This is a genomic window from Labilibaculum manganireducens, from assembly GCF_963665805.2.
Classification (GTDB): domain Bacteria; phylum Bacteroidota; class Bacteroidia; order Bacteroidales; family Marinifilaceae; genus Labilibaculum; species Labilibaculum manganireducens.
Map to the genome: position 1 here is coordinate 115,344 of NZ_CAXXEE010000003.1, position 230,686 is coordinate 346,029.

179 protein-coding genes, 8 tRNA genes, 3 rRNA genes and 1 riboswitch (2 of these 191 only partly in view) are annotated in these 230,686 nt (G+C 36.8%); of the genes, 126 read left to right on the forward strand and 64 right to left on the reverse strand.

Going from position 1 to position 230,686, the window contains the following annotated elements:
- Positions 1-23, reverse strand: the 5' end (the start) of a protein-coding gene (gene gdhA, locus ACHZAX_RS00530) for an NADP-specific glutamate dehydrogenase (RefSeq protein WP_324292978.1). Its footprint begins 1,333 nt before the window's first position; only the first 23 of its 1,356 coding nucleotides appear in the window; it begins with the start codon at positions 21-23; its stop codon lies beyond the left edge, outside the window.
- Positions 24-342: 319 nt separating this feature from the next.
- Here gdhA (ACHZAX_RS00530) and ACHZAX_RS00535 point away from each other — a divergent pair, with 319 nt between their 5' ends.
- Complete coding sequence (locus ACHZAX_RS00535; protein ID WP_320017652.1) at positions 343-3,798, forward strand: DUF5752 family protein; 3,456 nt, start codon at positions 343-345, stop codon at positions 3,796-3,798.
- Between the two features lie 3 nt (positions 3,799-3,801).
- On the opposite strand, the gene ACHZAX_RS00540 is transcribed toward ACHZAX_RS00535, so the two are convergent.
- The 3 genes from ACHZAX_RS00540 to ACHZAX_RS00550 form a co-directional block, all read right to left on the reverse strand.
- On the reverse strand, positions 3,802-4,401 hold the full coding sequence (locus ACHZAX_RS00540) for a hypothetical protein (protein WP_320017653.1): 600 nt from the start codon (positions 4,399-4,401) through the stop codon (positions 3,802-3,804).
- On the reverse strand, positions 4,401-5,210 hold the full coding sequence (locus tag ACHZAX_RS00545) for a metallophosphoesterase family protein (protein WP_320017654.1): 810 nt from the start codon (positions 5,208-5,210) through the stop codon (positions 4,401-4,403). Before ACHZAX_RS00545 ends, ACHZAX_RS00540 begins: the two co-directional genes overlap by 1 nt.
- Before the next feature lie 134 nt (positions 5,211-5,344).
- Positions 5,345-6,589: an ABC transporter permease gene (locus ACHZAX_RS00550; protein ID WP_320017655.1), complete on the reverse strand. Its 1,245-nt coding sequence runs from the start codon at positions 6,587-6,589 to the stop codon at positions 5,345-5,347.
- Positions 6,590-6,794: 205 nt separating this feature from the next.
- Here ACHZAX_RS00550 and ACHZAX_RS00555 point away from each other — a divergent pair, with 205 nt between their 5' ends.
- The gene (locus ACHZAX_RS00555; protein WP_320017656.1) at positions 6,795-8,006 is read left to right on the forward strand and encodes an exo-beta-N-acetylmuramidase NamZ family protein; all 1,212 of its coding nucleotides are present in this window, start codon (positions 6,795-6,797) and stop codon (positions 8,004-8,006) included.
- 303 nt (positions 8,007-8,309) lie between these two features.
- Positions 8,310-8,891, forward strand: coding sequence for a thioredoxin family protein (locus tag ACHZAX_RS00560; RefSeq protein ID WP_320017657.1), 582 nt, complete (start codon positions 8,310-8,312; stop codon positions 8,889-8,891).
- A 77-nt stretch (positions 8,892-8,968) separates the two neighbouring features.
- Here ACHZAX_RS00560 and ACHZAX_RS00565 read toward each other — a convergent pair whose 3' ends face one another.
- The gene (locus tag ACHZAX_RS00565) at positions 8,969-10,168 is read right to left on the reverse strand and encodes a pyridoxal phosphate-dependent aminotransferase (protein ID WP_101309616.1); all 1,200 of its coding nucleotides are present in this window, start codon (positions 10,166-10,168) and stop codon (positions 8,969-8,971) included.
- A 304-nt stretch (positions 10,169-10,472) separates the two neighbouring features.
- On the opposite strand from ACHZAX_RS00565, the gene ACHZAX_RS00570 reads away from it, so the two are divergent.
- A complete protein-coding gene (locus tag ACHZAX_RS00570; protein WP_101309617.1) occupies positions 10,473-13,094 on the forward strand; it encodes a valine--tRNA ligase in 2,622 nt (873 codons plus the stop codon).
- A gap of 78 nt (positions 13,095-13,172) precedes the next feature.
- Here ACHZAX_RS00570 and ACHZAX_RS00575 read toward each other — a convergent pair whose 3' ends face one another.
- Positions 13,173-13,685: a hypothetical protein gene (locus ACHZAX_RS00575; protein ID WP_320017658.1), complete on the reverse strand. Its 513-nt coding sequence runs from the start codon at positions 13,683-13,685 to the stop codon at positions 13,173-13,175.
- 471 nt (positions 13,686-14,156) lie between these two features.
- Here ACHZAX_RS00575 and ACHZAX_RS00580 point away from each other — a divergent pair, with 471 nt between their 5' ends.
- The 4 genes from ACHZAX_RS00580 to ACHZAX_RS00595 all read left to right on the forward strand — a co-directional run bounded on the left by ACHZAX_RS00580 (position 14,157) and on the right by ACHZAX_RS00595 (position 19,179).
- Positions 14,157-14,549, forward strand: a complete 393-nt coding sequence (locus ACHZAX_RS00580) for an HU family DNA-binding protein (protein ID WP_101309618.1) — start codon at positions 14,157-14,159, stop codon at positions 14,547-14,549.
- Positions 14,550-14,792: 243 nt separating this feature from the next.
- Entirely contained in the window at positions 14,793-16,130 is a 1,338-nt protein-coding gene (locus tag ACHZAX_RS00585) for an NAD(P)/FAD-dependent oxidoreductase (RefSeq protein WP_320017659.1), read from the forward strand.
- 255 nt (positions 16,131-16,385) lie between these two features.
- On the forward strand, positions 16,386-17,147 hold the full coding sequence (locus tag ACHZAX_RS00590; RefSeq protein ID WP_320017660.1) for a DUF6515 family protein: 762 nt from the start codon (positions 16,386-16,388) through the stop codon (positions 17,145-17,147).
- A gap of 526 nt (positions 17,148-17,673) precedes the next feature.
- Positions 17,674-19,179: a glutamine synthetase family protein gene (locus ACHZAX_RS00595; RefSeq protein ID WP_320017661.1), complete on the forward strand. Its 1,506-nt coding sequence runs from the start codon at positions 17,674-17,676 to the stop codon at positions 19,177-19,179.
- 82 nt (positions 19,180-19,261) lie between these two features.
- On the opposite strand, the gene ACHZAX_RS00600 is transcribed toward ACHZAX_RS00595, so the two are convergent.
- Both ACHZAX_RS00600 and ACHZAX_RS00605 read right to left on the reverse strand, forming a co-directional pair.
- Entirely contained in the window at positions 19,262-20,587 is a 1,326-nt protein-coding gene (locus tag ACHZAX_RS00600) for an ammonium transporter (RefSeq protein WP_101309622.1), read from the reverse strand.
- A 288-nt stretch (positions 20,588-20,875) separates the two neighbouring features.
- On the reverse strand, positions 20,876-21,277 hold the full coding sequence (locus ACHZAX_RS00605; RefSeq protein ID WP_101309623.1) for a DUF4783 domain-containing protein: 402 nt from the start codon (positions 21,275-21,277) through the stop codon (positions 20,876-20,878).
- 290 nt (positions 21,278-21,567) lie between these two features.
- Here ACHZAX_RS00605 and ACHZAX_RS00610 point away from each other — a divergent pair, with 290 nt between their 5' ends.
- From ACHZAX_RS00610 to ACHZAX_RS00625, 4 genes are all read left to right on the forward strand, one after another.
- Positions 21,568-22,665: an IS4 family transposase gene (locus ACHZAX_RS00610; protein WP_320017662.1), complete on the forward strand. Its 1,098-nt coding sequence runs from the start codon at positions 21,568-21,570 to the stop codon at positions 22,663-22,665.
- A 106-nt stretch (positions 22,666-22,771) separates the two neighbouring features.
- Positions 22,772-23,245 (forward strand): 23S rRNA (pseudouridine(1915)-N(3))-methyltransferase RlmH, encoded by a 474-nt coding sequence (rlmH, locus tag ACHZAX_RS00615; protein ID WP_101309624.1) that lies wholly within the window; start codon positions 22,772-22,774, stop codon positions 23,243-23,245.
- An 82-nt stretch (positions 23,246-23,327) separates the two neighbouring features.
- Positions 23,328-26,999: an ATP-binding protein gene (locus ACHZAX_RS00620; RefSeq protein ID WP_320017663.1), complete on the forward strand. Its 3,672-nt coding sequence runs from the start codon at positions 23,328-23,330 to the stop codon at positions 26,997-26,999.
- Position 27,000: 1 nt separating this feature from the next.
- A complete protein-coding gene (locus ACHZAX_RS00625) occupies positions 27,001-27,777 on the forward strand; it encodes an MBL fold metallo-hydrolase (protein WP_320017664.1) in 777 nt (258 codons plus the stop codon).
- Here ACHZAX_RS00625 and ACHZAX_RS00630 read toward each other — a convergent pair whose 3' ends face one another.
- The 5 genes from ACHZAX_RS00630 to era form a co-directional block, all read right to left on the reverse strand.
- Positions 27,778-28,371, reverse strand: a complete 594-nt coding sequence (locus tag ACHZAX_RS00630) for a response regulator transcription factor (RefSeq protein ID WP_320017665.1) — start codon at positions 28,369-28,371, stop codon at positions 27,778-27,780. It lies immediately after the preceding gene.
- A 9-nt stretch (positions 28,372-28,380) separates the two neighbouring features.
- The gene (locus ACHZAX_RS00635) at positions 28,381-29,109 is read right to left on the reverse strand and encodes a hemerythrin domain-containing protein (RefSeq protein WP_101309628.1); all 729 of its coding nucleotides are present in this window, start codon (positions 29,107-29,109) and stop codon (positions 28,381-28,383) included.
- Between the two features lie 346 nt (positions 29,110-29,455).
- Positions 29,456-30,715 carry a tetratricopeptide repeat protein gene (locus tag ACHZAX_RS00640; RefSeq protein WP_320017666.1) on the reverse strand — a complete coding sequence of 420 codons (1,260 nt, stop codon included), beginning with the start codon at positions 30,713-30,715 and terminating at the stop codon, positions 29,456-29,458.
- Positions 30,716-30,844: 129 nt separating this feature from the next.
- Positions 30,845-32,152, reverse strand: a complete 1,308-nt coding sequence (gene der, locus ACHZAX_RS00645) for a ribosome biogenesis GTPase Der (RefSeq protein ID WP_320017667.1) — start codon at positions 32,150-32,152, stop codon at positions 30,845-30,847.
- Between the two features lie 94 nt (positions 32,153-32,246).
- On the reverse strand, positions 32,247-33,128 hold the full coding sequence (gene era / locus ACHZAX_RS00650) for a GTPase Era (protein WP_101309631.1): 882 nt from the start codon (positions 33,126-33,128) through the stop codon (positions 32,247-32,249).
- A gap of 280 nt (positions 33,129-33,408) precedes the next feature.
- Positions 33,409-33,527, forward strand: a riboswitch (FMN riboswitch).
- 46 nt (positions 33,528-33,573) lie between these two features.
- Between era and ribD the strand changes: the two genes are divergently transcribed.
- From ribD to ribH, 4 genes are all read left to right on the forward strand, one after another.
- Positions 33,574-34,746, forward strand: a complete 1,173-nt coding sequence (gene ribD, locus ACHZAX_RS00655; RefSeq protein ID WP_320017668.1) for a bifunctional diaminohydroxyphosphoribosylaminopyrimidine deaminase/5-amino-6-(5-phosphoribosylamino)uracil reductase RibD — start codon at positions 33,574-33,576, stop codon at positions 34,744-34,746.
- 58 nt (positions 34,747-34,804) lie between these two features.
- Entirely contained in the window at positions 34,805-35,464 is a 660-nt protein-coding gene (locus tag ACHZAX_RS00660) for a riboflavin synthase (RefSeq protein ID WP_320017669.1), read from the forward strand.
- 96 nt (positions 35,465-35,560) lie between these two features.
- A complete protein-coding gene (locus ACHZAX_RS00665) occupies positions 35,561-36,799 on the forward strand; it encodes a bifunctional 3,4-dihydroxy-2-butanone-4-phosphate synthase/GTP cyclohydrolase II (protein ID WP_101309633.1) in 1,239 nt (412 codons plus the stop codon).
- Between the two features lie 100 nt (positions 36,800-36,899).
- Positions 36,900-37,361, forward strand: a complete 462-nt coding sequence (gene ribH, locus ACHZAX_RS00670) for a 6,7-dimethyl-8-ribityllumazine synthase (RefSeq protein ID WP_101309634.1) — start codon at positions 36,900-36,902, stop codon at positions 37,359-37,361.
- Between the two features lie 388 nt (positions 37,362-37,749).
- Here the strand turns inward: ribH and ACHZAX_RS00675 are convergent, their stop codons facing one another.
- The gene (locus tag ACHZAX_RS00675; protein WP_320017670.1) at positions 37,750-39,249 is read right to left on the reverse strand and encodes a pseudouridine synthase; all 1,500 of its coding nucleotides are present in this window, start codon (positions 39,247-39,249) and stop codon (positions 37,750-37,752) included.
- A 218-nt stretch (positions 39,250-39,467) separates the two neighbouring features.
- Here ACHZAX_RS00675 and glmM point away from each other — a divergent pair, with 218 nt between their 5' ends.
- From glmM to ACHZAX_RS00720, 9 genes are all read left to right on the forward strand, one after another.
- Positions 39,468-40,856: a phosphoglucosamine mutase gene (gene glmM / locus ACHZAX_RS00680; RefSeq protein WP_320017671.1), complete on the forward strand. Its 1,389-nt coding sequence runs from the start codon at positions 39,468-39,470 to the stop codon at positions 40,854-40,856.
- Positions 40,857-41,296: 440 nt separating this feature from the next.
- Entirely contained in the window at positions 41,297-42,235 is a 939-nt protein-coding gene (gene mdh / locus ACHZAX_RS00685; protein WP_101309636.1) for a malate dehydrogenase, read from the forward strand.
- Between the two features lie 241 nt (positions 42,236-42,476).
- On the forward strand, positions 42,477-42,905 hold the full coding sequence (locus ACHZAX_RS00690; protein ID WP_101309637.1) for a retropepsin-like aspartic protease: 429 nt from the start codon (positions 42,477-42,479) through the stop codon (positions 42,903-42,905).
- Between the two features lie 149 nt (positions 42,906-43,054).
- Positions 43,055-46,030, forward strand: a complete 2,976-nt coding sequence (secDF, locus tag ACHZAX_RS00695; protein WP_101309638.1) for a protein translocase subunit SecDF — start codon at positions 43,055-43,057, stop codon at positions 46,028-46,030.
- Between the two features lie 133 nt (positions 46,031-46,163).
- Positions 46,164-46,391: a twin-arginine translocase TatA/TatE family subunit gene (tatA, locus tag ACHZAX_RS00700; RefSeq protein ID WP_101309639.1), complete on the forward strand. Its 228-nt coding sequence runs from the start codon at positions 46,164-46,166 to the stop codon at positions 46,389-46,391.
- A gap of 61 nt (positions 46,392-46,452) precedes the next feature.
- Positions 46,453-47,388 (forward strand): calcium/sodium antiporter, encoded by a 936-nt coding sequence (locus tag ACHZAX_RS00705; RefSeq protein WP_101309640.1) that lies wholly within the window; start codon positions 46,453-46,455, stop codon positions 47,386-47,388.
- 9 nt (positions 47,389-47,397) lie between these two features.
- Positions 47,398-48,057, forward strand: a complete 660-nt coding sequence (locus ACHZAX_RS00710; protein ID WP_320017672.1) for an ABC transporter ATP-binding protein — start codon at positions 47,398-47,400, stop codon at positions 48,055-48,057.
- On the forward strand, positions 48,050-48,826 hold the full coding sequence (locus ACHZAX_RS00715; RefSeq protein WP_320017673.1) for a TIGR02757 family protein: 777 nt from the start codon (positions 48,050-48,052) through the stop codon (positions 48,824-48,826). The genes ACHZAX_RS00710 and ACHZAX_RS00715 overlap by 8 nt, the downstream gene beginning before the upstream one ends.
- Positions 48,827-48,831: 5 nt before the next feature.
- On the forward strand, positions 48,832-49,551 hold the full coding sequence (locus ACHZAX_RS00720; RefSeq protein WP_320017674.1) for a tRNA1(Val) (adenine(37)-N6)-methyltransferase: 720 nt from the start codon (positions 48,832-48,834) through the stop codon (positions 49,549-49,551).
- A 10-nt stretch (positions 49,552-49,561) separates the two neighbouring features.
- Here the strand turns inward: ACHZAX_RS00720 and ACHZAX_RS00725 are convergent, their stop codons facing one another.
- Together ACHZAX_RS00725 and ACHZAX_RS00730 are read right to left on the reverse strand one after the other, a co-directional pair.
- Complete coding sequence (locus tag ACHZAX_RS00725) at positions 49,562-50,311, reverse strand: hypothetical protein (protein WP_320017675.1); 750 nt, start codon at positions 50,309-50,311, stop codon at positions 49,562-49,564.
- An 85-nt stretch (positions 50,312-50,396) separates the two neighbouring features.
- The gene (locus ACHZAX_RS00730; protein WP_320020416.1) at positions 50,397-51,767 is read right to left on the reverse strand and encodes a saccharopine dehydrogenase C-terminal domain-containing protein; all 1,371 of its coding nucleotides are present in this window, start codon (positions 51,765-51,767) and stop codon (positions 50,397-50,399) included.
- 274 nt (positions 51,768-52,041) lie between these two features.
- Between ACHZAX_RS00730 and mutS the strand changes: the two genes are divergently transcribed.
- The 3 genes from mutS (at position 52,042) to ACHZAX_RS00745 (ending at position 55,041) form a co-directional block, all read left to right on the forward strand.
- The gene (mutS, locus tag ACHZAX_RS00735; RefSeq protein WP_394698198.1) at positions 52,042-54,657 is read left to right on the forward strand and encodes a DNA mismatch repair protein MutS; all 2,616 of its coding nucleotides are present in this window, start codon (positions 52,042-52,044) and stop codon (positions 54,655-54,657) included.
- Between the two features lie 211 nt (positions 54,658-54,868).
- Positions 54,869-54,941, forward strand: a tRNA-Gly gene (locus tag ACHZAX_RS00740).
- Between the two features lie 16 nt (positions 54,942-54,957).
- Positions 54,958-55,041: transfer RNA gene (locus ACHZAX_RS00745), tRNA-Leu, on the forward strand.
- A gap of 101 nt (positions 55,042-55,142) precedes the next feature.
- Here ACHZAX_RS00745 and ACHZAX_RS00750 read toward each other — a convergent pair.
- The 5 genes from ACHZAX_RS00750 to ACHZAX_RS00770 form a co-directional block, all read right to left on the reverse strand.
- Positions 55,143-55,778, reverse strand: a complete 636-nt coding sequence (locus tag ACHZAX_RS00750) for a sensor histidine kinase (protein ID WP_320017677.1) — start codon at positions 55,776-55,778, stop codon at positions 55,143-55,145.
- Between the two features lie 13 nt (positions 55,779-55,791).
- The gene (locus ACHZAX_RS00755; protein ID WP_320017678.1) at positions 55,792-56,322 is read right to left on the reverse strand and encodes a PAS domain-containing protein; all 531 of its coding nucleotides are present in this window, start codon (positions 56,320-56,322) and stop codon (positions 55,792-55,794) included.
- A 212-nt stretch (positions 56,323-56,534) separates the two neighbouring features.
- Positions 56,535-57,800, reverse strand: a complete 1,266-nt coding sequence (locus tag ACHZAX_RS00760; protein ID WP_101309648.1) for a cation:proton antiporter domain-containing protein — start codon at positions 57,798-57,800, stop codon at positions 56,535-56,537.
- Positions 57,801-57,805: 5 nt separating this feature from the next.
- Positions 57,806-58,519 (reverse strand): hypothetical protein, encoded by a 714-nt coding sequence (locus ACHZAX_RS00765; protein WP_101309649.1) that lies wholly within the window; start codon positions 58,517-58,519, stop codon positions 57,806-57,808.
- Positions 58,520-60,958, reverse strand: coding sequence for a P-loop NTPase family protein (locus tag ACHZAX_RS00770; RefSeq protein ID WP_320017679.1), 2,439 nt, complete (start codon positions 60,956-60,958; stop codon positions 58,520-58,522).
- Between the two features lie 196 nt (positions 60,959-61,154).
- Between ACHZAX_RS00770 and ACHZAX_RS00775 the strand changes: the two genes are divergently transcribed.
- On the forward strand, positions 61,155-62,579 hold the full coding sequence (locus ACHZAX_RS00775) for a bifunctional metallophosphatase/5'-nucleotidase (RefSeq protein WP_320017680.1): 1,425 nt from the start codon (positions 61,155-61,157) through the stop codon (positions 62,577-62,579).
- 50 nt (positions 62,580-62,629) lie between these two features.
- Here the strand turns inward: ACHZAX_RS00775 and ACHZAX_RS00780 are convergent, their stop codons facing one another.
- The 3 genes from ACHZAX_RS00780 to selD form a co-directional block, all read right to left on the reverse strand.
- Positions 62,630-64,870: a TonB-dependent receptor domain-containing protein gene (locus ACHZAX_RS00780; protein ID WP_320017681.1), complete on the reverse strand. Its 2,241-nt coding sequence runs from the start codon at positions 64,868-64,870 to the stop codon at positions 62,630-62,632.
- 798 nt (positions 64,871-65,668) lie between these two features.
- Entirely contained in the window at positions 65,669-66,010 is a 342-nt protein-coding gene (yedF, locus tag ACHZAX_RS00785; RefSeq protein WP_101309654.1) for a sulfurtransferase-like selenium metabolism protein YedF, read from the reverse strand.
- Positions 66,011-66,016: 6 nt separating this feature from the next.
- Positions 66,017-67,057, reverse strand: a complete 1,041-nt coding sequence (gene selD / locus ACHZAX_RS00790) for a selenide, water dikinase SelD (RefSeq protein WP_320017682.1) — start codon at positions 67,055-67,057, stop codon at positions 66,017-66,019.
- A gap of 453 nt (positions 67,058-67,510) precedes the next feature.
- On the opposite strand from selD, the gene ACHZAX_RS00795 reads away from it, so the two are divergent.
- Positions 67,511-68,287, forward strand: a complete 777-nt coding sequence (locus ACHZAX_RS00795; RefSeq protein ID WP_320017683.1) for a histidine phosphatase family protein — start codon at positions 67,511-67,513, stop codon at positions 68,285-68,287.
- Between the two features lie 55 nt (positions 68,288-68,342).
- Here the strand turns inward: ACHZAX_RS00795 and ACHZAX_RS00800 are convergent, their stop codons facing one another.
- Complete coding sequence (locus tag ACHZAX_RS00800) at positions 68,343-68,984, reverse strand: O-methyltransferase (protein ID WP_320017684.1); 642 nt, start codon at positions 68,982-68,984, stop codon at positions 68,343-68,345.
- Positions 68,985-68,986: 2 nt separating this feature from the next.
- The gene (locus ACHZAX_RS00805; protein WP_320017685.1) at positions 68,987-70,207 is read right to left on the reverse strand and encodes a M16 family metallopeptidase; all 1,221 of its coding nucleotides are present in this window, start codon (positions 70,205-70,207) and stop codon (positions 68,987-68,989) included.
- 139 nt (positions 70,208-70,346) lie between these two features.
- On the opposite strand from ACHZAX_RS00805, the gene ACHZAX_RS00810 reads away from it, so the two are divergent.
- Together ACHZAX_RS00810 and ACHZAX_RS00815 are read left to right on the forward strand one after the other, a co-directional pair.
- Positions 70,347-70,419, forward strand: a tRNA-Phe gene (locus tag ACHZAX_RS00810).
- Between the two features lie 28 nt (positions 70,420-70,447).
- A tRNA-Phe gene (locus ACHZAX_RS00815) sits at positions 70,448-70,520 on the forward strand.
- Positions 70,521-70,580: 60 nt separating this feature from the next.
- On the opposite strand, the gene ACHZAX_RS00820 is transcribed toward ACHZAX_RS00815, so the two are convergent.
- Positions 70,581-71,870, reverse strand: a complete 1,290-nt coding sequence (locus ACHZAX_RS00820; protein ID WP_320017686.1) for a S41 family peptidase — start codon at positions 71,868-71,870, stop codon at positions 70,581-70,583.
- A 361-nt stretch (positions 71,871-72,231) separates the two neighbouring features.
- On the opposite strand from ACHZAX_RS00820, the gene ACHZAX_RS00825 reads away from it, so the two are divergent.
- From ACHZAX_RS00825 to ACHZAX_RS00845, 5 genes are all read left to right on the forward strand, one after another.
- Positions 72,232-72,304: transfer RNA gene (locus ACHZAX_RS00825), tRNA-Phe, on the forward strand.
- 215 nt (positions 72,305-72,519) lie between these two features.
- On the forward strand, positions 72,520-74,049 hold the full coding sequence (gpmI, locus tag ACHZAX_RS00830; RefSeq protein ID WP_101309660.1) for a 2,3-bisphosphoglycerate-independent phosphoglycerate mutase: 1,530 nt from the start codon (positions 72,520-72,522) through the stop codon (positions 74,047-74,049).
- 102 nt (positions 74,050-74,151) lie between these two features.
- On the forward strand, positions 74,152-74,733 hold the full coding sequence (locus ACHZAX_RS00835) for a DUF3109 family protein (protein WP_101309661.1): 582 nt from the start codon (positions 74,152-74,154) through the stop codon (positions 74,731-74,733).
- 225 nt (positions 74,734-74,958) lie between these two features.
- On the forward strand, positions 74,959-76,329 hold the full coding sequence (locus tag ACHZAX_RS00840) for a dipeptidase (protein ID WP_101309662.1): 1,371 nt from the start codon (positions 74,959-74,961) through the stop codon (positions 76,327-76,329).
- Positions 76,330-76,644: 315 nt separating this feature from the next.
- Positions 76,645-77,364, forward strand: a complete 720-nt coding sequence (locus ACHZAX_RS00845) for a FadR/GntR family transcriptional regulator (protein WP_101309663.1) — start codon at positions 76,645-76,647, stop codon at positions 77,362-77,364.
- A 72-nt stretch (positions 77,365-77,436) separates the two neighbouring features.
- Here the strand turns inward: ACHZAX_RS00845 and murQ are convergent, their stop codons facing one another.
- Positions 77,437-78,267 (reverse strand): N-acetylmuramic acid 6-phosphate etherase, encoded by an 831-nt coding sequence (gene murQ, locus ACHZAX_RS00850; RefSeq protein WP_320017687.1) that lies wholly within the window; start codon positions 78,265-78,267, stop codon positions 77,437-77,439.
- A 10-nt stretch (positions 78,268-78,277) separates the two neighbouring features.
- A complete protein-coding gene (locus ACHZAX_RS00855; protein WP_320017688.1) occupies positions 78,278-79,108 on the reverse strand; it encodes an ATPase in 831 nt (276 codons plus the stop codon).
- Between the two features lie 269 nt (positions 79,109-79,377).
- Here ACHZAX_RS00855 and nagB point away from each other — a divergent pair, with 269 nt between their 5' ends.
- The 10 genes from nagB to ACHZAX_RS00905 all read left to right on the forward strand — a co-directional run bounded on the left by nagB (position 79,378) and on the right by ACHZAX_RS00905 (position 94,967).
- Positions 79,378-81,360: a glucosamine-6-phosphate deaminase gene (nagB, locus tag ACHZAX_RS00860; RefSeq protein WP_320017689.1), complete on the forward strand. Its 1,983-nt coding sequence runs from the start codon at positions 79,378-79,380 to the stop codon at positions 81,358-81,360.
- A gap of 85 nt (positions 81,361-81,445) precedes the next feature.
- The gene (locus tag ACHZAX_RS00865; RefSeq protein ID WP_320017690.1) at positions 81,446-84,565 is read left to right on the forward strand and encodes a golvesin C-terminal-like domain-containing protein; all 3,120 of its coding nucleotides are present in this window, start codon (positions 81,446-81,448) and stop codon (positions 84,563-84,565) included.
- A 27-nt stretch (positions 84,566-84,592) separates the two neighbouring features.
- Positions 84,593-86,053 carry a glycosyltransferase family 2 protein gene (locus tag ACHZAX_RS00870; protein ID WP_320017691.1) on the forward strand — a complete coding sequence of 487 codons (1,461 nt, stop codon included), beginning with the start codon at positions 84,593-84,595 and terminating at the stop codon, positions 86,051-86,053.
- Between the two features lie 1,104 nt (positions 86,054-87,157).
- On the forward strand, positions 87,158-88,036 hold the full coding sequence (locus ACHZAX_RS00875; RefSeq protein WP_320017692.1) for an N-acetylmuramoyl-L-alanine amidase-like domain-containing protein: 879 nt from the start codon (positions 87,158-87,160) through the stop codon (positions 88,034-88,036).
- A gap of 54 nt (positions 88,037-88,090) precedes the next feature.
- On the forward strand, positions 88,091-89,119 hold the full coding sequence (locus ACHZAX_RS00880) for a DUF4922 domain-containing protein (protein WP_320017693.1): 1,029 nt from the start codon (positions 88,091-88,093) through the stop codon (positions 89,117-89,119).
- 318 nt (positions 89,120-89,437) lie between these two features.
- Entirely contained in the window at positions 89,438-90,352 is a 915-nt protein-coding gene (locus ACHZAX_RS00885; RefSeq protein ID WP_320017694.1) for a GNAT family N-acetyltransferase, read from the forward strand.
- 111 nt (positions 90,353-90,463) lie between these two features.
- Positions 90,464-91,789, forward strand: coding sequence for a SpoIID/LytB domain-containing protein (locus ACHZAX_RS00890; protein ID WP_320017695.1), 1,326 nt, complete (start codon positions 90,464-90,466; stop codon positions 91,787-91,789).
- Positions 91,790-92,019: 230 nt separating this feature from the next.
- Positions 92,020-93,327 carry an MFS transporter gene (locus tag ACHZAX_RS00895; protein ID WP_320017696.1) on the forward strand — a complete coding sequence of 436 codons (1,308 nt, stop codon included), beginning with the start codon at positions 92,020-92,022 and terminating at the stop codon, positions 93,325-93,327.
- Positions 93,317-93,847 (forward strand): GDSL-type esterase/lipase family protein, encoded by a 531-nt coding sequence (locus ACHZAX_RS00900; protein WP_320017697.1) that lies wholly within the window; start codon positions 93,317-93,319, stop codon positions 93,845-93,847. Before ACHZAX_RS00895 ends, ACHZAX_RS00900 begins: the two co-directional genes overlap by 11 nt.
- A 10-nt stretch (positions 93,848-93,857) precedes the next feature.
- Positions 93,858-94,967 carry an acyltransferase family protein gene (locus tag ACHZAX_RS00905; RefSeq protein WP_320017698.1) on the forward strand — a complete coding sequence of 370 codons (1,110 nt, stop codon included), beginning with the start codon at positions 93,858-93,860 and terminating at the stop codon, positions 94,965-94,967.
- Positions 94,968-94,983: 16 nt separating this feature from the next.
- Here the strand turns inward: ACHZAX_RS00905 and ACHZAX_RS00910 are convergent, their stop codons facing one another.
- From ACHZAX_RS00910 to ACHZAX_RS00920, 3 genes are all read right to left on the reverse strand, one after another.
- Positions 94,984-95,508, reverse strand: a complete 525-nt coding sequence (locus ACHZAX_RS00910) for a threonine/serine exporter family protein (RefSeq protein ID WP_320017699.1) — start codon at positions 95,506-95,508, stop codon at positions 94,984-94,986.
- A gap of 3 nt (positions 95,509-95,511) precedes the next feature.
- Positions 95,512-96,282: a threonine/serine exporter family protein gene (locus tag ACHZAX_RS00915; RefSeq protein ID WP_101309677.1), complete on the reverse strand. Its 771-nt coding sequence runs from the start codon at positions 96,280-96,282 to the stop codon at positions 95,512-95,514.
- A gap of 284 nt (positions 96,283-96,566) precedes the next feature.
- The gene (locus ACHZAX_RS00920; RefSeq protein WP_320017700.1) at positions 96,567-97,841 is read right to left on the reverse strand and encodes an exo-beta-N-acetylmuramidase NamZ family protein; all 1,275 of its coding nucleotides are present in this window, start codon (positions 97,839-97,841) and stop codon (positions 96,567-96,569) included.
- A gap of 116 nt (positions 97,842-97,957) precedes the next feature.
- On the opposite strand from ACHZAX_RS00920, the gene ACHZAX_RS00925 reads away from it, so the two are divergent.
- The 11 genes from ACHZAX_RS00925 to ACHZAX_RS00975 all read left to right on the forward strand — a co-directional run bounded on the left by ACHZAX_RS00925 (position 97,958) and on the right by ACHZAX_RS00975 (position 116,910).
- Positions 97,958-99,400 carry a transglutaminase-like domain-containing protein gene (locus ACHZAX_RS00925; RefSeq protein ID WP_320017701.1) on the forward strand — a complete coding sequence of 481 codons (1,443 nt, stop codon included), beginning with the start codon at positions 97,958-97,960 and terminating at the stop codon, positions 99,398-99,400.
- On the forward strand, positions 99,393-100,868 hold the full coding sequence (locus ACHZAX_RS00930; protein ID WP_320017702.1) for a glycoside hydrolase family 10 protein: 1,476 nt from the start codon (positions 99,393-99,395) through the stop codon (positions 100,866-100,868). The genes ACHZAX_RS00925 and ACHZAX_RS00930 overlap by 8 nt, the downstream gene beginning before the upstream one ends.
- Before the next feature lie 139 nt (positions 100,869-101,007).
- On the forward strand, positions 101,008-102,183 hold the full coding sequence (locus ACHZAX_RS00935; protein ID WP_320017703.1) for a C40 family peptidase: 1,176 nt from the start codon (positions 101,008-101,010) through the stop codon (positions 102,181-102,183).
- A 13-nt stretch (positions 102,184-102,196) separates the two neighbouring features.
- Complete coding sequence (locus ACHZAX_RS00940) at positions 102,197-103,336, forward strand: dipeptide epimerase (RefSeq protein WP_320017704.1); 1,140 nt, start codon at positions 102,197-102,199, stop codon at positions 103,334-103,336.
- A gap of 40 nt (positions 103,337-103,376) precedes the next feature.
- A complete protein-coding gene (locus tag ACHZAX_RS00945; RefSeq protein ID WP_320017705.1) occupies positions 103,377-106,457 on the forward strand; it encodes a SusC/RagA family TonB-linked outer membrane protein in 3,081 nt (1,026 codons plus the stop codon).
- Between the two features lie 12 nt (positions 106,458-106,469).
- A complete protein-coding gene (locus tag ACHZAX_RS00950; protein WP_320017706.1) occupies positions 106,470-108,095 on the forward strand; it encodes a RagB/SusD family nutrient uptake outer membrane protein in 1,626 nt (541 codons plus the stop codon).
- Positions 108,096-108,336: 241 nt separating this feature from the next.
- Complete coding sequence (locus ACHZAX_RS00955) at positions 108,337-109,539, forward strand: metallophosphoesterase (RefSeq protein WP_320017707.1); 1,203 nt, start codon at positions 108,337-108,339, stop codon at positions 109,537-109,539.
- 20 nt (positions 109,540-109,559) lie between these two features.
- Positions 109,560-110,675 (forward strand): hypothetical protein, encoded by a 1,116-nt coding sequence (locus ACHZAX_RS00960; RefSeq protein ID WP_320017708.1) that lies wholly within the window; start codon positions 109,560-109,562, stop codon positions 110,673-110,675.
- 254 nt (positions 110,676-110,929) lie between these two features.
- Entirely contained in the window at positions 110,930-113,119 is a 2,190-nt protein-coding gene (locus ACHZAX_RS00965) for a glutamine synthetase III family protein (protein ID WP_101309685.1), read from the forward strand.
- Between the two features lie 163 nt (positions 113,120-113,282).
- On the forward strand, positions 113,283-115,640 hold the full coding sequence (porE, locus tag ACHZAX_RS00970; protein WP_320017709.1) for a PorE family type IX secretion system protein: 2,358 nt from the start codon (positions 113,283-113,285) through the stop codon (positions 115,638-115,640).
- A gap of 100 nt (positions 115,641-115,740) precedes the next feature.
- On the forward strand, positions 115,741-116,910 hold the full coding sequence (locus tag ACHZAX_RS00975; RefSeq protein ID WP_101309687.1) for an AIR synthase related protein: 1,170 nt from the start codon (positions 115,741-115,743) through the stop codon (positions 116,908-116,910).
- Positions 116,911-116,980: 70 nt separating this feature from the next.
- On the opposite strand, the gene ACHZAX_RS00980 is transcribed toward ACHZAX_RS00975, so the two are convergent.
- Positions 116,981-119,026 (reverse strand): DUF3857 and transglutaminase domain-containing protein, encoded by a 2,046-nt coding sequence (locus ACHZAX_RS00980; RefSeq protein ID WP_320017710.1) that lies wholly within the window; start codon positions 119,024-119,026, stop codon positions 116,981-116,983.
- A 265-nt stretch (positions 119,027-119,291) separates the two neighbouring features.
- Between ACHZAX_RS00980 and prfA the strand changes: the two genes are divergently transcribed.
- The 9 genes from prfA to rrf all read left to right on the forward strand — a co-directional run bounded on the left by prfA (position 119,292) and on the right by rrf (position 129,661).
- Positions 119,292-120,377: a peptide chain release factor 1 gene (prfA, locus tag ACHZAX_RS00985; protein ID WP_101309689.1), complete on the forward strand. Its 1,086-nt coding sequence runs from the start codon at positions 119,292-119,294 to the stop codon at positions 120,375-120,377.
- 155 nt (positions 120,378-120,532) lie between these two features.
- Positions 120,533-121,360 carry an orotidine-5'-phosphate decarboxylase gene (gene pyrF, locus ACHZAX_RS00990; protein WP_320017711.1) on the forward strand — a complete coding sequence of 276 codons (828 nt, stop codon included), beginning with the start codon at positions 120,533-120,535 and terminating at the stop codon, positions 121,358-121,360.
- 110 nt (positions 121,361-121,470) lie between these two features.
- Positions 121,471-122,748, forward strand: a complete 1,278-nt coding sequence (locus ACHZAX_RS00995; protein WP_320017712.1) for a DUF2851 family protein — start codon at positions 121,471-121,473, stop codon at positions 122,746-122,748.
- 78 nt (positions 122,749-122,826) lie between these two features.
- Positions 122,827-123,861, forward strand: coding sequence for a potassium channel family protein (locus ACHZAX_RS01000; protein WP_180327276.1), 1,035 nt, complete (start codon positions 122,827-122,829; stop codon positions 123,859-123,861).
- A gap of 664 nt (positions 123,862-124,525) precedes the next feature.
- Positions 124,526-126,045 (forward strand): 16S ribosomal RNA (locus tag ACHZAX_RS01005).
- A gap of 146 nt (positions 126,046-126,191) precedes the next feature.
- Positions 126,192-126,265: transfer RNA gene (locus ACHZAX_RS01010), tRNA-Ile, on the forward strand.
- Between the two features lie 107 nt (positions 126,266-126,372).
- Positions 126,373-126,446, forward strand: a tRNA-Ala gene (locus tag ACHZAX_RS01015).
- A gap of 120 nt (positions 126,447-126,566) precedes the next feature.
- Positions 126,567-129,443, forward strand: a 23S ribosomal RNA gene (locus ACHZAX_RS01020).
- 106 nt (positions 129,444-129,549) lie between these two features.
- Positions 129,550-129,661, forward strand: a 5S ribosomal RNA gene (rrf, locus tag ACHZAX_RS01025).
- The 16S, 23S and 5S rRNA genes sit together here with 2 tRNA genes alongside, the layout of an rRNA operon.
- A gap of 99 nt (positions 129,662-129,760) precedes the next feature.
- Here rrf and ACHZAX_RS01030 read toward each other — a convergent pair.
- The 4 genes from ACHZAX_RS01030 to ACHZAX_RS01045 all read right to left on the reverse strand — a co-directional run bounded on the left by ACHZAX_RS01030 (position 129,761) and on the right by ACHZAX_RS01045 (position 134,124).
- The gene (locus ACHZAX_RS01030) at positions 129,761-130,477 is read right to left on the reverse strand and encodes a response regulator transcription factor (RefSeq protein ID WP_101311752.1); all 717 of its coding nucleotides are present in this window, start codon (positions 130,475-130,477) and stop codon (positions 129,761-129,763) included.
- Positions 130,467-132,074 carry a sensor histidine kinase gene (locus ACHZAX_RS01035; protein ID WP_320017713.1) on the reverse strand — a complete coding sequence of 536 codons (1,608 nt, stop codon included), beginning with the start codon at positions 132,072-132,074 and terminating at the stop codon, positions 130,467-130,469. Before ACHZAX_RS01035 ends, ACHZAX_RS01030 begins: the two co-directional genes overlap by 11 nt.
- A gap of 109 nt (positions 132,075-132,183) precedes the next feature.
- Complete coding sequence (gene kdsB, locus ACHZAX_RS01040) at positions 132,184-132,933, reverse strand: 3-deoxy-manno-octulosonate cytidylyltransferase (protein WP_320017714.1); 750 nt, start codon at positions 132,931-132,933, stop codon at positions 132,184-132,186.
- A 21-nt stretch (positions 132,934-132,954) separates the two neighbouring features.
- Positions 132,955-134,124, reverse strand: a complete 1,170-nt coding sequence (locus ACHZAX_RS01045; RefSeq protein WP_320017715.1) for a sensor histidine kinase — start codon at positions 134,122-134,124, stop codon at positions 132,955-132,957.
- 191 nt (positions 134,125-134,315) lie between these two features.
- Here ACHZAX_RS01045 and ACHZAX_RS01050 point away from each other — a divergent pair, with 191 nt between their 5' ends.
- From ACHZAX_RS01050 to groL, 6 genes are all read left to right on the forward strand, one after another.
- Entirely contained in the window at positions 134,316-135,560 is a 1,245-nt protein-coding gene (locus ACHZAX_RS01050) for a sigma-54 interaction domain-containing protein (RefSeq protein WP_101311748.1), read from the forward strand.
- Positions 135,561-135,692: 132 nt separating this feature from the next.
- Entirely contained in the window at positions 135,693-136,205 is a 513-nt protein-coding gene (locus ACHZAX_RS01055) for an LptE family protein (RefSeq protein ID WP_101311747.1), read from the forward strand.
- A gap of 3 nt (positions 136,206-136,208) precedes the next feature.
- The gene (locus ACHZAX_RS01060) at positions 136,209-137,246 is read left to right on the forward strand and encodes a hypothetical protein (RefSeq protein ID WP_320017716.1); all 1,038 of its coding nucleotides are present in this window, start codon (positions 136,209-136,211) and stop codon (positions 137,244-137,246) included.
- Positions 137,247-137,253: 7 nt separating this feature from the next.
- The gene (gene secG / locus ACHZAX_RS01065) at positions 137,254-137,595 is read left to right on the forward strand and encodes a preprotein translocase subunit SecG (protein WP_101311745.1); all 342 of its coding nucleotides are present in this window, start codon (positions 137,254-137,256) and stop codon (positions 137,593-137,595) included.
- Between the two features lie 259 nt (positions 137,596-137,854).
- Positions 137,855-138,133, forward strand: a complete 279-nt coding sequence (locus ACHZAX_RS01070; RefSeq protein ID WP_101311744.1) for a co-chaperone GroES — start codon at positions 137,855-137,857, stop codon at positions 138,131-138,133.
- A gap of 33 nt (positions 138,134-138,166) precedes the next feature.
- Positions 138,167-139,804: a chaperonin GroEL gene (gene groL, locus ACHZAX_RS01075; protein ID WP_320017717.1), complete on the forward strand. Its 1,638-nt coding sequence runs from the start codon at positions 138,167-138,169 to the stop codon at positions 139,802-139,804.
- Positions 139,805-139,859: 55 nt separating this feature from the next.
- Here groL and ACHZAX_RS01080 read toward each other — a convergent pair whose 3' ends face one another.
- Positions 139,860-140,489 carry a hypothetical protein gene (locus ACHZAX_RS01080; RefSeq protein WP_320017718.1) on the reverse strand — a complete coding sequence of 210 codons (630 nt, stop codon included), beginning with the start codon at positions 140,487-140,489 and terminating at the stop codon, positions 139,860-139,862.
- 146 nt (positions 140,490-140,635) lie between these two features.
- On the opposite strand from ACHZAX_RS01080, the gene ACHZAX_RS01085 reads away from it, so the two are divergent.
- Genes ACHZAX_RS01085 through ACHZAX_RS01095 form a run of 3 tightly spaced genes read left to right on the forward strand, consistent with a single transcriptional unit; the run spans position 140,636 to position 142,378 of the window.
- The gene (locus ACHZAX_RS01085; RefSeq protein ID WP_101311741.1) at positions 140,636-141,016 is read left to right on the forward strand and encodes a BlaI/MecI/CopY family transcriptional regulator; all 381 of its coding nucleotides are present in this window, start codon (positions 140,636-140,638) and stop codon (positions 141,014-141,016) included.
- Positions 141,009-142,220: a M23/M56 family metallopeptidase gene (locus tag ACHZAX_RS01090; RefSeq protein ID WP_320017719.1), complete on the forward strand. Its 1,212-nt coding sequence runs from the start codon at positions 141,009-141,011 to the stop codon at positions 142,218-142,220. Before ACHZAX_RS01085 ends, ACHZAX_RS01090 begins: the two co-directional genes overlap by 8 nt.
- Positions 142,202-142,378: a M23 family metallopeptidase gene (locus tag ACHZAX_RS01095; RefSeq protein WP_320017720.1), complete on the forward strand. Its 177-nt coding sequence runs from the start codon at positions 142,202-142,204 to the stop codon at positions 142,376-142,378. Before ACHZAX_RS01090 ends, ACHZAX_RS01095 begins: the two co-directional genes overlap by 19 nt.
- Positions 142,379-142,409: 31 nt before the next feature.
- Here the strand turns inward: ACHZAX_RS01095 and ACHZAX_RS01100 are convergent, their stop codons facing one another.
- Positions 142,410-143,957, reverse strand: a complete 1,548-nt coding sequence (locus ACHZAX_RS01100) for a hypothetical protein (RefSeq protein ID WP_320017721.1) — start codon at positions 143,955-143,957, stop codon at positions 142,410-142,412.
- Positions 143,958-144,128: 171 nt separating this feature from the next.
- Between ACHZAX_RS01100 and ACHZAX_RS01105 the strand changes: the two genes are divergently transcribed.
- The gene (locus ACHZAX_RS01105) at positions 144,129-144,491 is read left to right on the forward strand and encodes a hypothetical protein (RefSeq protein WP_101311739.1); all 363 of its coding nucleotides are present in this window, start codon (positions 144,129-144,131) and stop codon (positions 144,489-144,491) included.
- A 383-nt stretch (positions 144,492-144,874) separates the two neighbouring features.
- Here ACHZAX_RS01105 and ACHZAX_RS01110 read toward each other — a convergent pair whose 3' ends face one another.
- From ACHZAX_RS01110 to ACHZAX_RS01125, 4 genes are all read right to left on the reverse strand, one after another.
- Positions 144,875-147,373 (reverse strand): TonB-dependent receptor, encoded by a 2,499-nt coding sequence (locus ACHZAX_RS01110; RefSeq protein WP_320017722.1) that lies wholly within the window; start codon positions 147,371-147,373, stop codon positions 144,875-144,877.
- Entirely contained in the window at positions 147,374-148,240 is an 867-nt protein-coding gene (locus ACHZAX_RS01115) for a FecR family protein (RefSeq protein WP_320017723.1), read from the reverse strand.
- On the reverse strand, positions 148,241-148,726 hold the full coding sequence (locus tag ACHZAX_RS01120) for an RNA polymerase sigma factor (protein ID WP_101309466.1): 486 nt from the start codon (positions 148,724-148,726) through the stop codon (positions 148,241-148,243).
- Between the two features lie 99 nt (positions 148,727-148,825).
- On the reverse strand, positions 148,826-149,773 hold the full coding sequence (locus tag ACHZAX_RS01125; protein ID WP_320017724.1) for a hypothetical protein: 948 nt from the start codon (positions 149,771-149,773) through the stop codon (positions 148,826-148,828).
- Positions 149,774-150,085: 312 nt separating this feature from the next.
- Between ACHZAX_RS01125 and ACHZAX_RS01130 the strand changes: the two genes are divergently transcribed.
- The 6 genes from ACHZAX_RS01130 (at position 150,086) to ACHZAX_RS01155 (ending at position 156,970) form a co-directional block, all read left to right on the forward strand.
- On the forward strand, positions 150,086-152,011 hold the full coding sequence (locus ACHZAX_RS01130) for a carboxypeptidase-like regulatory domain-containing protein (protein ID WP_320017725.1): 1,926 nt from the start codon (positions 150,086-150,088) through the stop codon (positions 152,009-152,011).
- A 354-nt stretch (positions 152,012-152,365) separates the two neighbouring features.
- On the forward strand, positions 152,366-152,539 hold the full coding sequence (locus ACHZAX_RS01135; protein ID WP_320017726.1) for a class IIb bacteriocin, lactobin A/cerein 7B family: 174 nt from the start codon (positions 152,366-152,368) through the stop codon (positions 152,537-152,539).
- Between the two features lie 40 nt (positions 152,540-152,579).
- Positions 152,580-152,747, forward strand: a complete 168-nt coding sequence (locus ACHZAX_RS01140) for a hypothetical protein (protein WP_320017727.1) — start codon at positions 152,580-152,582, stop codon at positions 152,745-152,747.
- Between the two features lie 472 nt (positions 152,748-153,219).
- On the forward strand, positions 153,220-155,007 hold the full coding sequence (gene lepA / locus ACHZAX_RS01145) for a translation elongation factor 4 (protein WP_101309463.1): 1,788 nt from the start codon (positions 153,220-153,222) through the stop codon (positions 155,005-155,007).
- Positions 155,008-155,253: 246 nt separating this feature from the next.
- The gene (locus tag ACHZAX_RS01150) at positions 155,254-155,952 is read left to right on the forward strand and encodes a hypothetical protein (protein ID WP_320017728.1); all 699 of its coding nucleotides are present in this window, start codon (positions 155,254-155,256) and stop codon (positions 155,950-155,952) included.
- A 319-nt stretch (positions 155,953-156,271) separates the two neighbouring features.
- Complete coding sequence (locus tag ACHZAX_RS01155; RefSeq protein ID WP_180327267.1) at positions 156,272-156,970, forward strand: LytR/AlgR family response regulator transcription factor; 699 nt, start codon at positions 156,272-156,274, stop codon at positions 156,968-156,970.
- 56 nt (positions 156,971-157,026) lie between these two features.
- Here ACHZAX_RS01155 and ACHZAX_RS01160 read toward each other — a convergent pair whose 3' ends face one another.
- The 3 genes from ACHZAX_RS01160 to aspS form a co-directional block, all read right to left on the reverse strand.
- Positions 157,027-157,704, reverse strand: coding sequence for a hypothetical protein (locus ACHZAX_RS01160; protein ID WP_320017729.1), 678 nt, complete (start codon positions 157,702-157,704; stop codon positions 157,027-157,029).
- Positions 157,705-157,855: 151 nt separating this feature from the next.
- The gene (locus tag ACHZAX_RS01165; RefSeq protein ID WP_320017730.1) at positions 157,856-160,012 is read right to left on the reverse strand and encodes a TonB-dependent receptor; all 2,157 of its coding nucleotides are present in this window, start codon (positions 160,010-160,012) and stop codon (positions 157,856-157,858) included.
- 333 nt (positions 160,013-160,345) lie between these two features.
- Positions 160,346-162,103, reverse strand: a complete 1,758-nt coding sequence (gene aspS / locus ACHZAX_RS01170) for an aspartate--tRNA ligase (protein ID WP_320017731.1) — start codon at positions 162,101-162,103, stop codon at positions 160,346-160,348.
- Positions 162,104-162,485: 382 nt separating this feature from the next.
- Here aspS and ACHZAX_RS01175 point away from each other — a divergent pair, with 382 nt between their 5' ends.
- Both ACHZAX_RS01175 and deoD read left to right on the forward strand, forming a co-directional pair.
- On the forward strand, positions 162,486-162,953 hold the full coding sequence (locus tag ACHZAX_RS01175; protein WP_101309473.1) for a nucleoside deaminase: 468 nt from the start codon (positions 162,486-162,488) through the stop codon (positions 162,951-162,953).
- 267 nt (positions 162,954-163,220) lie between these two features.
- Entirely contained in the window at positions 163,221-163,937 is a 717-nt protein-coding gene (gene deoD / locus ACHZAX_RS01180; RefSeq protein ID WP_101309457.1) for a purine-nucleoside phosphorylase, read from the forward strand.
- Positions 163,938-164,773: 836 nt separating this feature from the next.
- Here the strand turns inward: deoD and ACHZAX_RS01185 are convergent.
- Entirely contained in the window at positions 164,774-165,997 is a 1,224-nt protein-coding gene (locus tag ACHZAX_RS01185) for a 3-phosphoshikimate 1-carboxyvinyltransferase (protein ID WP_320017732.1), read from the reverse strand.
- Between the two features lie 101 nt (positions 165,998-166,098).
- On the reverse strand, positions 166,099-166,629 hold the full coding sequence (locus ACHZAX_RS01190; RefSeq protein WP_101309472.1) for an adenine phosphoribosyltransferase: 531 nt from the start codon (positions 166,627-166,629) through the stop codon (positions 166,099-166,101).
- Positions 166,630-166,942: 313 nt separating this feature from the next.
- Between ACHZAX_RS01190 and ACHZAX_RS01195 the strand changes: the two genes are divergently transcribed.
- The 10 genes from ACHZAX_RS01195 to ACHZAX_RS01240 all read left to right on the forward strand — a co-directional run bounded on the left by ACHZAX_RS01195 (position 166,943) and on the right by ACHZAX_RS01240 (position 175,304).
- Positions 166,943-167,404, forward strand: a complete 462-nt coding sequence (locus ACHZAX_RS01195; protein WP_101309454.1) for a hypothetical protein — start codon at positions 166,943-166,945, stop codon at positions 167,402-167,404.
- 42 nt (positions 167,405-167,446) lie between these two features.
- A complete protein-coding gene (locus ACHZAX_RS01200) occupies positions 167,447-168,094 on the forward strand; it encodes a hypothetical protein (protein ID WP_320017733.1) in 648 nt (215 codons plus the stop codon).
- Positions 168,095-168,137: 43 nt separating this feature from the next.
- The gene (gene dprA / locus ACHZAX_RS01205; protein ID WP_320017734.1) at positions 168,138-169,241 is read left to right on the forward strand and encodes a DNA-processing protein DprA; all 1,104 of its coding nucleotides are present in this window, start codon (positions 168,138-168,140) and stop codon (positions 169,239-169,241) included.
- A 203-nt stretch (positions 169,242-169,444) separates the two neighbouring features.
- Positions 169,445-170,779 (forward strand): NADP-specific glutamate dehydrogenase, encoded by a 1,335-nt coding sequence (gene gdhA, locus ACHZAX_RS01210; RefSeq protein WP_101309451.1) that lies wholly within the window; start codon positions 169,445-169,447, stop codon positions 170,777-170,779.
- A gap of 120 nt (positions 170,780-170,899) precedes the next feature.
- Positions 170,900-171,676 (forward strand): TatD family hydrolase, encoded by a 777-nt coding sequence (locus ACHZAX_RS01215; RefSeq protein ID WP_320017735.1) that lies wholly within the window; start codon positions 170,900-170,902, stop codon positions 171,674-171,676.
- A 1-nt stretch (position 171,677) separates the two neighbouring features.
- A complete protein-coding gene (locus ACHZAX_RS01220; protein WP_101309449.1) occupies positions 171,678-172,712 on the forward strand; it encodes an asparaginase in 1,035 nt (344 codons plus the stop codon).
- Between the two features lie 215 nt (positions 172,713-172,927).
- Positions 172,928-173,749, forward strand: a complete 822-nt coding sequence (locus tag ACHZAX_RS01225) for a MotA/TolQ/ExbB proton channel family protein (protein WP_101309448.1) — start codon at positions 172,928-172,930, stop codon at positions 173,747-173,749.
- Between the two features lie 9 nt (positions 173,750-173,758).
- Positions 173,759-174,208: a hypothetical protein gene (locus ACHZAX_RS01230; protein WP_101309447.1), complete on the forward strand. Its 450-nt coding sequence runs from the start codon at positions 173,759-173,761 to the stop codon at positions 174,206-174,208.
- Between the two features lie 53 nt (positions 174,209-174,261).
- A complete protein-coding gene (locus ACHZAX_RS01235; protein WP_101309446.1) occupies positions 174,262-174,837 on the forward strand; it encodes an ExbD/TolR family protein in 576 nt (191 codons plus the stop codon).
- A complete protein-coding gene (locus ACHZAX_RS01240) occupies positions 174,837-175,304 on the forward strand; it encodes an ExbD/TolR family protein (RefSeq protein ID WP_101309445.1) in 468 nt (155 codons plus the stop codon). Before ACHZAX_RS01235 ends, ACHZAX_RS01240 begins: the two co-directional genes overlap by 1 nt.
- A gap of 232 nt (positions 175,305-175,536) precedes the next feature.
- Here the strand turns inward: ACHZAX_RS01240 and ACHZAX_RS01245 are convergent.
- Positions 175,537-175,610: transfer RNA gene (locus ACHZAX_RS01245), tRNA-Arg, on the reverse strand.
- Between the two features lie 222 nt (positions 175,611-175,832).
- On the opposite strand from ACHZAX_RS01245, the gene leuS reads away from it, so the two are divergent.
- From leuS to ACHZAX_RS01265, 4 genes are all read left to right on the forward strand, one after another.
- Positions 175,833-178,595, forward strand: coding sequence for a leucine--tRNA ligase (gene leuS / locus ACHZAX_RS01250; RefSeq protein WP_320017736.1), 2,763 nt, complete (start codon positions 175,833-175,835; stop codon positions 178,593-178,595).
- Between the two features lie 81 nt (positions 178,596-178,676).
- The gene (locus ACHZAX_RS01255) at positions 178,677-179,537 is read left to right on the forward strand and encodes a YitT family protein (protein ID WP_320017737.1); all 861 of its coding nucleotides are present in this window, start codon (positions 178,677-178,679) and stop codon (positions 179,535-179,537) included.
- A gap of 29 nt (positions 179,538-179,566) precedes the next feature.
- Positions 179,567-180,412 (forward strand): YitT family protein, encoded by an 846-nt coding sequence (locus ACHZAX_RS01260; RefSeq protein ID WP_218973058.1) that lies wholly within the window; start codon positions 179,567-179,569, stop codon positions 180,410-180,412.
- A 99-nt stretch (positions 180,413-180,511) separates the two neighbouring features.
- On the forward strand, positions 180,512-181,786 hold the full coding sequence (locus tag ACHZAX_RS01265; protein WP_320017738.1) for a M23 family metallopeptidase: 1,275 nt from the start codon (positions 180,512-180,514) through the stop codon (positions 181,784-181,786).
- Here the strand turns inward: ACHZAX_RS01265 and purN are convergent.
- The gene (purN, locus tag ACHZAX_RS01270; RefSeq protein ID WP_320017739.1) at positions 181,778-182,338 is read right to left on the reverse strand and encodes a phosphoribosylglycinamide formyltransferase; all 561 of its coding nucleotides are present in this window, start codon (positions 182,336-182,338) and stop codon (positions 181,778-181,780) included. The two genes, ACHZAX_RS01265 and purN, sit on opposite strands and share 9 nt — an antisense overlap.
- Before the next feature lie 201 nt (positions 182,339-182,539).
- Here purN and ACHZAX_RS01275 point away from each other — a divergent pair, with 201 nt between their 5' ends.
- The 5 genes from ACHZAX_RS01275 (at position 182,540) to rprY (ending at position 187,389) form a co-directional block, all read left to right on the forward strand.
- Positions 182,540-182,776, forward strand: a complete 237-nt coding sequence (locus ACHZAX_RS01275; RefSeq protein WP_096429419.1) for an acyl carrier protein — start codon at positions 182,540-182,542, stop codon at positions 182,774-182,776.
- Positions 182,777-182,797: 21 nt separating this feature from the next.
- Positions 182,798-184,051, forward strand: a complete 1,254-nt coding sequence (fabF, locus tag ACHZAX_RS01280; RefSeq protein WP_101309439.1) for a beta-ketoacyl-ACP synthase II — start codon at positions 182,798-182,800, stop codon at positions 184,049-184,051.
- A 3-nt stretch (positions 184,052-184,054) separates the two neighbouring features.
- Complete coding sequence (gene rnc / locus ACHZAX_RS01285; protein WP_320017740.1) at positions 184,055-184,795, forward strand: ribonuclease III; 741 nt, start codon at positions 184,055-184,057, stop codon at positions 184,793-184,795.
- Positions 184,796-185,205: 410 nt separating this feature from the next.
- On the forward strand, positions 185,206-186,696 hold the full coding sequence (locus ACHZAX_RS01290; protein WP_101309437.1) for a sensor histidine kinase: 1,491 nt from the start codon (positions 185,206-185,208) through the stop codon (positions 186,694-186,696).
- A gap of 6 nt (positions 186,697-186,702) precedes the next feature.
- Entirely contained in the window at positions 186,703-187,389 is a 687-nt protein-coding gene (gene rprY, locus ACHZAX_RS01295; RefSeq protein ID WP_101309436.1) for a response regulator transcription factor RprY, read from the forward strand.
- A gap of 56 nt (positions 187,390-187,445) precedes the next feature.
- Here the strand turns inward: rprY and ACHZAX_RS01300 are convergent, their stop codons facing one another.
- The 4 genes from ACHZAX_RS01300 to ACHZAX_RS01315 form a co-directional block, all read right to left on the reverse strand.
- A complete protein-coding gene (locus ACHZAX_RS01300; protein ID WP_101309435.1) occupies positions 187,446-187,751 on the reverse strand; it encodes a hypothetical protein in 306 nt (101 codons plus the stop codon).
- Positions 187,752-187,879: 128 nt separating this feature from the next.
- Positions 187,880-188,074, reverse strand: coding sequence for a hypothetical protein (locus tag ACHZAX_RS01305; protein ID WP_101309434.1), 195 nt, complete (start codon positions 188,072-188,074; stop codon positions 187,880-187,882).
- Positions 188,075-188,237: 163 nt separating this feature from the next.
- A complete protein-coding gene (locus ACHZAX_RS01310; RefSeq protein ID WP_124993950.1) occupies positions 188,238-188,453 on the reverse strand; it encodes a hypothetical protein in 216 nt (71 codons plus the stop codon).
- Between the two features lie 132 nt (positions 188,454-188,585).
- Entirely contained in the window at positions 188,586-189,749 is a 1,164-nt protein-coding gene (locus ACHZAX_RS01315) for a 1-acyl-sn-glycerol-3-phosphate acyltransferase (RefSeq protein ID WP_320017741.1), read from the reverse strand.
- A 209-nt stretch (positions 189,750-189,958) separates the two neighbouring features.
- Between ACHZAX_RS01315 and ACHZAX_RS01320 the strand changes: the two genes are divergently transcribed.
- The 16 genes from ACHZAX_RS01320 (at position 189,959) to ACHZAX_RS01395 (ending at position 206,742) form a co-directional block, all read left to right on the forward strand.
- On the forward strand, positions 189,959-190,714 hold the full coding sequence (locus tag ACHZAX_RS01320) for a zinc metallopeptidase (RefSeq protein ID WP_320017742.1): 756 nt from the start codon (positions 189,959-189,961) through the stop codon (positions 190,712-190,714).
- Between the two features lie 331 nt (positions 190,715-191,045).
- Entirely contained in the window at positions 191,046-191,483 is a 438-nt protein-coding gene (locus ACHZAX_RS01325) for a hypothetical protein (protein WP_101309431.1), read from the forward strand.
- Positions 191,484-192,080: 597 nt separating this feature from the next.
- Positions 192,081-192,728 carry a CoA transferase subunit A gene (locus ACHZAX_RS01330; protein ID WP_101309430.1) on the forward strand — a complete coding sequence of 216 codons (648 nt, stop codon included), beginning with the start codon at positions 192,081-192,083 and terminating at the stop codon, positions 192,726-192,728.
- A gap of 13 nt (positions 192,729-192,741) precedes the next feature.
- Complete coding sequence (kal, locus tag ACHZAX_RS01335) at positions 192,742-193,125, forward strand: 3-aminobutyryl-CoA ammonia lyase (RefSeq protein WP_101309429.1); 384 nt, start codon at positions 192,742-192,744, stop codon at positions 193,123-193,125.
- A 9-nt stretch (positions 193,126-193,134) separates the two neighbouring features.
- Entirely contained in the window at positions 193,135-193,959 is an 825-nt protein-coding gene (gene kce, locus ACHZAX_RS01340; RefSeq protein WP_289531119.1) for a 3-keto-5-aminohexanoate cleavage enzyme, read from the forward strand.
- Between the two features lie 74 nt (positions 193,960-194,033).
- Positions 194,034-195,068, forward strand: coding sequence for an L-erythro-3,5-diaminohexanoate dehydrogenase (gene kdd / locus ACHZAX_RS01345; RefSeq protein WP_320017743.1), 1,035 nt, complete (start codon positions 194,034-194,036; stop codon positions 195,066-195,068).
- Positions 195,068-196,330 (forward strand): lysine 2,3-aminomutase, encoded by a 1,263-nt coding sequence (gene kamA, locus ACHZAX_RS01350; RefSeq protein WP_320017744.1) that lies wholly within the window; start codon positions 195,068-195,070, stop codon positions 196,328-196,330. Before kdd ends, kamA begins: the two co-directional genes overlap by 1 nt.
- On the forward strand, positions 196,317-197,324 hold the full coding sequence (gene kamB / locus ACHZAX_RS01355; RefSeq protein WP_320017745.1) for a lysine 5,6-aminomutase reactivase subunit KamB: 1,008 nt from the start codon (positions 196,317-196,319) through the stop codon (positions 197,322-197,324). The genes kamA and kamB overlap by 14 nt, the downstream gene beginning before the upstream one ends.
- A 2-nt stretch (positions 197,325-197,326) precedes the next feature.
- Entirely contained in the window at positions 197,327-198,724 is a 1,398-nt protein-coding gene (kamC, locus tag ACHZAX_RS01360) for a lysine 5,6-aminomutase reactivase ATPase KamC (protein ID WP_320017746.1), read from the forward strand.
- A gap of 81 nt (positions 198,725-198,805) precedes the next feature.
- The gene (gene kamD / locus ACHZAX_RS01365; RefSeq protein ID WP_320017747.1) at positions 198,806-200,359 is read left to right on the forward strand and encodes a lysine 5,6-aminomutase subunit alpha; all 1,554 of its coding nucleotides are present in this window, start codon (positions 198,806-198,808) and stop codon (positions 200,357-200,359) included.
- A 140-nt stretch (positions 200,360-200,499) separates the two neighbouring features.
- A complete protein-coding gene (gene kamE / locus ACHZAX_RS01370) occupies positions 200,500-201,288 on the forward strand; it encodes a lysine 5,6-aminomutase subunit beta (protein ID WP_320017748.1) in 789 nt (262 codons plus the stop codon).
- Between the two features lie 92 nt (positions 201,289-201,380).
- On the forward strand, positions 201,381-202,043 hold the full coding sequence (locus ACHZAX_RS01375; RefSeq protein WP_101309421.1) for a 3-oxoacid CoA-transferase subunit B: 663 nt from the start codon (positions 201,381-201,383) through the stop codon (positions 202,041-202,043).
- Positions 202,044-202,134: 91 nt separating this feature from the next.
- Positions 202,135-203,340 carry an acetyl-CoA C-acetyltransferase gene (locus tag ACHZAX_RS01380; protein ID WP_320017749.1) on the forward strand — a complete coding sequence of 402 codons (1,206 nt, stop codon included), beginning with the start codon at positions 202,135-202,137 and terminating at the stop codon, positions 203,338-203,340.
- A 230-nt stretch (positions 203,341-203,570) separates the two neighbouring features.
- Positions 203,571-204,710, forward strand: a complete 1,140-nt coding sequence (locus tag ACHZAX_RS01385) for an acyl-CoA dehydrogenase (RefSeq protein ID WP_320017750.1) — start codon at positions 203,571-203,573, stop codon at positions 204,708-204,710.
- Positions 204,711-204,815: 105 nt separating this feature from the next.
- Positions 204,816-205,601 carry an electron transfer flavoprotein subunit beta/FixA family protein gene (locus ACHZAX_RS01390; RefSeq protein WP_124993936.1) on the forward strand — a complete coding sequence of 262 codons (786 nt, stop codon included), beginning with the start codon at positions 204,816-204,818 and terminating at the stop codon, positions 205,599-205,601.
- 142 nt (positions 205,602-205,743) lie between these two features.
- Positions 205,744-206,742: an electron transfer flavoprotein subunit alpha/FixB family protein gene (locus ACHZAX_RS01395; protein ID WP_320017751.1), complete on the forward strand. Its 999-nt coding sequence runs from the start codon at positions 205,744-205,746 to the stop codon at positions 206,740-206,742.
- Between the two features lie 111 nt (positions 206,743-206,853).
- On the opposite strand, the gene ACHZAX_RS01400 is transcribed toward ACHZAX_RS01395, so the two are convergent.
- Together ACHZAX_RS01400 and ACHZAX_RS01405 are read right to left on the reverse strand one after the other, a co-directional pair.
- A complete protein-coding gene (locus ACHZAX_RS01400; RefSeq protein ID WP_320017752.1) occupies positions 206,854-207,015 on the reverse strand; it encodes a hypothetical protein in 162 nt (53 codons plus the stop codon).
- Positions 207,016-207,092: 77 nt separating this feature from the next.
- On the reverse strand, positions 207,093-207,533 hold the full coding sequence (locus ACHZAX_RS01405) for a hypothetical protein (protein WP_320017753.1): 441 nt from the start codon (positions 207,531-207,533) through the stop codon (positions 207,093-207,095).
- A 573-nt stretch (positions 207,534-208,106) separates the two neighbouring features.
- Here ACHZAX_RS01405 and ACHZAX_RS01410 point away from each other — a divergent pair.
- A complete protein-coding gene (locus ACHZAX_RS01410) occupies positions 208,107-208,274 on the forward strand; it encodes a hypothetical protein (RefSeq protein WP_320017754.1) in 168 nt (55 codons plus the stop codon).
- Here ACHZAX_RS01410 and ACHZAX_RS01415 read toward each other — a convergent pair.
- Positions 208,264-211,845, reverse strand: a complete 3,582-nt coding sequence (locus ACHZAX_RS01415) for a PKD domain-containing protein (protein WP_320017755.1) — start codon at positions 211,843-211,845, stop codon at positions 208,264-208,266. The two genes, ACHZAX_RS01410 and ACHZAX_RS01415, sit on opposite strands and share 11 nt — an antisense overlap.
- Before the next feature lie 2 nt (positions 211,846-211,847).
- Positions 211,848-212,903 (reverse strand): right-handed parallel beta-helix repeat-containing protein, encoded by a 1,056-nt coding sequence (locus tag ACHZAX_RS01420; protein WP_320017756.1) that lies wholly within the window; start codon positions 212,901-212,903, stop codon positions 211,848-211,850.
- 294 nt (positions 212,904-213,197) lie between these two features.
- On the opposite strand from ACHZAX_RS01420, the gene ACHZAX_RS01425 reads away from it, so the two are divergent.
- On the forward strand, positions 213,198-216,086 hold the full coding sequence (locus tag ACHZAX_RS01425; RefSeq protein ID WP_320017757.1) for a histidine kinase: 2,889 nt from the start codon (positions 213,198-213,200) through the stop codon (positions 216,084-216,086).
- Between the two features lie 6 nt (positions 216,087-216,092).
- Positions 216,093-216,932, forward strand: coding sequence for a LytR/AlgR family response regulator transcription factor (locus tag ACHZAX_RS01430; RefSeq protein WP_320017758.1), 840 nt, complete (start codon positions 216,093-216,095; stop codon positions 216,930-216,932).
- Positions 216,933-216,951: 19 nt separating this feature from the next.
- On the opposite strand, the gene ACHZAX_RS01435 is transcribed toward ACHZAX_RS01430, so the two are convergent.
- From ACHZAX_RS01435 to miaB, 5 genes are all read right to left on the reverse strand, one after another.
- On the reverse strand, positions 216,952-217,533 hold the full coding sequence (locus tag ACHZAX_RS01435; protein WP_320017759.1) for a HutD/Ves family protein: 582 nt from the start codon (positions 217,531-217,533) through the stop codon (positions 216,952-216,954).
- 134 nt (positions 217,534-217,667) lie between these two features.
- The gene (locus ACHZAX_RS01440; RefSeq protein ID WP_320017760.1) at positions 217,668-220,088 is read right to left on the reverse strand and encodes an alpha/beta hydrolase family protein; all 2,421 of its coding nucleotides are present in this window, start codon (positions 220,086-220,088) and stop codon (positions 217,668-217,670) included.
- Positions 220,089-220,654: 566 nt separating this feature from the next.
- Positions 220,655-223,894, reverse strand: coding sequence for a S41 family peptidase (locus ACHZAX_RS01445; RefSeq protein WP_320017761.1), 3,240 nt, complete (start codon positions 223,892-223,894; stop codon positions 220,655-220,657).
- A 236-nt stretch (positions 223,895-224,130) separates the two neighbouring features.
- Entirely contained in the window at positions 224,131-224,649 is a 519-nt protein-coding gene (locus ACHZAX_RS01450; protein ID WP_320017762.1) for a GNAT family N-acetyltransferase, read from the reverse strand.
- 100 nt (positions 224,650-224,749) lie between these two features.
- Positions 224,750-226,081, reverse strand: a complete 1,332-nt coding sequence (miaB, locus tag ACHZAX_RS01455) for a tRNA (N6-isopentenyl adenosine(37)-C2)-methylthiotransferase MiaB (RefSeq protein WP_101309409.1) — start codon at positions 226,079-226,081, stop codon at positions 224,750-224,752.
- A 429-nt stretch (positions 226,082-226,510) separates the two neighbouring features.
- Between miaB and ACHZAX_RS01460 the strand changes: the two genes are divergently transcribed.
- The 3 genes from ACHZAX_RS01460 to ACHZAX_RS01470 all read left to right on the forward strand — a co-directional run bounded on the left by ACHZAX_RS01460 (position 226,511) and on the right by ACHZAX_RS01470 (position 229,854).
- Positions 226,511-227,344, forward strand: a complete 834-nt coding sequence (locus ACHZAX_RS01460; RefSeq protein ID WP_101309408.1) for a universal stress protein — start codon at positions 226,511-226,513, stop codon at positions 227,342-227,344.
- A gap of 73 nt (positions 227,345-227,417) precedes the next feature.
- Positions 227,418-227,930: a hypothetical protein gene (locus ACHZAX_RS01465; protein WP_143470865.1), complete on the forward strand. Its 513-nt coding sequence runs from the start codon at positions 227,418-227,420 to the stop codon at positions 227,928-227,930.
- Positions 227,931-227,952: 22 nt separating this feature from the next.
- Positions 227,953-229,854: an amidophosphoribosyltransferase gene (locus tag ACHZAX_RS01470; RefSeq protein ID WP_320017763.1), complete on the forward strand. Its 1,902-nt coding sequence runs from the start codon at positions 227,953-227,955 to the stop codon at positions 229,852-229,854.
- 209 nt (positions 229,855-230,063) lie between these two features.
- Here ACHZAX_RS01470 and ACHZAX_RS01475 read toward each other — a convergent pair whose 3' ends face one another.
- A protein-coding gene (locus ACHZAX_RS01475; protein ID WP_101309405.1) for a GNAT family N-acetyltransferase crosses the window boundary here: on the reverse strand, positions 230,064-230,686 show its 3' portion. The gene runs 355 nt beyond the window's last position; 623 of the gene's 978 nt are visible here — the last part of the coding sequence; the start codon falls outside the window, past its right edge; it ends in the stop codon at positions 230,064-230,066.

The window sequence follows — 230,686 nt, forward strand, 5'->3', positions numbered from 1 at the left end:
GGAGCCTTTAACATAGTTGTCATGGTAATTAATGTTTAAGTTAGACATGAATTATACTGGGTGTGAATGAACGTGATCGTAAATAATACCGGTTAGTATTTCAAATTATCCTTATCTGAGTGATATTGATGGTCAAATACTAATCGGCATTATTCCGGTTTGTTTTTGATTTCAAAACGGAATACCAGCGATCATATTTAAAGGTAAAAAAGAAATCCCTCAAGGTCAAGGGCTTAGGTTTCACTTAAATTGTTTAAATTTAAAAGAGCCTACAAACAGTAGTCAAATCACCACGATCTTTTTACAATTTTTAATGCATCTACGTAAGTAAACCGAAAATGTATGGAATCAAATCCAGGTAAAGAGCAGGGAATCAATAAGATTATAGCTGAAAATATTGAGCGTTTAAAAGAACTTTCCGCAATTAATCAAACAACAGGTATTATTAAGGAAGGAAAATCCATTGAGGATACTTTACAGCAAATCTGCTTTATTCTTCCTAAAGCATGGCAATATCCGGAGTTCACGGTTGCCCGTATTGTATTTGACGGACAAGAATACCTCAGCCCCGGATTTCGTCTCTCGCAATGGACACTAACACAGGAATTTTTAACAATCAATAATCGAAGCGGACGAATTGAGGTTTGTTATGTGAAAAAATTTCCGCAACAAGATGAAGGGCCTTTTTTGAAAGAAGAAAGGCATTTGATTGAAAATATTGGGAATATTATTGTTGGTTATATCAATAGTGAAACGGGAAAAGAACTGCTCAGCCAAAAAAGGAAAGTTGACCCTAAAAAGAAGGAAATAATAGGCCCCTATGTTCCGGTTACGAATCGTAAATTATTACAGGATTTCTTAAATAAAAACAACGCCGACCGGGATATTTATCATGATTTAATGCCCTTTAAGGTAAAGGAAATATTGTTGGTTGCGAATTTATACGATGCTTATTGTATTGAACGCGAAGGACGTTTTTCAGAACAAATCTCCAGTGAATATCATCAGCTGAATCTAACATCAATGCCCCGGGTTACAGGAGTTTCAAATTTGGAAGAAGCCATGGAGCAATTGCACTCCAGACATTTTGATATGATTATATTAATGGTTGGAGTAGATAAAAAAACGCCAATCGTTTTAAGTGAACGAATTAAAAAGGAATTTCCCTATATATCTATTTTTTTATTGCTGAATAATGATGCCGATATCGCTTTGTTCGAAGAACAACGGACAGAGCTGAAAAGTGTAGATAAAATATTTGTGTGGAATGGCGAATCGCAGGTTTTCTTTGCAATGATTAAGAGTTTGGAAGATAAGGTGAATGTTGAAAATGATACCAAGATTGGATTGGCCCGGGTAATTTTACTGGTTGAAGATTCGGCGAAATATTATTCCAGATACATGCCAATGCTTTATCAGAGTGTTTTGGCGCAAACCCAGCGAATAATCAATGACGTAAGTACCGATGCTCAGTATAAGATTCTTCGTTTACGGGCGCGACCTAAAATATTACTTGCCTCGAATTACGAAGAGGCAATGGATATTTATTATCGGTTTCGGGAGTATTTGTTGTGCTTAATTTCGGATGTGAAGTTTAAAAAAGATGGAATATTCTTAGATGATGCCGGAATTCGTTTGGTAAAAGAAATCAAAGAAGAATACCCAAATCTACCGGTTATATTGCAATCGTCTGATGTTTCCAATGCCAGCCATGCTTTTAAGCTGAAGGCTAGTTTTATCGATAAAAACTCTGAAACACTTAGAGGGGATATTCGTTTGTTTATTCGTCAGTTTCTGGGCTTTGGCGATTTTGTGTATAAAGATGCCATGGGCAATGAAATTGCTACGGCAAAATCATTAAAAGAATTTGAGGATTATTTGTATCATATTCCGGGCGAATCTTTGGTTTATCATGCCAAAAAGAATCATTTTTCTTTATGGCTGATGGCTCGTGGAGAGATTCGGGTTGCCAAAATGATTGCACCCTATCATATTACAGATTTTAAATCGGCTGAAGATGTCCGGGATTATTTAATTAATGTAATTCAGAATTACCGGAACGAAAAAAATAAGGGAAAGGTTGTAGAGTTCAATGCCGATTTTGCTCTTAATACCAATAATATAGTCACTTTGTCTACTGGTTCGTTAGGTGGAAAAGGGAGGGGATTGGCTTTCATCAACTCCATGCTTTTTAATCTGAATTTGAGCCGTTTTGTTCCAGGAATAAATATAAAGGCGCCTATGACTGCAGTAATTGGTGTTGATGAATACGAATCATTCTTAGATCGAAATAACCTTTTAGACCGAATTAAGGATTTGGATGATTTTGAGCAAATTCAGTGGCTGTTTAGGGTTGCAGAATTAACGCATCGTCTGGTTCAAAAAATAAGAATCATGCTAATGAATTTTGAGAAGCCACTGGCGATCCGATCTTCCGGATTGTTTGAAGACTCATTGCTTCAGCCGGTAGCAGGGGTTTTTCAAACCTACCTTGTGCCCAATAATCATCCCGATTTAGATATTCGGGTTAAGCAGGTAACCGACGCTGTAAAATTAGTTTATGCATCCATTTTTTCCAACGATGCAAGATTGAATGTTTCTGCCATGAATTATAAAATAGAGGAAGAAAAAATGGCTGTGGTTATTCAGGAAGTAGTAGGAAACCAGTACGGATCAGCTTTTTATCCTCACATTTCGGGCGTAGCTCAATCGTACAATTATTATCCTTTTGGGCACATGAAACCCGAAGAAGGATACGCCGTGATAGGTGTTGGTTTGGGCAAATATGTTGTAGATGGAGAAAAGGCATTTCGCTTTTCTCCTGTTTTCCCAACTATTGAGAATAACAGTGCGAAAGATCAATTTAAAAATTCGCAGGTAGAATTTTATGCTGTTGACCTCAACAAAAAAGATTTGGATCTTATGGAGGGTGATACGGCAGGATTAATTCGTTTGGATATTGATGAAGCAGAAGAACATGGTAATTTAGTGCATTGTGCTTCTGTTTATAATTCCATGAGTGATACAATTAGTCCTGGTTTGGATGTTATGGGACCAAGAATCATCAATTTCGCCAATATTTTAAAATACAATTATATTCCACTGGCAAAAACAATTGAACTTGTTTTGGATATCATAAAAGAAGCGATGGGTTCACCGATTGAGATAGAGTTTGCCGTCGATTTAACGAAAGATAAAGAAGGGAAGGCTTCGTTTTATCTTCTGCAGATAAAACCTTTGGTTGGTAATATAGATGATTACCATATTGATTTGAATGAAATTGACAGAAGCAAGCTTTTGATGATTTCTGAAATGAGTATGGGAAACGGATTGGTAGATGATATTGTTGATGTTGTTTATGTTGTGCCCGAATTATTCAAAAAAGATTTGACTCTTGAGATTGCGGATACCATCTCAAAAATTAATCTTGAAATGAGAGAAAAAAACAAACGTTTTGTATTGATTGGTCCGGGGCGTTGGGGCACCCGCGACCGATGGATTGGAATTCCTGTAAAATGGAACGACATCTCCTTCTCGAAATTAATTGTGGAGACAAGCTTTGAGGATTATCCTTTGGAAGCATCATCCGGATCTCACTTTTTTCACAATGTAACATCAATGAATATTGGCTACAGCTCCATTCACCACCATTCAGAAACATCCTTCATCGAATATCAGTTACTAAAAAAACAGAAATTAATTGGGGAGTATGGCGCCGTTCGTCACGTTCAGTTTAAAAACCCATTAAGTATTAAATTGGATGGTAAAAAACGACTGGCTGTTGTGAGTTGGGAATGATATTTAAAAATGAATGGAAATGCCTAAAGCCAGATTCCAGATATCATAAAACTTAACATATTCTGTTCTTATGCCTTCTAAAAGATAATTGTCAATTGTTCCAATTTCGGTGTAAAAATCGATTCCTTTAATTATTTTATAAGGAAGAGGGTGGTAAACCATAGCGCCGACAAAAGGAGCAAAATGTATTTTATTCTGAAAATAATAATCATTGGGGAAGTAGTTGGGTAAATTTCGGTAGGTATTGTGAGTTGAACCAAAATTGATACTTAAGCCTGCCGTTGGAGCAACTACAAAATCACCAATGTGAAATTGTTTGATAAGAAATGTGTTCTTAAATGCAACTGTATTTAGAGTATGAACATGTGAATGTATTGATGTACTGCCATACATTATAGAAAGACGATACCAGTCTTTTGCCAGATGGTAGGTGATTCCGGCAGAAAGGAAACCTATATTACCTGCGTATTGAATTTTTGCATCGCGAGGTAAATACCATTTTCTTTTTATCGAATCAGTTTGGACTTCGTTAAGATTACTACCCAAGGCTGATAGGTTAAAACAGCAGCAAAATACTAAAATGTGTATTATATATTTTTTCATTAAAAAGCGATGTTTTCAATCGAATAATTACCATTATCAACAGTAATTACCTGATAGTGATTATCAGCAATATCACCTCCTACCAAAAAATCTGTTTTGCCATATTTTTTGCCGTGATAAAAGCTGTGTGTATGGCCATGTATGGAGAGTTTAATATTGTTATTCTCAAGTATTTGATTTAGAATTGAATCTTCTCCGTCATATTGATCTGCATAAGGAGGGATGTGTGAGACCGGAATCACAAGATCAGCACTGCCATCATTTTTTAAATTATCATTGAACCAATCAAAATCAGGATTTGTGTTTTTTCTTTCCCATACAATATTATCAAACATTACAAATTTGCAGCCTTTGTAAGTAAATGTATAGTTGTTTTCACCAAAGGAGGTTTGGTACAATCTTTCGCCATTCGATAAGAAGTCGTGATTTCCGATTACCGTAAAAAAAGGAACATTTAGATTTTCCAGAATTTCGTTGCACCATGTAAATTCTTTGTGAAGGGCACTTAATGTTAAATCGCCGCCATGTATTACAAAATCAATATCGTCTCTTTTATTTAAAGCCGTAACAGCATTATTGAATTCATCATAAAATGTGTGAGTATCTGTTATAAAGGCGAATTTAAACGTTTTATTATTATTGACAATCTTTATTTTATCCAGATTTTTAGCGGTTAAATCTCTGAATTTATTTTTTACTTCATTATCATATGGACTGTATTCATAAGGCAGACTGCATCCTGGGAATACTCCCAAAATTGCAGACAGGCATACCAGTCCGTTGGTTTTTATAAAATCACGCCGGATCATATTTATACGTTTTATTCTTTAAAGGGAATTCAAAAAAAGGTAGGATGCAGTAAAGATATCAGATAAATAGGAGAGAGATAAAAATGATAACATTTCTTAACATTTTTAACAATTCAGATTGCTCTGCAACTATTTTAATCAAATTTAATCGCCTTTGCAGGAGTTATTTTTGTAATTAAATAGGAGGGAACAAGCAACATCGAAACCGTAGCAATTAAACTGCCAATATTCAGAAGAATAATGTGAGTGATTTTAAGATTGATTGGTACGGTATCTACATAGTAGTTGGTTGGATCTAAAGGAATAATTTTAAAAAAGTACTGAAGCAGACACACGGAGATTCCAATAATATTTCCCCATAATAATCCTTGTCCGATAAGCATAGCAGATTGGTAAAGAAATATCTTTCGAATCGACCAGTTTTCTGTGCCAAGTGCTTTTAAAATTCCAATCATATTGGTCTTTTCCAGAATAATAATTAAAAGCCCCGAAACCATATTAAAACCGGCAACCAGTATCATCAAGCTTAAAATAATCCATACATTCATATCGAGCATGTCAAGCCAGCTAAATATTTGCGGATATTTACGAACAATGCTTCTTACTTTTAAACCGGCGCCATCATCGGTAAATGATGCAGCTGTAATTCCTTTTATCTGTTGATCGATAAGATCTAAATCGTCAAAATTATCAATGAAAATTTCGTAGCCGCTAACCTGATTGTCACTCCAGTCATTTAATTTCTGAATGTGTTGTATGTCGCAGATAAGGAATAGTTTGTCGAATTCTTCCATTCCGGTATTGTATATCCCGGCAACGGTAAAACTTCTTACTCTGGGTGGTTGCTGAATAAAATAAACCGATAATTTGTCACCTACTTTTAATTGTAGAAGATTTGAGAGTTTTTCCGAAATCAAAATATCGTTACTTTTGGTACTGTCGGTGAGCTGAATGGTTTTTCCCTCCACCAAATGATTCTTAAAAAAACTCCAATCGTAATCTTTACCTATTCCGTTTAAAACAATTCCTTGAATATCCGCTTTTGTTTTAAGAATACCCGGTTTCGTTGCAAAGGATTGTATGTGCGAAACTCCGGGTATTTTTTCAATGCTGCTTACTGAGATTGCATTTTTTTCGATGGGCTTAGTTTCAAACGACGAGTTGTTGTCGTAATTTGTGATTTGTATATGAGAACCAAAACCGATAACCTTGTTGGTAATTTCAGATTTGAACCCGGTAACAATAGCTACAGCCAATATCATTACTGCGATGCCAAGAGAAATACTTATTTTGGCAATACTAATAATAGGATGAGATATATTTCCACCGCCTTTTTTGCTGATGGTAATTTTCTTAGCTATAAAAAGTTCCAGATTCAAATTGAGATTTTTTTATTATAAAAGTTTGTTATTATAGTTTGCGTATTTCTTCAATAAAATATTTTGTTGATTGTCAGGTTATATAAGTTGCGACCGTTTTGAGGTTTAAATTAATGTCCCCAAGCTATAGTCTAATAAGCTATTGTTTTTAAAGATTAATACAAAAGTAGTAATTTCGGGTTTACAGATGTGAAAAATTAGTTAAATGAGAAAAATAAAACAATCGATTCAATATTGTGTGCTGTGTTCATACTTTTTGTTTGTAGTATGTATAACATCTTGTGCACAAAAACAATCAGATTCATTAACAACCGGAGCCGAAAATTTCACGGAATATATACCTCTGTTTAAAGAGAAAAAAATTGCAGTTGCCGCCAATCAGTCCTCATTGATTAAAGGCGAACATTTGGTCGATGTATTATTGGCAAAAGACATTCACATTACAAGAATATTTAGTCCCGAACACGGCTTTAGGGGAGATGCTGACGCGGGTGAGAAAATTACCAATGGCATAGATGCGAAAACAGGATTGCCGATTGTGTCCCTATATGGAAAGCATTATAAACCTTCGGCTGCTGATTTAAAAGATGTTGATATTGTGGTGTTTGATATTCAGGATGTTGGTGTTCGCTTTTACACATACATATCCACACTGCATTATGTGATGGAGGCTTGCGCCGAACAGGGAAAACAGGTAATTGTTCTCGATCGGCCAAATCCAAACGGACAGTACGTGGATGGACCAGTCCTGGAGATGAAATACAGTTCCTTTGTTGGAATGCATCCGGTGCCTGTGGTTTATGGCATGTCGATTGGTGAATATGCCCAAATGATTAACGGGGAAAAATGGTTGAAGAATAAAGTACAATGTGAATTAAAAGTGATTCCATGCAAAAACTGGAACCGGGAGAAATCCTATTTACTGCCGGTAAAGCCGTCGCCCAATCTGCCAAATCAATTGTCTGTTGCTTTGTATCCGTCTCTGTGTTTTTTCGAAGGAACAGTGGTTAGTGCCGGTCGTGGTACAAATTATCCGTTTCAAGTATACGGACATCCATTTTTTACCAAGGGTGATTTTGAGTTCACGCCAAGAAGTATTCCCGGAGCAAGTAAATACCCAAAGTTTAAAGGTGAAAAATGTGTTGGGTACGATTTACGTAAGATAAATGCGGATGACTTTCGAAAGAAGAAAAAATTGGATCTGTCTTTTTTACTAAATGCTTATAGTGAATTAAAAGCCAAGTCTGATTTTTTCAATTCTTTTTTTGAAAATCTTGCAGGAACAGCAAATCTGAGAACTCAAATTGAAAACTCCATACCGGAAGAACAAATTAGAGAGAGCTGGAAAAAGGATCGCAAAAAATTTATGGCAATTCGAGCGAAGTATCTTATTTATCCTGACTTTACTGAAAGGTAGGTAGAAAGAGAAACAGAAGCACCGGAGTGAAAGGAAAGTTGTATCGACTAAGTTGCAAATCCGATGTTCTGTTTCTGAGGGATTCTTTTATTTGTGGTTGAATTTGTATTCGTCTTTAACAAGAGCAAGTTTACAAAAGAGAAATTTAGGAAGTATAAACTGACTATTAATTATGTGTTAATTACGATTTGTTTTTTCAGATTTAGGAGCAGAAATTAACAATTGAATAGCGTGAAATTAATTTAGATTTTCTCAAAATAATAAGTAAATTTAAAGGAGTGTTCAATAAATAAAATATTTAAAATGGCATTTACCTTGCAAATTAATGATAAGGCTCCGGATTTTGATCTGATAGCTACCGATGGAATTCGATATAAATTAAACGATTTTAAATCATCTAAACTTTTAGTTGTTTTTTTTACTTGTAATCATTGCCCGTATGTTATCGGCTCTGATGAAGATACCAGAATGATTGCTGATAAATACATTCCAAATGGAGTCGAATTTGTGGGAATTAATTCTAATTCAGCAAACACTTACGAGGAAGATGATTACAATCATATGGTAACACGAATGGAAGAAAATGATTTTCCATGGGTTTATTTGTATGACGAAACACAAGAAGTGGCAATGACTTACGGTGCACTGAGGACTCCACATTTTTATTTGTTTAATGAAGCACGCAAATTGATTTATACAGGAAGAGCTGTTGATAATCCAAAGGATACTTCTAAGGTTTCAGTCAGAGATTTGGAGAGAGCTGTAGATGAATATTTGGCTGGAAAAGAAATCTCTGTTCCGGTAACCAACCCGATTGGCTGCAACGTAAAATGGGATGGGAAAGACAAACACTGGATGCCGGCTGATGCCTGCGATTTGGTATAAAATAAAAAAACGGCTCCAATTTTGGAGCCGTTTCTGTATCTATTTAGTAAAGCCTTTTAGCTTTATCCTTTTACCTGTTAAATAGTCCTTCCCGGATAAACCTTCAATGCTTCAGCAAGAGTTTCCATCGCTTTCGCCAACTCTTCTTTTTTAAGAACGTAAGCAATACGCACCTCATTTTTGCCTAAACCTTTAGTCGCATAAAATCCAGTGGCAGGAGCAACCATTACAGTTTGGTTTTTGTATTCAAAATCCTCTAAAATCCACCGTGCAAACTTGTCAGCATCGTCAATTGGAAGTTTTACTACGGTGTAGAAAGCTCCTTTAGGAGTTGGACAGTAAACGCCATCCATATCATTTAAAGCAGCCACCATAAAGTTACGGCGATCGATGTATTCGTTGTAAACTTCGGTGAAGTAATCTGCAGGTGTCTCCAAAGAAGCTTCGGCAGCAATCTGTCCAAAAGCAGGAGGACACAAACGAGCCTGAGCAAATTTTAAAGCGGTGGTAATTACATCTTTATTTTTTGTTATCATCGCACCAATACGAACACCACATTCGCTGTAGCGTTTCGAAACAGAATCAATTAGAATTACATTTTGCTCCAAGCCTTCCAACTTCATAGCTGAGAAATGTTCTTCGCCATCGTAACAAAACTCACGGTAAACTTCGTCTGAGAAAAGGAACAGGTCGTGCTTGATAATCAATTCACGCAATTGGTTCAATTCCTCTTTTGAGTACAAGTAACCAGTTGGGTTATTTGGGTTACAAATAACAATTCCTTTTGTTTTTGGGGTCATTAATTTTTCGAATTCTTCAATTGCAGGCAATGCAAAATCATTTTCGATACTCGATGTAATTGGTTTCACAACCACACCGGCAGCTACAGCAAAACCATTGTAGTTTGCGTAAAATGGCTCCGGAATCAAAATCTCATCACCAGGATTCATACAAGTCATCAAAGCAAAAGTAATTGCTTCCGATCCACCGGTAGTAATCAACATTTCATTTTCGTCCACGTTAATTCCGATGTTCTGATAGTATTTCGCCAATTTTCTGCGATAAGAGATATTGCCCGCCGAATGAGAATACTCAATCACCTTTTCGGTACAATTTCTAATGGCTTCCATGGCAACCTCAGGTGTTTTAATGTCCGGCTGACCAATGTTTAATGGATACACAGTTCTTCCTGCAGCTCTTGCAGCTTCAGCGTAAGGAACCAATTTGCGAATTGGTGACTCAGGCATTAATCTTCCTTTGTCTGATATTTGTGGCATTTGTTACGTGTTTATATATTTATGAATGAAGTTTTTTGTTGCTCAAAAGTAGATAAATTTCCATGTAAAAAAAATGATTTTTATTGCTTTTCAGCATCCCGTTAAAAATCTGAAATTTGCACTCCAAACTAGTGATTTTAAAACAAATGCATGGTTTCATTCTTCCCCTTATTTTTATTGCAAAATACTTACAGATCGCTTTCCTACAGATTGTTGCTTTTTGTTGAAGATATATCTCTCAGATTTTCTTAATTTTGAGCCAAATTTTTTTAGTAGTATAGATTTTTAAATTTTAGTTAAACACATGGAAATCCCAACAAAGTACAATCCTGCAGAATCGGAGGACAAATGGTATAAGTATTGGATGGATAAAGGATTCTTCCACTCTGTACCTGATGAGAGAGAGCCGTATACAATTGTGATACCTCCGCCAAACGTCACCGGAGTGTTGCACATGGGGCATATGCTAAACAATACAATTCAAGATGTATTGGTGCGTAGAGCCAGATTGCAGGGAAAGAATGTCTGTTGGGTGCCGGGTACCGATCACGCATCTATTGCGACCGAAGCTAAAGTTGTAAACAAACTAAAGCAGGAAGGCATTTCTAAAGGGGACATTACCCGTGATGAGTTTATGACACATGCCTGGGAATGGAAAGAAAAACATGGCGGCATCATTTTGGAGCAGCTGAAAAAATTGGGTGCGTCATGTGATTGGGAGCGTACAGCTTTCACCATGGACGAATCTCTTTACGAATCGGTGATCGATGTTTTTATCGATTTGTATAAGAAAGAAAAGGTTTATCGTGGTGTTCGTATGGTGAATTGGGATCCTTCGGCACAAACAGCGGTTTCCGACGAGGAGGTAATCTATAAAGAATTACAATCGAAACTGTACTATTTAAGATATCAGGTGGAAGGCAGCGATGAGTACATTACCATTGCAACCACCCGTCCTGAAACAATTTTGGGTGATACGGCAGTATGTATCAATCCAAACGACGAACGCTTTGCCCATTTAAGAGGCAGGCGTTGTATCGTTCCTTTGGTGAACCGTTCCATTCCAATTATCGAAGATGAGTATGTTGATATGGAATTTGGTACCGGTGCTTTAAAAATTACGCCGGCTCACGATATTCATGATTACGAAATTGGCGACCGTCATAATCTGGAAACCATCGATATTTTTAACGATAACGGAACCATGAGTGAGGCAGCTCAGCTTTATGTTGGCAAAGATCGTTTCGAAGTTCGTGATTTAATTATGCCCGATTTGGAGAAAGCAGGCAACTTGGTGAAGGTAGAAGATTACGTGAACAAAGTAGGTTTTTCGGAACGCACCGATGCCGTAATCGAACCTAAATTGAGTATGCAGTGGTTCCTGAACATGAAAGAATTGGCGAAACCGGCTTTGGAGCATGTAATGAACGACGATATTCAGCTGCATCCTCCAAAATTCAAGAATACCTACCGTCATTGGATGGAAAATGTGAAGGATTGGTGTATTTCACGTCAGTTGTGGTGGGGACAACGAATTCCGGTTTACTACTTGCCCGAAGGTGGATTTGTAGTAGCCAAATCAATAGAAGAAGCTCTTGTTGAAGCAAATGCCAAAACAGGAAAAACATACAAAGCAGAAGACTTACGTCAGGATGAGGATGTGTTGGATACATGGTTCTCTTCATGGTTGTGGCCTATTTCTGTATTCGATGGTATTCGTAATCCCGAAAATGAGGAGATCAAATACTATTATCCAACCAACGATTTGGTTTCCGGACCGGATATTCTGTTCTTCTGGATTGCCCGAATGGTAATTTCAGGTTATGAGTACCGAGGCGAAAAGCCATTCTCTAATGTATATTTAACAGGTATTGTTCGCGACGAATTGGGCCGTAAAATGTCGAAATCATTGGGGAACTCCCCTGATCCTTTGGATCTGATTGCCAAGTACGGTGCCGACGGGGTTCGGGTTGGAATGCTGTTGTGTTCTCCTGCCGGAGGCGATTTGCTGTTCAACGAGAACCTACCCGAACAAGGACGTAATTTTACTACCAAGATCTGGAATGCATTCCGTTTGGTAAAAGGTTGGGAAATTGCCGATATCGAGCAACCTGAATATGCCCGATTGGCAACTGAGGTTTTCCATGCGCGTTTAAACAACACCATGGAAGCTTTGGATGAGCAGTTCAGGCAATATCGTATCAGCGAAGCCTTAATGACTGTTTACACCTTATTCCGCGATGAATTTTCATCATGGTATTTGGAAATGGTGAAGCCTGCCTATCAGCAGCCAATCGATCGTAAAACTTTCGATTCAACCGTAGCTCTTTTCGAGAAGTTGATGCAGTTACTGCACCCATTCATGCCTTTCTTAACAGAGGAAATATGGCAGTTACTTGCCGATCGTACCGATGAGGACAGCATTATGGTTTCAGTGATGCATAAGCCGGATTCATATGACGCTAATTTGTTAGCTAAGTTTGAGCAGGTAAAAGAAGTGATTGTTGCTGTTCGTAACATCCGTAAGCAAAAAAATATCGCTTTTAAGGAAGTTTTAGAGATGAACTACAAAGCAAAAGAGGATAATTACGATACTTCTTTCGATTGTGTGGTGTCTAAAATGTGTAACCTTAGCGATATTACTGTTGCAAACGGAGAAATGACTGGCGCAATGTCGTTCATTGTAAATGCTGTTGAATACTTTATTCCTTTGGGCGACTTGGTCGACGTTGAGGAAGAATTGAAGAAAATGGAAGAGGAGTTGAAATATACCAAAGGCTTCCTGATTTCGGTTCAAAAGAAAATGAGCAACGAGCGTTTTGTAAACAATGCACCTGCAAAAGTCATCGAAATCGAGAAAAAGAAAATGGCCGATGCCGAAGCTAAAATCAAAGTTTTAGAAGACCGCATTGCCAGCATGAAGTAATTCTCATTCTACATATAATATGAAGAGGGTACCTATGTGGCACCCTCTTTTTGTTTTATCAATTGTACCTCTTAATCTTTATTGTCTTGAGAAATGTTCTTCCGAAAAAACTTCGATATATTCTTGATCTTTAATATTAGTATTGAATTTTTCGTCAATCTCAGTAAAGCTAAATTCACCTTCATCATCTTTATCAGAATTTGTATATTCTATATCATCTGATGTTATAATAAAAGTATCGTTCTGAATAGAAATTCTTAAAATTTCGGAATCTGCTTCAAACTCATCTAATGAAGGGTAGGTTATTAGTAATTTTGTGTTATTTTCCAGGAGTTCCCATTTCGCAGTGAAAAAACCAAATTTCACTGTTCCATCAGTGTTAAATGTAATTTTGTTTTTTCCGTTAGGATTTAAAATAGGATCTGTAATTTCATAGTTGACATCTTTATTGTCCATTTTTGTGATTACGATTTTAGATGTCTCCCACGTTCCAACTAATCCTGTTGGTTTTGTGTCATCATCTTTGTCGCATGCAACAAATACAGTTGTTAACATTAAAAATAAACTTAGTAGTGTAATTGATCTTTTCATATTTTTTGATTTAGATTAATTTTCGGTAAAAATAATATTATTTAAATATATTTCATGGTACAAGAATATTTTTTTTATAATTATTATTATGCTGTGCGTAATTTTAATTAAGAAAAAGAAAATGGCTGATGCCGAAGCTAAAATCAAAGTTTTAGAAGACCGCATTGCCAGTATGAAGTAAAAGAAGTATACTCTATTATATTAATGCCGTTTCATTCATTTGGAACGGCATTTTTTGTTGTGTGCGTATTAGCTTGATCATTTCATAGGGAACATTCGACATCTTGTACCTGTTTACTTGATTTTCTATTGCTGATAAAATATAAGTTTAATGTACATCAAACTATATTTTAATGTACATCAAAATTATTTTTCATGTACATCAAAAATGATTACCTTGTAGGTATAAGTTAGAACTTATCCTTAGAAAGGAGTCAACTTGTAGTAAGGAACAATTCAAATCATCGGCATATGGCAGTCTTCTATAAAGCAGTGAAAATAAAAACACCATTGAGTAAAAATGGTAAAGCTGAAATGTATTATCCCCGGGTAGCTAACCGACGGAAGGAAAACTTAAGGGATATAGCAGAACGTATTTCGGACATGTCCTCTTTTAACAGGTCGGATGTGGTTGGAATTTTAGAGGCATTCACTCAAATTATTCCTCAGTTGCTGAAAGATAACAGTAGTGTTGAATTGGGAGATTTGGGTACATTTTCTCTTCATATTTCGGCCGAAGGGGTAGATTCGGAAGAACTGGTAACACGACATCGTATTAAGAAAAGTACAATTGCTTTTCGTCCCGGTAAAAGGGTGAAGCAAGATATTGCAAGAGTCGATTACCGAAAAATTCCGAAGAAGTGAAAGAGATCATTTTCTTTTTTGCCTGAAGTAAGAAGCTAAGAACTTTTTGCTGGTTTTTTGATCCATGAAAATGGGTCTTATTTTGTTCGTAAAATAAATTTTCCGTTGCAAACGGTTGAAGATTGGGACTGATTAGAATATTGGAGAAATAATTCTTTAATTTGTAAGAGATAAAAGAGTCTTAAATCTGAAAAGAAGGATGTAAGGCAGTTGTTGAATAACTTACGGATATAAAAGGCAAAAATGGATACCATAAAACACATCCCCGAAAACGGGAAAACAAGAGTCGTAATTATTGGTGGGGGATTTGCAGGCTTAAAGCTTGCCCGGCAACTGGTAAAAACAAAGTATCAGGTGGTTTTAATTGATAAAAACAATTTTCATCAGTTTCAGCCATTGTTTTATCAGGTGGCAACCTCTGGTTTGGAGCCAAGTTCCATTGCTTTTCCTTTGCGGAAGATTTTTCAGAAGCGGAAAAATGTGCATTTTCGAATGGCTGAATTGTTGGAGGTGAATCCAAATGTGCAGGAGATATATACAAGTCTGGGGTCGTTGAAATACGATCATTTGGTATTGGCGACCGGTGTGGATACCAATTACTTCGGAAACAAGAACATCGAGGAGTTTGGTATTCCCATGAAATCGGTGTCCGAGGCAATTTTTCTGCGCAATTCAATTCTTCGTAACTACGAAAAGGCGTTGAACGAATCGGATCCGAAAAAGGCAGCCAATTACATGAATATAGTATTAGTGGGTGGTGGCCCAACCGGTGTTGAATTGGCGGGTGCTTTGGCCGAAATGAAAAATGAAATCCTGCCAAAGGATTACCCGGAGCTTGATTTTTCTTTAATGAATGTGTATTTGTTCGAAGCGTCAGATCGATTGTTGAGCGGTATGTCGGAGAAAGCATCAGCGAAAGCGAAAACTTACTTGGAGAAATTAGGGGTAATTGTGAAAACTGAGGCCCGGGTTGCCGATTACGACGGACTTAAAATTAGTTTGGCGGATGGAGAGGAGTTTTTCTCATACGCTTTGGTTTGGGCTGCAGGAGTTGTTGCAAATCCTATTAAAGGAATTTCGGAGATTGCCGCAAGTCGTGGAGGAAGGCTTCGTGTTGACATGTATAATAAGGTAAGTGGTTTAAACAATGTGTATGCTTTGGGCGATTTGGCTTTGCAAAAAGAAGGGGAATATCAGAATGGTCACCCGCAGGTTGCACAGGTTGGTTTGCAGCAGGCTGGTGTTTTGGGTAAAAACCTCATAAATATTCAACAGGGAAAAAGCATGAAGCCCTTTCATTATAAGGATAGGGGATCATTGGCAACAATCGGAAAGAATTTGGCTGTTGCTGATTTGCCTGGAATTAAAACACAGGGTTTTTTGGCGTGGATCCTTTGGTTGTTTGTGCATTTAATGGCAATTGTGGGTGTAAAGAACCGATTTTTCATTTTAATTAACTGGGTTTGGAATTATTGGACTTCGGATCAATCGCTGCGGGTTTTAATTCGACCGGATAAACGAAGTTTTACTGATCGGGCTTCAAAAAGGCATCAGGTTAAAGATCCAATAAATTTAAATTAGTATTGATTGAGATTCTTTATTTCTATAATTTAGGGAAGCTTGAATGCACCAATTTTACTGAAGATTGGTGCATTTTTTATTTTTGGCACAGGCTTTGCATCTATTCAGTCAAAGTATACCGGTACTTGACTTTTAGAAGATTCGTCCCTACCATAGGATGACAGTATTGAAAGCCATACAAGAGTGTAAATTGAGTATTTAAATTTCATCCTGCACGAAAGGGCTATTTGGCTTACACATTAAAAACTAAATGCCATGAGAAAGTCTGTATTTTATAAGTTGACTGCCAGTATAGTATTGGTTTCAGCAATCGCAATTTCTACTACAAGTGTATCTGCTCAGCGCAGATCGCAGCAAAATGAGAAGACTCGTTACGAAGAACGAAATAAATCAACTCGTTTGAAAGATGCTGATCGAAATGAGAAATACAACAAGAGTCGTTATTCAGATTACTCAGATCGGAAAAAGAATAACACGTCTAATAAGAAGAGTACGAAATATCACAAAGAGCGGCATGCAAATGGGTATTCAGGTCAATATAAAAACGGGCATGTAAACAGCAATAAGCGTTGGGATCGGAATCACAATGGCGGATCGCATGTTAAATCTTATCATTCCTCAGGTGATCGTTACAGGAGTTATAATTATCCAAAAATGGTTCATCCCAATCAACGTTACAGAAACTTTTACAACAATCATGGAAACAATTGTTATCGTCATGATCGTTATGGAAATGTAGTTTTAAGATTTGCTGTTGCGCCGGTTGTAATCCGACATAGTTACGGAGATTACTACTTTTCGGATGGAGATTATTACAGATTCTATCCTGAAGTGGGATATGTTGTAGTTGATGCGCCAAATTCTTTGTATTTCTCTTATGTTCCTGATAACTGCCATAGGATTTTGCATCATGGAAATGAATATTACACAAATGGAGATATGTGTTTTGTGAAGTATAGAAATGGGTTTAGATTGGTGAGTGCTCCTGCCGGAATACATTTATCTTTGAGATTTTAAGTGAAAGACTAATTACATGAGCACTACTGAACAGTACTAAAATAGACTTATCTTTTAAAAATTAAAAATACGGGGGGGTGGTTTGTAAAAAAGACAAAAATGGTCTTAAAATTTACAAAACTACACCCTTATCTTGTAAAAAATGACGTTTTGTGGCTTGCACACTTAAAAATGGGGTGTTTTGCTGTGACTTGTTTTTCTTTTGAGTTGATACCTGATCAATAAAGGGAGTAAGAAGGGTAGAAATATAAGATAATCTGCTTGTGTATATACTTTTTAGGGGTGTATGTGAAAAATCTTATTTTTTGCACTCGAAAACGATTTCGGGGAGCTGTTGTAAAACAGGTTTTCGCTTGGGTCAATCAATGGGTTTTATCTTCTGTGTGTTTCGATTTTATTGGGATTTATTACTTTTTATGTTGTGTGTTCTAAATTCTGAATTCCGCTTGGATATTCAGTGGAAACTAGGCTATTTTATCCCTCAGTAACAAATGATAACAACAACACAATTTAAAACAAGCGTATTATGACAAGGGATGAATATTTAATGGATCCAAATAAATTGGTTCAATTCCTGCAAAAGCCAAGCAACGAGTTCACAAAAGAGGACCTGACAAGATATATAGGAGAGAATGGAATTAAGATGATTAATTTCCGATACGTTGCTGAGGATGGAAAATTGAAAACATTGAACTTTATTATTACCGGGAAAAGCCATTTGGATAGTATTCTATCTTCGGGCGAGCGAGTTGATGGATCAAGTTTGTTCTCTTATATAGGAGCAGGTTCAAGTGATTTATACGTGATTCCAAGATTTAAAACGGCATTTGTGAATCCGTTTTCTGAAGTGCCGTGTCTGGATATTCTTTGTTCGTTTTATACTGCTGAAGGAAAACCAATGGAAAGTGCTCCTGAGTACATTCTAAAAAAGGCACATGAGAACTTTAAAAAAACAACAGGCCTTACTTTTAAGGCAATGGGTGAGCTCGAATATTATATCAAAAGTTCAAATCATACATTATATGCTGATGTTGATCAGAAAGGATATCACAGTTCCCGGCCTTTTACTAAATGGGAAGGTTTGAGACGCGAAGCAATGGTTTTAATTGCTCAATGCGGAGGGAAAATAAAATACGGACACTCAGAGGTTGGGAATTTCTCGGCAGGTGATGATGGTTACGAGCAGCATGAAATTGAGTTTTTACCGGTTGAGGCAGAAGATGCAGTTGATCAGTTGGTGATTGCAAAATGGATTGTAAGAATGTTGGCTGCCCGTGAGAATGTATTGGTGAGCTGGGCTCCAAAAATTACTGTTGGCAAAGCCGGCAGTGGTTTGCATATTCATATGTTGGTAGAAAAAGACGGCAAAAATATTTGTATTGAAAATGGAAAGTTGAGTGATACGGCTAAGAAAATGATTGCTGGTATTTTGAAACTTTCAGGAGCTTTAACAGCTTTTGGAAATACGATTCCGACTTCTTATTTGCGTTTGGTTCCGCATCAGGAGGCTCCGACTTACGTTTGTTGGGGAGATCGCAACCGCTCTGTTTTAGTGAGGGTTCCTCTTGGTTGGGTAGGTGCTGCGGATATGATTAAGAGTGTGAATCCGTTCGAGCCGGCTGATGCAAGAGATTTTTCAGGTAAACAAACTTTTGAGTTCAGAGTGCCGGATGGTTCTGCAGATATTTATTCGTTGGTGGCTGGTTTGATTGTTGCAGGCCAGTATGGATTGGAAATGGAAGATGGCTTGCAGGAGGCTGATGAATTGTATGCAGATGTAGATATTTTTGCTCCGCAGTATAAAGAAAAATTAGATGGTTTGAAACAATTGCCGACTTGTTGTTGGGAGAGTGCAGATTGCTTGCTGGAGCAAAGAGAGGTTTTTGAGCGAAATGGTATTTTTACAAAAGGAAGAATTGATGCGGTTGTGAAAAAATTAAAACTATATGAAGATTATGGGTTGAATGACCGGATTCTGGGTAATGAAGTTCGAATTATGGAGATTGTAAATGATTACATTCACTGTATGTAAATTTGGGAAAATACTTACTAATAGGTTTTTATAGGGGGTAGTCCCGCAACGAAAGTTGCGGGACTTTTTTGTATGATTTCATTTATTCTTTGTATGCAAATGAGTAGGATTCATCGTGTTGTGATATGTCTAAACCTTTGGCTTCGGAGTATTCTGAAACTCTAAGTGAAACAAATTTGTTTGTTATCCAATATAGGATGTAGGAACCTCCGAAAGTAAAAATTCCAACAATTACCAATGCAATGATGTGCATTAAAAAAGTTCTGATTTCTCCATGTATTAGTCCAACATCATGAGCAAATACGGCGGTTAAAATCATTCCTGTAATTCCTCCCATTCCGTGTGCCGGAAATACATCAAGGGTATCATCCAGAGATGTTTTGCCTTGTAAGGTGATTGCGTAATTGCTTACAATAGATGCTATTACACCAATAGTAATGGATGCTCCGACGGTTACAAATCCTGCGGCAGGAGTAATGGCTACAAGTCCAACCACCAAACCAATCGCGGCTCCTAAGCCTGATGGTTTGTGTCCTCGGGCACCATCAAGAAAAATCCAGGTTAACATGGCTGCCGCCGATGCTGTATTTGTATTTAGTAAGGCTAATACTGCTGTCGATGAGGCTTCCAGAGCTGATCCGGCATTGAATCCAAACCATCCGAACCAAAGCATTCCTGCACCAAGAAGCACGAATGGAATGTTGGAGCGTTTCTCGTTGTATCTCGATTTTGTTCTTTTTCCGAGAAACATGGCTCCGGCAAGTGCGGCGAATCCTGCAGACATATGAACAACAGTACCTCCTGCAAAATCTAATACTCCCATGTTGCGAAGGAACCCGTTTGGATGCCAGGTCCAGTGTGCAAGCGGAGCATATATAAATATCGTGAAAAGGCTTATGAAAATCATATATGCTCTAAATCTTACCCTTCCTGCAAAAGATCCTGTGATTAAAGCGGGTGTGATAATTGCAAATTTTAACTGGAAAAGTGCAAAAAGAGCAAATGGAATGGTTGGCGACATTTCAGGATTTGTGTAGCCTCCTACATTTTTAAACATCAGGAAAGTCAGCGGGTTTCCAACCAATCCAAAGCCGTCAGGTCCAATGCTGTCTCCAAAAGCCAGGCTGAATCCAACAACAACCCATATCATACTTACAATTCCCATTGCAACAAAACTTTGAAGAATTGTTGATATAATGTTTCTGGGATCCACCATACCTCCGTAAAAAAATGCAAGTCCGGGAGTCATAAGAAGAACCAGGGCGGTTGAGGTCAGCATCCATGCTACATCGCCCGAAACAATATTTGGATCATCAACTCCCAATTCAACACTAGGGACAAATACTCCGACAATAGCCACTACAATAAGCAGCAATAAGGCATAAAGCCATTTTTTACTGTTTTTCATCACAATAATGATTTATAAAATGTACAAAATCCGGTTGGTGTGATTATGGATTGTAGTCCGTCAAATATTACGCTTGGGTGGTAAAAATAGAATAAAATTCAGAAACAACCTAATTGAAATTAGGGGTATGGTTATTTAAAATGATTATATTTTTGATACAGACCTATTGTTTTTAGGGTGAAAGTTCTTTTTGTGTATGGTTTTTTATTTGGGAGGGTTTGGATTTATGGTGGAATTAGGAAGAGACATCCTGTAAAAAGAAAGGCTCCAATGTATTTGGAGCCTTAATTAGTTTTTTTCGATTCGTAGTTGATGTACAACAAATTTTCCTGTATCATTTTTTAGCAGAAAATTGACCCGGAAGTCTCCCTGGCTGGTCGTTAAACTGCCAATCACATATCGCGCTTCAGGTTTCCCGCCTTCATGTTTTTTATTGAATCCTGTTGGAGGAAATTCCTTAAAGAATTTAGCCATGATTTGTTTTGCTTGTGATTTGCTGTAAATAGCTTCCTTATCTTGTATCGTTAATTGAATTCGATCTCCAAAGAAATTCGATAAGCTTATACTATTGCCTTGTTTAAAAGCATTGATCAGTTCTCGAGGTAAATCATCCTGATTTTGTGAAATTGCTGATGAACAACAAACTAAAAGGAAGAATATTCCTGTAAATATGTATTTTATAGATCTCATATGAATAATTTTCAACTTAATATCATATACCTTTACACAAATACTGTGCGAAAAATACACTGCAAGTTAAAAAAAATCTGAATTTCTTTTTCTAAATAAGAAAAGAATTGATTATTATGATGTGTTCAATCAGTCATATAGATGCTTTCATTTTGCAGGAATTATTTAAAGTTTAACTTAGTACATGACAATAATACAAATCATTGATTTTCAACAAAATAAGCCTCTGTATATTTAGATAAGACGTTGATTTTCATTATCTTAGAAGAATAATACCACTCATTTTTCTAATGAAGAAAATCAACGTCGAGAATAAAAGTAAGGAATTCATATCAATATTGAATACCCATTTTGAAGGAAAAGTTAATTTATCACGTCTGAAATTTATTTCCATGTTTGTGTTTGCCCTATGCAAAGTCCAGACTGTAGGTTTCGAAAAATTAGCTAACGCATTTGATAGTAAGGCTCAGGCAGAATCATGTTTAAGGCGTGTTCAACGTTTTATCGCGCAGTTCATGTTAGATTCTGATTTGGTTGCAAAACTCATTTTTGGATTATTACCCCAAAAAGAAAACTTGAGACTTAGTATTGACAGAACAAATTGGAAATTTGGGAAAACTAATATCAATATCTTCATGCTTGGTGTAACTTATAAAGGAGTGGCTTTCCCTCTGCTGTTTTCTATGCTGGATAAACGTGGCAATTCCAATTGCCGGGAGAGAATTGATTTAGTGAACCGATTCATACGGCTTTTCGGAACGGAATGTATTGACTGTTTGATGGCTGACCGTGAATTTGTTGGAGATAAATGGATCGAATATCTAAATGAAAATCGTATTCGATATTATATCCGAATCAGGAATAATTTCAAAATTTACGTGCCTCATAAAAATGAGGAAATTAAAGCAGCATGGTTGTTTAAATCGCTTAAGTTTGGGGAGTTTGTTCATTATAAACGAATTGTTAGAATGGGATCACAGCTTTGCTATATCTCTGGATGTAAACAAAAAGGCAAAAAAAAAGATGAAGAATTATTGATGATCGTATCGTTCAATAAACCAGAGCAGGCTCAAATAAATTATAAAGAGCGTTGGCAAATAGAAACTTGCTTCAGAGCAATGAAATCAAGTGGCTTTGACATTGAGAAAACACATTTACAAGCCATTGATCGAATTGAGAAACTGACTCTTCTTGTTATGATAGCTTTCGTCTGGTGTTATAAAATCGGAATATTCATACATGAAAATGTGAAGAAAATTAAAATAAAAAAACATGGACGAAAAGCTAAAAGTATATTCAAATGTGGATTATCTTATATTGCAAACGTCTTGTTAAATTCAGAAAATCAGAACAATATAAATGTGTTCAAGTTTTTGTCATGTACTTAGAAAGTTTAAGTACTATTTTCGACGAAAGAAAATTAAGATTTTATTTTTGCACAAATTTTTGCCAAAACAACAAATAAGGGGAGTCATACTTGAAAATTATAAATAAATGAAAATTGTTCTTTTAGTTATTGGAAAGACAGATAAGGATTTTGTGAAAACGGGGATGGAAGAATATCAAAAGAGATTGGTGCACTATCTTCCTTTCGAGATGAAAATAATTCCGGATATAAAAAACACGAAGAATCTTTCTGAAAATCAGCAGAAACAAAAAGAGGGGGAATTAATTTTAGAAAAGATTAAAGCCGGAGATACATTAATATTGCTCGATGAGGGAGGGAAAGAGTTTTCTTCTGTAGCTTTTTCTAATTTTATAGAACAGAAGATGATCGGTGGAATTAAAAATTTGGTTTTTGTAATCGGCGGGCCTTATGGGTTTTCTGAAGATGTGTATCGGAACGCACAAGGAAAGGTTTCGTTATCGAGAATGACTTTTTCCCACCAAATGATTCGGATGATTTTTACCGAGCAATTGTATCGGGCAATGACAATTATTAAAGGAGAGCCTTATCATCACGTTTGATGCTTTGAACTAATTATGCTAATTTGTGAGGAGTTTAGCATGAATTTTGTATCTGCAATAAAACATTTCAAAACTATCCGAATTGAAAAATAGACTTCTCAAATATATTCCTGCGGTTTTCACGTTGGTATTTCTTCTGTTGGCAGTTTCTACAGAGTATTATTTTAGGCAAAATGACCGCCTTGCAAATGTGGCCAATCATACCAGGCAGGTTCTGGAGAGAAAAGAACAGCTGCTGAAAAATGATCTTGGCGAGCTGCAGACTGCAATTGCAAAAAAGGATGGAGTACTTCAAAAATACGATAACTTTTCTGAGTTTGAGAAGGACCTAAAAAAGGATGGATTTGTTATAGTTGCCTATAAACAAGATAGTTTGTTGTTTTGGAGCGATAATTCATTTCTGATCCCTGAGAAAAACTTTCTTGAAGAAGAGAATTCATTGGTTGTTCGGCTGGATGATGGATTCTATTTTATGCAAAAACAGAAGGTGGATTCAATTGATCTGTATGGATTCTTACTTTTAAAAAAGATTTATCCATATCAGAATAAATTTTTGAAAAATCATTTTGGTCCGGATTTTCTCATTCCCGATTCTTTTGATATTTCCTTACATCCGAATGTAGGAGCTTCAGTTAGCAATCCTGATGGCAAATTCTTATTTTCTTTATTGGATGATAATGCCGGAATGGGAACCAGAAGGGGACAAAAAGGAGTAGGTTTACTGTATTTATTGGCGATTCTGTCTGGTTTAGTATTCTTCAGTATCTTACTGCGGCAATTAAAAGATTTGAAATTAGGTCTCTCAGCTTTTCTTGTTTGGGGAGCAGGTTTGGTGCTTTTACGATATTTTATGCTGCTTTGGGGATTTCCTGCTGTTTTTTCAAAATTTGAGATCTTTTCGCCTGTTTTGTTTGCGAGTTCATTCTTCTTTCCATCCTTAGGCGATTTTGTAATCAACTCGTTTTTCTTATTTATTTTCGTTTATACCTATTCACGGTTTTTGGCAATCAATCAATTCTTCAAGCCTAAAAGTTCTTATCAGGTTGCCGGATGGATTTTTGTGCATCTAATTCTGTTTTATCTGCTGTATTTTACAATCGAGGATTTGTTCGAAAGCTTAATTTTTGACTCTAGCTTTAGCTTGCAGATGTTTGTATTTCAGGACAACGGAATTTGTATTTTTATAGGTTTTGCCATTTTGATTTTTTTATTTTATGCTCTGGGACAAATTGCAAATCTATTGGGACAAATTGCCCGCGATCATTGGAATTTAAAATCTTATTTACTCGCAGTTATTCCTGTATCCATAGTTTTAAGTTTGGTATTTTATTATTTCAATCCTGTAAAAACCGATGCTGTAACTATGGGCTTTCCAATTTTGATGGTTTTGGTCTTGGGTCTCATAAATTATCAGAAAGAAAAGGGAGGCCGATATTCTTTATATGTGGCTTTGCTTTTGGGTGTTTCAATCTTTGTTACCAATAGGATCAATTCTTTCTCCAGCCAAAAGGAAAAACAGGATCGGCAAGTGGTGGCAATGAATCTTTCTACAGAATATGATCCAGCTTCTGAATTTTTTTTGATGGAAATTCAAGAGAAACTCGATCAGGATTCAATATTGAAAGATTTGTGCAAACGACCTTTTAGAAATGAATCTGAAATAGAAGACTATATTCAAAATAAATACTTTACCGGATTTTGGGAGCAATATCATCTTCAGGTTACTATTTGCAGCAACATGGATGATTTAAATATTGAGCCTGATAATCAGATCAGAAATTGTTTTGAGTTTTTTGAAGAAATGATTGTGACAACGGGTGAACCAATTCCAAATAGTAATTTTTACTATTTGAATGAGTTTGATGGGATGGTTTCATATTTAGGTGTAATTTCCAATCCATCGTTTGCTTCTGATGAGGTTAAAATTTACCTGCGTCTCGATTCTAAATTTGGCAATGAGGGTTTAGGATATCCGGATTTGTTGTTGGATGAAAAAGTTGATTTGCGCCCGGTAAGTCATGAATATTCGTATGGGAAATATCAAAACGGGAAGCTGATTGCATCTTCCGGCAAATTCAATTATTTCATGAGTAATGCCGGGTTTGGTGAAAGTTCTGCTGATTTTTTCTGGAAACAGATTGATGGGTACGACCACTTGGTATATAAATTTGGTAATAATTCTGTTGTAGTTAGTTGTCCTTCAGTGTCATGGTATAACAGAGGGATAACCATTCCGTATGTTTTTGTTCTTTTTTATGTTTTTGGGTTTAGTATTTGGATGCTTGAGAAGGTTTCTTCTAAATTCAGAATAAATCTAAGTTTCAAATACCGGATTCAATATTCAATTATTGGTCTGCTGATGCTATTCTTCCTTTTGTTGGGTGGGGGTACTGTATATTATAACATTAATCAGGCCAACGAAGCAAATAACAGAAGTCTGCAAGAGAAGTTGTTGTTGGTTAAACGTGAGGTAATTCGGGATTTATCGGGTGATCGTTCACAAAAATCAGAAGTGTTAACAGATCAATTGAGACAATTGTCAAATTTGATTTTTGCAGATATTCATTTGTATAATTTATCAGGGAAATTGATTGCAACATCCAGACCCGAGATATTTGAGAAAAAACTGCAGGGGAAGAGGATGAATTTTGCCGCTTACGATCAACTTTTTTTTAATGAGCGAACTCATTTTATTCATAAAGAACAAATTGGGAAAATGTCTTACTTGTCGGCTTACGAATCTCTGGTTGATGAAAATAATGAAACCATTGCATTTGTTAATCTCCCTTATTTCCTAAAAAGCAAAGAGCTGGAAAAGGAAATGTTTAATTTAATTCTTGCCGGGGTAAATCTTCATGTATTGATGATTCTGCTGGCCATTTTTCTTTCGGTAATTATATCGAATAAAATAACTTATCCACTTCGTTTAATTCAGAGCAGACTGAAGGCAACACGTTTTGGTTCGTATGGTGAGCAAATTGAGTACACTAAAAATGATGAAATAGGTAGTTTGGTGAAGGAATATAATCAAATGCTTGTTGAGCTTGAAGAGAGTGCTTCCCGTTTGGCAAAATCGGAGCGGGAATCTGCGTGGCGGGAAATGGCAAAGCAAATTGCTCATGAAATTAAGAATCCATTAACCCCTATGAAATTAAGTATTCAGTTTCTGCAGAAACGTTTCGAGGACAAAACACCAAATTGGGAAGAGCATTTTAATCGTGTGAGTAAAACATTAATAGAGCAAATCAATGCTTTGTCATCTATTGCTGCGGCATTTTCGAATTTTGCAAAGATGCCGGCAGCCAAAAACGAGAATTTAAATTTGGTTGAAATTCTCGAACATACAGTTGATTTGTTTAAGAACGATGATTTTGATTTGAAACTCGATTTGAATTCCATTGAGAATGCAAGTGTTTTTGTTGATAAAGAACAGTTTGTCCGCGTTTTTGTGAATTTAATTAACAATGCGATTCAATCTATCCCGGAAGGGAATTTGGCTCAGGTTGTAATTGAGTTAGAGAATATAAATTCTGATTATCAGGTAAGTGTAATTGATAATGGTTCCGGAATTAACCCGGAGATTAAAGAGAAGTTATTTTCGCCTAATTTCACCACAAAATCGAGTGGAATGGGATTGGGTTTATCCATTGTTAAAAATATTGTTGAAAATGCCAACGGAAGCATTTGGGTTGAATCGGAGAGGCATATTGGATCTTGTTTTATTGTTCGGATTCCTAAAAGAAAAGAGATATAAGATGATTATAAAAATACTGGTAGATAATACCGCGAAAGATGGTTTTGAGGCAGTTCATGGTTTTTCGGCCGTGATTGAGGCCGATGAAAAAATTTTATTCGATGTTGGCCCAAATTCTCTTTTTATCGAGAATGCGGCTAAAATGGGGGTTGATTTGGATGAAATCAATACTCTGGTTTTGAGTCATGGTCATTGGGATCATGGTGATGGTTTGCAGTTTGTGGCGGGGAAACGTTTGATTACGCATCCGGATTCATTTTCTCTTCGATTCCGAAAGGAAAGCAAGACTACTGTTGGCCTAAAAATGACAAGAAATGAGATTGCTGCACAATTTGAATTGAAGGAGTCAAAATTACCGGTTTGGATCAGTGAGAAAATGGTTTATCTGGGTGAAATTCCAAGATTAAATGATTTTGAATCTCAATCAACAACTTTCCTCCTGGAAGATGGATCGCCGGATTTTGTTGCTGATGATTCTGCGCTTGCCATTAAGAGTGAAAAAGGATTGATCGTGATCAGTGGATGTGCGCACGCCGGCATTTGCAATACAGTGACTTACGCAAAAGATGTTTGTGGAGAGGATAAGGTTTATGTGGTGTTGGGAGGTTTTCATTTAAAGAAACTGGATGAAGTTTTTCAGAAAACTGCAGGCTTTTTTCAGGAAGAAAAATTGGAAATATTGGGAGCAACACATTGCACAAGCTTTCTTGTTCAGGATGAGTTTAAAAAATATTTTAAAACGATAAATTTAGAAGCCGGAGTTGAGGTAGAATTGTAACTATTTTACCTCGTCCATAGAAATAAGATTGTGCAAAATGGCATATACGGTTAATCCTGATACCGATTTAATACCCAATTTTTGTGTGATGTTTTTACGGTGAGTAACCACGGTATGAATGCTGATGAATAATTGATCGGCAATTTCTTTATTGGTTAATCCAAGAGCAATATGTTTTAAGATATTTTTCTCACGGGAACTAATTGTTTCTGAATTTTTATTAGGAAATGAACTTTTGTTATTTTTATTTAGAATTTCCTGCATCATATCAAGAATGGTATTTTGGCCATCCATATAATTGATATAACCATCTGCCTTTAAGTCATTTTTAATGTTTTTCTTGTTCGATAACAAGATCAGAGAGAGTTTATTTTCATTGAAAAGTTCCCTCTTTACATCCAGACAATCACCTGGCAGCATGTCTGGATTAATAATGAGAATATCTGGTTTTCTTTTGTGTACAATTCCACATACATCCTCCTTATTATCGATAAGCTGAATTACCTCAGAGTTCTCCAGATTTTGAAGAATTGACCGGAGTCCTTTTCGGATCATGCACGAATTATCAGCAATAAGAATCGTAGATCTTGCCATAGCTAGAATTTAAATAAGATTGCAGATCGATTTTTCCATTAAGATAACTTTAGGAGTGAGTACCTTATCCTCAATTCTGGAATGATAGTTCAAATCTTCCTCTAATTTGAACAGATCCTGTATAATTGTATGGTAAAGTGTGCTGTTTGCCGGAGGCGTAAGATATTTGATCATGATGGTTTTTAAATCCATCAGTTTTTCTTCTACATCATTATGCCCTTCCTCATATTTTTCAATGGAAAATGATTCGAAAATTTCACGGTTTCTTTCAGTAAAATTTTGATTCTTAATGATTTCTTCAACAGCTAAAACATATGGGAAAACCACATTTTCCTCATGCATGATGTGTTCTGTCAGCTCAGATTTATATCCCTCAAAGAAGTTTCTGATCAGCAGAATGTATTTCTGATCTTCAGTGTCTTCTGATTGAAGAGAGATAATTTTCTGTTCAATTTCTGATAATTTATCATTTAAATAACTTGAATGAGTCATTTTAAGATAGTTGACAATATTCTTAACCGGAATAGTTTGAAGCTCTTCTTTTGGGAAGTAATCTTTATCGTGATACGCGTTTACAAGCTGTAAAAAGAAGTTTATGTCGACCTCGTTTTCCCTGCAAACATCAGCAACGGTTTTGTCTCCAAATCCCAAATTGATTCCAAAACGGTGAATGACTGGAATGAGCATATAATTCAATTGAATTACATCAGCCAGCTTCATATCCTTTTTAATACGCATAGCTTGTTTTTTTTAATTAATCTAAATTAATAAAAAGTGTGGAATATCCGCAAAAACGCATGAAGAATGCAGCCGAAAAACGAAACCAAATGGAGGAATAACACTAAAAATTATCTTATGGCAAAAGATTTTTTGAATACCATTTGGTTTCAGTTGTCGCCGGCATGTTTTATCTGTACAAAATTAGTTTCTCCGAACTTGCGGACAATACCTACTTATAGGTATATTATACCATTTTAAAATCAAGATGAGTTGGTATAATGCCGATAGATATTTAACAATCAATGTCCCTGCGCAGATAGTGATTATTTGATTTCGTCGATTTTCAATTCAAATACTAATTGAATTATCTCCCGAAGTGAAGGATTTCCTTGATATGAAGTATTCGCGATTTTGCATATTCATATTTAGGATCGTCTATGTCGGAGGTTTGCTGGAGGAATTTGGTGTAATAATCCAGTGCTTTATCTTTATTTTCCCCATACTCTTCGTAGGTTGTTGCAATTTCGTAAAGAATATCTGGGTTCGTGTTATCTATTTCAATAAGATTCAGATAGGATGCTGTCGCTTTTTCAAATTGTCTGGTTGCTCCGTACGATTTTGCCAAATACAAATGCATTGAGGCTTCAATAGGTGAAGTGATATAAAAAAGAGCATCTTCCAAAAATTTAATCCCTTTCTCGTGTTGATTCAATCGGGCATAACAAATTCCTGTATGGAAATTAATCATTGGGTCTTTATCAAAGGTTGGGCCACAACTTGCAAAAGCAGTTAATGCATCTTCATATTGCCGGGTCTGCATGTAGCAAATTCCCAGTTGTCTGTGTTCGGCATCAGTTAGGTTGTTGGATGCTTTAAGATCTTTTAAAATAGTTAAGGCATTGTCGTACCATTCCAATCCAATTAAAACCTGAGCCTTTTTCTTTAGCAGTATGGTGTTGTCCGGATAGGTTGCCAATCCCTTTGAACAGTATTCCAATGCTTGCTGGTAAGCGGCCATTTCATAAAGTTGTTGGATAATATGAACCAATACAGATAAGTCATCAGGGTTGAGTTCGTACGAAATCATATAAGAAGACAAAGATCCTGTGAAATTCTGCATTCGGTCTTTTAAATTCCCTATTTGTTTGTAAATGAAAGGATTTAATGAATCCGTTTGGATGATTTGTTTATAGATTTTTAAGCTTTCTTTGAGTTTATTTTGACCGGAAAGGGTTTTTGCCAGAAGTAAGTTGACTTGATAATCAGAGGAATCGATGGAATGTAAATTGGAAAGATACTTCTCTGCTCCGGGATAATTTCCTAATGAGTACAGACAGGAACTTAAATTCAAGAGTATTGTTTTGGAATTATTGTTTAAAGAGTTGGCTTTTTGATAATTGATGATAGCTAACTTGTCTTTGTTAAGGTTTTGAAAGGCTTTGCCAAGTTGAAAATACAAGAGACTGTTTAAGCTGTCTTTTTTTATCATTTGCTCAAGCATTGGAATTGCTTTGGAGTATTGTTCCGAATACAGGAGTTGATCTGCCTTAGTTGCTTTTTGAGAAAAACTTGCAGGGATGTTAATTGCTATACTTAACAGAAGTAGGAGGATGATTTGTTTCATGTCTTGGGTTTATGATTAGGATTTAAATATAACTAAAATTTTAGTTATCAAAAATATTTTTCCCTTTAATGACAAAAAAAACCGACTCAGAAAAACTGAATCGGCTAATGATTGTGCTGTGTGCAACACTTATTTCTTTCTCACAAAAATTTGAATCGGCACCCCGGTAAACGACCAGTTTTTGCGGATCTGATTCTCAAGATATCTTTTGTAAGGATCCTTAATGTATTGAGGCAGATTGCAATAGAATGCAAATGTTGGTGCGTGAGTTGGTAATTGTGTTACATATTTTATTTTTATGAACTTTCCTTTCAGAGCAGGAGGATTAAGAGCTGCAATTACTTTTTGCATCACATTGTTTAGTTCAGATGTTGGTATTTTACGAATACGATTCTCATAAACCTCAAGTGCCGATTCCAAAACTTGAATTAATCGTTGTTTTGTAATGGCAGAGGTGAAAATAATTGGAACATCTTTAAAAGGTGCAATTCGGTTTCTAATTTCTTCTTCGAATTCTTTCATGGTATTGGTTTCTTTATCCACCAAATCCCATTTGTTAATCATGATTACAACTCCTTTGCGATTGTTGAGAATAATGTCAAGAATACTTAAATCCTGAGCTTCTAGACCGCGTGTTGCATCTAAAATTAATACACAAACATCAGCGCTTTCAATTGTTCTGATTGATCGCATTACCGAATAGAATTCAAGATCTTCGTGCACTTTTGGTTTCTTACGAACCCCGGCAGTATCTACCATGATAAAATCATGACCGAATTTTTGAAACCGGGTATGAATTGAATCTCTTGTTGTTCCTGCAACATCAGTCACAATATTTCGGTCGATTCCAACCAAAGCGTTCACAGTTGATGATTTTCCTACGTTAGGACGACCAACAAATGCTATTCTTGGAAGACCTTCATCATCATCGTTTTGTTTGATCTCAAAATCATTTACGACTGCATCCAGTAAATCTCCGGTTCCCGATCCATTAACGGCTGAAATTGGGAAAACTTCTCCTTCCATTCCAATAGAATAGAATTCATTAGCAGCAAAAATTAAATCCGAATTATCGGCTTTATTTGCAACTAAATAAACTTTCTTTTTGGTTCGTCGAAGTATTCCTGCAACAGCCGAATCTAAATCTGTGATTCCGTGCTGCACATCTAAAACAAATAGAATAGAATCGGCTTCCTCAATGGCAATCATTACCTGTTTGCGGATTTCCTCTTCAAAAATATCGTCTGAATTCGTAGCGTAGCCTCCGGTATCAATAATAGAGAATTCTATGCCATTCCATTCAGATTTACCGTAATTACGATCACGGGTAACACCAGCAGTTTCGTTTACGATTGCTTTTCTGGTACCTGATAATCGATTAAAAAGTGTAGATTTTCCAACATTTGGTCTTCCTACGATTGCAACTATATTGCTCATTATTTTATTTTTCTAACGCAATCTCTGCGTGTAATTCTTATTCATTTGATTAAAATCCTAAAGATTTCTCCGATTTGTCAATACAGTTTTGAACTTATTGATTGTATCCGAAATCTTTTAAATGAGAGTCTTTGCTTCTCCAGTCTTTTGCAACTTTAACGTATAGTTTTAAAAACACCTTTTTCCCAAAGAATTTTTCCATATCCAGTCGGGCTTCAGTTCCAACTTTCTTCAGTGCTTTCCCCTGGTGTCCAATGATGATTCCTTTTTGTGAAGTTCTTTCCACATTAATTACTGCCATAATGTTGATAATTTTAGGCTCATCTTTAAATTCTTCAACAACTACTTCTACCGAATATGGAATTTCTTTGTCGTAGTTGGTCAGTATCTTTTCTCTAATAATCTCGTTAACAAAAAAGCGGGATGGTTTATCTGTTAGTTCGTCTTTCGCGAAAAAAGGAGGACCTTCCGGCAATAATTCCAAAATGCGGTTAAACAAATTCGGAACGTTAAAATTCTCAGTTGCCGACATTGGGAATATTTCAGCTTTAGGAAGTGTTACTTTCCATCTGTCTACCAGTTTATTTAATTTTTCCTGATCAGATAAATCAATCTTGTTGATCAGCAAAAGAACCGGGATGTCAGAATTTTGTACCTTTTTAAGGAATTCTTCGTTTTTATCGATGGTTTCAATAACGTCGGTAACATATAAAATAACGTCAGCATCAACCAATGCCGAAGTTGAAAATTTCATCATCGACTCCTGAAGCTTGTAGTTTGGCTGCAAAACCCCTGGTGTATCAGAGTATACAATTTGAAAATCATCACCATTAACAATTCCTTTAATTCGGTGACGCGTAGTTTGTGATTTCGACGTAATAATTGAGATGCGTTCCCCAACCAAATTATTCATTAAGGTTGATTTCCCAACGTTGGGATTTCCAATAATATTTACAAAACCTGATTTATGAGGCATATGTACTCCAATTTAGTGATTTAAAAATTTTTGCAAAGATAGTACAATTAATACCATTTACGAAAATGTCTGCCACTCATTAAGATGGAATAAAGATTTTTATAGAAATATCAATATATAATGGTTTAAAAGTCCTAATTCGAAGTGCAGGTGTGGCTTAAGTTTTAATGTTTTGATTTTGCAGTGTGTTGCAAAGACTGTTTGTGTGATTTGTTTTTATTTTCTAAAACTATATATTTGTAGCAGAATAAGAGATGAAATCTTGTTCTAACATATTTTATTGTTTCTTCAGGGCAGGGTGAAATTCCCGACCGGCGGTGATAGTCCGCGAATCTTTAACGAGATTGAACTGGTGTGATTCCAGTACCGACAGTACAGTCTGGATGGGAGAAGAAAAACAATTGATCAATTTGATTGATTTCATGTCAATGGAAATTATTTCCATTTGGCTATACCTATAATAGATGCCCTGAATAGTTTAATGAACTATTCAGGGCTTTTTGTTTTTATGCAAATGAGTAAAGAGTATCAATACATGCAAAGAGCCTTCGAGTTGGCTAAAAAGGGAATAGGAAGAGTAAATCCTAATCCTTTGGTTGGTGCTGTAATTGTTCGTGATAATAAAATTATCGGGGAAGGATATCATGAATATTTTGGTGGGCCGCATGCTGAGGTAAATGCATTTCTGTCTGCAACAGAATCTGTAGAAGGAGCAATAATGTATGTTACTTTGGAACCATGCTCTCATTATGGAAAAACACCGCCTTGCGCCGAAGCAATCGTGAAAAATAAAATTGCTAAAGTGGTGATTGGGATGTTGGATCCAAATCCATTGGTGGCGGGAAAAGGGGTGAAGTTATTAGAGGATAATGGAATTGAGGTTGAATACGATTATTTGTGCGAAGAATTAAGTCAGATGAATCGTGTTTTTCTGAAATTTATTCAAAATAGAATTCCCTATGTGGTGATGAAAACAGCCATGACTCTGGATGGGAAAATTGCCAGTGAAACGGGTGATTCCCGTTGGGTTTCCAACGAAAAATCACGGGCGCGTGTTCATCAGTTAAGAAATGAACTGGCAGGAATCATGATTGGTGTTGATACGGTGATTGCCGATGATCCGATGCTGACGACCAGATTGGAAAAAGGAGAAGGACGAAATCCGGTAAGGATAGTGGTGGACAGTACTGCTCGGATTCCTTTGGAATCAAAAATATTGAATACGGGTGTTCAGTCTAAAACAATTGTGGCGGTAACAGAAAAGGCTGACTCACTAAAGATTTCTCAAATTAGAGATTTGGGAAATATCGTTTTGGTTGTCAAATCCAGAAATGGAAGAGTTGATCTTGCTGATTTAATGGTGAAGCTTGGGAGTGAAGGTGTAGACGGCATTTTACTGGAAGGAGGAGCAACGCTTAATTTTTCGGCTTTGGAAGCAGGCATTGTTGATGAGGTAATGTCGTTTATTGCCCCAAAAATTATTGGTGGTGCCAATTCTAAATCACCGGTCGGCGGCGAAGGAATCAAATTTATGAAAGATGCCATCGAATTGGAGAATATTAAAATAGGTCAGCTTGGAAATGATCTGATGCTGACCGGAAAAATAAAAAAAGTGTAGCAGATAGTGGATGCTTTGTAATCTGATAGCTGTTTACAAATAACTGATAATTGAAAAAATGTTTACAGGTTTAATTGAAGAAATAGGAAGCATTAAGTCCATTCAAGGTGGAGGCAAGTCAATTCGATTGACCGTTTCGGCCCGTAAAATTATGGATGATGTGAAGCTGGGTGATAGTATTGCAGCCAATGGAATTTGTTTGACAGTGGTTAGCTTTAATTCTACTGGTTTTTCGGCAGATGTTATGCCGGAGACAATGAGCCGAACAAATTTCGGATTGTTGGGAGCGGGAAGCCGCGTGAATTTAGAGCGGGCTCTTCGCGTTGGCGACCGAATGGGTGGTCATATGGTAAGTGGACATATTGATGGTTTGGGCGAAGTTGCAGGCAGGGAGCATGATGATAATGCCATTTGGGTTAGCATTGCAGCACCTGGTAATATATTGAAATATATTGTGGAGAAAGGTTCTGTTGCCATTGATGGTATCAGTTTGACTGTGGCTTATGTGGATGAGAAAATTTTTAAAGTTTCAATTATTCCGCTTACACAGGAAGATACAACTTTAACTTCTAAGAAAAAGGGAGAAAAAGTAAATCTGGAATGCGATATAACTGCAAAGTATATTGAGAAATTCTTGTTTCATAGAGATGAGGAAAGTGCTCAGGTGGAGAAATCGGATATTTCGATGAATTTCCTCAAAGAGAATGGATTTGCATAAGATTAAAAAATAATAGAAAAATAAGAGGTGAATATTTTCGAGAGGTTTTTAAACTCATATCTAGAATCTAACATCTCATATCTAAATAAATAAACTATGAAATTTCATACAATTGAAGAAGCGATTGAAGACATCAAATTAGGGAAGATGATTGTGGTGGTTGACGATGAAGATCGTGAAAATGAGGGGGATTTGTTGATGGCGGCGGAAATGGTTACTCCTGAGGCAATCAATTTTATGGCCCGACAGGCTGGAGGATTGATTTGTATGCCAATTATAAAGGAACGTTTGGATGAGTTGAATATCGATATGATGGTGTACCATAATACTGATGCGAAGCAAACGGCCTTTACCGTAAGTATTGATGCTGCAGATTGTTCAACCGGCATTTCTGCTCACGAACGTGCGCATACAATACAAAAAGTGTTTGATAAGAATGCCAAAGCGGAAGATTTTACCCGTCCGGGACATATTTTTCCTTTGGTAGCACGTAAAAATGGAGTTTTGGTTCGTGCTGGGCACACCGAAGCAGCTGTTGATCTGGCAAGAATGGCTGGACTGTATCCGGCAGGTGTGATTTGTGAAATTATGAATGAGGATGGGACTATGGCCCGTGTTCCTCAGCTCAGAGAATACATCAAAAAGCATGATTTAAAAATGGTTACGATTGCTGATTTGATCGAGTATCGCAGACAAACAGAGAGCGTAATCGAAAAAGTAACTGAAACAGCAATGCCAACAAAACATGGCGAATTTAGAGCTCATGGTTTTGTCAATAAAATTACCGGTGAGCATCATGTCGCTTTGGTAAAAGGAGATATTGATACTTCTGAACCTGTGTTGGTTCGGGTTCATTCTGAATGTTTAACCGGTGATGCGTTTGGTTCTATGCGTTGCGACTGCGGCGATCAGCTGCAGGAAGCTTTGCGAAGAATCGAAGAGGCTGGTAGAGGTGTGTTGTTATATATGCGTCAGGAAGGCCGGGGAATTGGTTTAATTAATAAATTAAAGGCTTACCAGCTTCAGGATATGGGGATGGATACTGTTGAAGCAAATTTGGCATTAGGATTTAAGGCCGATTTACGTGATTATGGTATTGGTGCCGCTATTTTAGCTGAATTGGGTGTTAAGAATTTGACTTTAATGACCAATAATCCGCTGAAAGTTGCTGGTTTAAAAGGATATGGATTGAAGATTGTTGCACGTGAAGAGATTGAAATGACTTGCAATGAAAAGAATGAATTCTATCTGCAGACCAAAATGAATAAAATGGGGCATCTATTGCATCAGGATGTAAAGTGGAATTTGCAAAACGATGATAAAAAGATAAAATAAGTATATGTGTTAATGAGTGAATGAGGTAACAAGAATTGCTTTTTGAAGAAGAGTAATCTCGCAGCTAAAATCTCATTTCTCACATCTAAAATCAAATAAAATGAATATTATTGAAGGTAAGCTTATTGCGAAAGATTTAAAATTCGGTATTGTTGCCGGTCGTTTTAACGAATTTATTGGAGGTAAATTGTTGGCAGGTGCTTTGGATGCTATCAACCGTCATGGAGCTTCAACCGATGATGTAGATGTCGCCTGGGTTCCCGGAGCATTTGAAATTCCATTGATTGCCAAGAAGATGGCAAAAAGCGGCAAATACGATGCGGTTATTTGTTTGGGTGCGGTAATTAAAGGTTCAACTCCTCATTTTGAGTATGTGTCGAGCGAAGTAACTAAAGGAGTTGCAAGTGTTTCCTTAGATTCGGAAGTGCCTGTTATTTTTGGTGTTTTAACTACCGATTCTATTGAGCAGGCTATTGAACGTGCCGGAACTAAAGCTGGAAACAAGGGATTCGAAGCCGCGGTATCTGCCATTGAGATGGCTAATTTGCTGAAGCAATTTTAAGAATACAATATATCAAAAAAAATCCCGGCAGTGATGCCGGGATTTTTTATGCTGTTGTGTGTCGGGCAAATGTTTGCAATGCTTAGAAACTGTTTAAAAATTTATATTTTCGCTTTTTATAAGTCAAAAACCTCATAATTCCGTTAAATTATCTTTAAATAGAACCACTATTCGCATCAAATTTGCCTTATTCTGAGTTTTTTTTTCTTCGATAAAAATTTCTAAAAATAAATTTAAACAGTTTCTTAATACAATAGTTCGTTACGTTTTTGTAAATATCTGATTATTAAGATGATTTGCTTAATGGGTGTTTCAGTGTAAAGATTTGAAAATAAGCGAAGTGTAAATCAGTCTAATATCTCATATCTAAAATCTAATAATCTATTGTTTAATATATTTTAAGCATGTTTACCTCTTTTTCGCTTAGGAATCTCCATTTCCCTCTTGGGATGTTTTTCTTTGTGATTCCTGCAAAAAGTACGCGGTCCAATTTTTCGATTTCGTAACCCAGATGCTCAAAAATGCGTCGAACAATTCTGTTTCGGCCCGAATGGATTTCTATTCCAACCTGAGTTTTATCAGTTTCACTGGTAAAACTAATGGCATCAGCCTTAATTTCTCCGTCTTCTAATTCCAGTCCGGCAATTACCTGATCTAGTTCTTCCTGAGAAATTGGTCTGTCAAGGAATACATGGTAAATCTTTTTTTTGTTGTAGCTCGGATGAGTAAGACGTTTTGTTAAATCGCCATCGTTGGTGAAAATTAAAACCCCGGTAGTCATACGATCCAGTCTCCCTACAGGATAAACTCTTTCAGGACATGCATGACGAATTAAATCCATAACCGTTTTTCTTCCCAGAGGATCATCAAGAGTAGTCACAAAATCTTTGGGTTTGTTTAAAACCAAATAGACTTTTGCTTCGGCCTCCAGTTGTTTACCATCCATGCAAACTACATCATCAATGTTTACTTTGGTGCCAACCTCTTTAACGATTTCGCCGTTAACGGTTATTCTGCCTTCTTCAATTCGCAGGTCAGCAGCTCTTCTTGAGCATGCTCCTGTGTTCGAAATGTATTTGTTAAGCCTAAGGATACCATCTTCCGGACCTGATAGTTTAGCAAAAGCCAGTTGTTTTTTCTTGCTGTAATGCTTTTTTTGAAGCGTTTCTTTATCGGGTTTGTTTTTAAAACGATCATAAGGTTTTGCAGTAGAATCTTGATCTTCATCAAAATCGTCTGCAAATCTTTTTTTGTTTTCTGTGAATTCTGATCTTTCTCCTCCTCTTTTTGAGCGGTCAGAATCTCTTCCCGGTCTGAAGTTTGAGTCTTCAGATCTGTGTCTTCTTCTGTCAGAATTTTCTGATCTGCCGCCATAGTTGTGATCTCGTGATTCTGAATCCCGGCCAAATTTACTGGTTGAGTCTCCAAATCGGGGTTTTCCTCTGTAAGAGTCTTTTTCAGATCTGTTGTCGTCAGATCTTCTTGATGATCCTGATCTTGAATCAGAACCTCGTGAAGTTCTGTAGGAATCACTGTTGCGTCTGTCAGAACTTTCTGATCTGCTGCCAGTATTTCGATTTCTTGAATCCGAATCCCTGCCAAATTTGCGATTTGGCTCTTCCGATCCGGATCTTCTTCTGTCGGAACCTCTTTCCGAACTGTCACCATCAGATTTTCTTGATGATTGTGATCTTGTGTTCTCTCTTTGAAAAGGTTTTTCTGAATTGTCTCTTCGTTGTCGGGGATATTCTGATTTCCCCTCATTGTTGCGTGATTCTGAATCCTTTTTGAATCGCGGATTTGTACCACCAGATTTCTTGTCGTTTTCTGTTTTTGATCTAAAAGAAGATTTCTCTCTTCTATCTTTCCCGTATTTTTTTTCTTCCATTTTTGAGTAAATGATCATTGTTCTGAACCTGCAAAGGTACTAATAATCAAAGAATATATTAATTACACCAGTTAAAAAAGTGAAATAAAGAAAATCAATTTCAGTTTTGCTTTTTTACTCTTGATCGAAATTATAAATTTGTCATACAAATTAGGTGCTGAATGTTTGTTCAGAATCTTTTTTTAAGAATCAGTAAACATTAAAACTTGATAAATAATATGGCATTAATTAAATCAATTTCCGGAATCAGAGGAACGATTGGCGGTAAGGTTGGAGATGGATTAAGTCCTCTTGATGTTGTGAAATTTTCAGCAGCATATGGTACTTGGGTATTACGAAGAAACAACGGGCAAAAGGTAAAAGTAGTTGTTGGACGGGATGCCCGGATTTCCGGCGAAATGGTCGATATGCTTGTAGTTGGCACTCTTTTGGGCTTAGGAATTGATGTTGTGGAAATTGGCTTGGCAACTACACCAACCACTGAAATTGCAGTTACCGAAGAACAAGCTCAGGGAGGTATTATTTTAACTGCCAGTCACAATCCAAAACAATGGAATGCATTAAAACTACTCGATGAAAAAGGTGAGTTTTTGAACGATAAGGATGGAAAAATTGTTCTTTCCATTGCTGATAATGAAGATTTTCTATTTGCAGATGTAGATGATTTAGGTCAGCTTTCTCATATAGATAATTACACCCAAAAGCATATTGATCATGTTTTAACACTTAAGTTGGTTGATGTTGATGCAATAAAAAAAGCAAATTTTACGGTTGCTGTTGATGCAGTAAATTCGGTTGGAGGTATTGTAATTCCACAATTATTGAAAGCCTTGGGTGTTGAAAATGTTGTAGAATTATATTGCGAACCAAACGGACAATTTCCTCACAATCCGGAGCCGTTGCCAGAGCATTTAACTGAAATTGCTTCGACAATGAAGGAAGGTAAGGCCGATTTAGGATTTGTAGTTGATCCGGACGTTGATCGTTTGGCTATTGTGAATGAAGATGGAAGCATGTTTGGTGAAGAATATACATTGGTGGCATGCGCTGATTACGTATTGGCAAATACACCTGGAAATACTGTTTCAAATCTTTCATCAACCCGTGCTTTGCGCGATGTTACAGAAAAACATGGAGGAACATACGAAGCTTCGGCTGTTGGTGAGGTGAATGTCGTTACCAAAATGAAAGAGAACAATGCGATAATTGGTGGTGAGGGTAACGGAGGTATTATTTACCCTGAAAGTCATTATGGAAGAGATGCTTTGGTTGGGGTTGCATTGATCTTAACGCACATGGCAAAAACAAAGAAAAAAGCTTCGGAGCTCCGAGCAGGTTATCCGAATTATTTCATTTCCAAGAATAAAATTCAGCTGACACCGGAAATCGATGTTGATGCGGTTTTAGTTGCAATGAAGGAGAAATACAGAGATGAGAAAGTGAATGACATTGATGGTGTTAAAATTGATTTTGCATCGGAATGGGTTCATCTTCGAAAATCAAATACGGAACCGATTATCCGAATTTATTCGGAGAGCGAAAATGAGGATACAGCAAATCAATTGGCAGAAAAAATCATTTCAGAGATTAAGGAAATAATTAAATAATAATTTATTTTTGAGAAGCGCAGGAATTAATTTTTCCTGCGCTTTTTTTGTTGATAAAAGAAAATTTTCCGTAATCGTTTGCATTTGCTCGATCTTAAAAAATTAAAGCTTTTTTGGAACGATTTAATCAGATTTATTCCGATTTAATTTTACCTCAGAATTCCTATTCTCCTTGCTAAATGTGACTTCTGATAAACAGATCTGTTTGTCGTTATTGAATAGAAGAGCCTGTATGGGTGTTTATACCCAGTTTAGAAATAGTTAAATATGTCAGAAGTTAGATAATTGTAATCTAATTTTTATATATTTAAGTGAGACTGTTGAAAAGCAGGTCTTTTTCTGAATTATTTTCTGGCATTGTGTATATATTTGCTAGCCAATAAAGAAAAAATTCTCCATTGATACGAATACAAATAGATATAATCAAAGATTAAAGCCTTATGAAAATTACCGTTGTAGGTGCAGGAAATGTTGGCGCAACTTGTGCAAATTGCATAGCCCAAAAGGAATTAGCAAACGAAGTAATTATTGTTGACATTAAAGATGGATTGTCAGAGGGAAAAGCTCTGGATATGTGGCAAACTGCTCCGATTAATTATTACGATACAAGAGTTAAAGGAGTAACTAATGATTATGCTGCTACTGCAGGATCAGAGGTTGTTGTTATTACATCAGGTCTTCCGCGTAAACCGGGAATGAGTCGTGATGACTTAATCGCTACCAATGCAGGTATTGTAAAATCGGTTACTGAAAATGTAATTGCACATTCTCCAGATGCAATCATCATTATCGTGTCAAATCCTTTAGATGTTATGACTTATGCTGCTTTCTTAACAGCTAAAAAAGCATCTAACAAAGTATTTGGTATGGCTGGTGTATTGGATACAGCTCGTTACCGTGCTTTTCTTGCTGAAGAATTAAATGTTTCTCCTAAGGATATTCAGGCATTATTGATGGGTGGACACGGTGATACTATGGTTCCACTTCCTCGTTATACCACTGTAGCAGGTATTCCTGTAACCGATTTGATCGAAGAAGATAAATTGAATGCTATTATTGAAAGAACTAAATTTGGTGGTGGTGAATTGGTAAACCTGATGGGAACTTCAGCTTGGTACGCTCCAGGTGCTGCGGCAGCTCAAATGGTAGAAGCTATTGTTCGTGATCAAAAAAGAATTTTCCCGGTATGTGCTCTGTTGAACGGAGAATACGGAATGAAAGATATTTTCTTGGGAGTACCTGTTGTTTTAGGTAAAAATGGTATCGAGAAAGTAATCGAAGTGAAATTAAACACAGAGGAAATGGAATTGTTGAAAGGATCAGCAGAGGCTGTTAAATCTGTAATGAAAGTGTTGGATGAAATGAATATTCTATCTTAAGTTAGAAGATTTCATTTACTAAAATATTGAGGTTGTCTCCATGAGAGACAACCTTTTTTGTTTTGTAAAATCAAACAGAAATAAATTCCACCTTAAATTCTGAACAATGTCATCTGTAAATCAGTATTTATAAAATTTTTAGATAGATTATTATTTTGTTAATGTTTTAAGGGTTTTATGTAATTTATGGCACAAAATTCTGTTCTTTTGGTATATTTGCTGTCCTTTGTTCAGAAAGCCCATGAAAATTGAAATCCCAATAGAGATAATCGAACTTGAAACCGAAAGTTTCCATCTTTTAATCAGATGTAAAGTAAATAGTAGTCATGAAGGAGATCTTGTGATTGATACCGGCGCTTCAAAAACGGTTTTAGACCGGAATTTTGTACCTGCTTACACCTTGTCTGAGTATCAAACCTCGGAAATAAAGTCGCGGGGTTTGGGGGAAGGAAGTTTAAATACCGAAATGGTTAAGATAGATTCATTCCAATTAGGAGATCTTCTTGTAAATGATTTTCATTGTGCAATTATTGATTTGGCAGGAATAAACGAGATGTACATGGAGCACTGTCAGCGGGAAATTTGCGGATTACTTGGGAGTGACTTTCTTTTAAAACACGGAGCAATTATCGATTATGGAAGAAAAATTCTGGAATTGAGAATTCTTTAAATCCCATGTCTTTCACCAAAGACGTAAAGTCGGTTAAATACCTGAGATTATTGAACAAAGGAATTTGAAAAAAATTAATATATTTGTGCGTTAATTGCGGTTAAGAATATTATATACCACATAAATAAGAATTAAATAAACCTAAACACATGCGAAATAAAGGAGCGATTCGTCTACTCGCTATACTCTTTGCGTTAGTGAGTTTGTATCAATTGACATTTACTTACGTTACCAAATCAGTTGAAAAGGAAGCTCAAGAGTTCGGAGCCGGCGATATTAAGAAGGAACAAGCTTATCTTGACTCTATCAGGGGTGAAGGAGTTTACAATTTTCTTTGGATTAAAGATTACACTTACAAAGAGTGTAAGGAATTGGAGATGAACCTTGGTCTTGACCTTAAGGGAGGTATGAACGTTACCATGGAGGTTTCTGTAATTGATATTATTAAGGCTATGGCCAATAATAGCAAGGATGAAACTTTTGTAGCTGCCATAGAAAAAGCCAAAGCGATGCAAAAGAATAGTCAAAAAGAATTTGTGGTTCTTTTTGGTGAAGCGTTCGAATCAATCAATCCAAATGCTCAGTTATCTTCTCCTGATATCTTCGGAACTTTAGAGATGAAAGATAAAATTCCTTTTGGTGCTTCTAATGCTGAGGTGTTAAAAGTGATTAAAAAAGAAGCTGATGCAGCGATTGATAATACCTTTAACATTCTTCGTTCCCGTATTGACCGTTTTGGTGTTGCACAGCCAAATATTCAAAAAGCTGATGTTTCGGGACGTATCATTATTGAACTTCCAGGTATTAAAGATGCCGCTCGTGTACGTAAGTTACTGCAAGGAACAGCAAGTCTTGAATTCTGGGAAACTTATAGTGCTAACGAAGTAACTCAATATTTAAATGCTGCGAACGAAAAATTAGCAGCTATCAATACAATGGCTGAGCCTGCCGAAGCAGCTAAAGAAGCTACTAAAGAAGAGGTGAAGGAAGAGGCAAAAGATGAAGATGTTGCTCTTTTAGACAAAATTGAAGAAACAGCTAAAGATTCGACTACTGACCTTAATGCAAAAGAAATTGCAAAAAAATACCCATTGTTTTCTGTTTTGAATCCTACACAAAGAGGTTCTTCGAAAGCAGTTGTTGGTATGTCTCATATTAAAGATACTGCCAGAGTAAATCAAATTTTGGCAATGCCGGCTGTTCAATCAGTAATGCCACGTAATTTGAAATTCTTTTGGGGGGTTAAACCAATTGATAAAGGTGGTAATGTATTCGAATTGTTTGCTATTAAAGTAACCAGCCGTGATGGAAAAGCTCCTTTAGATGGTGATGCTGTTACTTCTGCACGCGAGCAAATTGATCAAAACAAAGCACAAGCTGAAGTTTCGATGAGTATGAGTGGTGAAGGAGCAAAAGTTTGGGCTCGTTTAACTAAAGATAACATTGACCGCGCAATTGCAATTGTTTTGGACGGATATGTTTATTCTGCTCCAAATGTAATTAGTGAAATAAAAGGCGGACAGTCCAGTATCAGTGGTAATTTCACCATTGCTGAGGCGAAAGATCTTGCAAACATATTAAAGTCAGGTAAATTGCCTGCTCCTGCTCATATTATTGCTGATGAAGTTGTTGGGCCATCTTTGGGACAGGAATCTATTCAAAAAGGGATGTGGTCATTCATCATTGCTTTTGTGTTGGTGTTGATTTATATGTTTTTCTTCTATAGTAAAGGTGCAGGTCTTACTGCAAATATTGCTTTGGTTGCCAACTTGTTCTTTATTTTTGGAGTGCTGGCTTCATTGGGTGCTGTGTTGACTCTACCTGGTATTGCCGGTATTGTGTTAACAATCGGTATGTCGGTGGATGCGAACGTACTGATTTATGAGCGTATTCAGGAAGAGCTGAAAGGTGGAAAAGGATTGAGTCTTGCTATTTCTGATGGATACAAGAATGCCTATTCTGCGATTATTGATGGTAACATCACAACTCTTTTGACTGGTATTATTCTTTATCTTTTTGGTGAAGGTCCAATTAAAGGTTTTGCAACTACTTTAGTTGTCGGTATTTTCTCATCTTTATTTGCTGCAATTTTTATCACTCGAATAATTATTGAAGGTTCGCTTAAACGTAACCGCAACATTACTTTTACAACTAAGTTTACGGATAACTGGTTACGTAATGCACACATTAAATTTCTTGAGAAAAGAAAAGTGTTTTATGTGATTTCAGGTATTGCGGTTCTTGTTAGTATTGGTTCTCTTGCAACAAGAGGTCTAAATCAAGGTATCGATTTTACCGGGGGTAGGACATATGTTGTTGCTTTTGATCAGGATGTTTCGGTTGAAGCTATTGCTAAGTCGTTGGAAACTGTTTACGGACATGCTCCTGAAGTGAAAACTTTTGGTGGTGATTCTCAGGTGAAAATTACCACAAAATATAAAATTGATGAATCAGGAAACGAAGTTGATGATGAAGTAGAAGGTTTACTTTACACAGGGTTACAACCATATTTAAATGGAGCTTCTAAAACTGATTTCCTTGAGAACAATAGAAAGATGTCGCAAAAAGTGGGTCCTACTATTGCTGATGATATTCGTCAGTCTGCAGTTTGGTCAATCTTGTTTGCTCTTATCGTGATTTTCCTTTACATCATGGTTCGTTTCTCGAACTGGCAGTATGGTTTAGGTGCGATTGTTGCTTTGGCTCACGATTCAATCATTGTATTGGGTATCTTCTCATTGTGTTACGGATGGCTGCCATTCTCACTTGAGGTGGATCAGGCATTTATTGCCGCAATACTTACTGTGGTTGGTTATTCTATTAATGATACTGTGGTTGTATTTGACCGTATCCGTGAGTATATTGGATTGCATCCAAAACGTGATCGTGTTGAGGTTGTGGATAGTGCTTTGAATAGTACATTACGTCGTACTTTTAGTACTTCATTATCTACTATGGTTGTTTTGTTAGCCATCTTCCTTTTCGGGGGAACTTCAATCCAAGGATTTACATTTGCTTTGTTAGTTGGAGTAATTGTAGGTACATATTCTTCACTATTTATTGCAACTCCAATTTCTTATGACACAAGTTTACGTGTATCTAAAGTGATTGCGAAAAAGAAATAATTAGAAATTAATTATAAAATTGTCCCCCGGATCGTATGGTTCGGGGGATTTTTTTTGCTCAGGTTCAAATCGAATGCAATCTACCTTCATGATTTAAAATTTCTTCGGTATATTTGTTTAAAATTTGAATCAAATGGATAATATTCTTTTATTTATTAGTGGCGGTGAAATTGTTGTCGTACTAGTTGTTATTCTGCTGTTGTTCGGATCGAAAAAGATTCCTGAATTGGCTCAAGGCTTGGGGAAAGGAATGAAAGAATTCAAACGGGCGACGGAAGATATTAAATCCGAGATCAGAAAGGAAACAGAAGTTCTTGATCATATCAAGGAATTTAAGGATGACCTTACTAAAAAACTGTAATCCGATATTCTAGGTTTAATCATTCCACCAATATATAGTGTGGAATTTTTTTTTAAATTCAATGGACTATTTGTATCTCTTTGTTGGTTTCGTTATTCTTTTATATAGCGGGAATTTGTTGGTAAAAGGAGGAGTGGCCTTATCTTCTCATTTTAAGGTTTCTACACTTGTGGTTGGAGTTACTGTAGTTGCTTTTGGAACATCGGCACCAGAGCTTTTTGTGAGTCTGGGAGCAGCTCTTCATGGCAGCCCTGATATTGCTATCGGCAATGTTATTGGCTCTAATATTGCAAATATTGCCCTCGTTCTTGGTTTTACAGCTATATTGATGCCTTTGCCTGTTCGCAGTAATTCCATAAAGTTCGATTGGCCTTTTATGATGGGCGCATCCTTACTGTTTTATGTGTTTATTTTAAATCAGAAATTAGAGTACTATGAAGGAATTGTTTTTGTAATTCTTTTGATCGTATTTATGGTGTGGACGGTTTGGAAATCAAGAAAGGAAAACAGAGATGTAATAATAGGATTTAAAACAGCCGAGCATTCAATGTTTGTTGCAGTACTACTAATTCTTGCTGCCTCGGTTGGCTTGTATTTTGGAGCTGATATTTTGGTTGGCAGTGCAAAAAATATCGCTCTCGACTTTGGAGTAAGTGAACGTGTAGTCGGATTGACTTTGGTGGCTTTCGGCACATCAGTACCCGAATTAGCTACTTCTGCCGTAGCAGCTTATAAGAAGGAGATGGATATCTCTATTGGAAATATTATTGGCTCTAATATATTCAATATTTTAGGAGTGTTGGGAGTTACATCAATTATCAAAAATATTTTCATTAGTCAGCCAATCATATCTTTTGATATACTTATTATGCTGGGGGTGTCTTTTCTTCTGTTTTTATTGATTTTGCCTTTGAATAATGGGAAACTTCACCGATGGAAGGGATTTTTACTGTTTGCAGTTTATCTGATTTATGTATATTTGGTTTTCACAAAGTAATTCACCTGTATGATAACTGCTGATCAAATCAAAAAAAGTTTTGGAACGGTTAATGTTCTTAAAGGAATCGACCTGAATATTACAAAAGGAGAAATTGTTTCTGTTGTTGGCGCCAGTGGTGCAGGCAAAACTACACTTCTGCAAATACTTGGGACATTGGACCGACCCGATTCAGGAAAAGTGTTTTTTGATGGTGTTGATATCACTTCATACAATGAGAAAGAATTATCTGCATTTCGAAATTCGAATATTGGTTTTGTATTCCAGTTTCATCATTTGCTTCCCGAATTTACAGCTTTAGAGAATGTTTGCATTCCAGCATATATTGCAAAAAAATCGAGATCGGAAGCCATTGCGAAGGCAATGGAATTGCTCGAAATGCTGAATTTGGGTCATAGAATGGATCATAAACCTTCCGAACTTTCGGGTGGTGAGAAGCAACGGGTTGCAGTAGCAAGGGCTCTGATTAATGATCCAATTGTAATTTTGGCTGATGAACCTTCCGGTAATTTAGATTCTAAAACGCGTCAGGAGCTTCACGAATTATTTTTTACTTTACGCGACCGTTTCAATCAAACATTTGTGATCGTAACTCACGATATGGAATTGGCGGATATGTCGGATCGGAAGATTAGTATTTCAGATGGACTGATCGATGGGCATGACTAATTTTTCATTTGCCGGTTTAAAGGAATTTTTGGATGAAAAATACGATTTATACAATCGTGAATCTTTCATTACCACCGATCCCATACAAATACCACGATCTTTTTCGAAAAAAGAAGATGTTGAAATAGCCGGTTTCTTAAGTGCAAGTATTGCCTGGGGGCAAAGACCTACAATTATTCGAAACGCGAAATGGCTGGTCGAAAGAATGGATCAAGAACCTCATGAGTTTATTCTGAACGCATCCAATCTTGATTTGGAAGTTTTTAAGCAATTTAAACATCGCACGTTTAATGGTGATGATTGTATCTTTTTTCTAAAATCACTGCAGAATATTTATCGGAATCATGGCGGGTTGGAAGATGTTTTCGCGAAGGGAGCAAAGGATTCAGGTACTGTAAAGGGTGCATTGGCCTATTTTAGGGAAGTGTTTTTCAAGACTGAGCATTTGGACAGAAGTCAGAAACACATCTCGAATGTAATGAAAAAATCCTCAGCCAAGCGATTGAATATGTATTTGAGGTGGATGGTGCGGAAAGATGATCGGGGAGTAGATTTTGGCTTGTGGAATCAACTTTCATCGGCAGATTTGTATTTGCCTTTGGATGTTCATACTGGAAATGTTGGTCGTAAACTGGGTTTGCTAACCAGAAAACAGAATGATTGGCAGGCTGTTGAAGAAATTACCGAAAACCTTAGGAAATTAGATCCCAAAGATCCTGTGAAATATGACTATGCCTTATTTGGTATGGGTGCTTTTGAGAAATTTTAAGAAGAATGGCAAATAATTATTTTGAGTTCAAGCAATTTAGGGTCGATCAGAATGGCTCTGCAATGAAGGTTGGAACCGATGGTGTTCTATTGGGGGCTTGGGTGGATATTTCCAAAGCCAATCGGATATTGGATATTGGAACCGGAACCGGATTGATTGCCATGATGATGGGACAGAGAACCAATTCCGATGTGAAAATTGATGCCGTTGAAATTGAATTGTCTTCTTATCAACAAGCTGTTAATAACTTCGCAAATTGCCCGTGGACTTCAAAACTGAATGCATTTCATCTTTCTTTTCAGGAATTTTGCCAGATTACAACGGTTAGGTATGATTTGATTGTAAGCAATCCGCCTTATTTTCTAAATGGTTTAAAAGCGAAATGCGAAACACGGACACAGGCTCGCCATGCAGATTATTTGCCTTTTGAGGATTTGTTGAATGGAGCCATGAATTTATTAACAGAATCAGGAGTTTTATCTGTTGTTCTGCCTGTTGATGAAGGAGAATATTTTCAGAGATTGGCTGGATTAACAGGCTTTTATTTGAAAAGAAAGATTTCAGTTCTGCCTAATCCCGGGAAGCCCGCCAAGCGTTATTTGTTTGAATTTTGTTTGCAGAAATGCGAGGCTCAATTCGCTGAATTAATAGTGGAAAATGGACAGAGACATGTCTATTCTCCTGAATATATAAATCTGACAAAAAACTTTTATTTAAAATTTTAAGCTGCTGTTTCTACTCTGTAGATATTTTAAAATTTGCCCACCATTCAGTAAGTTCAAATGGAGTTTGATTGTAGCCGGCTTTTAATCTTTCCATGCGTTTGTTAATGTATTCTTTACTGCTTAAAGCTGAGTGATATTCCTCATTTGCTTCATTGATACTTGCAACTCCAATGCTTATTATTTCATTGCCCGACAGGTTTTTGGAGTAAAATTCACTCATTGGTATTCGAAGATGATAACTAAACAGAACTTCATTTTTCGAACTTATCTTTACCTGATAGGTATCGTCTTCCTGCAGAGTACTAATAGAAAGACTTTCATTTTTTTTCACGTTAACAACCTCGAAAATCTGAAAACGATCCAAAAATTCTTCATTTAATTCTGTTAGTGAAAAACGGGATAAATAATTTTCAAATTTTTCTGCAGTAAAAGGAAATTTAGCAGGCATTGGAAAGTTAATGGCAAAATTGTTTTGAAGTTTTGCTTCTGGATCGATCCAGACACTAAGTCCAAGATTGTATATTTTCCTTAATGTATTTGTAGAATTTGTCTCAAGAATAATATCGATAAATTTATCGTTGTTGAAAACCTTAACACTTATTTGATCTTCGGCATTGTAATAGTTGGCCTCTGTTGTTGAATATATTTTGGAACTGAAATCTCTCTCATTCTGCCAATAGGTTGATATTTGATTTTTTACTGCACACGAATTAAGAGTGAAAAGACTTATTAAAAAAGCAAATTGAATTATTTGGGACATGTATTTTCGTATAATTAATGCAGATCAAAAATATAAAAAAGAGAATGATCTTAGGCGAAAAACGCAATTAATTATGCTGAAGTGCTTACAAAACAATTTCTTCTTCAATAAATTTTATCCCCAAATTGTCAAGTTCAGTAAGAATTGGTTTGTAAAGTTCAGGCAAGGTTGGGATATGAACTCCTTTCAAATGGATCTTATCTTTGGCCAATAGTTTTGTTGCTATCGCTAAAGGAGTCCCAACTGTATACGACATGGCGGTGTGTTCGCGGTCGGTTCCTTCATAAGTCATCGAAGAAGTAATTCTTTTCCTTTCTCCGTTGATTTCAAAATCAAACAGATGCTGCATAACCAGTAAATCTCTGTCGGTAGGTTCCAGAGCCCATTTTTGTTCCAGAATTTTCTGAAGAATCATGGCTGGAGTAGCATTTCTTAAACCAACAGCTTCATCAGAAAACAAGCCAAGCCATTTCAGTTTTGTCATTATTACAGAGTTGACATCGATGTGTGTAAAATCGGCTAAGTTTTCCTCTGTGGATTTTTCACTATCGGGCAGAAAACTCAATAAATAATCGAGATAAGTTAACTTGTGAGAGTCCTTCATTATATACGTGTCATCGGTGCAGCCCAATTGAACCAGAACATTCCAGGCCTCCGAATAACCAGGTCTTCGCATGGTTCCCCGCATAATAGTTGGAATGTTATTCAGTCCGTATAATTCACAATATTGCAGCGAATCCCTGTTTGGATACACTTCAAAATCGCCATAACCTGTAATTTGAGTTTTGGTAAGAGTTGAGAACAATTTGTGATAGGGAATGTATTTGTAATGGTTATTTTCTTTAAACTGTGCTGTTCCTTGTCCCGCAACAACTACATTTCTCGGATTCCAAGAAAATTTATAATTCCAGGGATTGTTGTCGCAGTCGGGAGCTACCAGGCCACCGCAAAACGATTTAAATGTTTTAATTTTTCCACCACGTTCCTTTATCTGATCAATAATTTTCATGGCCGACATGTGATCCAATCCAGGATCAACACCGAGTTCATTCAGGAAACACAGCCCTTTTTCTTTGGCTTCTTCATCCAATTCCATCATTTCAGAAGAAACATATGATGGCGTTAGCAGGTGTTTTCTATGGCGCAAACACTCTTTCGCAACAATAATGTGCATAGAGGCCGGAACCATACTTACAACGATATCTGCCGCCGAAATTTCTTCAGCTCTTTGTTCCAGATCTTTTAAATTAAACCGAAGTGCTATTCCGTTGGGATGGTTGTTGATTTTCTTTTGAGCAGATTCTAACGACATATCGCCAACTGTAATTTTCCAATTGTTTTTTTCCGAATGCTTTAATAAATATTGTATTAAGCTGGTTGATGAAAGACCTGCGCCAATAATTAGAATATTTTTCATTTGAGTGTCGTTAGTTAGTGTGTTCTGCGTCTCATAAATTTATAATAAAGTGGCTAAAAAACGATAAATAGTTGATTGTTTTTTATGAAGGAATTTTTGGAATGTGAATCCTAAATTAAAGATGCTAAATGGATTGTTGCTTTTAGACGATTGGTTTAAAGGTATAGACTCTTTCTATATGTGAATTAAGAAAATTTCATCTGCAAAAATTATGAGATTTGTTATGATTTTTATTTTCTGATCTCTAAAACGGAATGATTATATTTGTTCGGGAAAGATAAAAAATTGCGTAACCTCTAAATATATTAACTCCTTGGTACAAGCTAGAAAAGCCGTTGAAACCCCATTAATGAAGCAGTATTATCAGATGAAGGATAAACATCCTGATGCTATTTTGCTGTTTAGGGTTGGTGACTTTTACGAAACATTTTCTGATGATGCCATTCGTGCTTCTGAAATTTTAGGCATTACACTGACTAAGCGTGCAAACGGATCGGCATCCTATGTTGAGTTGGCGGGATTTCCACATCATTCTATAGATACTTATCTGCCTAAATTGGTGCGGGCAGGCATGCGTGTGGCCATATGTGAGCAATTAGAAGATCCGAAGAAAACCAAAACCTTGGTTAAACGTGGCATTGTAGAATTGGTAACTCCAGGGGTATCCTATAATGACAACGTTTTGGAGCATCGGGAGAATAATTTTCTTGCCTGTATTCATATGGAGAAAAATTCAGCCGGAATTGCATTTTTAGATGCCTCAACGGGTGAGTTTTTAACTGCTGAAGGAAGTTTTGAGTATATCGATAAATTATTGGGCAATTTTCAGCCAAAAGAGGTTTTGTATCAGAGAGGTAAGGAGAAAATCTTCCATGAATTATTTGGTGGCAAGTTTTACACTTTCACTATGGATGACTGGGTTTTTACCGAAAGTGCGGCTAAGGACAGGTTGCTTCGTCATTTTGAGACAAGTTCGTTGAAAGGATTTGGAGTTCAGACTTTACGCAATGGAATCATTGCTTCGGGTGCCGTTTTGCATTATCTGGATATCACAAAACACAGTCAGGCAGCTCATGTAACTCAGCTTTCGCGGATAGAGGAAGACAAATACGTGTGGCTGGATAAATTTACAGTTCGGAATTTAGAGCTGTTTGGAGCCTTAAACGATGGCGCAAGTACACTTTCGGGTGTAATGGATAAAACCTTATCGCCAATGGGAGCGCGCCTTTTAAAAAGGTGGATTGCTCTTCCCTTAAAGGATTCGGCGAGTATTAATGATCGCCTGAGTGTTGTGAATCATTTTTTCGGGAATGAAAAGGATTCTCATTCCATAGGGGATGAAATTCAGCAGATTGGAGATTTGGAGCGGATTATTTCCAAGGTTGCTGTGGGCAGAGTCAGTCCGCGGGAAGTTGTTCAGCTAAAAAATGCCCTGATTGCCATCGAACCTATCCGAAACTATTGTTTGAGTAGTGGAAATGAAGGTTTGCTAAAAATAGGAGATCAACTGAATCCATGTGTTTCGGTTCGGGAAAAGATTGAAAAGGAAATTCATGCTGATCCGCCAAACATGGTTAGTAAAGGCGGTGTAATTGCTGATGGGGTTTGCGAAGAGTTGGATGATTTAAGGAAGATATCCTTCTCGGGTAAAGATTATTTACTGCAAATGCAGATGCGTGAGATTGAAAGAACAGGTATAACTTCTCTTAAAATTGCGTTTAATAATGTGTTTGGATACTATATTGAGGTAAGAAACACCCATAAGGACAAGGTTCCTGAAGAATGGATCAGAAAGCAAACTTTAGTTAGTGCTGAGCGCTACATTACGCAGGAATTAAAGGATTACGAAGAGAAAATATTGGGAGCCGAAGAAAAAATACTGGCTTTGGAAACCCGTTTGTATAACGAATTGGTTCTTGGTATTGCTGATTATATTTCTACCATTCAGTTAAACGCGGCCATGATAGCGCGACTGGATTGTTTGCTGTCTTTTGCGAAACTGGCGAGAGAGAACCACTACAATTGTCCAGGTATCAATGATTCTGAAATTATCGATATTAAACAGGGAAGACATCCGGTTATTGAAAAGCAATTGCCAATCGACGAAAAATACATTGCAAATGATGTTTATCTGGACAATGAATCGCAGCAGGTAATCATTATTACAGGGCCAAATATGGCGGGTAAGTCGGCTCTTCTCCGACAAACTGCACTAATTGTTTTAATGGCGCAAATTGGAAGTTTTGTGCCGGCTAAGGAGGCAAATATTGGTTGTGTCGATAAGATTTTCACCCGTGTGGGTGCTTCGGATAACATTTCATTGGGAGAATCTACTTTTATGGTGGAAATGAATGAAGCAGCCAGTATTCTTAACAACCTTTCATCAAGGAGTTTGATTTTGTTTGATGAATTGGGACGGGGAACCAGTACTTATGATGGAATTTCCATTGCTTGGTCGATTGTTGAATACATTCACGAGAACAGTAACAGCAGAGCTAAAACATTATTTGCAACTCACTATCATGAGTTAAACGAAATGGAGAAATCATTCTCAAGAGTGAAGAATTTTAATGTTTCGGTAAAAGAAGTCAACAATAAGGTTATTTTCCTGAGAAAGTTAGTTCCCGGAGGATCCAATCACAGCTTTGGTATTCATGTGGCACGTATGGCCGGAATGCCCAAATCTGTTGTGAAACGAGCGGATGAAATATTACTTCAGTTGGAAGGAAAACAAAATGGAGAATCGCTGGCCAAACCAGTTGGTGAGATAGCGCAACAACGCGAAGGGTATCAAATGAGCTTTTTTCAACTCGACGATCCGGTACTTCTGCAAATCAGAAATGAAATTTCAGATCTGGATATTAATAATCTGACACCAATTGAGGCTCTAAATAAGTTGAATGAGATTAAAAAGATATCTGGATTGTAAAAAAAGATGAAAAATGTGAGTGTCCCATATACAAAGGCTTTTGATGTGTAGTGCCTGAATTTCAGGGAGTCAGATTCAGGATCCTTGTAATGTCTTTTATGATGATTGAAAAAAAATGAGTCAAAAGGTTTTTTTCCTTTGCAGAATCAAAAAATACGCATATATTTGCATCGCAATTGAGAGAACAACGGTTCACTTTTAAAAGCACAATGCGAGAATAGCTCAGTTGGTAGAGCACAACCTTGCCAAGGTTGGGGTCGCGAGTTCGAGTCTCGTTTCTCGCTCAAAATCCGAAAGGATGCCCAGGTGGTGGAATTGGTAGACACGCTGGACTTAAAATCCAGTGGCTTCACGGCCGTGCGGGTTCAAGTCCCGCCCCGGGTACAATAACCCTCTTAAACAGCAATGTTTAGGAGGGTTTTGTTTTTTTTGGGAACGAATGAGGGAACGCAGGGTTATTAAAATCTGGATCAAGTCGAAAATAATTAGTGGATGGGTAAAACAAAGTAAAACTGAGATCCTTTTCCTTTTACTGATTCGACTCTTATTCTACCTCCAAGTATTTTGACGTATTCTTTAACAATCGTTAAGCCTAAGCCAGCTCCTTCATAAATTATTTCTCTTCCATTATCAATACGGTAAAAATGCTCAAAAATAAGTTCTTGGTCTTCTGCAGAAATACCAACGCCTGTGTCTTTAATATAAAATTGAATCTCGTTCGTTTTGGTTTTAAAATCAAAACCAAATTTTACACTTCCTTTGTTTGTATATTTAATCGCATTTGAAATCAACTTACTAAGTATTATTTCTATCTTTTCTTTGTCCGAGAAAATAATTATTTCTTTCGCCTTATGATTATTTTCATAAGAAAATTCAATGCCTTTAGTATCAGCTTCAGGTTTATACAGAACATACATGTCCTCAATTACATCCTCAACATTCACGTCTTCAATATAGATGTCCAGACAATCAGCATCTAACTTTGACATTTGAATAAGCTCATCTATTGTATTTAACATTCTGATAGAGCTTTGCTGAATAGCACCAATATATTTCAGATGATCTTCTTTTGATAAAACGGAGTCTTCAAGCAATTCTGCAAACCCAAGAATACTATTCATTGGCGTTCGGATTTCATGATTCATATTTGTTAAAAAAGCTGATTTTAACGCTGGCCTCTTCCGCTTCCTGTGCAGCCTTAATTAACTTCATTTGGGTCAGTTTAAAATCTGTAATGTTATCAACATAACCATCGTATCTAACGATTCTGCCGGTAACATTCCGTACTGCACGAGCACCTTCTTTTACATAAATAACATCACCCTCTTTTGTGTACCATTCAGATTGAAAATTAATTACTTCACCTTTTTCTTCCAGTATCTTCTTGAAATTTTCTCTCTTATTATTGTCTGCATAACATCCCTTTGACAGGTTTCTTTTAGCTAAATCTTCCAACGAATCATACTTCAGCATTTTTAAAATTGCTTGATTTGCATAGATGATTTGCCCTTCTGGTGTTGTTTGATACAAACCCACCAAAGAGTTTTTTACCAAATCCAAATAGAGACGATTATTTTCCCAGGTTCTGTTTTTTAGAATTCGGGATATGGAAAAGATCTCACCCAACGGTTTAGATAAGATCTTCTTAAGGGAGTTAAAAATCATTGCCATATTCTAATTTACAAATAAATTCTTATTTATCAAGCTGATTTTCATTGCTGTAAAATAGGCATGTTAACGTAAAATAATTTTTATATGGTGGAGTTTTGAACTAGTCTGTAGAAATCTATGCGATGCTTTTTATTTTTAATTGCGCCCAATTCTTAAATAAACACCATGAGATTCATTTCTATTTTTTCTGCTCGAGGGGTATTTGCTTATTTCACATCTTCAATGCTTGGCGCTTTCCATTTTACGCTTTCAACTTTTCTGTCTAAGGCTATATTTATGGCCATAGTGTTTCGGTACTTGTCGTAAATCATTGCACAAGTCATGATTAAACTGGTTCCAATAATTACACAAAGTAATATTCCCGGCTCAAAATCTTCAATTTGTGCTTCGGAAGGTATGCTGTAAAATAAAAGTACGGTGATTAAGCCACGAGGAGCAACAAATAATTGCGGCAGTATATCCTTTCCTGCAAAAATACGCAGTATAATGTATCGTATTGTATAAATCGAAATCAAAATCAGAAAGCTTACTATTGTTACGTTTAAACTCAGTAAGGAAGAAATGGCAATCGAAAGACCGAAAATTACAAAGAAAAAGGTTCGGACAACAAAGGCTGTTTCTGCGGTGATTGTATGCAACTCATTATAGATATGATGTGCTTTTTCGAAATCAATTAATTTTGAGAGTTTTCCTTTGAAAAAAAGTTTCATGTTCGCAATTACTAATCCAAATATCAGGATAATAATAAGCGAAGAAAGGTGCATTTTTTTGCCCAGTGCATATAGTAGTAACAGTATGGCTATCAGTAAAAAGAGTTTTACCTTGCTTTTTATGCGTTGAAAAATTAAAATAATTGCATAGCTGGCTATCAGGGAGATAATGATGGTGAGCAGAATGTTTCCTGCAAAACCTGTTACGCCGCTGTCTTCGGCAGGATTTAATTTTCCGGTTAAAAAATAGAACATCATAATGCCCATGATATCCGAAAAAGTACTTTCGTAGATATGAAATTCTTTTTTGCCGGCATTTAAACCTGATACGCTTGGTATGATAATGGCACTGGATAGTATGGACAATGGGGTTGCGTAAAGCCAGGCCGATTCCATGGTCATTCCGGGAATGAAATTGTAGAGAATCAATACAACAGCCCAAGTTGATAAAATAAGGCCGGTTAAGGCAACAGTAAATGATTTTAGGATGGGGACTAATTTCTCTCTTTTCAGTTCCAGTTCAAGAGCCGCCTCCAGCACAATCATAATTAATCCGACAATTCCCAAAACTTCAAGAATAGGAAAGAAATTTAATGTTTCTGCATTGAAATATTTAAGTATGTATTGGCAGCCAACCCCCAGTACGATAAGCATCAGTACTGCTGGGATATTTGTTTTTCTGGACAATCCATTGAATAAAAAAGATAAAATGATGATTATGGATACTTCAATAATCAAATTATAGGATGAAATGATTTCCATGGTTGTTACTTAAAATTGTTTGTTACACTTGTTTCAATCTGTATTTCATGTAAAAAGGCAGTTAAATCTTCAGTGGCAGCACCATTTTCGAGTGTGTACTGAAATTTAAATACCTGAGGAATTTCACTGTTCTTTATGGTAGGTTTTTGTCCGAAATCTAAAATTGGATTGTCAAAAATCAGATTTAAAACCTGTTCTTTTGTTAATTGTGTACGCAGGTAAAGTGTTTGTCTTAATTTGGTATTTACATTTGAGTTGATCGCAAATCCTAAATTTTCAATTTCGGTATAATTAATAAACCGTTCTCCATATTCGGCATTAATGATTAATCCGAAGGATTGCAGACTCTTAACTTCTCCCTTAAAATCCCCAATTGTGATAAATGCGTCTTTGCTTACCAAGGGGTTTGCCCTGAAAAAAATTCCGCTCACGAAGTTTTTGATATAGTAGAAACCAAAAAGACTTATAAAAACCAAAAGAATACTGTGTGTAATGTAATTGATAGATATAAAATCGAGTAGTAAAAAGGATATTGCAACAGGTTTGTAAAACAACATGCCTTTTTTTAAAAAGCTTATTATTTTTTTGTTGGTTACGTTTTTTTTAGCAAATCGCTCTCCAATGTATGTTAGCAGCTTTAGTATCCAATAACAGACTGCCAGCAGTACAAGCAGGCCTAGTAAACCGCTCCAGGTGTATAATGTTTCGATATTTTCCATTTAGTTGAGTGTTCCTCTGTATTTTAGAATTTCACGAATATTGTGGTACAATACTTGGTTTAAAACAAGATTTCCCTCTGTGTTTCGCAGAAATACTTTGGTGTTTGTTAAACGTTTTAATCCTGATTTATAGGAGATGTTGTATCGATTGCCCAAAAGGGTTTTCAATACAATTTCGTTAATGTGCTTGTATAATAATACATATTTAAGAATAATAACTTCTTCGGGAGTGAAAAAGTCTTCAAAATCATACTCCTTTTCTTCAAATACTACTTTATGATCATCAGCAGTAGTAATTGCATAGGTCCATGCCTGCAATACTTCGCCCATATTATTGTCGTAATTTTTACACAACTTTTGTACGTAAAGCTCCAGTTGTTTATTGAGCAGGGGAAGTCCTTTTTCTGTCACCAAACTTCGGTGCGAGGCACCATGCCGCAATAGTATGGCTTTGTGTATTTCGTCAGTTTTTGCTTTGTTAACATCAATAACAGAGCTGAACGAATTGGAAAAAGGAAGTCTTTTATCCAAATGAGACTGCATGGCATTTGAAGTAGTCATGATAACGAAAACCTGATCGGATTCCGATTCCACGAATTCTATGGCGGCTCTTACATTATCTAATAAACTGTGATTTTTGTCTCTCCAGAGTTCCAGATTATCAATTACCAATAACGGACGGAAATTATAGGTGTGTTTCTTAATATGCTGAAGAGCCTCTGCAAGGTTTTTTGTGCTTGTAAATTTTCTTCCTTCAACGGAAATAGTACTGTCAGGTTCGAGAAAAATACTTTGTTTGTCAAAATGATCTTTCGCAGCACTTTCAATAAAAGTAGATTTCCCGCTTAAACTATTTCCTACAACAAGAACCGCTTTGTTGTGTCCTTTTTTCCACAGATTTAAGGTTTCCTGTAGTTTTTGTTTTTCGGTTTCGCGCGGAACGAAGAATAAGTCTCCAATAAAATTCTTATTTAAAAAAAGAGTATCGTAATGAACGTTAGATGCTTTAAATGTTCTGTATTCAATGCATTTTGATGATGCCTCTAATTTCATAAACGGATTATCAGCGGTACTGATTTCATATGTCCTGCTAAAAAAGGAAAGGGTGTTTTTAAATTTTTTTTCTACTTCAAGTAAGAATTTGTTTTTTGAAGATGTGAGTTGAGTTATTGATGATTGCAAAGAAACTTTCAGAAAATCTTCTGAGTGATAGATATTTGAGACTAAGAATTCGGCACTAAATTTTTCTTGTACCAGACCAATTATCTTCCTCTGCAAATTTTCATTTGTATTGGCTGAGCGCAGTAAGTTTTGTATGCTTTGAACCTGAGAAGGCAGTGTTTCAAGTGTGTTGTTGTTTTTTAGTAAAGTTAAACTGCTCTTTAAATTTAGTAAACTGTGTTTATAAAAAGCAAGCAGATTTGTCCTGTTTTGCCACAGCTCGATCATATCGGGGAGCAACATATAATTCAGCCACTTTTTAGCCGATTTGTTAAAGTCTATTTTTTTTATGAGTAATAAACCATCTTCACTTGCAACAGGAATGCTGCTTTCTTCGAGCGAAGCAATTTTTAATTCAATATCAAAGGCATAGGTTTCTTGTTTTGTATTTGTTACCTCTAAATTATCCAGAATATCTTCAATTAATGAAATGGTGTCTGCAGTTTTAACAATTTCATCCAAATTCTGAACAGAATCCAACACTTTGCTTATGGTTTGTTTCGCATTTTCAAGTTCACTGATAAGTGTTGCGCAGATGTTTTGGGTATGATTTTTAATATCCTTAAAAACAAGAATGATATTGGATAAAGTTTGAGTTGATTTTTCAATTTCCTTGACTTGATTTTGCACCGTAAGAAATTGATTTTTGTAAACTTCCCATGGATTTTGCTGGTGTTTGGTTTTGGAAATATGTTTCTTTCTTTTTTTATTGGTTTGCTGAACCGGATTTAGTTCTGCGCTAATTTTCTGAGCAAAGGAGTTGGTTGCTTTTTCTAAAATTGCTTTGGATTCTTTTAGATGATGCTGAACAGTCTGATCATCGACCAGAGATTCTTGTTTTTTATTTTTTGAAATTTGAAGCTGTAACAATACATCGCGGTGTATCAGCATCGTACTCTTAAACGACTCCGGCAAAAGATAATTCAGAATATATATTGTTGTAAAATCCGGATTTTTATCGGTTTGTGCTTTGTTGTATTCCTGATCACCAATAGAAATAAAGAAATCGCTTACTTCTATAAATTCTTTTAGAACAAGCTGAGAAAGGCCTTCTGTTGTCAGGCTTTGTTCCAATAGGTTCAGATAGTCCTCTAAATGTTTATTTAAAACCTCTAAAACGCTCAAGGTTTTGGTTGTTATATCTTTCTCTTTATCAGACTTCATGTGTTTTAAATCTTTATTATTCATGGCAAACGTTATGCAATATAAGAATTCCATGTTCAGTTTTTTAAATTTTTTTAATACTTTTTATGATGACTTTCAAATGAAAAGAAGGAAAGAGTTATCGTATTGAAAGCATTTTAGAGATAAGATTAACAATGAAATTAACATCATTTTAGTGATTGATATCTAGTCTGTATTTGAATAGACAGGCATTTATTATTACTTTTCGGTTGAATAAAAATTTTTCCCGATGTTCCGAAATATATCATTCCTTATTTTTTTTGTTTTTAATCTAAGTGTGAATGCGCAAAAGGTAGATTTATTGTACTTCACAGATGCACATCAGATTTTTCCGGTAGACGATGTTGATGGAGGACGAGGTGGTGTTGCCCGATTAAAAACTATTGCAGATGAGGTGCGAAAGGTTAATCCAAACACATTGGTAATTCATGGAGGTGATTTGTGTGGTGGTGTTCTGTTTGGCGGCATGTACAAAGGAGAGCCTATGATTGAAGCCTTCAATGATATTCCTGTGGATATCTGCAATTTCGGACAGCATGAATTTGATTTTGGGGCACAACATACCATTCAGCTTTTATCTAAATCCAAATCGCAGTGGTTTAGTTCCAATCTTAAAAACAGAGATGGTGGTGTGTTTGGGAATTTGCCTGCTTTTCTAGTGAAAAAAATTGGAGGTTTGCGAATTGGATTTATCGGCCTGACCGACGCTATGAACACAAGTATTCATGATGATTTGGTGGTTCAGGAAGATTTATTTGTTTCTGTTTCTAAGCTTCAGCCTGAAATGGGGAATGTTGATTTTTTGGTACTTATAACCCAAACAGATTTGGAAACCAATCGGAAATTGTTGGAGCAGTTTCCTGAAATTGATTTGATTTTAACTGAGGAGCAGTTCGAGCACGAAAGCAATATTTTTTACAAAGGCAGTGTTCCGATTGTTGCTACTGCCGGAAACATGAGTTCAGTTGCTAAATTGAGCCTGGAAAAGAATAAAAAACCGCTCGTTGAAATTATTCCTTTAACTAGTGATGTGACTTCCGAGAAGTATATGAGAGATATGGAGCTGTATTATAAAAAGGATATGGAATTGCAGTTGTCCGAAAAGATTGGTCGGTTGGAAGTTCCTCTTCGTTTTAAAGATGGGATTACCGGCGAAAGCCTTGCCGGAAATTTAATTGCTGATGCTTTTAAAGAATGGCACAGTTCCAATGTGGGAATTATTAATGGTGGTGGAATAAGAGCTGATGTGTCTGTTGGAGATTTTACTTTAAAATCTGTTCGCTCACTGCTGCCTTTTGGAAATAGAATTTGTCAAATTCTGATTAAAGGGAAGGTGTTGAAACAGTTTTTAAAAGAGAATGCTGCAGATAAAAATGGTCAGTTGCTTCAGGTTTCAGGGATTAGTTACAAATATTCTTTTGTCGACAATAGTATATTTGTTGAGAGGGACGGGAAAGAGTTGGACGATGAGGAATTATTGACGGTTTCATTGAACAACTATTGTTTGGGGAAATTAACCGGAGAGTTTGAAGTTTTGGTTGATGAATTGAATCCCAAGGCAATTGAGGATTTTGAAGTGCTGAAAGCATACTGTAAAAAATTAAAACTTGTAAAGCCGGTTTTGGAAGGACGGATTGTGCTATTGGGAGAGTGAAAATATACCGATTGAATCACATATGTCATTCAATCGGCACATTTGATTAATTACATCAAGCTAATTGCCAGAGTTAGATAAAAACTACGCCCGGGAGCATAAATTGCCTTGTTGCTGCCTTTTACCGACCTGTTTAAATGCTCGTAGTACGCTTCGTCAAAAAGATTTCTTACGCCACCAATTAATCTGATTTTATCGGAAAAATCGTAAGATGCTTTAATATCAGCAATAGTAAAAGCAGGTGTTTTGCTTTCTCCATAATTATTTGATATTCTATTTTGCTTTAAAGCATGTCGGATCATTATTTCCGGATGAAACTTATTCCTGAAAAAGGAAGCTCCCAATGCATATCTGATATCAAGAGGAGGAACTTCAGGCAAGGGCTGATTGAAATCTATATTCTTTCCATAAGTATAGGCAATATTTACTTTGTGATAAATGGAAGATGTGATTTTCTGATACCAGGAAAATTCAAAGCCACGCATAACTGCTTTATCGATGTTGTAATATTGTTTTACACCGGGAGCAGTGGCTAGTCTCGGCGATAAATCAGGTCTGATTTCAGCACTGATGTAATCTCTTAGCATGGATGCAAAAAGGGTGATGTTCAATTCAGATTGATCAGTTTTCCAGGTAAAATTATAGTCTAACTGATAGTTTACCTCCGATTTTAACTTTGCGTTTCCAATTCTTTCGTACGGGTCAACATCAACTGCCAAATAGTTGATGAAGCGTTCGGTTAAGCTTCCGCTGCGTTCGGCTCTTCCCAGCCACAATCCCATTCTAATCTGTTTCGAGAAATCGTGGGTGGCTCCAAAACTTGCCGAAACATTTAGTTTGTCAGATGGACTTTCAGGGTTGGCATTTATAAATTCAGTGGTTAGTTCTCTACTCTTGGCACTGTTGTGTTCCAGGCGGGTAGAGGCAACAAAATAGACCTCTTGCAGTGCAAAATGATATTCTCCAAACAATGCAGCTTTTGAAATTTTACTGTCCTGCCAAAGGTCATCGAAAAAGGTAGTCCCGGTTTTCGGACCCATCAGCATTTCGCGGGAACGTGTTCCTTCTGCTTCTTCTGCTTTGTAGTCGATTCCCGCAAAAAGAGAACTGTTCTTAAATTGAAAACTTGCCTCCGATCTTCCACCATAGTTTTTGGTTTTGGCTAAAGTGATTGCATTCACCGTTCTCGGATTCAAATCTTTTGTCAGGTTGTCCATGCTGTGATCAACAAAAGAGCCGTAAAATGAAGTGGATAGGGAACTAATGCTTGTGCTCTTAAAGTTGATTTTGTGAGTCAGATTAAACAGCCAGGTATCATCTTCCCGCAAATCCATATTTAGAGCAGGAAAATCGACATCCTTGGCAAAGTTGTTATTTGCCGACAGCTTGATGTTCTGAGAATCAGATAATTTAAAGACGCTGCTCATTCCGATGTTGCGCCGGTTAAATCCAGAAGGTGTTTTGTTGCCGTTTCCATCTTCGTAATCGTCACCTTCGCTGTAGGCTCCGTAAATGCCAAAGTTATAGAATTTCCCTTTTGCTCCGGCCATGGCTTCTGTGCGGAAAATATTTCCATTGCTTTCGTAACTGCCGCTTGCCCTGCCAAATGCTTTTGCGGTTTGGCTAAAACTTGCAGGTGCCGACTTAAAATGAATACTGCCACCAAAAGCATTTCCAAATCGCAGTGAATGCGGACCTTTTACAATTTCTACCCGATCGACCATGCTCATCGGAATTTGACTTGCGGGAGGATCCATTCGGTTTGGACAAGCTGCCGTTGCGCTCATTCCATTGTCCATAATGAGGTTTAACTGATCGTATTTAAAGCCACGAAGAACAGGATCGAAACCATAACTTCCGCTTTTTCGGATGCCTCCAATCATGGCACTCTGACTCAAAAAATCACCTGCATCGTGCGATAGTTTATCACTGATGCGGACTTTCATGATATCACTTTTAGCAGAGCTGTTTGCTCTTGCAATTACAGTTGTTGGCAGTAAAGAAATGTATGATTGGGTGAGGCTTAATACTCCAATTTTTATTGCTTCCTGCAGTCTGTCGCTTGATATTTCAAGTTTGCCATAGTTTACATGCGAAATTTGAAGTTTTTCTGCAGCGATAAATTTGATTGATATTTCTCCTTCGGGAGTGCTTGTCCCTTTCTGATTCTGATATAGGTAATGGGCATACTGGATTGGATCGCCGGTTTCAGTATCTTTCAGTATTATAGCTTGTTGCGAATGTGCTTGTATCCCAATGAACAGGAAACAAACGATTAGAATATTTTTCATTCCTGAGTATTTTATGTAATTACTAGATATGAGTAGTCTGCATTGATTGTGTAAAACCAATGCAAGCCTCCCAATAAAGTATGATATACAGTGAATTATCAATTCGGGATTGATAATAAGTAATTGATCAGAATTTGATTTTTGGCGGATGAAAAATATCAAAATAATGTTGAACAGGATGCAATGGTTCCGTGTAAGCTAATCGTTTATCTGAAATAAGAATTGGAGGCTCATTTTTTAGGATATTTATACCCTGAATGAATAATTGGTCTTCTTTTTCGGTGATTTGTTTGTCCTTCGAAGACTCTTCCTTTTCGTGTTGCTGTATTTGTTTTTTTAAGTGACACTTTCCATTGCACTTCATTTCAGGTTTGTCTTTATTGGTGCAGATTGACGCAAAAAAATCCTGATTTATTTTAAAGTTCACCGTGATTAATACCACTTCAAAACTTTGAAATGAGAAAGTTAAAAGGAGTAGGTATGCAAAGATTCTATTCAGGAACATAAATAAAGACAATTGTGTATTAAATATACAAAGCTTTATGTAATATGTTGTTGTTGTGGATAGAAAATCAGAGAAGAAGTAATAATATGTCCAAGCAAAAAGATATCTTACGGGAGAGTTCTGGAAGCTGAAAATAAAAGAGGGTGTCCAAAAAGGAATATTTTGTACTGGATTGTCATGTTGAGCGAAGTCGAAACATCTGTTTTTCAAAGTGAAAGATTCTTCGACAAGCTCAGAATGACAATAGAACAATACTTTTTGGACATCCTCTTGCTTTATATTATGGGAATGAATTATAAGTTGATCACTTTATCGGCATCAGCCTGAAGGGTGATAATATCAGGCATACTTCCAACGGTTCCTACTTTTATTTGATCAGATAAATTAAAATAATCCAAACAGGTTTTGCAGGCAAGAAGCTGTACTCCTTTTTTGCTTAGATTTTGTAAAGATTCCAAAGCAGGAGAGTTTTCACAAATTAATTTTACTCCTGCGTTGTAAAAAACAATAATTTTGGGTGTTCGCCCATCAGCATCCAGAAGTTTAAAATAGTTGGTAATTAATTTCAAACCCAATTCTTCGCTGCCGGTTCCCATTCCATTCTGAGTAACCTGAATTAATGTATTTCTTTGCATATGTTTTTATTTAATGCTGATGTAAGGAGCATCTGAATCTGTACGCTCTACCATTTTTCCAATCGGATTTAGATCAAAACCTTCACTTTTGGCCAGAGCAACAAACTCGTTGATGTGGTTGTCGTCTACGGCTACCAAAAGGCCGCCGCTTGTCTGCGGATCGCAAAGCAGTGATTTCTGATCTTCGCTAATCGCTCCAATTAAATGTCCGTACGAAGCCCAGTTTCTTCTGGTTCCGCCAGGAGTACATCCTTGTTTAATTAATTCTTCTACACCCTCAATTTTAGGAACGGCTGCATAATCAATTTCAGCATTTACATTACTGCCTTCGCAGATTTCACCCAAATGTCCCAATAAACCAAAACCGGTAACATCGGTCATCGATTTAATATAGGTTTGCTCACCAAAAACGATTCCAACCTTATTTAGAGTGCACATTAAATCAACAACAATTTTATTGTTTTCGTGTGCTATTAATTTCTTTTTTTCGGCAGTGGTTAGTACACCAATACCCAATGGTTTTGTAAGGAAAAGCGTGCAGTTTGGAGTTGCAGTGTTGTTTTTCTTTACCCGATCGGCAGCAACAAGTCCGTTCACCGAAAGTCCAAAAACAGGATCACCAATATCGATGGAATGACCGCCGGCCAATTGAATTCCTGCATCAGCACAAACATCCCGTGCACCTTCCACCACTTTTTGAGCAATATCAGTAGATAATTTTTCCAAAGGCCAGGCTAAAATTGCCAAAGCCATAATTGGTTTTCCACCCATGGCATAAATATCACTGATGGCATTGGTTGCCGCAATTCGACCAAAATCGTAAGGATCATCAACAATAGGAGTAAAAAAATCGGTGGTGCTGATTAAAGCTTGTCCATTTCCCAAATCGTAAACTGCAGCATCATCCTTTGTATCGTTACCTACCAGCATTTTTGGATTTGGAATAAGCGGACTGCTGCTTTTTAAAATGCATTCCAAGTCTTTAGGAGATATTTTGCACCCACAGCCTGCTCCAGGACTAAATTGGGTTAATTTTTTTGTTTCCATATTGTTTTTGAATCTATTAAAACGGTGCAAAGATATTACTTTTTCTGCTTCCGGCCTTGTAATGGGCTTGCTTTATTGTTAAAATTGAAATTTTGATTCGTCAGGAATTTCAGACCTGTTTTCAGCTTCTGTATCTATCAGTAAAGAGTTTGAAATTAAATTTAGACCAAAGAGGTCCCTGAGGTTCACTGAGTTTTTTGTTTTTTTCTCTGTGTCACTTTGTGTTCTCTGTGGTATTCTTTTGAAATGCTGTATTCGTGTTTCGATGAAGTATTCGTGAGTGGAAAGAAAAAAAAATCTAACCACCGAGTACACTGAGGTTCACAGAACTTTCTTGTTGTTTTTTATTCTTAGTGTCACTTTGTGTTCACTGTGGTTAATTTTAAAAGGGCACCTTCTTATATCAACTTATAATTATTAATTTTGGTTTTACATCATTTTAAAATCAGAAACTTGATAGCGTTTAAAAAGATCATAAAAGCACTTACAATAGTCGTTCCGGTATTTTTCCTTTTGGGATGTTCTGCTCAAAGTAATTTGCAGAAGGAGAAAATGCCGCTTGAACAGATTGCTAAAACTAAATGTGAGACGTTTACCTGCATTTCGGAGGTTGATTCGACACTTCAGGCAGATCTGAAGAGGCAAGGAAAAAGGATGCTTCAAATCTATTTAATTCGTCATGCAAAGCCCAATGTGAAAAAGAACTGGTTTTATTCTGCTGATGAGGCTAAACAGTATGTACTTGATTACAATTCGGTGCCAATTATCCCTTTCGATTCTTCGTTAGTGGCAGTCAATTTACGACCTAATCATATTATTTATTGCTCCAGTTTACCTCGTGCGCAGGAAACGGCATTAAAAATTTTTGGAGATAATTACACCATTGTATCCGATTCTGTTTTTCGTGAGTTTGAAATTCGAATGATATCTGCGAGTAGCTTTTTAAAAATGCCATTGGGAATTTGGCAGGTCTTCAGCCGGGGCAGTTGGATGCTGGGTTTTAATCATCGGGGCATCGAGAGCCGTAAAGAAGCAAGACTTCGAGCCAGACAAGCATCTGAAAATTTAATTAAAGTTGCTTACGATGAGGAAACCGCCGTTTTAGTTGCCCATGGTATGCTGAATGGTACAATTGCCAAAGAATTGCAGAAGAAAGGATGGCAACTGATTCAAAAGAAGGGCCACCTAAACTTAGGTGCTACTATCCTTGTTAAGATTGTGGATCTTTAATTTCAAGAGTTAGTAATGCAATTTAACTTTCACCTTTTTACTTTTTCCCTTTTGCTTACTTTTTCCTGATCATCATTAATCCGTGACGTATGGGAAGAATCAGGTTCTCGACTCTGGAATCTTCCTGAATAAAATGATTGAAATTTATTATCCCCTGAGTTTGTTTGTCGTTGTTTTCGATTTCTTCTACAACTTTTCCATCCCACAAAACATCGTCGGCCAAAACAAATCCACCTTTTTTAAGTTTGGGAAACACAGCCTCAAAATATTCGATGTACTGACGTTTATCAGCATCGATAAAAACCAAATCGAAACATTCTTCAAGTTGAGGAATAATTTTCAGAGCATCTCCAATGTGAAATTGAATACGATTTTCAAATCCCGATCGCTTAATGTATTTACGGGTAAATTGTTCCAGTTCGTCGTTGCAGTCAATGGTGTGAATGATACAATCCTTACTGGTTCCCATTGCCATACTTATGGCGGAATATCCTGTATAGGTTCCAATCTCTAAAATGCGCGACGGGCGTATCATCTGACAAGTCATCTTTAGGAATTTCCCCTGAAGATGCCCCGACAACATTCTTGGGCGCAGCATCTTCACGTGAGTTTCACGGGTAAGATCTTTCAATACCAAATCTTCTGTTTCGGTGTGCTTCAGTATATAATCTTCAAGTTCTTTATTAACTTCTATCATGCTTATTTGTACATCAAAGTGGTTAACAGATCTTTATTTAGAATTTCGTTGGCAACTTCGAGCAATTCGTCAGCTGTAATACTCTCCACCTTTTGGTACAATTCCTCTAATGAGTCAATACGATTGTACAGCAAAAAGCTTTTACCAATGCTGAGCATCAGGTTTTCATTGTTTTCCGAAGAAATGGCAATCTGACCAATCATCTGATTTTTAGCTCGTTTTAATTGTCCGGAGCCAAGCTTATGAGTGCAGAGTAAGTTCATTTCTTTATTGATCAAACTAAGACACTTATCCAAATTGCCTTTGTCGGTACCAAAGTAGATGCTAAAAACACCAGTATCAGCATAAGGCGTGTAATTTGCTTCAATATTATAGGCCAATCCGTGTCGTTCCCGAAGAGTTAAATTCAAACGGGAATTCATGCCCGGACCACCCAAAATATTGGTGAGTAATGATAAGGGAATTCGTTTTTCATCATTTAAGTCATAGGCTATATTCCCCATCACACAATGCCTCTGATAAGTTTTCTTTATCATGGTTTGTGTGCGGGCTTCATACGAATTTGGCTTTTTTCTCTTGGTTGTGCGAATATTCTCAGGGATATGCCCAAAGTACTTCTCTACCATTTTTACCAATTTGCTGAATTTAATGTTCCCAACCGAACTAATTACCATTTGATCTGTGTGGTAATTGTTCTTAATGAAATTCAATATATCATCACGTTTGAACTTTTTTACATGTTTTGGAGTTCCCAAAATATTCCGTCCAATGGGATCATCTTTGAAAATTAGTTCCTCAAAATCATCAAAGATTAATTCCGAAGGAGAATCCTTATACGAATTGATTTCATCCAGAATAACTTCCTTTTCTTTCTCTAATTCCTTTTCAGGGAAAACAGAATTGAAAGTGATATCGCTGATTAGTTCTAAAGCTCTCTTGTAGTCTTTGTCCAGAAAAGTAGTGTAAATACAGGTTTCCTCCTTGGTTGTGTATGCGTTTAATTCTCCGCCTACATCTTCCATTCTACTCAGAATATGGTATGCCTTCCGTTTAGTTGTACCTTTAAACACAACATGCTCTATGTAGTGAGCAATTCCCCATTCCTCCTCTTTTTCATCACGGGAACCGGTATTTAAAATAATTCCGCAGTGTGCAACATTTGCGTTCACAGCATGGTGAATTAGTCGTATACCATTTGATAATGTGTGAGTTTCGAATACCATATATTTTTTTATTAGGTCGCAAAGGTAATAAGAAGTTTAGATTCCTTTAAAATTCCTCTCTAATTTTATTGATTTTATTTGGTGATTTTATTTGGTGATTTTATTTTTTTGCGTACTTTTGCATCGCTCAAGTAAAGAGGGTACCATAGCTCAGTTGGTAGAGCAATGGACTGAAAATCCATGTGTCCCTGGTTCGATTCCAGGTGGTACCACATCCTTTTTCTTTGAGTACACCAATAGGGTACCATAGCTCAGTTGGTAGAGCAATGGACTGAAAATCCATGTGTCCCTGGTTCGATTCCAGGTGGTACCACAAAAAGAGAGAAAAACGCAATGTTTTTCTCTCTTTTTTGTTTTGTGAAAATCACTAATTTTAGAAAGCATCAATCAGCTCTTCCAATCCTTTCTTCTTAAATTCCCGTTCGGTTGTTGATAAAGCTTTTACTGCAGTTATAACTGGGAATTTTTTATTCTTAATATATTCCAGAGCAGCTTTAAGATTTGATTCATCAATATCCCCAAAGTCATGACTTAAATCGTCAGATATTTCATAGTTAACCGGAATACCATCAAAATACCCACCTTCATTAAGTGCATTGGTAATTGAAAAACTGATTGGCACGATGGCCAAATTCAAAGCTTTCTCCTCAAACACGTACATGCCAACTGGCTTCCCGTGGGTTTTACTGCCTATTAAAATTACATTATCTTCACCCAAGTATGGTTTTAATCCATTAATAACCATCTCGCTTGCCGAAGCAGTTCCGGACGTAGTAATTACGAAGACTCTTTCGAAACCATAGGCTGAGGCTTGTGATTCAAATGCTTCGGTGAAATTTTCACTTGTCTTTGAATTGTTATGTGATACTTTTGAGTAAACTTCACCAACGTATGCATTGCCGGTTATTAAATCTGCCAATTGGTTGGATATGTATGTGCTGCCACCTCCGTTGTATCTTAAATCCAATACAAGTTCTTTTGCATTTTGTTCTTTAAAATAGGTAAAGGCTTCGTTCAATTCATCTTCCGATTTGCCCAAAAAGCTGTCAAATGCCAGATAGGCAACTTGAGTTCCTTCGTAGGGAATAACTTCTCTTTTTAATACTGTGTTTTGATTCAGTACCTTTTGAGAAGCGGTGATTTCTTTTTGCTCACCGGCATTGTTTTCAAAAATGAAAATTCCGCTTGATTTATCAAGTTCATTTAATATTTGTTCTTCGCTTAAGTTTGAAATTGCCAATTGGTTAATGTTTACCAGTTTCCATCCACGGGTAATTCCTTCTGCAGCCAAAGGTGATTCATCAAATATGAGTTTTACTCTCAAATCATTATTGCTGTCAAATTTGAAAGATAAACCATAACCTGTGTAGGTGCCATTCTCAAAATAAGCCAATAATTCATCAAGGTTGGCAATATAGCTCCATCGATCTTGATCGGCAAGTAGTGCTTCAAAATAGTCGTTTGCCGATGAGTAATTGGCTGAACTAATATCCGGTAAATCTTCATTCCACAAATACCACTCCTGCATCGTTTTATCAATAACTTCATAGGCTGTTTTATTAGTACCCGATCGTGGCAATATATTATTATCATCGCTGCACGATAGAAATAAGGATGCCAAAATTACTACAAGTGAATATTTATTGAGAATTGAGAATTTCATGCGATTATAATTTTAAATTTTTGCCATATGGTCCCGAAAGTTTTCGGGATTACCAAGCTGGAATAATTATCCCTGTGTGTCAATTTATCTTGACAATTAATCAGCTCGATATTGTAATTTATTGAAAAAACAAGACAGTTTAAGCCTAACAAAAACCATACCTAAGGTTTCTTTAACGGGCAAAATCGTCATCTATTGTTTAATTTTTAGCAAAACAATCTATAGAATCAATCTAAATAAAATTGTGAAAAAATTGATACTTAATCATATTGACATTTTATATCTGCTATTTATACTCGATGTGGCCTGCTTTGTTTTGCGAAGTACAAATTTTCTTTACATTTGTAACACCAAAATAAAGGGTACCATAGCTCAGTTGGTAGAGCAATGGACTGAAAATCCATGTGTCCCTGGTTCGATTCCAGGTGGTACCACAAAAAAGCCGATCATATGATCGGCTTTTTTTATGCTTTTGAATGTAGAAATCCATTCGGAATGTTAAAGTTTGAATAAATTACAAAAAACAAACGTTTTCGATCTAAAATAAAGAAATTCAAGTCTCTAACTAATTTTTTTATTTGAATTAATACGATATTTTTGTAACACTTAGACCAAGTAATAAAGAATTTAAGATATAAAATACTTCAAAATGACAAATAGTAAAAAAGCTTTATTGATGATCCTTGACGGATGGGGGATTGGTGATAAATCAAAATCAGATGTAATTTCTTCAGTAGCTACTCCATACATGGATAGTCTGTTGGCAAAATACCCTAATTCTCAGTTGCAGGCCGCAGGTAGATTTGTTGGTCTGCCTGACGGACAAATGGGAAACTCAGAAGTGGGACATTTAAATATTGGTGCCGGTCGTGTTGTTTATCAGGATTTGGTAAAAATAAACATGGCGGTAGAGCAGGACACCCTTAAAGAAAATGAGCAGGTTGTGAAAGCTTTTACTCATGCCAAAACGAATGGTAAGAAAGTTCACTTGATTGGTTTAATTGGCAATGGCGGCGTTCACTCATTAAGTTCTCATGCAATTGCTCTTTGCGATGCAGCTCAGGCTTTTGGATTGAAAGATGTATTTGTTCATGGATTAACGGATGGACGTGATACTGATCCTAAATCAGGATTAGGATTCGTAAAGGAATTTGTTGAAGCAATTGAAACTACAGGATCAGCAAAATTTGCATCTCTTATTGGCCGTTACTACGGAATGGATAGAGACAGCAACTGGGAACGAGTAAAGCTTGCTTACAATTTATACACAAAAGGTGAAGGTGTACCGGCTTCAAACGTTGTTACTGCAATGGAAAAATCGTATGCAGAAGGCGTAACAGATGAATTTATCAAGCCAATTGTAATGGTTGATGAGTCAGGAGCCCCTATTGCTATGATTGAAGAAGGTGATGTAGTTATTTGTTTTAACTTCCGTACTGATCGTTTGCGTCAAATGACAACTGTGTTTACTCAGGAAGACAAGAAGGAGTTCGGAATGCATACCATGGATGTAGAATGGTATACCATGACTTGTTACAACTCTAACTTTAAGGGAGTGAATGTGATCTACGATAAAGATAACGTTCAAAATACAATGGGTGAGGTTGTATCTAAAGCTGGAAAAAAACAGATTCGTATTGCTGAAACAGAAAAGTATGCTCACGTAACTTTCTTTTTCTCAGGTGGTAGAGAAGCTGAATTCGAAGGCGAAAGAAGATTAATGGTTCCATCTCCAAAAGTGGCAACTTACGACTTGCAACCAGAAATGTCTGCGCCGGCTGTTGCCGATATGATTACTGCTGAATTGAATGCTCAATCGGCTGATTTTGTTTGTTTGAACTTCGCCAATGGCGATATGGTTGGACACACGGGAGTTTATGAAGCAATCTCGAAAGCAGTTCAGGCTGTTGATAAATGTGTTGAGCAGGTGGTTGAGGCTGCTAAAGCAAATGGATATGATGTAATTATTATTGCAGATCATGGAAATGCGGATTTTGCTGTAAATGCTGATGGTTCTCCAAATACTGCTCACTCCTTAAATCCTGTTCCTTGCATTTGGGTGACTGAAAATTCCAAAGGAATTGAGAATGGTATTCTTGCTGATGTTGCTCCAACTTTATTGGATATCATGGGGATTGAGAAGCCTGCGGATATGACCGGTAAATCTTTGATAAAATAGAAGATTGTAACTGAAAATATAAGTTTCCGTATTATCTTTGCCGATAATACGGATTTTTTTTTCTTAAATCCACGAAAGTAGAAATTGTAAAAGAATAGCATTGTGTTACAGATAGGAAAAGCCATAGTAAGTTTAGACGTGATCGAAAAGAAATTCATTTGTGATATTTCAAAATGTTGCGGGGCTTGTTGTGTAGAGGGAGATTCGGGTGCTCCGTTAGAGGAAGAAGAAAAGCAGATTATTGAGGAGATTTATCCTGTGATAGAAGAATATCTTACCGAAAAAGGCATTGAAGAAATTGAAAAACAAGGTAAAACTGTAATTGATTCGGATGGTGACCTGGTAACTCCTATCATCAACAATAAAGAATGTGTTTATACTGTTTTTGAAAATGGATCGGCACAATGTGGTATCGAAAAAGCTTTTTTCGATGGTAAAATAAACTTTCGCAAACCAATTTCCTGTCAGCTATACCCGATTCGAATTCAGAAGTATGAAGAGTTTGATGCGGTGAATTATAACAAATGGGATATTTGCAAACCTGCCCGCGAGTTAGGTTTTAAAAACGGAACTCCGGTTTATGTTTTTTTAAAGGAACCATTAATCAGAAAATATGGTGAAGAATGGTATAAAGAGCTTCAGTATGCAGCTGAACACATTGATGAAATCATGAAAAAAATGTAGATGACAAAGTATCAAATGTAAGGGTAAGAGTATCACGAAATTATATTGTAAACAGTAACCGTTTGGTTGCTGTTTTTTTATGCTCTTACGTCTGTTTATTTGATTTGTGATTCGATGGGTGTTGATATTTAGAGGTTGTAAATCTCTATTTGATGAAGACTGAAAGCTAATTTCAAATTACTATATTTACGTTTCAAATTACTTAAATCCAATAAACACACTATTATGGATAATATTAAAGCATATATTGAAGAGAACAAAGAGAGATTTTTAGAGGAATTGTTTGGACTGATTCGAATTCCATCGATTAGTTCGATTGAAGCAAATAAACCAGAGATGTATAAAGCTGCCGAATACTGGAAGCAGTTGATGTTGAATGCAGGTGCTGATAAGGCGGTGGTAATGGAGACAGAAGGAAATCCTGTTACTTATGGCGAGAAAATTATCGATCCAAAATTGCCGACAGTTATGGTTTACGGACATATGGATGTAATGCCGGTTGATCCAATTAATTTGTGGAATACTGATCCTTTTGAGCCGGTAATTAAAGATGGTAAAATTTGGGCCCGTGGTGCTGATGATGATAAAGGTCAGGCATTTATGCACGCAAAGGCTTTCGAATATATGGTGAAAAATAATTGTCTTCCTTGTAACGTGAAGTTCATGATTGAAGGGGAAGAAGAAGTGGGATCACCTAATCTGCCTAAATTTTGTGAAGAGCACAAAGAAATGTTGCAGGCAGATGTGATTTTAGTTTCTGATACCGGAATGATTGCTCCGGATATACCATCTATTACAACGGGATTACGTGGATTGATGTATTGGGAGGTTGAAGTGACCGGTCCTAATCGCGATCTTCATTCGGGATTGTTTGGTGGTGCTGTAGCAAATCCAATTAATGTATTGGCTAAAATGATTACTCAGATGGTAGATGATAACGGTCATATTACCATTCCTGGATTTTACGATGATGTAATTGAAGTTACTAAGGAAGAAAGAGTAATGATGGCTGAAGCTCCTTTCGATGTTGAGGAGTACAAAAAAGCAATCGACGTAAAAGAGTTAGCTGGCGAGAAAGGTTATACTCCTTCTGAACATACAGGAATTCGCCCTTCGTTTGATGTTTGTGGTATTTGGGGTGGATATATTGGCGAAGGTGCTAAAACAGTTCTTCCTTCAAAAGCAACTGCAAAAATTTCAACCCGTTTGGTTCCGAATCAAAACTGGGAAAAAATTTCAGTTCTATTTAAAGAGCATTTCGAAGCAATTGCTCCGGATTGTGTAAAAGTAGTTGTTACTCCGTTGCATGGTGGACAAGGATATGTTTGTCCGATAGATTTCCCGGCTTACATTGCGGCAGATAAAGCGTATACCGAAGTTTATGGAAAACGTCCCGTGCCTGTTCGCAGTGGTGGAAGTATTCCAATTATTTCTTCTTTCGAAGAGATTTTAGGAATTAAATCTGTACTCATGGGATTTGGATTGGAAAGTGATGCGATTCACTCACCAAATGAGAATTTCCCTTTGGAACAATTCTTCAATGGAATCAATACAATTCCATTGTTTTATAAGTATTTTGCCGAATTGAAAAAGTAATAATTCGTAATTCAAATATAAGTTGGAAAGGGTATTCTGGTGCAGAGTACCCTTTTTTAGGCAAAATTTATTTTGGTATGATCAGTTTAAAGATTGATTGGGATTTGTCTTACTTCCTGATTTTTCGGGAGGATAATTATTATTTTATTTCATTGACACTTCGGAATCGTTTAAAATAAAGCTTAAACCTTGAAAATCGGTATTTTTCTGGTTATGTTTGTATTTGGGTTTAATTGCATGGTTTTTTGACGGAATACAGACTAATTGCAGTATATTTCGTAACAGATCATACAAGTTGAAGTAAATTTGCAGTTCATGGATGAAATTTTTGGAAAAATAGGATCAGCTCAAACTCTTAGTCAGAAGATTGAGCGCCGAATAGAAGAGGCTATTCGCCAGAAGAAATTGCTGGTGGGAGCTAAACTTCCTTCGGAGCGGGAATTATGCGAGATGTTTGCAGTTAGTCGGACTGCATTACGCGAAGCTTTGCGTAGACTTAGTGCCCGGGGCTTAATTGAGATCAAAAAGGGTAGTGGCATGTATGTTAGTGAATTGAAGATCAAAGATGCCATTGATTCTTTGAATTTGTATTATGATTTAAGTTTTGATAGTAACCTGATTCCTCAAATTATTGAAGTGAGGCGCGTTTTTGAACCGGAAATTGCCCGGATGGCAGCAAATAACCGAAGGGATAAGGATTTGGACTTATTGCTTAAGAATATTTCGGATTTGGAAGATTGTGATCCGGATAATACCCAAATGGAAGCAGATATCATCAATAAATTTCATTTGAATGTTGCTAAGGCCTCTTGCAATCCGATTGTGATTATTACTATGGAGCCAATCTATTCTCTTTTGCCGCGCATGCGAAATTTGATTTATGCCAATGTGGATGGAGAGAAAGATTTTACAATTAAAGCTCATCGTACCATTTATGAAGCTATTCGGGATAAGGATGCAGATAAAGCTTTTGAAGCAATGGTTGGACAGATAAACAGAACTCTTGAGATTTACACACAGTATTTGAAAAAATAAGAACTGTATTTTCAATAAAAAACGGAGATTGATGATTCAATCTCCGTTTTTTTTATTGTTTTAAAATAATATTTATTTGTAAGCCTCAATGGCCTTTTTTACTGAGCCATGTTTTAACAGTAAGCTTTTAGCAACTTCTTTTTCAAGTTTTAATTCTTCCATAATCATTTTGGTTCCTCGTTCAACCAACTTTTTGTTGGTTAGCTGCATGTTAACCATTCTGTTGCCCTGAACTCTTCCCAATTTAATCATCAAGCTGGTGGTGATCATGTTTAGAATCATTTTTTGAGCAGTTCCGGCTTTTAGTCTGGTACTTCCGGTAACAAATTCGGGACCAACAATTGCTTCAATTACAATTTCTGATTCTTGCGAAACGGGAGCTTCAGGATTGCATGTAATACAAGCAGTAAGCAAACCATTTTCGCGGGCTTTTTTTACACCGCCAATAACATAAGGAGTTGTGCCCGAAGCAGCAATTCCCAATACCGTATCATTCTGATTAAAACCATGTTCCTGTATCTCTTCCCAGGCTTTGTTCCAATCATCTTCGGCCGATTCAACGGCATTTCGTAAGGCCTTTTCTCCTCCTGCAATCAATCCAATTACAATATTTCCCGGAACTCCAAAAGTTGGCGGTAATTCCGAAGCATCCAATACGCCAAGTCTGCCACTTGTTCCAGCTCCAATATAAAATAATCGGCCTCCGGCTTTAACGCGGTCAACAAGTAGGGAAACAAATTTCCCGATTTCTGGAATCGCGCGATTTACTGCTAAATGAACTTGTCCGTCTTCCTGATTAATTCCAATAAGTAGTTCATTAACCGACATCTTTTCCAAATTGGAAAAGTTAGAAGGTGATTCTGTTATTTTGTTTGAAGTTTTCTGGTTACCTGCTTTATTCATTATTTTGTTTTTATTTACCAAGATGGTACTGAATCAATCCTTCCAATGGGCTTTGCTCAATTTTTCCAAGACGTAAACCGGTCTTGGCTGCGACCATTTCCAACTCATTTTTAAAGTAGTATGCAATACTTCCAATAAAGTGAATGGGCAGGTTGATGTGATTATTGTATTGTTTAATATTTCTTTCGAAAAATTCACAGAAGCTATTTTTTACAAGCTCTGATATATATGGTGATTGAATGTTCTCAGAAAGAAAGACTGTAAATTGAGCAAGAAAACGGCTGGGAGCTTCCTCTTTGTATACTTTGTTTATAATATCTGCATATTCCAGATTGTATTTCTGATAGAATGCACTTTTTATTTCAGCAGGAGCAATATTTTTAAGAATATCAGCCAGCAATTTTTTACCCATAACAGCTCCGCTGCCTTCGTCACCCAATATGTAGCCCAAGGGAGGAACGTTGTGTTCAATGTTTTCCCCATCGTATAAGCAGGAATTAGATCCTGTTCCAATGATACACGCTATGCCTTTTTCTTTTCCGCAAACCGATCGGGCTGCAGCTAAAACGTCGCTGTTAATTTCGCAATTTGCATCTGGAAAAATTTGTAGTAAGGAGTCTTTAATGATTTTCTTCTTATCATCAACAGCACAACCGGCACCGTAAAAAAAGATCTGGGTAACTGAACCAAAATCATCAAGTGAGCTAATTATTTTAATTATCGAACTTGTATTTTGATGGTATGGGTTAATTCCCAAAGTCTGTTGGCGTTTAGCTATGCCTTTACTTCCGAGAAGAACCCAGTCAGTTTTGGTTGATCCGCTCTCTGCAATTAATATCATGATTTTATTTTTATAACATGTATGATGAATGTTAATTTAAAATGAATTTACAAATAAATAAATTAATATTGAATTTGTATTTTTCCATTTTCATTCCTTCTACATTGCTTAATATCCTTATTGTACGGGTGAATTTATTTTCACGTTACAAATATATAAAAATTAAACATTTGTAAAAAGTATTATATAACATGTATGACCAATTTTGGAAAATATGATTTTCTGTTCTATTTTTGATCCGAAAGTAATTTAAATCAGGAGATAGCAAAATGGAGAATCAGATACTGCAATTTAGGGAAGAGCTTGATGAAGCCAAGTTGTATTACCAACCTTCAGATGAGTTCGACAGAACAGTGAAAACCAGGTATGAGAAAATGCCGGCAGATATTTTTTCAACTGCTGAAAAGGCAGCCAAGTGGGTTGCAGGTGAAATTGCAAATGAAATTAAGCAAAAACAAAAGCTTGGCGAAATGTGTGTTGTAGGATTAGCTACCGGTGCAACGCCATTGGGAGTGTATTCCGAACTGATTCGTCTGCACAAAGAAGAAGGCTTGTCATTTCTGAATGTGGTTACTTTTAATTTGGATGAGTATTATCCGATGTTGAAATTGAGCGCACAAAGCTATAATCATTACATGAATGATGTTCTGTTTAATCATATCGATATTCCTCAAAATCAAATTCATGTACCAAATGGTGAGGTAAGCAAGGTCACAATTACCGGATACTGCAATGAGTATGAAAGACTAATTGATTCTTTTGGGGGATTGGATTTGCAAATACTTGGAATTGGTCGTACAGGGCATATTGGGTTTAATGAACCGGGTTCACAATTGGATTCGATAACCCGCTTGATTATGCTCGATTCTTTGACACGACGAGATGCTGCCAAAGATTTTAATGGCTTAAATAATGTGCCTAAGGCAGCTATAACAATGGGTGTTGGTACCATATTTAAAGCCAAACGGGTTATTTTAATGGCTTGGGGCGAAGGAAAAGCGGCAATTGTAAAAAAAGCATTGGAAGAAAGTCAGTGTGATGCTGTTCCCGCCAGTTATTTGCAACGACATACCGATGTGAAGTTCGTTTTGGATGTGCCGGCAGCAAGTGAATTGACAAGAGTAAAAAATCCTTGGTTGGTTGGAAGTATTGAGTGGGATCGTTATTGGATTCGGAAAGCAGCTGTTTGGTTGTGTAATAAATTGCAAAAACCAATTTTGAAACTGACTAATCGTGATTATAATGATAATGGATTGAGTGAGTTACTTGCTTTATATGGTTCGGCTTACGAGGTAAATATTAAGGTATTTAATGATTTGCAGCACACCATAACCGGTTGGCCTGGAGGAAAGCCAAATGCTGATGATTCTCATCGTCCGGAGAGAGCAGAACCGGCAAGTAAAAGAGTTTTGGTTTTTAGTCCGCACCCTGATGATGATGTAATTTCGATGGGAGGAACTTTGAAGCGATTGGTGGATCAAAACCATGAAGTTCATGTTGCATACCAAACTTCAGGAAATATTGCTGTTGCCGATGATGAGGCGGTGAGATATCTTTCTTTTGTAAAAAGTTTTTCGAGAACTCATGATACAAACGAGGGCAATCTTCAGTGTGTAATTGAAGACATTCAAAAATTTCTTTTGGAAAATAAAAAGCCGGGAGGAATGGATACCGCTGAAGTGCGCAATATGAAAGCCTTAATCAGGAGAGGAGAGGCAAAAGCTGCCTGTCGTTTTGTAGGTATTCGATCTAAGAACCTTCATTTTTTGGATCTTCCTTTTTATGAGACGGGTACGGTTAAGAAAAATCCGTTGGGAGAAGAGGATGTTCGTATTTTGGTGAACCTGCTTCGAAGGATAAAACCTCATCAAATTTTTGCCGCGGGTGATTGGTCTGATCCTCATGGAACGCATCGCGTATGTTGGGAAGGAATTTACCAGGCACTGAAAATTGTGAAGGATGAGGAATGGATGAAGGATTGTTATGTGTGGCTGTATCGTGGAGCATGGCAAGAGTGGGATCTGGATGAAATTCAAATGGCCGTTCCGGTTAGTCCTGAGGAATTGCAGCACAAACGAAATGCAATACTGCGTCATCAATCACAAATGGAGAGTGCTCCATTTCTAGGGAATGATTCGAGATTATTCTGGCAAAGATCAGAAGAAAGAAATCGGGCTACAGCCGATTTATTTAACAAATTGGGCTTGGCAGAATACGAGGCAATTGAAGCTTTTGTCAGGTTTATTGTTTAGATTTATCTGAGAATTTCCGAATTCGACAGCTTGAATTCGGGCTTCTCTTTAACTGTTTCATTTTAACGTAAAAACAATGTTTTCCATGTCTGGATTTTTTCTAAATATCTGTTTTTTTAGAATGCTTTGTGTAATCTCTGTATTGTTGTTCTCAAATTTTAATTTGATAGCAGCTAAGAAATCGGACCGACTAACTCGAAAAGCCGACAAAGCAGCACAGAGTTTTGTTGAGCAAGCTTCAAAGGAATTTGTTTACACATTTAAGTACGATAGTTTGCAAATAGATTCAGGGCAAAAAGAAATTACATTGTATATGAATCCGGTGTTTTCGTACATCCCGTTTCGCCTGGAATCTGTACAGAGATATAAGAAAGATTTCAAGGAAGAATTGGGGCGTAGATTTCGGAATTATTCCATCCGAATGGAAAGTATGGGACAGGAAATAAGTGATTTAATTCCTAATTTCTATCGAAATGGAAGTGTTGTTTTGGATTCAAATCGCTTGAACAAGAACTCGGAAGTCGCACATCCGTTGGTGCGAAGAGTAAACACAGGGAACGATACAAAACTTGGATTGGAAAATAAACACATTGCTCTTTGGCACTCTCATGGCTGGTATTATGAAAATACACTGGACAGATGGGAATGGCAGCGGGCAAGAGTTTACACTACGGTGGAAGATTTGTGGACCATGGAATTTGTTGTTCCATATATTGCTCCCATGCTCGAAAAGGCCGGTGCTAACGTATTGTTTCCACGCGAAAGAGATGTTCAGAGAAATGAGGTGATAGTAGATGCTGATTGGTCATCGGAAGGATCGGAATATCTTGTATCAGATTCTGTTTGGGAACTGAATTCTCAAGCGGGTTTTGCAAACAAATATCCCTTTTATATTGAAGGAGAAAATCCGTTTGAACTGGGAAGCAGCTATCAGACTGAGGCAGGTACTGACGTATCTGCTAGAGTACAATACATTCCTTGTTTTCCTAAAAAAGGAGAATATGCAGTATCTGTTTCCTATTCTGATGACGAGGATAATGTGAATGATGCGCATTATACCGTGAATCATGCAGGAGGTAAAACTGAATTTTTGGTGAATCAGAGCATGGGTGGTAAAACCTGGATTTATTTGGGGACTTTTCTTTTTGATAAAGGGAAGAATCCCGAAAAGGGAATGGTTGAACTGACAAACGAAAGTAAGGAGCCTGGAAAATGGATTTCGGCTGATGCAATACGATTTGGCGGAGGAATGGGAAACATTGCCCGTGGAAATCCTGAAGAATTGGATGAGCTGAAGAAACAAAGAGCAGAGCTTGGTTTTAAATTGGACTCCTGTGTTTGGCAAAAATATACGAGTAATCGGCCAAGATATCAGGAGGCAGCACGTTACTATCTTCAGTATGCAGGCATGCCCGATTCGTTGGTGTACAGCATCAATAAAGATTACAAAGCAGATTACAGCAATCGCGGAAAAGATGCAGCTAAGTTTCAGAAAAGAGAAATTGGCAAAACCGACTACAAGGATGATTATATGAGTCGTGGAGAGTGGGTGGACTATTTACTAGGAGCACCTGCAGGACCAACTAAAAATGTTGACGCAAAAGGTTTGGGTATTCCTATTGATATGGCTCTGGCTTTTCATACCGATGCCGGTTTTACACCAAATGATTCCATTATTGGAAGTTTGGCTATTTATTCGACCACCCGGGATGAGGATTCTTTTCCAAATGGACAATCGAAATGGGCAAGCCGCGATTTAACGGATATTGTTCAAACGCAGGTAGTGGAAGATATTCGAAAAAAGTATGAACCAAAATGGACGCGCAGAGGGATGTGGAACAAGCAATACTCAGAAGCGTACCGTCCAAAAGTTCCTACTATGTTGTCTGAATTGTTATCGCATCATAATTTTGCAGATATGTATCAGGGGATGGATCCTAAATTTAAATTCGATATCAGCAGAGCTTATTACAAAGGCATTTTAAAGTTTTTGTCATCGCAGGATGGACGGGATTATGTGGTGCAGCCTTTGCCGGTTGATCATTTTCAAATCAAGGAAACTGAAAACGGAATTGTTCTTTCATGGAAACCAGTAATAGATCAATTGGAGTCAACTGCAATGCCCGAATTTTATAAAGTTTATACACGAATTGAGGAGGAAGGATTTAATGAGGGAACGATTGTAACTAATTCTGAATACAAAATCTCGAATTGCCAACCTGGTGTGATTTATAGTTTTAAGGTGACAGCACTAAACAAAGGCGGTGAAAGTTTTGATTCGGAAATTTTAGCCTGTTGCAAATCAGAAAATGGTAAAAAGCCTGTTTTAATTGTAAATGGATTTGATCGTATTTCTGCTCCTCAGGGATTTGATGATGGGAAGTTGGCCGGTTTTATAAGTTCGGAAGATGAGGGTGTCGCATACAAAAGAAATATTGCCTGCGTGGGTGATCAGTACGATTTCGATCGAAAATCGAAATGGTTGGACGATGATGCTTCTGGACATGGAAGCTCATATGCCGATCAGGAAGAACGAATAATTCCGGGTAATAGTTTCGATTATCCTTTTGTGCACGGACAAGCGATTCGCGATAATGGTTTTGGATTTGTATCGATGAGTGATGAGGCCTTTGAAGAATTGAATTGGGAGGCGAAGGATTATTCTGTGTTGGATTTGATTTTTGGAGAGGAAAAAACCACAAAGAGAATCTACGGAAAAGAAAATAAAGATTTTACAATTTACACGCCCGAAATGAGAGAGGCGATTCGAAAATACATAAGCTGCGAAAATGCAAATTTGATATTGACGGGCGCTTATGTGGGAACTGATTTGGAGTTGTGCGGCGATAGTCTGGCAAAATCTTTTGCTGAGAATGAATTGCATTTTCAGTTCAGAACCAATCATGCGAGCAAATTGGGGAAAGTATCGCATACAAACGAAGTGAGAAATAATTTCACGGGAGAATATCAATTTGAAACGGAATATTCAGCCGATATATATAAGGTAGAAGCACCCGATGCAATTGAACCTAAAGGGGATGGCGCAAAAGTTCTTCTTCGTTATTCAGGAAATAATAAAAGTGCCGGTGTAGTGTATGATGGAAACTATCAATCTGTAATTTTAGGATTTCCATTTGAAACACTGGAAACGAAAGAGCATCGAAATAAATTGATGAAACAGATGCTTCAATTTTTTAATCAGTAAGAAAATAATAAAAACACAATAATTACTATGAACGAAAAGGTGACATGTTTTATTCCTTTTGGAACAAAGGAAGAGACCGAAATAACAATCAATGAGCTGATAAAATCAGATTTAGTAGCTGCGATTTATGTTGTTGGTGGCGATGCTCAACTGGAGGCTGAAGGTGTTAATGTATTAACATCGGAAAGCTTATCGCACGGGAAAACGATTCATGCAATTGCTGAAAAATCAGATTCTGAATATGTTTTTATCTACACAAAAACAAGTGCCTTAACTTTGGGACAATTGGCTTTGGATCGGTTTATGAAGGTAGCCAAGGATACAAATAGTGGCTTGGTGTATTCAAATTATCGTGCAATTAAAGAGGGAGTGGTTGAAAATTGCCCGGTAATTGATTATCAGGAAGGAAGTTTGAGAGATGATTTTAATTTTGGATCGGTGCTTTTTTATGATGCGAAAGTGTTAAAAGAGGCAGTAAAGGATGTAGATACTACCTTTCGTCATGCAGGATTGTATGAATTGCGCTTGGCAGTAGCGGCGCGTTCTGAATTTATGAGAATTCCGGAAGTGTTGTACACCGAAGAAGAAATGGATACAAGAAAATCGGGAGAGAAAATTTTCGATTACGTTGATCCTAAGAATCGTGCCGTGCAAATTGAAATGGAGATTGCCTGCACCGAGCATCTGAAGAGAATCGGAGCTTTTTTAGCACCAAAATTTGATCATGTTGCTTTTGATGAAGGTGATTTTAAGATAGAAGCTTCTGTTGTGATTCCGGTTCGCGATCGTGTAAAAACCATCGAGGATGCTATTAAGTCGGTATTGGCTCAGAAAGCAAATGTTGATTTCAATTTAATTATTGTGGACAACTATTCTACGGATGGAACGACTGAAATTATTCAGAAATATGCTGCCTTGGACAAACGGATCATTCACATTATTCCGGAACGAAAAGATTTGGGTATTGGTGGTTGTTGGAATGAAGCTTTAGCACATGAGTCTTGTGGTAAATTCGCAATTCAGTTGGATAGTGATGATTTATATGCCGATGAAACCACTGTGCAGAAAGTTGTTGATGCTTTTTACAGCCAAAACTGTGCTATGGTTGTAGGAACTTATCAGATGGTGAACTTTGCTTTGGAAGAAATTCCTCCTGGAATAATCGATCACAAAGAGTGGACACCTGAAAATGGACGAAACAATGCGCTTCGTATTAATGGATTGGGAGCTCCTAGGGCATTCTATACCCCTGTATTGCGCAAGAATCCGATTCCAAATGTAAATTACGGTGAGGATTATGCTTTGGGATTGGCAATCTCGCGTAATTACCAGATTGGTAGAATTTACGATTCAATTTATTTGTGTCGTCGCTGGGATGATAATTCTGATGCTTCTTTGGATATCGAAAAAATGAATGCTCACAATACTTACAAAGATCGTATTCGTACTATCGAATTGAAAGCTAGAAAACTGTTGTGCCAAAAATAGATGTAGATTAAAATACTTGATTTAGTCTTTGTGTAACTCAGTGATCTCCGTGGTAAAAAAAAAGTTTAACCACAGAGAGCACAGAGTTGCACAGAGAAAAAAAAGGGAATACAGGGGTGATTCGTAAAATGTTAATTTGGTGTAATTTGATCGTGCCAGCAGTTTGTAAATCCCTGCGATTGCTACTCTGTGTAAACAGTGTTCTCTGTGGTAAAAAAAAAGTTTAACCACAGGGAGCACAGAGGTTCACAGAGAAAATAAATAGGAATACAGGTGTGATTTGTAAAATGTTAATTCGGTGTAATTTAATCGTGCCAGCAGTTTGTCAATACCTGCGGTTAAGACTCTGTGAATCTCAGTAATCTCAGGGGTAAAAAAAGTTTAACCACAGAGAGCACAGAGGTTCACAGAGAAAAAAAGGGAATGCAGGTGTGATTTGTAAAATGTTAATTCGGTGTAATTTAATCGTGCCAATAGTTTGTAAATACCTGCGGTTAAGACTCTGTGTAAACAGTGATCTCCGTGGCAAAAAAAAAGTTTAACCACAGAGAGCACAGAGGTTCACAGAGAAAAAAAGGGAATGCAGGTGTGATTTGTAAAATGTTAATTTGGTATAATTTGATCGTGCCAATAGTTTGTTAAACCTTTGTCAATACCTGCGGTTAAGACTCTGTGAATCTCAGTAATCTCAGGGGTAAAAAAAGTTTAATCACAGAGAGCACAGAGGTTCACAGAGAAAAAAAAGGAATGCAGGTGTGATTTGTAAAATGTTAATTCGGTGTAATTTAATCGTGCCAATAGTTTGTAAATCCCTGCGATTGCTACTCTGTGTAAACAGTGATCTCCGTGGTGAAAAAAAAGTTTAACCACAGAGAGCACAGAGGTTCACAGAGAAAAAAAGGGAATGCAGGTGTGATTTGTAAAATGTTAATTCGGTGTAATTTAATCGTGCCAGCAGTTTGTCAATACCTGCGATTGCTACTCTGTGTAACTCAGTAATCTCCGTGGTAAAAAAAAGTTTAATCACAGAGAGCACTGAGATTCACTGAGAAAAAAGGAATACAGGTGTTATTTTAGTGAGAAACCTGATAAAACATAAGAAGTATGAAGCAATTTTTTCAAATTTTAGTGGTATTGCTGATTTCTTTAAGCTCTTGCCAGGGAAAGCAATCCCGACAAGAAGTAAGGAAAGAAATTCAACTTTCAGATTCTACGGATCAGGAAATCTTTAATTCCATTTGGGAAATAGCAGGATCGATGTCTATCGATTCCTTGCCATTGAATGATCGGGTAGTTGAAGTGGCAAAAATGTTTATGCAAACAGACTATGTTGGTGGTACTTTGGATGGGAATGAGAAAGAACAGATGGTCGTTAATTTCCGGGAGTTGGATTGCACAACTTATTTGGAGAATGTTGTGGCCTTGTCAAAAGTATTATCCAACGATTCGCTTACAACTGATGATTTTTTGAAAGAGCTTGAAAATTTGCGTTACCGAAATGGTAAATTAACTGATTATGCCTCTCGCTTGCATTATTTTTCCGATTGGATATATGAAAATGAAAAAAAGGGAATCGTAAAAAATATTACGTGTGAAATTGGTGGTGAAAAGTACAATAAAACAATCAATTTTATGAGTACGCATGTCGATTCTTATCCTGCATTAAAAGTTGATGTTTCATTGGTAGAAGAGATACGGAAGACCGAAAATGAAATCAATAAAAGAGAATTGTTTTTTATTCCCGAAAACAATATTCAAAACTTGGAAAATAAAATTCAAAATGGCGATTTAATTGCCATTACTACTAAAATAGAAGGTCTGGACATATCTCATGTTGGGATTGCGATTCATGTGAATAACCGACTGCACTTGATGCATGCCTCGAGCAAAGCTAAAAAAGTAGTGATTTCGGATATTCCTTTAGCAGAGATGCTCATGCAAAGTAAATATCAATCGGGAATAATAGTTGCTAGGTTAAAATAACCTGACAGAGTCGAAGACCTGTCAGCGTTTAAATAGTGTTATAAAGAATATACTTTGTCAAGATATTGGAAAACAATGAATGTAAACAGCATAAATAAATTAGAGAATTTATTGGAGGAGAAATCTTCCACTCAAATATTAGGTGATTTTTTGAACGATCAGCTTATAAATTGGCCTTTGGCAACAGGAAATTACAAGGGATTGGAAAAAGTGGAAGAAAAAGAATTTCAATTTGATGGCTATACAATAAAAGTTCAGTTCAATCCGGAAAGAATCAGATCGTCAGCTGCGAAAGTAGATCAAAAGAGCATCGAGAATCGTGCGTGTTTTTTGTGTCTCGATAAACTTCCTAAAGAACAAGCTGGTATTGCTCAAGGCGATGATTTTGTGATTCTGGTGAATCCGTTTCCAATTATTCCTCAGCATTTTACCATTCCAAAAGTCGATCATGTCGATCAGAGTTTTGAAGAGAATGTTTCAGGAATGTTGTCTTTGGCTAAAAATATGCAAGGATATACTTTGTTTTATAACGGACCAAAGTGTGGAGCGTCAGCTCCCGATCATATGCATTTTCAGGCAGGCAATAAAGATTTTATGCCAGTGGAAACAGAGTATGCAGTTTTGAAAAATTTGCAGTCGGAACTTTTGAGTAATTCAAATCAATTTGAGATGAGATCTTTCCCAAATTATCTTAGGAAAATGATTTCCATAGAGTCGGAAAGTGAAATTGAAATGATGAAGGCTGTTTCTGTTTTTTATCAGACTTTTTCTGCGATGCAAGCAGAAGAAAAGGAGCCAATGCTCAATGCAATTTGTTCTTTTTCCGATGGCAAATATAGTATGCATTTGTTCCCACGAAAACTACATCGTCCATCGCAATATTTTGCCGAAGGCGATCAGCAATTGCTCATAAGCCCTGCATCAGTCGATTTTGGCGGTGTATTTATAACGCCACGCAGAGAAGATTTTGAGAAAATCACATCGGATGATATTGTAGATATTTTCAAACAAGTAAGTGTTGATGATGAGTTTTTCGGAACTCTTTGTGAGAAGTTAAGAGTTAATTTGGGGCTCTCACTTTAAGTGAGATTCCTAATAATTAGGAACTATTGGTAACCCGACTTTAAGTCGGAATACCAAATTTACATAAGGAAATGAACTGTACTATAAGACAAGGGAAATGAATTGTACGTTGAGGGAATGCGATTGTAAGAGGAAGTAATGCAAATGTAGGTCTTGGGACTTAAAATGTAACAAAAGGGAGCATGAATGTAGGTCGGGGGACTGCAAATGTAAGCCGAGGGACTGCAAATGTAATTGAAGGGAATGAGAATGTAAGTAGAAACAATACAATTGTATAGAGTCTTACATCAAATTAAACTCTAAGTAATTAAAAGAAACATGATCAATACCATACGACAATATCAGGATAAGGATTTTGATGAAGTTTTCACTCTTTGTCAAAACGCATACAAGTTCGATTCTTTTACCAAAGAATTGCTTCACGAAAAAATCTACGACGATCCTTTTTTCAATCCTGAAATAATTTGGCTTGCCGAGGAAGGAACTGCTATTGTTGGATTTTTAATGGGAACCTGCCGAATGGATATTCGTGGAGTGAATTATGGCTACGTAAAATTAATGGCGGTAAGCGAAACTCATCAGCGAAAGAGAATTGCCAGGAGCATGTATGACTTGCTCGAAAAGGAGTTGCGTTCGCAAAAAGTTGATGTGATGCGTTTGGGTGATGTGCCAATGAATTATTTCATGCCGGGAATTGACCCCAGATACACCCCGGCACTTTGCTTTGCCATGCGAATGGGATTCAATCGGTTTATGGATACTTCCAATCTTGTAGTCGATTTGTCTGATCGGGAATGGTCTGATGAAAAGAAAATAATGGCTTTAAAATCTGATGATATTGAAGTTTGTCGTGCAACAGCAGAAGACAAGGATGAATTGATGGATTTTGTTGCTGAAGAATGGAAGCTATGGCAGTATGAATTGGAGATGGCCTGCAAATCGAATCCGATTGCAATTCATATTGCAAAGTTGAACGGGAAAATAAAAGCATTCTCGGCACACAGCGCTAATAATAAAGGCTTGCCATGGTTTGGTCCAATGGGAACACATCCCGATTTGCGTGGGAAAGGAATGGGAAAAGTGCTGTTGTATCGTTGTTTGGAAGATTTGAAAAATCTAGGCTTCGGAACGGCAATTATTCCTTGGGTAGGACCAATCGATTTTTATTCTCATCATGCAGGAGCTGTGGTCGAAAGAGTATTTTGGCGATATGAGAAAAAACTGATTGAATAAATTGATAAGAACTAAGATGGGAAAGATGAGATAATAAAAGTTGAGTTCCGGATAGTTTGGAGCTGTAAATAATCTATTGTCTAGGATCTAATATCTAAAATCTATTAAAAAATGAACGAACCACAACTACGTGTAGGCATCATGTACGAGCCTAAAATTTCATTCACATTAAATGGAATTTACATACTTCAGCAAAATGGAAAAGAATATACAGGAAAGCAAGATGCCTGCTATGTCGATGATAATATAGCCTTTGATGGCCTGGTAGATGAAGAATTGGTTTTCTATCCTAAATATTACGAAGAAGCATCTTTCGACTTGTTTGATGTAACCATCGGAATTAAATTTCATTGGGAACGAAAGGAAGATCAGCGCTTCAAAGGTGCCTTGCACTTTATTTGCGAAGATGAAAAATTAACTGCCATCAATGTTCTTTCTTTAGAGGATTATTTGGTAAGTGTTATTTCATCTGAAATGAGTGCAACAAGCAGCATGGAACTGTTGAAAGCTCATGCAATTATTTCCCGTTCATGGTTAATCGCGCAGGTAATAAAAGGGGCCGAATTGCAAAAGTCAGAAACCAATTATCAGAGTATTGTTGAAACCGATGAGCAATATATTCGTTGGTACGATCGCGAAGATCATGTGAATTTTGATGTTTGTGCCGATGATCATTGTCAGCGTTATCAAGGCATTACCAAACAATCGACCAAACTGGTAGTCGATGCAATAGATGCAACTCGTGGACTGGTGCTTACCAGTGAGGGTGAAGTTTGCGATGCCCGTTTCTCGAAATGTTGTGGTGGCGTTGCCGAGACGTTTGAAAATGTATGGGAACCTAAAAATCATAAATACCTGCAGGCGGTTATCGATAATCCGAAAGTTCCTGCTGGATACGATATGAATTTGAAAAATGAAACAGCAGCAGTGAAATGGATTCGTACTTCGCCTGAAGCATTTTGCAATACCACCGATAAAGAAATTTTGTCGCAGGTTTTGAATGATTACGATCAGGAAACCATGGATTTTTATCGTTGGAAGGTAGAATACGAACAAGATGTAATTTCAGAATTAATAGCACGTAAAACGGGTAAAGATTTTGGACAAATTTTGGATATAATTCCTGTTGAACGAGGTGAGTCAGGTCGTTTAATCAAATTGAAAATTGTTGGTTCAAAACGAAGTTTGGTAATTGGGAAAGAATTGGAAATCCGTAAAGTACTTTCCGAATCGCATTTGTACAGTTCCGAATTTGTTGTTGATAGAGTAGGTGAAGAGAACGGAGTGCCAGCTAAATTTATTTTGATTGGTGCCGGCTGGGGACATGGTGTTGGTCTTTGTCAGATTGGAGCCGCAGTAATGGGTGCCATGGGATACAAATACGATGAAATTTTGCTGCATTATTTCCGTGGAGCAGAATTGGAAAAAAGATATTAATTATAGAGATGAGATGTTAGAAATGAGACATGAGAAAAATGGAGTATGCTTTTTTCTAAAGCTGTAAATAATCTCAAATCTCACGACTCAAATTTATAATCTTAATCAAAAAAATATAAGTATTGAAATAAGATACGTGAATCAGGATTTTTGAAGCTGTAAATAGTCTCAAATCTCATATCTCAAATCTCACTTCTCATATCTCAGTTCTCAAATCTAAACAAAAAAGAATGTCAAAAACAAAAACTCGCTCACCATGGGCATGGATTCCATCTCTTTATTTTGCAGAAGGCATACCTTACGTTGTGGTGATGACTGTTGCCGTGATCATGTACAAAAAACTGGGTATTTCAAATACTGATATTGCTCTGTATACCTCTTGGTTGTATTTGCCTTGGGTGATTAAGCCTTTTTGGAGTCCGATTGTAGATATCGTAAAAAGCAAACGCTGGTGGATTGTTAGTATGCAGTTGTTGATTGGTGCTGGTTTGGCGGGTGTTGCTTTTACGGTTCCTACCACATTCTTTTTTCAGTCAACATTGGCCTTTTTCTGGCTGTTGGCTTTTAGTTCGGCAACTCACGATATTGCTGCTGATGGTTTTTACATGTATGGAATGGACTCCAATAAGCAGGCATATTTTATTGGAATACGAAGTACATTTTACCGCCTGGCCATGATTACCGGCCAAGGACTTTTAATTATTCTGGCAGGATATTTTGAAACCACAAAACTGTTTGGGAATACCGAAAATAATATTCCATTGGCATGGTCGCTAACCTTTTATATTTTAGCTGCCGGATTTTTATTGTTTTGCGTTTATCACAAATTTGCACTTCCATATCCACAAGAAGATGAAGATCGGGAGGTAAAAAGCTTTTCCAGTGTATTCGAGGATTTTGCTGAGACCTTTGTTTCTTTTTTCATGAAAAAGGATATTTTGAAAATCGTAGGGTTGCTCTTGGTGTATCGTTTGGGCGAATCTCAGTTGGTGAAAATGGCATCTCCTTTTCTTCTCGATCCGAAAGAAGTTGGCGGATTAGGTTTATCTACGGGCGATGTTGGATTGGTTTATGGAACCATAGGAATCATTTTCTTAACTCTGGGAGGATTGCTTGGAGGATATCTGGCTTCAAAAAATGGATTGAAATATTGGTTTTGGCCAATGGTAATTGCCATTAACCTGCCAAACCTTGTGTATGTTTACCTTTCTTACGCATTGCCCGAATCATTCTTTTTGATTTGTGCCTCGGTGGCCGTAGAGCAATTTGGCTATGGTTTTGGCTTTACCGCATATATGCTTTATCAGATATATGTATCCGAAGGAAAACACAAAACGGCTCACTTTGCATTTTGTACAGGTTTAATGGCTTTGGGCATGATGTTACCAGGAATGATTTCCGGTTGGCTGCAGGAGTTGCTGGGCTATCAGCACTTCTTTATTTGGGTGATGATTTGTACCATCCCAAGTTTTATAATGATAAAATTGATTGATATAGATCCGAAATTTGGTATTAAAACGGGAAACAATGAAAAATAGAATTGCTTTTTTGGGGGATAGCTTAACCGAGGGAGGAAGTTGGGAAGAATATTTTCCTGCTTATGAAATTTCCAATTTTGGAATATCCGGAGAGCGGTCTGATGAAATCCTTTTTCGATTGGATGAGGTTCTGTTTTGGGAACCTAAAAAGATTTTTCTGATGATGGGGATTAACGATCTGGGTGAGGGCTTAAATTATGAGAAGATCCTTAAAAATCATCAAAAGTTATTTTCAATAATGAAGGAGCATAAGGACATAGAATTGATCGTTCAAAGTCTTTTGCCTACTAATGAGACTCTGTTTAAGAGTGATAATTTTGATGGGTTAAAAATTCTGGAAGTCAATTTTCACTTGAGAGATTTGTGTGAGAAAGAGAAGATTACTTTCGTGGATTTGTATACCGCTTTTTCAACCTATAAATCCCAACTGATAAAAGATTATACCAATGATGGTTTGCATTTAAATGAAGCAGGTTACAGAATATGGCAGAATTGTTTGCAATCTCAAAATCTCATCTAAAATCTAGATAATGAAAAAAACAGAACGTTTAATGGCTTTGGATGCCTTTCGGGGATTAACCATTGCAGCCATGATTACGGTGAATACTCCAGGAAGTTGGGGACATGTTTATGCTCCATTGCTTCATTCAAAGTGGAATGGCTGTACGCCAACCGATTTGGTGTTTCCTTTCTTTCTATTTGCTGTTGGTGTTGCCATGTGGTTTGCTTTCGGAAAATTTGATCATAAATTAAGTCCCGAAGCAGGCAGGAAGATTCTGAAGCGGACCGTAATCATTTTTGGCATAGGTTTGTTATTGAATGCCTTTCCATTTATTCAGGTTGAGTTGGAGAATTTTAGGATAATGGGAGTTTTGCAGCGAATCGCCTTGGCTTATGGAATAGGAAGTTTGCTTTGTTTGTGGCTGAGTAAAGCTCGTTTGGTAATTGTCTCCTTGGCTATTCTACTGGCATATTGGGGATTGGTTTTTTTCCTTGGTGGCAATCATCCATATAGTTTAGAGGGAAATCCAACAATGGCTTTCGATAGCATGATTTTGGGAGCGGATCATCTGTACAAAGGTTTTGGTATTGCTTTCGATCCCGAAGGATTGTTTAGCACTCTTCCTGCAATTGCTACAGTAATCCTCGGATATCTTTCAGGATTTTTAATTGCGTCAACCGAGCGTAAAAAATTGGTTGGAAAACTATTAATGTTTGGTTCACTAGGAGTTATCGCTGGCTTGATTTGGAATCTGGGATTCCCTATTAATAAACCAATCTGGTCTAGTTCTTATGTGGTTTATACCACAGGCTTGGCACTTTTGGTTTTAGCTGTAATGATTTACCTGATCGATATTTTGGATTACAAGAAATGGGCTCATCCGTTCCTGGTTTTCGGAATGAATCCTTTGTTTATTTATGTTCTTTCAGGAGTTTGGGTAAGAGTGATTATTTATTTGGTTCATTTTTCAGATCAGGCAGGAAATTCAACAACCGGATATGTCTGGTTGTATAAAAATGTATTTGCATCCTGGGCAGGAGATATGAATGGATCTTTGTTTTTTGCGCTGGCACATATCGTTGTCTATTGGCTCATCGTGCTGTTTCTCTATAAACGGAAGATATTTATTAAAATATAAATAAAAAGCTTCGGATTTAATCCGAAGCTTTTTTTGAATCAAATAATTTATTTAGAAATTTGTTTGGTTTAGTTTTTTTTATCGATTTGTTTCGGCTGAGTAACATAGGGGCCGAAACGCCCAGCGAAAGTGCCGATAATACAAAAAAGGCTTTCAATCCATTGTCAACAGTTTCTTGTAACAACTGCAGAAAAACAGCATGATCATTTTCTCCTGTTAAATGGATAATTCCCAGCATCATTCGGTAAGTAAATGCACCCGGAACCATTGGGATAACTGCAGGAATAGCAAACACAAAGGGTGGCGAATGTCTTAAGTGAGCAGCCCGGATGCTTAAAAAACCAATTAGTAAAGCGCCCATAAGCGAGCTGAGAATGATATTCATTCCCAGCTTTAGGCAGATCAGTTTTACTGTTCCGCCCAAAGCACCCATGATGAATATTACCCATAATGTACGGGGAGGAACATTAAAGAGTATTGCAAAACCTGTAGCCGCAAAGCCCAGCCAAATCCATGTCTCAAAAAATACAATCCACTCCATATTCTAAATGTTATAAATAAGAATCGCTCCAAGTAAGCCCAAAGCAATCGAAAATGCGATAATTAATCCATTAAGTCCTCTTACCACTCCGTTTATAATATTTCCATCCAAAAGATCCAGCAGGGAATTAATTAATGGAATTCCAGGAATCAGATATAAAACAGAGGTTGCAAAAGCATATTCCGGATTGCTGCTAATGTGCAGATTAACTGCAGCTCCCGAAATCATAGCTGATACAAAAGCGGCCAGGAAAATACATAAATAAGGATTAAATTCTCTTTTTGTGACTTCCTGTCTTACAAATAAGCCAACAAAAGTTGCCACAAAAGCAATTAGCATTTCGATGGCTTCACCACCAAAAATACGGCAGAATGAGGCACCTGCCAAAGCTACCATCAGCAATGTTACGATCCTAGGATAATGTGGTACAGACTTTAATCGGTCTATTTCATGACGAACCATTTCCAAATCCCATTTTTCCTCTATAATGTGCCAGCTCATTCTGCTGAGTCCGCTAACAATTTTGAAATTGACACGATGAGCCGATGTTTGCATCAGCCGGCTAAAGAACAGATCAGACTCTTCGTTGTTTATGGTTAACATTAATGCTCGATGGGTAATTAATAATTCTGCATGGTATCCAAAGGCTGAAGCAATACGCATTACGGTAACCCGAATTCTAAATGTATTTGCTCCGGTTTCCATAAGTAAGGCTCCTACTTCGAGCAGAATTTTACACAGCTCGTTAATCTTCTCTTTTTCGGATAAAACCATATTTTTTTATTGTTTTGAAATGATATTAACCTGATTGTTGAATACTTCAAATGAGTTTTTTTGTAAACCGATCTATCCGTTACTCTGTGGTTGTATATTTAGCAACAAAAACTTGTGTCTTAATTTGTTGTGGTAGTACAAAGTTATTTAGCTGAAAGGCTTTGTTTCAAAGTAGATTTTATTTTCTCTAAAATAAAGAATATATCAGGCAAAAGTAATCATTTTTACAATTTCACATTCTGATACAATGATAAATTATGATTCTAATTTTCATTTTATTGCGATCAATTATAGAGCCAGTATTTTTTTGATTTTTCCAAAAATGATTCTCTGGGCGCAAACCAAAGTTCTTTGATGTCACTTACCAGAAAGTTTTCGGTAAATCTCATTCTTATTTCCTTACTTCCGCATACTTTGTCGAACATACTTAAGCGTGATGCTTCGCACATTTCAAAAGGATTTTTATTGGGATACAATTTGTGACATTCCTGCATCACATAAAATTGAATGAGGGAGATTGGTGCTTTCTGAGTGTCTGTAAAATGCAATTGAACCCCATGAAGCATAAGGCCTTTCCCGACTGAATAGTATGGTTTATAGTGTACTGGGCGAAAAAGAACACCTGAGATTTGCAGATTATTTAAACTTTCAGCTAAATCGTCAGCATTGATCCATTCGGCAGCAAATAATTCGAATGGCTGAGTATAACCGACACCAATCGAAATGGTATACAATTCTCCAAGTATGCCCGAAGCTGCATAGTAAACTGCACTTGCTGAGTTCGGGATATGAGGAGATGTTGGGATCCAAGGCAAGCCGGTTTCCTGAAAAGTCATGTTTCGTTTCCATCCTTCCATTTTCACAACATGTAGTTTACATTTTTTACCATCCTTCAGCAAGCCTTCTTCATTCAAATAACCAGCCAGTTCGCCACAAGTTAGTCCGTACACATAGGGTATGGGGAACTGACTCACAAAAGATATTTGTTTAGGTTCAACCAAGCAACCTTCTATCTTATTTCCTCCAAAAGGATTTGGGCGATCCAATACGATAAATTCAACATTGTTTTCGGCACAAGCCTCCATTAATAATCCCATACTGCTGATGTATGTGTAGGAACGGACGCCTATATCCTGAATGTCGTATACAATAGCATCCAAACCTTTTAGCATTTTAGCATTTGGTTTTTGTTGTCTGCCATACAGCGAATAGACTTGAATACCTGTTTTTTTGTCGGTGTAGGTTGCTACTTTCTCACCGGCAGCATGATCTCCCCGTATTCCATGTTCAGGGCTGAATAGAACTTTAACATCTACATCATTGCAAGCATGAAGCAGATCGATAGTCGATTCTAAATTTTGATTTACCCCAGTAGGGTTGGTGATGATTCCAATCTTTTTTCCGGTAAGAAAAGAGTAATTGGTTTTTTGTAGTACATCTATGCCTGTTTTCACTTTTTGGGCAAGGATAGATGTCTGGAAAAATAATATTTGAATGCAGATTAAAAGAAGGGAATATCTTAATCCTCTGTAAATACGCAATGTGTTGTTGTTAATCATGATGACTGTTTTTTAATTTTTACAATTTAGATACTTGTTTTCTTTAATTTTTCATTGCAAAACTAATAAATTTTATATTTTTGTAACATGTATGACAACTTAATAGGTTTTGTGAAATGAATAACTCTTTAAGTCATTATTTTTTGCTTGCTTTTTGCTTCCTGTTTATTGGCTGTAATGTGTCAAATAAAGGTAAAGCAAATTTAGCCTTTTTAATTGATACAGGTGAGTTCACAATCGCCGGTCAAATTATTGGAGAGAAACTTTTGGATGGTGACTTGAACGAAAAGCAAAAAAATGATCTTTTGTTTCAAAAGGACATGATGTCGCGCATCGAGAGAGAGTATGCTTTAACCGAAGCGGATGTACTTGAAAGACTAATGCCTTACTTTTCTGATTCTACGACAATTTACATGGCAAAATGGGAAAAGGAAAAATCGCTTGAATACAGACTGATTAACGGACAGAAACGTTTTTTTAAAAATGCTGTTCCTAATTTATTCCGTTTGAACGAATTTGCGAAAAACAGAAAAGAAGAAATAAGTGAAAAAACGATAGATTCTTTAAAGAGTTTTTGTGTGTCTCACACCTTACAATTAATTTCCGAAAGGACTGAAAATGGGGAGTTGGTGAATCCTGTAGAATGCACAATGACTTATACAATCAGCGTGAAAGCTGACGCCGTTCCAGCAGGTGAGATTATTCGCTGTTGGATGCCTTATCCTAAAGAATCAAATGCCAGACAAACAAATGTTAATTTATTGAGCGTATTTCCTGAAAAATGCATTGTGGCTCCGGATTCATTTGCGCAGAGAAGTATCTATTGCGAGCAGCTTGCAGAGGCAGGTTTGGAAACAAAATTTTCTGTGAAATTCAGAACGAAAACGTATGCGAAAATATATGATCCTGCTAATATGAATTGTGTAGTATATGATACTGCATCTGTTTTGTATCAGAAAAATACAAGCGAACGACCACCGCAAATCATTTTTTCCGATCGGATAAAAAATTTAGCTGATGAAATTTGTGGAGGCGAGAAAAATCCTGTAAAACAAGTGAGTTTGTTGTATGATTGGATCAATTCAAATATTCTCTGGGCTAGTGCATTAGAATACTCCATAGTGCCAAATATTCCAGAATATGTATTGGAAAATATGCATGGCGATTGTGGAATGCAGACTCTCCTTTTCTTGACAATGGCTCGTTATCGCGGAATTCCGGTAAAGTGGCAAAGCGGCTGGATGCTGCATCCTGGCGAGGTAAATCTGCATGATTGGTGCGAAGTGTATTATGAAGGAATTGGATGGCTTCCGTTGGATCAGTCATTTGGTTTGCAGGAAAGTAAAAATGATATGGTGCGAAATTTTTACAAAACAAGTATTGATTCGTATCGGTTGATTGTGAATGATGATTTCTCGCAGGATTTGTTTCCTGCTAAAATTTGGCCGAGAAGTGAACCTATTGATTTTCAAAGAGGTGAATTGGAGTGGAAAGGTGGGAACCTTTATTTTAGTGATTGGAATTATAAAATGAAAGTAACGTATAATTGGAATGAGTAAAAAAGGATTTATAGGATTGTTATTGCTGTTGATTGCCTTTGGTGCAATGGCGAAAAATAAATCGCCGAAAAGAGAGATGCGTGCAGTATGGGTAGCAACAGTCGATAATATTGACTGGCCATCGAAAGCAGGTCTTTCTGTTGAGGAACAAAAGAAAGAAATGACAACTCTTTTGGATCAGCACAAAAAAAATGGAATGAATACCATTGTATTTCAGATTCGTCCGGCTGCCGATGCTTTTTACCAATCACCTTACGAACCTTGGTCGCAATGGTTGAGCGGAGAGCAGGGAATTGCGCCTGATCCGTTTTACGATCCGCTTCAGTTTGCTGTTGAAGAGTGTCATAAAAGAGCTATGGAACTTCATGCCTGGATGAATCCGTACAGAGCCGTTTTTCTTTATCAGGAAACAGAAACAGATCCTGAACACATAACGAATCAGCATCCTGAATGGTTCTTAACTTACGGAAAGCATAAGTATTTTAATCCGGGATTGCAGGAAACCAGAGATTATGTGTCCAAAATTGTCGGTGATGTTGTTCGCCGGTACGATGTTGACGCCATCCATTTTGATGATTATTTCTATCCATACAAAATAGCCGGAGAACCATTTCCAGATTCCTTAAGCTTCGCTCAAAATGGAAGTGAATTTTATCCGAACCGAATTGATGATTGGCGAAGAGATAATGTGAATCGTGTGATTAAGCAAATTAATGATACCATCAAATCGATTAAGCCGTGGATGCCTTTTGGGATTTCTCCTTTTGGAGTCTGGCGCAATAAGGATATGGATAAATTCGGATCGAGAACCAAAGCTGGTCAAACCAATTATGATGATTTATATGCTGATGTTTTGCTGTGGTTAAAAAACGATTGGATTGATTATGTAACACCTCAAATTTATTGGCACATTGGAAAAAAAGTTGCTGATTATAGAAAAATTGCGAAATGGTGGCGAAAAAATTCATTTGGCAAACCTTGCTATATTGGGCAAGGTGCTTATCGTTTGGACTCTGCTTCAAAAGCGAAAGCGTGGCAGACTTCAGATCAAATTATCCGGCAAATAAAACTGAATCGTCGTTTGAAAGGATTAAAAGGCAGCATGTTTTTTTGTTCGAAGAATTTCACCGAAAACCGATTAGGAATTAATGAAGCCTTACAAACAGAGGTATATCAGAGTCCTGCACTTAATTTGGAAAACAGCAATTATCAAGCGACCAAATTGGACGCGCCAAAATTGCAAATAAAGGAAGGTGTGCTGACTTGGAATGCTGTTGAAGGAGCCATTTACTATGTCGTATATCAGTCATCTGGAAAATCAATTAAAAACAATAAAGTATTTTGTATTACAACTTTATTGGAATTTAAAATACCAAAACAAGGAGAAAGGATGTTTTACTCGCTTAAATCAGTGAATAGAGGCCATTTTGAAAGTGTTGCCAGTAATTGGGTAAAGGCAGGTAAATAAATAGATGTCTATTTGTTAAATTTAAATATGTTCACTCGCATGATAAGTGTGTGTTTTTAAACATGTTGAACCGTTATTGGAAATCAACGGATGTGTTTAAATTTGGAATCATGTAAGATGTAATACCAATTAAATTAAAATGAGAAATAAAGTTTGGTTAGTGATTATTTTTATTGGTTTTGCTTGTAGTAACGATTCAAAATTGTTGCAGCAGGCAAACCAAATTTCTCATGCTGTAAAGTTGCAGATTGCACCGGATAGTAGAGAAGCAATTTTTAATCCTGCTTTTTCTATCAATAAGGACAATGGAATAGTTGTTAGTGGAGAAACATCTCTGCCGGAGGCAAAGTTAGCTTTGTTCTCAGCTCTGGAAGCCTTGGAAGTTCATTTGGTAGATAGCTTAGTTGTACTTCCTGAGAAAAAATTAGGGGATAAAAATTGGGGAGTAATCAACTTAAGTGTTGTGAACTTAAGAGCTTACCCAAAGCATTCGGCAGAGCTTGTTTCGCAATCAATAATGGGCACGCCGGTCAGGCTTTTAAAAGAAGAAAATGGCTGGTATCAGATACAGACTCCGGACAAATATATTGCCTGGGTTGACGGCGCTGCGATTGCTCAAAAAACAGGAAGCGAAATGGAGGTGTGGAGGAATTCAAACAGAGTAATCTTTCTTCCGGATTTCGAAGTTGTAAAAGATCCTTTACAAAAGGAAGTTGTTACAGATATAGTTGCAGGTGCAATTCTCGAGATTGAAAAAGAAAATCAGAGCTGTTATGATTTGAGCTTGCCCGATGGAAGAAAAATTCAAATTGAAAAATCGAATTGTGAACTATTTTCTGACTGGAAGACAAGGGAGTTGAAAGAGGCATCTATTTTAACCAAAACAGCAAAGCAATTTCTTGGCCGTCCTTATTTGTGGGGCGGAACTTCAGTAAAGGGAGTAGATTGCAGTGGGTTTGTCAAATCAGTTTATTTTATAAATGGGATTATTTTAGCGCGTGATGCATCATTGCAGTTTCTTCACGGAGATACCATTTCTCCCGCGCAAGGGTTTTTAAAGTTGGCGGAGGGAGATTTGGTTTTTTTTGGAAGAGCTAAGACAGATGAGAAGCCAATGAAAGTTACTCATGTAGGAATGTATATGAGTCATGGAGAATATATTCATTCTTCAGGAAGGGTTCGGATTAATAGTTTTGAGCCGGAAGCTGAAAATTATAATGATTACAGGTCGATTACCTGGTTGGGTGGACGACGGGTTTTAAATAGAATTGGAGAGTCTGGAATTTGCAGGGTTTCCGAGCATCCATGGTATTAAGAGAGTAAAGGAAATGGCAATAGACAGAAGAAAATTTTTAGGAAATACTGGTTTGTTGGCTGGAGCTGCATTTTTGCTTCCGGCAATGAATTCTTGCGGAGGAACAGGAACAGGTAAATCAAAACATTCAGGAACCGGATTGAAACTTAGTTTCGAACCTTATGAGTTGCAGCTGAAACATGTATTTACCATTGCATCTTTTTCCAGAACAACCACCCCGGTAATGCTTACCAAAATTGAGTGGGATGGAGTTGTTGGTTATGGCGAAGCTTCCATGCCTCCTTATTTGGGAGAATCCCACGAAACAGCCGCCAAATTTTTAAGCAGTTTAAATTTGAGACAATTCTCTGATCCGTTTCGGTTGAATGAAATATTAAGCTATGTAGATGCTGTTGCTGAAGGAAATTGTGCAGCAAAGGCGTCAATTGATATCGCTTTGCATGATCTGATTGGAAAATTATTGGAAAAACCATGGTTTAAAATCTGGGGGTACAATCAGGAAAATACTCCGCTGACCACATTTACCATTGGGATGGATAAACCTGATGTGGTAATTGAAAAAGTGAAAGAAGCTTCTCCTTATAAAATGCTAAAAGTGAAAATTGGGAGGGGTACCGATGAGGAGATGATTAATACAATTCGAAAAATTACAGATGTGCCTTTGTGTGTTGATGTGAATCAGGGATGGAAAGACAAACAAGAGGCTTTAGATAAAATTCATTGGTTAAAAGAACAAGGAGTTGTTTTTGTTGAGCAGCCAATGGACAAGCACAATTTTGATGATATGGCTTGGCTGACTCAGCATAGTCCCTTGCCTACAATTGCAGATGAAGCCATTCAGCGATTGGATGATGTGGCAAAATTACATGGAGTTTATTCCGGAATCAATATCAAATTGATGAAGTGTACCGGAATGCGCGAAGCTCATAAAATGATGAATGTGGCCCGTTCATTGGAAATGAAAGTGATGATTGGATGCATGACGGAAACGTCTTGTGGTGTTAGTGCGGCAGCCCAACTGTCGCCTATGGTTGATTGGGCTGATTTGGATGGAAACTTATTAATATCAAATGATCCTTTTAAAGGAATTGAGATTGTCGGCGGGAAAGTAATCTTACCGGACCGTCCGGGAATTGGAGTCATAAAAATATAAGTAATTTTTAATTATTTCTTGCTAATCTAAATTAAACACTATGAGAAAAATTGCATGCTTTACGTTAATCATGCTTCTTGGCTGGCAGGTATCCTGGGCACAGGATTTGCTGGTTAAAGGTGTGGTTACCGGTGCAGAAGACGGGTTAACTATCCCGGGCGTTTCGGTTGTAGTAAAAGGTACAACCAATGGAACAACTACCGATTTTGATGGAAAATATGAAATCAAAGTGGAAACGAATGCCATTTTGGTATTCACTTACATTGGAATGAAATCATTTGAGGCCGCAGTTGGTACTCAAGCAGAATTAAATGTGGCTCTTCAAACCGATAATTTCGCAATGGACGAAGTTGTGGTTGTTGGTTATGGCGTTCAAAAGAAAAGTGATATTACGGGTTCTGTAGCTAGTATAAGTACTAAGGATTTGGAAGATCAGCCTGTTTCAAACGGAGCAGCTCTTCTTCAAGGACGTGCTGCCGGAGTTATGGTAACGCAAACTTCCGGTGCTCCTGGTGCAGGTTTATCAGTACGGGTTCGTGGTACAGGAACTGTGAATAATTCTTCTCCTCTTTATGTAGTGGATGGAATCTTTTTGGATGATATTTCCAGTTTAAATCCAAGTGATTTTAAGAGTCTTGAGGTTTTGAAAGATGCATCGGCAACAGCTATTTATGGATCAAGAGGAGCGAATGGCGTTGTTTTAATTACAACTAAAACAGGTAATACCAAGGATGTAAAAGTTCAAATGGAATTAATGACCGGGCTTCAAAGTGTTTGGAATCAGCCAGATTTAATGAATACGCAGGATTGGTTGGCTACTTACAATGCAGCTCAAACAAATGCAGCAGCCTTTACAGGTTCAAGTGCTTACAAGCCACTTATTCTTAAATCTCCTTCTGATAATACAGCAAAAACAACGGATTGGTTTGATGAGGTGACGCGTGTGGGGAAAATTTATAAAACGAATGTTACTTTATCAAAAGGTGATGAATCTTCAAATACTCTATTCAGTGCAGGGTATTTTAAAAATGAAGGTGTTGTTTTAAATTCTAAATACGAGAGAGTTAATGCTCGTTTGAATAACAATTACAATATTGGTTCAAGAATTAAAGCGGGTATTAATCTTTCATTGTCTCACACCAATACAGATCAGGTAAACGGAAATGCTATTAATGGTATTTTAACTCTTGCTCAAAGAATGGATCCTATTACTCCGGTTTATCAAGAATCTGGGGAATATGCTTCTACTCCATATTCCGATTTGGCAAATCCTGTTGCTATATTAAACAGAGATGTTCGGGAAAAATCTGCTCTTTTGGTTTTGGCAAACTCATACCTGCAGGTTGAGCCAATCAAGAATTTGTTTATCAAGTCATCTGTAAGTTTAAATGTTTCCAGATCGAAAGAGAAGACTTATTTACCTTCGTATGATTATGGTAATGAAAAGAATATTACAAATAGTTTGTCAAAAACTACCCGTGAGTTCAATGGATTCTTAAGTGAGAATACAATTTCTTACAATATGAATATTGAGGATCATAGCATTAGTTTGTTAGCTGGTTTTACTGCAGAGAAAAACAAATCTGAGTATTTAGGAGCTTCAAGAAATAATATTCCAAACGATAATGAGGAGTTGCAGTATATTTCGGCTTCTACTGATTTGGAGAGTACTAATGCTTCGAATTCAGGAGTAGATACAAGAATGTATTCCTATTTAGGTAGAGTGAATTACAATTATGCAGATACCTATTTCCTAACTGCATCTTTCCGTCGTGATGGATCTTCTGTTTTTGGTCCTGATAAACGATTTGGTAATTTCCCTTCAATGTCCTTAGGATGGAAATTGAGAAATGAAAAATTCATGGATTTTTTACCGGAAGATGTGGTGAACAGAATAAAAATAAGAGCTGGTTGGGGACGTGTTGGTAATGCTAAGATTGATCCTTATTCATTTGCTTCTACAGTTCAAAGTAAAGATGCTTTGTTAGAGTATAGTTATGTAATTGGCGGTAAAGAGCAAGCGGGAGCGGCTCCTGTAAAAATGGCCAATTTAAAAGTTCAGTGGGAAACGGTAGAATCTACAAACTTTGGATTGGATCTGGCATTTTTTAATGATCAATTGACTTTTTCTGCGGATTATTTTAAGAAAGAGACCAAGGATATGTTGGTGCGAGTGCCAATTCCTCAATATGCAGGTTATGATGGAAGCCCGTATGCTAATGCAGGAACTGTTGAAAATAAAGGTTTTGAATTGAATTTGGGTTACCGAGGGAAAATTGGAAGTGATTTTAAATATTCTGTAAATGTAAATGCTTCTCATGTTAAAAATGAGGTGACCAGTCTTGGTGGTGGAATTCCTATTATTGAGGGGGCTGTTAGTCTTGTTGGTAATGTTACCAGAACTATGAAAGGGCTTCCTATTGGTTCATTTTATGGTTATCAGGTTGATGGAGTTTTTCAAACGGACGCTGAAGTTGCGTCAAGTGCTCAATCAAGTGAGCCAATTGGAGCGGGTGATTTTAGATTTAAAGATCAGTGGACCGATAAAGACAATGATGGTGTAATGGAAGCTCCTGATGGAGTTATCAATGGTGATGACCGTGTTCAGATTGGTGATCCAAATCCCGATTTGTTCTATGGTGTAAATATTGATTTGGAATACAAAGGTTTTGATTTGTCCATGTTCTTCCAAGGAGTAACAGGTAATGATATTTTTAACGGGTTTAAATATTACAATTACGCCGATATCAAAAGATTCGCATTAGCATCTGATTACAAGAATCACTGGACTGCTCAGAACAAATCAAATGAGATGTTTGGTTTAAATGCAGCAACAGTTGAGAAAAATTTGAGTGCTTCAGATTTTTATGTGGAAGATGGTTCGTATTTGCGCTTAAAAAACATTCAATTGGGTTATACTTTTAAAGATCTTACTCCTTGGATGTCAAATCTACGTGTTTATTTCTCTGGTCAGAATGTATTTACAATTACAAATTATTCTGGTTTGGATCCTGAAATTGGTGCTTCTAATCCAGATAGACCATCCTTAACCCAAGGAATTGATTACGGGACTTATCCACAAGCTAGAATTTTTTCAATAGGAGCTAATCTAACTTTCTAACAGTTGATGAAAATGAAGAAAATAAGAAATATAATAGTAGCGGGGCTTTTGATATTTTCATTAGGAGCCTGTGATAAAGACTATTTGGATACCGTAAAAATCGGGGAACAAACTTCAGAGAGTTTTTATTCGAACGATGCAGAGCTTGTAAAGGCGGCCAATGCATGTTATGCTCCGATGTGGGAGTATCATTACAACTGGGGAAGAACCTCATTAAATAATTCTACTACAGATGATGCTGTGGATAGAGAAGATTTGCCATTGCGTCAATTCACTTTCGATGCAACAGGATTTCTATTTACATATAATTATCGATACAATTATCGCGGAATTTTAATTGCAAACCAGCTGTTGGCGAATGTCGAAGGAAAAGATATCCCAAAAGTTAAAGATAAGTCTTTACAGGATCGTGTTGTAGGTGAAGCAAAATTTATGCGAGCATATTATTACTATGATTTGGTAAAGAATTATGGCGGTGTGCCATTGGTTACAGTTCCTCTATTGGGTGATGATTTGAATCAAACACGTGCAACTTCTGCGGAAATTTATGCGCAAATCGAAGCTGATTTAAAAGATGCTGTTGATGCTCTTCCATTAAAGACTGCATACTTTACTAGTGAAACAAAAAATGAATATGGTCGTGCAACTAAAGGTGCCGCATTAGGTTTGTTGGTAAAAGTTTGTGTTTCTCAGGCAAGTTCTGGTTATGCATCTCAGGATTTTTACAATGAGAACAAATGGGATGATGCAAAAACTTATGCAGAGCAACTATTTGGTTTAGGCGTTTATGACTTATTCCAAGGAGATTATCATGATTTGTTTTCAGAAGCAGAAGAAAATAACGAAGAATCTATTTTCGAAGTTCAGTTTTATGATTCTCCGCTTGATGATGGTGCTTATACCAACAATGGTAACTTTACCACTTTCTTAAATATGCCTTGGTTGGGAGCTGCTGATCCATATGGAAGATATCAGGCAACTTACGATTTGTATCTTGAATTTGAAAATGGCGATCCAAGACGTGATGCATCGCTAATTAATTCCCTTCAATATGCCGATCAGTGGATTCTGGAAGGTGAAACTCCAGGTGTAGTCGCTGAAGATTTAACAGGTTTTAGTAATTACAAGCATTATCTGTCTAAGCAAGAATATTTGAGTTTGGGTAATTTCAGAAACTCACCGGTTAATGAAAGAATTATCCGTTTATCAGATATTTACTTATTGTATGCGGAGGCTTGCTTTCATACGGACGATGAAGGAACTGCTAAAATCTACTTAAATAAAGTACGTGAGCGTGCCCGTCATGGAAATGCTTCTATTCTGGCTAATGTTACATCTTCAGGAACAGCTTTGCTGGATGCTATATATCACGAGCGTCGTGTTGAGCTTTGTGGTGAAGGTCATAGATTGCACGATTTGGTTCGAACTGGTAGATTAGAGCAAGAGCTTAAAACAGATGGTTACAAAGTTAAGGCTAGTATTACCCGTGATGGCGTCGGGGGATACGTAGTGGCTGATTCTGGAGAGCCAATCTTTAAGGCAACAAACTTAACAATGCCAAAAAATATTTTCTTTCCTCTTCCACAAAGTGAAGTAGATAATACAGGAGGACTTGTAGGACAAAATCCTGGATACTAATTCAGGTACTATGTAGTAGTAGTGTAACAGGGATTCTTCGGGATCCCTGTTTTTTTGTATGTAAAAGCTTCATTAATTTTTTACTATCTTCATAAGATGCCATCACAGTTCGTATTCGAACACCTGCTGTGTTAATTACGGACAGTTAACTCTTTTTCATTTTTTAAAATATTGGTTTAGTTTTTGATTTAAAGAGATATAGTAATTTTGGTATTTGATTTGAATAAGAAAAACAGATGATATGTATCGAAGGGTTAAGTTTTATAAATATGTAATTGTATTATTCCTGGCTGTAATTAATTTATGGTCATTCAATGTGGAAGCACAAGAAAAGAAGAATGAATTAAGCTCAGGTGCATTTTCATCTTACGATAAGGTTTTTAATGGAAATATTCAGGATCTTAACTTGGCAGACTACTCTGATGGGCCGCATTTTTTCTGGCTCGACGATAAAACTGTGAAGCTGTGGTATATCAATCATAAAAAAGAAGGAAATACCATTGATATCCGGGAGAAGAAAATAAAGATAAAAGGAGATTCGGTAGTAGTTAAAGGACAAAAAGGTGATAAGAATAAATATTGGCTTCGAAAGGGAAAATATCCAATTCAAAGTGCAGAATACTCGGGAGTGACAAAGCTGTTGGCAATTGGAGATGTGCATGGAGAATATGATGCACTGGTGGAATTATTGCGGAATATTGGAGTAATTAATAAGGATTTGGATTGGAATTGGGGAGATGGACATCTGGTTTTTGTCGGAGATATTTTTGACCGGGGAGATAAAGTAACTGAAAGTCTGTATTTAATTAAGAAATTACAAAGACAGGCAAATGAAAATAAAGGGAAACTGCATTTATTGCTAGGGAATCACGAAATAATGGTTTTAATGAACGATTCGCGTTACGTTGCTCCAAAGTATAAGAATATGTGCCAAAGGTTAATGTTTAATTACCCGCGCTTTTTTAAGGCAGATACAGAATTGGGGAAATGGCTGCGATCATTAAATTCCGTAGTTAAAATTAATGATTTACTATTTGTTCATGGTGGCTTGTCTCCTGATTTAGTTGATAGAGGACTTAGCTTGGAGCAAATAAACAATGATATTCGGAAAAGTATAAGAGATAATAAGATGACACATGAGAAGTTGATGAGATCCATATATTTCCCTGAAAACCCTTTGTGGTATAGAGGTTATCTGATGAAATCAAGAAGTTATTCAATCATTACTAATGAGGAGTTAAATAAGGTGCTTACTTATTATAATGTAAATAGAATTTTTATAGGGCATACAGAGGTTGAATCTATTCATTTTTTACATGAAGGTAAAGTCGTAGCAATAAATGTTCCAATGGGATATTCTGAAATTGAACCTCAGGTAGTGTTAATGGAAGATGGAAAATATTATCGTTGTTTTTCAGATGGAAGAAGAGAGTTAATTGAATAACATTTTTACAAAATAATGCAATGGGTAGACTGTCGAATACAATTAGGCTGGAAAATAATAACAAGAAAGATTTTTTCACAAAAGCTTTCTTAATCTTATTGATATTCCTTTATTCGATTCCAGTCAGTGCTGTTTCCAGAAAGGATAGAGACAGCTTGTTGCAATTGCCATTGTTTAAAAACGAAAAACTCCTTGAGCTCGAACTAAAAACTAATTTGTCAAGTTTGATAAATGATATTGGAGAGAACCGGATGTATCATAAATGCGAATTGCGGTTAATTGAGAATGAGAAGCAACCGGAAAGTAAGATAGATGTTGAAGTAATGACCCGGGGAAATTTTCGAAGGCGAAAACAAAACTGCGATTTCCCGCCACTACGATTTAAACTGCCTTCAGAAAAGTTGGCAGGAACCGAGTTTGAAGGACAAAGCAAGTTAAAATACGTAAGTCATTGCCAGTCTTATAAGGATGGATTCGAACAGAATACCATTAAAGAATATCTGATCTACAAGATGTATAATCTTATCGACGAACACAGTTATAGGGTTCGTTTGTCTCAAATTTCATTTATTGATCGTCTTACTAATGATACCATTCAAAAGTTTGGCTTTTTTCTGGAAGATAAAAATGATCTTGCCACCCGAAACGGAAAAATAATACTGCATTATAAAAATTTAAAGCAATACAATATTCTTCGAAAGAATATGGTGATGCTGTCTTTGTTTCAGTTGATGATTGGAAATTCAGACTGGGATATTTGCCGGTTGCACAATATTGAGATTTTGTCAGTGGATGAACAGAGCATTCCTGTTGCAGTACCTTTCGATTTTGATTGGTCGGGAATAATCAATCAGACTTATTTTACTTTGGATCCTCAAATAGCTCCCGATGCAAAGTATAAAAGAATATACAAAGGTTACAGATGGAGCGATGAGGAATTGAATGCCGCTTTTACAGATTTTAATGAACTGAAGGAAGCGTTTCTGGAATTGATTTCACGATGTGAATATTTAAATGAAGAGAATAGGCATGGAGTAACTGAGTATATCCTGAAATTTTATGAATTGATTGGTTCAAAAAAGGATGTTAGGGACGTTATTCGGAAAAATGCTCCTAAAATTCCATTGGTAAGATAAAAAGCAGTTTTTTTTTGAAAAAAACTGAAATTTTAAGCGCAAACGATAAAAATAAGGGGTTTTGATCCTGTTTTTATCGTTTTTTTGTTTTGTTGAGCATATTTTTTTGGAAGTAGAATTGTGAAATCAAATTATTTTATTCACATTTGTATCACTGCAAAGGGGGGTGTTGAGTAAAAATTAAATATTTTTTTGCTGAGTACCCCTTTTTTTCAATACGGATTAAGATATCAATAACTAAAATTTTTTCATTTATGACCACAATTAGATTTAAAGCGTTAGGGGAGTTACTTAAAAGAGAACCTAAAGCGGTTCATTTTCCTTCAAATAAGGTAACTGATTATTATGGGGAATTAGTTTTTAATGTAGAATCTATGAGAAAGTATCTTTCTAAAGAGGCTTTCCGAGCAGTAATGACTGCAAATCAAAAAGGTTTGGCTGTAGATCGAAAAATGGCAGATGGTATTGCTGCAGGTATGAAAGCATGGTCTATTGAAAAAGGAGCAACTCACTACACTCACTGGTTTCAGCCATTAACAGACGGAACTGCTGAAAAACACGACGGTTTTATCGATTATGGTGATGGTGGTCATATGATTGAAAACTTTTCCGGAAGTTTATTGGCTCAGCAGGAACCGGATGCATCTTCATTCCCTTCAGGTGGTATCCGTCAAACATTTGAGGCCCGTGGTTATACAGCTTGGGATGTATCATCTCCGGCTTTTATTGTAGGCACAACTCTTTGTATTCCTACTATATTTATATCTTATACAGGAGAGGCACTTGACTACAAGGCACCGTTATTGAAAGCATTAGCAGCAGTTGATGAAGCCGCTGTTGCTGTTTGTCAGTATTTCGATAAAAATGTAACTAAAGTTCATACCAATTTAGGATGGGAACAGGAATATTTCCTAATTGATGAAGCTTTATATTTGGCTCGCCCGGATTTAGTTTTAACAGGCCGTACTTTAATGGGACACTCTTCTTCTAAAGATCAGCAGTTGGATGACCATTATTTTGGATCTATTCCAGAACGTGTTACCGCTTTTATGATGGAATTGGAAGTTGAATGTCATAAATTGGGAATTCCTGTGAAAACCCGTCACAATGAGGTAGCTCCAAATCAGTTTGAGCTGGCACCTATTTATGAAGAAGCTAACCTTGCCAATGACCACAATCAGTTGGTTATGGATGTTATGAAAAAGGTTGCCCGTCACCACAAGTTCCGTATTCTTTTCCATGAAAAACCATTTGCAGGTATTAATGGATCAGGTAAACACAATAACTGGTCATTAGGAACCGATACAGGTGTTGTTCTTTTAGCTCCAGGTAAAAACCCTAAAGCGAATATTCAATTCCTTACTTTTGTTGTAAATACTTTGATGGCCGTATATAAGAATCAGGATTTGTTGCGTGCGTCAATTCTTACAGCATCAAACAGTCACCGCTTAGGTGCTAATGAGGCACCACCTTCAATTATTTCGGCTTTCCTTGGAGATGAAGTTTCAAGTATGTTGGATAGAATTGTAGAGGAAGTTGGTGAAAGAAAAATGACACCGGATGAAAAAACAGCTTTAAAATTGGGTATTGGCAGAATTCCTGAAATTATTTTAGATAATACGGATCGTAACCGTACTTCGCCATTTGCATTTACAGGAAACCGTTTTGAGTTCCGGGCTGTAGGTTCTTCTGTGAATAACGCTGCTGCTATGACTGCCTTAAGTGCTGCTGTTGCTGTTGAGTTAAAAGAATTTAAAATTGCAGTAGACGCTTTAATTGAACAAGGAATCAAAAAAGATGAAGCTATCTTTCAGGTTCTTAAGAAAATGATTATTGAATGCAAGCCGATCCGTTTTAACGGAGATGGTTATTCTGAAGATTGGGTAGTAGAAGCTAAGAAAAGAGGATTAACAAATATTACCAGTGTTCCTGAGTCAATATTAAAGTATCTTGATCCAGCTTCTAAAAAATCGTTGATTGAAAGTGGAGTGATGACCGAGAAAGAATTACACGCCCGTGTTGAGGTTGAATTAGAAAAATTTACTAAGAAAGTTCAAATTGAAGCTCGTGTTCTTGGAGATTTGGCAATCAATCATATCGTACCAACGGCTGTTGCTTATCAAACTAAGCTAATCCAAAACGTTCAGGGCTTAAGAGATATCTTTACCAACAGTGAGTATGAAGAATTGTCTGGCGCACGTAAAGAGTTAATTAAAGAGATTTCGGTTCATATCAGCTCAATTAAAGCTAAAGTGAGAGAAATGGTTGATGCTCGTAAAGCATGTAATGTATTGAAAGAAGGCATGGAAATGGCTGTGGCTTATGATGAAAAAGTTCGTCCTTATCTTTCTAGTATCAGATATCATATTGATAAGTTGGAGTTGGTCGTTGATAACGAAATGTGGCCATTGCCAAAATATCGTGAATTGTTATTCAATAACTAGTCGAGACAACAATAAAAATTGCAAAAGGATGTTCATTTATTTGAACATCCTTTTCTGTTTTATATAAGAAATGTTTATCTCTACTGACAAAACATTGACCACTGGAATAAAATAATTATTTTTATACCTTGTTAGTTCAATAATTGAATTTTAAACTCATCTGATGAAGCTTTTTTCCAATATCTGTATTTTTATTATTCTGGGAGTATTTGTTTCCTGTTCTTCGCAATCCTACGTAAATCGTGGCGATAAAATGGTTCAGTCCGGACAGTATTACTATGCACAAGGTTTGTACGAAAAAGCTTATGAAAAGTCAAAGGATAAAGAACTAAAAGCCGATATAGCATTTAAAGCAGCCTCTTGCTTCGATCAGGTAAATGAAGTACGTAAGGCTTCCTCTTGGTATCGAAGAGCCATATTAAACCGGGATACTTTCTCAAATGCTGTTTTAAATTTAGCTTATGCTGAAGTGAAAAACGGGAAAATGGAAGAGGCCGAGGAAAATTTCTGGGAGTATCTCGATCTAAAGCCCGAAGCAAAAGCAGAGAATGATCCTTCTGAAATACTAAAAAGAATTAACACATGGGAAGAGTATCCGGGAAGATATAAAGTGGAGATATTAAATGATTTTAATTCATCGGGCAGTGATTTTTGCCCTGTTTATATGGGGAAAGATACAAATGTTATCTTTTTCTCATCAACAAGGAAGTTGAATGATAAGCCTAAAAAAGACGGTGTTACAGGAGATTTTCATTCAAATATTTTTGAGTCGCATTATTCCAATGAAGTGATTCGAAAGAGTAAAAAGAGAAAAGGGAAAGAGGCAACATCACGAAAAGTAATTGTTGATACTTATCAATGGAGTAAGGCTCGTGGTGTGGGAGATACAGTTAACTCTGACTGGAACGAAGGTGCGGCATGTTTTTCTCCTGAGGCAGATGTGTTGTATTTTACTTCTTCCCGAAAAATAACCAAAGACAATCAGGGAACAAAAATATTTGCTGTGCAAAGGCAGGAAGATGGCTGGGGAAGTGTCGCACAGCTCGATCTGGTTCCGGATAGTCTGTCCGTGGGGCATCCTTCTATTTCGGCTGACGGTAATATTCTGTATTTCGTATCCGATATGCCTGGTGGTTACGGAGGAAATGACATTTGGATGGCGAAAAAGAGTGGAAGCAGTTGGAGTGTACCTCAAAATATGGGGAGGCCAATCAATTCTCCAAACAATGAGTTATTTCCCTTCATAAAGAACAATGGCGATTTATTCTTTGCTTCTGATAGAAAGGAAGGCATGGGTGGTTTGGATATTTATCAGGCAAAACGCCAGGAGACCGGTGTGTGGAAAGTGGAGAATATGAAATATCCAATAAATTCTATTGCCGATGATTTTGCAATGGTATTTCAGCCTGATCAGGAGAAGGGAATGTTTACATCTTCGCGAAAAAATGGCAACGATGATATTTATAGATTTGATTATGTGCCTTTACAGTTTTCTTTTTTGGGAAAAATTGTAAACTCTGAAACAAACGAATTTATCCCTAATGCAGATATTCATATCGTTTCTTCGAATGGTGAACAAATGGATAGTCAAGCAGCTGAAGACGGGCAATTTAATGTTGATCTTGATCCTGAATTGGAATATATTGTAATGGTTTCGGCAGAAGGATATCTGAATGGCAAAGAGCAGGTGAGTACTTTAGGAATAGAAATCAGCCGCAATTTTAAATCAATAATTGGTTTAAAACCGATTGAAAAACCAATTGAACTGCCAAATATATTTTACGATTTTGGATCATGGCAATTAAGGGAAGAATCTAAAACGGCTTTAGATGGTTTGGTGGAAACATTAAACGATAATCCTAAAATTACGATTGAACTGGGATCGCATACCGATTATGTCGGAAGTGAGTCCACAAACCGCGATCTTTCTCAGAAGAGAGCACAGTCAGTTGTCGATTATTTAATAGAAAAAGGAATCTACTGGGATCGGTTAATTGCTCATGGTTATGGGGAATCGAAACCTCAGACAATTAACGCGGTGAAGGCAAAAGAGTTTGATTTTTTAGCTGAAGGAGATGTGTTGAGTGAATCTTTTATCAGTAAGCTGAAAGAGAAAGAGAAGGATGAGGCGAATCAGTTGAATCGCAGAACCGATTTTAGAGTGCTGTCAACAGACTATCAGCCGGGACCAAATTCTAAAGTGAAACCAGGATCTGATTCCAGTCAAATAGGTAATACATTAATAAAGGATTTATCAGAAATTAAAGGTGTTTTCTATACCGTTCAGATAGGAGCGTTCAATAAAAATACGATTCCGCCCATACTTCAAAAATACAAAGTTGTTTTCCGCGGAAGCGTAGATGATTCTACAGTGAGATATACTACCGGAATATTTGATGATTTGGAAGAAGCAAGAGCTGAAGCAGGTAAGATTAGTGAAACTGGAATTAATGCATTTGTAATCGCTTACAATAAAGGGAAAAAGATTACCTTTGCCGAAGCAAAAAAATTGAAGAAGTAAATGAGTAAGTAAGAGTGAGACTGTTTTATCTGTTTGCTATTTAGTAATTTACAGTCTACGAGTTCTAATCTTTTTGCTTTTACCTTTTATCTAAACAACCATGAGAAAAGACGAAAGATATAACCTTAGAGGAGTGTCAGCTTCGAAGGAAGATGTGCATAGTGCAATTAAAAATCTGGATAAAGGATTGTATCCAAATGCATTTTGTAAAGTTGTTCCTGATTACCTTACCGGCGATGCAGACTATTGTAATATTATGCATGCCGATGGCGCAGGAACAAAATCATCTCTTGCCTACATGTATTGGAAGGAAACAGGCGATATTTCTGTATGGAAGGGGATTGCTCAGGATGCATTGATCATGAATTTGGATGATTTGCTTTGTGTTGGTGCAGTCGATAACATTCTGTTGTCATCCACAATTGGAAGAAATAAAAACCTGATTCCCGGAGAAGTTCTTTCTCAGATTATTAACGGAACTGAAGAGTTATTAGCTGAGTACAGTAAAATGGGAGTTAATATTCATTCAACAGGTGGCGAAACTGCTGATGTGGGAGACTTGGTTCGAACCATTATTGTCGACTCGACGGTTACCTGCCGAATGAAAAGAGAAGACGTAATTACCAATGAAAAAATTCAGGCCGGCGATGTAATTGTTGGTTTGTCATCATCAGGGCAGGCAACTTACGAAACAGAATACAATGGAGGAATGGGATCTAACGGTTTGACCTCTGCGCGTCATGATGTATTCTCAAAATATTTGGCCGAAAAATATCCTGAAAGTTTCGATAATGCAGTGCCTGCGGAATTGGTTTACTCAGGAAACTGTAAATTAACCGATAAAGTGGAAGGTGTTGATATCGACGCAGGTAAATTGGTACTTTCGCCAACCAGAACCTATGCACCGATTATTAAAAAAATCTTGGATCAATTCCGATCTCAAATCCATGGAATGATTCATTGTTCAGGTGGAGCACAAACGAAAGTGCTTAATTTTGTCAACAATATTCATATTGTGAAGGATAATATGTTTTCGGTTCCTCCTTTGTTTAAACTGATAAAAGAGCAGAGTGGAACTTCATGGGATGAGATGTATAAGGTGTTTAATATGGGACATCGGTTTGAATTGTACGTTTCGGAAGAAATTGCTGAAAATATTATCTCGATATCAAAAGAATTTAATGTAGATGCTCAAATAATTGGTCGTTGTGAGCCAAACACAGGAAAAAAATTGACGATAAAAAGTGAATTTGGAGAATTTGAGTATTAGGATATTTGAATATACTACAAAAGAGGCTGTCGATAGAACAGCCTCTTTTTGTTTGAACTCGATTGGAGATTTATTTTATTGCGGTAGGCTCGACTTTTTTCAATACCAAAATTTGGCTTTCTTTGGTAATTACATAATTGTAAAATTCTTTTAAATAATCATATTCAGAAGGTAAATATTGCGATTTTCCTGTGTTAAAAGAGTATTTAATCATCACCTTGTTAGCAGATTGATTAATTTGGTATATGTATTCCCCACCATTATCAGGAAGTGTAATTTTAGAAGATTTTGGTTGTTCCTCAATTGTGTAGTTGGCAGGAAGTTCCAGAATCAGCAGGTAATTTACAGTTATTGGATATCCAAAATTAACCGGATATTCTCTTTGTTCCAGTTTAAAAGGGTTTTCCTGTGTTTTGTTTTTTAAAATAGGATTCAAATAGATTCTTTCACCTTCCATATTTACAAGGTTTTCTATTTCTGTTGAGTAGCTGATTTTCAAAGGCTTATTTTTGTCTTCTAGATTTTTATATTCAATTTCTGAGATATTCCAGTCTTCATAATCCGATTTTAATTTTTCGGTATACCCATCTGTGTTGTTCGAAATCGTTTTTCTGATATCCACTCCTTCATAGTCATAAAAAGCTTCGGTCACTTTACCTTTAAGAGTACCTTCCTCGGTTAAGTTTAGGGTCGACACAATCGCGCATTTTGACCCTTTGTTAGTTTCAAGATTTATCCATTCGGAGTTAGTTTCTGTGATTAATCTGCCTTTGTCATTTAAACATCGAAACGGAAGAATTCCGATTGGGCAATAGGGATCCGTTGCATCCATTAAATAGTTTTTGTCTCCTATCTTTGCGCAGGCAATAACATAGTTCATTTGGGTTATTGTAGGATGCGAGGGATGAATAATTCCGTTTTGTCGTGTGCTCAAAACAACAGGATTCGTTTGTATTCCTGCCATACGCAGCATGGCTACTAAAAGTAGATTGATTTCAGCAGAACTTCCCGATTTTTCTTTCCATATAGTTCTTAAATTTTTGTCGCAAAACAATCGGTATTTTTCATTCCATTTAATGTTGTTCTGCACTGCCTGAAAAATTAAAGATGTTTTTTCTTCTTCGCTTTTCGCGTCAGCAATAAATTCAGGCAGAATATCCTTAATAAACCCATCTTTTTTTAAGACACCTCCAAAATCGTCTGATTTAATTAGTTTGTCTTGAACGTCCTCCCAGGTGGAAGTGAAATTATGCAATACCCCGTAATCATACTTGTAAGATTGCAATTCAAATTCAATGCAGCTTAAGTAGTTTTCTTCGGCAAGCATGTATGATTCTTTTTTAAAAGAAGGGATGTTTTCTGCATAGTATTCATTAACATTGGAATTGGGTGTGAGAGTGTATTGGTGTACTTTGCTATCAATATTTCCTGTGGAATTATCTCTGTATCTAATCAAAAAATTTTCTGGTCTGCTCGTTTCATCTAATTTCTTTATGGGATAATATCCTTTTGTTGTAATCTGATAGTTGAAATAACTTGGGATTCGTGTATTGTATTTTGAATAGACAACAGGAATGCTGTATTGGAATTGCCAGGCTCTAAAATTTTGATAGAATGGAGAGGAAATTTGGTATTTTATTTCAATAACAGAGCCTACTTTTATATTCGGCATAGTGAATTTTATTCTATTCCAGCTTGGAGTAGTTTCTTCTTTGAAAATTGAATTTTTTTCGAGTTTGTCTATAAGAATTTTACCATCCAAATTATAAGTTCTTCCTTTAATTGAGCTTGTTTTTTCTTCTCCATTTTCGCCATGGTATATAGGAATTTTAAATGTTGCAAAATCAAAACCTTCAGGTTTTAGTATTTTTATTCTCACATGGCGCTCAAATTTACAGACAAAATCAGTGTCATCATTTTTGGCTTCAGTTTCAAAATAAGAAGCTCCGCTGTCATATAAGATAACAGCCACTGCACTGGTGTCTTGCTCGTACACTTTCATTTCCAATTCTTCCATAGACACTTTACCAAATTTAATTTTTTCAGTTTCAGCTTTGGAGTTGCCGGCTATTAGAATAAGAAGAAGCGAAAAAGTAATCTTCATTAAATCATTCATAGTTTGTTTGGTTAGGGTGTGATTATAATATCTTAATCGTGTTGTTTGGGCAGTTTAAATATATAATCCTAAAATTAAAATTTATTAGATTAAATAAAAATTTTTAAATGAGTGATAAATAATTTACTACGCGAAAATATTGGTCGAATAATTCATGGAGTTGCCTTAAATAGTGGATTTCTTAAAAATCAGCATCTAAATAGCGAAAGCTTTATTTAAAATGATTTTATTTTTATAATTTTGTCCAAAATTTAGAATACAGAATATGAGCAGTAATTTGTTACTCGATAAATTAGAAGGTGTCCTTATCCGATTCAAGGAGGTTAGTCAGTTGATTACCGACCCCGAGGTGATGGGAGACATGAAGAGGTATATAAAGCTAAGCAAGGAATATAAAGAATTGGAAGCTGTTTCGGATGCCGCTAAGGAATTTAGAAATGCTCTTGATAGGATTGAAGAATCAAAGGAGATTTTAAACAGCGAATCGGATGAGGAGCTGCGCGAAATGGCAAAAATGGAATTGGAAGAATTGGAAGTCAAAATTCCAGAGCTGGAAGAAGAAATTAAATTGCTTCTGATACCTGCTGATCCCGAAGATTCTAAAAATGCTATTCTTGAAGTTCGTGCGGGTGCCGGAGGAGATGAGGCTAGTATTTTTGCCGGTGAATTGGCCAGAATGTATACAAAGTTTTGTGAATCTAAGGGTTGGAAGGTTTCAATTTCAAGTTTTAGTGAAGGAACTTCGGGAGGATATAAGGAAATTGTAATGAACGTAACAGGAAACGGTGTTTACGGGATTTTAAAATATGAATCGGGAGTACACCGTGTACAAAGGGTTCCACAAACAGAAACACAAGGTCGTGTTCATACCAGTGCAGCTTCGGTTGCTGTTCTTCCTGAAGCGGAAGAATTTGATATCGATGTAAAAGAAAGTGATATTCGTAAGGATACCTATTGTTCATCGGGTCCTGGTGGACAGTCTGTGAATACAACCTATTCTGCCATTCGTTTAACTCACAATCCAACCGGCATTGTGGTTACATGTCAGGATCAGAAATCACAGATTAAGAATTTAGCCAAAGCAATGGTTGAATTGCGTTCCCGTATTTATGCATTGGAGCATCAAAAATATCTTGATGAAATTTCATCTAAGCGTAAAACAATGGTTTCTACCGGCGACAGATCAGCAAAAATCCGCACATACAATTTTCCGCAGGGAAGGGTGACGGATCATCGTATTAACTTTACGATGTACAATTTGGCGGCCACGATGGATGGGGATATTCAGGAAGTAATTGACAAGCTTCAAATTGAAGAAAATTCAGAACGACTTAAAGAAAGTGGTTTGTAATAATATTGGCAGTGGTTTTTCCACTGCCTTTTTTTGTAATAACTAGTAAACAACCAAAGAAATGGAATGCCTGTTTTTATATAATCAATATTTTGGGTATGATTATTTAATTTTCAGAAAGTTCCATCTCATCAAAACATTAAAATTATAAACGGATGAATTATCAAGCATTATTCGAGCAAATTAAGAAGAAGAGGAGTTTTCTCTGCGTAGGTTTAGATAGTGATATAAAGAAAATACCTGCTCATCTTTTGAATACCGAAGATCCGGTTTTTGAATTCAACAAAGCAATAGTTGATGCTACAGCAGAATTTACTGTTGCCTATAAACCGAATATTGCATTTTACGAATGTCTTGGTGCTAAAGGATGGATTAGTCTTGAAAAAACGGTAAACTACATCAAAGAGAATTATTCAGATCTTTTTTTGATCGCTGATGCTAAAAGAGGTGATATCGGGAACACCTCAAAAATGTATGCAAGTGCTTTTCTCGAGAATATGCCTTTCGATTCAATTACGGTGGCTCCTTATATGGGAGAAGATTCAGTAACGCCCTTTCTCGAATACGATAATAAATGGGTGATTCTTTTGGCTCTTACTTCAAATAAGGGGGCTTTCGATTTACAGTTTTTTGAACAGAATAATCAGAGGTTGTTTGAAAGAGTTCTGGAAAAATCTCAGGAATGGGGTACGAAAGAGAATATGATGTATGTTGTTGGGGCTACAAAAGCTGAAATGTTAGGCGATATAAGAAAAATTGTTCCGGAACATTTCTTGTTGGTTCCGGGTGTGGGAGCTCAGGGTGGAAGCTTGCAAGAGGTGGCGAAATATGGAATGAATAATGCTTGCGGATTATTAGTGAATTCTTCGAGAGGAATTATTTTTGCTGATTCTTCGGAAAAATTTGCTGAGGCAGCTAAGGAGGAATCCAGAAAATTACAGAAGGAAATGGAGCTTTTGCTTAAAGAAAAATCTTTGATTTAAATTCAAACTAAATATTTTACAAGGCGGTAATCAATGATTTACCGCCTTTTTTATTGATAAATACATGATAAATTGTTAAATTCGATTTTTGATGATTTAAAATTAATTTGATGAATGAAGATTTCCTGCAGTTTATTTGGAAACAGAATCTGTTTTCTAAAACAAGTATTTTCTCCACAAAAGGAAATGCAATTGAGATTATTGATGTAGGAAAACAAAATTTCGACTCCGGGCCCGATTTTTTTGATGCAAGAATTAAAATTGATAATGTTCTTTGGGCCGGAAATGTTGAAATTCATCTAAAATCTTCATCATGGTATTCTCATGGGCACAATACTGATCCTGCCTACGAAAATGTAATTTTGCATGTTGTTTTGGAAGATGATTCACCTGTTGTTTTGAAAAATGATCGCGTCATTCCCTGTTTGGTGCTTCGTTTCACTCCTGAATTATTGAATAACTACAGAAAGTTAATGTTGTCTGAAAAATGGATTCCCTGTGTGGATGAAATTGGTGAGATTGAAAGTTTTTTTGTTCGGAATTGGCTTGATAGAATGCTTCTGGAACGTTTGGAGCGGAAGTCTGACGAGATTCAAAAGATTTTAGAGCAAAATAACAACTCTTGGGAGGAAACATTTTATCAGGTGCTGGCACGATATTTTGGAATGAAAGTGAATGCTGATCCTTTTCAACAGCTGGCCAGATCCATTCCAATGAAATTTCTGGCCCGGCAAAAGAACTCTATCTTTCAATTGGAAGCTTTACTGTTTGGGCAATCAGGTTTGTTTGAAAAGTTTGATTGTGAAGATGCGTATCTCAATAAATTGAAACTGGAATATGAATTTTTGGCTGATAAATATCAATTGAGAGCATTGTCTCCTGGTCAATGGAAGTGGTTACGTTTACGGCCATCCAATTTTCCTACAGTTAGAATTGCACAATTTGCCGCCTTGGTTCATAATTCGCAGTCTTTGTTTTCACAAATTCTTCATGTGAATTCAATAGAGGATATCGCAAAACTATTGAGCTGTCAAGCTTCCGAGTATTGGACTACTCATTATCAATTCGGCTTGGACTCGAATGAAAAAGTTAAGATTCTTGGGCAATCGAGTATCAATGGGTTAATTATTAATTGTGTTATCCCTGTTTTATTTCTCTATGGGGTAGTAAATGATTCTCAAAAATTGAAAGATAAAGCTTGTGATTTGCTGGATAAAGTTTCTGCCGAGGAGAATTCGGTTACCCGAAAATGGAAAGAATGTGGTGTTAACGTGAAGTCTGCGTATCATTCTCAGGCTTTATTGCAACTAAAGTCTAATTATTGTGATTTATTTAATTGCTTGCAGTGCGAATTTGGAAATAAAATTATTCGTAGTGTTGATATATAATTTATATTGATGAAAATATAATGTTTCCTTTGTTATTGTAAGGCTTTAATGATTATATTGGATTTTAATCTTGCACGAATGAATAAGCAGAAAATTTGGGAGGAAAACATACGAACATTAGGTATCGCAATGTCATTTTTGATACTGGCAATTCTTATTGGTACAGCTGGATTCATGTTTTTGAATGGAGCCTATACTTTTGTAGATGCCCTTTATATGACCGTGATTACTATTACAACAGTGGGATTTACTGAAGTGCATCCATTGTCGGATACAGGGAAACTTTTTACAATATTTTTAATTTTCGTCAGTTTTGGAATATTTGGATATTTGGCTTCTGCAGTAACCCGATTTATTTTAGATGGCGTTTTTCGTAGAAATTTAAAAGATTATAGAACCGTGAGAAGTATAGAGAAATTAAGTGGACACGTTATTGTTTGTGGTTTTGGAAGAAATGGGAAACAGGCATGCCTCGAATTGATTGCACATGGAGAAAATGTAGTTGTTGTTGATTCTGAGGAAAGCAGTATTGATAATGTTCGTTTAATTCCGGAATTATTGTTTGTCCAAGGTGATGCTACTCAGGAAGAAGTGCTGAGTTTGGCAAATATTTCCAGTGCCAAAGCGCTGATAACAGCAATCCCGAATGATGCTGAGAATGTGTACGTTGTACTTACTGCACGGGAAATGAATGCAACGATAAAGATTATATCACGATCAGAAAAAAGTCAATCCGATAATAAATTAAAAAGAGCAGGAGCTAATAATGTCATTATGCCTGATCGACTAGGTGGACAACAAATGGCAAAGTTGGTTGCACAGCCTGATGTGGTGGAATTTCTGGATAATATTCTGTTGCAATCAACCAAAGGGGTGAAGTTGGAAGAAGTTAGCTGTTGTGAGCTGGCAAATTGTTTTGTGGGGAAATCCATTCGGGAGCTAAATGTACGAGATAAATCAGGAGCCAATATAATTGGTTTAAAAGATGAAGGTGGGGCATATGTATATAATCCTTCTCCCGAAATAGTTCTCGATAAATCTTTTCATCTATTTGTTCTGGGAAATAAAGAGCAGGTTTACAATCTAAAGCAGCTATTAGTAGAAGGCGTATAAGGCTAAATTTCTTATTGCTGATATAAAATTGGAAATCACAATCTATATTGTGATTTTTTTATGTCTGTAAATCAGTATTTTGGCTTTTTGTTTGAATTTTTTTCAGGAAACATTTGGAAGTGTGGAGACTCTTCTGTTATATTTGCATCCACTTTCAACGGAGAGTGGATTTATAAAATGGTTGTTTAGTAGTATTTTATAGGCAGTGGTAGGGTGGTCGTAGGAATCTTTTTATGATTGTATACACCTACTAAACTTCCAATTTTATTTTTTTGAAATTTTTTCACTTAGGGATTAGGATTTATTAAAATAAAAGATTTATCTTTGCACCCGCTTTCGGAGCTAACGAGCTTGTGGGTCACCAGGAAACTTGGGGATTACAGCGAAATTACCCTGAAAAAAAAGTTGAAAAAAGATTTGCAGATTAGGAATTAAATTCTTTATCTTTGCACTCGCTTTCAGAGACAGAAACGACTGTCTTAATTAGAGAATGAAATTTTAGAACAGGCTGCCTTTTTAAGGAAGGGGAAAACGGCCGGCAGAAGTTCTTTGAAAATATTGGAAACAAGAAGTTAGGTAAATACAGGGAATAATAACCTTGTCAATAAAGAATTACGATAACTATAAATACATCCAGGAGCAGAATTACAACAAAAGTTTTTATACAACGAAGAGTTTGATCCTGGCTCAGGATGAACGCTAGCGACAGGCCTAACACATGCAAGTCGAGGGGTATAGGCAGCTTGCTGTCTAGAGACCGGCGCACGGGTGAGTAACGCGTATGCAACCTGCCTTTTACCGGGGGATAGCCCAAAGAAATTTGGATTAATACCGCATAATATATTTAGATCGCATGGTTTGAATATTAAATCTACGGAGGTAAAAGATGGGCATGCGTAGCATTAGTTAGTTGGTGAGGTAACGGCTCACCAAGACGATGATGCTTAGGGGGTCTGAGAGGATAGTCCCCCACACTGGTACTGAGACACGGACCAGACTCCTACGGGAGGCAGCAGTGAGGAATATTGGTCAATGGGCGCAAGCCTGAACCAGCCATGTCGCGTGCAGGATGACGGCCCTATGGGTTGTAAACTGCTTTTTTACAGGAATAAACTTTGCTACGTGTAGTGAACTGAAGGTACTGTAAGAATAAGGATCGGCTAACTCCGTGCCAGCAGCCGCGGTAATACGGAGGATCCAAGCGTTATCCGGATTTATTGGGTTTAAAGGGTCCGTAGGCGGGCTTTTAAGTCAGTGGTGAAATCCCGGAGCTCAACTCCGGAACTGCCATTGATACTGAAGGCCTTGAATTTAGTTGAGGTGGGCGGAATACGTTATGTAGCGGTGAAATGCATAGATATAACGTAGAACACCGATTGCGAAGGCAGCTCACTAAGCTAACATTGACGCTGATGGACGAAAGCGTGGGGAGCGAACAGGATTAGATACCCTGGTAGTCCACGCCGTAAACGATGATTACTCGTTGTGCACAATACACCGTGCGTGACTGAGCGAAAGCATTAAGTAATCCACCTGGGGAGTACGTTCGCAAGAATGAAACTCAAAGGAATTGACGGGGGCCCGCACAAGCGGAGGAACATGTGGTTTAATTCGATGATACGCGAGGAACCTTACCTGGACTTAAATGTAGATTGACCGGCTTGGAAACAGGCTTTCTCTTCGGAGCAATTTACAAGGTGCTGCATGGTTGTCGTCAGCTCGTGCCGTGAGGTGTCGGGTTAAGTCCCATAACGAGCGCAACCCCTATCGTTAGTTGCTAACAGGTTAAGCTGAGGACTCTAGCGAGACTGCCACCGTAAGGTGAGAGGAAGGTGGGGATGACGTCAAATCAGCACGGCCCTTACGTCCAGGGCTACACACGTGTTACAATGGCCAGTACAAAGGGCAGCTACCAGGTGACTGGATGCTAATCTCAAAAGCTGGTCTCAGTTCGGATCGGAGTCTGCAACTCGACTCCGTGAAGTTGGATTCGCTAGTAATCGTAGATCAGCAACGCTACGGTGAATACGTTCCCGGGCCTTGTACACACCGCCCGTCAAGCCATGGAAGCCGAGGGGACCTGAAGTACGTAACCGCAAGGAGCGTCCTAGGGTAAAATTGGTAACTGGGGCTAAGTCGTAACAAGGTAGCCGTACCGGAAGGTGTGGCTGGAACACCTCCTTTCTGGAGCTTGGAAGTATTGTACTATAGGAATTTTGATTCGATAAGAGTTATAGTCTGTATTTCCTGACTGATTGTTTTCATAAATTTATTTATACCATAACCCATAGCGTTAGGGTGTTTTCACCGCTAAGCAGGTAGGTAGTAATAGTCCTGTAGCTCAGTTGGTTAGAGCACTACACTGATAATGTAGGGGTCCGCAGTTCAAATCTGCGCAGGACTACTATTAAGTTATGAATTAAGAATTAGGAATTATGAATTACGAAATTGAAAGAGGACGTAATTTGGAATTAAAGATTTTTAATTAGTAATAGAGTGAAACGATACTATGGGGGATTAGCTCAGTTGGCTAGAGCGCCTGCCTTGCACGCAGGAGGTCATCGGTTCGACTCCGATATTCTCCACACAAATACGATGGTGTATTTAAAGTTCTTTGACATATTGAAACAAAATTAAAGTAGAAGTAACTAAAGTAAAGAAACAGGGATGAATACCGGTAACGGGATTTATTTTTGTTAACACAATAAGAAGTAATTAAGAGCGTATGGCGGATGCCTTGGCTCTCAGAGGCGATGAAGGACGTGATAAGCTGCGATAAGTCATGGAGAGGTGCAAATAACCTTTGACCCGTGAATTTCCGAATGGGGCAACCCACCTGTTTTAACAGGTATCCAGCAATGGAAGCAAACCCGGAGAACTGAAACATCTAAGTACCCGGAGGAGAAGAAAACAAAAGTGATTCCCCCAGTAGTGGCGATCGAACGGGGATCAGCCCAAACCTGTATTGTTTCGGCAATGTAGGGGTTGTAGGACTGCAATACGAGAAGTGGCGTGAAGTGGAAGTGTTTGGAAAGACACACCGCAGGGGGTGATAGTCCCGTACACGTAAGCAAAACCAATCCAGCAGTATCCTGAGTAGCGCGGAACACGAGAAATTCTGTGTGAATCTGCCGGGACCATCCGGTAAGGCTAAATACTCCTGAGAGACCGATAGTGAACAAGTACCGTGAGGGAAAGGTGAAAAGCACCTCGAACAGAGGAGTGAAAAAGTACCTGAAACCATACGCTTACAAGCGGTCGGAGCACCTTTTGGTGTGACGGCGTGCCTTTTGCATAATGAGCCTACGAGTTACTCCTCACTAGCGAGATTAAGGGCTTCAGGTCCGTAGTCGAAGCGAAAGCGAGTCTGAATAGGGCGTAAAGTTAGTGGGGGTAGACGCGAAACTTGGTGATCTACCCATGGTCAGGCTGAAGCTCTGTTAATCCAGAGTGGAGGGCCCAACCCGTTGACGTTGAAAAGTCTTGGGATGAACTGTGGGTAGGGGTGAAAGGCCAATCAAACTGAGAAATAGCTCGTACTCCCCGAAATGCATTTAGGTGCAGCGTCAGAGTCGAGAGTTATAGAGGTAGAGCTACTGATTGGATGCGAGGGCTTCACCGCCTATCAAATCCAGACAAACTCCGAATGCTATAACTTATATCTGGCAGTGAGCCCGTGGGTGCTAAGGTCCACGGACGAGAGGGAAAGAACCCAGACCATCAGCTAAGGTCCCCAAATGTATGTTAAGTTGAACTAACGAGGTGAGATTGCATTGACAGCTAGGATGTTGGCTTGGAAGCAGCCATTCATTTAAAGAGTGCGTAACAGCTCACTAGTCGAGCGATCCTGCATGGATGATAATCGGGCATAAAACATACTACCGAAGCTATGGATTTAGAATTTATTCTAACTGGTAGGGGAGCATTCCAGCGGCGCAGAAGCAGTGTGGTAATGCATTGTGGAGCTTCTGGAAAAGCAAATGTAGGCATAAGTAACGATAATGCGGGTGAGAAACCCGCACGCCAATAGACTAAGGTTTCCTGATCAACGCTAATCGGATCAGGGTTAGTCGGGACCTAAGGGGCAGCCGAAAGGCGAACTCGATGGACAACGGGTTAATATTCCCGTACCGGCATTAACTGCGATGGGGTGACGAAGAGATGAAAGCACCGCGAACTGACGGAATAGTTCGTTGAAGACCGTACGTGATGATAGATGCAGGCAAATCCGCATCTTGAGCTGAAAGTCGATAGTACTGCAATGCTACGGCAGCGCAGATAGTGTGCCTAATTTTACTTCCAAGAAAAACCTCTAAGCATCAGGTTAAAGCTGCCCGTACCACAAACCGACACAGGTAGTCAAGTAGAGTATACTAAGGCGCTCGAGTGATTCATGGCTAAGGAACTCGGCAAAATAGTCCTGTAACTTCGGGAGAAAGGACGCTCTCAGCGATGAGAGCCGCAGTGAAATGGCCCAGGCGACTGTTTATCAAAAACACATGGCTTTGCAAAAACGAAAGTTGAAGTATAAGGCCTGACACCTGCCCGGTGCTGGAAGGTTAAGTGGAGATGTTATTTTCGGAGAAGCATTGAAATGAAGCCCCAGTAAACGGCGGCCGTAACTATAACGGTCCTAAGGTAGCGAAATTCCTTGTCGGGTAAGTTCCGACCTGCACGAATGGTGTAACGATCTGGGCACTGTCTCAGCCATGAGCTCGGTGAAATTGTAGTATCGGTGAAGATGCCGATTACCCGCAACGGGACGGAAAGACCCCGTGCACCTTTACTGCAGCTTCACATTGATTTTGGGTAAGTAATGTGTAGGATAGGACGGAGACTACGAAGCGGGTTCGCCAGGACTAGTGGAGTCAACCTTGAAATACGTCCCTTTGCTTATCTGGAGTCTAACGTCTGACGACGGACAGTGTGTGGTGGGTAGTTTGACTGGGGTGGTCGCCTCCAAAAGAGTAACGGAGGCTTCTAAAGGTACCCTCAACACGTTTGGTAATCGTGTGAAGAGTGCAATGGCACAAGGGTGCTTGACTGTGAGACATACAGGTCGATCAGGTACGAAAGTAGAGCATAGTGATCCGGTGGTTCCGCATGGAAGGGCCATCGCTCAAAGGATAAAAGGTACGCCGGGGATAACAGGCTGATCGCTCCCAAGAGCTCATATCGACGGAGCGGTTTGGCACCTCGATGTCGGCTCGTCACATCCTGGGGCTGGAGAAGGTCCCAAGGGTTGGGCTGTTCGCCCATTAAAGTGGCACGCGAGCTGGGTTCAGAACGTCGTGAGACAGTTCGGTCCCTATCTGTTGTGGGCGTTGGAAATTTGAGAGGATCTGACTCTAGTACGAGAGGACCGGGTTGGACGAACCTCTGGTGCATCTGTTGTGGCGCCAGCTGCATTGCAGAGTAGCTACGTTCGGAAGGGATAAGTGCTGAAAGCATCTAAGCACGAAGCCTACCTCAAGATGAGATTTCCTTTAAGGGTCGTTGGAGACTACGACGTTGATAGGTTGCAGGTGTAAAGGCGGTGACGTCAAAGCCGAGCAATACTAATTACCCTAAAACTTCTGAGTGGGGTGTTCATTTCTGAATTTTTTCGGAAGTTATTTTTACTTTGATTTTTTTGATATGTCTATGATATTATCTTGAGGGTGTAAGCCCAATATTAGATGAATGATTTTAGGTGTCTATTGCATCGGGGTTCCACCTCTTCCCATTCCGAACAGAGAAGTTAAGCCCGATAGCGCCGATGGTACTGCCTTTTTGGTGGGAGAGTAGGTCGACGCCAACTTTTAAAGAGTCTTGTTCCAGTGAGGAATGAGACTCTTTTTTTTTTTGCCCTTAAATTGGGTGTTGAAACTTGTGTTTCGTGCGAAAATAATTTTACAATTTACTTTGTCGAATCAAATGGTGTATTAATCTGAAGTAAACGAAAGCCACTTCCGTGAATGTTCTCAATTGATAAGTTGGAATCCGGTTTTAAATACTTTCTAAGTTTAGTAATGTAAACATCCATACTTCTTGTTGTATAGAAGTTATCATCCCCCCAAATGGTTCGCAAGGCATTCTCTCTGGGTAAAATTTGATTCATATTAGCGCAGAGCAAACTTAACAACTCAGATTCTTTTGGGGAGAGTTTTTCTTGCTGATTATTTAAAGTTAATGTTCGCAATACTGGATCGAAAATGAATTTCCCGATTGAGTATTGTTTTATTGTTGGTGCTTTGCTGATACCATTATTTCTTGATAGTATGGCTTTAATCTTATAGATTAATAGTTCTGAGTCAAATGGTTTCGTAATATAATCATCGGCACCTAAACGATATCCTTGAATAATATCTTCTTTAAGTGCTTTTGCCGTAAGAAAAATGAGTGGTATATCCGGATTAATTAGTTTTATTCTTTTTGATAAAGTAAATCCATCCATTTCGGGCATCATTACATCGAGAATGCAAAGATCGTATTTTGAATTTTCGAAACTCTCTAATCCTTCCTTTCCATTTTTACACAAGACAACATCGAAATCTGAAATTTCCAGATAGTTTTTCATGACAGCACCAAAATTAGGTTCGTCTTCAACTAATAATATTCTAATATTATTTTTCATTTAGGCTTTTTATTGGAAGCGTTAAATTGACAGTTGTTCCTTCGTTAGGCTTACTGATGATATCGATATACCCATTGTGTTTTTCTATGATTAGCTTTACATAGCTTAATCCGAGGCCAAAACCTTTCACGTTGTGAATATTTCCGGTTTCTGCCCTGAAGAATTTTTTGAATACTTTTTTCTTGGTCTGTGGATTCATACCAATTCCTGAATCTTTTATCCAAATATGGATTTTGTGATCCTGATTTTTTGTTCCAATCTCAATTTCGGGTTTTTCTATTGAATATTTGATTGAATTGTCGAATAAATTAAAAATTGCATTTAAAAAATGGACTTCGTCGATTTCAGCTATATCGTTGATTGCCTTTAAATCGATTTTTAAAGTGCCGTTTTTCTCATCAATTTGTAATTGAATATGCTCTGCAGCTTTTTGAAGTATTTCGTTTATATGATTGGTTTGCGCATTAATATCCAATTCATGTTTACCGAATAAAGAAAGTTGAAGAATATTTTCCACTTGTTTGTTCATTCGAAAGTTCTCATCTTTTATAATTGATGTGAAGTATCTGATTCTATCAGGATCTCCGATTATTTTTGGATTATTGATAGAATCTGAAGCTAGTGCTATGGTAGCAATTGGGGTTTTAAATTCGTGAGTGATGTTATTGATAAAATCAGATTTGATATCATTAATACGCTTTTGTTTTAAGATGAAAAAAATTGCATTACCAAAGGTGAAAATAATAAACAGGGTGAAAATTGCAGATAGTATCAGTAATGAAAAAATGGATTTGTAAATAAAATTGAATGAGTCAGGAAAAAGCAGAGATAGTTTATGATTTGATAAAAAAATATCATTTGGGAATAAATTTACCTGATGATTCGAAGCAACTAGTTCTGAATTTAAACTGGAGTCAGATGAAAGGACAATGTTCTTTGTTTTATCATCAATTACGGCATAATCGAATTCGGTATTAATATCAAAAGAGGTTAAGCTTTCTTGAATGTCATTGGGTAAATCCTTTTCATTGATTCGATCTTTGATAGTAATATCCTTAGAATTGAATTCATAGACAACTTTTTCAAAAATGTTTTCAATTTGCTCCTCTTTTTTTCTCGCTCTAATTATGGTATCATTGGTAGTTACTTGTATATCAATATTTAGAGATGAATCAAGATTTGTTTTTGGCTGCCAAAATTTGATGGATTTACTTTTAGGATTTTTGCCCGATACTATTAATTGTGTATCAGAACTAGTTACATTATTTTGTTTCCCGTTGATTTTCCGGGTTGTTTTTATGCGGATATGATGATCATTTTTGTGATTCTTCTCATCAAGAAATTGTTTAATTTCATGAATTTCAATATTGCCAACTTTAACATCGGTGGCAGAATTCAGACCTTCTGAGATTAAAAAAACGGATTCTTCCTTTTCAAGATTAGTGACAATTTTGTGTAAAGCTTTATTAATATTTGAATCAAAAGTCTGCTCCTGAATTTCGATTGCATTTTTTATCCAGAGAATTTGAACTCCAATAATCCCAATTAATGAAATTGACATTAGGAGGATTAAACTGGTGATAATTTTTCTGCTCATTGTGATTTTTATATAGATATCTGAAGATATAATTCAAATATACAAAGAGCAAGATTCATTATTGGTTAATGGCTTCCTAATAAGTCTTAATGAAAAGTTAAAAAAAGGACTATAAAAGTCCCATTTCCTTTACTCTAAGTAAATCTTCGGGAGTATCTATTCCAATCGATTCATGTTCTGTTGTTTCTGTTTGTATCCAATATCCATTCTCAAGCCAACGTAATTGCTCTAAAGATTCTGATAATTCTAATTTGCTTTGTTCTAGTTTTGTAACCTTCATTAAAGCATCAAATCGGTAGGCGTACATCCCTATGTGTTTGTAGAAAGTATTTTGAGACAGCCATTTATTCTGATCTTCACCGCGAACAAACGGGATTGGTGACCGGCTGAAATATAAGGCGCGATTATTCTTAGCAGTTACTACCTTAACTTTGTTTTGATCAAAAATTTCAGCAGTATTTGTAATTGCTTTTATTAATGTTGCAATTTCGGTAGCCGGATTATTGAAGCAGGATTTTAAAGAATTAATTTGTTCAGGCTGAATAAAAGGCTCATCGCCCTGAATGTTAATGACTACGTCGAAATCAAGTTTTAAATTTTGGGTGATAATATTAGCAGCTTCAGCAATCCGATCGGTTCCGCTTTGATGATTTGGAGAGGTCATGATTATTTTTCCTCCAAAACTCGTAACAGCTTCCTCTATTCTTTTATCATCAGTAGCAACATAAACATGATCAAGTGCTTTAAGAGCTTGTTCGTATACTTTTTGAATCATGGGTTTGCCATTAATATCGGCCAAAGGTTTACCAGGAAACCTTGTAGATGCATATCTTGCAGGTATAATTCCTAAGAATTTCATTCTTGTTTTATTTTGCGTGTTTTAATTTAACGGCAAAGTAAACAAAAATTCAGAACCTTCCCCTAGTTTGCTATGAGCCATTATTTTTCCACCATGACCGTTCACAATTTTTTTAGCGATAGCTAAACCTAAACCAGTACTACTTTCATTAGCTGTAGTTTTTGCACTGGTTGTTCCAAATTCTGTAAATAAATTTTTTACTTCCTGATCTGGAATACCAACTCCCTGATCAGTAACTGATATTTCAATATATGAATCGTTCTTTTTAAGAATGACAGATATTGTTGTATCTGGGTTAGAGTATTTAATAGCATTACTTAATAGATTGTGCAATACCTGCTCAATTTTATTTTTGTCGATCCAAATTGAGTTAATACTTATTGTTGGATTAAAATTGATTTGGATGTTCTTTTTTTTTGCGAAAATCTTATTGATTTTTATTGCATTTTCAATTATTTCCTGAATGTTCTGTTCCTTTTTATCCAATTTGAGTTTACCCAGTTCAATTTTGGAGATATCTAATAGCTCATTAATCAGGTCAAGGGAAAACTGACTGCTGTCTTTTATTAATTCCATGAATTCAATTCTATCTTCATCGGAAAAATCATGATACGAATCTAGGAGCAGATTGGAAAAGGATTTTATTGCGCCAATAGGATTACGAAGGTCGTGTGCGGCTATACCCAGAAATTTTGATTTTTGCTCATTAAGTACACGAAGTATTTCATTCTGTTCTTCAAGTTTATTCCTGCTATTCTCCAATTCAGTATGGTCATCAATAATTACCAGAATATATTCATTTCCACCATATTGTATGTGCCGGGTTGAGTACGAGAAATGTTTGGTTTCTTTTTGGTTATTTGAGTAAAATCCTCGGGTAAGTTTTTTATCATTTGTAGGAACTTTTTGGCACATGGTAAGCAGAAGATCACTTCTCAATTTACAGTTTTTGCAATGAGAGGTTTCTCCACATAATGCATTTTCATCAACGGTGTATTGACATCCTAAGGAATTTCCACATAATTTATCAAGTACCTTTTCTTCTCTTTTTTGAAAGAGGAGTGTAAAAGACTCGTTTACACTTTTAACGCGGGTATGCTTATCCAGAATAAATATTGCTGATGTAATATTGTTGAATAAAATATTTAAAAATTCATTTGATTCTTTAAGACTTTTAAGATTGATTGACATTGGCTCTTGGATTTTACTCTGTACAACACGAATTATTACTGAAATTGCACGAAAAAGATACTGAAAATTAACAATCTTTAAAGATATTAATTAGGCAGAATGGCCGTCTAAATCTAAAAAGTAGTAATTTTGTCAGGTAGCATGATAAAATTTCATGTTTTTCATTTAGGTAACAATCAAATTAGATTTTTTTGATGGATATACAAACAATAAAACATCGTTTCTCAATTATCGGGAATACATATTCTTTAAATAGATCGCTTGACATTGCTATTCAGGTTGCCCCTACTGATTTATCGGTATTAATTACAGGAGAGAGTGGAACCGGAAAAGAAGTGTTTCCTCAAATAATACATCAATTCAGCTCACGAAAACATGCTCCGTATATAGCTGTGAATTGCGGCGCTATTCCGGAAGGGACTATTGATTCAGAATTATTTGGACACGAAAAGGGTGCATTTACGGGAGCCTTATCAGATCGAAAAGGATATTTTGAGGTAGCCAATAAAGGAACAATTTTCTTGGATGAGATTGGTGAACTTCCATTATCAACGCAAGTTCGTTTGTTACGTGTTTTAGAAACCGGTGAGTTCATTAAAGTTGGTTCGTCAAAGGTTTTAAAATCAGATGTAAGAGTTGTTGCTGCAACAAATCTTAATATTCCTAAAGCTGTAAAAGATGGTAAGTTTAGAGAGGATTTGTATTACCGTTTAAATACTGTACCTATCAACATGCCGCCTTTGCGCGAGAGACAAGAGGATATTTATCTGCTGTTCCGAAAATTTGCACAGGATTTTGCTGAAAAATATAGAATGCCGCCTTTGCGGCTCGATTCCGGAGCTCAACAGTTATTGAAGTCTTATCGCTGGCCTGGGAATATTCGACAATTGAAAAATATTACAGAACAGGTTTCCATCATTGAAAAAGAAAGGCAAATTGGTGCTGACATATTGAGGAACTATCTTCCAAGGAATGATGAACATATGTTACCCGCTATTTATACTGATACGTCTAAAAAAGATCAGGCTTTTTCTTCAGAAAGGGAGATACTTTACAAGGTTCTTTTTGATATGAAAAAGGACATGACTGATTTGAAAAAGTTAGTGTTTGAGCTGATGCAAACAAGTGGGGATTCTTCGTCTTTGCAAAAGGATAACGCTTTACTTATAAGGAAACTGTATGAAGATCAGGAGATTGACATTCTTCATCATCAATCTTCGGCGCAAACTTCTACTACTGTTTCATCTCCTAAAGATTCAGTAATTCAAGACACCGAGGAATTTGTTGAGGAATCTTTATCGCTTGAAGATAAGGAGGTTGAATTGATCAGGAAAGCACTGGAGAAGCACAACGGAAAACGGAAGTATGCTGCGCAGGACTTAGGAATATCTGAGCGGACACTGTATCGTAAAATCAAAGAATACGATATCAACTAATATTCACAATTTATTGTTATTTTTATTTCCCAATATATGAAACGTCCGTGACAGGCAATTGTGACCCACAGGGGCATGATTATTCGTTCATGGTAAGTTCCGTATGGGAACTAAAAAACAAATTATAATCATATGAATTTAATTAAAGTCTTGTTTTTAAGTTTTTGTGTTGCCTTTGTGGTAACAGCATGTAAGGTGTCCTATTCATTTACAGGAGGAACACTATCGACTGATGTGAAAACTTTTTCTGTTCAGTTTTTTCCTAATAGAGCTCCCCTTGTAAATCCTAATTTGAGTAATCAGTTTACTGAGGCACTTAAAGAAAAATTTCGTGGACAAACTACTTTAGATGAAATTGTTGATGGGGAAGGTCATTTGAATTTTGAAGGAGAAATAACCGGATACAGAACTCAGGCTTTAGATGTTACTGCGGATGATATTTCTGCAACCAATCGATTAACGGTTACTGTAAAAGTTCGTTTCACAAACGAAATAGAGCCGGATAATGATTTTGATAAGAGCTTTTCTGCCTTTCGGGATTTTGATAGTACCAAACAGTTAAGTGATGTGGAAGAAGGATTAGTGGCAGAGATTTTAGAAGATATTATTGATGATATATACAATGAAGCGGTTGTAAACTGGTAAAAAATGGATCAAAGTTTATTACAGGATTGGATTAGAAATTCAGCGAAAATGGATCGGAACAGTCATCGGGAATTAAAAAGCCTGATTGACCAATATCCTTATTTTCAGACTGCTCATCTACTCTTGTTGAAAAACTTGCATGATAGCCAAAGCATTCGGTTTAAAGAAGAGTTGAGAAATTCAGCTTTGTACATTCCAGACCGGCGTCAGTTGTTTTTGTTAATTCAAGATCAGATTAAGATACAATCCCGTTTTAAAAGCAGCGAAAAAATACTTATTGCTCCAGAAATATCAGAGCCTGTTACACAAATGGAAAGTACAGATCTTCTGATCGATGAAAAGTCACTTGTATCTGAAATAGAAGCAGAGGAGCAGGATGGATTGTTTCAATTATCAGAGGAGTCGGAAGTAATGGATTCTGAGGTTTTAAATGATCAGAATAATCCTGTGGAATCTGAAAATTTGTTTGCTGCAAATGATGAAATTTTGGAGATTGCTGATTCTGAAAACAAAAAAGAGGAATCAACAGCGAAAACTGAGAAGTCACAAACAGAAAAGCAGTTGAGCGACTCGGAATTATTGGTGGCGGCAACAGAGGTTTATCATATTGGTTTTGGTGGTAATTTATATACTTTATCAGAAGAACCAAAGATCAGGAAAACAGAATCAGATAAGGATGAGAATCATACCTTTACAGATTGGATGACAGTTGTTAATAAAAAGGACAGTAATGAAGTTCATTCAGATTCAGATAAGGAAAAATCGAAAAAAGGAATTGATCTGATTGATAGTTTTATTCAAAATGAACCAAGAATAAGCAGGAACATTAAAGTTGTTGATAAACAAGAGGATATTTCATTGGGAAGTTTAGAGGATAAAGATGGTTTTATTAGTGAAACTTTGGCCTCTATCTACGTGAAACAGAAACTGTTCGATAAGGCTATTGCTGTTTATGACAAATTAGTTTTGAAAAATCCCGAAAAAAACGCTTACTTTGCGAGTCAGATTGAGAGAATAGAAAAATTAAAAAATAGTAAATAAGATAAGTATGTATACCTTTGTTTTAGTATTGATCTTTATTGTTTGTGTACTTTTAGTGTTAATCGTATTAGTACAGAACTCTAAAGGAGGTGGATTAGCTTCAAACTTTTCATCCTCAAACCAAATTATGGGAGTTAAGAAAACAACTGATTTTCTTGAGAAAGCAACCTGGGGTTTGGCCGGAAGTTTATTAGTTCTTTGTCTTTTAGCTGCGATGACTATTGATCGTGGTGAAGTAGAAGGTCAGAAATCACAAATTGAGCAGCAATTGCAGGAAACTGAAACTGCTACCGATGTTCCTACTTTCCCTACTGAAGCTCCTTCTACCGAAAAGGATACAGCAAAATAAGAAAAGAAAAATATCATTGATATAAATAAATGTCAGTATGTCATATCATACTGACATTTTTTTTGTCTTGTTATCGTTCTGTTTTTCAGTATGTTTATTCATTCCCAGTTGAAATGTTGATAAGCCTTTTTCACATTTGTTATTGATGTTTTAAAATAGGAACAGTATTGCGGCAATATTGTCAATGAATTTCTTTTGGCATGAATTGTGAAAGAGAATGAATCATAAATTGTAATTTAAAACTTAAAATATTTTGAAAATGGCAGACTTAAAAGGTAGAATTCTTGCTGGTAAAATTTTGGTTGAAGCTATTAAAGCTGAAGAAAAAACTGCAAGTGGTATCATTATTCCGGATGCTGCAAAAGAAAAGCCAATGCAAGGTAAAGTAGTATTGGTTGGTTCTGATAAGAAAGATGAACCAATGGAATTAAAAATTGGAGATACGGTTTTTTATGGCAAATATTCAGGAACAGAACTGGTAATTGATGGAGATGATTATCTGTTAATGTCTCAGTCAGACGTTTTGTACATTGCATAATTAATTACACAAACTTTCAAAATTAAGTAAGAAATGGCTAAAGAAATTAAATTTAATATAGAAGCCCGCGACCTTTTAAAAAAGGGTGTTGATGAGTTGGCAAATGCAGTAAAAGTAACTTTAGGACCTAAGGGTAGAAATGTTGTGATTGATCGCAAGTTTGGTGCTCCTCAGATTACAAAAGATGGAGTTACTGTTGCAAAGGAAATTGAATTGGCTGATGCAGGAGCGAATATGGGTGCTCAGATGGTTAAGGAAGTAGCTTCGAAAACCGGTGATGATGCTGGTGATGGAACTACGACAGCAACTGTTTTGGCGCAATCTATCGTAAATGTTGGATTGAAAAATGTAACAGCCGGTGCGAATCCAATGGATTTAAAACGTGGTATTGATATTGCCGTCGCCACTGTTGTTGCTAACATTAAAGAGCAAGCTCAGGAAGTTGGGGATAACTTCGACAAGATCAAGCAAGTTGCTAAAATTTCTGCAAATAATGACGAGACTATTGGTGCACTGATTGCTGAGGCAATGGAAAAAGTGAAAAAAGAAGGTGTAATTACTGTTGAAGAGGCAAAAGGAACTGAAACTTACGTGAAAGTGGTTGAAGGAATGCAATTTGACAGAGGATATATCTCTCCGTATTTCATTACCGATCCTGAAAAAATGGAAGCTGATTTGGAGAATCCGTATATTTTATTGTACGACAAGAAAATTTCTACAATGAAAGAGTTAATGCCGGTTCTTGAACCAGTTGCTCAATCAGGTCGTCCGTTAATGATTATTGCAGAAGATGTAGAAGGCGAGGCATTGGCCACTTTGGTTGTGAATCGTTTAAGAGGTTCGTTAAAAGTTGCTGCTGTTAAGGCTCCTGGTTTTGGCGACAGAAGAAAAGAAATGTTGGAAGATATTGCTATTCTTACCGGCGGAGTTGTTATTTCTGAAGAAAAAGGAATGAAATTGGAGCAGGCAACCTTGGAAATGCTTGGTCAATCAGAAAAAATTACCATTGATAAAGAAAACACAACGATTGTAAATGGAAGTGGAGAAAAAGATGGTATTGTTGCCCGTGTTTCTCAAATCAAAACTTTAATCGAGAATTCAACTTCTGATTACGACAAAGAAAAACTTCAGGAAAGATTAGCCAAATTAGCTGGTGGTGTTGCTGTACTTTATGTTGGAGCAGCTTCTGAAGTTGAAATGAAAGAGAAAAAAGATCGTGTGGACGATGCATTGAGTGCTACCCGTGCTGCTGTGGAAGAAGGAATTGTTCCTGGAGGTGGCGTAGCTTACATTCGTGCAATTGCTGCTTTAGAAAACCTTAAAGGTGAGAACGAGGACGAAACAACAGGTATCGAGATTATAAAGCGTGCTATTGAAGAGCCATTGCGTCAGATTGTTGCCAATGCTGGTGGCGAAGGTGCAGTTGTGGTTGATAAGGTGAGAGCTGGAAAAGGAGACTTTGGTTACAATGCCCGCATTGGAGAATATCAGAATCTATTTGAAACCGGTGTTATTGATCCTGCTAAAGTATCTCGTGTAGCTCTTGAAAATGCAGCTTCAATAGCTGGTATGTTTTTAACTACCGAATGTGTTTTGATTGAAATAAAGGAAGATGCTCCTGCTATGCCAATGGGTGGCGGAATGGGTGGTGGAATGCCTGGTATGATGTAATCATTCTTCATCTGGAATATAGAAGGCGGCTGTTTGGCCGCCTTTTTTATTTTCTTTACTTACGTATCAATAACGGAGGTAATAGAATTTTTTCTTTGATTAGTCGTTTATTTAGCCTTCTGCTCATACTCCTGTAAATTGTGTTGGCATCATCCCATTGCGTGCCCGAAGAATAAATTTTACCAACCCAAAAAGGCTGCATACTATTTATATCTATTAAGTAGGCTTGAAATACAGCTTTCGGACTTTCTGATTTTTTTATTTCCCCACAATTACTAATTCTTTCGCTTACCTCATAATAGTAATCTGTTTCATTGATAAGAAGAATTGCTTCAGTATCACATTTGCGTAAAGTTGAAATAAAATTATTGTAATTAATATCAATATTTACCTTGAATTCGTCTTTTGATGATGTGATTGGAGTTCTTGGATTGGATATTTCATTTTTAAGAGCATTCTCCATAAGCCTTCTGCTATCCATCGATTTCAGATCATTAATATTATCCCTGAAATATTTATCGTAAGTTTCTTCATTTAATGTTTTAACATTTATTTCATTAAAAACCGTAATTACAAATATTTTGTGATATTGTTCCTTTGGCTTTTCAATGTTTTGAAAAGATACATATGAACTTGCGCATCCACTTAAAAGAATAGAGATACAGACTGTTAGCAGGCTTTTCATGATTTGTATTTTTGTGTATACTAAATAGAATTCTTTATGTATATGACAGTTTCATGACGGGATACACGTATTCTGAATTGTGATTTTTTTTCATTATGACTATTTAAATAGTTGCACAACTATAAAAATAGTCATACATTAGCGCCATGAAAGAATTAACAAAGGCGGAAGAACAAGTCATGCAATATTTATGGAAGCTGGAAAAAGCTTTTCTTAAAGATATTATTGAGAAATTTCCAAATCCAAGACCGGCATATACAACAATATCAACTGTGGTTCGGGTTTTGGTAAAAAAGGGAATAATCGGTTTTACAACTTATGGGAAAGTAAATCAGTATTATCCATTAATCTCTAAAAGAGCTTACACTCGTGCGTTTATGAAAGGAGTAATGAAGAGTTTCTTTAATGATTCGGTTGGAGGATTTACTTCCTTTTTTACTCGCGAACAGGATTTATCACTTTCGGAATTGGAGGAAATGAGAGCTCTAATTGAGGAACAAATTCATAATAAGAAGAAAAATGGCTGAGTTTGGAATTTATTTGCTGGAATCCAGCATTTGTTTGGCTGGATTTTATTTCATGTACAAATTATTTTTGTCCGGAGATACTTTTACAAGCAGAAATAGATACTATCTCCTGTTTGTTACATTTCTTTCGTTGATTATCCCTCTGTTAAGTTTTTCATTTCAGACTGAGAATTTTTCTGCAGCCAATAAATTTGTATGGGAATTTGAACAGTCATTTCAAACAGAAATTTTACAATCAAATGAATTGGAGCCAGAAACACCTTTATTTTCTATGATTTCATTTGTATGGATTTTGTATTTTTTAGGAGTTTCTGTTTCTTTTTTCCGGATTGCTAAACATGTATTTCATCTCTTTAAATTAATAAAAGCCAATGAAATAAGAATTTATAATGGTTTAAAAATTGTATCGGTAAACGAAAATTCTTCGCCGTATTCTTTCTTTGGGTACATATTTTTGAATCAACAAATACTAACCGAATCGGAACAAGAACATGTTCTTTTGCACGAATCCATTCATGCCAGACAATTTCATTCTCTCGATTTATTGTTTGTTGAGTTAGTGAAAATGGTTTTATGGTTTAATCCTTTCATTTATTTAATAAATCGATCATTGATCGAAATGCATGAATACTTGGCCGATCGGGAATGTTTTAATGAAGGAATTGACAAGGTGTATTATCAAACCTTACTACTAAGAAATGTAGAACGTCAAATGATGTTTGCTTTAACCAGTTCCTTTAATTCATCGTTAACTTTAAAAAGAATTAAAATGATCAAAAAAATAGATACATCTAAATTAGCACATCTTAAAATTATTTTGGTAATTCCAGTGGTTTTAATCAGTTTATTAAGTTTTAGCTTTTCAGAATCAATGCCACGATTGTCAGAGGGGAATTTTGATAATTTTTATCCACTGGAATCGCTTGCCTTTCCATTAAAATCAGGCGATCAAATTTACATTTCTTCCGGTTACGGAGAACGAATTCATCCGATTACCAAAAAGAAAGGATTTCATAATGGAATGGATATTGCCGCGCCAAAAGGAACATCAATTCTTTCCGTTTCGGATGGGATTGTTACCAAGGTGAACAACCAATTTGTACAGGGAAAAGGATATGGTCGTTTTGTAATTGTAGATCATCAGAATGGGTTTTCCAGTTTGTATTCTCCAGTTTGTATTCTCAGATGGATTCCTACTCTGTAAAAGAAGGCCAGAAGATATCAAAAGGAGATCTTGTTGGAACAATTGGAACATCAGGTTTGACAACTGGTCCTCATTTGCATTTTGAGCTTAAAAAGGATGGAAAACTTGTAAATCCGGCAGACTTTTTTGGAAAGGATTTGTCTGCTTATCAGAAATAAAAAAAGGGGATCGAACGATCCCCCTTTCCTATTATCTCTTGTTTTTTTCTATTTTTTCCATAATGATTTCCTGTACAGGCCGGTTCTCAATTTTTGAATCCAGCCACGACATGATATCCAAATATAAAAAAGCTCTTTTCTCGAAAGGATCATTAACCCATTTTTGTAAATCAATTCTTGATTTTTTCAATTCATCTTTCAATTGGTCCGGACTTATCGAACTTAGTTTTCTAAGGAAACGAAGGATGTATTTTTGAACTTCCTGTAAATCGTCCATTTTTGCCAAAAAACGATAAGTTGACCGTATTTGGTATTCCAAGAGTTCTGTATTTTCCAACTCGTAATGGCTAATCAGATTTAATATTCTGCCAAAGCAATGAATATCGCCGCGAAGCGTGGTATCTTTTACATCTGAAATTCGATTCAAATATTTAATTGCCTCTTTGTATTGTCCATTGCCGAAATATAAACATGCAATTTTATAATAGAAAACCAAGGCACGGTGATTGTCCATTCCAAATTTATTCTCTTCAAGAAAATGTTCAATTTTTGGAATTAAGTATATTCCCTTATTAAATGTTCCATCCATAAAATGCCTGTTTATACGGTGTACATACAGGAACATATTTAAAAGTATATTTAAATTTGAATTGTGCTGGAATTGTTCTTCATGCTCCAGTTTTCTTAATAAGCGCAGGTTCTTTTTAAACGTAGTTACATGATTTGTGTAAAAGAGAGCTGCCAAAACATTGTTCAGTCCTTTCAGATACAAATCGGTATGAATATGAATCATCTCCGGATTTGTTTGAAAAAGATCAACCCATTTTTGTGCATATTTATAGCACATTAAAAAATCCTGAACAATTAAATAATACCAAACGTAGGACTGGAACAAATACAATTTCTCAAAGAAACTTAAGGATTGAATATCATAGGGATGTAAGTTGGTGTTAAAAAATTCTTTCACCATCAATAAATCTTTCTCGTTTCGGACATACCCAACTTTAAGATATAAGCCATAAAGCCGAATCGACATGTTTGAGAAGAATACAACTCCATCCATAATTTTACTGATTTCAGTTGCTTCCCGGGTAATTTCTTCGGCTCTGTTTTCAATACTTTTAGTAACGTACTGCGATTCTAATAACTTCTCGAATTGGACAATTTCAAATACCAGAATATTCTTCTTGTTTTTTCGGGCCAGGGCTTTCGTTTTATCAAGTATTCTTAAGCTTTGCTGATACAAGCCTTTGTTGTACAGAACTTTTGCATGATCAATCTGTTCACGGATACTGATGCTGATATCATGATTGATCTGCGTTAACCGGAGGCTGGTAAGAAGTTGTTTGTACAAGTGTGCCTTTAGATTAGGAAGCTGAGATTGCTTTATTTCTTTTGCTTTTTTTAAAATAATGGTCTCATTGTAGTCATCCATTTTATCCAAAACATCGAAAAGTTGTAAAAATTTGGTCTCCTTTTCACTGCTAATTCTATTGGCATACAATTTAAAATTTCGTTTCTCCGATTTCGAAATCGATTTAATTAATTGAAACAGAGGGTCTATTTGTTGTTTAGGCATTGTAAAAGATGTGTAAGTTAACTGTTTGGTAAACAGTGTAATTTTCAATATTCATTTTGCTTGAACTTCGTAGTTTGTATTAAAAAACGATTTTCGTAATCTCAATTCATGAGCTACATTTGAATCATCAAATCAAGAGAATGATTCAATTAAATAATCTTGAAACGGAACATGAATACAACAAATCTGTTATCAAAATTAACAAAATCCGAGAGACTGGAAACAGTTATCGGATTAAATCAAGCTCTTGAATGTATTGGAGTCGATCAAATTAACAAAGATCTCAGTCGAAATCAGGCTATTGAAATTGGGAATGTGATTGTTGATAAATTTGCTGGCGTAATGAATTTAACCAAATTGGTGGAATCCATTAAAGAAGTGGTTTCAGTTGAAGAATTGGAGGCATTTAGAAAAGAATTGTCAGGCAAACTAAATTCTGTTGTTACAAATACAACGAAAGCTCCAATTCATCAGAAACGTATGGCTGCTTTAAAGAGTAGTTTTGAGGAAATTTCTGGTGACAACGTACTTTGAAAACCATTTGTAGTTGTTAATTCAATTGCAATTTTTTAGAGAGTTGGTAACACTATCCCCCTTGTGTTATTAATGATCTAACTATTAACCAAACATGAAGAATACTAAGTTGTGATGGTTCTGTGAGGAAATGAACGATTTCTTTTTGGCTTGTTAGTAAATATTTACGAATGATCCAATCCGTTAGAATTAGTAGTTTAAAAGTAAGTTAGGTGTGATTATACTTTTTTGAGAAACATTCCATGCTTAATCGGATCTCTTAGATTCTTCTTGTTATTATTTAGACCATCTTTTTGATTATGTTTTAATATTAGTTGTGATAACCGGCAAGATTCTTCTTGTCCGGTTTTTTTTATGGGATGTTTTGAGTAATCAGCTACCATTTAAATTGTGATTTTAAAATACAGACGTATTGAAGTAGGAACGGTTTCGGTATAGATACTGATCGAATTGATCTGATCCAATGGTATTTTCTCGTACGATTCGTAGGTGATGTTGTTGCGGTCTAGAATATTATGGAACAAAACTCCAAGTTCGCATTTTGTCTTTTTAGGATAGAACTTGTAGATTAGAGCTGCATCAAGTCTGGTGTAATCTGGTTCTGCAACAATTTTGTTTCGGCTTGAATAAATAGGAAAGCCTGATCCGTAAATATAATTTGCAGAAATGTAAAATGGTTTTAAAGCCAGTAAGCCTGCTGTTTTTATTTCATGGCGCTGATCATGCAGTGCTCTGCGATACTCGTTGGTATTAAAATAATCGAAGTTTTCGAGAGTTTTGCTTAAGGTGTAGGAGATCCATAAGGTATGATCGCCCAGATCCTTTTTGGCAAAAATATCCAACCCGTAACTTTTGCTTTTACCCAAAGATATATTGCCTTCCTGCCGGTATTTGTAATATCGTGTATGTCCGTCAGTTTTTTTATAATATCCTTCAACGCTAAATGTAAATCCATTGTTGTTGTAAGATCCTCCGGCAACATGATGAACTGATTCCAACACGGGAATGTCTTTTTCATTGGCACCGACCCAAATGTAACGGAAATCTCCGGTTTCACTTACTACAGAACTTTTTGTAATGAATTGTTTGTACAAACCCCAGGCTCCATTGATCGCAACTCTCTCGGAAAGTTTTAGACTAAGAGAGATTCGGGGCTCCCAATAAACTTTTTTCAGATTGATTGGATAATTGGCCAGAAACCCTGCTTTTATGGAAACACCATTGCTAATATTCAGATTGTTTTGAAAATAGCAGCCAATCCGGTCTGCTTTGGATTTTATGTGCAGGATATTGATATCGAGAGAATCTTCCTTTAAATTAACTTCATCGTTGATGTAATTAATTCCAGTCTCAAAATTCTGATCTTCAGCAAAAACAAATGAATTTTTAAGTGTAGCTCTGTATTCTAATATGTTGTTTTTTGATTTATCATCTCTTCTGAAAAACTCTTCGTTGGTACGAATTCTGGTAATGGACACCACATCGCTGGTTTTGGTGTCTAATTCAGACCGGGAAACAGATAGCGAGCTGGTGTTCCCATTCCGCCATACTTTTCCGTAGTTAATAGAACCACCAAACTGATCATTGCCTTCGTATTTGTGCTTTTTTGCATTTGTATACGATTCTGTTGTAATATCGTATGAGTAACGATCTTGTCCGGACATTAAACTAAGCGAAAAATTATCTCCGTTTTCCCAATTGCTTGTAAATTTGAAATTGAGATCATGAAATTTATAATCCGGAGCAACATCCAAATCACCTAAAGAGGAAGCTAAAGCTTTTCCTAAACCTTGTCCCTGAAGATCTGCGTTTGATGAAGCATACTTAATCTGTTCATCTTTAAAAAGGTTGTAATAGGTTTGCCGGAAAGCCAACAGCAGAGAGGATCGTTTGCCAATAGGCTGTTCGTAGGATCCACTTGCTGTGATATTATTTAAAGTTAGATTTAGAGTCGGTTTAAGCCGACTGCCGTTTTTGCCGGTAATGTGCACAATTCCTCCAACCCGATCGCCGTAACGGACGTCAAAACCACCTTTTAAAACTTCAATGTTTTTTACGACCAAAGGATTCACTGCACCAATATCTTCATAAACATTTTTTAATCCCCAGAGGGTAATGTTATCGAATAATACCTGACTTTCACCTTCGTAAGATCCCCATATAATCAGGTCGTTTTTTTGCTCGCCGGCGGCAAGAATTCCTGGTTGCAAGCGAAGCAATTCAAATACAGAATTGTCGTTGTTGGTTGGTAAAAAACCCGCAATTTTATGATTTAATTTTAGGTTCCCTGCCTGATTGCCCATTTTAATAAATGTTTGAACAATTTTATCGGTAACGGTTATTTCAGGTAAGTCGGTGCTTGCTGCTGTTAGTAAAATATTTTGATTTGCTCCTTGGTTTACAAGAGTATCGTGAATAAAGTATCCCAAATGAGAAGCTAAAATTCGAAAAGTACTGTCTGTTTCTGAAGTAAACGAAAAGTTTCCCTGCTCATCGGTAGCCATGGGCGAATCGTTAATGGTAAGATGTGAAAAAGGAAGAGGTTCAAGACTTTCCTTGTCCATAATTTGGCCAAAAATTCGATATTGAGTAATTCTCTCTTCCGGAAAGATTAAGTATACCTCATTGGATTTTTGGTAATTAAGAGGAAGCTTTCGCAGCAGAAAGTCTATTGTTTTATCTTTCGAAGAAAAAGATTTATCGAGACTTACGATATAAGCGGAAAGTAAATCGTTGTTAAAAGAAAGTTGAAAATCATATTGATCCCTTAGATCAATCAATACTTCGCTCAAAGCTTTTTTGTTGGCAGTAACTGTAATTTTTTGAGCAGAAATATTTGAAAAAACCAATCCTAATAATAGAAAGATGATGATTCGTTTCACTTATTGGGCATTAGAGGTTATGATGTAATTGTTGTTGGGTCCTTTTACAAATTTTAATCCAAGAGGCATGCATACAGTATGAAGTACCGTTTCTACAGATTTTTCTTTACCAAACTTCCCGGTATAAATTAAATCAAATTTCCCCTTTTCTACAATTTTAATATCATACTGTAATTCTATTTCTTCGAAAACCAGTTGCAATGGGGTTTTAGTAAATAGAAATAAATTGTTGCGCCATGATATCTTATCCTCTGTGTTTTTACATTTCTGAAGCTCTATTTTGCCATTTTTGGTAACGAAGGCGTGGTCGTTAGGCAGTAAAAGAATTTTATCCGATGTAAGAGTCGAAACAACTTTCACTTTTCCGGTGTAACAGGTTACTTTGTATTGATTTCCCCGGGCATATATATTAAAACTTGTGCCTAAAATATAGGTTTTCCCATAGTTAGAGGCAATTTCGAATTTGCTTCCTTTTGTAATTTTAAAGAATGCTTCGCCTTCAAATTTCACTTTTCTCGAAAATTTCCACCAGTAGGGTTTGTAGGATATGCTTGAGTTTGCGTTTAAATCGACTATTGACTGATCGGGTAAGTTTACACTTAAATGTTCCCCTTTTGGACAATGAATAGTTTTTGTGTAAAGATTAATAAAACCGGTGAATCCGATTAGTATTAATATACAGGCTGCTGCATATTTCACCCATTGCATCCTTATCACTTTAGCAGGTGCTGCTGGAGCAGAGGTTTTCTTCGAAAGCTCTTTCCATACATCCTCTTTGGATTTTGAATAGGCGACTTCGATTTTCGGAAGTGAATTGATAAAATCCATGTCCGGCTTGAGTTCGTTATGTTGCTTGTCCTTTTTCATTTATCTTCCTAATGCATTTCTTAAATACGAAAGTGCGTATGACATTCTTTTTTCAACAGCTTTAACGCTTAGTTCTAATCGGTCGGCAATTTCCTGGTATTTTAAGCCTTCCATTCTGCTCATTAAAAAAACAGTTCGTTGTTTTTCCGAGAGCTCCTCAAGTGCTGTTTCATATTTTGATGTTAGTTCCTGATACGCTAATTGATCTTCAGGTGAGTGATTGTCAATAGCAGGTTCTAACTTTACCAGGTATTTTTGGGCTACTTTTTCTCTTCGGTATTTACTGATAAAAAGATCACTTGCGATTTTGTAGAGTAATGATCGTAAAGGTTTCTCATCGAAATCTAAATTTTTCTCCCACAATTTCATGAAACTATCCTGCGCAATATCAGTGGCCAGTTCTTCATCCCGGGAACGGTAGTAAATATAGTTCCGGATTGAATCGAAATGGTTGTCAAATAAGAGTTTAAATTCTTCCTGTGTCAAGGCTCGGGGATTGGTTTAAGGTAAAAATAAACTTTTTCAGTGAATTTGGTGCAGAGTATTAAAACAATGCTCTGCACCAGTTTTGTTGATTCAAATCTACTATTTATCCCTAAGTCTTAGGTGTTTTCCTATTTCAATTTCTTCAGTTACTGTTTCACCGGCATCATTGGTATATGAGTAAGTTGCTGTGTTATCACATTCCCCGTCACCATAATCAAGTCTTGCAAATTCAATTTGGTTCTGAGTAAAGATGACCAAACCACTAACAATTACCCGGCAGGTTCCAATTCTCACTAATGGATTTTCTGCATCAATTGTTTTCGAATATTCATTTTGCTCCGAATCTACACAGGTAACAGAACCTCTGATTTCAATTCTGTCATCACTAACATCCCATTTCGTATCCAAACCGGAAACCCATTCTCTGGTTCTCTCTGCAGTGCGGAAAAGAGTTGTTTCATCAGGAAAGGTGAATGTTAGTTCGCTTGTGCATGCAAATTTTCTGGATACGCCTTGTTCTCCAGTGAACTCAATACGTTTCCATCCATCAACAGCAATGCCATCAATCACTAAGTCGAGAGTAATTTCACGAACGGCACCATCTGTAAAAGGAGCTGCTGTCAGCACAATAACAATGGTACCACTAATAACGCGACCGTTGTTCAATACTGTTGAATCACCATAATCAATCGTAATTGTCATTGGGAAACGTGTGCTGTCCGCAAATTGTACCGCTACATTAGGTAATTGTTCGCCTTTGTAACGCTTCCAAAGCTGAAACATTTGTCGGTAACGTTCGGCTGCGGTACATTTTGTTGAAGAGGTAACCTCATCAAATGATTCTTGAGCAAATGAAAATAAATCTGTTTCATAATCAACCGATACCATAACATCTTCGGTTGATTCTTCAGAAGCAACTACTGTTTTAACCGTGTTGTTCAATTCAACCTGATCTTCGTTCAATACATCAATTACATCATCGCTTTTATCACAAGAGAAAAATATAACCGCTAAACTTACTATTAGTAAAAAAGAAAACTTTTTCATGATTCTTATTTTTTATGATTTTACATTTAAGTTTTATGAGCTCGCTTATTTGTGAACCGATAAACTGGAAAATCACCCTACCGGAAAAATAATATATTTTCAGCTTGTTGATATATTGTTAATTTTTTTGGATCATTTTTATTTATCTGCTTATAACTAAATCTTCTTATTCCACCTTAAAATATTGATGGATATCGTTGTTTTTTCATACTTAATCTAATTTAACTGTAATTGTTAAGTTATGATCTTAATAAAACTTAGTTTTGCGATAGAATTTTTAAATGATTTCCTTAAGACATGTATAATTATTTCATGAAGTTTCTGTTAATTCCATTGCTTTTATTGGCAAGTAATTCAATTGCCCAAACCATAATTACAGGCAAAGTTTCCGATAACAATCAGGCGCTGCCAGGAAGCAGTGTTTACATTAAGAACTCCTATTTGGGAACTGTCACCAATGGTGAAGGTGATTTCAGAATAAAAATCCCGGAGAAATACAAGGCAGGCAAACTTCGAATTAGTTCTATCGGCTATCAAAGTCAGGAAATAAATTTGGCGCAAAGCAAGTCGCCACTTGCCATTCAATTGCAAAAAGACACATGCAATTTGTCTGAGGTGCTGGTAATGCCAAAAGATACCTTGCTTGCTCTACTTCGCAGAGCGTACGGGAAAATAAAGGATAATTATTCGGATGTTGATACACGGATGAAAGGTTTTTACCGGGAGTCATACTTTGTTCCTGAAAGCAAAGAGTATTTGTATTTTGGCGAAGCCTTGCTGGATGTATTTAAGACACCTTATGAAACACAGTCGGAAGGACAGGTAAAGATTCTGGAGAGCAGAATGAATAAACATCCAATGTATGATTCTCTAAGTAGGGTAATGTGGTATGGAGGGGTACAAATGCCATTGTATGGAGATGACGTTAAAAGGAGGAGTGGATTTATTTCTCCAGCAGGCTTAAAAAAGTACAACTATTCCATAGCAAAGTCTCAATTGGATGGAAGGTCTGCTTATAAAATTGAGTTTGCTCCTAAAGACTCAAAAGAAGCCAAATACCAAGGTGTGTTTTATTTGGATGTAGAATCGTTGGCTTATCTATATTTCGATTATGCTTATTCTGATTCTGGAAAGGATAAGAGAAATAAGTATTTATCTACAAATAATTTGGCGTCTAAATCATGGAGGAAGAAGATAAAATATTTGAAAAGGAAAGAGAAGTATTATCTGTCATATATCTCTGATTGGGAGGAATTGTACAATGAAAGAACAAGCTTGAATTTAGTTCAGTTTAATGAATATTTAACTACGGATATTTCTTTAGAGAATGCCGGGCCTATTCCCTTTAAGGAGCAAACAGAATTAAGAGATATCTTTTATTTGAAAGCTCAGGATTATGCAGCCTCTGATTGGAAAGATCAAACACTAATTGTGCCAGACAGTTCTTTAAGCAAGTTGATGGTGTACGATCCGCAAGAGGCGGGCCAGCTTTTAAACAAGACTTATTCTTTGCCCAAAGGCGATCTGTTTAAAAGGAAAGTGATTGAAATCATTACGAAGTTGTATTTTGATGTTGATTTCGAAACAAGAACGACTTCCGGAATTGAAAACGCAGCCATAGTATACACCCCGGATTCTCATCATAATTTTGGTAAGGAGTTTGATCCTGAAAACAAACAGTCTTTTTCCTTTGGAATGAAAACGGGCTATAAACTAAATTCTTTTTTTGACATCAATTTTTATGCAAAAAGTTCGATTGGAGCGAATTACTCTGAACTGAATTCCCTAGGTTTTGGCTATGAAGTCCCGCTTATTAATCGGGGGCGGCAACTTTTTTTGATGTGCGGGGTCAATTATTTCTTTTCTCAGGATGGATACCATATCGGCGATTTTTCATCCGAATCGACATTTAAAGTGGGAGGCAAAAAGTTTAGGGCTGATAAAATTGCTTTGTATGTGGGAAAGAAAAAACAGGGCATTTCTTTTGATTTTGGGTTGCGAACCAAACTTCGCAAATTCTACAGTTTATTTGTTTCTGCAGGTTATCAGCTTGATCTTTCCGAACGGGACAGGTTATTTATACAGGAAAAATCAGGATTCTTTTTAACCCGGAAAAAGACAGATATCTCTTTAAAAGATTCAGCGATTCAATATTTTGAAGATGGAGTACAAACTTCGAAAACCAGTTTCGATACCGATGATTTTTATCTGAAAGCCGGGATTCGATTTGCACTTTAATCTCAAATATATTGAATAAAACATTCTCATATTTTCATCAATACCAAATTCTTATTATTCCAAGATTTTGATTTGAGAGTGACTTATTCGATAAAACTGGTTTCGGAAGAAGAGTGCAGACAAATAAGCGGAGGTTTTTCAATAAAAAAGTCCTCACTACTTTTTTATGAGAGTGGGCAATAATATATTTGTTGTTGTATTTCAATATTGGCCGATAAAAATACAAAAAGTGTAGGTTTAAAGAAAAAGCCCGAAAAACAGACGTACTCGCAAAAATACAATGCTGTTAATCGGACTAAGGCAAAGCCTGCACAAAATTAACTTTATTTAGTAATAATTTAAAATTTTGTGAAAATGAAAAATTTAAATGAATGTGGTGTTCTGGAAATGAATACACAAGAACTTAAAAAAGTGGATGGGGGTTTTTTAGCAATGCTTTGTGCTGGTCTTATAATTGCTGCTGCGACGGTTACTATGACAGATTGGGATAATTTTAAAAGAGGATTAATGGGGGAAGCTGAAGTCTAGATGAAAAATTAAGTTGAATAAATTAACAAATTTAACAAAAATGAATAATTTTACAGATATAACAAGGGAAGAGTTAGACGAAATTAATGGTGGCGGATTTGCTTATGATTTCGGTTGGACAATTAGATTTTTATGTAATTCAGGACCTAATGGTCAGAACGTGGGCTATGCGGTGGCTGATGCTTACTTAAATTATGAGCCACGTTAAATAATTTTTATAATTTCAAAGTTGTAGGCGTAAAATAATTATCTTACAACTTTGAAATAAAATTTGTAATTATGAGGAAGAAATTATCTACAAAACAATTTATGATTTTAGCTGTAAGCTTTCTGGTTTTCTTTTTTATTTTAAAAAAATGGGACTTTGTAAAGGAATTGGTTGTAAGCTTATTCAATTAATTTTTTTATCCTTGTTAGATAAAGGCTTTGTTTAGAATATGTAGCGTGATTAAGTTACTTTAAAGTATTTAGACACTTAAGTAGTTGTTTTATTGCAAGGTAATATGTCGGAAAAATTAGACTTCTTTCTTTAAACTCAAATTCTTATTATTCCAAGGATTTGAATATCTTTGCGGATTCAGTTAGGGATTTATAATTGCCAATCACGAATAGATAAAAAAACGTTCGTAATTGGTAATTGCCAATTCGTAATTACTAATTCTTAATTCGTTATTGATAAGATGAAGAACATACGTAATTTTTGTATCATAGCCCATATCGACCATGGGAAAAGTACCCTGGCCGACCGCTTGCTGGACGTGACCCACACCATTACCGATCGTGAGAAACAAGCTCAGGTATTGGATGATATGGATTTAGAACGCGAACGTGGAATTACCATTAAGAGTCATGCCATACAAATGGATTATGAGTTAAATGGTGAGAAGTACGTATTAAATTTAATAGACACTCCTGGTCATGTTGATTTTTCTTATGAAGTTTCGCGGTCGATAGCAGCCTGCGAAGGTGCATTGCTGATTGTTGATGCAACTCAGGGAATTCAGGCTCAAACCATTTCCAATTTGTATTTGGCCATTGAGAATGATTTGGAGATCATTCCGATTTTAAATAAAATAGATTTACCCAATGCAAATCCAGAAGATGTAAAAGATCAGATTGTGGATTTGTTAGGTTGCGATGTGGATGATATTCTTTCGGCAAGTGGAAAAACCGGCGAGGGAGTACCTGAAATACTGGAGGCAATTGTTTCACGTGTTCCTGCACCTACCGGTGATCCGGAAGCTCCTTTACAGGCTCTCATCTTCGATTCGGAATTCAACTCGTTTCGGGGAATTGTTGCTTATATCCGCGTGATGAACGGGGAAATAAAGAAAGGCGACACGGTTAAGTTTGTAAATACAAAAAAAGAATACCAGGCTGATGAGATTGGTGTATTGAGGTTAATACAGGAGCCAAGAGCATCACTTAAAACAGGTGATGTTGGATATATTATTTCGGGTATTAAAACTTCAACCGAAGTAAAAGTTGGAGATACCATAACACACAAAGAAAATCCGTGCAAAGAGGGAATTGATGGTTTTGCTGAAGTGAAACCAATGGTTTTCGCGGGTGTTTATCCTATCGATTCGGAAGATTACGAAGATTTGCGTGCGTCGATGGAAAAATTAAGGCTGAATGATGCTTCTCTTACTTTTGAGCCGGAATCATCAATGGCGCTTGGTTTTGGATTTCGTTGCGGATTTTTGGGCATGCTGCACATGGAAATTATTCAGGAGCGTTTGGATCGTGAATTCGATATGAACGTAATTACTACGGTTCCCAACGTTTCGTACATTGCTCACACCAAGAAAGGCGATAAATTTGAAATGCACAATCCGTCGGATATGCCGGATCCCAATTCATTGGATTTTATCGAGGAGCCATTTATTCGGGCACAAATTATTACCAAGTCGGAATATACCGGGTCTATTATGAATCTTTGCATGAGCAAACGGGGAATAATGACCAATCAGCAATACCTGACTAGTGATAGAGTAGAGTTGACCTACGAAATGCCATTGGGAGAGATTGTGTTCGATTTTTACGACAAACTAAAAAGTATTTCGAAAGGATATGCTTCTTTCGATTATTTTTTAATTGGTGTTCGACCCGCTAAATTGGTGAAGTTGGATATTCTTTTGAATGGTGAAGGAGTGGATGCTTTGTCTACTTTAATTCACTTCGATAATGCCCAGTCGTTTGGCCGGAGAATGTGTGAGAAATTGAAGGAATTAATTCCCCGTCAGCAATTTGATATTGCCATTCAGGGAGCCATCGGAGCCAAAATTATTTCCCGCGAAACGGTAAAAGCTGTTCGTAAAGATGTTACTGCAAAATGTTATGGTGGTGATATCACGCGTAAGCGGAAACTTTTGGAGAAACAAAAGAAGGGAAAGAAAAAGATGAAACAGATTGGTAATGTGGAAGTTCCTCAGAAAGCTTTCCTTGCTGTACTAAAATTGGACTAAATAATTATGAGTTATGAATTAGAAATGATGAATTAATTCTGATCAATAAATTTTTAAAAAGCTGTTCTACTTTTAGGACAGTTTTTTTTGTCTCTCATTATCTGTGTTTATCATTTCTTTCATAAATAATCTGCGTCTCATTTTAACCTTTCCTTAACTCTTTTTAGCTAAAGCTTAACTGCCTTTCGTTTAGGAGTATCGTAATTTTGATTGTAGAAATTATTATTTGAACCTAAAAGATAAGTTATGAAACGTTTATCACTCTATTTGTTGCTGGTTTGTTTTGCAGTTTTTGCTGCTCAAAGCTCTTTGGCTCAGAAGAAAGAAAAAAAAGATGAAAAACATGAAACGCATGTAAAGGTTAAGCTTATTGAAGATGGGAAAGAAACAGTTATCGATACTGTCTTTTATGATGCTGATGGTCACCAAAAAATGTTTGAAATGATGGAATTAAAGGGAATATCGGATTCTCTGATAAAAAAGCATCATGTTTGGATCTCTGATGATGGGGATGAGAATCATGGCAAGCACAAGAGAATAATGAAGACATTTGTTTTTTCATCAGATTCAGCTTGCGATGCTAAGGAGATGAGAGTAATGAATAAAATCAGAATTTCGGATGAGGATGGAAATGTAATTATTCATGGCGGCGATTCATGTATTAAAAAGGATATTCATATTGAAATGCTGGAAGGAGGAGATCATAAAATGCATATGATTGAATCTCATGGTAAAAAAGGAGAGAAAGTTTTTATTATCAACGATTCTGATGACGTTGAAGTGACTGAAGAGAATGGTTATAAAATCATCAAAATTAAAACTTCTGGTGATGAGAAAATGTGGATTGAAAAGGACAAGGATGTAGATATTACAGTAGAAGTAGAGGTTGATGATCAGAATGGTAAAAAAGTGAAGAAAATCAAGAGAAAGAAGAAAAAGGAATAGATCTTGAAAGGATCAAAACAAAATGCCTCGATATTGTCGGGGCTTTTTTGTTGATAAGAAGATGGGTTTTTTCCGTAAATTAAGAATGGCTGTCTTTAATTTGAACTCAAAAAATAAACTGGAAATTTTCTTATATTTATGTCCAATAACAAATTCGTATTGAGCCCACATAATGAACTTAAGCCAAATAAAAATCATTAATAGAAAGTACCCATTTTCGGTATTAAATCTGAAACATCTTTTTTTTATTGGAATAGCTGTAAGCGCAATTCTGTATATTTTTCAGCCTTTTGGGTTTTACAGTTATGAAAATAACAAAATGATCGCGTCGTTGGGATTTGGCACGATCACTTTTCTGTGTCTGCTTTTCATGAATACCTTCGTCAAAAAACAGCTTCATCAACTTTTCAATAAAAAGTGGACTGTTCTTAAAGAAATAGGGTACATCCTTTTCCTTCTGATTTTAATTTCCTTATCGAATTTGTATTATTTATCATTGATTATTAATGGTTTTCAGGTAAATGCATGGTCTTTTCTGTATACCTTATTACTAACAAGCGCGATTGGCATTTTTCCAATTACCGGAATGGTTTTAATTCGTTACAACAGGGCGCTTAAGAATAATTTGAGTCAGATTATTCAAGAAGGACGGAGTGGTGAAACAATGGAGCACAACAGCCCGATCACTTTTGAGAATGCAAACAAAACGGAGTCTGATTTTACAATCGAAATAAATAATTTCCTGTTTTTGGAAGCAATTAAAAATCATGTCCACATCTATTACTTAGTCGATGGACTTGTAAAAACAACAAGTATTCGTAACACGCTTACAAACCTGGTCGATCAGGTACAAAATGATGCTGTCTTTCAATGTCATCGCTCTTTCTTGATCAACTTAAACCAAATAAAGACGGCAAAAGGAAATTCGAACGGATATAAAATTCTCTTGAAAAATTACGAGCAGACAATACCCGTTTCGAGAAAATATGTTCCTGAATTTCAAAAAATAATATACTAGAGATTTGGATGATGAATCCATCATCCAATCTTTAAGTTTGAACGAATCAGTTGAAATTACTCTTGACTTGGACAATTTTGCTGAGCCGTTTTCAATTGTTGTTCTCCCCAATTTGGATCCAATTTGGTTTTTGGCGTAAAGGTTGAAAACATCAATTCTATTTTTTTTAAATCCTCACAAAAAGAAGATTGATCGGCACCCGTAAATTGAGCCATTCTGTTTTTAAACAAAGTCAATAATAGCACGGGGCGTGGATTTTCTCCATTGTAAGCAATTGCTTTGCTGTAAGCCGTAATTACTTCTTTGTAATAAATTTGCCCGTTTTGAGCTGGGTTTTGAGCAATTATTGCCAGGTAGTAGTAGCCTTCCAAAGTATAAACCTCCGATAAATTGGCCGATTTGTTTTGTTTTAAATTTTTAATTTTAAGCAAAGCCTCTTTTAGCAACACCTCTTGTTTCTCTATTGGTGCAGAGAAGGATGCTTTCAAATCAAGAAAGGCGATGTAGTAAGTTGTTAGCCATTCATCAGGAAACATAGTTTCCAATCTTTTTATTTCATTCACAACAGAGAGAAGGTCTGCTTCATTTTGTGCCGTACTTAATTTGGAAAGACTGCTTCCCAGAATTTGGTAAAACTCAGATTTTGTATTTTCATTAGTTGCAATTTGGTTTGTGCACAATGCCTGATTTAATAACATTACCATAAAAACGAGTACTACGCATAATTTTTTCATATGATTATAATTTTAGGTTTTTGCCATATGGAACTTTCCATGCCGGGAATAATCATCCCCTGTGTGCCAAAACACTTTTGCCATGGACGTTTCATATTCTTTAGTATTAAATGATTAGAATTTATTTTGTTGGTTTTTTATTTATTGATTGTTAAAAGCTTGATACATCATAGGCTGAATCGCTTTTTAGCGATATAAAAATGCCCACGTAATAGAATTGCTTTCTTGAATTGACTATTGGTTTGCGATTGTAAATCCCCTCTGTGTTTGTTGCGTTCGAATAAGTGTATCCATATACATTTTTCCTGCCTAAAACATTGGTGACAGATGAGTAGAGAATTACATTCTTACTTAAAAGAAAGGTCATGTTACAATCCAGGCTATGGTATTCAGGAGCCTTCGAATTGATAAAACCTGCTTTGTTTGGGTTGTTGTAAGGTCTTCCACTGGCATAGGAATATGTTAGTCCGGCATAAGCTTTTAAAGCAGGGATTGAATAGCGCAGTGATAAACTGGCATTGTGTTTTGTCGAAAATAGAGGAACCGATTCAACAGCGTAATCTTTGAATAATCTTTTTGAGTCGTTATAAGAGTATGCCAAGGTATATTTTAGTCGAAGCGGACTGCTTTCGCCGGATAAATACGCATCAATTCCTTTGCTTTTGCCGTATCCCAATGAGGAATAGGCATTATTTTGCAGCAAACCCAATCCTTCGTATTTTTTTTTGTACAATTCCACTTTTAAAACCGTTCCATTAAGTTCGTAAGAACCACTTAAAATGTAATGCATACAAGATTCTTGTTGTCCAATATTATTTTTTGAGAACAACACACCATCTTCCTGTTCCTGGAAGTATTTTCCAACAATTGCAGATGCTTGAAAACCATTATTTATGTAGTTCAATGAAAGTCGGGGAGCTAAGTTCCAACTATTTAGTAGTTCAGAATACTCCACTCTTGCAGAAGCATTTGCGTACAAATACTTTTTCAATTTAAACTGATTGTCTAGATAACCTGCATATAAATTGCGTTGTAAATCATTATCCATTAAAATGGCCGACAAGTTATCTTCATAGGTTTGGCTGTGGTTTTTTAAATATGCTTCTAAGCCTCCGCGTAGTTTATAAAATTTAGAGATGCTTTTTTCAATTTTGGCTTTCGCATGAAGTTCACTTTCGTGATCGGTAAATGCATCACCAACCAAATTTGTATTTTTATATTTGTTTGATGCGTAGGAGTAAGCAGTCCCCAAAAATAAATGATAATTGTTCTTTGTTCGGGTTGCAAAAGTGGAGTTGATGTAGTAATTGTCTCGGGCTAAGTCAAAATTACGGGTTGGAGTATTGTTCAAATCATCGGTTATGGTTCTAATAAAAGCTGTTCGGTCAATTCCTAAATACAATTTATGAACAGAATTCCTTCCTAATTGTGATCTGATCTGCACTTCACCGGCTAATGATCTGTAATCCTTTTTCCATTGATAGTCATCTGGAAATACTTTGCTGTAAAGGCTTTTGTTTGTGTAATTCACATTGGCCGAAACAGATGTCTTTTTCCAGGCATAAGTACCACCACCACCAATGCTCAATGGCGATGCATTTACGCCAATTTTTGTGCTCGAGGCTGCATCTTTTGTTTCCATAGGCAATATGGATGATAAAGCCTGACCATATTCAGAATCATATCCTCCTAATGATAAGTTGATGCCTTTGAACAGGAAGGGAGAAAATCTCGATCGGACAGGAGTGTTCTGGGCTGTTGAGGTATATGGGAACAAAACGTGCATTCCATCAATAAATGTTTGACTTTCCCGGGTTTCTCCTCCGCGAACATAAAGTTTACCATCTTCACCTACTTTTTGAGTTCCGGGAAGAGTTTGCAAGGCTCCGTAAATGTCACCATTCGAACTTCCTGTTAAAACCACATCAAGAGCATTCATTTTTTCTACCGTACGGCTTCTTCCAATGCTAAATGTGCTGGCAGTAACTACAATCTCATCCAAACCAAGTTCTTCCTGCTTCATGATAATAATCAGACCTTTTAAATTGGTAATTAGATCCTTCTTTTCATGTGTTTGATATCCCAGACAACTCACCACTAAAACCTGTTCTCCATTCGATGTACTTTCAAATTGGAAGAAACCTTCAGTATCTGTTGAGGCGCCTTCAACTGTTCCTTTTATATATACATTCGCTCCGGGTAAAGCTTGTTTGTTTTCATCTGTTACTTTACCTGATATTTTTATTTGAGCATTCAGCAGAAATAAATTCAGCAATAAAAATCCCATTAGGCAAATCGTCTTTTTCATTTGTATCGAGGTTAAAATCATTTTGTTTTCGATACAAGTATACATCCCCAATTGGGTTCTTTTCAAATGTTTGGGATTCATATCTAAAATTAGGGACTAATGACTATTGCCTGTGATCGGCGAAGAGAATTTGTGACGGATAACTAAGCTGTTTGGTGCATTTTTAACGGTTTTTTCCAGACAGTTTTTCTGTGTCTATCATTTTTTTTCATAAGTAATCTGCGTCCCATTTTAAACTTTCCGTGTTGTTTTGAAATCAGCGTCTAAATTAGAAAAAGGCACAAAAAAAGCTCCGATCATTTGATCGGAGCCTGTACTGATTTTTAAAGATCCTTACTTCAACTTCTTTCTGTAGTCAAGACCCAATTCAATCATTTGTGCTTCGGCAATCGGCGATGGAGAATCAATCATTACATCACGGCCCGAATTGTTTTTTGGGAATGCAATAACGTCTCTGATTGATTCGATACCTGCAAACATAGATGCCAAACGGTCAAATCCAAAAGCGATGCCGCCGTGTGGTGGTGCACCATATTTAAATGCATTCATCAGGAAACCAAACTGAGCTTGTGCCTCTTCATCGGTAAAACCAAGATGTTTGAACATACGGGCCTGAAGTTCTGTATCGTGAATACGAATAGAACCGCCGCCAATTTCAACACCATTAATAACCAAATCGTAAGCATTGGCACGAACTTTACCCGGATCAGTTTCCAGCATATGGAAATCTTCCTTTTTAGGCGAAGTAAATGGATGGTGCATGGCATGGAAACGTTCTGAATCTTCATCCCACTCTAAAAGAGGGAAATCAACAACCCAAAGCGGTGCGTAAACATTTTTATCGCGCAAGCCTAACTGATTACCCATTTCCAAACGCAGTTCGCTTAGCTGAGGCAATGTTTTGGCTTTTTCACCCACCAAAATCAAAATCAAATCGCCTGGTTTTGCATTACAAGCTTCCGCCCATTTCTGCAATTGCTCTTCAGTGTAAAATTTATCAACCGATGATTTATACGAACCATCTTCGTTGTATCTTAGGTAAACCAATCCTTTGGCTCCAATTTGCGGTTTTTTCACAAAATCGGTCAGCGCATCCAATTGTTTACGGGTATACGCAGCACATCCGGCAGCACAAATTGCCCCGATGTATTCGGCTTCATCAAAAACTTTGAAATCACTACCCTTAGCAATTACACTTAGGTCAACAAACTTCATATCAAAACGGATATCAGGCTTATCGTTACCATAAAATTCCATGGCGTCAGCGTAATCCAATCTTGGGAATTTGAAGTTCATCTCCACATCTTTCAATTTCTTGAATAAATGTTTGGTCAATCCTTCAAAAGTATCTAAAATGTCATCCTGCTCAACAAAGGCCATTTCGCAATCAATCTGTGTAAATTCAGGCTGACGGTCGGCACGTAAATCTTCATCGCGGAAACATTTTACAATTTGATAGTAACGGTCGAAACCGGAAATCATCAACAATTGTTTGAATACCTGAGGTGACTGCGGCAAAGCGTAAAACTCACCCTGATTCATTCTTGAAGGAACAATAAAGTCACGCGCACCTTCCGGAGTCGATTTTATCAATACAGGAGTTTCTGTTTCAATAAAATTCAACTGATCCAAATAGTTACGAACTTCGATGCCCATTTTGTGACGCAAAATTAAATTCTCGCGAACACAAGAACGGCGCAAATCGAGGTAACGATATTTCATTCTTAATTCATCACCACCATCGGTATTGTCTTCAATGGTAAAAGGAGGAATTGCCGATTTGCTCAAAATAGTTATATCACCAGCAATAATCTCAACAGCTCCTGTAGGTATTTTGTCGTTTTTACTTTGTCTTTCAGCAACCTTACCGGTAATTGCAACAACGAATTCACGGCCTAATTTTCTTGCCTTTTCGCATAATTCAGTATTGCTTTCCATATCGAAAACAAACTGAGTAATGCCATATCTATCACGAAGATCAACAAAGGTCATTCCCCCCAGGTTACGTGCTTTTTGCACCCAACCACTAAGTGTTACCGTATCGTTTACATTCTGAATTCTTAATTCTCCACAAGTATGAGTCCTGTACATCTTATACCATTTTATGATTTAACAAGCTATTAGTTATTAGCCATTAGCTGATTCCTGTTATTTAGGTCTGTTTCTTTAGATTTACTGTCGAACAATTATTAATATCAATTGCAGTGGCTAATCACCAACAGCTTTCTGTTATCAACCTCGTTCTTTGTTATTGGTTTTGTTAACTTTGCGAAATTACTAACAATTTGCGAAACTGAATACGCTTTTATTAATAGATTGTTAAATTTTAGCGATAAGAAATAAAATTAGATCTTAAGTTGTATGAAAGCAGTAGTTTGCAGCTCTGTTTTCGGACAATTACAATATGAACCGTTTGCAGTAGTTATGGATAAAATATTCTTTCTCATATCTCACATCTCAAATCTTTACTAATATGAACCAAGAGTCAGTTATATCTCCGTTTTCCGACGAATATTTTATGAAACAGGCCATGCAGGAAGCCCACAAAGCTTTCGAGGCCGATGAAATTCCGGTGGGCGCCGTTGTGGTGTGCAACAATAGAATAATAGCACGGTCGCACAATCTTACAGAGCGGTTGAATGATGTGACCGCTCACGCCGAAATGCAGGCCATAACTGCGGCAGCTAATTTTCTGGGGGGAAAATATTTGATAGACTGTACTTTATATGTAACTCTTGAACCTTGCAATATGTGTGCAGGTGCATTGGCGTGGTCGCAAATCTCAAAAATTGTATACGGTGCAAAAGATGAGAAAAGAGGATATACCCGTTTTTCGCCCAACCCAATGCATCCAAGAACCGAAGTAGTTTCTGGTATTATGGAACAGGAAAGTGCAGCTTTAATTCGCGACTTCTTTGCCCGTAAAAGAATGTCACTATAGAAAACGGAGAAAAGTGTAAAATAAAAAGGAGCAAAGTCCGATAAAATTATTATTTTTGCCTGCGGTAAGTAAAAAAGTGATTCGTAAAGTATCGTTGGGATAATTCTACTTTTTTAACACGATTGCCTGCCAAACTACCATCCAACCAATTTATATCCATATTTTTTTCGAAACTGAATAGTATATAATGCTGTTTCTGTGTTTGGTTCTTGTGATCCTTGCCGGAAATCCATTATCTTTATTTGTAAATCTATAAATCAATATATCATGAGTGCACACAATGAAGCCAAAATGGGCGATATTGCTGAAACTATCCTTTTACCCGGAGATCCTTTACGGGCAAAATACATAGCCGATAATTTTCTGGAAGATGTGGTTTGTTACAATAAAGTAAGAAACATGCTGGGTTTCACAGGAACTTATAAAGGCAAGCGCATTTCTGTGCAGGGAACGGGAATGGGCGTACCGTCAATTTCAATTTATTCTCATGAGCTGATTACGCAATATGGTGTAAAAAACCTGATTCGTATCGGAACCTGTGGATCATTTAACGAAGATGTGCATGTTCGCGACGTAATTTTGGCGATGACATCCTGTACCGATTCAGCCATCAATAAGAACTTATTTAAAGGCATGGATTATTCTCCATGTGCCGATTTTGGTTTGTTGAGCGATGCCCATAAGGCGGCCACCGAACAAGGGGTAAATATTAAAGTGGGCAGTACATTAACGTCCGATATTTTTTATCACGATTTAGAAAATAATCCTGAACCATTTAAAATTTGGGCAGATTACGGCGTTTTAGCAGTAGAAATGGAAGCAACAGCTTTGTACACAATCGCAGCTCGAAACAAGGCGAAAGCTTTGGCAATTCTTACCGTTAGCGATCATATCCTAACCGGCGAGGAGACAAGTGCCGAAGAGCGCCAAACAACACTTCATACCATGATAAAAATTGGTTTGGAGACAGCAATCAGACAATAATTTTAGATCAGATACATTTATTGTAAGTATGGGAGAAGCTTTGGGGAGTTTCTCCTTTTTTTATTTTCTATTGATGCGATCCGGAAAACGGAGGTGCAATTAGAAATTGTGCATTATTAATTGCCAATTATTTTGGGCGTGTCCCTCAGTTCTTCGGGTCAGGCTTTATGTTCCAACTCCTCGCCCCAACACACAAATCCAACCCCAGCTGTGGGGTTTCCACTGCAATCCTTCACGCATGCCGTCCATGTCGGGGGGTGACTTGACTGCATGTGGATTTTCAGTATCAGTTATCCTCCTGTTAAAGGAGTTTCGTTGGATGCGAACGATTCAAAATCGCCAACTCAACAGTTTCCAGTTGCCTGAAACATTTAGAGAGTTGTGTTTTGAACCTACTTTTGCTGAAGACCAAAGAGTAGGATCCTTATCTGTAAATCATTCCTTAAGTACCTTTCGGTATTGTTTTCATTATCTTTTGAATTTTTGATACCGATTAAAATATATTTTGATGTACATCAAAAATAAGTTTCATGTACATCAAAATAAAACTTGATGTACATCAAACTTATATTTTATAACTAGTGTATGATCAACTTGTGCTTACCGCAGTTTTAGACCATCAGGATATAGCCATAGACAACAAGGTGGTTCAGGTTATTAAAATATTGAGGAGCTCACTTTAAGTGTCGTTCTCAGTGTGGTTAATAATTGATTCCCACACTGAAATCGAGAGTGCCAGGCTTATTTTAGATCAAATAGATTTAAATGACTGTAGTTTATAAAACAACCCCGTTAGGCTTAGCTCTAACGGGGTTGTTTCTAATATCATATAGGATTTATTCCTTCACTTCAAAACCCAATTCTTTTAGTTGTTCCCAAAAGTTAGGGTACGATTTTTTCACCACGTCGGGCGAATCAATTACCACATTTGGCCGAACCAGTGCGATGGGGGCAAATGCCAAGGCCATCCGATGATCGTGGTAAGTTTCGATCGCAATATTTTCCTCCTCTGCTTTTCGTTCACCATTCCAGGCCAATTCGCCTTCGTCCGGTTCGGTAAGAACGTAACCTAATTTTCCCAATTCGGTGATCAGAGCAAAAATACGGTCTGTTTCTTTAATCTTCAAAGTCTCTAAGCCGGTAAAGTGGAAAGGAATGTTTTTTAAACAGGCACAAACGGCAAATGTCTGAGCCAAATCGGGCATCTGATTAAAATCGAACTTTAGTTTTGTACAATTGGCTGCCATCTTTTCAATGAACATTCCCCGTTTCGAGAATTGAGCTTTAACGCCTAGTTTCTCAAAAACCGGAACCAATCCGGAATCACCCTGAAAACTGTTTCGTCTCAATCCATCTAAATACAGTTTTCCTTCATCGGCCAAAGCCATAAAAGCAAACCAGTACGATGCACCCGACCAATCGCCCTCAACCACATACGGAATTCGCTGATAAGCCTGATTGGCCACAAAAATTTCCTGTCCTTTAAATTCCGATTTCACACCAAACTCTTCCATAATATTCAGAGTCATTTCGATGTACGAACGCGAAACGATTTTTCCGCTTAGTTTAATCCGCAATCCCTTTTCAAGCGTAGGCGCAATTAAAAGCAATGCAGTAATGTACTGAGAGCTGGTGTTTCCCTTTAGCTCTACTGCTTCACCGGTAAGGTTCGATCCAAAAATTTTAAGCGGCGGATAACCATCTTTTTCCAAATAGGTAATTTGAGCGCCTATTGAGTTTAGAGCATCAACCAAAACACCAATGGGTCTTTCCTTCATTCTGTGCGAACCGGTTAAGGTCCATTCGCCAACAATTTTAGAGAGGTATGCAGCTAAAAAGCGCATGGTGGTTCCGGCATGTCCAACATCAAAACTATTGGTGTTGGAATTTAGAATGCTCTGCATTGCTTTTGAATCATCACAATCCGAAAGATTTTTAATCGGCTCAAAATTGCAGCTCAAAGCATTAATAATTTGAACTCGGTTTGAAATGCTTTTAGAGGCGGGAAGAACAATTCTTCCTTCCAGTAAATTATTTTTTTTCGAAATGGAGTATTGCATCGAACTCAGTTTTGTCTGTGTAAAATACCGGGATAGAACAAATCAGGTCATCAAAACCATTTTGGGTTAAGATGACCTGAATGATAATTTTTATGCTTTATTTAAAAGTGGAATACAGAATCAACTTCATATTGAGTAGCCAATTTATCACGGCCTTTCAAAAAGTCAAGTTCTATCAAAAAGTTCACGAAAACATTTTTCAAATTAAACCGACTCAATAAATCGATAGAAGCTTTTGCTGTGCCGCCTGTTGCCAATAAATCATCGTGCAGCAAAACTACATCGTCAGAATCTAAAGCATCCTGATGGATAAAAATTTCATCTTCTCCGTATTCCAAAGAATATTTCTCAGAGAAAGTTGGCGAGGGCAATTTACCAGGTTTTCTTACTGGAACAAAACCAGCACCTAAACGATAGGCTAAAACTGTTCCTAAAATAAAACCACGGCTTTCTAAACCAACAACCTTTGTTATTCCTTTGTCTTTATATTGATTGTAAAGAGTGTCGACTAAAGTTGCCAGATGTTTATCATCTTTCAACATGGTTGTGATATCCTTAAATACGATTCCCGTTTTAGGAAAATCAATTACGTCTCTTATCGAATCTTTTGCTTCCTGAAGTCTTACTTCCATTTTATTTTCTTTTTCCAAACCAGGAGTACGAAAACATCCAATTTCATTCCGTTTTTCTGTCTGTAAGACGCGAAAAATCAGAAGAAGTGGAACATTCACCCCCTCCTCACTTAATTATTCTACAATTACTTACTTGATATAGTGTGGGATAATTCCGGGTAAAAATAAAAAAGTCTGAGTAAATATTCATTATATATTAGTAAAAACTGCATTTATGATTTGAAATGAGAAACTATTTTTCAGATCCCTGGATTTTCATTGCTGAACTCCACTTTAGTTTTTACCTTTGATTAAATTCAATTTTAGAATCAAAATGACCATAAACAATCAAAATCGCGCAGCCTGGATTAAGCTTTTTTACTACGTGTTTATCTTTTTATATCTGGCGGTAAGCATTCTTTTAATTTATTTAAAGGCAAAGCCGATTTATCCAATTTTCGGAGCAATCAGTGGTTTCGTTTTTGCCTGCATCGCACTTAGTTTATCGCTCAATTTGAACTATATTATCTATCAGGAATCAGAAGAGAAAATAATTTTGAGATATTATCCGCTGCACCCTTTTCATCAGAAGTTCAAATCTATTGAAATTCCCAAAAGTCAGTTGTCTCATTTCGATTTAAAAAGAAAACTGTTTGGCTTACGGCCTGAAGTTACTTTGTATCAGCAAACAGAAAGAGGATTGGCAAAATACCCATCAGTTAGTATCTCTTCTCTTACAAAATTTAGTCAGGCGGAAATGATTAAATCATTGCAAAAGAATTCCAAAAAAAAGTAATAAGATTTACTTTTGCGGTGGAGCGTACTAAAACAGATTTGTATGCGTTATCAGTTCTGTAAATCCTTTATTGAAGATTATTATAACATGATTAAAAGAATTAAATGTCAGTTAGCACTGTTGATTGTGGTGCTTGTATTGCCAACTACTATATTGGCTCAGAAAAATGATGTAAGACTTAATATTGGAATTCCTTTAGGAAAATATGGGAAGTTTGATCACAACTTTAATGGTTCTGATGAAACCAACTCGCCATCATTCATTATTCAGTTGGAGAAAAACTGGAAGCCTGATTTAAGTATTGGTGCTTATGTGGGTTATGCAGGGCAAAAGCATGAGTTCAACTTGGGTTTTGATGAGGTAAAATATAGCTATTATCGATTTGGAACGGTATTAACTTATGAGTTGAATGGCTGGCTTTCCGAAATGAATATTGCACCTGACAATGGGATTGAAATGTATGCCAGTGTAAAAACAGGGCTTTCTCTGGAGAATCGAAAATCTTCAATTTCCAGATTAGATGGAGGAAATATTCCTACTGTTAAAACCAACAGAAATAACGAATTGCTTTTCGATCTCGGTGTTTTGCTGGGCACCCGTTACTATTTTTCAAATCAATTCGGCATTTTTGCAGAATTGGGTTGGGGAAATGCAGGATTTTTTACAATAGGAACAACCTTTACCTTATAAATATTTTGTAAATTAGTCCTCGTTTATTTAATTGGATGAATATATGGAGGATATTTACAAAATAGCTATTAGTTTTTTGAATGGGATAGGCCCGGTTAATACAAAGAAAGTAATTGCCTATACCGGAAGTGTTGAGGGGCTGTTTAAGGAGAAAAAGCAAAATCTGCTAAAAATTCCGGGAATCGGACAATCTTTTATTGATAAGCTGGATCGGGATAACGCGATTCAGTTGGCTGAAGAAGAGTTAAAGTTTATTGCAGATAATCATATTCGTGTTAGTTTCTATTTAGAGAAAGATTATCCGCAAAGGCTTTTAAATTGTGCCGATTCGCCTTGCACGCTATATTATAAAGGAAATACTGATTTTAATGCGGCACGTACTATTAGTATTGTAGGAACCAGAAATGCCAGTGATTACGGACGGGAGATCTGCAATAAGCTGATACAGGATTTATCCGAAAAGGAGGTTAAGCCGTTAATTATAAGTGGTCTTGCTTATGGTGTTGATATTTGTGCCCATAAGGCAGCTTTGCGAAACCAATTGAAAACTGTTGCTGCAATAGGTCACGGATTGCATATGCTATATCCTTCGCAGCACAAAAGATATGCTGAGGAGATAGTTAACCAAGGGGCATTAATTAGTGAATTCACATCCAAAAGTAAATTCGATCCTAAAAATTTCGTTCGCAGGAACAGAATCATTGCAGGAATGGCAGATGCTACTATTGTTATTGAGTCAGCATCAAAAGGAGGTTCGTTGGTGACTGCCGATATTGCCAATTCGTACAACAGAGATGTTTTTGCATTTCCAGGCCGAACATCTGATAAAAGTTCTACGGGTTGTAATAAACTAATAAAAACGAATCAGGCTCACCTTATAGAGAGTGTTGCCGATTTGGAATACATATTAGGATGGGAAAATAAGAATAAGAGTCCTAAAACGGTTCAGACAAAATTATTTATTGAGCTATCTCCCGAAGAAGAGTCACTTGTTCAGGTACTTAAGGAGAAAGGTAACATGCCTATAGATAGCATTAGTCTGAAAACGTCATTTCCGATGAGTAAAGTGTCAAGTTTACTTCTGAAATTGGAATTTGAAGGCATAGTAAAGTCACTTCCGGGGAAAATCTACACTTTGAATACATGAATTTTATCATTTTTTTTTGATAAATGTTGTAGAGCAGAAAGGATGGTTTTGTAAGTAGCTGATAATCAATTGTAAAAAGTTTACGAAAACGTTGTAAAAAAAATATTAATTTAATTTGCGATTATGAAAAAATATATACTTTTGAACCAAGAACTAATATTTAAAACAACACAATCTAATTTAATTTCATAACATAGTTTGGCATGGAAGCAAAGATTAATGAATTCATGGAAGGCCTAAAGGCCAAAACTCCTGGAGAAGCAGAATTTCATCAGGCAGTTCAAGAAGTAGTAGAAACAGTTTGGGAAACTTATGATGCAAATCCTAAGTACAAAGCTGCGAAAATTCTTGATAAAATGTGTGAGCCGGAACGTACAATCATGTTTCGTGTACCATGGATCAATGATAATGGTGAAGTAGAAATCAACCGCGGATACCGTGTTGAATTCAATAGTGCAATTGGACCCTATAAAGGTGGATTACGTTTTCACCCATCGGTTACATTAAGTGCATTAAAATTTTTAGGCTTTGAGCAGACATTCAAAAACTCTTTAACAACATTACCTATGGGTGGTGGAAAAGGAGGTTCTGATTTCAATGCAAAAGGAAGATCAGATAACGAAATTATGCGTTTTTGTCAAAGTTTCATGACTGAGCTTTGCAGACACATCGGTCCTAATACTGATGTTCCTGCCGGGGATATCGGAGTAGGTGGTCGTGAGATTGGATATTTATTCGGACAATACAAGAGAATTCGTAACGAATTTGTTGGTGTATTAACTGGTAAAGGTCTTGAATTTGGTGGATCATTAATTCGTCCTGAAGCAACTGGATTTGGAGCTGTTTATTTCGCTCAGCATATGTTGGCAGAAAACAATGAAACCTTAAATGGTAAAATTGTTGCTCTTTCAGGTTTTGGTAATGTTACTTGGGGTGCTGCTCTTAAATTGGTAGAGTTAGGTGCTAAAGTTGTTACCATTTCGGGTCCTGATGGATATGTATATGATCAGGAAGGTTTAAATGCTGAAAAGATCGATTATTTATTGGATTTGAGAGCTTCTAATAATGATGTTGTTGCTCCTTATGCTGAAAAATTTGGTGCTAAATTCTTCCCTGGTAAAAAACCTTGGGAGGTTAAAGTTGATTTGGCTTTCCCTTGTGCAATTCAAAATGAGTTGAATTTAGAGGATGCTAAATTATTGGAAGCAAACGGATGTAAATATGTTGTTGAGACTTCAAACATGGGTTGTACTGCAGATGCAGCTTTCTATTTAGTGGATGCTATGGCTTTTGCTCCAGGTAAAGCGGCTAATGCTGGTGGTGTTGCTGTGTCTGGTTTAGAGATGTCACAAAACTCTATGCGTTTCAACTGGTCTACTGAAGAGGTGGATGAGAAGTTGGGTCGTATCATGAAAGATATTCACGATACTTGTGTTAAATTCGGAACAGAGAATGGACACATCAACTATATTAAAGGTGCTAATATTGGTGGTTTCGTAAAAGTTGCCGAAGCTATGTTGGCTCAAGGCTGCGTATAATATACTATATTGCCTACTATATAAAAGCCGGCTTTGCCGGCTTTTTTTAATTGATATTCGCTTATTATTAGTTTGGCAAGTCACTGCTGTTTGTATATGTTTGCACAAAAGTTGTGAAAGATGAAATTGATTGATACCCATTCCCATATATATTCAGATGATTTTAAAGATGATATTGAAGAAATCATCTCAAATTGCAGGAAAGTAAATATCGGGAAAATCCTGCTTCCTAATATTGATTCGGAATCGATACCAAAAATGAATCGATTGGTGAAACGTTTTCCTGATATGTGCGTGCCCATGATGGGACTTCACCCTACATCAGTAAAAGAAAACTACAGGGAAGAGTTGGAGAATTGTAAAGCCTGGCTTGCAAAAGGAGATTATTGTGCGATTGGTGAAATAGGTATGGATTTGTATTGGGACAAAGCTTTTGTGAAAGAACAGCAAATTGTTTTCGATACTCAGATTAATTGGGCACTTGAAAGAGAGCTTCCAATTGTTATTCATGCCAGAGATTCATTCGATGAGATTTTTGAAATATTGGAATCTTATCGCAATAGTAATTTAAAAGGTGTGTTTCACAGCTTTACCGGAAATACGGAGCAAGCTGTAAAAGCAATTGGTTTTGGATTTCTGTTAGGGATTAATGGAATTGTAACCTTTAAGAATTCCGGACTTGATAAAACAGTCGGATCTATTGGATTGGATCATCTGATTTTGGAAACTGATGCCCCTTATCTGGCGCCTGTGCCAAAGAGGGGAAAAAGAAACGAAAGCTCGTACTTGGTTCATATTGCAAGTAAGCTTTCTGAAATTTATCAGCTTAGCTTAGATGAGGTGGCCAAAATAACAAGTGCAAATGCGGAAAAATTATTCAATATTGAATTGAAGTAAAATGGAACAGAAACAAACTTCTATTTTAATAATATATACCGGAGGAACCATTGGTATGGTGAACGATCCTGAAACGGGTTCGTTGAAACCATTTGATTTTGATCATATCCTAAAGCAGGTTCCGGAATTGAACGGATTTGGGTTTAAATTGGAATCAATAGCTTTTGAGCCATTGATCGATTCATCAAACTTAAATCCGAAGGTATGGATAAAGATTGTTGAAATAATAAAAGAGAATTATCAGAAATTTGATGGCTTTGTTGTATTGCATGGAACGGATACCATGTCGTACACTGCTTCAGCCTTGAGTTTTATGCTGGATAATCTGCAGAAACCAGTTATCCTTACCGGATCTCAATTGCCAATAGGTACATTAAGAACAGACGGGAAAGAGAATTTAATTACAGCTATTGAAATTGCCGCGGCTTATCAAAACGGACAAGCTATGGTGCCTGAAGTTTGTGTTGTGTTTGAGAATAAGCTTTTTCGAGGCAATCGAACAACAAAGCACAATGCAGAGCATTTTAATGCATTTCATTCTTATAATTATCCTGATCTGGCAAAGATTGGAATTCATATCAATTATAATTATTCGGCAATTCATTATCCCAGTCAAGTGGGAGAACTAGAAATATCAACCTCTTTGGATCTAAATATTGCGATCTTAAAGATATTTCCAGGTATAAATAAGACTGTGGTTGACTCCATTCTTAACAGTAAAGGATTGAGAGCTGTAATAATGGAAACATATGGAGCGGGAAATGCACCTACAGATAAGTGGTTTATAGACTCAGTTAAAGCTGCAATCGAGAAGGGGATAATCGTATATAATGTTACTCAATGTGCTGCTGGAAGTGTTGAGATGGGCTTGTATGAAACTAGTCTGGAGCTATTACATGCAGGTGTTGTTAGTGGTAGAGATATAACTACTGAGGCTGCGGTAACCAAACTTATGTATGTGTTGGGGAAAAACTTAAATTCAGAACAAATCAAATTCCTTTTAAATAAATCTTTGAAAGGTGAATTAAGCCAATAGTTTATTTGTTTTTCACATTTTTTTTGTAATTTGGTGCACTGTTTAGTCCCTTCTGTATTACATAAAATTAAATTCATGATTATCATGGAAAACAGATGTAGAAAGACTTTTCTTAATAAAAGGAATATTCAACTAAGTAATTAGTTGTTTTAGAGATCGTAATCGTTTAATTTTGTAAAAAATAATTTCGTTAATTAAAATTTGAAAAACAGACTATGAAAAAGTTATTTGCATTTATAGCAGTTATCGGGATGCTAAGCTTAGGAGCGTCAACAAACGTATTTGCTCAGGATGAGACAGCAGAACAAGCTACCGTAGATACAACGCAAGTTGCTGGGGAAGTTGCAGAAGAAGTTGTTGAAAAAGCAAGCCCGGTAATGGAAGAGGAAGCTATCGAAAGTACTTCTTTTCACCAAGTTGTGAAAAAACAATTCATCCAAGGTGGTGCGATGTTTATGAGTTTTGTATTGTTAACACTTATTTTAGGTTTAGCTCTTTCTATCGAAAGAATCATTTACTTGAATATGTCGACAACTAATACTAAAAAATTGTTCGCTAATCTTGAAGATGCATTGAACAACGGTGGCGTTGAAGCAGCTAAAGAAGTTTGTAGAAATACTCGTGGCCCTATTGCCAGTATTTTCTACCAAGGTCTTGATCGTATCGATGAAGGTATTGAAGTAGTTGAGAAATCAGTTGTTTCTTACGGTTCTGTTCAAATGGGTCTTTTAGAAAAAGGTCTTTCCTGGATTGGTTTGATGATTGGTCTGGCTCCTATGTTAGGATTTATGGGTACTGTAATTGGTATGATCGACGCTTTCGATTCTATCCAGTCTATGGGTACTATTTCTCCGGCAGCTGTAGCAGGTGGTATTAAAGTTGCTTTGATTACTACTGTATCTGGTTTGATCGTTGCTATGATCCTTCAGGTATTCTATAACTACTGTACTTCAAAAATTGACAGTATTGTGAACAACATGGAAGATGCTTCTATCTCTCTTCTTGATATCCTTGTAAAATACAACATGAAAAAATAATTTTAGACTATGTCAAATACATTGAGTAAATATTTAAATATTCTCACCTATGTAATGATTGGTCTAACAGCAATTTTTGTTGCCATGTTTTACTTAGGTGGTGATCTACCAAATCAAGCGGATCAAACACCTGTTTATACTGATGTTTTAATACAGTGGGCAAAAGCATTGTTTATTGTTTGTGCTGGTTTGGCTTTGGGTTTTCCTATCATTCAGTTAGTGACTAATCCTAAAGGAGCTGTTAAAGGTTTGGGTGGATTAGTTGGTTTGGGATTGGTAATCCTTATTGCTTATTCATTATCAGATGCAACATTGTTAGATCTTCCTGGTTATACCGGTGCTGATAACACTCCTGGAGCACTGCAATTTGCAGATACTGTATTGTACACCATGTACATTTTAGGTGTTGGAACAGTTGCAGCTATTGTTGTGACCGAAGTATTAAGAAAATTACGTTAAGTAAATGATCCGGGTTTTAATTTCGGATCGATATACCTTTAGATTATAATATTATGGCAAGAAAAACACCAGAGATTAATTCTAGTTCGATGGCCGATATTGCATTCTTGTTGTTAATTTTCTTCTTGGTTTCGACGACTATGGACATTGATACAGGTATCTATAAAAAGTTACCACCAATTCCAGAGGAAGAGGAAATAGACGCACCAAAGGTTAAACAACGTAATGTTTTAGCTATTTTGGTGAACCGCAACGATGACTTATTGGTTAATGGAGAAGTTCTTAGTATTTCGCAATTGCGCGAAAAAACAAAGGAATTTATCCTGAACCCGCTAAATAGTGCAGATTTACCTGAGAAAAAACTTACTACAATCCCGTTTTTTGGAGATGTAATGGTTTCAAAAGGTTTGGTTTCTTTGCAAAATGACCGCGGAACCAGTTACGAAATGTACATTAAAGTACAGGACGAACTTGCAGCAGCATCTCGTGAATTAAAAGATGAGAAGGCAATGCAAAAGTGGAACAAGAAATATGCAGACTTGAATGAGGAGCAGCAGGATGCTGTTAGGGATTATGTGCCAATGCAAATTTCTGAAGCTGAACCTAAAAATGTGGGAGGAAAAAAATAATGGGAAAATTTAAAAAAGGTGGTTCTAAGGAGCTTCCGGAAATTTCGACAGCTTCTCTTCCTGATATCGTATTCATGCTTTTATTTTTCTTCATGGTTAGTACAACTATGCGTGAAGTGGAATTGAATGTAGATATCATGGTTCCAAGTGCAAAAGAAATCGTGAAATTGGAAAAAAAGGATCTTGTTAGTAACATCTATGTAGGTGTTCCAATGAGAAAATTTGCAAAAACGATGGGTACTGAACCACAAATTCAATTGAATGATCAATTTTCAACAGTTGATGATATTCAGGCTTTTATTGCTGCTGAAAGAGAAGCAAGAAAAGAGGAATTACGAAACAAGTTGACTACTTCTCTTAAAGTTGATCAATATACCAAGATGGGTATTATTATCGACATTAAGCAAGAACTTAGAAAAGCAAGTTCGTTAAAGTTGAATTATTCTACACGTGAAACAGCGGAATAATATTCCAGGTTTATACATATTTAAAAGAGAGTCCAAACGGACTCTCTTTTTTTTTGCTGAAACTTTATTGTTCTTCCATTTTGAATAGTGTCTTTCTCAAGTCAATGCGTTTCATAAACACTTTAGATGTGATTTGTTGAAAGTGATAATTGTTTGAGGAGTATTCTTTTTTGATTGTATCCAATGGAATAAAATAGAAAAGCCAATCGATAATTATCGATTGGCTTTTTTGTGACCCGTACAGGATTCAAACCTGTGACCTTCAGAACCGGAATCTGACGTTCTATTCAGCTGAACTAACGGGCCGATTACGTGTGCAAATTTAGAAAAATATTTTGTTCTGCATCGCATCTAAATACATTCCTGTAAAGAAATATAATTCATTGTTTTAAACTTACATGCCTAAACCATTAGAATCCATATCTTAATAAAATAATACTTCCTTCTTAAACTCGGTAAATATTTATAAACTTTTGCTAATTTTGCGCTTTGAAACGCAAGAAATAACCATATTTTATCAAGATTAGCATGGAGTACAACTTTAAAGAAATAGAACAAAAGTGGCAGAAGTATTGGACTGAAGAGAAAACCTACAAAGTTGAAGTGAATTCTGAAAAGCCCAAATTTTATGTGCTCGATATGTTTCCATATCCTTCGGGGGCTGGTTTGCATGTTGGTCACCCACTCGGATATATCGCTTCGGATATATATTCCCGCTATAAAACTTTAAAGGGATTTAATGTGCTTCATCCGATGGGGTATGATGCTTATGGCTTGCCTGCTGAGCAATATGCGATCCAAACAGGACAGCATCCCGCTATTACTACAGAAACAAATATTACCAGATATCGCCAGCAATTAAACAAAATTGGCTTTTCATACGATTGGGATCGTGAAGTTCGTACTTGCGAGCCTGATTATTATAAGTGGACTCAATGGGCATTTATTCAAATGTTCAACCACTATTTCAATATCGATTCACAAAAAGCAGAATCAATTGAGTCATTAGTTACACAATTTGAGCTTTCAGGAAATGGAAAAGTGAATGCTGCCTGTTCAGAAACAGAAGTGTTTACTGCTGATGAGTGGAAAGGCTTTTCTGATATCGAAAAGCAAACTGTTCTTTTAAACTACAGATTGGCATATTTAGCCGATACAATGGTTAACTGGTGTCCTAAATTAGGTACCGTTTTAGCGAATGATGAGGTGAAAGACGGAGCTTCTCTTCGCGGAGGACACCCTGTTGAGCAAAAGAAAATGCGTCAATGGTCATTGCGTGTTTCTGCCTACGCAAAACGTTTGTTGGACGGTTTGGATAATTTGGAATGGACTGATTCTTTAAAAGAGATTCAGAAAAACTGGATTGGACGTTCTGTTGGTGCTGAAGTTAACTTTGGCGTGAAAGGTTCTGATCTGAAAATGGAGATTTTTACTACCCGCCCTGACACCATTTTTGGTGTTACTTTTATGGTTTTAGCGCCGGAGAGCGATTTGGTGAAGGAATTAACGACTCCAGATTGTCAGGCAAATATTGATGCTTACATTGAGGCAACCAGCAAAAGAACAGAAAGAGAGCGTTTGGCCGATGTTAAAACGGTAAGCGGTGCATTTACAGGTGCATATGCAATTCATCCTTTTACAGGCAAGGAAATACCTGTTTGGGTGAGTGATTATGTGCTTGCCGGATATGGAACAGGTGCAATTATGGCGGTGCCGGCTCATGATAGCCGCGATTATGCTTTTGCAAAACACTTCGACTTGCCGATTGTTCAGGTGGTGTCAGGTGGTGATATTTCTGAGGAATCCTACGATGCCAAAGAAGGACAATCCATGAACTCTGATTTTTTGAATGGATTGGATGTAAAAGATGCTATTGTAAAGGCAAACGAGGAAGTTGAAGCCAGAGGTTTAGGAAAGAAAAAAATTAACTACAGATTGAGGGATGCTATCTTCTCTCGTCAAAGATATTGGGGAGAACCTTTTCCTGTTTATTTTAAAGATGGTATGCCTCAAATGATGGATTTGGATGAGCTGCCTTTAGAATTGCCTGAGATTGATAAATACCTTCCAACAGAGAGCGGAGAACCACCTTTAGGACGCGCAAAAGATTGGATTACTGAAGATGGATATCCAATTGAATTGAATACAATGCCTGGTTTTGCGGGATCATCGGCTTACTATTTACGATATATGGATCCTCGTAACAATGATGCATTGGTTTCTGCCGAAGCAAATGAATACTGGCAGGATGTTGATCTGTATATTGGTGGTACCGAGCATGCTACGGGGCACTTAATCTATTCACGTTTTTGGAATAAATTCCTTTTCGATATCAATGAAGTATGTAAGGATGAACCTTTCAAGAAATTGATCAACCAGGGAATGATTCAGGGACGATCGAATTTTGTTTATCGTGATAAGAAATCCAATAAATACATTTCTCACGGATTAATAGGGGAATACGATACCACAGCCCTTCATGTTGATGTGAATATTGTGAAAAATGATGTTCTTGATTTGGAAGCCTTTAAAAACTGGATGCCTGAATATAAGAATGCAGAATTTATTTTAGAAGACGGAAAATACCATTGTGGCTGGGCTGTTGAAAAGATGTCTAAGTCCATGTTTAATGTGGTAAATCCTGACGTAATTGTTGAAGAATACGGAGCTGATACTTTGCGTTTATACGAAATGTTTTTGGGACCGTTGGAAGCGCATAAGCCATGGGATACAAATGGAATAGATGGAGTTCATAAATTCCTGAAAAAATTATGGCGGTTGTTTCATAATGAAACAGGTGAATTTGAATTGACAAGCAGTGAGCCAACCCAAGACGAATTAAAGGTTCTTCACAAAACCATTAAGAAAATACAGGATGATATTGAGCGTTTTTCATTCAATACCTCAGTTTCAGCTTTCATGATTTGTGTGAATGAGTTGTATACTTTGAAGTGTAACAATAAAGCCGTTCTTGAAAATCTTTTGGTTATTCTTGCTCCTTTTGCACCTCATGTTGCTGAAGAACTATGGGCTTTATGCGGGAATGCAACAAGTATAACGAAGGCAGATTTCCCGGAGTTCAACGAAAGTTTCGTTCAGGAAAATAATCATAAATATCCAGTTTCATTTAATGGTAAAATGAGATTTATATTGGAATTACCAGTAGGTCTGAGTAGGGATGAAATTGAAAAGGAAGTTCTTTCTTTAGAAAAATCTCAAAAATGGATTGATGGAAAAACGCCAAAGAAAATTATTATTGTTCCTAATAAGATTATAAATATAGTAGTATAAATAAATTATTCAAATAAGTTCTTGGCTTTAAGCTTTGTTGACTATTTGACAACAAAACTTAAAGCTTTTTTTTGATATGAGATGAAAATAAACTATTCTGAATTAAAATCCCTGATAATAATTACAGTCGGGATGGCAATATATTGTTTTAGTTGGGCTGCCTTTTTAATTCCATCCGGTATAATCGGAGGAGGGGTTAGTGGTATTGGCACATTAATTTATTTTGCAAGCGTAAAAGCAATTCCTGTTGGCTATTCCTATTTTATTATTAATGCCTTTTTAATACTGATAGCTCTAAAAATATTGGGTAGTAAATTTGGTGTTAAAACAGTATTTGCAATTATTGTGGGGTCGGTATTACTTTCAGTTTTGCCGAAACTTATTCCTGAACCTTTAGTGAATGAGAAATTTATGGCTGCAATTATTGGAGGTGCATTATCCGGAATTGGAGTTGGTATCACGATATCTCAGGGGGGGAGTTCCGGAGGTACTGATATTATAGCAATGATTATCAATAAATACAAAAACATCAGTCCCGGACGTATTATATTATATCTCGATATTTTTATCATTGCTTCATCCTATATCGTGTTTAAAGATGTACCTACCATTGTGTATGGTTACGTGGTAATGTCTATTACAGCTTACGCTATTGATATGGTGATTTCCGGATCGAAACAATCTGCTCAGCTTTTTATTATTTCGACAGAGTTTGAGAAGATTGCCAATGAAATTACCGGAACCATGAACAGGGGAGTGTCGGTGATGGATGCAACAGGCTGGTACTCAAAAGAAAATAAAAAGATATTGATGGTTGTGGTTCGAAAACATGAAGCTCCATCAATATTTAAATTAGTAAAACAAATCGATGGAAATGCTTTTATATCAATGGGATCGGTAATGGGGGTTTATGGCTTAGGTTTTGAAGAAATAAGAGGGTAGTTATTATGAAAAAAAGCAGTTCGATACAAATGTCAAAATTTGATTTTCAATCATACCTAATTATCACAATAGGCCTGTTGGTCGGTTCGCTTGCGTGGACCGGGTTTATTATTCCTGCAGAAATTGTAGGTTCAGGTGTTGGTGGTATTGCAACTATGATTTACTATGTTACAGGTTTTAAGGTTGGATATAGTGTTTTTCTTATCAACTCTGTTTTTCTTCTTGTGGCATTGCGTGTATTGGGTTTTGGTTTTGGGGTTAAAACCATTTATGGAATTACTGTTCTTTCCTTTTTTCTTTGGCTGTTTCAGTCCTTAATAACAGAACCTTTGGTTTCTGATCGATTCATGTGTGCTATCATTGGAGGAATACTGGCCGGTGCCAGTGCCGGAATGATATTGTCACGTGGTGGTAGTACAGGTGGAACTGATATTCTGGCGATGATGATTAATAAGTATAAGAATTACAGTCCCGGACAATTGTTACTTACTATTGATGTTGTTATTATTTCGTCTTCGTATCTGTTAGAGCATTCGATTGAACAGGTTGTGTATGGATTTGTTACAATGGGAGTAAGTGCCTATTGTGTTGATATGATTATTGAGGGAAGTAAACAGTCTGTACAGATCTTTATTTTTACACGAAAGCCTGATGAGATCAGAAAAGAGGTTGTTTATTCTCTTGATCAGGGAATAACTGTTCTTAGCGCAACAGGTGGTTTTAGTGGAGAAGATGTTAAAGTATTAATGCTGTTGGCCAGGAAAAGAGAGTCTCAAACCATTTTGAATATGATTAAGCTGGTGGATCCGGATGCATTTATTTCTCTGGGAAGCGTAATGGGAGTTTACGGAAAGGGATTCGATAAGATTAAATAGCAATTTCTTAAAAAAGCTTAAAACAGATATCTGTCAGTAATATTAGTTGTGTGACTATAAAAACAGTTATACCTTTAGGCCTCACAAAAATAAATATCCATGATAAAAAAATTCTTGAACTATAGGTTTCTATTAATTGCAGGTGCCGTTTTGGTAGGTTTAATTATATTTAAATGGTATTCAAACAAAGAGTTAGTAGAACAAATTGATCAGGAAGAAGTGGTAATTGACTCCTCAGAGGTAGCGCAGGTGCATTTAAAATATGGATTTCCCATTGAAGAGTTTTCTGTAGAAACTAATAAGGTAAAACGAAATCATAGCTTATCAACGATATTACGGCAATATGATGTTAGTTTTGGTACTATTGATAATATTGCAAGGAAAGCAAAGAAGGTTTTTAATGTCAGAAGGATTAAGTCCGGGCATGAGTATTCGGTTCTTTTCACCAAAGACAGTTTGAAAACGCCGGAGTACTTTATTTATGAAAACACTCCCGTTGAATATATCGTATTCGATTTGCGCGATACTCTGGATGTATTTAAGGGTGAAAAGGAAATTATTAAACATAGGAAGCAAATAAAAGGAAGTATTGAGTCGTCGTTATGGAATGCAATGGTTGAAGCCAATTCTGATCCTTTACTATCGATTGAACTTTCCGATATTTACGCCTGGACTATTGATTTTTTTGGCATAGGGAAGGGTGATCAGTTTAATGTTATATACGAAGAATCATATGTGGATGACAAACCAATTCATCAAATAAAAGTGATTGCTGCAAATTTTGTACACCATAACTCAGATAATTATGCTTTTGCATTTGTTGAAGGTGATAAAGAAGCTTACTTTGATGAAGAAGGTAAGAGTCTGCAGAAAGCATTTTTAAAAGCTCCTTTGCGGTATTCACGAATTAGCTCTAAGTTTTCTAATAACAGGTATCATCCTGTTTTGAAAAGGTATCGGGCCCATCATGGTGTTGATTACGCAGCGCCCACAGGTACACCTGTTCACACAATTGGTGATGGGGTTATTACCAAAAGAGGATATCAGGCAAATGGTGGAGGAAACTATCTTACTATTAAGCACAATAGCGTTTACACAACAACTTATATGCATCTTTCCCGGTTTGCTAAAAGAATGAATTCCGGCACCAGAGTTAAGCAGGGTGAAACAATCGGATATGTTGGAGCAACCGGTCTTGCAACCGGTCCTCATTTAGATTTTAGAGTTTATAAAAATGGAACTCCAATAAATCCATTGAATATGAAATCGCCTCCAGTGTCCCCAGTGAAAGAAGAAAACGTGCTTAGATACAAGCAGGAAATGGAGAAGTTGATGCAGGAACTGAATCCGAAGGAAGCAATTACTTTAGAGTAATTGCTCAATTATTTTAGGGAAGAATTCATGTTCCAGTTTGTGAATTTTTTCAGCAACATCTTCTGCAGAATCATTGGGCGAAATAGTGCATTTGGCTTGAAATACGATTTTCCCTTCATCATATTTCTCATTTACCATATGAATGGTAATGCCGCTTTCGTTCTCTTTATTATCAACAACTGCCTGATGGACTTTCATGCCATACATTCCTTTTCCACCATATTTTGGCAAAAGGGCAGGGTGAATATTAACAATAGAATTGGGATATTTACGCAGTAAATTAAGAGGAAGCAACCAAAGAAATCCTGCTAAAACAACAAAATCGACCTTTTTTTCAGCCAAAAAATCAATTATTTTATTCGTTTCATTAAATTCTGACCGGGAAAAAATTAAAGTTGGAATATTTAGGCTTCTTGCTCTGGAAAGTACAAAGGCATTGGCGTTGTTGGAAAGTATTGCCGAAATCTCGAATTCGGGTTTGTCGCTAAAATACCTTACAATATTTTCAGCATTACTACCTGATCCAGAGGCAAATATAGCTAGTCGTTTCATGTTGTATTTTCAAATGTAACTAAAACACACAAATATATGCAAAAGGCATTTCGCAGTGAAATAATTTCGCAGAAAAGGAAAAAGAATTACCTTTGACCGCAACTTTGTGAAATAAATTTGAATTATTTAGAGTAAATTTATTTCTTTGCACAGTTGAAAATTAATTAGTTTAAATATTTAATCACTTAAAATTTTAAAGTTATGTCTGATATTGCATCTAGAGTAAAAGCTATCATAGTTGATAAGTTGGGTGTGGACGAAACTGAGGTAACACTTGAGGCTAGTTTCACTAACGATCTTGGAGCTGATTCATTGGATACAGTTGAGCTTATCATGGAATTCGAAAAAGAATTTAATATCGCTATTCCAGACGATCAAGCAGAAAACATTGGTACTGTAGGTGACGCTATTTCTTACATCGGAGAAAACGCTAAGTAATTATTAACCAGAACCTTTTTTATGGAATTTAGAAGAGTAGTAGTAACTGGGCTCGGAACAATTAACCCAATTGGTAATTCTGTTGCCGAATATTGGGATAGTTTGGAGAACGGAGTGGGTGGATCAGGATTGATTACTCATTTTGATGCTTCAAAGTTCAAAACTCAGTTTGCTTGCGAAGTTAAAAATTTCGAGCCTAATGATCATTTCGACCGCAAGGAAGTTAGAAAATTAGATTTGTATGCTCAGTATGCTTTGGTTGCGGCCAAACAAGCTATTGAAGATTCAAATCTTGACCTTGAATCGGAAGATTTAACAAAGGCTGGAGTAATCTGGGGTTCTGGTATTGGCGGAATTAAAACTTTCTTAGATGAAGTTACAGGATATGCAAACGGGGATGGAACTCCTCGTTTCTCTCCTTTTTTCATTCCTAAGATGATTTCTGATATTGCCGCCGGTCATATTTCAATGAAATATGGATTCCAAGGACCTAATTATGGTACTGTTTCTGCATGCGCTTCGGCTTCACATGCAATGATTGATGCAATGAATTACATCCGTTTGGGTAAAGCTAATATCTTTATTACAGGAGGTTCTGAAGCATCTATCAATGAAGCAGGGTTGGGTGGATTTAATTCTATGCAGGCATTATCTACAAACAACGAAGAGTATAAAACTGCATCTCGTCCGTTCTGTAATACCCGTGACGGTTTTGTTATGGGTGAAGGAAGTGGTTGCTTGATATTTGAAGAATATGAGCACGCCAAAAAACGAGGAGCAAAAATTTACGCTGAAATTGTTGGTGGTGGAATGTCTGGTGATGCTTATCACCTAACAGCAACTCATCCGGAAGGAAGAGGTGCGATTAACGCTATGAAAATGGCGTTAGAAGACGCTTGTCTGAAACCAGAAGAAATTGATTATATCAATGTTCATGGAACTTCAACACCTGTAGGTGATATTCCTGAAACAAAAGCGGTTCAGACTGTGTTTGGCGATCATGCCTATAAATTGAACATTAGTGCTACAAAATCAATGACTGGTCACTTGCTGGGAGCAGCAGGAGCTGTTGAAGCTATTGCCTGTATTTTGGCAATAAATAATCAAACTGTTCCTCCTACAATTAACTTTAGCGAGGCGGATCCTAACATTGATGAAAAACTAAACCTTACACTTCATAAGGCTCAGAAACGCGAAATTCGCACAGCTTTGAGTAATACATTTGGGTTTGGTGGTCATAATGCTTCAGTTATTTTCAAATCATTCATTGAATAATTTGTGGTAAAGTCTATATTTCAATCCATAAAACTTTTTTTCTATCCTGAAAGGGAGTTTTATGGATTGTTTTTTGATTCACTGGGAGTTAAACCTAATAATCCGGATTTGTATGAGCTCGCTTTCATACACAAATCTGCAACCATCCAAAAAAAAGGTTACGGTTTAAACAATGAACGTCTCGAATATCTTGGGGATGCTATTCTTGGTGCTATAATCGCCGATATTCTATACAAGTACTTTCCCAATAAGGACGAAGGTTTTCTTACCCAAATCAGATCTAAAATTGTCAGCAGGCAATCCTTAAATAAGCTGGCAGTTAAAATTGAACTCGACAAGCAGGTTGTCTCCAATGTGAACTTGAATAATAACAAGCATATTTACGGAGATGCATTTGAAGCTTTTATTGGAGCTATTTATCTCGATCAGGGGTACGACAAAACAAGAAAATTTATCGAAGATAAGATTTTTAGAACACACATTAATTTGGAAGAAGTGGTTACTGTTGAAACCAATTTTAAAAGTAAATTGATTGAGTGGGCTCAAAAAAATAAGAAAGATGTTTATTTTGATACACACGAAGGTGGTATTGATGATGCATTGAATTTGCCTTTGTTTACTTCTGAAGTTGAGGTGGAAGAAGTGAAAATGGGAACCGGAAAAGGCACATCTAAAAAGGAAGCACAACAAAAAGCGGCTCAGGAAGCTCTTACACGAATAAGTCAAATGGAATTGGCTTGCTAAATCTCTTCGGTTACATCCTGTTATTGATTTTCAAAAAGAAATTTGCGGTTGGTTTTAAGTTAAAGGGGGATTTTAACGTCTTGTTTGGTGCATGAAACGGCATAAAAAAAAGGACGGTAACCACAACCGCCCTTTCATCTAACTATTAACCAAAATTTTTAATCAAGGAGATTGTTTCTTATAGATTCGCTCTCCGTTGGCAAATATAGTGTCAAATTATTAACTTCAAAGTCGTTTTTGTGAAAATTTATCAAAAAACAGCCGTTTTTGTCTAAAATAGATTAAATCCAAATCTATAAAGTGGCGATGAGTTTTGGTAACCGAAATTTTGGTAATTGTATCCATTTAAACTTGTGTTAAAGATTGTTAAGCTGGAATAGCTGCAGCTGCTTTTTTTTATATTTGTATCTATGAATCAAAAATATATTTGGCTTGTAACAATTGTACTCTGTATTTCCTTATCTGGATTGATATTGGTTCAGATTAACTTTTTTCAGTCAGCCTCTAAAATTAAAGAAGAACAACTGGCGCTTACAGTTAGTAAGGCTCTGGATCAGGTTGTCTCAGAATTAGAAAGAGCAGAAAAAGAGCAGATTATTTTGGAAGGTGATGTTTCCAATTTTACTAATGGTACAATTATCAGTTCTAAAAGTTCAGGGTTTAATATAAATATACCGATGGATTTTACTCATGAGAAAGCCAGATTGAGTTTTTATTCGGAGAATACAAAATATGATATTGGGGAAGGGGTCATAAATCCGGATGGTTTATCTGTACTTTCTAAAATGCAGATGCAATTTAATAAAACGATAAATACCGGCAATTCATATGCGTTGATAGCCGGACAATTGGCTAATTCACGGCTTCCGTTAAGCGAAAGAATTAAAATGGAAAAATTGCCTCAGCTTATTCAGGAAAAACTTCGTGAAAATGGAATTAAGCTGAATTTTGAGTATGCAGTAAAATCAAACAACAAATTCGAAAAAAGATCAAAGAATTATTTTCGAAATCCTTCTTTCGAAAAATACAGCAAGCAGTTGTTTCCCAATGATTTTTTCTCCAATCTAAACTTTTTATATATTTATTTTCCCGGGCAGCAGAGGTATATGTTACAGTCATACTCTTTGTTACTTCCATCTTTCATATTGACTCTGGTTTTAATTCTTTCCAGTGCATTCACGATTTTCATTATTTTTCGTCAGAAAAGGTTATCGAATATAAAGAATGACTTCATTAATAATATGACTCATGAGTTTAAAACTCCTATTGCGACTATTTCGTTAGCTTCTCAGATGTTGAAGGATAATACTGTTACTACAACCGCATCAACAAGAGATCATATTGCTAAGATTATTAATGACGAAAGTCGGAGACTAACCTATCAGGTTGAGAAAGTTTTGCAGATGGCGGTTTTTAATGAGGTTAGAATGAAATTGAAATTGAAGACAATAAGTGTTCATAAAATAATTCAAAATTTATTACCTAACTTTACTATAAGAGTTGAAGACAGAAAGGGGAATATGTATCAGAATATTGATGCAGAGCATGATCTGGTAATGGCTGATGAGGTTCATTTAAGTAATGTAATTGCGAATTTATTGGATAATGCCATTAAATACTGTAAAGATGCTCCGGAACTTAGTATTAGTACAAGAAATAAAAATAAGGGTATTGTTATTACGGTTACAGATAACGGCATTGGAATTTCGAAAGAAGATCAAAAAATGATTTTTGAGCGTTTTTTTAGAGTACATACGGGAAATGTTCATGACGTTAAAGGATTTGGTTTGGGATTGTCTTACGTTAAAAAGATAGTAGATGCCCATAATGGACAGGTTAGTGTTGACAGTATACCTGATAAAGGATCCAAATTTGAAATATATCTTCCCTTAAAAAAATAGATACATATGGAACAAGTTAAAATTTTATTAGCAGAAGATGACGCTAACCTAGGACTTCTGTTAAAAGAGTATTTGGTTGCAAAAGGCTACAACACCACACTTCGTGAAGATGGCGATAAGGCATACGATGAATTTTTAAAAAATCCATATGATCTGTGTATTTTTGATATCATGATGCCGCATAGGGATGGTTTTACTTTGGCCAAGGATATTCGTTTGATCAATAGTGAGATTCCAATCATTTTCCTAACTGCAAAGTCGATGAAAGAAGATGTTCTGGAGGGTTTTAAGTTGGGAGCCGATGATTATATGACAAAGCCATTTAGTATGGAAGAGTTATTGGTTCGTATCGAAGCTGTTCTAAGAAGAACTTCAGGGGTAAAAAGTGAAAATACCCAGGAGGAGTTTAAATTAGGGCGCTTTTTATTCGATTCAAAGAAACAGTTTCTTCAGGATGGTGAATCAACAATTAAGCTGACAACGAAAGAATCAGAATTGTTAAAACTTCTCTGTAATAATGTGAATAAAGTTTTGGAACGAAATTTAGCTCTTAGAACGATCTGGTCGGATGATAATTATTTTAATGCCAGAAGTATGGATGTGTATATTACTAAGCTAAGAAAGCATTTAAAGCCTGAGCCGGGCATTGAAATCATCAATGTTCATGGTCGAGGATATAAACTAATCATGTAATTGTTACCTGATATAGAAAACGCCGGTTATTTGACCGGCGTTTTTTTATGAGATATTTATTCTGAAACCTTTTCAGTAGAATCAGATTGTTCTGCTTTCTTTTCTTTTTTAGTGACTTCTTTTTCGCGTTGTATCATATCCTGATACATACTCCGCATGAATTTAATCCCAAATTGCAAAGCGTCTTTTTTGCTCTGAAAATTTGATTTGATTAATTGATGCATACTTAATTCTTCACTCGGATCATCGGTATAATAGAAAATATCAATATTAGGTCTGTTCCCTTTCTTTTTGATTTCCATTCCGAACCAGGTTTCGAATTCCTGGTCTCCTACTTTAATATGACGTACAAATTTTATCATCTTCTGATTTTTTTTCCGTTGCGAAGATACTTCATTTTTTTTAAAGGATGAATATTCAAATTTGAGATGGTATAAAAAAAGAGGATCTTCAATTGAAGATCCTCTAGATTTAAAAAGTAACTTACTTATCATAATGAAAGCTGAGGGTTGGTAACATCAGAAAGTATCTCATGATAGCGACCCGAATAATTTTCCAGACACCAATTTTTAAGTTTCTCAAAATCAGTTGGTGTTAGCCACTGAAAGGCTTTTGTCAACTCTTTACGAAAAAGAGCAAAATCAAAACTTACATTAGCGAGGACGATTTTTGTTTGTTCAAGCATGATTATTCAAGTTTATAGTGTTTAACAGAACTTGTTCCACTAAGCTACAATTTTCTTTGAGGATTGAAGAATACATTAAGAAGTCTTAACATTTTTTACGGTTTTATTAATGTAAGCTTATTCATTTATTGTTCTCAGGTTGAAGGCGTAAAAAAAGGAGCTGCTATAGCTCCTCATTCTGTTTTTTTTCCAACTCTTTAATCTTCTTTTCCTGATTGTTCAATAATACCATCGAAATTGTAAGAATGAACATGACAATCAGTTCAATATAGATTCCGCTCCTGTCAGGAGTTTCTGCCGAAGAGTTCAGGAGGTTTAATATTGCAGCCACCATAATTAAAAAGGTGGACATGATTAGCAGGAGTTTAATTAGTTTCATGTGTTTTTAATTTTAGCGAATCTTAATAGGTGAGTTGCGGAGTATATATTCCAGATGAATTTTATTTATAGAATGAAATTATTAAAAAATCAGTTCAAAAAAAAATGGCCTTCCTAAGAAAGCCATAGTATTTTATTTGTCAGGGACAAAATCCGGTTTTTTTAATTCCAATCTGTTTTTTACAGGATTCGCATAGATTTCCAGGAATATATGATTTAATCTTTCAAGATTTCCATCATCCGGATTAATTTTCTTTTCCATGTGCTTTAAGAAAAGATCTTTTTCTTCAGATGTATATTTATCCGCGAACTCATCCGTTTTGTTTACGATATCGTAGGCAATGTAATTGTCAGGCCAAAGTTTGTAGTTCTTGTGTATTCTGTAGTCAATCAAATCAGCAAGAGCTTTGAATTTATCTCTGCTGTCATCCATTTCTTCAATAACGTCAAGCATTATGGAGATCGGTTTTCCGATGACAAAATTAACGCGGCCTTTTTCATTAACCATTCCTTTGATCATGCTTCGTAAATCGTCCTTAGGAGTTTTCTTAAAACCTTCTTCGGTTTCTTTTTTGTATACTTCTAAGGTTTTCATTGCATCGCATGGCTCGTATTCGTATGAAATAGCAACAGGAACAATTCGTAAGCTTTTAAAGTGCTCAGAGAAAGTAACATCTCCACTCATTTGCAGCATTTTCAACAAGCTCTGTTGAGTTCTGTCATCACCATCTTTGGTGCGTCCTTCTCGTTGTGCTATCCAAATAGATGATTTTTTAGTGTTTAATGCATACTGTATGTAAGATGATAATTGCTTAGAGCTGGTAAGCATCTGACGAACAGTTACGTTTCTTTGTACAACGAAGCTTTTGTTTAGTTTAACTAAATCGGCTATCCAAGGTTGAATTAAAAGATTACTGCCAATAGCGATTTCAGTTGTTTCAAAACCATTGTTGTAAAGCATCACGTTAAGTAAGGCTGAATCCAAAATGATATCTCTATGATCCGAAATAAATAAATAACTTTCTTTTGGATCAAGATTTTCCAGTCCGTCAATGGTTATACCTTTGGTGGTGTGGTCAATAATGTGTTGTGCCAGTCGTACAATGAAGTTGCTCTGAAATTCCTTTATTGTTTTTACTTCTCCCAATGCTTTCACAATCATTTCTTTCGAAAATCCTGGAAATAACTGTTGTGAGAATCGAATAAAAGCTTCTTCTTTTATTAAACGTCCGATGGTTTCTACAACTTCGGAATCGTTATATGGTCGAATAGCATCAAAATCTGAGTCAGTGAACATTGCTTGGTTCTTTTTGTTTTAAGGAATGGCAAAAATAAGCAAATTATATGGAATGTCTAGGAAATGGTGCCTGCTTTTTGTTTTTATTGATGTTTAAGTCCCTTGAAATTCAAATATTTACATTTGTGAATAGGTGCACTATCTAGCTGTGTTTGGGGAGGATGGCTATTAATTAAGGTGTTGCAATAACTGTCAAATCGACATGAAATGTGTTTGAATCAATCTTGGCAGAGAATTTGAGTTTTTTATCTGAAATGTCAGTTAAATTAATTGGAGGAATTGTAATGGGAGGAATTTGGATCATATTTATTGCTTTTACTTTGTTGAGCTGGCTTGTGAGCAGTCAGTTAAAAGCAAGATTTAAAAGGTATTCTCAAATACCTACGGCGAATGGCATGACAGGACGCGAGGTGGTTGAGCAGATGTTGAGGGATCATGGTGTGAGAGGGGTAAGGATTGGTTCTGTTGATGGTCAGTTATCGGATCATTACAATCCGGAAAATAAAACCATTAATCTGAGTAAGGATGTTTACCATGGTAGAAGTATAGCGGCAGCAGCAGTAGCTGCGCATGAAACCGGACATGCAATTCAACATGCCGAAGCATATGCATGGCTGCAAATGCGATCGGCTTTAGTGCCCATTGTTAGTTTTAGTTCCAATTGGATACAGTGGTTGCTTCTGGCTGGAATTGTTATGGTGAATGCTTTCCCTCAACTACTTTTGACAGGGATAGTACTGTTTGCCGGCACTACTCTTTTTAGTATTATCACCTTGCCTGTAGAGGTGGATGCTAGTCGAAGAGCCTTGGTTTGGTTGAAAACATCAGGTATTACAACTTATGAAACACAGAAAAGTGCTTTTGATGCATTGAAATGGGCGGCATATACTTATTTTATTGCAGCTCTGTCTTCCTTGGCAACATTACTTTACTATGTAATGATTTATATGGGAAGAAGGAATTAGACTCTTAAATGAGTGAAAAAATTAAAAAGTATTGTCCTTTTACTATCAGAAAATTCAGTGGCTGATGTAAAAGGACTTTTTTGCTTATACCAATTTAATTTCAAAATAGACTCTAATTAAAATGAATTAATTTTTAGTTGTATCGAAGCAAAGCCATGTTACGATGCATCTTTTTTAACTAAGATATAGCTGAAAAGAAACATTTTATAAGGCATGTTTTGGTATTATTTCTATATCGATTGATTCCTGGTGTTTGTAATAGTTCTGCTAAAAAGTGAAGAATTAGAATCCTTTTTCTTATTTTTAATCTTTCAAAATAAGAAAAAGAGATATGACTAAAATAGCAAAATACGGATTTGTGCTTTCCTTCGTTTGGGTAGGATTTTTATTGGCGATTAGCTTTATGGAAGCCTGGGTTAAGTTTCGGGCTGTGTCGCTTGACCTGCCAACAGGATTGGATGTGGGAGTTCATGTGTTTGGCGCTTTAAATATGATTGAGCGCCTCTTTTCAGCAATGCTTTTGGTTTATGTGTTTATCAATTATACCGATAAAGTTGTTGTGCTTACCGGCTTAACGATTTTCACTTTTGTAGTTGCTCAGTCGGGATATTTGCTCCCTGAATTAAATCAGCATGCACAGTTAATTATTATGGGAATGGTGCCTGAGAAAAATTCAATTCACCACATATACGTGCTTATGGAAGTTGTAAAATTGGTGGCATTGCTGGTTTTGGGGTTCAGACAAGTGCGAATATTCAAACAAGCATAGTTTTCCTGAAATTGTAATTTCTTACGCTCTGTATTCCTAAAATACAGATGGAAGCCGAGTAGAGTATGGTTTCTTGCACATTTGTTAAAAAACAAACAAATTAGTTTGTGGCAAAGTTCGGATTCTCCCAAAAATAATTTTAATAGCTGTTACTTTAAATAGGCAGATTTTACTCTTAATTTAATCGATTGTTGAGTTGTAAGCATTAATATTTGAAGCTTTTTTGTAAGAAACCGTTAAAATATTAGATAGTGTTGTAAAACATATGTGTCAGTAGTTGAAAAGGTGTATGTTGTACGGCATGTTTTTGGTGTGATAGTTTATGTAATCAACGATTAAAATTAACACTAATGTTAAAATAACAACATTAAAATGGTCAAAAATTGCCTTTTTGAGCCTTTCTGCAAGCTTGTTTAGAATGAATAAAAAGACTGAAGAGTTTCATATTTGTGCCATTTAGAATGGGTCTTGATACGGAACTCTGCAATCGTTTCCATCAGTGCTTTAAAAAATTATCTTTGTTTCGTAAATAGACTAAAGACTTCTGTTTTATTGATTTCAGAAGTTTATTGGTAAAACGGTAAAAACTATTTTTCGATGAACAAGATAATCTCAATAAAAGAGGCAGTTGCTAAACTGCAGGATGGAATGACCATCATGATCGGAGGATTTCTTTCGGTTGGAACTGCGAATAATATGATCGATCATATCGTTTCTTCCAACGTTAAAAATTTAACAATTATTTGTAATGATACGGCTTTCGCAGATAAAGGTCTGGGAAAATTGATTGCCAACAGACAGGTTGTTAAGGTGATTACTTCTCATATTGGAACAAATCCTGCCACGATTGAGCAAATGAATAATGGAGAGATAGAAGTGGAATTTAGTCCTCAGGGTACTTTGGCTGAGCGCGTTCGTTCTGGTGGAGCTGGTTTAGGTGGAGTTCTTACTCCAACAGGTTTGGGAACTATGGTTGCCGAAGGTAAGGAGATTATAACTGTTGATGGAAAAGAGTTTTTGCTTGAGAAACCTTTGCGGGCAGATGTAGCTTTGATTGGAGCAAGCATTTCTGATACTTTGGGTAATCTTACTTATAGAGGAACTACTCAGAATTTTAATCCATTAATGGCTACTGCAGCCGATTTGGTAATTGTAGAAGCTAAGCAGATGGTAGAGGCTGGAACACTGAAGCCGGAAGAGGTGAAAACTCCATCTATTTTTGTAGATTTTATTGTAAACAACTAACTAATATAGACAAATGGAAAAGGCAATGATAAGAATGCGCATGAGTTCTCATGACGCTCATTATGGTGGAAATTTGGTTGATGGAGCAAAAATGCTTCAGTTATTTGGTGACGTAGCAACAGAATTATTAATCCGTCGTGATGGTGATGAAGGATTGTTTGCAGGATACGAAAATGTTGAATTTTTGGCTCCTGTTTATGCAGGGGATTACATCGAAGCAGTTGGTGAAATTATAAAAGAAGGCAACTCAAGCCGTAAAATGACTTTCGAAGCCCGTAAAGTAATTGTGCCAAGAACAGATATTTCTGAATCGGCAGCTGATTTTCTAGAAGAGCCAGTTGTAGTTTGCAGAGCTGTCGGAACATGTGTTACTCCTAAGAAATCTCAACGTAAATAATTATAAGCCATGGAAAAACTGATCATCACAGCAGCCATTTGTGGCGCAGAAGTTACCAAAGAGCACAATCCAAATGTTCCTTACACTATTGAAGAATGTGTACGTGAAGCAGGTTTGGCTTATGAAGCAGGAGCAAGTATAATTCATCTTCATGTAAGAACCGATGATGGAACACCAACTCAAGATAAGAATCGTTTCAAAATGGTGATGGATGCGATTCATGCAAAATATCCTGATGTAATTATTCAGCCATCAACCGGTGGAGCTGTTGGTATGACCAACGATGAAAGATTGCAGCCAACTGAGTTGAACCCGGAAATGGCAACTCTTGATTGCGGTACTTTGAATTTTGGCGGCGATGAGATCTTCGAGAATACTGAAAATACCATTAAGTATTTCGGTGAGAGAATGATTGAGAGAGGAATTAAACCAGAATTGGAAGTGTTCGATAAATCGATGATCGACATGGCTCTTCGTCTTCACAAAAAAGGATTCATTAAATCTCCGATGCACTTTGATTTTGTCATGGGAGTGAATGGAGGAATTTCAGGTACTCTTCGCGACTTTGTTTTCTTAAGAGAAAGCATTCCTGCTGATGCAACTTATACCGTTGCTGGTATTGGTCGTTTTGAATTTCCATTGGCAACGGCTGCTATTGTTGATGGTGGTCATGTGCGTGTTGGATTTGAAGACAATACAATGATCTCAAGAGGTGTTGTAGCAGAATCGAATGGTCAGTTGGTTGAGAAAGTAGTTCGTTTGGCGAAGGAATTAGGCCGCGAGATTGCAACACCAGCCGAGGCTCGGGAAATTTTAGGATTAAAGCAAAAGTAGTTAGTACAAAGTAATTGGTAGGTAATCAATTTTACTAAAGACTAATTACTATTTACTCAATACTAAATATAGAAATGAACAAAGGAAATAAATACGGAACACACAGAGTACTTGAACCAAAAGGTACTCTTCCACAACCAGCTCAAAAGTTGGATAACAGCATGTCGATTTACGACAATGAGGTTTTGATTGATGTTCAAACATTGAATATCGATTCGGCAAGTTTTACTCAGATTAAGGGTGCTTGTGATGCTGATAAAGCAAAAATGGAAGAAATGATTCTCTCTATTGTTGCTGAGCGTGGTAAAATGCAAAATCCGGTAACGGGTTCTGGTGGAATGTTGATTGGAACTGTTAAGGAAGTTGGTCCTAACTTTCCAAATCAGGATTTAAAGGTTGGTGATAAGATAGCCACATTGGTTTCTTTGTCATTAACTCCTCTCAAGATCGAAAAGATTACAAATATTAATCTTTCTAACGATCAGGTGGATGCAGAAGCTCAGGCTATTCTTTTTGCGAGTGGTTTGTATGCTGTTCTTCCAACAGACTTGCCCGAGAAATTGGCTTTGGCCGCTCTTGATGTTGCCGGTGCTCCTGCTCAGGTAGATCGTTTGGTGAAAGAAGGCGACACGGTTTGTATCATCGGTGGTGGTGGAAAATCGGGTGTGCTTTGCTGCTATCAGGCAATGCAGAAAGTTGGGACAAAAGGAAAAGTAATTGTTGTGGAATATTCGAAAGAAAACGCACAGCGAATTAAAGATCTTGGATTGGCAACTGATGTTATTGTGGGTGACGCTACCGATGTCATGAATGTTTACACAAGAGTAACCGAAATTACAGGTGAAGAAGGATGTGATGTTGTGATCAACAATGTAAATGTTGCTTCTACCGAAATGTCATCAATCTTAATCACTAAAGACAGAGGATGCGTTTATTTCTTCTCAATGGCCACATCGTTTAGTAAAGCTGCTCTTGGAGCAGAGGGTGTGGGTAAAGATGTTGATATGATTGTTGGAAATGGTTATGCAATTGGACATGCCGACCTAACATTAGATATTATCAGAAATTCAAAAGGAATTAGAGAATTGTTCGAAAAATTATATGTGTAATGACTAACAACGACAGACGCAGAGAAATGTTTCCTGAGGTAACCGATATTCAGTGGAATGACTGGAAATGGCAGGTGCGTAACCGTATTGAAACATTGGATCAGTTAAAGAAATACATTAGTTTGACTGAAGAGGAAGAAGAAGGAGTTCGCAGATCATTGGCATCATTGCGTATGGCTATTACTCCATATTACATGACTCTAATTGATCAGAATAACCCAAATTGTCCGGTTCGTAAGCAGGCAATTCCAACTGCGGCAGAAGTATATCATTCCGATGCAGATCTTTTGGATCCTCTTCACGAGGATGAGGATTCTCCGGTTCCAGGCTTAACTCACCGTTATCCGGATCGTGTTTTGTTCCTGATTACTGATATGTGTTCGATGTATTGTCGTCATTGTACCCGCCGTCGTTTTGCCGGTCAGTCTGATTCTTCAACACCTCAGGATAATATCGAAAGGGCAATTGAGTACATCGAAAACACACCGCAGGTGAGAGATGTTGTTCTTTCGGGTGGGGATGCTTTGTTGATCAGCGATGATAAATTAGAATATATTATCAGCCGTTTGCGAGCTATTCCTCATGTTGAGATTATTCGTATTGGAACACGTACTCCTGTTGTTTTGCCACAACGTATTACCGATAATTTGGTGAAAATGTTAAGTAAATATCATCCAATTTGGCTGAATACTCATTTTAATCACTCCGACGAGATGACTGAGGATTCTAAAAATGCATTGGCCCGCATGGCAAATGCAGGGATTCCTTTGGGAAACCAATCGGTACTTTTAAAAGGGGTGAATGATTGTGTTCACATCATGAAAAAGTTAATGCACAACCTGGTAATGAACAGAGTTCGTCCTTACTACATTTATCAGTGCGATCTTTCGATGGGATTGGAGCATTTCAGAACTCCGGTTTCAAAGGGAATTGAGATTATTGAAAATCTTCGTGGTCATACTTCTGGTTTTGCAGTACCAACTTTTGTGGTTGATGCTCCGGGTGGGGGAGGAAAAACTCCGGTTATGCCACAGTATGTAATTTCTCAGAGTCCTGGAAAAGTGGTGATGAGGAATTTTGAAGGAGTGATAACAACCTATACTGAACCTTCTCATTACGATAATAAATGTGCTTGTCCTGATTGTGCTATGAATGAGAAACATGAAGGAGTTGCGTCACTACTAAATGGAGATAAGTTATCTATAGAGCCAGATCATTTGTCGAGAAAAGACCGAAATAAAAAGATAGATGCCGTTTCTTAACGACATAGATAAATATAGTAGTCTTTCGATTGTTGGACTTGAAAAAAATACTGGGAAAACCGAGTGTTTGAACTACGTGCTGTCCCGACTTAGGGACAGCCGTAAACAAATTGCTCTTACGTCGATTGGTATTGATGGTGAAAACCGTGATCAGGTTACACAAACAAATAAGCCCGAAATAGAGCTTAGCGAAGGGATGATTTTTGTGACTTCGGAATTGCATTACAAACAGCGAAAGCTGATATCTGAAGTGATAGATGTATCCCGTCAATCAACCAGTTTAGGTCGGTTGGTAAGCGCAAAAGCTTTAACTAAAGGCAAGGTTCTTTTATCGGGACCGGTTAGCAATCATTCCATTAAGGAGTTAATTGCTGATTTAAAAAATAAAGGCGTAGATCTGTGCATTGTTGATGGTGCTTTATCCCGCAAAAGTATAGGATCACCAGCTGTAACCGAGGCCATGATTTTGGCAACAGGAGCAGCTCTTTCGGCAAATATTACGCAATTGGTTTATAAAACTAAGTATGTGTATGATTTGATTCAGTTGCCGGAAATTGAAATGAAATTGAAAACTCAATTATCTGAAGTAGATAATGGCATTTGGGCGATCGATTCGGAAGGCAAGTTTCAGGATACAGGAATTAGTTCTGTTTTGTTGATTCAGAAAGAAAAAGACAAGCTTTTTCAGCATGGCAATTGCTTTTTTGTGAGTGGCGCTGTAACCGATCAGTTTTTAGAATTCTTGAAAAATCAGAAGCAGATTTCTGAAATAAAGCTGATTGTCAGGGATTTTACAAGGGTTTTCGCCAGTCCTGAAACCTATTATGCTTTTGTAAAGCGAGGAGGAAGAATGCAGGTATTGAATAAAACCAATTTATTGGCAATTACGATAAATCCTGTTTCGCCCGATGGTTACCGATTGAATTCGGATGAGTTGAAAAGTGCATTGCAGGAAAAGGTAAATGTACCAGTTTACGATATAAAAAGATTGTAGTAATGTTTCGAAAAATAGCAGCACACACAAGCGGATTGCAATTTCTAATGGAGGATCTTGATTTAAGATCTCCAATGGGAAGACGCTACCTGCTGGATTCGAAAATGATGTGTTGCAAAAATGAAATTGCTACAGAATTGAACGTAGTTGATCAGCTGGTGCAAATTTTGGATCTTAACTCAGATTTGATTTTTAAAATTCAGAACAAATTAATGCATTGCCGTGATATACGCGGAAGCGTGAATAATTTGCTGGGGAATTTAGTTCTTGATGATGTTGAGTTGTTCGAAATTAAGGTATTTGCTTTGTTGGCTCAGGAAATTGTTGAGCTTCAAAAAGAAGAAAAGCAGAGTTTTCTGGAAATTCAAGATTTGAGTGAATTGATTCGATTGTTGGATCCTCAAAATACAAAAATTCCATCTTTTTACATCTACGATAATTACTCAGAGGAATTGGCCGAAGCTCGAAAAGAGTTGAAATTAGCTAAGAGTAAGAATGGTGATTCTGATTTTGAGATTGAAGCTTTATTCAGCAAATCACAGGCAATTGAGGCAAAGGTTCGAGAGGATCTATGTTCTAAAATCTCTTTACACGGAGCCGGTTTAGCAAATGCATTACAGCAGCTTGCTCATTTGGATTTATTAATCGCGAAAGCGGTTCAGGCCAAAAAATGGAATTTTAGTAAAGCGACTGTTTCAGAAGGAAATACAATATATCGGGGCTTGTTTAACCCCATGATTAAAAATGAACTGGCAAACCAGAATAAAGATTACCAGGCTATAGATATTGAGCTTGAAAGTTCGGTTTGTGTAATTACAGGAGCAAATATGGCTGGGAAAACGGTGGTGTTAAAAACACTTGCTCTTTGTCAGTATTTGTTTCAGTTTGGCTTTTATGTTCCGGCTGCATCGGCACAAATCAGCATTGTTGATCAAGTAATGATATCGGTTGGCGACGAGCAATCAGAATTGAATGGCTTGTCTTCTTTCGCCTCGGAAATGTTGAATGTGAGCCGTATGGTAAAAGATTCTAAAAGCCATAAAAATGTTTTGGTTTTGATTGATGAATTGGCTCGGACAACAAATCCGGTGGAAGGCTTAGCTATTGTAAATGCTGTAGCGGATATTTTTTACCAAGGGAAAATAAAAAGCGTAATCACCACACATTACAGTGGTTTAAAATCCAAGTTCAGAAAACTTCGGGTGAAAGGTCTGGACAAGGATTTGGGTGCAAATGTAATCACCCACAAAAATATTAACAGTTATATGGATTATTCATTGGTGGAGGATCTTGAAGGGGAAGTTCCTCACGAAGCGCTTCGGATTGCTTCTTTATTGGGAATCGATAAAGAGATTATTGAAAGAGCGCAGAACCAATTAGCGAGTAAGAATAAATTATGAGTTATTAATTATAAATGATGAATTGTGTAATACAGTTTCCTGATTTATAATTCATAATTCTTAAATCATAATTAGGAAGAAATGGAGAGGAGTAAACTAGGTCTTGACTTTGAAAAAGTTGGATACGCCAAAGAGGTGTCGAAACGAATTGCAGACGATGTTCAAAAATTCGTAGACAACTACTCAACTGTTGCAGTTGAGCGTACTTTGTGTCGTCTTTTGGGAATCGATGGTGTTGATAACAACGAGGTGCCACTACCAAATGTTGTTGTTGATGAACTTCAGGAAAAAGGAGTTTTGAGCGAAGGTGTAATGTTCTTTTTGGGAAATGCTGTTATCGAGACAGGCTTAAACCCACAGGACATTGCCGAGAAAATTGCTGTAGGTCAATTGGACTTAACAACAATTCCGGTTCATTCCACCGAAGAAATTCACCAGGCAATTCAACCTTTTGTGATGAAAAGCATTCAGGTGATTAAGGATCGCAAAGCAAAAAGAGATAATTATATTGATACAATTGGCGAAGGTGAAAAGCCATATTTGTACGTGATTGTTGCTACCGGAAATATCTACGAAGATGTTGTTCAGGCTGAGGCAGCTGCTCGTCAGGGTGCTGATATTATTGCAGTAATCCGAACTACCGGACAAAGTTTGTTGGATTACGTTCCTTATGGAGCAACCACCGAAGGTTTTGGTGGAACTGTAGCAACTCAGGAGAACTTCCGAATTATGCGTACTGCATTGGATAAGGTGGGCGAAGAGGAAGGTCGTTACATTCGTTTGTGTAATTACTGTTCTGGTTTGTGTATGCCCGAAATTGCAGCAATGGGAGCAATAGAAGGTTTAGATGTGATGTTGAACGATGCATTGTACGGTATCCTTTTCCGTGATATTAACATGCAACGAACTATTGTTGACCAGTATTTCTCAAGATTATTGAACGGATTTGCAGGTGTTATTATCAACACCGGAGAAGATAATTACCTGACAACTGCTGATGCATTTGATGAGGCTCACACTGTGTTGGCTTCCGATTTTATTAATGAGCAGTTGGCATTGGTTGCCGGTATTCCTGAAGAGCAAATGGGATTAGGTCATGCTTTTGAAATGACTCCCGATTTGGAAAATGGTTTCCTTTATGAGTTGGCACAAGCGCAAATGATCAGGGAAATTTTTCCGAAAGCGCCTCTAAAATATATGCCTCCAACAAAATTCATGACTGGAAATGTTTTTAAAGGTCATGTTCAGGATGCTTTATTCAATCAAATTTCAATATGGACCGGACAAGGAATTCAGTTGCTGGGAATGCTTACAGAAGCAATTCACACACCATTCATGTCCGACAGATATCTTTCTATTGAGAATGCAAAGTACATTTTCAACAACATGAAGAGTATTGGCGACGAAATGGAATTTAAAGAGGGCGGAATCATTCGTTCTCGTGCTGCAAAAGTTCTTGATGATGCAACTGAATTGGTTAAGAAAATCGAAAAAGAAGGATTGTTCACAGCACTTGAAAAAGGGATTTTCGCTGATATAAAACGTCCAAAAAACGGCGGTAAAGGTTTAGCTGGAGTTGTAGAAAAAGGAAGCAACTACTTCAATCCGTTTATTGAATTATTGCATAAGAAGTAACAAGTACAAAGTACAAAGTATCAAGTCCAAAGATTTGTGTTTTTGGAGTCGGAAAGTCACCCTTTCAGGGGGATTAGGGGGGTGTTAAAAGACACGGCTGCGATTGCATTTGATATTTAAAATATAAAGGAGACAAAAAAATGAGTGGAGGTCTTTATTCAACCGATTCCAACGAATTTGATAAAACACTTGATCTAACTAAGATCAAGCCTTACGGCGATACCATGAACGATGGTAAAACTCAGGTGAGTTTTACTTTGCCGGTAGCCAAAGGTGATGAGGCAATTGAAGCAGCCAAGCAGATGATGAGGAAAATGGGTTTCGAAAATCCTCAGGTGGTGTATGTTCAAGAGTTAATGAAAGGGTTTACATTTTTCAATTGTTATGGAAATTGTATTCATACGGTCGATTTTACAGGAATTACTGTTCCTAAAGTGGAAGCAACGGCTATGGATATGCACGAAACGGATGATTTCATTAAAGAAAACATTGGTCGTTCGATTCGTGTATTAGGTGCCAGTACAGGTTCCGATGCGCATACTGTTGGAATCGATGCCATAATGAATATGAAAGGTTTTGCCGGACATTACGGTTTGGAGCGTTACGAAATGATGGAAGCTTTAAACATGGGAAGTCAGGTGCCAAACGAAGAATTTATCGCGAAAGCAATAGAATTCGAAGCAGATGTTCTTTTGGTATCACAAACAGTTACTCAAAAAGATGTTCACATCAAGAATTTGGTGGAACTGGTTGAGCTAATGGAAGCTGAAGGATTGCGCGAGAAAGTAATTTTAATTTGCGGCGGACCGCGGATTTCTCATGAGTTGGCAAAAGAATTGGGTTACGATGCCGGTTTTGGAATGAATAAATATGCCGATGATGTTGCATCATACGCAGCTCAGGAATTAAGCAGAAGATTAAATAAATAGTACAGAGTCGCTAGTACTTAGTCGCTGGTAGAACTGGTTACTAAAGTCTAAAAACTAGTTACTGATAACTAACTACTTATTACTCAAAAGACATGGATAAAAATGAAATCAGAGAGGTAATTGCCAGGAGAGCTGCTCTCGAATTACACAATGGTGATGTAGTAAATCTTGGAATTGGATTGCCAACAATTATCCCAAATTACGTTCCTGAAGATGTGAATGTGATTTTACAATCGGAAAACGGATTGTTGGGGATGGGTGTTGCTCCTGCTGAAGGAGATGAAGACCCTGATTTTGTGAATGCCGGAGGTGGATTTATTACTTGTAAAAATGGTGCTAGCAGTTTCGATAGTTCTGTTTCTTTTGGAATTATTAGAGGTGGTCATGTTGATGTTACTATTTTGGGAGCCCTTCAGGTAGACGAAAAAGGAAATTTAGCAAACTGGATTATTCCAGGCAAAAAAACTCCGGGAATGGGAGGAGCTATGGATTTGATCGTTGGAGCCAAGCGTGTGATTCTTGCTATGGAACATACTGCACGCGGAAGTCATAAAATCATGACGGATTGTAATCTTCCATTAACTGCAGCAGGTCAGGTAAACATGATTATCACAGAAATGGGTGTTATGGATATCGTTCCGGAAGGAATTCTTTTGAAAGAGATCAATCCATTATTTACAATTGAACAAATTCAGGAAGCTACCGATGCAAAATTAATTATTGCTGAGGATTTAATTGAAATGCGTAAAAATTAATAATAGCAAGTAGCAAGATTTCAGTATCAAGACGTACTGCCAGTTATTCTTGGTACTCACTACTTAATACTATGTACTAAATACGAATATTATGAGAAAAGTATATATTGTTGCAGCCAAGCGAACTGCAATCGGGAAATTTTTAGGAGCATTAACTCCTGTTAAAGCCACTGATTTGGCAGCCACAGTAATCAAGAACATCATTGACGAAACCGGCGTTGATGCGGCTAAAATTGATGAGGTTGTTGTTGGTAATATCCTTATGGCTGGTCAAGGTCAGGGGATTGCCCGTCAGGCTTCCATTAAAGCTGGTATTCCTCAGGAAGTTCCTGCTTACGGAATCAACATGATTTGTGGTTCAGGTATGAAAACAATCAATTTGGCCTATGCGAACATTAAAGCCGGTGAAGCGAATTTGATACTTGCCGGAGGAACCGAGAACATGTCGGATGCTGGTTTTGTAATGCCGGGCACAGTTCGCGGCGGACACAAAATGATGGATTTGAAAGCAGTTGACCACATGGTTTTTGATGGTTTAACAGATGCTTTTGAAGGATACCATATGGGAATTACGGCAGAAAACATTGCTGCTAAATATAACTTAACGCGCGAAGAGCAGGATGCTTTTTCTTTTGCTTCTCAGCAAAAAGCAATGGCCGCTCAGGATAAGGGAAATTTTAAGAATGAAATTGTTCCTGTAGAGATAAAATCCCGCAGAGAAACAATCATTTTTGATGCGGATGAATTCATTAATCGCGGCACCAGCGCTGAAAAATTAGCTGGTTTGCGTCCCGCTTTTAAAAAGGATGGAACGGTAACTGCAGGTAATGCATCGGGTATAAATGACGGTGCTGCTTTTGTACTGGTTGCTTCAAAAGAAGCGGTAAAAGAGTTTGGTTTAACTCCTCTTGCAGAGATTGTAGCTACCGGACAAGGTGGTGTAGATCCTGCAATTATGGGAATGGGACCTGTGCCTGCTATTGCAGGTGCATTGAAGAAAGCGAACATGAAATTGGAGCAGATGGAAGTGCTTGAATTGAATGAAGCTTTTGCGGCTCAATCATTAGGAGTGGTAAAACAATTGTGCGAAGATCACGCTGTTGATGCTGATTTTTTTGCTGAAAGATGCAATGTGAACGGAGGAGCTATCGCTTTGGGTCATCCAATTGGAGCATCAGGAACCCGTATTACCGTAAGTTTAATTCACGAAATGAAACGTTCCGGCAAAGAATACGGATTGGCTTCACTTTGTATCGGAGGCGGAATGGGTACTGCAATTATTTTGAAAAATGTTTAAATAGTACTGAGTAATTAGTTTATAGTAGTTGGTACAAGACAAAGTTTATTTATAGTACTAACTACTAGTGTCAAGTTGAACCTGAAAATAGGTTTAACCAGTCAGAGTGCGAAGCTCCTGACAGCGTTAATTCCACAGATATTCAACATTGTTTGGGTAACACATTACCCGAAATAGCATGGTGGGTCTGATACTAATTACTAACGACTAATTACTATTATCTGAAAAGAATGAATTTTAGCTTAACAAAAGAACAGGAATTATTCCAGCAAATGATTAAGGATTTTGCTGAGAATGAAGTGAAACCTTTGGCTGCTGAAGTGGACGATTTGGAGCGTTTTCCGATTGAGACAGTAGAGAAGATGGCCAAAATTGGAATTATGGGCATTCCTATTCCAAAGCAATATGGTGGTGCAGGCGGCAGTAATGTAATGTACTCGATGGCCGTTGAAGAGTTATCTGCTGTATGTGCAACTACAGGGGTTATTGTATCGGCTCACACATCATTGTGTGCGGCTCCTATTTTGGAGCATGGAACAGAGGCACAAAAGCAAAAATACCTTCCTAAGCTTGCATCCGGAGAGTGGATTGGTGCTTTTGGTTTGACTGAACCTAACGCGGGTACCGATGCTGCAGGACAACAGACAACAGCAGTTGAAGATGGCGATAATTATATTATCAACGGAAGTAAGATATTTATTACCAATGCAGAATTTGCTCATGTTTATGTGATTTTGGCAATGACTGATAAATCACAAGGTACACGTGGGATCACTGCTTTTATCATTGAAAAGGGAACTCCTGGTTTTTCTATCGGAAAGAAAGAAAAGAAAATGGGTATCCGCGGATCTGCAACCTGCGAATTGGTATTCGAAAACTGTATTGTTCCTAAGGAAAACATGTTGGGTAAATTGAGTAAAGGTTTCGGTATTGCTATGAAAACCTTGGATGGCGGACGTATTGGTATCGCGGCTCAGGCTTTGGGCATTGCTCAGGGAGCTATCGACGAAACAGTGAAATATGTGAAAGAAAGAAAGCAGTTCGGGCGTCCGATTTCTGCCTTTCAGAATACACAATTTCAGTTGGCTGATATGAATACCAAAACGGAAGCTTCGCGTATGCTGGTTCGCAAAGCAGCTTACAAAAAAGATGCTAAACTTCCTTATTCGGTTGATGCTGCAATGGCTAAATTGTACGCTGCCGAAACTGCCATGGAAGTAACCAATAAGGCAGTTCAACTTCACGGAGGGTATGGTTATACCAGAGAATATCCGGTGGAGCGTATGATGCGCGATGCAAAAATCACCGAAATCTACGAAGGAACATCAGAAGTTCAGAGAATGGTGATTTCAGCCAATATGTTAAAATAAGGATTTAATTATTCGTAGGGACACGACATGTTGTGTCCGTTTAACACGAAACGATTTAAGGACACAACATGTCGTGTCCCTACAATCCCAATAAAAAGAAAAGAAATGAAAATAGTTGTCTGTATTAAACAGGTACCCGATACAACCGAAATAAAAATTGATCCGGTAACGGGAACTTTAATCCGCGACGGTGTGCCAAGTATTATGAACCCTGATGATAAAAGTGGTTTGGAAATGGCATTGCAGTTAAAAGATGAAAAAGGTGCTCATGTTACCGTAATTACCATGGGGCCTCCTCAGGCCGATTTAATTCTTCGTGAGGCTTACGCTATGGGAGTTGATCGTGCGATTCACTTAACGGATCGGAAATTTGCAGGAGCAGATACTTTGGCTACTTCGCATGCTTTGGCAGGTGCATTACGGAAGATTGATTTTGATCTTTTAATCACAGGCCGTCAGGCGATTGATGGTGATACTGCTCAGGTAGGTCCTCAAATTGCTGAGCATTTGGATTTGCCCCAGGTATCTTATTTGGAAGATTTAAAATTCGACGGAGATAAAACGTTCACAATGAAACGTCATATCGAAGACGGATACCAAATGCTGGAGGTAGAAGCCCCTTGTGTAGTAACCGTTCTTTCATCGGCAAATACACCCCGTTACATGAATGTTGGCGGCATTGTTGATGCCTATCAAAAAGAGGTTGAGGTTTGGGGATTCAACGAAATTGAAGTTGATGAGAAAGATCTGGGATTAAAAGGATCACCAACGAGCGTACACAAAGCATTTGCCCGTGGTTTGAAACCTGCAGGCGAGCTTTACGAAGTTGGTACTGATGAGGCTGTAGGAATCATCATCAAGAAATTAAAAGAGAAATTCATTCTAAACTAGAAACAATTACAATTATAAATTACGAATTACGAGTTGTCAAGCAGATGTTGGTTTTAGACTGTCATTTGAAATTGATAAACCAATTGTAAAAGTTTCCGTAATTCGTAATTATTTATTCGTAATTACTTATTCGTAATTGATCATGAAATTAGAGGAATACAAAGGCATTTACGTTTTTATCGAACAACGTGAAGGCATCATTCAGAACGTAGCTTTAGAGTTGCTTGGACAGGCCAGAAAGCTGGCTGATGAGTTGAACGACAAAGTGTACGCAATGCTATTGGGACATCAGATTACTGATCAGGCACAGAGCTTAATTGCCCGTGGTGCCGATGAGGTGATTGTTGTTGATGCCCCAGAATTAAAAGAATATACTACAGAACCATATACACAGGCAATTTGCCAGATTATCAACGAAAGAAAACCGGAATCTTTATTTATCGGGGCAACCACTTTAGGCCGTGATTTGGGGCCAAGAGTTTCGGCCCGCGTTGGCACTGGTTTAACAGCTGATTGTACCAAAATTGAGATTGGTGAAAATGGCGAAATGCTAATGACCCGTCCTGCTTTCGGAGGTAACCTTATGGCAACTATTGTTTGTAAGAATCACCGTCCGCAAATGGGAACGGTTCGTCCGGGTGTATTGTTTGCCATGGATGCTGACGAAAGCCGTACCGGAGCTGTTGTGAACTATGAGGTGAAGTTCAATGCCGCTAAGTTTCGTGTGAAATTGTTGGAAACCGTAAAGGAAGACAACAATTTAATTGATATTACCGAAGCCAGAATTTTGGTTTCAGGTGGTCGTGGAATTGGTAATAAAGAAGGTTTTGAGGCAATGGATGCATTAGCAAACACATTGAATGCGGAAGTTTCGGCTTCCCGTGCCATGGTTGATGCCGGTTACATTGGTCACGACCGTCAGGTAGGACAAACAGGGAAAACTGTTCGTCCCGATTTGTACTTTGCATTTGGTATTTCAGGAGCCATTCAGCATGTTGCCGGTATGGAAGATTCTGATTTGATTATTGCCGTTAACAAAGACAAACACGCACCAATTTTTCAGGTTTCCGATTTGGGTATCGTTGGGGACGCTAAACAAATCATTAAAAAGCTAACCGAGAGATTGGAGAAACAAAATTAATCACACCATTAACTACAAGTTGAAAGACTCGCTCGATTATTTTCGGACGGGTCTTTTTTTGTGAAACCTGACGGAGTCTTTAGACCCGTCAGAGTTGTAAGAGATGAAGAATTAGATTTCCAACCAGTCATCCATCTCGATAAAATCGACCTGTTGCAGATGCATATATTTAAAATTTGTTTCATCATCGAACCATTCAATTACTTCTTTTCGTTTCAGATTGGTCGGTTTGCCCGATAAACAAGTCAGATAGCTGCTCCACGGATAGTCCACAGCAATATCCGTAAATCCATGATGGATTGGGTTGTTGTGGATGTATAAGACCAGTGTTCGGAAATAAGTTTCGTCTTCTACCAGTTTTCTTTTAAAAGGGCGTTCGAAAAGGGATCCTGTTCGTTGGTACTTTTTATTAATGTATTTGGAGCAGGCATTAAAAAGATGTGAAAAGTGTTTTGTGGGATTTGGCTTTTTGATACCAACTCTATCAGGTTCTTCGAACTCTGACTGACACTTGGTTGGGTTTGAAACCTGACGGAGTCTTTAGACCCGTCAGAGTTTAAATGTTTGTAAATCCCAATTTCTTTCTCCGATTTTATTCTAATCAGTAAATGAAAATGATTAGGCATTAAAACCCAGGCAAAGGTATCTGCAACTGGCTCAATATACTTCTCGTAAAGTTTTAGGAAGTGCTTGTAATCATCTGTCTCCCGATACAAATTACATCCATCAATACCACGATTATAAATGTGATAGTAAGTATCATATTCTAAAGGAATCGTTGCTGACGGCATTTTGTTTTGGTTAGTTATTGTTTAAACCAGACAGGTTTATTTACAGTTTATTTGTTAACCTGTCGTTTTTTTTTTGGTTCTGAATTGATTTTAAAAATACAAAAACAATAATCAAATTTTCTTAAATCAATCAAATTATTGTTTATTGGAGTGATTCCTTTAGCTAAAGCTTCTAAAAAACATCCTTCAACATCAAGGCAAGGTTTTAAACCATTGTGCTGATATTATTACTGTATCAGAAGAATAAACGAGAGTATTTGCGTAACAGATTGTATGCTCAGCTGAATGAATGATGCTGTCTGCAAATAAAATTATACTGTCTGCTGAATAAATAATCTATTCAGATGACATCTGAATATTTCTTTTTCTCATCGGAAACAGTTGTTTTTTCATCTGATATTATCATTCATTAAGATGACTTGTATTAAATTTATCTGAGTAATCTAATTTATCAGTTTTATTGATTAATTATTAAGCTGAGTATATTATTTCGAATAAGTTGAGAGCCATGGCGGGCGAAAGAAATCTAAAAGTTTTAATAATTGCATGCCGTTTTGAAATCCAAAAAGGCAGGTGAATTTAACAATCAATAACAGCGGAATAGGTGTTGAGTTTGTTTCGATACAGAATTTTGTGAAGCCTTTGCTGTATGCAATTGAGATCGTAAATAAAAAGGGAACCCGTTACAAACAGATTCCCTTCCCTCTAACTAAAATGTACTTCTACTACATCATTGTTTAACAATTTTGAAGCTGACAGCTTCGTTTTGGTTGATAAAGTGAACAAAATACAATCCTGCCGGATAACTTGTCAAGTCTAGAGTGGTTGTTGGTTCCAGTTGTTTGTACAAGATTAGTTTTCCGGCTGAATCGAACAGTTTTACCTGTATGTTGGTTGAGTAATTGAAATTTTCATGCAAATCGATCACCAACTTTCCTTTTGTTGGGTTCGGATAAATGGAGATGTTCTTTTTGATAAGCTCTTCAATTCCCACCAAAATGACTTCTACCTGTTCGGATATTTCTGATTTACATCCATACTGATTCCAAACCTCTACGGAATAATTTCCATCCTGCGACGGCGAGAATTCCTGATTGGTGGTTCCATTCTGCATTTCGTTGTTGCGATACCATTGGTATTTGGAGGCAGAGGTTGAATACAGTACGCCATCGATGTAAGTTGCGACAGGAATTTCCGGTAAATCATGAACGGTTACTAATACCTGATCGGCAGCCGAACAGCCATTGCTGTTTTCCACACGAAGAGTGCAGGTGCCGGTTGAACCGATTTCATGTGCATATGTTCCTTCCACATTGTTCCAAAAGTAGTGAGCGTAGGCATCCGAAACTGTAAAAGTATGAGTTTCACCCTCGCAAAGATCAATATCGTCACCTAAATTAATATCCGGACTTTCATTAAAGGTAAGAGTCGCCGCATCCGTTGCTTCGCAGCCATTGGTATCCACCACTTTCAAAGTATAATCTCCTTCCGCGGAAGCGATGAATTCGTTTGTACCTTCTGTATTGTTCCAGAAATACTGCGCAAAATTATCCGCCACACTAAAAGAATGTTCACTGCCTTCGCAGATTTTCACATCGGCCCCTAGGTCAACAGATGGTGCAGTGTGGAAGGAAAGATTAACCACATCTGTAGTTTCGCATCCGTTGGCATCAATCACTTTTAGAGTATAATCTCCTTCCGCCGAAGCGATCAATACGTTTGTACCTTCCACATCGTTCCAGAAATATTGTGCGAAATTGTCCGCTGCACTAAAAGTATGCTCGCTGTCTTCGCAGATTTTCACATCGGCCCCTAAGTCAACAGATGGAGCAGTATGGAAAGAAAGATTTGCCACGTCAGTTGCCTCACATCCGTTGTTGTCCACCACTTTTAGGGTGTAATCTCCTTCCGCCGAAGCGATCAATTCGTTCGTACCTTCTGCATTGTTCCAGAAGTATTGAACGAAATTATCCGCTGCACTAAAAGTGTGTTCACTGCCTTCGCAGATTTTGATATCGGAGCCCAAATCAACTGTTGGAGCTGCATGAAATGAAAGATTTACCACATCTGTCGCTTCGCATCCGTTGTTGTCCACCACTTTTAGGGTGTAATCTCCTTCCGCCGAAGCGATCAGCTCATTTGTGCCTTCTGCATTGTTCCAGAAGTATTGAACGAAATTATCCACTGCACTAAAAGTGTGTTCACTGCCTTCGCAGATTTGCACATTGGCCCCTAAGTCAACAGATGGTGCAGTGTGGAAGGAAAGATTAACCACATCAATAGTTTCACATCCGTTGGCATCAATCACTTTCAGAGTATAATCTCCTTCCGCCGAAGCGATCAACTCGTTGGTGCCTTCTGCATTGTTCCAGAAGTATTGAACGAAATTATCCGCTGCACTAAAAATGTGTTCACTGCCTTCGCAGATTTTCACATCGGCCCCTAAGTCAACAGATGGTGCAGTGTGGAAGGAAAGATTAACCACATCAGTTGCTTCACATCCATTGGCATCAATCACTTTCAGAGTATAATCTCCTTCCGCGGAAGCGATCAATTCATTTGTTCCTTCTGCATTGTTCCAGAAGTATTGAACGAAATTATCCGCTGCACTAAAAGTGTGTTCACTGCCTTCGCAGATTTTCACATCGGCACCTAAGTCAACCGATGGTGCAGTGTGGAAGGAAAGATTAACCACATCTGTAGTTTCGCATCCGTTGTTGTCCACCACTTTTAGGGTGTAATCTCCTTCCGCGGAAGCGATCAATTCATTTGTTCCTTCTACATTGTTCCAGAAATATTGAGCGAAATTATCAGCTACGCTAAAAGTGTGTTCACTGCCTTCGCAGATTTGAATAGCTGCGCCCAAATCAACTGTTGGTATTGCATGTATGCTAATCAAATCTGTCATGCTTGAAACATCTGATAAGGAATAGGTATCATTGGTTGCTGTTAATGATACGGTAAACGAACCAGCTGTATCGTAAGTGTGCAGAGGATTTTCTTCGGTACTTGTACTTCCGTCACCAAAATCCCAAAGGTAAGTTTCCCCGTCGGTTGAGTTGTTGGTGAATTGTACATCTGTTGGTCCGCAGCTTTCTGTTTTGTCGGCGATGAAATTGGCAACAACCCGAGCTAACCTATTAATTGTATCGGTAGTTGCAACGCTCCACTGTTTGGTGTCATCAAGGAATTGAACATGAATGAGCTGATTGTCTCCAATGGGAAGCTGATCGAGATGAATGGATTCTGACAAGGTGAATGGAGTAATCGATTCACTTAAATCAATTTGTTTGATACTTGTTACATCATCATTAAACCAATAACGGTATGAGGTGATTTTTCGGGCAATAATTCCGGAATTGCTGCCATATTTTCGAATAAAAGATGTCGCTGGAACGCTCCATTGATTCGAATCATCTTTGAAGCGCATGTGTATGGAATGAAAGCCACTTGCCAGCAGTTTGGTGTCCAAAACCTGATTGATTACAGCAGTATCGGCTAAAGGCAAAGATGAGGCAATTCGATTGCTGAAATCATCATCTATCCAGTATTCAAAACCATTAATTTTTCGAACGATACTTTCTGTTCCAATTTCGTATTTTCTGAAAAAAGAAGTTGCAGGAGTGCTCCACTGCTTTGAATCATCGCGAAAGCGAAAGTGCATGGAGTGGAATCCGGCAGCTAAGCTTTTTGTATCCATCGCCTGATTCAGATTGGCGATGTCGGTAACAGGAATTGCCGAAGCATGTCGGCCGGCGAAATTATCATCAATCCAGTATTCAAAACCATTAATTTTCCGAACGATACTTTCTGTTCCTATTTCGTATTTTCGAAAGAATGATGTTACAGGAGTACTCCATTGCTTTGAATCATCACGAAAGCGAAAGTGAATGGAATGAAAGCCTGCAGCTAAGCTTTTTGTATCCATCACCTGATTGAGATTGGCAATGTTTGTTACAGGAATTGCTGAGACGATCCGACTAGCGAAATCATCGTCTATCCAATATTCAAACTTCGAAATATTGCGGGTGACAGCAACTGTTCCGTCAGGATATTTCCTGAAAAAATCAGTTACAGGTACGGACCATCTTTTAGAATCATCTCTGAACCTGAAATGGACAGAGTGAAAACCATCGGATAAGCCGGTAGTGATTGTATTATTGCTTAATTCAAGTGTTGCAACTCCCGTTTCTGTAACTGATATTCGAGATGTAAAATTATCATCGAACCAGTATTCATACTTGTCAATGTTTTGGGAGTAAAGAGTATGTGTAATTGAAAAAAGCAATAGTAATAGAATTACTTTTTTCATATTTATCTGTTTTGAGCTGAGATTTTAAATTGAATTGGAAGATCGCCATCGGTATTGGTTGTTCTTGATATGGTTTTTTCTTCGATTAATGGAATAACAGGTGCACAATTGTCTTTGTAAGGAGTTGGATTATCTAAATTGTCTTTGGTTCCGTAAATTCCAATCTGGGTTCCATCGTCTCCGTTAATAGCGTCGTAAGGAGCCTGTAAATGCAAATCAAAATCGTAAGCGTAGATAGTTGTTGTTCCATCCCAGCTTGTAAAAACAGATGCGCCGTTTGATGCTGCTACGATTTGATTACTGGTAAAAGTATTGTCGGCTATTGGGTTAGTTTGGTAATCGTAGTCGCTGATGATAAGATTATTTTTCAGGTTTACGTTATTACTGCTTCGCAACAAGTAACTGTTTGTGGGATTGCTATAATAGATAATATTATTTTCTAATGTGCATTCAGAACTGGAGAAACAGATATAGCCTTCTGTTCCTTGTAGGAAAACATTATTGGCAAACAATCCATATTTTGCAGATTGGATGTAGTTTCCAAAAATATTTTTTTCGAAGATGTAAGTTGTACAGCTATTAATGTATGTAATACCTCTAATGATGCATTCCGAAACGATAAATGATTCTGAAAAAGCGATGGTTGAAGGTAAGTTGATGTTTTTCAGGTTGCAACGGTTAATGGCATATCCTGTTAGGTCTGAGGCATTGTAATTAGCCATATCGATATCATCGCAGTAAACACCTTCTAATTTGCCTTTTATGGCACCGGCTCTAACATAAATAACACCCGAAACTTCTGTTATTCCTGTTGCTGCAGTAGTGGTTGGATGATGTCCGGCACCAAATATTGTGAGTTCTTTGTTAATGTGAAGATTTTCGATAAAGTTACCGGCCGAAATGTAAATGGTATCGCCTGCTGCGGATGCTGTTATGGCAGTACTGATTGTATTGTACATACTTGCAGTACCTTGGTGGTGAAGAATAACCCGTCTTTGTGCTTGTCCGGTAAAAACGATTGTAAAGAAAACAGTTGTCAGGAGTAGAAGTTTTTTCATTTTTTTGAGTTTTAGATTTGAATTTTCTTTTAAAAGTAGTTGGATTCAATGGCAAGTCACAGAGGAAAATAACAAGTGGTAATTTGGGGTAATAAGTGGGCGTTTTTTAAGAATCAAGCATATATATATTCTGACAGTTTGTTTCCTTTGGATTGTCTTATTATTTACCACTTGTTACTCTATCTGCTCACTTGTTATCTATTGAATCATAATTCAGAATAGAATTCCTATCTTGGTATTTGTATTTAAAAACCCCTTATATCTAAACTCAAAATGAGGAGAAGCTGTCTCATCATGTTCCTGATTTTTTTGACCTTTTCTGTGTTTGCACAGCAGCGTCCATATATCAATTATACAACTCATTCGGGTTTGCCTCAAATTCAGGTTCGGGCAATTCATCAGGATCATTTAGGATACATTTGGGTAGGAACTAAATCTGGTTTGGTGAAGTTCAACGGAGAAGAGTTCGAGAATTACCTGCCAAATCAAAGTATTTCCCAAATTGAAAGCGATTCGAAAGGACGGGTTTATGTGAAAACCTACGATCAGCTTTATCGATTTGATGGCAGGGATATGTTGCTGTTAACTGACTTCAAAAATCCTGCTGCGGTGATTATAGGGAATAAAGAGTATTGGATCTTGTCTGAAAATTGTCTTTTTCAGTATCAGGATACATTTGAAATAAAGCGGTTTGTGCCGGATGTGGATTTTAAAGGGGTCATAAACTCGGTTGCATATGTAAAGGATAAAGCTGGAATGTATTTTACAATGCAGGATTTAAATCAAATCTTTATAATTGTAGATGGAAAAATTGGGCGCGAAATTAAATTTGAAGGTGCTAAAAATCGAAAGGTTTTATCTTTAAAGGGAGAGAAGATTGTTTTGGTGGAGGAGGAAAATGAGGACATCCATTATCTTAATCCGGTTGATAAGAGCAATTATTTTAGTGTTTACCGAACCAACAACCGGGTTGATAGTATTAAAATAAACCATTTGCCTGTAAAGGATTACCTGTATGTTAACGACTATTCTTTTTACCGTTTGGATAGTGTTACAAAATCCTTCACAAAATTTGATTTGGCTTTTATAAAAGCACCATATCCGGCTATTTTAGACCGGGACAATAATATTTGGGCTGGTTCGGACAATGGCTTGTATCAAATATTCAACGGACCCATATCCAATTTTCCCAGAAGCTTTATGAATGATTTCTGGACAATGATTAAAGGGGATGACGGGAATTTTTATGGTGCTGTATATAAAGATGCTTTGTATCGTTTGGACATGAAATCTCAAACCAAGGAGGAAATTCTTGCTCCGGGACCATTCCACCGAAAGGAGACTGATTATTATTATGGTGCTTCGAAAGATAAAAAGGGCTTTTTGTATTTCCCAACGCATTACGGATTGGTGAAATACAACTACAAAAACACAAAGAAATTCGATACCGGCATTTCCTTGATCACGAAATACGATTCTGTTAGCAACCGAATTATATTCGGACAAATGAACGGACTTGGTTTTATCGGTGAGAAGGAAAATATTGAGATCGTTATTGATTCAAGCAAGCAGTTAGTTCCTTCGCATCCTAAAACAATAGATTTTGATGATGAGGGAAATATTTGGATTGGGACAAATGGTTGTCTCACCAAATACGACCGAAAAAAGAAATGTTTTTCAAAAATAGAGGGAGGTCCTAAGTATGGTGTTTTTTCCATCCATAAAGATGTAAAAGGAAATTTTTGGATGGGAGGGAAGGATGGTTTGTGGTTTTACAATTCACAAAATAAGGAATTTAGAAGAGTCGACGATGGAATTATCGAAAACAACATTGCCGGAATTATCTCGAAAAGTGATGAATTACTGATTGTAGGAACTTCTTTGGAGGTTTTTGCCATGGATTTGGCATCATTTTATTCCAAAGGAAATATCCGCATGAAGCTGTTTAATTTTCGAAATGGCTTTTTGTCCGAGGAGGTTTGTCAGAATGGTTTTTTACTCGATAAAGATTTGTTGTACGTTCCTTCTACAACATGCACTTCGGTTATTGATCTGGCTAAAGTCAATTTTGATACTGATTTTTATGATGTGCGAATTACAAGTCTAAATGATAAGGGAATAAGTTATTCGGATACAATTACCAGATCAGTAATTTGCATGAAAAAAGGTTGCAATGAATTGGATTTATCTTTTGAAGCGATAGGTTTTGGTTTGCCAACCAATCCAATGTTCAAATACAAGTTGGATGGTGTAGATAGGACTTGGAGCGATTGGACAAAAAAGAAGTATGCAAACTATCGGAATTTGGCTTCGGGAAATTATTGTTTTCATGTTATGGCACGCCCAGGCGGAAATCCAAATGTTACAACACAAAAAGAGGATCATTTGCATCTTAAAATTTCACTGCCCTTTTATAAGGAGCCTCGTTTTTATCAGCATACTTTAATTGGTTTTGTAATATTGGTGTTGATACTTGGTTTTTTTGTTCATTCCAGAATGCATATTAAAATGAAAATGTTGGATCGGGAACGAAAAATTAAATTTCTTGAAATTGCCACGCTCCAAGCACAATTAAATCCTCATTTTGTTTTTAATATTTTATCGTCAGTACAGAATTTAATCAGTTTGCATAAGCCCGAAAAGGCCAACGAATACCTGATTAAGTTTTCGAGATTGATTCGTGCTTATATGGAGGCATCTATTAAATCATCAAAGGTTTTATTGGGAGCTTCGGTTAGCAGTGAAATTACGATTAAAGAGGAAGTGGATTTATTACAGATGTATATTGAATTGGAGCAGGTAAAGCACAAAGAACGGAAGTTTGATTTTGAAATTAAACTGGATTCTGATGATTTGCAAAACAAAACAATTCCGCCGATGATTTTGCAGCCTTTGGTAGAAAATGCAATTAAACATGGTTTGGAGCCTGCTGATAGAATTGGATTTCTGCAAATCCATTTTTCGGATCGGGAAGATGGTGTGGAGTGTATGATTCGGGATAATGGAATTGGACGGGAACGTTCTCAGCAAAATAAAAAGGATTCGATCAAATTGTATCAGTCCAGAGGATTAGAACTAATCAATAAAAAAATTGAAATTCTCAACGATATGGATTATAAAATTAAGATTGAATACAAAGATCTTGATGAAGGAACAGAAGTAAGAGTGACATTTACTAATTAGCAGGTTATGCAAGAAGTTTATACAGCATTGGTAGTTGAGGATGTTGAAGATACATCAAACTACATCAAACAAAGAATCGAAAAATTATGTCCTTTAATCAGAGACATTCAACAAGCATTTAGTATTGATGATGCCTATGAAAAGATTAAAGCGAATCATTTCGATATCATATTTCTGGATATTCAATTGCCTAAAGGAACGGGTTTTGATCTTTTGCGAATGCTTTCGGATGAAGGCAAAATCGACTTTGAAATCATTTTTATAACGGGTGAAAGTGCAAAGGAGTTTACCCTTAGAGCCATTAAATATTCGGCTCTCGATTTTCTTTACAAACCTTTGGATGATACGGATTTGATAACTGCTGTAAATAAGGCAACCGAGAAATTAAAATCACAATATTTCAACCGGCAAATAAGCTTGCTTTTAGATCGGGTTGGGGACAGTAACATAAATAAAACCAATAAAATTGCTTTGCACCTGCACAATGGTATTGTCGAATTTGTTACTGTCGATGAAATTAAATACCTGGAGGCCGATGGGGTAATTGCCTACGTATTTTTAAAAAATGGGAATCGACTCACTACCACCAGAAATTTGGGTTATTATAAAGAGATGCTGATGATAGATTATAATTTCTATCCCATAAGCAATAGCTTATTAGTAAATCAAGATTACATTTTGCGTTACAATCACAAGGAGTTGCAACTAACTCTTAACGATGGCACTGTTTTGTTTGCTTCAAAACGTTTTGGGAAAAGCTTTAAAGACACCTTTACTCAGCAAAATAATAACGGATCAAAAGTTTTGCGAAGTATCGCTCACTTGTGGAAACGAATGCTCGAATAATATTTGAAAAACCGAAATCTTAAATGGTGATTTCCGAGAGGATCACCTCACTATCTCTACTTCCTGTTAGTTGCAGGTTTGCGCTGCCAAACTGAGTAATCACCAAGAGGTTTCCTTGTTGCAGCTGATGAATTTTCTGATTTATAGTCAGACTAATTTCACCTGAGAAAATATATCCAATCAGGAAATCCGTTTCTTTTTCAAGAGGTAAATTTACAATCTGTTTCTTTTCAATAGAAAGAGCAGTGATTTCTCCTTTTGCAGTGCCGCGTGTCATCAAGTTAAAGTCAATGCATTTTCCAATCGATGAGGTTTTCCAATCTCCATCAAAGCTGTCGGTATCGAATTTGCCAAGCTTTTTGCTGTAACGATTTTCGTGAATGATTTCTATTGCTCCATCTAAAATCATGATTTTTCGGGATACACCGGGTAGGGAAGTGAAATCGGATTTCTCAACTTCTACCGTGGCTGTGCTTAGTCTAAAAGCAAAATCTCTTTGCTGGTAATCTGATTTTGCAGGGTAAATATAAAGTTGAGTACTTGTTCCGCCCGACCAATTAATTGTATTGAAGTCTTCAGTCCTACTAATTTCGAAATTCATGTTGTCGTTTGTTGTATTTGGAAATCAAAATTACGAAAGACAAATGAGATTTAAAGTGCAGCTTCCCATTAAAAAAAAGGGAATTCATCTTTACGAATGAATTCCCTTTTTGTATAAAATTGAAACTTGCAGATTTATTCCATTTTTCTGTTTTTAACGTATTTTTCAAGCCACTGATCTTGTTCCCACAACATATGAAGGATACTCTCTTTGGCTCTGTAGCTATGACTTTCTTTAGGGAAAATAACCAATCGAACGTTAGCTCCCAATCCTTTTAGTGCGTTAAAATACCGCTCACTTTGCATTGGGTAAGTTCCTGAATTGTTATCTGCTTCGCCATGAATTAACAGCAAAGGAGTTTTCATTTCGTCGGCATGCATAAAAGGCGACATTTTGTAGTACACTTCAGGGGCGTCCCAGTATGAGCGTTCTTCGCTCTGAAAGCCAAATGGTGTTAATGTTCTGTTGTAGGCACCGCTTCGGGCAATTCCGGCAGCAAACAAATCGGAATGGCTTAATAGATTGGCCACCATAAAAGCACCATAACTATGTCCGCCAACGGCAACTTTATTTCTATCGATATAGCCCAAAGAATCAACCGCATCAATTGCGGCCTTGGCATTTGAAACCAGTTGCTTACAGAAAGAATCGTTTGGTTCTGTTTCACCTTCACCAATAATAGGGAATGAGGCATCATCTAAAACAACATAACCCTTAGTTACCCAGTATATTGGCGATGCCCAATATGGATAGGTAAACTCGTTTGGATTTTGAGTGTTTTGAGAAGCACTTGTTTTGTCTTTAAATTCCTTTGGGTAAGCCCATAAAATCATTGGCATTTTTTCTTTTTTATTTACATCATAACCTACAGGAAGATATAACGTTCCGGATAGTTCCAAACCATCTTCGCGTTTGTAGTTTAAAACTTCTTTGTGCACGTTTTGGATGCTTTTAAAAGGATTCTCGAAATTGGTAAGCTGCTTTAGCTTATTTTTATCGATATCTCTAAAATAATAATTAGGATATTCGGTTTTAGATTCAATACGCACCAATAACTTTTTGTTTAGAGAATTAAAATCCTGAATGTCTTCAATTTTGTCTTCGTAAGTTGATTGATACAGGCGTTCGGTTTTTTCGGTCTTCAAATTTAACTGATCAACAAAGGGATATTGCCCTTTTTCACTGTAACCATCTCCTATTAAGAATGCATTATCACCATCTAAAGCCAGTACATAGTTTCCGAATTTGTTTCTTTTATGTACAAAGTTTCCCGGATCATTGTATTTGTCCTGATAGTTTCGATCCGAAATTATTTTGGGTTCCTGACTGGCATCCGATGGATTAAACATGTAGGTTTTTATATTTCTGGTATTCCACCAGTAATCCATAGCAATTGCAATATTGTCGTTGCCCCAGTCAATAGTATAGAATCGATTGATCGTTTTTAAGATACTTTTTGGCGTGCCGTTAAATGGAGCTTTCAGTTCAAATACTTCATCTCTAAAATCCACTTTATTTTCAGGATCTCCGTCATCAAGAGCTTCAGTATAAATTAAAGTGGCGGGTTTATCATCGCGCCAATTCAAATCTCTTCTTCCGGTTCTTATTGCCATAAATCCTTTTGGCAGTTCTTCAATCAAAGGCACCTCCAAAACTGTTTGCACCATTTCGGCTTGGCTCGAATATATTGTGGTTTTAAATGGGAATCTTGAGTAGGGAACCAGATAGGAAAATGGTTTTTCGATTGTGGTTAGCATTACATAGTTTCCATCAGGAGAGAAGGTAATACTTTCAAACATTGCTGCACCTAACCATTTTTCTTTATCTCCGTTAAGGGATATTTTGTAAAGATCCGAAAGTGCCAATTGTTCAAAATTGTATTCGTCATTTTTGTTTTTCAGCAAATCCTGATAGGTTCTGTTTTGAGCTTTACTTCCTTCATTAACAGATATTGTTGGTCCGGTTGGAATACTGTTTTTTGTATCGATGAGTTCTTTTTTGTCTTCAGAAATCATTTTCACCAATAAGGATTTACTGTCTTCGAACCAGTTAATTACATCGCCTATATTGGCATTAACATTGGCTTCTGTTAATTTTGCAGCAACAGCCTTTTTAAGATCCAAAACCCAAATCTCAACACCATCTTGGCTTGTATTAGTGAAAGCGATCATTTTCTGATCGGGCGACCATTTGAAATTAGCTAAACGAGGATTTTCCGGTAATCCTGTTACGGGTTTTGGACTCGTATTTGTTTCTTTTAAATTGATTAATTTCAGATCGTTGTAATAGTTTGTTCTACTACCGATATTTGTCTTTGGGTTGATTCGTAAACCACCCAGACGCAACTCAACTTCAGAAAGTTCAGCAATGGTTTTATACGAATCACGATATCGTAAAACCATGAAATCTTTACTTTCATCAATAAGTACCGATGGGGCAACCTTCACATCAACTAAATCTAAGATCTCAGAGGAAGGCTTCTGATAAGTTATGTTCTCCTGAGCATTCGCACTTGAAAAGCCAAGGAGTAAAGCCAGATAAATGAATCGTTTCATAATAGAATTTTTATTTTCGGTGAATTTTTATGTATAGTTGTTTTGTTTGTTATTACTTTAGATCATCAGCTTGTTAAGCTAACAATAAAGTTGATTGTTCTAAAATATTCCAAGACTGTTTTTTTTAAGAGGTTGTAAATAAAAAACCGAAAATAGCAACGGCCCCTATTCCGTGTTATTTTCGGCAAATTATGTCTGTTCAGGTTTTGAAAAAAGTAGGAGAACAGACCCCTATAATTCCGTTTGCCAGTAGGTTAATAAAAGCGGTCAGGAATATTTCTTAAAATTTCATTTTACATTGTTAATTAACAAAAACCATACCAGTAAAATGAGATCGAAACTCAATTCATTTGAGGTGATCAAAGGAGGGATGAGCTTCGTCTCATTTACACTTAATGGTTCAGTTTATTCAGAATATGTAGTTCTTAGTTGTTAATCGTATTTAATACATTTTAAACCTGATTCCATTTGTGAGCTGTTTGTTCGTTCGTGAGATGTCTTTTGCCTGCAGAACACTTCTTCCATCAGGAAGAAGTGTTTGATTGCAGGTTCATTGATTTTACAGACTATTTTTCATCAATTTCGTTTAATAAAGACTCAACCGCTTTTTTAAGCTGCTGATCATCACCTTTGGTTACAACTTCGTAGTCATTTCTAACTTTAATATCCGGTTCTATTTGGTGATTTTCAATGTATTTTCCTTTGGTGTCTTTTACTCCAACCATTGGCATACCGAAATATAAAGTCGGATCCTGAAGAGTTTCCCACCATACAGCAGTCATAGTGCCGGGAACAGGCATCCCAACCAGTTTCCCGATTTTTAATGTTTTGTACACATATGGGAATGCACAGGCATCAGAATAATTACTCTCACTAATTAAAACAGCAGATGGTTTTTTCCACTTGGAAAGTGGTTCTGTTCCAAAATCCTGTCCTCTGGGTGAAAGGGTAGAGTACACTTTACCACTAAGCAGAGTTGCTAAATCGTCGTGCAGCCAGCCTCCGCCATTAAATCTTGTATCAACAATAATAGCTTCGTAAGTACCATATTTACCCAGAATTTCAGAATATACTTTTCGGTAGCTTTGCGAATCCATTCCTTTTACATGAACATATCCAATTCGTCCGTTCGACAAGCGCTCGCATTCTTCCTGACGTTTTTTCACCCAACGTTCGTATAGCAGTGTGTTAATGCTCGAAACAGGTTTTACAGTTTCTTCCCAACGTTCTTTCGTGTATGGATTGTAAAGGCTTAGTAGTACTTTTTTGCCTGCCTTGTGGTTTAATAATGGGTAGTAGCTTTCGTTTTTCGAAATTACATTCCCATCAATTTTTTCAATGATAGTACCAGCTATAATTTTTGAATCGGCTTGATTCAGCGGCCCTTTTTCAATGATTTCGGCAATTCGCAAACCGTCACCTTCGTAATTCCAATCAAGGATGGCGCCTAATTCTGCTGTTTGATCAGGATTTTTTGAGTTGGCGCGATAACCGGAACCGGTATGCGAAGCATTTAACTCACCCAATAACTCACTTAGCATTTCTGCAAAATCGTGATTGTTGTTGATATAAGGTAAAAATCGTTTGTATTCACTTTTGTAAAAATCCCAGTCAACTTGATGCATTTCAGGATCATAAAATTTTCTTAACATGGTGCGCCAAACATGTTCAAAAAGATATTCTCTTTCTTTGGCTTTATCCAAATACATCTCGGCAGTGTAGCTGATGTCTTTTCGTTTGTTTGTCGCAACATCTACTTTAATGATGCTGTTGCCTGACATTAAAAACAGGTTTTTTGCTTCCTTGTCGAACTGCATAGCGCCACCGCCGCCTTTTAAGTCAAGAACTTTTTTCGTTTCTTTCTCTTCCAGATCGTTTACCCAAAGATCATATCCATCTTCGAATTTACTTAGGTAAAATAATTTTTTCCCATCAGGAGTCAGGATTGCATCAGAAAGTTTGGAAGGATTGATGGTTAAACAAATCTGACGATCTTCCATTCCTGAAAATTCAATGTTTAAATCTTCAACTTTGTCTTTGTCTTTTTTGTCCTTTTTCTTGTCTTTGTCATCGTCCTTATCTTCCTCTTTCTTAGCTTTTTCAGCTTCTTCTTTTAATTCTTTTTCTTCTTTTGAAAGTTTGAAGTCATCAAATGCTTTCTGGTTAAAGAATTGAATGTAAACATCCGATTGTGAGCCCCAGCTTCCATGACTACGGTATCCACGTTTGTCGGTGAACCAAATCATTGCATTTCCTTTTAATGACCATTTGGCATCAGAATCGCTGTAGCCGCTTTCAGTAAGGTTAATCACCTTCTGATTTCCCTGAGCATCAACCATTGCTGCGTCAGGCATAAAAATAGTGTGAGGATAAATATTAACAAGAAACCATTTGCCGTCAGGCGACCAGTCGTAATGCTGATCTCCGTCAGAATAAGAATAGTTCCATTTTTTGCCTAGTATCGTTCTAACTTTTTTCGATTCTAAGTTGATTACCTTTAGGATAACGCGATCTTCCAAAAAAGCAACTTCTTTGCCGTCAGGAGAATATTTTGGTTGAAAGGTTTCTGCAGCAATTTCCAAAACTGCCTCTTCTTTTAAAATGGTAGAGTTGGCAAACTGAGTTTCATCTTCCCTCGTCATTTTGGTTTGGTACAAATTCCAGCTGCCGTTTCTTTCCGAAGCATATAGTAAAGCTTTTCCATCAGGACTAAAGCTTACCGAGCGTTCCTGTTCCGGAGTGTTGGTAATTCGTTTCGTAGTTCCGTATTCAACAGAGGTCACGAAAACTTCTCCACGTACAATGAAAGCAACTTCTTTTCCGTTTGGAGAAACGCTCATTTCGGTAGCGCCACTGCTTAGTTTTTCAAAATTTACTTCATTTTCTTTATTGTCAATAGCAATAGCAACTTCTAATTTTACAGGAGCTTTTCCTTCTTCCTGAGTATAAATTTCACCATTCCAGGAATAACAAAGTTTGTTGCTGTCAGAAATGCTTAAGAAACGAACCGGGTGTTTCTCAAATGTACTGATTTGAGTCAGTTGGGTTTTATCTTTTACAGGAGCTTTCCAAACATTAAAACTGCCTGATTTTTCTGTTAGATAGTAGATCTCATCATTTGATGCATTAAATACAGGATACAAATCCTCACCTTCAAATGTTGAGAACATGCTGTGTTTTTTATTTGAAACATCATACAACCAAATGTCTCTGGTAACTGCCGAGGTATGATGCTTTCTCCAATGATCTTCATATCCTTTACTGTCACGGTATAATATGTACTCCATATTTTTGCTGTACTTTGCATCCAATGCCGGCGAAGTAAGTATCTGTGAAACTTTGCCACCATTTACAGGTACACTGTACAATTCAGGAAGTACGCCTGACGGAAACATTGCATTTTTGAAATCATCACTAATTGTTGAAGAAAATAGTATATTTTGTCCGTCTGGCGTAAAACTAGATGGTATTTCTCCTTTTGAATTAAATGTAATTCTGTTCGGAGTTCCTCCTTCAACAGGTATTGTGAAGATGTCAAAATTCCCGTATCGGTCAGAAGCAAATGCGATAGTTTTGCTGTCGGGAGACCAAACAGGTTGGTAGTCGTAGGACTGGTTGCTGGTTAGTGCTGTGGCATTACCACCTTCCGAAGAAATGGTAAATAAATCGCCGCCATATTCAAAAACAACAGTTTGACCATCCGGAGAGATTGACGGATATCTCAACCATTGAGGATTATCCATACCGAGAAGACTTTGTGCAAGAGCAATTAAAAATGTGGTGATGAAAAACAACTTTTTAATCATGTTTTGTCGAATTGTGTTAAAAATTAGGACATAGGTTTTCCATGAACAATAATATTAATTCGATGGTAGTATCATAATTTGTACCAAAGCTAATAAGCTGTTGATTGTGTGTGTGGTTGTGCTGAAAGTGTTGTGCTGTAGATAATTATTATTGTTCGGATGTGAACAAAGTACTGTTCGTTTTCGGACTGCTTGTCTGCAGTTATAATAAATAATTACAGTGAAAATTTCGAGATTTACAGGTCGTTAAATTCCTTTGGGTATTCAACACATCCGGAAACGGTTTTTAGAGCGTCTTTTTCCAATTCAAGTGCCATAAAAACTTCATTTGGCACATCAAAAGTACATGTGATATTGAATTTGGAAGCTGGAGTAAAACCAAATTCAGGGTAATATTTATCGTGCCCCAATACAATTACAGATTGGTGCCCCATTTTTTTTGCCTTTGCCAATCCATTCTCTACCAAATGTGACCCAATTCCTAATCCTTGCAATTCAGGTATTACCGACATGGGTGCCAAGGCTAAAGAATCAAATGTGTTATTCTCAGATTTAATTTCGATTGGAAAGAATAAAATATGACCAACTATTTCATTTCCCATGCAAGCAACTAGGGAAAGATCTTTGATGAACTTTTTGTTTTTTCGAAGTTTTTCAACTAATAATCCTTCAGCTTCTCTACCAAATGCCATGTCGTTAATCATGGATATCGTTTTGTAATCATTCTTGTTTTCCGGTCGAATCTGAATTTTCATAGTAGTAAGGTTTTGATGCAGGCTGTCTGGCAAAAATACCAAAAAAATCCAACACAACTGAATAATTCAGCCTTGTTGGATTTTAATATGTGTTTTCAAATTAAACTGCTTCTCCGACAAGAGTTGCTTTGGTGCATTCTTTAACAATTACATTTGCCAAATCGCCAACTTGATAGTTCTTTTTGGGAAATACAATCACTTTGTTTTGTGATGTCCTTCCATATACATCCTGTTCAGATCTTTTGGAAATTCCTTCAATCAAAACTTCGAAAACCTGTCCAATATCACTTTGATTGTTTTCCAGCGAAATCTGATTTTGCAGAGCAATCATCTCTTCTAATCTTCTTTGCTTTACCTCTTCGGGAACATTGTCTTCTAAATTCTTGTAAGCAAATGTACCCGGACGTTCTGAATATTTAAACATATAGGCTAAATCGAATTTCGCCCATTTCATTAATTCAATGGTTTGATTGAAATCTTCTTCGCTTTCATTATGGAATCCACAAAAAATATCGGAGGAAATTCCACATCCAGGTATAATTCTTCGGATGGCTTCAATTCTGTCTTTATACCATTCCTGCGTATATTTTCTGCGCATGTCTTTCAAAACGGAATCACTTCCTGATTGCACCGGCAAGTGAATAAACTTACAGATATTATCATGTTTGGCAATGGCTTTTAATGTGTCATCACTCATGTCTTTAGGGTGTGACGTTGCGAACCTGATTCTCATTTCAGGAACGGAAACAGCAACCATCTCTAAAAGCTCAGGGAAGCTGACTTCAGAAACAGAATTCTTAAAAGCAAATGAATTTACATTTTGGCCTAAGAGAGTAACTTCTTTGTATCCTTTTTCAGCCAAATCTTTAACTTCTTTTAATATACTTTCCGGGTTTCGGCTGCGTTCACGTCCTCTTGTGTAGGGAACAATGCAGTAGGTGCAGAAATTATTGCAGCCTCTCATGATAGAAACAAAACCAGATATGGAAGTTTCATCAATTCTCGACGGGCAAATATCTTTGTATGTTTCGGTAAGGGAGAGTTCTATGTTGATTGCTTTTTCTCCATTTTCAGCTTTTTTCACCAAAAGAGGTAAATCCATATATGCATCAGGTCCTACAACAATATTTACATTTTTTTCCTGATCAAAAAGTTTCTCTCCGAGTCGTTCAGCCATGCAGCCAATTACACCAACTAATAGTTTTGGGTTCTTTTTCTTTAATTCGCTAAAACCTTGAACTCTTCCCCGAACTCTGGTTTCTGCATTTTCACGAACCGAGCAGGTGTTTACTAAAATTACATCAGCTTCTTCGCGGTTTTTTGTAATGATAAAACCATCATGTTCCATTATCGAAGCTACAACTTCACTATCAGCAACATTCATTTGGCAACCGTAAGTCTCCAAAAATAATTTTTTGTTGTTATTGCTCATTTCTGTATTTCCCTTATAATAAATTTCGTGCAAAGTTATATTATCTCAACTGAATGACAAGAAAAGGAGAGGTGATTTAGAATGGGTAAAGAATAATGGATTGCGTTTCAGAATTCAGGATGTAAGCTTATGATTATTAATTGGATGGTTTTTAGTTGATTAATTTGTACTTTTAGTAGGAGATCGAAACGATTTTCATCAATATTTAAGTAATGGATATTTAAGTTTATATTGGCTTGGTAATTGTGTTTGTTGCTAAATATTTTTGTGTATTTTTATCCCGTAAATAAGGGGTTCGGGAAGAACTTGATTTAGAGTGGGTTTGTGAAAAATTAATCTCTTTTAAAACCTGTTTGGATGGTATGTCGTTCAGATTTAGGAATAGTTCTTGTGTTACGGTTATAAAGTGTTAATGTAAAAGTAAACATCATGAAACGTATTTTAGTTCCAGTTGATTTTTCTGGTGATTCTCTCAAGGCATTGAGGTTTGGCATTTATTTGGCAAATAAATTGGATTGTCATCTTAGGATGATTCACGTGCAGAAGTCTGAGAAATTCGAAATCCCTTTTCATTTCGAGGAATTGAAAAATGAAATCATTCATACCGTACAAGAATATTTCGAGAAATTGACTGAGCTTCATTCTGCTGACTATTGTGTCAGGAATGGAGTTTTTGATTTTAAAATAAGAACAGGAAGTGTTTATCGCGAAATTGTAAATCAAGCAAAATACGGCGATGCATACATGATTCTTATGGGAGCTTACGGAGCTTCCGGTTTCGAAGAATTTTTCATTGGAAGTAATGCTGTTAAGGTAGTTACGAATGCCACTTGTCCTGTTATAACGGTACAAAAAGAATTCACTAAGGGGCAGGTGAAAACAATTGTAATGCCTATTGATGCAAGCACTGATACAAGAAAGAAAATTCCATTTGTGTCTGAAATTGCTTCCCGATGTAATGCGAAAGTTCATATTTTGGGCGTTCATGAAACTTCCGACACCAATGTGATCGGGAAGATTGAACATTATATGAGACAGGCTGAAGACTATTTTAAGGATGGGAATATTGACTATGTGAAGAGCATTCGTAAAGGAGACAATAATACGTTTTCTTCTCTTGATTATGCTCGTGAAGTAGATGCGGATTTAATTGCAATTATGACAGAACAAGCTGAAAGCTCGATTAATATGTTTTTTGGATCTTACGCTCAACAAATGATAAATCGTTCTGAAATTCCAATATTATCCGTTCCTAACGATTAATTAATGAATCCGGCAGCTGATTTAACAGATGATTCATCTTCTGGTTTTATTAGGTGTTTATAAACAACAAAAAATGCAGTACGTTAAAATATTATTCTTATCTGTCTTTATTCTGTTAGGTGTCTCATCAAATGCACAATTTGTTGAAGATGTAAAATTTAGTGGCGAACAAAGAGTAGACTCGCTGGGGAGTGTTAGGCTCATTCAAGATGATCGAATAAAAGAACTGCTCGATACGGATAAAATGATTAGCTCAAAGGATCCGGGATTTTCAGGATACAGAATACAGATTTTTTCAGGTAGAAGTACCGATCGGGAAAAAGCATTTAAGATTAAGAAAGAGTTTAAAGAGCTGTTTCCTGAAGAAAGGGCTTATGTAGTATATAAAGCCCCTGATTTTAGGGTTAGTGTCGGTAATTTTCGAAGTAAAATAGAATCTATTGAGCTTTACAAAGCTTGTTTAAAGTTCTTTCCGAATTGTTATCCGGTTAAGACTTATATTTTATTTTCAGATTTAATACCAAACGAGCAAGATCTTGAGGAGCTTATTCTTGATGAAGAGGATAAACAACAAAATGCAAACTAAATAACCATTTAAGAAGTTAATAATGAGTGACCAACTAAAGCACGAGTGTGGGATAGCAATGATTCGATTGCTAAAACCTCTTGAGTACTATCAGGAAAAATACGGATCGTGGAGATATGGTATTCAAAAACTCTATCTGTTGATGGAAAAACAACACAACAGAGGCCAGGAAGGTGCTGGAGCTGTTGGGTTGAAATTGGACATGCCTCCAGGGAACAAATACATTCATCGTGAGCGTTCATGCAGTGATCAGCCAATAAAAGATGTTTTTGACGGTGTATACAAAGAACTGGCGGCAGCAGAGGCAAAATATCCTGATAAATTTAATGACCCTGTTTGGGCCAAAGCAAACTTACCCTTTGCTGGTGAAGTGTATTTGGGACATTTAAGATACGGGACTTTTGGACGGAACAGTATTGATTTCGTTCATCCGGTAATGAGAGAAAATAACTGGAAGTCCAGAAATCTGGTGTTGGCCGGAAACTTTAATCTGACTAATGTTGATGAGCTATTTGATTTGTTGGTTGGATTGGGACAACATCCTAAAAATTATACTGATACAGTAACAATTCTTGAAAAGGTCGGGCATTATTTAGACGAAGAAAACCAAATGTTATTCCGTCAGTATAAAAATGATGGTTTATCGAATCAGGAGATATCCCCTCAAATAGAAAAGAATATAGATATACAAAAGGTGCTTTCGGGAGCCAGCAGAGATTGGGATGGAGGCTATTCAATTGCAGGTATGTTTGGCCATGGAGATTCTTTTGTGATGAGAGATCCCTGGGGTATTCGTCCGGCATTTTATTATCATGATGATGAGATTGTTGTAGTTGCTTCGGAAAGACCGGTTATTCAAACAGCTTTAAATGTTAGAGCAAATTCGATTAAAGAAATTGCTCCGGGAAATGCTGTTATTGTTCGTAAGAATGGTGATGTTGCCGAGGTTCCTGTGCGCGTTGCTCAAAAAAGAAGATCTTGTTCTTTCGAAAGAATCTATTTTTCCCGGGGAAGCGACAGGGATATTTATAAAGAAAGGAAGAGACTGGGGCAATTGTTGACTCCGGCTATCTTGGATTCTGTTAATCATGACATTAAAAACACTGTTTTTTCATTTATTCCAAATACCGCTGAAACAGCATTTTATGGCATGATGGAAGGTGTTCGACATCACTTAATGGAGCAAAAAAAGCAACAGATTCATGATTTGAACGGAAGTTGGACTGAGGAAAAACTTCAGGAGATTATCTCTGTTGAGCCCAGAGTAGAAAAAATCGCTATTAAGGATGCGAAAATGAGAACCTTCATTTCCAATGATGAAGGGCGTGACGATTTGGTAGGTCATGTTTATGATGTTACTTACGGGATTGTTAAGAACCAAGAGGATAATCTGGTTGTAATTGATGACTCTATTGTTAGAGGGACAACTTTAAAGCAAAGTATTCTTCGGATTTTAGATCGTCTTCATCCAAAAAAGATCGTAATTGTTTCTTCAGCTCCTCAGATTCGTTATCCTGATTGTTATGGAATAGATATGACGCGAATGGGTGAATTTATTGCTTTTAATGCTGCAATTGCAATGCTGAAAGAGCGTGGTTTGGAAGCTATAATTGATGAAACATATAAGAAGTGTAAAGCTCAGGAGAATCTGCCTAAAGAAGAGGTGGTTAACTTTGTGAAAGAAATTTACAAGCCTTTTACTGCGGAAGAAATATCGGATAAGATTGCGGTATTGCTTACTCCGGAAGTGATGGATGCTGAGGTGAGGATTGTTTATCAGACAGTTGAAAATCTTCACGTAGCTTGTCCTGAACATACAGGTGATTGGTATTTTACAGGAAACTATCCAACTCCAGGTGGAAATAAAGTGGTGAATACTTCTTTTATTAACTATTGTGAAGGAAATGACAGACGGGCTTACTAAAATAAGTTCGATATAAAATGGAAACCCGTCTTGCGAAAGGCGGGTTTTTTGTTTGGATGTGTTACAAAAAAGAGGGTGTTCAAAAAGTAATATTTTGTATCGGATTGTCATGTTGAGCGAAGTCGAAACATCTGTTTTTCAGAGTGAAAGATTCTTCGGCAAGCTCAGAATGACAATGGAACTATACTTTTTGGACACCCTCTTTGAGATTATTTCTTTTTAAAAATATTCAGTTTTGTTTTTGGAAGCTTGATGTGCAGTAAAGAAAGGTAAGACGCCGTGTGCCGGTCTTTCTTGTTCTCGTAAACATCGGCAATTGTAATCATGATACCTGTTTCTTCAACATCTCCAAAATGTGTGTTGATGGCTGTACCAAAGCACTTCATTGTAGGGGACAATCCCATGTAAGCATTAATAAGCGGAGGAACATTTTCTCCATTATTACGAACATTTTGTGATAGAACTTTGTAGTTCTCCTCAAAAGTATCTTTGCAAAAATCTTTTGCTAACTGCTCTGTGTCCATATTGGTTACAAGAGGAGTTGTAGGAGTGGCAAGTTTGTCCGGATCGTTGAACATTTTATTCATGAAATACAGGATGTGATTTCGGGCATCTCTGTTGTAATCAGGATACATCGTTACTTTGCCAAAGAAATATTTAATTTCAGGATAATCAACAATTAAAGCACCTAGGCCATCCCATAAATTATCAAGCGCATATAAACTTTTACGGCCTTTTCTGATTGATTGATATTCTGGTTGTACGAACGACCTCCCCAATTCAATCATGTGAGGCATGTAGTTCTTTTTAAATTCATCCGAAAAATTAAACA

Coding starts and splice junctions, on each gene's coding strand:
- ACHZAX_RS01235 (WP_101309446.1), top strand. CDS start 174,262: ATGGCAAGAAAAACACCAGAGATTAATTCTAGTTCGATGGCCGATATT.
- ACHZAX_RS01140 (WP_320017727.1), top strand. CDS start 152,580: ATGAATAATTTTACAGATATAACAAGGGAAGAGTTAGACGAAATTAAT.
- kamE (WP_320017748.1), top strand. CDS start 200,500: ATGAGTGGAGGTCTTTATTCAACCGATTCCAACGAATTTGATAAAACA.
- ACHZAX_RS01385 (WP_320017750.1), top strand. CDS start 203,571: ATGAATTTTAGCTTAACAAAAGAACAGGAATTATTCCAGCAAATGATT.
- ACHZAX_RS01160 (WP_320017729.1), bottom strand. CDS start 157,704: ATGAAAAAATTATGCGTAGTACTCGTTTTTATGGTAATGTTATTAAAT.
- ACHZAX_RS01095 (WP_320017720.1), top strand. CDS start 142,202: ATGGATTCCTACTCTGTAAAAGAAGGCCAGAAGATATCAAAAGGAGAT.
- ACHZAX_RS00575 (WP_320017658.1), bottom strand. CDS start 13,685: ATGAAAAGATCAATTACACTACTAAGTTTATTTTTAATGTTAACAACT.
- ACHZAX_RS01105 (WP_101311739.1), top strand. CDS start 144,129: ATGAATACAACAAATCTGTTATCAAAATTAACAAAATCCGAGAGACTG.
- ACHZAX_RS00820 (WP_320017686.1), bottom strand. CDS start 71,870: ATGAAATTCTCAATTCTCAATAAATATTCACTTGTAGTAATTTTGGCA.
- ACHZAX_RS01470 (WP_320017763.1), top strand. CDS start 227,953: ATGAGTGACCAACTAAAGCACGAGTGTGGGATAGCAATGATTCGATTG.
- ACHZAX_RS00725 (WP_320017675.1), bottom strand. CDS start 50,311: ATGTCCCAAATAATTCAATTTGCTTTTTTAATAAGTCTTTTCACTCTT.
- ACHZAX_RS00625 (WP_320017664.1), top strand. CDS start 27,001: ATGATTATAAAAATACTGGTAGATAATACCGCGAAAGATGGTTTTGAG.
- ACHZAX_RS00870 (WP_320017691.1), top strand. CDS start 84,593: ATGAACGAAAAGGTGACATGTTTTATTCCTTTTGGAACAAAGGAAGAG.
- ACHZAX_RS01275 (WP_096429419.1), top strand. CDS start 182,540: ATGTCTGATATTGCATCTAGAGTAAAAGCTATCATAGTTGATAAGTTG.
- ACHZAX_RS00710 (WP_320017672.1), top strand. CDS start 47,398: ATGATAACTGCTGATCAAATCAAAAAAAGTTTTGGAACGGTTAATGTT.
- ACHZAX_RS01435 (WP_320017759.1), bottom strand. CDS start 217,533: ATGAATTTCGAAATTAGTAGGACTGAAGACTTCAATACAATTAATTGG.
- ACHZAX_RS00565 (WP_101309616.1), bottom strand. CDS start 10,168: ATGCCACAAATATCAGACAAAGGAAGATTAATGCCTGAGTCACCAATT.
- kdsB (WP_320017714.1), bottom strand. CDS start 132,933: ATGAAATTCTTAGGAATTATACCTGCAAGATATGCATCTACAAGGTTT.
- ACHZAX_RS00555 (WP_320017656.1), top strand. CDS start 6,795: ATGAGAAAAATAAAACAATCGATTCAATATTGTGTGCTGTGTTCATAC.
- fabF (WP_101309439.1), top strand. CDS start 182,798: ATGGAATTTAGAAGAGTAGTAGTAACTGGGCTCGGAACAATTAACCCA.
- purN (WP_320017739.1), bottom strand. CDS start 182,338: ATGAAACGACTAGCTATATTTGCCTCTGGATCAGGTAGTAATGCTGAA.
- mdh (WP_101309636.1), top strand. CDS start 41,297: ATGAAAATTACCGTTGTAGGTGCAGGAAATGTTGGCGCAACTTGTGCA.
- ACHZAX_RS01445 (WP_320017761.1), bottom strand. CDS start 223,894: ATGATTAAAAAGTTGTTTTTCATCACCACATTTTTAATTGCTCTTGCA.
- ACHZAX_RS00955 (WP_320017707.1), top strand. CDS start 108,337: ATGTATCGAAGGGTTAAGTTTTATAAATATGTAATTGTATTATTCCTG.
- yedF (WP_101309654.1), bottom strand. CDS start 66,010: ATGCAAAGAAATACATTAATTCAGGTTACTCAGAATGGAATGGGAACC.
- ACHZAX_RS00865 (WP_320017690.1), top strand. CDS start 81,446: ATGTCTGGATTTTTTCTAAATATCTGTTTTTTTAGAATGCTTTGTGTA.
- ACHZAX_RS00960 (WP_320017708.1), top strand. CDS start 109,560: ATGGGTAGACTGTCGAATACAATTAGGCTGGAAAATAATAACAAGAAA.
- ACHZAX_RS01190 (WP_101309472.1), bottom strand. CDS start 166,629: ATGGAAGTAAGACTTCAGGAAGCAAAAGATTCGATAAGAGACGTAATT.
- ACHZAX_RS01430 (WP_320017758.1), top strand. CDS start 216,093: ATGCAAGAAGTTTATACAGCATTGGTAGTTGAGGATGTTGAAGATACA.
- ACHZAX_RS00585 (WP_320017659.1), top strand. CDS start 14,793: ATGGATACCATAAAACACATCCCCGAAAACGGGAAAACAAGAGTCGTA.
- ACHZAX_RS00560 (WP_320017657.1), top strand. CDS start 8,310: ATGGCATTTACCTTGCAAATTAATGATAAGGCTCCGGATTTTGATCTG.
- ACHZAX_RS00905 (WP_320017698.1), top strand. CDS start 93,858: ATGAAAAAAACAGAACGTTTAATGGCTTTGGATGCCTTTCGGGGATTA.
- ACHZAX_RS01420 (WP_320017756.1), bottom strand. CDS start 212,903: ATGAAAAAACTTCTACTCCTGACAACTGTTTTCTTTACAATCGTTTTT.
- kamC (WP_320017746.1), top strand. CDS start 197,327: ATGTTTCGAAAAATAGCAGCACACACAAGCGGATTGCAATTTCTAATG.
- ACHZAX_RS01100 (WP_320017721.1), bottom strand. CDS start 143,957: ATGCCTAAACAACAAATAGACCCTCTGTTTCAATTAATTAAATCGATT.
- ACHZAX_RS00975 (WP_101309687.1), top strand. CDS start 115,741: ATGAGAAAAGACGAAAGATATAACCTTAGAGGAGTGTCAGCTTCGAAG.
- ACHZAX_RS01175 (WP_101309473.1), top strand. CDS start 162,486: ATGAACCAAGAGTCAGTTATATCTCCGTTTTCCGACGAATATTTTATG.
- dprA (WP_320017734.1), top strand. CDS start 168,138: ATGGAGGATATTTACAAAATAGCTATTAGTTTTTTGAATGGGATAGGC.
- gpmI (WP_101309660.1), top strand. CDS start 72,520: ATGACAAATAGTAAAAAAGCTTTATTGATGATCCTTGACGGATGGGGG.
- ACHZAX_RS00915 (WP_101309677.1), bottom strand. CDS start 96,282: ATGGTTTTATCCGAAAAAGAGAAGATTAACGAGCTGTGTAAAATTCTG.
- ACHZAX_RS01390 (WP_124993936.1), top strand. CDS start 204,816: ATGAAAATAGTTGTCTGTATTAAACAGGTACCCGATACAACCGAAATA.
- ACHZAX_RS01035 (WP_320017713.1), bottom strand. CDS start 132,074: ATGAGCAGAAAAATTATCACCAGTTTAATCCTCCTAATGTCAATTTCA.
- ACHZAX_RS00910 (WP_320017699.1), bottom strand. CDS start 95,508: ATGGAGTGGATTGTATTTTTTGAGACATGGATTTGGCTGGGCTTTGCG.
- ACHZAX_RS00540 (WP_320017653.1), bottom strand. CDS start 4,401: ATGAAAAAATATATAATACACATTTTAGTATTTTGCTGCTGTTTTAAC.
- secG (WP_101311745.1), top strand. CDS start 137,254: ATGTATACCTTTGTTTTAGTATTGATCTTTATTGTTTGTGTACTTTTA.
- ribH (WP_101309634.1), top strand. CDS start 36,900: ATGAATATTATTGAAGGTAAGCTTATTGCGAAAGATTTAAAATTCGGT.
- ACHZAX_RS01030 (WP_101311752.1), bottom strand. CDS start 130,477: ATGAAAAATAATATTAGAATATTATTAGTTGAAGACGAACCTAATTTT.
- ACHZAX_RS00930 (WP_320017702.1), top strand. CDS start 99,393: ATGAGTAAAAAAGGATTTATAGGATTGTTATTGCTGTTGATTGCCTTT.
- ACHZAX_RS00925 (WP_320017701.1), top strand. CDS start 97,958: ATGAATAACTCTTTAAGTCATTATTTTTTGCTTGCTTTTTGCTTCCTG.
- ACHZAX_RS00690 (WP_101309637.1), top strand. CDS start 42,477: ATGAAAATTGAAATCCCAATAGAGATAATCGAACTTGAAACCGAAAGT.
- ACHZAX_RS00775 (WP_320017680.1), top strand. CDS start 61,155: ATGTTCCGAAATATATCATTCCTTATTTTTTTTGTTTTTAATCTAAGT.
- rlmH (WP_101309624.1), top strand. CDS start 22,772: ATGAAAATTGTTCTTTTAGTTATTGGAAAGACAGATAAGGATTTTGTG.
- glmM (WP_320017671.1), top strand. CDS start 39,468: ATGGCATTAATTAAATCAATTTCCGGAATCAGAGGAACGATTGGCGGT.
- ACHZAX_RS01310 (WP_124993950.1), bottom strand. CDS start 188,453: ATGAAACTAATTAAACTCCTGCTAATCATGTCCACCTTTTTAATTATG.
- der (WP_320017667.1), bottom strand. CDS start 32,152: ATGAGCAATATAGTTGCAATCGTAGGAAGACCAAATGTTGGAAAATCT.
- ACHZAX_RS01130 (WP_320017725.1), top strand. CDS start 150,086: ATGAAGTTTCTGTTAATTCCATTGCTTTTATTGGCAAGTAATTCAATT.
- ACHZAX_RS00770 (WP_320017679.1), bottom strand. CDS start 60,958: ATGGAATTCTTATATTGCATAACGTTTGCCATGAATAATAAAGATTTA.
- ACHZAX_RS01315 (WP_320017741.1), bottom strand. CDS start 189,749: ATGTTCACTGACTCAGATTTTGATGCTATTCGACCATATAACGATTCC.
- ACHZAX_RS00610 (WP_320017662.1), top strand. CDS start 21,568: ATGAAGAAAATCAACGTCGAGAATAAAAGTAAGGAATTCATATCAATA.
- ACHZAX_RS00720 (WP_320017674.1), top strand. CDS start 48,832: ATGGCAAATAATTATTTTGAGTTCAAGCAATTTAGGGTCGATCAGAAT.
- ACHZAX_RS01195 (WP_101309454.1), top strand. CDS start 166,943: ATGACCATAAACAATCAAAATCGCGCAGCCTGGATTAAGCTTTTTTAC.
- ACHZAX_RS01070 (WP_101311744.1), top strand. CDS start 137,855: ATGGCAGACTTAAAAGGTAGAATTCTTGCTGGTAAAATTTTGGTTGAA.
- ACHZAX_RS01155 (WP_180327267.1), top strand. CDS start 156,272: ATGATCGCGTCGTTGGGATTTGGCACGATCACTTTTCTGTGTCTGCTT.
- ACHZAX_RS00900 (WP_320017697.1), top strand. CDS start 93,317: ATGAAAAATAGAATTGCTTTTTTGGGGGATAGCTTAACCGAGGGAGGA.
- ACHZAX_RS00800 (WP_320017684.1), bottom strand. CDS start 68,984: ATGATAGAAGTTAATAAAGAACTTGAAGATTATATACTGAAGCACACC.
- ACHZAX_RS01325 (WP_101309431.1), top strand. CDS start 191,046: ATGACTAAAATAGCAAAATACGGATTTGTGCTTTCCTTCGTTTGGGTA.
- kamB (WP_320017745.1), top strand. CDS start 196,317: ATGCCGTTTCTTAACGACATAGATAAATATAGTAGTCTTTCGATTGTT.
- ACHZAX_RS00705 (WP_101309640.1), top strand. CDS start 46,453: ATGGACTATTTGTATCTCTTTGTTGGTTTCGTTATTCTTTTATATAGC.
- ACHZAX_RS00935 (WP_320017703.1), top strand. CDS start 101,008: ATGAGAAATAAAGTTTGGTTAGTGATTATTTTTATTGGTTTTGCTTGT.
- ACHZAX_RS00660 (WP_320017669.1), top strand. CDS start 34,805: ATGTTTACAGGTTTAATTGAAGAAATAGGAAGCATTAAGTCCATTCAA.
- ACHZAX_RS01305 (WP_101309434.1), bottom strand. CDS start 188,074: ATGCTTGAACAAACAAAAATCGTCCTCGCTAATGTAAGTTTTGATTTT.
- ACHZAX_RS00805 (WP_320017685.1), bottom strand. CDS start 70,207: ATGGTATTCGAAACTCACACATTATCAAATGGTATACGACTAATTCAC.
- ACHZAX_RS00595 (WP_320017661.1), top strand. CDS start 17,674: ATGACAAGGGATGAATATTTAATGGATCCAAATAAATTGGTTCAATTC.
- prfA (WP_101309689.1), top strand. CDS start 119,292: ATGAGCAGTAATTTGTTACTCGATAAATTAGAAGGTGTCCTTATCCGA.
- ACHZAX_RS01460 (WP_101309408.1), top strand. CDS start 226,511: ATGAAACGTATTTTAGTTCCAGTTGATTTTTCTGGTGATTCTCTCAAG.
- ACHZAX_RS00995 (WP_320017712.1), top strand. CDS start 121,471: ATGAATGAAGATTTCCTGCAGTTTATTTGGAAACAGAATCTGTTTTCT.
- ACHZAX_RS01450 (WP_320017762.1), bottom strand. CDS start 224,649: ATGAAAATTCAGATTCGACCGGAAAACAAGAATGATTACAAAACGATA.
- kal (WP_101309429.1), top strand. CDS start 192,742: ATGGAAAAGGCAATGATAAGAATGCGCATGAGTTCTCATGACGCTCAT.
- groL (WP_320017717.1), top strand. CDS start 138,167: ATGGCTAAAGAAATTAAATTTAATATAGAAGCCCGCGACCTTTTAAAA.
- ACHZAX_RS00750 (WP_320017677.1), bottom strand. CDS start 55,778: ATGAATAGTATTCTTGGGTTTGCAGAATTGCTTGAAGACTCCGTTTTA.
- pyrF (WP_320017711.1), top strand. CDS start 120,533: ATGAATTATCAAGCATTATTCGAGCAAATTAAGAAGAAGAGGAGTTTT.
- ACHZAX_RS01055 (WP_101311747.1), top strand. CDS start 135,693: ATGAATTTAATTAAAGTCTTGTTTTTAAGTTTTTGTGTTGCCTTTGTG.
- ACHZAX_RS01425 (WP_320017757.1), top strand. CDS start 213,198: ATGTTCCTGATTTTTTTGACCTTTTCTGTGTTTGCACAGCAGCGTCCA.
- ACHZAX_RS01150 (WP_320017728.1), top strand. CDS start 155,254: ATGAAACGTTTATCACTCTATTTGTTGCTGGTTTGTTTTGCAGTTTTT.
- tatA (WP_101309639.1), top strand. CDS start 46,164: ATGGATAATATTCTTTTATTTATTAGTGGCGGTGAAATTGTTGTCGTA.
- ACHZAX_RS00895 (WP_320017696.1), top strand. CDS start 92,020: ATGTCAAAAACAAAAACTCGCTCACCATGGGCATGGATTCCATCTCTT.
- ACHZAX_RS01080 (WP_320017718.1), bottom strand. CDS start 140,489: ATGAAAAGCCTGCTAACAGTCTGTATCTCTATTCTTTTAAGTGGATGC.
- rprY (WP_101309436.1), top strand. CDS start 186,703: ATGGAACAAGTTAAAATTTTATTAGCAGAAGATGACGCTAACCTAGGA.
- ACHZAX_RS01185 (WP_320017732.1), bottom strand. CDS start 165,997: ATGCAATACTCCATTTCGAAAAAAAATAATTTACTGGAAGGAAGAATT.
- selD (WP_320017682.1), bottom strand. CDS start 67,057: ATGGAAACAAAAAAATTAACCCAATTTAGTCCTGGAGCAGGCTGTGGG.
- ACHZAX_RS01395 (WP_320017751.1), top strand. CDS start 205,744: ATGAAATTAGAGGAATACAAAGGCATTTACGTTTTTATCGAACAACGT.
- ACHZAX_RS00600 (WP_101309622.1), bottom strand. CDS start 20,587: ATGAAAAACAGTAAAAAATGGCTTTATGCCTTATTGCTGCTTATTGTA.
- ACHZAX_RS00580 (WP_101309618.1), top strand. CDS start 14,157: ATGGCAGTCTTCTATAAAGCAGTGAAAATAAAAACACCATTGAGTAAA.
- ACHZAX_RS00885 (WP_320017694.1), top strand. CDS start 89,438: ATGATCAATACCATACGACAATATCAGGATAAGGATTTTGATGAAGTT.
- ACHZAX_RS00635 (WP_101309628.1), bottom strand. CDS start 29,109: ATGCGTATTAAAAAGGATATGAAGCTGGCTGATGTAATTCAATTGAAT.
- ACHZAX_RS01115 (WP_320017723.1), bottom strand. CDS start 148,240: ATGAAAAAGGACAAGCAACATAACGAACTCAAGCCGGACATGGATTTT.
- ACHZAX_RS00980 (WP_320017710.1), bottom strand. CDS start 119,026: ATGAATGATTTAATGAAGATTACTTTTTCGCTTCTTCTTATTCTAATA.
- ACHZAX_RS00920 (WP_320017700.1), bottom strand. CDS start 97,841: ATGATTAACAACAACACATTGCGTATTTACAGAGGATTAAGATATTCC.
- ACHZAX_RS00715 (WP_320017673.1), top strand. CDS start 48,050: ATGACTAATTTTTCATTTGCCGGTTTAAAGGAATTTTTGGATGAAAAA.
- ACHZAX_RS01300 (WP_101309435.1), bottom strand. CDS start 187,751: ATGATAAAATTTGTACGTCATATTAAAGTAGGAGACCAGGAATTCGAA.
- ACHZAX_RS01290 (WP_101309437.1), top strand. CDS start 185,206: ATGAATCAAAAATATATTTGGCTTGTAACAATTGTACTCTGTATTTCC.
- ACHZAX_RS01375 (WP_101309421.1), top strand. CDS start 201,381: ATGGATAAAAATGAAATCAGAGAGGTAATTGCCAGGAGAGCTGCTCTC.
- ACHZAX_RS00875 (WP_320017692.1), top strand. CDS start 87,158: ATGAAGCAATTTTTTCAAATTTTAGTGGTATTGCTGATTTCTTTAAGC.
- ACHZAX_RS01215 (WP_320017735.1), top strand. CDS start 170,900: ATGAAATTGATTGATACCCATTCCCATATATATTCAGATGATTTTAAA.
- ACHZAX_RS00665 (WP_101309633.1), top strand. CDS start 35,561: ATGAAATTTCATACAATTGAAGAAGCGATTGAAGACATCAAATTAGGG.
- leuS (WP_320017736.1), top strand. CDS start 175,833: ATGGAGTACAACTTTAAAGAAATAGAACAAAAGTGGCAGAAGTATTGG.
- murQ (WP_320017687.1), bottom strand. CDS start 78,267: ATGAATAAAGCAGGTAACCAGAAAACTTCAAACAAAATAACAGAATCA.
- ACHZAX_RS00630 (WP_320017665.1), bottom strand. CDS start 28,371: ATGGCAAGATCTACGATTCTTATTGCTGATAATTCGTGCATGATCCGA.
- deoD (WP_101309457.1), top strand. CDS start 163,221: ATGAGTGCACACAATGAAGCCAAAATGGGCGATATTGCTGAAACTATC.
- ACHZAX_RS01240 (WP_101309445.1), top strand. CDS start 174,837: ATGGGAAAATTTAAAAAAGGTGGTTCTAAGGAGCTTCCGGAAATTTCG.
- kamA (WP_320017744.1), top strand. CDS start 195,068: ATGACTAACAACGACAGACGCAGAGAAATGTTTCCTGAGGTAACCGAT.
- ACHZAX_RS00855 (WP_320017688.1), bottom strand. CDS start 79,108: ATGATATTAATTGCAGAGAGCGGATCAACCAAAACTGACTGGGTTCTT.
- ACHZAX_RS01165 (WP_320017730.1), bottom strand. CDS start 160,012: ATGAAAAAGACGATTTGCCTAATGGGATTTTTATTGCTGAATTTATTT.
- ACHZAX_RS01405 (WP_320017753.1), bottom strand. CDS start 207,533: ATGCCGTCAGCAACGATTCCTTTAGAATATGATACTTACTATCACATT.
- ACHZAX_RS00890 (WP_320017695.1), top strand. CDS start 90,464: ATGAACGAACCACAACTACGTGTAGGCATCATGTACGAGCCTAAAATT.
- ACHZAX_RS00840 (WP_101309662.1), top strand. CDS start 74,959: ATGGATAATATTAAAGCATATATTGAAGAGAACAAAGAGAGATTTTTA.
- porE (WP_320017709.1), top strand. CDS start 113,283: ATGAAGCTTTTTTCCAATATCTGTATTTTTATTATTCTGGGAGTATTT.
- ACHZAX_RS00780 (WP_320017681.1), bottom strand. CDS start 64,870: ATGAAAAATATTCTAATCGTTTGTTTCCTGTTCATTGGGATACAAGCA.
- ACHZAX_RS01135 (WP_320017726.1), top strand. CDS start 152,366: ATGAAAAATTTAAATGAATGTGGTGTTCTGGAAATGAATACACAAGAA.
- ACHZAX_RS00765 (WP_101309649.1), bottom strand. CDS start 58,519: ATGGAAAATATCGAAACATTATACACCTGGAGCGGTTTACTAGGCCTG.
- ACHZAX_RS00545 (WP_320017654.1), bottom strand. CDS start 5,210: ATGATCCGGCGTGATTTTATAAAAACCAACGGACTGGTATGCCTGTCT.
- ACHZAX_RS01060 (WP_320017716.1), top strand. CDS start 136,209: ATGGATCAAAGTTTATTACAGGATTGGATTAGAAATTCAGCGAAAATG.
- ACHZAX_RS01380 (WP_320017749.1), top strand. CDS start 202,135: ATGAGAAAAGTATATATTGTTGCAGCCAAGCGAACTGCAATCGGGAAA.
- ACHZAX_RS01045 (WP_320017715.1), bottom strand. CDS start 134,124: ATGTCAATCAATCTTAAAAGTCTTAAAGAATCAAATGAATTTTTAAAT.
- kamD (WP_320017747.1), top strand. CDS start 198,806: ATGGAGAGGAGTAAACTAGGTCTTGACTTTGAAAAAGTTGGATACGCC.
- ACHZAX_RS01125 (WP_320017724.1), bottom strand. CDS start 149,773: ATGAAAAAGTTTTCTTTTTTACTAATAGTAAGTTTAGCGGTTATATTT.
- ACHZAX_RS01260 (WP_218973058.1), top strand. CDS start 179,567: ATGTCAAAATTTGATTTTCAATCATACCTAATTATCACAATAGGCCTG.
- ACHZAX_RS01225 (WP_101309448.1), top strand. CDS start 172,928: ATGAAAAAGTTATTTGCATTTATAGCAGTTATCGGGATGCTAAGCTTA.
- aspS (WP_320017731.1), bottom strand. CDS start 162,103: ATGTACAGGACTCATACTTGTGGAGAATTAAGAATTCAGAATGTAAAC.
- ACHZAX_RS01255 (WP_320017737.1), top strand. CDS start 178,677: ATGAAAATAAACTATTCTGAATTAAAATCCCTGATAATAATTACAGTC.
- ACHZAX_RS00590 (WP_320017660.1), top strand. CDS start 16,386: ATGAGAAAGTCTGTATTTTATAAGTTGACTGCCAGTATAGTATTGGTT.
- kce (WP_289531119.1), top strand. CDS start 193,135: ATGGAAAAACTGATCATCACAGCAGCCATTTGTGGCGCAGAAGTTACC.
- kdd (WP_320017743.1), top strand. CDS start 194,034: ATGAACAAAGGAAATAAATACGGAACACACAGAGTACTTGAACCAAAA.
- secDF (WP_101309638.1), top strand. CDS start 43,055: ATGCGAAATAAAGGAGCGATTCGTCTACTCGCTATACTCTTTGCGTTA.
- ACHZAX_RS00945 (WP_320017705.1), top strand. CDS start 103,377: ATGAGAAAAATTGCATGCTTTACGTTAATCATGCTTCTTGGCTGGCAG.
- ACHZAX_RS01090 (WP_320017719.1), top strand. CDS start 141,009: ATGGCTGAGTTTGGAATTTATTTGCTGGAATCCAGCATTTGTTTGGCT.
- ACHZAX_RS01230 (WP_101309447.1), top strand. CDS start 173,759: ATGTCAAATACATTGAGTAAATATTTAAATATTCTCACCTATGTAATG.
- nagB (WP_320017689.1), top strand. CDS start 79,378: ATGGAGAATCAGATACTGCAATTTAGGGAAGAGCTTGATGAAGCCAAG.
- ACHZAX_RS01265 (WP_320017738.1), top strand. CDS start 180,512: ATGATAAAAAAATTCTTGAACTATAGGTTTCTATTAATTGCAGGTGCC.
- ACHZAX_RS01415 (WP_320017755.1), bottom strand. CDS start 211,845: ATGAAAAAAGTAATTCTATTACTATTGCTTTTTTCAATTACACATACT.
- lepA (WP_101309463.1), top strand. CDS start 153,220: ATGAAGAACATACGTAATTTTTGTATCATAGCCCATATCGACCATGGG.
- ACHZAX_RS00940 (WP_320017704.1), top strand. CDS start 102,197: ATGGCAATAGACAGAAGAAAATTTTTAGGAAATACTGGTTTGTTGGCT.
- ACHZAX_RS01000 (WP_180327276.1), top strand. CDS start 122,827: ATGAATAAGCAGAAAATTTGGGAGGAAAACATACGAACATTAGGTATC.
- ACHZAX_RS01085 (WP_101311741.1), top strand. CDS start 140,636: ATGAAAGAATTAACAAAGGCGGAAGAACAAGTCATGCAATATTTATGG.
- ACHZAX_RS01330 (WP_101309430.1), top strand. CDS start 192,081: ATGAACAAGATAATCTCAATAAAAGAGGCAGTTGCTAAACTGCAGGAT.
- ACHZAX_RS01465 (WP_143470865.1), top strand. CDS start 227,418: ATGCAGTACGTTAAAATATTATTCTTATCTGTCTTTATTCTGTTAGGT.
- ACHZAX_RS00755 (WP_320017678.1), bottom strand. CDS start 56,322: ATGATTTTTAACTCCCTTAAGAAGATCTTATCTAAACCGTTGGGTGAG.
- ACHZAX_RS01440 (WP_320017760.1), bottom strand. CDS start 220,088: ATGAAACGATTCATTTATCTGGCTTTACTCCTTGGCTTTTCAAGTGCG.
- ACHZAX_RS00605 (WP_101309623.1), bottom strand. CDS start 21,277: ATGAGATCTATAAAATACATATTTACAGGAATATTCTTCCTTTTAGTT.
- ACHZAX_RS00640 (WP_320017666.1), bottom strand. CDS start 30,715: ATGAAACAAATCATCCTCCTACTTCTGTTAAGTATAGCAATTAACATC.
- gdhA (WP_101309451.1), top strand. CDS start 169,445: ATGGAAGCAAAGATTAATGAATTCATGGAAGGCCTAAAGGCCAAAACT.
- ACHZAX_RS01200 (WP_320017733.1), top strand. CDS start 167,447: ATGCGTTATCAGTTCTGTAAATCCTTTATTGAAGATTATTATAACATG.
- era (WP_101309631.1), bottom strand. CDS start 33,128: ATGCCTCATAAATCAGGTTTTGTAAATATTATTGGAAATCCCAACGTT.
- ACHZAX_RS01220 (WP_101309449.1), top strand. CDS start 171,678: ATGGAACAGAAACAAACTTCTATTTTAATAATATATACCGGAGGAACC.
- ACHZAX_RS00675 (WP_320017670.1), bottom strand. CDS start 39,249: ATGGAAGAAAAAAAATACGGGAAAGATAGAAGAGAGAAATCTTCTTTT.
- ACHZAX_RS00570 (WP_101309617.1), top strand. CDS start 10,473: ATGGAAATCCCAACAAAGTACAATCCTGCAGAATCGGAGGACAAATGG.
- miaB (WP_101309409.1), bottom strand. CDS start 226,081: ATGAGCAATAACAACAAAAAATTATTTTTGGAGACTTACGGTTGCCAA.
- ACHZAX_RS00760 (WP_101309648.1), bottom strand. CDS start 57,800: ATGGAAATCATTTCATCCTATAATTTGATTATTGAAGTATCCATAATC.
- ACHZAX_RS00535 (WP_320017652.1), top strand. CDS start 343: ATGGAATCAAATCCAGGTAAAGAGCAGGGAATCAATAAGATTATAGCT.
- ACHZAX_RS00845 (WP_101309663.1), top strand. CDS start 76,645: ATGGATGAAATTTTTGGAAAAATAGGATCAGCTCAAACTCTTAGTCAG.
- ACHZAX_RS00950 (WP_320017706.1), top strand. CDS start 106,470: ATGAAGAAAATAAGAAATATAATAGTAGCGGGGCTTTTGATATTTTCA.
- ACHZAX_RS00965 (WP_101309685.1), top strand. CDS start 110,930: ATGACCACAATTAGATTTAAAGCGTTAGGGGAGTTACTTAAAAGAGAA.